Source organism: Pseudomonas sp. NY15435 (assembly GCF_048068295.1).
Lineage (GTDB): Bacteria > Pseudomonadota > Gammaproteobacteria > Pseudomonadales > Pseudomonadaceae > Pseudomonas.
On sequence record NZ_JBLUQA010000007.1, the window covers coordinates 1 to 226,303 of the forward strand.

Genomic DNA, 226,303 nt, shown 5'->3' on the forward strand with positions numbered 1-226,303 from the left:
TGGCCCAGCATCAGAAGACGATGCCGAAATCAGAGGCCGGATATACGTGTGCAGTCGGCACGGGCGCCAAAGTGACGGGAGCTTGCAATGAGGGGGAGTCCATATACGGACGCTCAACACTGCTGACAGTAAAGAGCTGCTAGCGTGAGCGACCCCGGCGAAGATCACTCAAAATCCATCTTGTTGACGCTCGTAATGTACGCGCCCTGCTTGAATAGTCCCGCATCGCCGAGCTCCATCACACGCGACGTCAAGGTGACGTACTCATGAAACAGCTCAGGTTTGCTCTGGGCAAGTTTGTCGCACTGCTCCGAGCGCAGATTTCTCAGCAGGCCGCCTTGAGTTCTTATCTTCACGACCAGGCTGGAAGCGACTCTACGTGCCTTGGCAGGAGGCATCCGCTCAAGCGAGCCCTCGTGATAACGGAGCAGGCTCGACTCCAAGCCGATAGGGCAACCCCCTATCTTGTCCAAGCGATCCGGAACGCTCGATAGCATGTTCAGAGCCGAATCCAGTTCGCCGCTATCGACCAATAGATTGGCAATCGATAGATCATTCAAAATACAGCGCGCCTCCAGGCTGCTGCAGTTCTGTGCCCGCACGTATTCCAGAAGCCCTTCCTTGCGAGATGCCCCTTTTTTGAGGCTCATGATGTTGAGCGCCTCGTCCTTGGCCACATTGCCTCTCGATCGGTTGAAGTAGTCCGCATCCCACATCTCGTCGATTATCCAACGAGACTCGTTTCGCGCGCTTTCCCCGAGTTTCAGGCTGATCAGCAACCCTGCAACGGCTAGGCAGAGAATGAAGAGTACGAATACAGCCAACCATTTCGCCGCATTGCTCACCTAGATCTCCTTTCCCTGGTGACCCTTTCGATCGTCATGGCTCAGCTCCAATGAAGCCAATGCCAAGCTTTCGGGTGCAGAACAGATAACCCATTAGTGACCAGTGACGCCAGAGATGCAAAAGTGGCTGAGTGACAGCTGTTCCATCCTGCGGGTAGGCGGGTGTAACAGATCAATTCCGCCGCTGCACTGATCAGCATCGAGCGGCCAGGAGCCTGAGCGTCCGCTATGGGTCGGTGGCAGACGGTGAGTCACCTGTCTGCGAAATCCTTAAAGAGATGGGGCGATGTGCGCCAAGCCACGTTCGACGCAGGCTAGCAAGCCCGACTGAACATCAGTCCGCCGGTTTGAGCACACCAGGCCGAGCCTGCTCAGCAGCAGGCTCGGCACTCTGTTACCTCAACCCTGATATCTGGCTGCCGGCACGCTGCGCGACAAGTTGGGCAGCAGTTTCTGGCGCGCCGTTTCATAGTCATTCAGGTCGGCGATTTCCGGTAGCGCCGGAATGGTGACGAATTCGCCCTGGTCCAGCCCGGCCAGAGCCGCATCCACCATATCGTCTGCCTTCATCACGATGGCATCCGGCAGATACTCCAGCGGTGTGCCGGCCAAGCCCCAGAAGTCAGTGGCGGTAGCGCCGGGCAGTACCACCTGCACCCGAACGTTCTTGTCCGCCAGTTCATGACGCAGCGATTGGCTGAAGGCGAGGACGAATGCCTTGGAGCCGCCGTACACGCCATTGAGCACCTCTGGCGCAATGGCAACTATGGAGGCGATGTTGATCAAGGTGCCGCCACCGCGAGCCACGAAGCCGGGCACAGCCGCGTAGGTCAGGCGCGTCAGGACGTTCACGTTGAGCGTGAGCAGATCCTCCAGTTTGTCGACGTTCGATTCCAGCAAGGGGCGAGTGGCACCGATACCGGCGTTGTTCACCAGTACGCGGATGCTGGCATCCGAACGGAGCAGTGCTTCGACGCGGGCCAGATCGGCCTTGTCGGCAAGGTCGGCGACCTCCACCTCGATGGAGCGCCCGGTTTCATCGCTCAGGCGCTTGGCCAGCGCATTCAGGCGACCACGATTACGGGCAACCAGGATCAGGCCATAGCCACGACGGGCCAGGCGTTCGGCATAGATGGCGCCAATACCGGAGGAAGCGCCGGTGATCAGGGCAGTACCAGGGTGAGAGTGACTCATGTCGATTCTCCAGCGGTGGTTGGGAGGAACTGGAGATCAGGATGCAGCGACTTGGCTGCATCTCAAATGACGTATAAGGTAGTGATTCAGGACACCAGAGAATCCATCATGCACCGCATCGGCTATCTGCTCACTGACGGGTTCCAGGTGCTCTCCCTGGCCACCCAATCGGTCTTCGAGTTCGCCAATCTGGTGGTCGGTGAGCCGGTCTACAGCGTCGAGCATTTCTCGCCGTCCGGAGGCCTGGTTCGCTCCTCGCTGGGGCTGACCATGGAGACCCGCCCCCTGCAAGCACCGCGATTGGCCGACACATGGATAGTGGTCGGGGTCAACGACCCGGTGGAGAGCGAGACCGATCCTGCGCTTCTTGACTTCGTGCGCAAGGCTGGCAGCCAGGCGCGCCGCACCGTCGGTATCTGCACTGGCGGCTTTATCCTCGCAGAAGCAGGACTGCTCGCAGGGCGACGCGCAACAACCCATTGGGCCTACGCCCAGGCCTTGCAGAAACGCCATCCGCAGATCACGGTCGAGGAAGATCGCATTTACATCGTCGACGGCCCCTTCTGGACATCGGCGGGCATGACAGCCGGCCTCGACCTGGCCGTCGGCATGGTGGAGAAAGACCTTGGCGCAGAGGTCGCTCGCTCAGTGGCGCACAAGCTGGTGATGCACCAGCACCGCTCAGGTGGCCAATCACAGCATTCTGAAATGCTCGACCTCGCCCCCAAGTCCGATCGCATCCAAAGCGCCTTGAACTACGCCCGTCAGCACCTGAAGCAACCGCTGGGCGTCGAGGAGCTGGCCGATGTTGCACACCTCAGCCCGCGCCAATTCACCCGCGTGTTCACCGCCGAGACGGGACAATCCCCAGCCAAGGCCATCGAGGGCCTTCGCCTGGAAGCTGCCAGGTTGATGATCGAGCAGAGCCGCCACTCACTCGATGTGGTGGCCAGGGAGACGGGCTTCCGGGATCGCCGTCATATGCGGGAAGTCTTCATGCGCGGCTTCGGCGTTCCTCCACAAGCAGTGCGCCGAGATGCTCGCAGGGTGGTTCCGGGTCACTCAGGCGTGACTGATGGGGACGCAGGCTGATGGCTGCTTTTGAGTCCGCCCTGGCGCCAAAGTGGAGTCAACACTTCACGCTCGCGCGGGCCTCCGCCCATGCTGCGGAAATGCCCGCCAGCGTGGTGAACATGGTCGACGATATGACGCTGTGACCACGCCCAATATCGATCGCATCGCCAGGAAAGGCGTGATGATTTCGGATGACGACGCCGAACCCGGCTGCACGCCCGGACGCGCGGCGTTAACCACTGGCCGGTCGCCGATCCGCACCGGGCCCTGCGACCGGAAGGTCCAGCGGGATCGGCACTCGGGCGCGCCAGCACTGAAGGTTTTCCAGTACAGCCGGTAGCGACCATACTCGGTCTTTGTGCAGCGAACCTCCTACCCGCCCATGTCCGACTCTGACCTTCAAGCTGAACCTGTCGCGCGAGACGCCTTGATCACCAGCAAACGCCAGCGGCGGCTCCTGCGCTCGCGCTGGCTGAAATGGCGACAGCATCTCGCATTCTGGGTCGGCGCATTGCTGGTGGGGCTCGTGGCCCTGGCCTTTGCCTGGCTGGCCGACAGGTCCTTCGGGTTGTTCCAGCGAATGCTGCAGGTTTCCCCCTGGCTCCCGCTGCTGGCGACGCCACTGGGTTTTGCCCTGCTGGCCTGGGTCACCCAGCGCTGGTTCGTCAATTCAAAAGGCAGCGGCATTCCGCAGGTGATTGCCGCACTGGAATCGCCATCGCGCCGTTTTCGCGCACAGGTGCTCGCGCTTCCGGTGGCACTGGTCAGGATGTTCTTCACCCTGGGCGCCCTGCTGGTCGGTGGTTCGGTCGGCCGGGAGGGGCCTACCGTGCACGTAGGAGCCGCGGTGATCTATGCCTTCGGCACACGCCTGGGCCTTCATGGCCGACGCACCGTGGCGGGGCTGATCCTCGCGGGAGGCGCCGCGGGCATTGCGGCAGCATTCAATACACCTCTTGCGGGGATCGTCTTCGCCATCGAGGAATTGAGCCGCACCTACGAGCAGCGTTTCAGCGGCCTGGTGCTGACCGCCGTGCTGATCGGCGGCGTGGTTACGCTGGGCCTGATGGGCCATTACTCCTACTTCGGCGACATCAGCGGCAGGCTGCCCACCGGCTGGGGCTGGAGTGAGGTGCCCGCCTGCGCTGTGCTGGGCGGTGTGCTCGGGGGGCTGTACGTGAAGCTGGTTCTGCCGACGCAACATGGCTGGATTGGCCGGATGTGTGCCCTGCGGGAGCGATTTCCCGTGCGCTTCGCCGCGGCCTGTGGACTTGCGCTGGCGCTACTCGGGGTGATTTCCGGCAATCACGTGTTCGGCACCGGCTACGAAGAAACCCGCGCGCTCCTGGATGGCAATCCGGTGACCGACGCCAGCTTCCTGCTATGGAAGTTCCTCGCCAATGTGGTGTCTTACCTGGCTGGGATTCCTGGCGGCCTGTTCTCGCCATCGCTGAGCGTCGGCGCGGGCTTCGCGCCATTACTTTCCCTGCTGCCGGGGATCAATCCGCAAACCTGCGCGCTGCTGGGCATGGGAGCCTACCTGGCCGGTGTCACCCGCTCGCCGCTGACCGCATCGGTAATCGTGCTGGAGCTTTCCCACAGTCCGGACCTGGCCATTCCCATGCTCGCGGCCACTCTGATGGCCTCTGCGATTTCCGGCTGGATCGCGCCCGTGTCGCTGTATCACGCCTTGGCCCGGCAGGTTCTCGACAAGGTGGCGCCGAACCGTCCGTGACCTCAGCGTACGACGTGGAGGTAATGCAGGTGCCTTTCGTACTGGTCGAGGATGTCGGAGATCACGTCATCGCGGGCCCAGCCCATGACGTCGTAATCCTGCCCGCCCTCGCGCAGATGCACTTCGGCACGGAAGTACTTGCGCGCCTCGCTGCCCTCCTCCTCTTCCAGCATCACGAAGCTGGGACTGGTGAAGGCCCGAGGACGGACTTCGTAGAGGAAATGGCCCTCCCCCGGCTGGGCCAGTTCCAGCGCCACGCGGCCATCTTCACGCTCCAGCACCTGGGCGTCATGGCCCTGCTTGCGCAGTTCTGCCGCCACTTCCTCGCAGGCAGGGCGCACCACTTCAGCGATGAAACGGGTGACATGGGCGCGCCGGGGACGCATGGCAATGCCGCGCAGGCGACGTTGCCAGCCTCCGTCATGGTGCGGTGCGTGGCGCGGCGCCGGCAGCGCCTGGTTGCGCAACCCGCGCCGTGTGGCGTCCAGATGCAGGGCGCGGAATAGCCCCCAGATCGACGCCAGCAGGATCGCCGAGAATGGCAGCGCGCTGGCGATGGTCGCTGTCTGCAATGCCTTGAGCCCATTGGCCAGCAGCAATGCGACAGCCACCACACCGATGCTCACTGACCAGAAGATGCGCTGCCATAACGGTGAGTGGGCATGCCCCGAGGACGCCAGCATGTCCACGACCAGTGCGCCGGAATCAGCCGAGGTGACGAAGAACACCACCACCATCAGCACGGCGACCATCGACACCACGCTGGACAGCGGGAAGTGCTCAAGGAAGGCAAACAGCGCCAGGGAGCTGTCCTGGTCCACGACGGCGGCCAGGTCACGCACGCCTTCATTGAGAATCATGTGAATCGCCGAATCCCCGAACACCGTCATCCATAGCAGGGTGAAACCGGCCGGCACGAAGAGCACGCCACAGACGAACTCGCGGATGGTCCGCCCGCGCGAGATGCGCGCGATGAACAGCCCCACGAACGGCGACCAGGACAGCCACCAGCCCCAGTAGAGCAGCGTCCAGCCGCCGATCCAGTCAGTGGGTTCATAGGCGTAGAGGTTGAAGGTCTTGTTGACGATGTCCGACAGATAGGCGCCGGTATTCTGCACGTACGTCTGCAGCAGGAATACGGTCGGTCCGAGCAGCAGCACGAACAGCATGAGGATCACCGCCAGCGCCAGGTTCAGCTCCGAGAGGATGCGGATGCCCTTGTCCAGACCGCTGGCGACCGACAAGGTCGCCAGGGCGCAGGTCACGGCAATCAGAATGATCTGTACCGTGGCATTCACCGGCAGACCGAACAGGTGATGGAATCCGCTGTTGATCTGCAGCACGCCATAGCCCAGGGAGGTGGCAACGCCGAACACGGTGCCGAGGATCGCGAAGATGTCCACCGCATGGCCTATCGGGCCGTGAATGCGCTCGCCGATCAGCGGGTAGAGCGCCGAGCGCAATGTCAGCGGCAAGCCCTTGCGGAAACTGAAGTAGGCCAGAATCAGGCCGACGATGGCGTAGATCGCCCACGCGTGCAGGCCCCAGTGGAAGAAGGTGATCTTCATCGCTTCGCGTGCCGCGGTGACGGTCCCCGCTTCGCCCACCGGCGGGCTGGTGAAGTGCATCACCGGTTCGGCCACGCCGAAGAACATCAGGCCAATGCCCATGCCGGCTGAGAACAGCATGGCGAACCAGCTGCTGCTGCGGTACTCCGGCTCGCTGTGATCGGGGCCGAGCTTGATGTCGCCATAGCGACTGACCGCCAGGAACACCACGCTGATCAGAATCAGCGCTACCGCGAGGATGTAAAACCAGCTGGCGTTGGTGAAGATCCACTGCTGGATGTGCTCGAACTGCGTCTGGGCCTGGCTCTTGAACAGCACCGCATAGAGCACCAGCAGCAGGATCAGGGCCGCGCTGGTGTAGAAAACCGGCGGATTCAGGGTGCTTCGTGGCTTGCCGGAAGCGCTCATCGGGAAATTTGCTCCTGTGCAACGACATTGCGCGCACCGACGTCCAGGCCACGGCATGATTGGCGGCACACCAGTCCAACGGTAACGCGCCCAGCACTCGTAATGGCTTGAGAGGCGCACGGCACAGTGCCCTGAACTTCAGGGCAACGCGTGGCACCCTGGGGTTCGCCCGCGCCAACCCATCCACGACGAGAGCCTGGTGCAAGGCCCTGGAGCGATCCGCATCGGGTCTGCACAAGACTAGTCGACGATTCCTCCCGGCGAGGGCAATGCAGCGAAAGCGGCGAGGATGGCCTGACACTGGCCGGGCACAAAGGCTGTGGGCCCGGCAGTGTGGCGGCGGTCCATAGAGGTGCGCGGAAGACGCCAGCGCGTGCTGCGCGGCTTTCACGGCGGGGCCGGGGGACGTCGCACCCTAGCGCTGGTCGTTGAGCAGACTCGCATGGCACTGGCGCTGAATCTTTCGATGACACGCCAAACCCGCCGGAATCCGCCTGCGTGCCGGGCTCAGCCGCCCAGCGCGATGATCGCGAACAGCAGGGCCGTTCCCACCACCGCCAGCGCCACGCCGCCTGCCCAGGGTGAGCCACCGGAATAGCGTGCGAGCATCCAGCCGGAGAGGAACAGCATGGCCAGCGCCACTGTGTTCGACGCGCGAATTGCCGGGCCGGTCTGGTCGATCAGCAGGAAGGGAATCACCAGCGGGAAGGTCGCCAGCACCACCAGCAGGAAGGTCGCCAGCGCGCCCTTTACGTCCTCCCAGCCGATCCGCGCCTGGACGGGCGTTCCTGCGGTACCCAGCAGGCGAAGGCGCAGCATCTCCAGCCCCTCCACACCCGCCGCCGAGGCGATGCGCGGCGGCAATTGGTCGGCGATGAGGCCCTGGCCGTTGCGCGGATCGGCGCTGCCCTGCAGGCGCTCCATCAGCGAGCGGCTGCGGGTACGTTCGGTCCAGGTGCGCATCAGGTAGATCACGGCATCGGCCAGGCCCCAGGCGAGGTTGCAGCCCAGGGCGGCGATCAGCATGGTGCGCACTTCTTCCCGGCCGGAGGTCGCCACGCTCAACGAGCCGATGAAGGTCATCGCCATCAGCAGGCCGAAGATCACTTCGGTGATGCGGTCTACGGGATCGAGCACCCGCTGCCAGGTGCCCTTTTCGACGTTATCCATCACATGCCTCCAGGGTGGTGGCGATCCGCAAAGCTCAGGTCGAACGCGTCTTCATGCGAGCCGGACGATATCGACCGAAACTTCCACGGCCGTGACATTGCCGCGGTTTTCCAGCCAGTGAAGGGTGTTGTGGTCCTCGGGCCAGCCGACGCCCGGCCCGTAGTCCCTGGCGATGCCGTTGCGATGGTCGGTGATGGTGCCCTGCAGGATGAATACCGTGCCAGGCCGGTCCACGTGGTCGTGCAGCGGGCCGAAGACACCGCCGGGCTCGATGGTCACCCGGCGCATCCGCAGTTGGCGGCCCGCCATGCCTTCGATCTCGGGGCCGAGGTCGACCGAGGCAAGCAGCTCCACCGTCACGCCTCGGGTTTCAGGTACTACCTCTTCGCTGTTCATGGTGCCGGCCTCGTTGAGCGACAGCTCCTCTGTGCCAGTAAAGACGCTGGCACGGGCAGTTCTGAGCGAGGCGACAAAGGGTCGTTCCGCAGGGCCGCGGAGCCGGCGCGATCACTGCCCCGCCGTCGGCTGCCAGTCCAGCAGGTGATGGGTAAAGCCGTAGCTCGCCGACTGGTAGTAGCTGATCGCGCGGTCCACCAGCGGGTCATCCGGCTTCGCCGGCACTTCGGTGCTCGCGCCGAGTGCCTGGTTGTGCCGACGCAGTTCGCCGCGCGGGCTGAGGATCGCCAGGTCCTGGCCGTCGAACAGCCCCAGGTGCTGGTAGTTGCCGATCACCACGCGCGGCGGCAGGGTGTTCGGCGCCATCAGGTTGCGCCCGTAGAAGGTCGAGGTGTAGCTCAGGTTGAGGATCGACAGCAGGCTCGGCGCGAGGTCCAACTGGCTCGCCAGCTCTGCGCGCTCACCGGCCGGCAGCAGCTTGGGCGCGTAGATGAACAGCGGGATCTGGTAGTTCGCCACCGGCAGGTCTTCCTTGCCGGCGCTACCTGCGGTGTGGTCGGCGACGAACACGAACAGGGTGTTGTCGAACCAGGGCTTGCTCTTCACCGCCGTGAGGAACTGGCCGATGGCATAGTCGGTGTACTTCACCGCGCCGTCCCGCCCCTCGCCGGAGGGGATGTCGATCCGGCCGTCCGGGTAGGTGTAGGGGCGGTGATTGGAGGTGGTCATCAGTTGCAGCAGGAAGGGCTGCTGGCGCGCATGGTCTTCGTCCGCCACCTTGATGGCCTGGGCGTAGAGGTCTTCGTCGCTCATGCCCCAGGCGTTCTTGAAGTGGATGTCCGACTCCTGGACGCTGGACTGGTCGACGATGCGGTAGCCGTTGCCGCCGAAGAAGGCATTCATGTTGTCGAAGTAGCCACGGCCGCCATACAGGAACACGGCGTCGTAGCCGACGTTCTTCAGTTGCTGGCCGAGGCTGGCGAAGCCGCTCTCGCGTCCCACGCGCTTGACGATGGAGCGACCGGGCGTCGGCGGGATCGACAGGGTGATGGCTTCCAGGCCTCGGTCGGTGCGGGTGCCGGTGGCATAGAAGTTGTTGAAGTAGAGGCTGTTGCGGCGCAGCTCGTCCAGATTGGGGGTGAGGTCGCGCTCGTCGCCGTTGCTGCCCAGGTATTTGGCGCTCAGGCTCTCGATGGTCACCAGGACGATGTTGTAGCGCTTGGGTGCGCCTTCGCTGTCGATGCGACGGCGAATGTCCATCGGATCATTGCCGGTGAAGTGGGCGGCAGGCTCTGCCAGTTCGGAGCGAATCTGCTGGGTCACCTGCTGCGCCGGCAGCGTGGCGTAGAACTGCGGGTAGTCCAACTCGTTGTTACGGAAGGCGGCGAAGAACTGGTAGGGGCCGTTGCTCGCCAGCTCGCGGGCGTAGGTGTTGCCGTCCTGGCCGCGTGGGGCGTCCTGGTCCACCAGGACGCCGGCCAGCAGCGCCATCGCCACCAGGCCAACTCCGCCCAACAGGCGCTGCGACAAGGATGGCACTTCGGCCTGGACCAGCCGCCCCAGAACCTTGAACAGCGCAAGGGTCACCACCAGCGAAACAGCCGCCAGGATGCTCAGCAGCAGGCCGATGGGATAGGACTCGAGGATGTTGTTGAGCACCTCGTCCGAATACACCAGGTAGTCGACCGCGATGAAGTTGAAGCGCACGCCGAACTCGTCCCAGAACAGCCACTCGGCCACCGCGGTGAAGAGCATCACGTAGACGCTGGCGAACAGCGTGGCCGTCAGCAGCCAGCGCCATGATTTCGCGCGCCAGACCCGTGCGGGCATCAGCAGCAGGATCACACCCATCGGCAACAGGGCGTACACCAGGAAGCTCAGGTCGTAGAGGACACCGATGGCGAAGACCGCCAGGTGGCCCGAGCCCACCTCGGGCAGGTGGGCCAGCAGGAGGACCGATCGGGTGAGGAAGAAGACGATCAGCCAGAGCAAGGCGACCAGCGCCAGGAAGCGCGTTGGAGCCGAGCGGAAAAGTTGCATGGGGTGTCCCTTGTAGTAGTCCGTCATGCGCGACACGGTGCAGCGCAAGTCAGCGCCGGTGCCGGCAGCCGGGGCGGGACACTACAAGGTGAAAGGAAAAGAAATCGTCAAATTAAGCTGCGGGTTTCGTGAAGTGCCGATGAACCGGAATCGATCAGGTTCACCGCAGGCTACTGGCAGACGAAAAGTTCCGCTCCACGTCTTTTTCACATGTCCTTGACGAGACCTTGATCGCGCGATTCGACAATGGCGGTAACTGACGAGTCCGCGCCCATGAACGAACCCCAACGCCTGTTCGCCTCCCCCCACGACCACGATGCCCACTCCGGCAGCTCGTTCAGCGGCGGGCTTCGCCTGCGGATTCGCCAATGGCGGCAGAAGCGCTTGCTGCGCCTGGCCCTGCGCATCGCCGAAGAGCCGATCCTGATGCTGGAGGTCTCGCAGTGCCCCGGCGCCAACTGGCCGGTGCTGCTGGAACACAGCAATCGCATCATCGTGACGACCTGCCCGTTCCCGGATTCGCTCGAGCAAGCCCACCAGAAGCTCCCCGAGGCGATGAAACGGCGCATCCGCGAACTGCCCGCGCCGCAGGAGAACGCCGAGCTGCGCAAGGGCTCGGTGGATTGCCTGCTGCTTCCGGAAATCCCCCCTACCGCCTGCAACCGGCAGAACATCCGGCTGCTGAACCAGTGGATATCCATCACCCGCGACAGCGTGATCCTGTTCGCCCGCATCGACCATTCCAGCCCCACCCTGGCGGCGGACCAGGCCTGCCCCTGCGGCTCCGAGCCCCATCCCGGCGGCCCGGACTTCGCCAGCGCTCGCGCCCTGGAGCGGGAGTTCCAGCGCCTGGGCTTCTCGCAGATCCGCCACTACAACATCATCCCCGGCGTGGACGGCGTGCGGGTCTACATCCTGCGCAAGTGACCGTTTGCACCATCCATCGGCAAGCCGGCGAATTCCAGGGTGCTCGCTATACTGCTCTTTTGCCATCATCGTGAATTCTGAGGGGTGCCTCCCCATGCAGAGCAGTCCGGTCGTGCGCTATATCCCATGGCTCGCCATGGCGTTGATCCTGGGCAGCCTCGCCGGCTGGCAGATCGGCAATGCCATAGGGCTGAACGGAAACCATTGGTTCCCCGAGCCTGAATTCAGCTTCGAGATCCTGGTGGCCACCAGCGGCACACTCTGTGGCGCCCTGCTGTCCTACGCCAGCGAACGCGGGCCGGTGTGGCGAGCGACCGGGGTCCTCGCTGGCACCTGCTTCATCGTTGCCGTGCTGGGTTATTGCCGGCATAGCCTGGGCGTGCCGTCCCCTGACATGGAGCTGCTGGCCTATGCCCGGCAATTCATCCTGCAGACGTTCGGCATCTGGATCTCGCCGCTGTTCGGCGCAGCGCTGGTCGCCCTGCTGCGGGTGATTCTTCGCTGATGGCATCGCCCACTCATGCCATGATCACGACTCCACGCCCACACCTGGAGTCCCCATGCCGCTCACCCTGCTACTGCGCTGCCACGATCTGGACCTCACCCGCGAGCATTACCGCGACACCCTCGGCTTCACCGTAAGCGACTCCGCACAAGGCACGCTTACCGTGCAACTGGAAGACTGCCGCCTGCTCTTCACTGCCCAGGACCTCTGGGAGCGCGAAGCGGGTTGCTCCGGCACGGTCTACCTGCAACTGGCCGACGTCGCGCGCTATTACGCCGCAGTGAAAGACCAGGCGCAGATCGCCTGGCCGCTGCAGGACATGCCCTATGGCTCGCGCGAATTCGGCGTACGCGACTGCAATGGCTACCACCTGGCATTTGCCCAACTGAGCGGCGCCTGATCCAGAGCGTACGATTGCTGCATGCCATGCAGCTATGTCCTGCACGATCCCTGTCTGGCGCAGCAGAATCCTGTCCCTAGACTGGCGGGCAACACCTACCAGCCAGGGACAACACCATGATCACCCGCGTACTCCTCGAAACTTTCGGCGGTCCCGACGTGCTCCAGCTCGTACCGGCCCAAGCGCAGCAGCCCGGCCCCGGCGAAGTGTGGCTGGAACAGGCCGCCATCGGCGTCAACCCGCTGGACCTCAGCCAGCGCTCCGGCGCAGTGAAGGTGCCGCTGCCCTCCTCGCTTGGCCTGGAAGGCGCAGGCACCGTGGCGGCCATCGGTGAAGGCGTGACCAATGTGCAGGTCGGCGATCGCGTCGCCTACGCCACCGGCCCGCTCGGCGCTTACGCCAGCGCTCGGCTGTACCCGGCGCAGCGCCTGGTGAAGCTGCCGGACTCCGTCAGCTTCGAAGACGCCGCCGCCGTACTGTTCAAGGGCATCACCGCACAATATCTGCTCAAGTCCACCTGGCCGGTCTGCCCCGGTTCACGTGTGTTGATCTATGGCGCCGCCGGCGCGCTGGGACAACTGATGGCGCCCTGGGCCAGGCACCTGGGCGCCTTCGTCATCGGCGTGGTATCGAAGCCACAGAGCATCGAGCGCGCCCGCGCCGCCGGTTGCGACGCGGTGCTGGTCTTCGATGCGCAAACGCTGGCGGAGCAGGTGCGGGAAATTACCGACGGGCAGAAGGTCGACGTAGTCTATGACCCCATCGGCCGCACCACTTTCGAAGCCTCGCTGGACTGCCTGCGCCCGCGCGGCCTGCTGGTGAGCTTCGGCATGGCTTCCGGTGCACCGCCAGCGGTGGAAGTCGCCACGCTGAACGCCAAGGGCTCGCTGTTCCTCACCCGCCCATCGCTCGCCGCGCACACCGCCACGGCCGAGGAATACCAGCAGCGCGCGGAGGACGTCCTGCAAGCCGTCGCGGACGGTATCATCCAGCCTCGCGTGTGGCGCCGTTACCCGCTGGCGGACGTCGCCCGGGCCCACGCCGACCTGCACGAAGGCCGCTCCGAAGGGGCCCTCGTACTCACGCCATGACCGACACCGCCAGCCGCCGCCCTGGCGGATTCGCCGAATTGGGAGCCTTATGGATCTGTTCGATAGTCGCCAGGCCGACGAACTCGCCACCCTCCTGGCGCTGGCCGAGCACGGCTCCTTCGCCGCCGCCGGCCGCGCCCTGCAGCGCCACCCGTCGGTACTGTCCAAGCGCCTCGGCGCACTGGAGCAACGCCTGGGTGTGCGGCTGGTGGAGCGCACCACCCGACAACTGCGCTTCACCGACGAAGGCCAGCGGCTGGTCGAGCGCCTGCGCCGCGCCGCCAGCCTGATCGCCGAGGCCCAGGACGAAGCCAGCCGCAGCGCGGCCCTGGTCCAGGGCCGCCTGAAGCTCGCCGTGCCGGCGGCCATGGGTCGGCTGTGGCTGAGCCCGATCCTCTCGCGCTTCGTCCTCGAACACCCGCAGGTGACGCTGGAGGTGGAATACTCGGAGCGCTTCGTCGACATCGTCGCCGAAGGCTTCGACGCCGCCATCCGCATCGGTGAACTGGCCGACAGCCGCCTGCTGGCGCGGCGGCTCTGCGATTTGCGGCGCATCCTCTGCGCGGCACCCGCCTACCTCGAACGCCACGGTACCCCACAAGCCCCGGCGGAGCTGGCCAGCCACAACTGCCTGGGTTTTACCGGCCTGCACTCCTGGCCGGACTGGAAGCTGGCCAACGGCAACCGGCAGCAGACAGTCCGTGTCAGCGGCAACCTGCACAGCAACGACAACGAAGCGCTGCTCTCCGCGGCGCGCCTGGGCGTGGGCATCCTCGCTGGCGGCGAATGGCTGATGCAGCATGACCTCGACGCCGGTCGGCTGGTGCGCGTGCTGCCGGGCTGGCAACTGGATACCGCGGCCGGCATCTATTTCGTGCGTCCATCAGCGCGCTACAACTCGGCCGCCAGCAAAGTATTCAAGACCTGGATCGAGGAACAGTTCGCCGACGGCGCGCCTTGGGAGCAGCGCAAAGGCTGATCCGCTGAATGCAGCAACAGGCGCCCGGCATCAACTGCCGGGCGCCCGCTTGTTGCCCGCTCGCGTCAGACCGTGACGACTATCTTGCCCACCTGCTGGTTGGCCTCGAGGAAGCGGTGCGCGTCCTGGATCTGCTCCAGCGGGAAGGTCCGCGCAATCACCGGGCTCAGCGCACCGGACTCCAGCCCCTTGACGATGAACGCCTTGGCGCGCTCCAGTGCCGCCGGGTCGGCAACGATCTCGGCGTAGAGGTAACCCTTCAGCGTCAGGCTCTTGCCCAGCACGGTGAACAGCGGGAACGGCGTCGGCTCGGGGCTCAGCGCGCCGTACTCGAGAAGAATGCCGCCACGCGCCATGGCCTGGGTCAACACCTCGAAACCGGGGCCGCCGATGGGGTCGAACACCACGCGGGCGCCCTGCCCATCGGTCAGTGCCATTACTCTCTCGACGATGTCTTCATCGTCGCTGACGATCACGTGATCGGCACCGGCCTCCAGCAATGCCTGTTTCTTCGCCTGGGTGCGGGTCACGGCGATGGACGTGGCACCGACCATGCGGGCGATCTGGAAGGCTGCGAGGCCCACGCTGCTGGACGCGGCGGTGACCAGCACGAACTCGCCCTTCGACAACTTTGCCTGCTCCACCAGCGCGCCCCAGGCGGTGACGTACTGCATCCAGGACGCGGCAGCCTGCTCGAAGCTGAGGTTGCGCGGGTGCTTCACCACCAAGTACGCCGGCACGTTGGCCACTTCGCCGTAGGTGCCCCAGCGGGCGATGTCCAGCGGCGGGATCAGGCTCACCGCATTGCCCACCGCGACGTCCTTCACCGCACTGCCCACCGCGCTCACCACGCCGGCGGCCTCGTAGCCCAGGCGGCTCGGGAACTCGGCTTCCTGCAGGTAGGCGTGGTTGCGGAACATCACTTCGGCGCGATTCAGGCCGATGGCCTTGACCGCGATCTGCACCTCGTCCGCTGCCGGGGCGGGTACATCCACCGCCTCCAGCTTAAGGACGCTGGCGTCACCGTATTGGTGGATTCTGACAATGCGAGCCATGGCAAACCTCTTCTCGATCGGAGGCCGGGACGGAAACGCCGGCCGGAATGGGAGTGTAGAAAGTCCCCGGAGCGGTGCTCGACCGTCCGCGACATGGGGGAAAATCTAGGCGTTGGCCCGCACCGGATAAAGACCTAGGATGGCCACACACTTGAAACACAGAGTTTGCAATGGACCGCTTCGAACAGATGGCCGTCTTCGTCAAGGCGGTTGAACTGGGCTCCTTCAGCGCCGCCGCCGAGGAGTTGCAGATGTCCTCCCAACTGGTGGGCAAGCAGGTGAAGATGCTTGAGCAGCACCTGGGCCTGTCGCTGCTCAACCGTACCACCCGGCGGCAGAGCCTCACCGACTTCGGCCGGGCCTTCTACCAGCGTGCCAAGCTGATCCTGGCGGACATGGAGGCCGCGGAGAATCTCGCCGCCGTCACCCGCGGCACACCCAGCGGACGTTTGCGGATCAATGCCCCTGTCACCTTTGGCATGCGCACCCTGTCACCGCGCCTGCTGGAGTACATGGTGCGCTACCCGCAGGTGTCGGTGGACCTGACGCTGTCCAACGAGCTGGTGGACCTGGTCAACGACGGTTATGACGTGGTGTTCCGCATCGGCGAGTTGGCCGACAGCCGCCTCAAGGCCGTGCCGCTGATGCCCTACCGGCTCGTGCTGTGCGCCGCGCCGGCGTACCTCGCACGGCGCCCGGCGATTCGCACACCGGAGGAGCTGAGCCAGCACGAGTGCCTGGGTTTCGCCTTTTCCGATGGCCGATCCAGCTGGACCTTCGACGGCCCGGACGGACGCATCGAGGTGCCGATTACAAGCCGTTTGACGATCAATCAGGGCGACCCGCTGCTGGCGGCCGCCATTGCCGGATTGGGCGTGGTGCTGCAGCCACAGGAGCTGGTCGGCGATGCATTGCGCAGTGGCACCCTGGTGCAGTTGCTGCCGCAGTACAGCGTGCCGACCTCGCCCATGCACATGCTCTATGCCCCGGACCGGCGTCTGACGCCCAAGCTGCGCAGTTTCCTCGACTTCGCCATCGCCGCTTTCGGGCGACCGGACTAGGGCTGTGCGCCAGTGCAGGCCGGCCTTGCGCAAGGCTGGCCAGCGACTGCCGGAAAACGGCAGACTGTCCCGGAAGAATCAGGAGCCGACATGGATAGCCACAGCCCACCCACCCTGCGCACCCAACGCCTGCTGCTCACGCCGGTGAAGCTGGCCGACGCCGAGATCATCCAGTGCCTGTTTCCGCACTGGGACGTGGTGCGTTACCTGGACAGCCGTGTGCCCTGGCCCTACCCGGCCGATGGCGCTCTGGTCTACGTGCGTGACATGGTGCTGCCGGCCATGGCATGTGGCGAGGAATGGCACTGGATGATTCGCCTCGCCAGCGAGCCATACAGCACCATCGGCAGCATTTCGCTCTATGATCAGCCCGGCAACCATCGCGGCTTCTGGCTGGCACCCGCCTGGCAGGGCCAGGGCTACATGAGCGAGGCCTGCGAGGCAGTGAGCCGCTTCTGGTTCGTGACGCTGGAGCGGCCGCTGATGCAGGTGCCCAAGGCCATCGTCAACCAAGGCTCGCGGCGCATCTCCGAACGCGAAGGCATGCGCCTGGTGGCCTGCGACCAAGGCCACTTCGTCAGTGGTGTCCTCCCTCGGGAAACCTGGGAAATGACCCGTGAAGAGTGGCTGGCACGCCATGCAGCCGACTGAACAGGCCTGGCAAGGCGAGCTCTGGCTGGGCGCGGACTTCTGCCTCGTCGCCGGCACCACCGGCCATGCGCGACCCCACGCACACTACGCGCATCAAGTACTGATGGCTCGCGAGGGCGAGGTGAAGGCGCTGATCAACGACCAGCCGCAGCAGGATTCGCTGCTGGTCATCGCCTCCAACCAGCGCCACGCGATACTCGACAGCGACCAGCACACGGTCACCCTGTTCGCCGAGCCGCTGGCCTTTGCGTTGGCCGATCTGGAGAGTGTTTGTCGACAGGCCGGGCCGAACCTGCAATCGCTGACGACACGCCTGAACGAACTGCCGCGCCGACAGCTCGACCCACGCCTGGAGAAGGCCCTGCAACGCATCCGCGCGCTGGACGACAGCGCCCTGCCCGCCCAGGCCCTGGCCGAGGAAGCCTCGCTCTCGCTGAGCCAACTGGAGCGGCTGTTCAGCGGTACGCTCGGCCTGTCGGTACGCCGCCTGGTGCTCTGGCAGCGGTTGCGCCAGGCACTGCGGCTGGCCATGGCCGGCGACAGCCTGACCAACGCCGCCATCGCCGCGGGCTTCGCCGATTCCGCGCATTTTTCCCGCTGCGTGCGCAGCCAGTTCGGCATCCGCGCCGACCTGACGCTGCGCCAGTTGAGGTTGCATCTACTCGACTAGCGCGCGGCGCAGCTCCGCCGGCAATGGCGCTGGCGAATGCGCAGCAGCGGCGCGGTGGAACGGCTCGGCGAGCTGCGCGATGTAGGCCACCGGGTAGTCGGGGCGGTCACCGATGCCCAGGTCGTCCTCGGCCAATTCGTAGTCCGGCAGATACAACGCAGTGCCCAGCAGGCGATCCCAGAAACTGAAGAACAGCGCGAAATTCACGTCCCCCGCCGTACCGTATTTCAGGTGGTGCAGACGATGCAGCGGTGCCCAGGCGAAGACATGGCGCAGCGCACCGATGCGCATGTCGACGTTGCTGTGCTGCAGCAGCAACTGGATGGCGATGGCGAATGCCAGCAACGCGGCAACTTCCACGGGAATACCCAGCAACAGCAATGGCAGCGTACCGCCGAGGGCTTCAAGCATCTGGTGCAGCGGGTGCTTCATCAACCCGTTGAACCCATACAGGCGCGTGACGCTGTGGTGCACCGCATGCAGGCGCCACAACAGCGGCGAACGGTGGCTGGCGTAGTGCACCAGGGTGATGCCCAGGTCAGCGATCAACAGCGCTGCGAACAGTTGCAGCGCCAGCGGCCAATCCATTGGCCACAGGTCGAAATGCGGCAGCCACAGGGCCATCAACGCAATAGCTGCAATGCCCAGAGCGTTCAGCGTCTCGTTGACCAGCGCATGGATGAAGTCGCGAACGCCATCACCGTGGCTCGTGTTCCAACCCGTTCGATAGGGCCAGAGCCGTTCGGCGAGGAAGGCCAGCAGGATCGCCAATGGCAACAGCGCCGGCAGGCAGAGCAGCGATACGCCTTCACCGACCAGATAGAGAGCCAGACCAATGAAGCCGAAGAAGAACGTGGGGGCGTAGAGGTATCGCATGGGGCAACTCCAGTGCAATGGGAGCCGCCAGTGTTCCCGCCGCGCCGTCAGCCGCGCTTGAACAATCTGCGCATCTACCGGCTCATCGGCGCCAGGCACAACCCAGGGCGCTGAGCGCCAGAATCAGTGCCGCGCCGGCGTACGCCCAGAGCGCCGGCACCTGCGGCAGCAGCACGCCGGCGAGGATCGGCCCCAGCCCGGCGCCGATATCGCGCCACACCGCATTGCCGGCCAGCGCCTGGATGCGCGCCTGCGGGTTGCGTTGCGCCACCAGCGTCACCACCAGCGGCAGTTGCAGCGCGCGCAGCACCAGCACGAAGAAGGCTCCGATGAACAGCCAGTAGCTGCCGAACATCAGCAACGCCAGCGAGGTAGCCAGGGACAGCACCACCAGCATGCGCAACGCGCCGAAGCGATCCGCCAGGCGCCCGCCAAACGGACTGAAAAGCATCTCGCTGAGGTAGCGCACCGCCATCAGGATGCCCGCCACCAGCACGCCGGTAGCACCCAGGTGGTTCTGCGCGTAGAGCGACAGGCCAAAGACGAACAGGCCGTCCAGGGTCACGCCTTCGATGAAGGACCAGGTGGCAATGCTGTCCGGCAGGCGCAGGCGGCGGCCGCTGCTGATGGGGATTTCATGTCCTTTGGCGGGCAGCGCGCGGGCGCGCCAGAGGCCGCACAGGGCTGCCACGCAGAGCACGAAAAACACGCTGCGCGGCCCGAAGGACTGCGCCATTACAGCCCCCAGCGGCAGCGCCAGCATCGGCCCGATGGACAGGGTCGCCCGCGAACGCCCGGCGCGCCGCGCGGCGCCTTGGGCTTCGGCGGTAGCGAGGGTCTGGGTGCTCAGGTTGAACGTGGCGAAGCACAGGCCCCAGACCAGGCGAAACACCAACAGCACGGCAAACCCGGAGAGGGTCGCCGAGGCCAGCGCGCAGGCCGCCGTCGCCAGCGCGGCAAGGCTGCAGGCAGCTCGATCGCCATGGCGGGCGTAGAAACGCACCACCCAGCCATAGCCGACGATGCGCACCAGTCGATTCGCCGCCAGCAGGATGCCCGCTTCCACCAGGGTCACGCCAAAATCCGCCGCGTACATCGGCAGCAGCAGGTAGAGCAGCACGTCGGCGGGCAGGCACAGGCCGAGCACCTGGGCGGAGTTGCGCGAATCTCGGTCGGCCCGCAGCAGGGCAGGCGCGGAAGCGGACGACATGACAGCCTCGTGACAACGACGGGGGCCGCAGGATAACCCGCGCCCCGCCCCGCAGGACAAGCCTTACGCCCGCGCCGGCAGCTGTGCTATCGCGCGAGTGTGCGCAGGAAGGACGCGATCACCTGGCTGCTGCGGCGCTCGGCAAGGAAGTACAGGTAGGTCTCGGTGCACACCGGGTCGCCGCTGATGCGGATGACCTTCAGGCGCGGGTCGGCGATGTACTCCGCCTCGGATACCACGCCGATGCCGATGCCGCGGATCGCCGCCTCGCGCAGGGCTTCGCGACTGCCGATCTCCATGGCGATACGCGGCGTGACGTCGGCCTTGTCCAGCTCCTGCTCCAGCGCCACGCGCGTGGTCGAGCCCTGCTCGCGACGCAGCAGAGGCTGGCCCTGCAAGGCTTGCAGGCGGACTTCGTCGTGGCGCGCGAACGGATGGTCGACATGGGCGAAGAGGATCACCGGGTGCCGCGCATACAGCTGCGCGACAAAGGCCGGATCGTCATGCAGCCCGGCCAGCACGCCGACATCGGTGACGTAGTTCTCCAGGTCGGCGAGCACCGAGGCGGAGTTGCCGATGCGGATCGATACATCGATCTGCGGGTAGTCGCGGCGATACAGGTCGACCATCTCGATCACATGAAACGGCCCTACTGCGCCGACCTTCAGTTGCCCCCGGTTGAGCTGGCCGGAGTCGCGCAGCAGGTTGGTCGCCTCGGATTCGAGCATCGACATCTGCTGGGCAATGGGCAGCAAGGCGCGGCCCACGGCGGTCAGCTCGATGCGACGGCCACGGCGGTGGAACAGCTCGACGTTGAACTCACGCTCCAGGCCCTGGATCTGCGTGGTCGCCGTCGGCTGGCTGAGACCGATGGCCCGAGCGCCGGCACTGAAGCTGGCGTGGCGAGCCACGGCGAGGAAGGTGCGCAGGCGGGCAGTGGACATCCATAGCTCCTATCAATGGATTTGCGTGCAAACCAATATTGATTTGATGGCGTGACTGTCACATGACAGCCCTAGCGTTGGCGCTACCGAACATAACCTCCGGGTAACGCCATGACTTCGCTGACCAGACTGTTCCGTTTCGCCGTGCTGCCGCTCGCCTTCGCCGCCGCCCTGCTGCCCGCCGCCCAGGCGCAGGACGCCCTCACCGTCGGCCTGATCCCCTCCGAGGATTCCCAGGCCATGATCAAGAGCAGCCAACGGGTGCTCGACCAGTTGCAGGAGCGCCTTGGCATGCCGGTGAAGCCTTTCGTGGCCACCGACTACAACGGCGTGATCGAAGCCCTGCGCGCCGGCAAGCTGGATGTCGCCTACCTCGGCCCGTTCTCCTATGTGCTGGCGAACAAGGTGGCCGGCGTCGACGCCTTCGCCGTGGCGGTGACCAAGAAGACCGGTACAAGTGCCTACCACAGCCTGATCATCGCCCGGAAGGACAGCGGCATCCGCAGCCTGGACGACCTCAAGGGCCACACCTTCGCCTTCGTCGACCCCAGCTCGGCCTCCGGCCATCTGTTCCCCAAGGCGGGCCTGGAGCAGTCCGGGCATGACCCGAAGGCGCTGTTCTCGCGGGTGATCTTCTCCGGCTCCCACGACGCCAGCATCCTCGCCGTGGAGAACCGCAAGGTGGATGCCGCCGCCGTGGCCGACCGCATCCTCGCCGGTGCCGTCAGTTCGGGCCAGGTGCAGCAGGACGACTTCCAGGTCGTGTGGAAATCCGACGACATCCCCGAATCGCCCATGGTCTGGCGCAAGAATCTCGACCCGCAGCTGCAGAAGAAACTGGTTGCCGCGTTCGCCTCGATCAAGGACGTGCCATGGGGCGACCAGGGCATGCTCAATGGCTTCCAGCCGACCAATGATGCCGCCTACAACGTCGTGCGCGACACCGCCCAGGTGCTCGACCTCGACCTGCGGAGCCTGAAATGATCCGCGTCGCCCAACTGACCAAGGGCTACGGCGACAACCCGGTACTGCGCGGGATCGACCTGCGCATTGAGGCCGGCGAGTTCGTGGTGATCCTCGGTCAGTCCGGCGCCGGCAAATCCACCCTGCTGCGCTGCATGAACCGCCTGGCGCAGGCCGACGGCGGCGAGTTGCAGGTGGCCGGCGTCGACGCCATGCAGGCTCGCGACACCCGCGAACTGCGTCGGCGGGTGGCGATGATCTTCCAGCACCACAACGTGGTGCCGCGCCTGTCGGTGCTGAAGAACGTCCTCACCGGGCGACTGGGGAGCGTCGGCGCTCTCGCCTCGGTGCTGCAATTGTTCAGCCGCGACGATGTCGCCCTGGCCCGCGAATGCCTGCGTCGGGTGGAGCTGGAGCACAAGGCCGAGGCACGCACTGATTCACTCTCCGGCGGGCAGATGCAGCGCGTGGGCATCGCCCGCGCGCTGGCCCAGCGGCCGCAGGTGATCCTCGCCGACGAGCCGGTCGCCAGCCTCGACCCGAAAACCGCGCAGCTGGTCATGCACTACCTGCGCGAAGCCAGCCGCACCCTGGGCATCACCGTGGTGTGCAACCTGCACCAGGTGGACCTGGCGCGGGAATTCGGCGACCGCATCGTCGGCCTGGCCAACGGCCGCCTGGTGTTCTACGGCACCCGCGAGCAGCTGGATGACTCGGCCCTGCGGCGCATCTACCAGCAACGCCCAAGCAGCGAGGCGACCGCTTACCAGGCGGCCGCCCGCGCGGTCTACGCCAGCGAAACAGGAGCCGGAGCATGAACCTGCGCAGCCACCACTGGATGGTCGACACGCCCCACACCAAACGCGGCTGGCTGACCACCGGCGCCGCCGTGCTGGCAGTGCTCTACCTGCTGCACTGGAGCGCCGAGGGCGCCCAGTTGAGCTGGAGCGAACTGGCCAGCGGCCTGCCGCAGATCGGCGACTTCCTCAGCCGCTCGCTGCCGCCGGACCTGAGCATCCTGCCGAGCCTCTGGGGGCCGGCGCTGGAAACCTTGCAGATTGCCCTCTGGGGCACGCTGCTGGGCATCGTGCTCGCCGTGCCGCTGGGCTTCCTCGCCGCCCGCAACCTGCACGGCAACCGCTGGCTCTACCTGGCTACGCGACAACTGCTCAACGTCATCCGCAGCATCAATGAGCTGATCCTCGCCCTGGTATTCGTCTCCGCCGTGGGCCTGGGTCCCTTCCCCGGTGTACTGGCCCTGGCGCTGCACGGCGTGGGCATGCTCGGCAAGTTCTTCGCCGAGAGCATCGAGGAGATCGACCAGGGCCCCATCGAGGCGCTGCAGGCCACCGGTGCGCGGCCCTTGCAGGTCATCGTGTTCGGTGTGCTGCCGCAAGTGATCACCGCCTGGATCGCCGTGGTGCTCTACCGCTTCGAGGTCAACCTGCGCTCGGCTACCGTGCTCGGCATGGTCGGCGCCGGCGGCCTGGGTTTCGAGCTGGTGAGCAGCCTGAAGCTGTTCAAGTACCAGGAGACCGCCACCTGCATCGTCGTCATCACGGTCATGGTGGTGCTCGCCGACCTACTCTCCAACCGCCTGCGCCACGCCATCCAGGGTAACGGGCGGCACTGAGCGCGCCCTTCCCCAGCCCCTTCTCACTTCCGCCACAACCTCCCGCCACGTGCGCCTTCCGGGCGCGCGCCGGGCAGGCTCACGCCCGGAGTTACTGCAAGATGCCCGCACCCGCCGTTATCGGTCTGGCCGATGCCCACCTGCGATCAATCGATTGGAACGAAACCGACGAGGCCCCGAGCATGGCCGCACGTTCAAACAACAACAAGGAACTGCCCATGCCTGCCCGATTCCATAATCCGGTCGCCACCGTTTTCGGCGGCGGCAGCCTGGACCGCATCGCCGAGCTGTGCGACGGCAAGGTCGCCCTGGTGACTTTCCCCGAAGCTGCACAACTGGGCTTGATCGAGCGCGTCCGCCACCTGCTGGGCGAACGCCTGGCCTACGTCATCGACGACGTGCAACCAAACCCCGACGTGGCCTGGCTGCGCGATGTGCATGAGCGTTTCTGGCGTGAAGCAGCCGATTGCAATACCGTCTTCGCCCTCGGCGGCGGCAGCGCCATCGACACCGCCAAGGCGCTGATCGTCGGCACCGCGTCCGGCCGTTTCGACGAACTGCTCGACCTGCTGGCCGCCGGCAAGCCCTTCGTCCCGGCCCGGCACAAGAGGCTGGTCGCCGCGCCGACTACCGCCGGCACCGGCAGCGAAGTGACGCCCTGGGCCACCATCTGGGACGCGCAGCAACAGAAGAAATACTCCCTGCACCTGGACTGCACCTGGCCGAAAATGGCACTGATCGACCCGGACCTGATGCTCAGCGTGCCCGCCGGGGTGACCGTATCCACCGGGCTGGACGCGCTGTCCCACGCGCTGGAATCGATCTGGAACCACAACGCCAACCCAATCTCCGACACCTTTGCCGTCTCCGCCATCGAAGACATCCTCGACTGCCTGCCGCGCCTGCAGCAGGACCTTTCCAGCCGCGAACTGCGCTCGCGCATGGCGCTGGCCGCGCTGAAGGCCGGCATGGCCTTCTCCAACACCAAGACCGCCCTGGCCCACTCCATCTCCTACGAGATGACCCTGCGCCACGGCCTACCCCATGGCATCGCCTGCTCCTTTACCCTGCCACTGGTGCTGGGCCTGGCCTGGGGCCGCGACGCCGACCGCGACCGCGTGCTGCAACGCGTCTTCGGCAGCGACCTCAACGGCGCCCAGCAGCGCCTGCGTGAATTCCTCCATCGCCTCGGGGTCAAGACCGAGTTCGGCGACTATGGCGTCACGACCGCCGAGGCCGAAGCGATGATCGATTTCGCCATGCAGGGCGCACGCGGCCGCAACTTCATCGGCTCGCAAGCCGCCTGAGGTCGTCCTTTACCGGGCGGCCCTGGCTGCCGCCTTTTCCTGTTGCACCGAAAACCTATTGCACCGAAGAAGAGTGCCGACACGCCGAGCCTTGCGCCGGCGCGAGCGAACAAGAAGGAAAACCGCCATGAACCGTGCACAAACCCTGCCTGGCCTTGAGTCATCCGTGTCGCCCTTCCGCGTGGCGCAGTGGCGCATGCTGCTCGCCGCGATGTTCTGCTACCTGTTCTTCTATACCGGCCGCCAGACCTTCGGCTTCGCCATCCCCGGTATCCAGGCCGAGTTCGGCCTGAGCAAGGAAACCCTCGGCTGGGCGTCCAGCGCGATGCTCTGGATGTACGCTATCGGCCAGGCCATCAACGGCAACCTCGCCGACAAGTTCGGCGGCCGGCGCATCATGAGCCTGGGCGCGGTGCTGTCCTGTGGCGCCAACTGGGTCACCAGTTTCGCCGGCGGCTTCGGCAGCCTGATCCTGCCGTGGGGCATCAACGGCTACTTCCAGGCCCTGGGCTGGGCGCCGGGCAGCCGCCTGCTGTCGAACTGGTGGAGCGCCGCCGAGCGCGGCAAGGTCTACGGCTTCTATGTGTTCGCTGCCGGCTGCGCTTCGGTGCTGTCGTACGTCACCTCGGTGGTGGTGATCGACGTCCTGCACCTGGAATGGCGCTGGATCTTCCGCCTGCCGGTATTGCTGATGCTCGCCGGCGGCATCGTGTTCTACCTCGTGGCCCGCGAACGCCCGCAGGACATGGGCTTCGAGCCACTGGCCGACACCGGCGTGGCGAACGCCGAGGACCGCTCCAGCGAAGCGGCCCAAGGTGAAGAGGAAACCTCGACCCAGCGCTACCTCGCCGTGCTGAAGAACCCGCGACTGCTGGTGGCGGCGCTTTCGCTGGGCTTCCAGAACGCCGCGCGCTACGGGCTGATCGTCTGGGTGCCGGTGCACTTCCTCGGCGCCGACTGGCAGAAGGGCCAGAGCTTCATCGACCCGAAGTGGATCACCATCGCCCTGCCGGTCGGCATGGCCGTGGGCGCGCTGAGCAACGGCTGGGTGTCCGACCGCCTGTTCGGCAGCAAGCGCTACCGCGCCATCGTGCTCTACATGGTGCTCGGCGCACTCACCAGCCTATGGATGTGGAGCCTGCCAGCGCACAGCGGCATCGGCCTGCTCGCGCTGTTCCTCTGCGGCTTCTTCGTCTACGGCCCGGCGTCGAGCTTCTGGGCGCTCTGCCCGGACCTGGTCGGCGCGCGCCGCGCTGGCACCGCAACGGGGATCATGAATTTCTCGTCCTATCTCTTCGCGGGTCTGGCCGAACCCCTGATCGGTCGCATGCTGGACACGACGGGCAATACTTCACTGATCTTCATCGTGGTCACCACGGCCTGCGTATGCAGCGCGGTGGTCGCCCTGTTCGTCCGGCGCTGAGGGCACGGCCATGCGGCAAGCCCTCCTGAAAGACTTCCTGCTGATAAAGAGAACTCATGTACCAGTACCACAAGTGGTTGCGCTCCTTTCATGCCGTGGCCCGCACCGGCAGCTTCACCCAGGCGGCGACGCTGCTGAGCGTCGGCCAGCCGACCATCAGCGAGCAGGTCAGCGGCCTGGAGAAGCGCTTCTCGGTGGAGCTGTTCCACCGGAGGGGGCGCTTCATCGAGCTGAGCCCGGCTGGGGAGCAGCTCTACGCGATCACCCAGGGCCTGTTCGGCCAGGAGGACGAAGCCTTGCAACTGCTGCAGAGCTTCCAGCAGCGCAAGCAGGGCATGTTGCGCCTCGGCGCAGTGTCGCCGCCGATCGCCATGAGCCTGACCTACTCGCTGATGCAGCGCTACCCCGACATCGAGCTGGAAACTTCCTTCACCAGCGAGGCTGGCACCCTGGAGCGGCTGTACAACTTCGACATCGACGTGGCGATCCTCGCCCTCTCGGAGTTCGACCAGCGCCTGAGCACGCAGCTGTACCGCACCTGCCCGATCCTCGCGGTGGTGCGCGACGACCATCCGTGGGCGCAGCAGGCATCGGTCAGCGTGCAGGAGATCGCGAAGGAGCGTGTGGTGCTGCGCGAGCCGGCCTCGCGCACCCGCCAGCAGGTGGAGGAAGGCTGCCGGCAGCACGGTGTGGAACTGGACTGCGCCATGCAGCTGAACAGCCGCGAGGCCATCGTCCATGCGGTGGTGCACGGCATCGGGGTCGGCTTCGTCTCCGCGGTGGAGTACGCCGACCGGCCCGGCACGCGCTCCATCGCCTTCGCCGAGGACCCGTTCCACATCGACTACTACCTGTGCTGCCTGGGCATCCGCCGCAAGCGGCCGATCATCGCCGAGCTGTTCGACTCCACAGTCTGATCGTCACGCCGAACAACCCCTGAAACCGCGAGCCCGCCACGAAAGCGGGCGGGCCGCGCTCACCCTGCATTTCACCCAGAATCCCCTCACAGGAGCACCACCATGCATTACCAGCAACCCCAGCAACTGCAGGCCGCCATCCTCGACTGGGCCGGCACCGTGGTCGATTTCGGCTCCTTCGCGCCGACCCAGATCTTCGTCGAAGCCTTCGCCGAATTCGGCGTGCAGGTCAGCCTGGAAGAAGCCCGCGGCCCGATGGGCATGGGCAAGTGGGACCACATCCGCACCCTGTGCGACATCCCCGCCATCGGCGAGCGCTACCGCGCGGCGTTCGGTCATCTGCCTACCGACGACGACGTCACCGCCATCTACGAACGCTTCATGCCGCTGCAGATCGAGAAGATCGCCGAGCACTCGGCGCTGATCCCCGGCGCGCTGGACGCGATTGCCACGCTGCGCAAACAGGGACTCAAGATCGGTTCCTGCTCCGGCTACCCGGCGGTGGTCATGGAAAAGGTCGTCGCCCTGGCGAAGACCAACGGCTACATCGCCGACCATGTCGTCGCCACCGATGAAGTGCCCAATGGTCGTCCGCACCCGGCACAGGCGCTGGCCAACGTCATCGCCCTGGGCATCAGCGACGTCGCGGCCTGCGTGAAGGTCGACGATACCTGGCCGGGCATCCTCGAGGGCCGCAGCGCCGGCATGTGGACCGTGGCGCTGACCTGCTCGGGCAACGCCCTGGGCCTGACCTATGAGCAGTACAAGGCGTTGCCGGCACAGAAGCTGGAACAGGAACGCCAACGCATCGGCCAGATGTTCGAAGGCTCGCGTCCGCACTACCTGATCGACACCATTGCCGAACTGCCGGCGGTGATCGCCGATATCAATGCACGACTGGCGCGGGGAGAAATGCCGCAGAGCTGCTGACAAGCGGACCCGCGCTTTTCGTAGGAGCCCGCTTGCTCGCGAAGCAACCACGTCGTGGAAGCCCGGTTCGCGAGCGAGCTCGCTCCTACAGGGAAGTGCCGTGCCCAATGAAACGAAGCCGTCTTCGGGCACATCGGCGCGGTGAGGTCCCACCCCTCTCTCCCTGAGGGAAAACAGTCTGCTCTGGCTTACTGCCGCGAATACGGCGGATAGCGGTCGCCCGGCACACGCCGCTGCTTCTGCGGGTCGGGGCCGTCCTGCGGTGCATGGGGTGGATGCGGCGGGTCGATCTGCGGATCGGCCAGGTCCGGCGAATCCGGGTCGAAGCCCAGCTCCGGGTCTACCTTGCGCGACCCGCCAGGCGGGCCTTCGCGCTTGGGATAGCCGGGCAGCCCGCGCCGGTCGCCGGGGCCTGACTGCGACGGCCAGCGCTCGGGCGCGACCGAGGGGCGTTGTCTGATTTCACCGTGACCTTTCATGCTCACCTCCAGTGGTTCGGGCAATGGCATCGCGGTTGACGCGGTGCCGCGCGGAAGGTTTCAGCCGATTGCCGGACGGTACCGCCTGCGGGTTCGTCGAGGCGCGCAACCCGCGATCTAGACCATGGTCGCAAAGACCCACCCGCTCATCTGTGACACCTTCGCGCGCTTTTTTAGCGCCCCGGAGTCACCGCATGCCCTCGCCCCTCTCCTCCAGCCCGCTCACTCGCCTGAGCGCCCTTGCCCTGCTAGGCGGCATCGCCGCCCCGGCCAGTGCCGACTTCCTGGAGGACAGCAGCGCGCGCCTGGAATCGCGCACCTTCTACTTCAACCGCGATTTCCGCGATGGCAGCTCATCCAACCCGCAGGGCGCCTCCAAGCGCGAGGAAACCGCGCAGGGCTTCATCCTGAATGTGCAGTCGGGCTATACCGAAGGCACTGTCGGCTTCGGCGTCGACGCCCTCGCCATGCTCGGCCTCAAGCTCGACTCCAGCCCCGCCGACAGCAACAGCGGCCTGCTGCCCTCCAGCGGCCATGACCCGCGCCACTCCGCAGATCAGTACGCCAAGGCTGGCGTCACCGGCAAACTGCGCGTCTCCCACACCCAGTTCAAGTACGGTGCGATGCTGCCGGACATGCCGCTGCTCAAGTACAACGACGGCCGCCTGCTGCCCAACATGTTCCACGGCGCGCAGCTGACCAGCGAAGAAATCGCCCACCTCAAGCTCACCGCCACGCGGCTGGAACGCTACACCGCGCGCGACTCCACCGACGCCCAGGACGTACGCCTGAACTGCAAGAACAAGCGCTACGCCTGCGACACCACCGGCAACCGCTTCGACTCCTACCAGGCCGACTACCAGATCAGTGACCAACTGCTGCTGCAATACGCCCAGGGCGGGCTGGAGAACGTCTACCGCCAGCGCTACGTCGGCGTGGTTGGCAAACAGGCGGTGGGTGCCGGCAAGGTCACCGCCGACCTGCGCTGGTTCGACAGCGACGACGACGGCTCGGCCCGCGCCGGCGAAATCGACAACCGCGCGCTGAGCCTGCTGCTGTCCTATGCCCAGGGCGGCCACACCCTCAGCGCCGGCTGGCAGCGCATGAACGGCGACAGCTCCATGCCCTACCTCGACGGCAGCAACCCCTACCTCGCCAACTATGTGCAGGTGAACGACTTCGCCAACGCCCAGGAGCGCTCCTGGCAACTGCGCTACGACTTCGACCTGAAAAGCGTCGGCGTGCCCGGCCTGAGTTTCATGACCCGCTACGTCAACGGCGACCACATCGCCCTGGCCAATGGCGACGAAGGCAAGGAATGGGAGCGCGACGTGGAGTTCAAGTACGTCATCCAAAGCGGAACCTTCAAGGACCTCAGCCTGCGCCTGCGCAACGCCACCTACCGCACCAACTACGAACAATCGGCGCGCGACGTAGACGAAGTACGCCTGATCGCCAGCTACAACTTCTCGATTCTCTGAGGCCCGAGCTTTCGCTAGCCCATGACATAAGGGTGAGGGTGAGGGCCGCCCCAGGCGCGGAGGTAGCTCGCAGGAGCGCACCTCGTCCGCGACATTCGTCGCGGCAGGATTCGATCCCACCAGGAGATGCCGTGGAACAGCGCATGAGGTGTAGGAGCGAGCTTGCTCGCGAACTGGCTCGGCACCAGCGCCACATGAACCACCGCCGACCATGATCCGCCGGGCCGCTTCATATTGCCGGCCCGGCGGGCTTCGTCTTACTTCTTGGCGGTCAGCGTGCTGTAGCTGGTGATGAGGTTGCGGTAGTCCGGAATGTGGTTGGAGAACAGCGCGGCGAGGCCTTCGATGTCGTTGCGCCAGTCGCGGTGCAGCTCACAGGCCACGCCGAACCAGGTCATCATCTGCGCGCCGGCAGCTTCCATGCGGCGCCAGGCGGCGTCACGGGTGACTTCGTTGAAGGTGCCCGAGGCATCGGCCACCACGAACACGTCGAAGCCCTCCTCCAGCGCCGACAGCGCCGGGAAGGCCACGCAGACCTCGGTGACCACACCAGCGATGATCAGCTGTTTCTTGCCGGTGGCCTTCACCGCCTTGACGAAATCCTCGTTGTCCCAGGCGTTGATATTGCCGGGCCGGGCGATGTAGGGCGCGTCGGGGAACAGGTCTTTCAGCTCCGGCACCAGCGGGCCGTTGGGGCCGCTCTCGAAGCTGGTGGTGAGAATCGTCGGCAATTTGAAGTACTTGGCCAGGTCGGCCAGTGCCAGGACGTTGTTCTTGAACTTGTCCGGTTCGATGTCGCGCACCAGCGAGAGCAGACCGGCCTGGTGATCGACCAGCAGAACGGCGGCCTGGGTCTTGTCGAGACGGACGTAGGGCTTGCTCATGGCATTTCCTCTTGGCAATGGAAGCCCGACCGGAGCCGGGCAAGGGTGGGATCAGCGTTGGGAGTCCAATACTTCGTGTTCGCTCACGACCTGCTGGGCCTTGGTGTAGCTTTCGATCAGCAGGCGGTAGTGCGGGAAGATCAGGCTGTAGGCCTCAGCCCACTGCGCGGCATCGGGGCGATTCCAGGTGCGCTGGATTTCCGAGGCAACGGCGGCGGTATCCATCGGCACCACACCGGCCTGGACCACACGCGCCAGGGTGATTTCCTGCGCGGCCTTGGAATAGGTGCCGGAGGCGTCGATAACGGCGAACACCTTGTAGCCGGCGTTGACTGCGGCAATCGCCGGGAAGGCCATGCACACGCTGGTGATCGTGCCGGCGATGACCAGGGTGTTCTTGCCGGTGGCTTTCACAGCGGCGACGAATTCGGGGTTGTCCCAGGCGTTGATTTCCCCCTTGCGCGCCACGTACTGCGCATGAGGCGCGGCTTCGTGGATCTCGGGAATCAGCGGCCCGTTGGGGCCCTGCGGCACCGAGGCGGTGGTGATTACCGGGATCTTCGCCAGCGTAGCGATCCTGGCGAGAGTGATGGCGTTGTTGCGCAGCTCGGTCATGGGCATGTCCTTGACCGTCTGGAACAGACCGCTCTGGTGGTCGATGAGCAGCATGGCGGTGTCGTCGGGATCGATCACCGGGCGCTGGCCGTTGAAGTTGGCAATCTGGTTGAAGTTGCTCATTTCGAGGGCTCCATGAAGGGCATCCGGCCCATAAAGCCCGCGCCTCCTGCGCGGGTGTTCATCCAGACTAGGCGACGCCTGAGTCCGGGGTGTGACATCAACGGGTCATCTGTCCGAAACGTCCGCTCTGGACGTCGGTAATGGCCTGCTGGATTTCGCTTTCGCTGTTCATCACGAAAGGGCCGTAGCCGACGATGGGCTCGTTCAGCGGCTCACCGCTGAGCAGCAGCACCAGGGCATCGCTGCTCTCGGCTTCCAGCTGCAGGCTGTCGCCGCGCCGGTCGAACAGCGCCAGTTGGCCTTCGCGCAGCGTTTCACCGCTGCCCAGTCGAATGTTTCCGCGCAGCACCACCAGGGCGGTGTTGCGCCCGGCCTTGACGACCAGTTCCAGCGGACGGCCGGGCTGCAGGCGCAGATCCCAGACATCCAGCGGGCTGAAGGTGTGGGCCGGGCCGGAGTGGCCGGCGTAGTCACCGGCGACAACCCGCAGGCTGCCGGCGCCGTCGGCCAGTTCGATGCGTGGGATATCGCCAGCCAGCAGGGTCTGGTAGGCCGGTGCAGTGCGCTTGTGGCGGGCCGGCAGGTTCACCCAGAGCTGAGCCATGTGCAGGTTGCCGCCGCTGCGGGTGAAGTCCGGCGAGTGGTATTCCTCGTGGAGGATGCCGTCGCCGGCAGTCATCCACTGCACGTCGCCGGGGCCGATGCGACCGCCACCGCCGCTGGAGTCGCGGTGTTCCAGTTCGCCTTCGTAGACCAGGGTCACGGTCTCGAACCCGCGGTGCGGATGCTGGCCGACGCCGCGACGCACCGTGCTGGGGCCGAAAGCATGGGGGCCGGCGTGGTCAAGTAGCAGGAAGGGACTGAGGTGCTCACCCAGGCTGTCGTAGGAAAACAGCGTACGAACCGGAAAGCCGTCGCCGACCCAGTGCGGCCGGGCGGTGCTGTAGATGCCAAGAATCTGTTTCATGAGGTGCCTCCTGTAGTGCATGGAGGCGACGATACGGATGGAACAATTGCCCCGGTAGTCGGCAAAAACTACTATCAGTGTTCCATGAGAGGAACACCGAAATGGATGATCTCAACGACCTCTATTACTTCGCCCAGGTGGTGGAACACGGCGGTTTCACCCCGGCCGGCCGCGCCCTGGACGAGCCCAAGTCGAAGCTGAGCCGGCGCATCGCCGCGCTGGAAGAGCGCCTGGGCGTGCGGCTGATCCAGCGCTCGACGCGGCATTTCTCGGTGACCGAGATCGGACAGGTTTTCTACCGGCACTGCGTGGCGATGCTGGTGGAAGCGGCGGCCGCCACCGAGGCCGTCGAGCAGCACCGCTCCGAACCTCGCGGGGTGGTGAACCTGAGCTGCCCCACGGCGCTGCTGAACTTCTGGGTCGGGCCGATGCTGGCGCGCTTCATGGTGCAGTACCCACTGGTGGAGTTGCATGTGCAGAGCACCAACCGCCAGGTGGACTTGATCCAGGAAGGCATCGACATCGCTCTGCGGGTGCGCTTTCCGCCGCTGGAAAGCAGTGATCTGGTGATGAAGGTGCTGGGCGAAAGCCGGCAGCGTGTGGTCGGTGCCCCGGCTTTGCACGAGCGCCTGCCGGCAAGGCCGACGCCCGCCGATGTCGCCGCCCTGCCGACGCTGCACTGGGGCGTAGTGCAGCGCGAATACCACTGGCAACTGGACGGCCCCGGCGGCGCCAGTGCGCAGGTGCGCTACCGGCCGCGAATGGTCACGGACGATCTGGTCGCCCTGCGCCAGGCCGCGCTGGCAGGCGCCGGCGCGGTGCATATACCCGCCGTGGTGGTGTGCGAGGACCTGAACGACGGCAAGCTGGTGAACCTGCTGCCCGACTGGGCGCCACGCACCGGTGTGGTCCATGCGGTGTTCCCTTCGCGGCGCGGACTGCTGCCGTCGGTACGAACCTTGCTGGATTTCCTCGGCGAGGAATTCGAGAGGAGCGACATGTCGTGAAAGTTCGCACTTCAACCTTCGACGCCGGTCCACTCAGGAGAAATACGAGTCGAGAATATGACGAGCTTTTCTTCGGAAAAGCCTGACATACCTTTTCAGCGACCAATCCTTACCATTTGTCGACATAAATGCCGTAACCACTTCATCTGGTTGGGAATCTCTGATTAATGTCTACTCTGAAAACTGTTGGAAGATTGTCGAGGAGCAGCCGGTATGGCTAAAAATCTGAAAGAGCGAGCAACGGTCATCTGCCGCCTCGACGACAAGATTCTCTTCGTGCGCAAATCCAAGTCGAAATGGAATCTTCCCGGCGGCCGCATCGAGGCCGACGAACGCCCCGGCCAGGCCGCCACGCGCGAGCTGATAGAGGAAACCGGGCTGACCATCGAGCAGATGAACTACGTGGCGCCGCTGGAGCTGTACCAGACGCTGCACTACGTGTTCGAGACGCCAGTCGACCCGGCGCAGCAGCCCACCCCGCTGAACGAAATCGCCGACTGCCGCTGGTTCACCCCCGAGGAAGCGAGCAAGCGCAATATCAACAAGTCGGTGCGGCGCCTGCTGCGCTCGTGCCTGAGCAAAGAGGCCGGCTGATGCCGGCCTTTTTCATTCGCCAGGATTACTGAATACGACGGCTAACCAGGACCAGGTCATCCGCCGGAGCCTTCAGCCTTCTCCGCCCTCGCCGATCCAGCGCTTGCGTGCATTCAGGTAGGCAGCCAGGTCGCCGTAGCCCAGGCGTTCGGCAATGCGCGTGCGGCTTTCACCTTGCAGTTCCAGGTGTTGTTCCAGCTCCTTGCGCACCTGGTCGAGCAATTCGCGAAAGCCCATGCCCTGCTCCGCCAACCGCCTGCGCAGGGTCCGCGGGCTCTGGTGCAACTGGTCTGCAACGCTTTCCAGCGCCGGCACCTCGCCATGTTCGAGCATGCGCCGGACGATCCCGGCGGCCCTGGCTGCCCAGCCGCTGAGTTGGCGCATACGGGCGAGCCGGCGATCAAGCTCCATCGTGAGCAACTCCACCAGGCCGGCGTGGCGCCCCTGTAGCGGCAAGGCGAGCGTCTGCGCGTCGAAATACAACCGGTTGCAGGCACTGCCGAACTCGACTCGCTCACCAAACCACTGCCGGTACTGCGCGTGGTACTCGGGCCGGGCATGGACGAAGCTGGCACGCACCGGTATGACGGAGCAGCCGGTGGCACGGCGCAATTGCGTCACGGCCATCACGCTGTAGTGCTCCAGCAGATAACGGCTCAGCGGCTCGGGGGCGTCGATGATCAGTTCGACGGCGACGGTGTCGCCCTCTTCCAGCAGGCGAAAGGTATCGGTGTCCGCAGCCAACGGGGCGTAGCGCACCCAGCAGAGCACCGCCTGGCGTACATCGGCGCAGAACTGCGCGAGGTGGGCGATCACGTGCCAGTCCTGCGGGGTGAACTGGCCGAACAGCTGCAGCCCGATGGCGGGTTCAAGGCTCGCCGCTTCCAGCCATAACTGTTCGAGCTCGACCAGGCTGTAGTCACTGTGACGACGCGCGCGGTGGCTGCTCAGGTAACGCTCCAGCACCTGGCCGAGCGGGCCGCGGTGGTAGCGCTGCGCCGCAGGGTTGGCCAGTTCTCCGGTGTTTCTGTCCTTTTCGCGCATGGGTCGCCGCTCGGTCCTGGGTTCTGATGGGCACGCCTTGTCCCATTGGACCCGAACCGAGAGTGTCATGACTACAACAACAATGCTGCTCGACAATCCGACCGTGATCGTGGCGGGGATCTTCCTCGCATTCATTGCCCTGGAGATGGCCCGCGCCACCTTTCGCCAACCCCGCGGCCAGCGCCGCGACGCGCTGATCGAGATATTCGGCTCCAGCCTGCTGCTGGCGGTGACCTTCCCGCTGGTGATGTGGGCCAGCGGCGCCCTGCTCGACCTCGCCTTCCCCGCCGCCGCCGGCTCCCTGGCGGGCATCCCCTGGCTGGCCGGTTTCGCGCTGTTCCTGCTGTTCGACGACATGACCCAGTACTGGTGGCATCGCCTGGCTCACCGCGTGCCATTCCTCTATGCCTTGCACCGCGCCCACCATTCCGCGCCGTACATGAGCATCCGCATCGTTTACCGCAACAACAGCTTCTATTACCTGCTGATGCCGGGCCTGTGGTTCTCCGGCGCGCTGATCCACATGGGGCTGGCGAACGTCTATTACGTCTACCTGATCGTGAAGATGTGCGTGATCTTCGGCGCCCACAGCAACCTCGCCTGGGACGACAAGCTGTACCGCATCCGCGCGCTGCGCCCGCTGATGTGGCTGCTGGAGCGGACCATCTCCACCCCCGCCACCCATTCCGCCCACCATGGCCTGAACGCCGATGACGGCGTGACCTACTACAAGGGCAACTTCGGCAACCTGCTGTTCTTCTGGGACGTGCTGTTCGGTACGGCGAAGATCACCCGGCGCCGCCCGCAGGCCTATGGCATCGAGGACCTGGCGCCAGTGAGCTGGCAGGAAGAGGTGTTCTGGCCGGTGGTGCGCACTCGTGCGCCGGCCAGTGGCAAGGACGTGGCGGCGGAGGTGGCACGATGAACCCGAATATCGTACTGATCGCCGGCTCCAGCCAGTTGGACAGCCAGTCGGCAAAGGTCGCCCGCTACCTTGCCGGGCGCCTGGAAAGCCTGGCGTTGTGCGGCTGGGCGCAGGTAATCGACCTTGGCGCCGATCCCCTGCCGTTATGGCCGGCGCCGGACACCCGGGACAGTTGGCCGCAGTACCGCGAGCTGCTGCGCGAGGCCGACGCGCTGGTGGTTATCGCCCCGGAATGGCACGGCATGGCCTGCCCGGCCCTGAAGAACTTCTTCCTTTATGCCGGACTGCGTGAACTGGGCCATAAGCCGGCTCTGCCGGTGGGGGTTTCCGCCGGCCTGGGCGGTGCCTATCCACTGGCCGAACTGCGCGCCTCCAGCTACAAGAACAGCCGCATCGCCTACCTGCCGGAGCAACTGGTGGTGCGCCGCGTCGAAGCCATGTTCAACGCCGGTCACCCTACTGATGAGGACGACCAGCGCCTGCGCGAACGCGCCGACTGGGCGCTGCACATGCTCTGCCATTATGCGGCCGCGCTGCGCGGGGTCCGCGAGCGGATCGACCTGCAGAACCCGGCCTACGCCAACGGTATGTGACGAGCCGGGAGGATGCGCGGGAAGGCGCTTCAAGGTATCTTCTGCGCCTTCCTACAAAAACTTCGACAGGATTCGTCTCCCGATGCTTCGCGCCGCCCTGCTCTGTGCCACCGCGCTGTGCTCCAGCCTGACTTTCGCCAAGGTCGAGGTGAAGCCGGTGCAGCATTCCAAGGTCGGCGAGGTGCTGGCGGTGCGGATCAGCGAAGACATCGCTCCGGGCGACTACGAGCGCCTGTTCAAGGGGCTGCTGGCCAACCCGGGCAAGTTCGCGCGCAAGGTGGCCCTGCTGGACAGCATCGGTGGCAGCGCCGCCGAGTCGATCAAGATGGGCCGCCTGCTGCGCGAATCCGGCTTCGAGACGCTGGTGCCGACCAACAGCGTCTGCCAGGGCTCCTGCGTCTACCTGCTGGCCGCCGGCAAGCACCGCACGGTGCGCGGCTATGTGGGCCTGCACCGCCCCTACTACCCCGCTGGCGATTCGTCCCAGGCGGCGGGCAGCTACAACGCCCGCAGCTACTTCCGCGACATGGACATTCCGCTGGAACTGGCTGACACCATGCAGAGCATCGACCCGCAGCGCATGCGCGTGCTGACTCCGCAGGAATTGCAGCGTTACCGCCTGGGCGCGACACCCAGCCAGATCAGCGCCCGCTGACGTTCAGCGGCCACTGGTCGGCATCGAGGTAACCCAGCAGGCGCGGAGTCTTGTCTGCCTCGCTGAGCACGAACAGCGTGGAGGCATAGTCCGGCGTCGCCGGATCATCCACGCTCACCGAATGCTCCAGGTCCTCGATGCACTCACTGTGGGTCACCAGGATCAGGTTGCGGTGCGCGACCTTGTGCTGCAGCGCCTGGCTGAGCATCGAGCCTTCGCACTTGTACAGCCAGGGCTGCTCCACCGGCGCGCGGTCGAACATCGAGGAAGCGGTCTGCACAGCGCGGACCTGGTCGCTGCTGAGGATGTCCGCGTTGGCCAGGCCGAGCGCGGCGAAGTCCTGACCGATCTCGTGGGCGCTCTGGCCACCGCGCACGGTGATGCCGTCGACGCTCCCCATGCAGGGCGCGCTGGAGCGATCGCAACGCTCGGCGTGACGCACCAGGATGATCAGGTCGCCCTGCTGCCAGTGTTCGCGCAGTTCCGCCTGGCGCTTGGCGTCCCCCACCAGCGGCGTCGGCCGGGAGAAATCCAGGGGCAGGAAGCCGCTGAGCAGCGCAATTACTGGGAGAATTGCCAGCAGAGATAGCCAACCGCGGGACAATGAGCTGAGGAATTTCGGGATGGGCATGGGTTCGGCCGTGCTACTGGGAAGAAATCCGCATCCGTTTCCCGCCATGAAGGAGGGAGGCCCGACCCATCCCTGGGATGTCCATCGCACTGCGGGGTTGTCAGATGGCGGGCAAGCAAACCCTATCGCCGGAATCGTGAAGAACCCGTTATGAATTGCTGAAGAATCCGTCTCTGTCGGAAATGACCGTCCGTCGTCCGGCCGCTTTCGACCATGCGGCTGACGCATTCGGTCGGATCAACGTCATCGCTTTCGTGATAGAAAGACGGCACAGTGCCATCAGAGAGCCGCCGCCATGCCGTACGACGCCTCCCCGGAAAATCCCGTCTACCAGACCCTCCTCGAGTCCACCCGCGCCATTCCGTGGAAGATCGACTGGAAATCCATGACGTTCGCCTATATCGGCCCGCAGATCGAAGAGCTGCTGGGCTGGAGCCAGGCCAGCTGGGTCAGCGCCAACGACTGGGCTGAACGCATGCACCCCGAGGATCGCGAGCGCGTTGTGGACTTCTGCGTGTCGCAGTCCCGCGAGGGCACCGATCACGAAGCGGACTACCGAGCCCTCACCTCCACCGGCGACTATGTGTGGATTCGCGATGTGGTGCACGTGGTGCGCGACGACAACGGTGAGGTGGATTCGCTGGTGGGCTTCATGTTCGACATCAGCGAGCGCAAACGCGCCGAAGAGCAGTTGATCATGCTCCAGCGCCAGCTGGAGGAATATTCGTACAAGGACGGCCTGACCGGCGTGGCCAACCGGCGCATGTTCGACTCGGTGCTGGACACCGAATGGGGCAGCGCCCAGCGCAGCGGCCAGCCGATCTCCCTGGTGCTGCTGGATATCGACTACTTCAAGCAGTTCAACGACCACTACGGGCACATCCAGGGCGACGACTGCCTGCGCACCGTGGGCAAGGCCCTGGCCGGCGCACTGCACCGCCCGCGTGACTTCATTGCGCGCTTCGGCGGTGAGGAGTTCGTGCTGGTGCTGCCGGAAACCGACAGCGAGGCCGCCCGGCAGGTCGCCGAGCGCTGCCGCACCGTGCTGCACGAGCAACAGATCAGCCACGAGAAGTCCAATGTTTCGTCGTTGCTGACCATCAGCCTGGGCGTCGGCACCGCCGTTCCCTCTTCCAGCGACCGCCCGCTGGACTTCGTCGCCGCGGTGGATCGATTGCTCTACCAGGCCAAGCAGGCCGGGCGCGACCGCCTGGTGACGGCGCAGTGGAGCCGAGGCGACGACTTGCGGCGCGATTCGGTGCGCGCCAGCTCCTGATAGAGCCGACTGCGACGTCCTGACTCGACCAATCGGGCAGGCGTAGGCGCGAGAGCTGACTAAGCTCTATAGCCACACGCGCGTGCCGGCGGCAGCGCGACAGCCTCACGAGGGTTGTCGCCCACTGCGCCAAACCCATGGAACACCTGGCCCGGAGCCGGCATTGCGTAGAGCCGACCCCGTAACCAGGACCCCTGACCATGCACGACATCGACCCCGTCGAAACCCAGGAATGGCTGGACGCGCTGGAATCCGTACTGGAGAAAGAAGGCGAAGAACGCGCCCATTACCTGATGACTCGCCTTGGCGAGCTGGCCAGTCGAACCGGCACGCAACTGCCCTACGCCACCACGACTCCCTATCGCAATACCATTCCGGTGGGCCATGAAGCCCGCATGCCGGGCGACTTGTTCATGGAGCGACGCATCCGCTCGCTGGTGCGCTGGAACGCACTGGCGATGGTCATGCGCGCCAACCACAAGGACCCGTCGCTGGGCGGGCACATCTCCACCTTCGCCTCCTCGGCGACCCTCTATGACATCGGCTTCAACTACTTCTTCAACGGCCCCACCGAGGAACACGCCGGCGACCTGATCTACTTCCAGGGCCATGCCTCGCCGGGTTTCTACGCCCGCGCCTACATCGAGGGCCTGCTCAGCGACGAGCAACTGGAGAACTTCCGCCAGGAAGTGGACGGCAAGGGGCTATCGTCCTATCCGCATCCCCGGCTGATGCCGAAGTTCTGGCAGTTCCCCACCGTGTCCATGGGCCTGGGGCCGATCCAGGCGATCTACCAGGCGCGCTTCATGAAGTACCTGGAAAGCCGCGGCTTCATCCCCGCCGGCAAACAGAAGGTCTGGTGCTTCCTGGGTGACGGCGAGACGGACGAACCGGAATCCCTCGGCGCGATTTCCCTGGCCGGACGGGAGAAGCTCGACAACCTGATCTTCGTGGTCAACTGCAACCTGCAGCGCCTGGATGGCCCGGTGCGCGGCAATGGCAAGATCATCCAGGAACTCGAAGGTGTGTTCCGTGGCGCCAACTGGAACGTGATCAAGGTGATCTGGGGCCGTTTCTGGGACCCGCTGTTCGCCAAGGATCACGCTGGCCTGCTGCAGGCGCGGATGGACGAAGCGGTGGACGGCGACTACCAGAACTACAAGGCCAAGGACGGTGCCTTCGTCCGCGAACACTTCTTCGGCGCGCGGCCGGAGCTGCTGGAGATGGTCAAGGACCTCTCCGACGAGGAAATCTGGAAGCTCAACCGTGGCGGGCATGACCCCTACAAGGTCTACGCCGCCTACCACGCCGCAGTGAACCACAAGGGCCAGCCCAGCGTCGTACTGGCCAAGACCATCAAGGGCTACGGCACTGGCACCGGCGAGGCGAAGAACATTGCCCACAACATCCATGAGATCGACGTCGAAAGCCTGCGCGCCTTCCGCGACCGCTTCGACATTCCGATCAAGGACGACGACCTCGCCAAGCTGCCCTTCTACCGCCCCGACGAAGGCAGCGCCGAGGCGCGCTACCTGAAGGAGCGCCGCGCCTCCCTGGGCGGTTTCATGCCCCACCGACACGGCAACAGCCAGCACATCCCGGCGCCGCCGCTGGAGACACTCAAGGCGCTGCTCGACGGCTCCGGTGACCGCGAAATCTCCACCACCATGGCCTTCGTGCGGATCATCTCGCAGCTGGTGAAGGACAAGGAACTGGGCCAGCGCATCGTGCCGATCATCCCGGACGAGGCCCGCACCTTCGGCATGGAAGGCATGTTCCGCCAGCTCGGCATCTACTCCTCGGTGGGCCAGCTCTATGAGCCGGTCGACAAGGAACAGCTGATGTTCTACCGCGAGGACAAGAAGGGCCAGATCCTCGAGGAAGGCATCACCGAGGCCGGCGCCATGTCGTCCTTCATCGCCGCCGGCACGGCCTATAGCAACTATCGCCAGCCGATGCTGCCGTTCTACATCTTCTACTCGATGTTCGGCTTCCAGCGCATCGGCGACCTGGCCTGGGCGGCCGGCGACAGCCTGACGCGCGGCTTCCTGCTCGGCGGCACCGCCGGGCGCACCACGCTAAACGGCGAAGGCCTGCAGCACGAGGACGGCCACAGCCACGTGCTGGCCTCGGTCATCCCCAACTGCCGCACCTACGACCCGACCTACTCCTACGAGCTGGCGGTGATCATCCAGGAAGGCGTGCGGCAGATGATGGAAGAGCAGCAGGACGTCTTCTACTACATCACCGTGATGAACGAGAACTACCCTCACCCACCGCTGCCCAAGGGCGCCGAGGAAGGCATCATCAAGGGCATGTACCTGCTCTTCGAGGACCGCCGCGCCGCTTCGCACCATGTGCAGCTGCTGGGGTCGGGGACCATTCTGCGAGAGGTGGAAGCGGCAGCGAGAATCCTCCGTGAAGACTTCGGTATCGGCGCGGACGTCTGGTCGGTGCCCAGCTTCAATGAACTGCGCCGCGACGGGCTGGCGGTAGAACGCTGGAACCGCCTGCATCCGGGCCAGAAGCCCAGGCAGAGCTATGTGGAGCAATGCCTCGCCGGACGCAAGGGGCCGGTGATCGCTTCGACCGACTACATGAAGGTCTATGCCGAGCAGATTCGCCAATGGGTGCCCACCAAGGAGTACAAGGTCCTGGGCACCGACGGTTTCGGCCGCAGCGACACCCGCGCCAAGCTGCGCCACTTCTTCGAGGTGGACCGCCACTGGGTGGTGCTCGCCGCGCTGGAAGCCCTGGCCGATCGCGGCGACATCGAGCCGAAGGTGGTGGCCGAGGCCATCGCGAAGTTCGGCCTCGACCCGGAAAAACCCAACCCGCTGGACTGCTGAGGAGAGGCACCGTGAGCGAGACCATTCGCGTACCCGACATCGGCAACGGCCAGGGCGAAGTGATCGAACTGCTGGTCAAGGTCGGTGATCGCATCGAGGCCGACCAGAGCCTGCTGACCCTGGAATCGGACAAGGCCAGCATGGAAATCCCCGCGCCCAGGGCCGGCGTGGTGAAGGCCATCAAGGTGAAGGTCGGCGATACCCTCAAGGAAGGCGATGAGATCCTCGAACTGGAGGCCGAAGGCAGCGCCGAAGCCAAACCCGCGGAGCCGGCCAAACCTGCCGCCGAGGAACCCCAGCCCGATGCCGCGCCGTCGCCTGAACCTGCGCCTTCTGGTGGCGGTGTGGAAACTATCAAGGTGCCGGATATCGGCAACGGCCAGGGCGAGATCATCGAACTGATGGTCAAGGTCGGCGACCGCATCGAGGCCGACCAGAGCCTGCTGACCCTGGAATCGGACAAGGCCAGCATGGAAATCCCCGCGCCGAAGGCCGGCGTGGTGAAAGCCATCAAGGTGAAGATCGGCGACACCCTCAAGGAAGGCGACGACATTCTCGAACTGGAAACCGAGGGTGGCGCAGCGCCGGCGGCAGCGGCTCCTGCCCCTGTTCCGGAGCCGGCCAGGCAAGCCGAGGAACCCGCTTCGGCCTCCGCCACGAAAGCCGAGCAGCCGAAGGTGGCGGAAGCCGCCCCGGTGGGTGCGCCGAGCCGAGACGGCACCAAGGTGCACGCGGGCCCCGCCGTGCGCATGGTCGCCCGCGAATTCGGTGTCGACCTGGCGCAAGTCACCGGCACCGGGCCCAAAGGCCGCATCCTCAAGGAGGACGTGCAGCTGTTCGTGAAGGAGCAACTGCAGCGCAGCAGATCCGGCGCTCCAACGGGCGCAACTGGCGGCGCAGGCATTCCAGCGATTCCGGAAATCGACTTCAGCAAGTTTGGCGAAACGGAAGAAGTGGCGATGACCCGCCTGATGCAGGTCGGCGCCAGCAACCTGCACCGCAGCTGGCTGAACGTGCCCCACGTGACCCAGTTCGAATCCGCTGACATCACCGAAGCGGAAGCCTTCCGTATTGCGCAGAAGGCGACGGCGGAAAAGGCCGGGACCAAGCTGACCATCCTGCCGATCCTGCTCAAGGCCTGTGCCCACCTGCTGCGCGAGCTGCCGGACTTCAACAGCTCGCTGGCCCCCAGCGGCAAGGCGCTGATCCGCAAGAAGTACGTGCACATCGGCTTCGCCGTGGACACGCCGGATGGGCTGCTGGTGCCGGTGATCCGCGACGTCGACAAGAAGGGTTTGCTGCAGCTTGCGCTGGAGGCTGCCGAGCTGGCAGAGAAGGCGCGGACCAAGAAGCTCTCCGCCGACGCCATGCAGGGCGCCTGCTTCACCATCTCCAGTCTCGGGCACATCGGCGGCACCGGCTTCACGCCGATCGTCAACGCGCCAGAGGTGGCGATCCTCGGCGTCAGCAAGGCGACCATTCAACCGGTGTGGGACGGCAAGGCCTTCCTCCCCCGGCTGATGCTGCCGCTGTCGCTGTCCTATGACCATCGCGTGATCAACGGCGCGGCGGCGGCGCGGTTCACCCGGCGGCTCGGGGAGGTGCTGGGGGATATTCGCAGTTTGTTGCTATAGCGCCCTTCCCGGCGCTGATCGCGAGCAAGCTCGCTCCTACGAAGAGCTGGTCGTATGCGCTTCCTGTAGGAGCGAGCTTGCTCGCGAAGCCGTTACATCCGATCCAGCGGAATCCGCAGATAGCGCACACCGTTGGCTTCCGCCTCGGGCAACGCCCCGCCTCGCATGTTCACCTGGATCGACGGCCAGATCAGTGCCGGGGCATTGAGCGTCGCATCGCGCTCGTTGCGCATGGCGACGAAGACCTCCTCGGTTATCCCCTCATGCACGTGGACGTTAGCCTCGCGCTCGCGCGCCACCGTGGTCTCGTGCTGGTGCTCGTCGCGCCCCGGAGCCAGGTAATCGTGACACATGAACAGGCGCGTCTCGCCCGGCAGCGCAAACAGCCGCTGGATCGAGCGATACAGCTGGCGCGCATCGCCGCCGGGGAAATCGCAGCGGGCGGTGCCGTAGTCGGGCATGAACAGGGTGTCGCCGACGAAGGCTGCGTCAGCGATGAGATAGGTCATGCAGGCCGGTGTATGGCCCGGCGTGTGCAGCGCCTGGGCCTGCAATTCGCCAATGCTGAAGCACTCGCCGTCCGCGAACAGGTGGTCGAACTGACTGCCGTCGCAGGGAAAGTCCTCGCCGAGGTTGAGCAGCCCGGCGAAGGTGCGCTGTACCCGGGCGATACTTGCGCCAATGGCCAGCCGCCCGCCGAGCTCGGCCTTGAGCCAGGCGGCCGCAGACAGGTGATCGGCGTGCAGATGGGTCTCCAGCAGCCACTGCACCGTCAGCGCCTGCTCGCGTACATGGTCGAGGATGCGCCGGGCGCTGACATTGCTCACGCGGCCGGAGGCGGCGCCGTAATCCAGCACCGGATCGATGATGGCGCAGCACCCGGTGCTGTGGTCCGCCACCACGTAGCTGTAGGTGGAGGTGGCCGGGTCGAAGAAGTGCTGGATGGTGGCGCTCATGCGGGCCTCCTCTGGGTCTCGCGTTGCCATTCGTAGGCGGCGTGGAGCGCCATCCCCACCAGCATGGCGAAGCAGAACAACGCACCCTGCCAGTAGCCTGCGGCGAAGCTCACCAGTGCCGGGCCCGGGCAGATACCGGCAACGCCCCAGCCAACGCCGAACAGCAGACTGCCGCCGATCAGCCGGCTATCCAGGTCACGGCGCTGCGGTAACTCCATCAGGCCACCCAGCAGCGAACGGTCATGCCGTCGCGCCCAGGTGAAGAACGGTAGCCCAACAGCGATGGCAGCCAGCATCACCAGTGCCAGCGAAGGGTCCCAGCGCCCGGCGAGATCGAGGAAGCCCAGCACCTTGGCCGGGTTGACCATGCCCGCCAGCAAAAGGCCGACGCCGAACAGCAGGCCGGCCAGCAACGCGACGATCCTGCTCATGCTCCAATCCCCAGCCAGTGACGCAGAGCGAACACGGTGGCGAAGCCGGTACCCATGAAGCACAGTGTCGCCACCAGCGAGCGGCCAGACAGCCGCGCCAGCCCGCATACGCCATGCCCACTGGTGCAGCCGGAACCGAAGCGGCTGCCGACACCGACCAGCAGTCCCGCCACCGCCAGCGTCATCCAGCCGGCCTCGAAGCGGATCTCCGGCAGTGGACGCAGCGCTGCCCACAACAGCGGCGCAGCCAGTATTCCAAGCAGGAAGAACAGCCCTTCACCCTTCCAGCCGGCGCTCTTGAACAGCCCGCCGAGCAGGCCGCTGATGCCCGCGACACGGCCGTCGAGCACGGCATAGAGCCCGGCCGACAGACCGATCAGCGCACCACCGGCCAAGGCGCTCCAGGGCGTGAAATGAGTCCAGTCGATCATGTCGGTTGCTCCGCGCAGAACAGCCGGTACAGCGTTTCGATCACCGCCAGCGCCTGCTGGCTGGCAATGCGGTAGTAGACCTGCTTGCCCTCGCGGCGGGTCTCCACCAGCTCTTCGCGGCGCAGTACCGCCAGTTGCTGGGACAGGGTCGGCTGGGCGATGCCCGTACGGGCTTCCAGCTCACCGACGTTCAGCTCACCCTCGGCCAGCTGGCAGAGCAGCATCAGGCGGTCGGTATTGGCCAGCGCCTTGAGCAACTGGCAGGCGGATTCGGCGGACTGGTGCAGACGCAGCGCGTCGGCGGGGTCGAGCGTGGTGGCGGTCATGGCAACGATCTACAAATAAACAATCTATATTTTTATAGATTGTTTTCCGCACCCTGACCAGCCCCTCGTCCGTTCCTCAGATCAGCGGCTTCTCGTACCGCCAGGCGTCGGCGCCGTCTTCGTAGAAACCGGCGATCCGACCGAACCGTCGATAGTCACGCCGCTCGTAAAGGCCGATGGCGACGCTGTTATCGACACGCACCTCAAGCCGCAGCGCCTTGCAGCCGCGGCCCTTGGCACTGCGCTCCGCCTGCTCCAGCAGACGACCGCCCAGCCCCCTGCCGCGGGCCTGCGCCGAGATCGCCAGCGAATACAACCGCGCCACCGTGGCACCCCGGCGGAACAGCAGCAAGGCGTAGCCAAGCAGCTCGCCGCCCTCCTTCGCCACGATGAGTTCAGCGCTCGGCGCTGCGATCAGATGACGGAAGCTGCGCGCACTCAGGCGATCCTCGTCGAAAGTGCCCTCCTCCAACGCGAGAAGGGCCGGCAAATCGTCCCGCGCGGCAAGGCGATATAACAGTGACATGGGCTCTCCGTAAAACTTTCGTAATGAACCGGGACATTTCCAGAAGTTACTGCTTAATAGACACACGGCAACTTTCAGACAGGTCCGTGAACAATGTCTTCGCTACACACTAACTTCCATGAAAAGTTGAACGCAAGTTCTCTCCAGACAATCTTAGATGCCGCCGCAGAGCCTCCCTCAGCGCGGTCCAGCCAGGTCCTCATCATCGTCGAGCGCAAGGAAGACTGGGCCTCGTACATCCCCAGCGAGGATATGCTGACGGCGCGGGAGTATCTGGAAAACTCCCGTCATTTAGAAGCGGGAAAACGTTTCCAGGTAATCAATCTATGTCGTCACTATAAATATCTCGGCCATGGTTATTACTGTTCTCTGCTCGCCGAAGCACGTGGGCACAAGGTCATTCCGTCCGTGCGCACGATCAGCGAACTGGCGAAGAAATCCCTCTATGGGCTGGCCCTGGACGGCCTGGAAAAATCCCTCGAGAAAGCCCTCGCCCAGCATCCCTGCGCCAGCACCGACGGCTTCACCCTACGCCTGTATTTCGGCCGCACCGACCTCGAACCGCTGCAACCCATCGCCCGCCAACTGTTCGAGGCCTTTCCCTGCCCCATCCTGCTGGTGGACTTCCGCCGTACCGACGCCTGGCACATCGCCGGCGTGCGCCCCGGCGCCCTGCACAAGCTGCGGGAGAACCAGGAAGACCAGTTCGCCGATGCCCTCGACCGCTTCAGCCGGCGCATCTGGCGTCAGCCCAACTCGCGGCGGCTGGCGCGCTACGACCTGGCCATCCTGCACAACCCGGCCGAGAGCCTGCCGCCCTCCAACGCCGGTGCGCTGGAAAGTTTTGTCCGCGTCGGCCGGCAACTGGGCATCGATGTCGAGCTGATCGAGAAGAAGGACTACTCGCGTCTCGCCGAGTACGACGCATTGCTGATCCGCGAGACCACCCGCGTCGACGACCACACCTACCGCTTTGCCAAGAAAGCCGAGCGAGAGGGGTTGATCGTAATGGACGACCCGGCCTCGATCCTGCGCTGCACCAACAAGGTCTACCTGACCGATCTGCTGCGCAGCCACGGCCTGGGCATGCCGGATACGGAAATCCTCTACAAGGACGCGCCACAGGAGCTCGAGCGCATCGGCGCGCGGCTGGGCTTCCCGCTGGTGCTGAAAATTCCCGACGGCTGCTTCTCCCGTGGCGTCTACAGAGTCGAGGACGCCCAGCATCTGCGCAGCGTCAGCGCCGAGCTGTTCGAGCACTCGGTGCTGCTGCTCGCCCAGGAATACCTCTACACCGAATTCGATTGGCGCATCGGCATTCTCAACCGCCAGCCGGTGTTCGCCTGCCAGTACTTCATGTCCCGCGGGCATTGGCAGATCGTCGAACACAAGGCCGGCGGCGAGGTGATCGGCGAGTGCCGCACGCTGCCGGTGGAAAGCGCGCCGCCCGCCGTGGTGGAACTGGCGCTGAAGACCGCCAGCCTGATCGGCGACGGTCTTTATGGCGTGGACCTCAAGCAGGTCGATGGCGAGGTAGTGGTGATCGAGGTGAACGACAACCCCAACCTCGATGCCGGCATCGAAGACGCCTGCCTCAAGGACGACCTCTACCGCCAGGTGCTGGAGGAATTCATCCGCCGCCTGGAGCTCAAGCGGCGCGGCCAGGCGTTGTGATCAACCCCCAAAGGAGAACTCCATGGAAGCCACGCATATCGGCCTGAGCATCCTGATCGCCATTGTCGTGTTCGGCACCGCGATCAATTATTTCGACCGCCGCATGAAGCCTCGCGAAGTGCGCGAACAGGCCAGGAGCAAGGCTCAGCCGAAGCGCACGCAGTAGATCGGTGGCAGGTTCATCGACAGGCACTGCCAGTGATCGCCGCCGTTTTCCGAAAGCCACAGCCCGCCGGTGGTGGAGCCCATCGCCAGGCACACGCCGTCGTCATCCACCGCCAGGCCGTGGCGATACACCAGGTCGAAGGCCGCGCCCTGCGGCAAGCCGCTGTCGAGCACCTCGAAACTGGCGCCGCCATCACGGGTACGGGTGACAACGAAGCGGGCGTCCACCGGAATCCGGCAGACGTCCTTCACGGCGGGAACGAACCAGGCGGTGTCCGGCTGGGTCGGGTGGGCAGCGACGGCGAAACCGAAGCTCGACGGCTTGACCTGCACGTCGCTCCACCGCGCGCCACCGTCGGTGGAGGTGAAGATGCCGTTGTGGTGCTGCACCCACAGACGCTGCGGCTGCGCGGGGCAGTGGACCAGCCGATGCGGGTCCTGGATGGCACCGTCTTCACGCAATTCCGCGGGCATGTAGTCGGCGTACATGCCGCGGGTGGTGACACGCCAGTTGGCTCCGCCATCGTCGCTCTGCCAGACGCCGCCACAAGACACCGCGACCGTCAGGTGCTGGCTGTCGCGCGGGTCGACACTGACCGAGTGGATGCCCGGCCAGTCGTAGCCACCGCCCATCCAGCGCGCGCGCTCGGGCAGGTCCCAGAGCGGGCGGTTCAGCTCCCAACTGTCACCTCCATCGCCGCTGCGGAACAGGCCGCCGGGAATGGTGCCGGCCCAGAGTACACCGGGCTCGGCGGCGCCACCGGTTTCCAGGCACCAGATCTGCTGCAGGACCCAGGGCGCGGACGCATCACCGTCGTTGGGCTCAGGCAGCGGGTCGGGTTGCGGCGGGTAGGTCGGCACGGCGACCTCCTGCCAGTCCTCCCCCGCACGCTGACGCCAGAGCTTGCAGCCGAAGTGGCCGAGGTTGAGGGCGGCGTAGAGGGTTTCATCGCGCAGGTCGGCGAGCACCGTGCTCAGCGGCTCGCCGAGAAAGTCACGGCGAGTTTCCCGCCAACCGTCCGCGCCACGCTGGAAGGTGAACAGCCCCTTGCGGGTCGCCACCAGCAATCGATCATCCATCTTGCTCTCCTGACATGCCGCCTTGTTCTCAACCGCCGCTCAATGCCTGGACCACGTAGACCTCGCTATCCGCCGCCAGCACATCGCTGAGGCGGGCGCGATCACGCAAGCGCAGGCCATCGATGAAGATGGTCAGGTGGCGACGAAGCCCGCCCTGATCGTCGAGCAGGTAGCCGCGCAGTTTCGGCGCTTCGACAAATACCGCTTCCAGCGCGCCGGCGAGGGTCGCGGCAGGCAACTCGCGCTCCTCGATAGGAACGTGGCGCTGGATCGAAGGGGCGAAGACGATACGGCACATGCTCGGGCCATTGACTAACACTGACTGCCCCAGTCTAGGGCAGTGCCGACGAAGCATCCGGCTGGTTCGACGGGATGCGCTGTGGTGACAGGAGCGGCTCTGGATCGGCCCTCCCGGTGCACAGGCAAGCGCATTCAGTTTCGATTTTACAAAACCAAACGTCGTGAAAATCACATTTAACAAACCCATACGCCGTGCGAGTCTGCGGAAATCGTCAGCCAAATCCTTCGACATGCACCTGCTCGTTTCGCCCGCACCGCTGGAACCCGTCGCCGCCCGCAAGGCCGGCAGCGCTGTCCGCCTGCCGCGCAAACATGCCCGCTGGCTCGAACTGCAACCGCTGACCCTGCCTCTGGAACTGGCCTTCTGGGCGCTCTGGCATTGCCGCCACGCGCGCCCGCCGGACTCCACCTCTCGCTGATCGGGCACCCGCCCGAATTCGCCCGACGGAGCTACATTCATCGAAGAGCTGGGCTCATCACAGCCATCGCCTTCATCGAACAAGACGTAGCCCGTTGCATCGCTTGCCTGCCTTTGATCCTGCGCCCGTTGGCGCGGCCCTGGCCTGCAGGTCGTCAGAGCATCCGCGTGGATGCTAACGAGAGCCCCATGAATTTCGCCTCCGTGCAAGAAGCCCAGTATTTCCTGGCCCAGAACCCCGATATCGAGATGGTCGAGCTGTTCATCCTCGACGCCAACGGCGTGCCGCGCGGCAAGCTGCTGCACCGCGAGGAGCTGCTCGCCGTGTACCAGTCCGGCCGGCCGCTGCCCAGCACCATCCTCGGCCTCACCGTGCACGGCGAAGACGTGGAGGATTCCGGGCTGGTCTGGGATGTCGGCGATATCGACTGCCGCGCCTATCCGCTGGCTGGCAGCCTGGTGCGCCTGCCCTGGCGGCAGATTCCCACGGCGGCGGTGCAGGTCAGCATGCACCCCGAGCAAGGCAAGCCCGCGGACATCGCCGACCCGCGCCATGTGCTGATCCACGTGATCGACGGTCTGAAGGCCGCCGGCTACCACCCGGTGATGGCCTGCGAGCTGGAGTTCTATCTGCTGGACGCCAAGCGCGATGCCAATGGCCGCCCGCAGCCGGCGCTGGATGCCGACGGTGGCCGCCCACGCGCCACTCAGGTCTACGGCCTGCGCGAGCTGGAACAGATCGAGCCGTTCCTCGCCGACCTCTATGCCGCCTGCAAGGCCCAGGGCATCCCGGCGCGCACGGCCATCTCCGAATACGCGCCGGGCCAGGTGGAAATCACCCTGGAGCACGGCGACGCGCTGCTCGCCATGGACCAGGCCGTGCGCTACAAGCGCCTGGTGAAGGGCGTGGCGCACAAGCACGGCATGCAGGCGTGCTTCATGGCCAAGCCGTTCGACGACCTGGCCGGCACCGGCATGCACATGCATGTGTCCCTGGCCGACGCCGAGGGCAACAACCTCTTCGCCAGCGAAGACCCGGCCGGCACCCCGCTGCTGCGCCAGTCCGTGGGCGGCATGCTGAAAAGCCTGCTCGACTCGCTGCTGCTGTTCTGCCCCAACGCCAACTCCTACCGCCGCTTCCAGGCCAACAGCTACGCGCCGCTGGCGCCGACCTGGGGCTGCGACAACCGCACCGTGAGCCTGCGCGTGCCGGGCGGCCCGGCCAACACCCGTCACGTGGAGCACCGCATCTGCGGCGCCGACGCCAACCCCTACCTGGCCGCTGCCGCGATCCTCGCCGGCATCCATCGCGGTATCCGCGAGGAGATCGATCCGGGTGCGCCGGTGGAAGGCAACGGCTACGCCCAGGCCAAGGAACTGCTGCCCACCGACTGGCTCACCTCGCTGCGCGCACTGGAGCGCTCCAGCTGGGCGCGCGATGCGCTGGGCCACGAGTTCCTCGGCGTCTACCTGAAGGTCAAGCAGGCCGAGTACCGCCAGTTCATGGGCGAGGTCGGCGAGCAGGACTGGCGCTGGTATCTGACGCAGGCGTGAAGATGGTGCGATGAGCTGAAGAGCCCCTCTCCCCAACCCTCTCCCGCAAGCGGGAGAGGGGGCCGATTGTGCCGAGACGAGTTCTTCGCTCACTGAAATCCCAGGTTAAAAGCGAATTTTCAGCCCGCTCCGATCAGGTCCCTCTCCCTTCAGGGAGAGGGCTGGGGAGAGGGAAACCGAACAACAACAGGAACACCGAAATGAACGCCGCACTGAACCCCACCACTCCCGCCCCGGAGCGCGCGAAGTCCTACTACTCCGCCAGCCTCAACGAAGAGACCAGCTACCCCACGCTGCAGGGCGAGGTGAACGTCGACATCGCCATCATCGGCGGCGGCTTCACCGGCGTCGCCACTGCCGTGGAGTTGGCCGAGCGCGGCTACAAGGTCGCCATCGTCGAGACCAACAAGGTCGGCTGGGGCGCCAGTGGGCGCAACGGCGGACAGGTCACCGGCTCTCTCTCGGGCGACTCGGCCATGGAGAAGCAGATGCGCCAGTGGCTGGGCGACGACGTCGACGATTTCATCTGGCACCTGCGCTGGCGCGGCCACGAGATCATCAAGAGCCGCGTGGAGAAATACGGCATCCAGTGCGACCTGAAGTTCGGCCACCTGCACGCCGCGATGAAGCCGTCGCACATGGACGAGCTGAAGGCCACCTTCGATGACGCCAAGCGCCGTGGCATGGGCGATGAGATCACCCTGCTGGACGCTGCCGGCGTGCGCGCGCACCTGGAAAGCGACCTCTACTGCGGCGCCATCAAGAACACCCGCAACATGCACCTGCACCCGCTCAACCTGTGCATCGGCGAGGCCAAGGCCGCCGCCAGCCTGGGCGCGCTGATCTTCGAACACTCCGAAGTACTGGACATCATCCACGGCCCGCGCCCGGCGGTGGTCACCTCCGGCGGGCGGATCAACGCATCCCAGGTGATGCTGGCCGGCGACGTCTACCACAAGCTCGAACGCAAGCAGCTCAAGGGCATGATCTTCCCGGCCATGGGCGGCATCGTCACCACCAAGCCGCTGGGCGAGCTGGCCAAGCGCATCAACCCGCAGGACCTGGCGGTCTACGACTGCCGCTTCGTGCTCGACTACTACCGCATGACCGGTGACGGCCGCCTGCTGTTCGGCGGCGGCGCCAACTACTCGGGCCGCGACTCGCGCGACATCGCCGGCGAACTGCGCCCGTGCATCGAGCGTACCTTCCCGGCGCTCAAGGGCGTGGACATCGAGTTCCAGTGGAGCTGCGCCATGGGCATCGTGATGAATCGCATCCCGCAACTGGGCAAGCTGTCGGAGAACGTCTGGTACTGCCAGGGCTATTCCGGCCACGGCGTGGCGACCACCCACATCATGGGCGAGATCATGGCCACGGCGATGACCGGCGACCTGGAGAAGTTCGACACCTTCGCCCAGTGCAAGCACATCCGCGTGCCCATGGGCGATGTGTTCGGCAACCCTATGCTGGCGGCAGGCATGTGGTACTACCAGATGATGGAGAAGCTGCGCTAACAGCCAGTTTCACACTCGACCTGTGCAGGAGCGGGCGCCGTCTGCGATGGGCAACCGGTCACTTCGGAGTGGCCGGAAATCGATCGCGGACAAGGTCCGCTCCTACAGGAAACACATCGGACTCAACCTGTAGGAGCGGACCTTGTCCGCGAAATCCCGCGCGGCGGAAAAGTTCATCTGCAGGTGAACGCCGCGATCTTGCGCCATATCCTGTAGGAGCGAGCTTGCTCGCGAACACCCGCCCCGCTGCGGCCCCGTTCGCGGGCAAGCTCGCTCCTACAGGTGTTCACCCTTCGGCATGGGAGCGGTGGCGAGCCTTCGCGGACAAGGTCCGCTCCTACGGGGCGGGCCCTGTCGCCCGCCATTGAGCCCCTCGGACGCCGGCTGCCCGGAGCGCGGTCCGGGAAACCACGCGTTGCAACATCCCCTCCGCCCGTACCCGCAGCCACTCGACACCACCGCCGCGCTCAGGGATAAAGGCTCCACTTCGCGCACCAGGAGTGAGCAGCCATGCGTTTCCCCTCGATGACCGCCCTGCGCGTGCTGGACGCCGTCGCCCGCCTGGGCAGCCTGTCCGGCGCGGCCAGCGAACTGAGCCTGACCCGCAGCGCCGTCAGCCACCAGCTGCACAGCCTGGAAGATTGCCTGGGCATCCCGCTCACCGAGCGGGTCGGCCGCGGCATTGCCCTGACCTACCACGGCGAATGCTTCGCCCGCGAGACCCAGCGCGCGCTGGCGATCCTCAACGAGGCGCGGCGCTTCGCCAATGCCGAGGAAGTCTCCGGCCGCCTCTGTGTGAGCTGTACGCCAGGCTTCGCCACCTACTGGCTGTGCCACCAGATCGGCAAATTCCAGCGCGCCCACCCGCAGGTGGAACTGAACCTGGTCTCGCCACGGGTGCCCGACGACGTCAGCGACCGCGACGTCGACCTGTTCATCGCATACGGCGTGGGCGACTGGACCGACCTGCACGTGGACCTGATCGCCACCCTGGACACCTTCCCGGTGTGCAGCCCGTCGCTGATCAACTCGGTGGGCGGCCTCGACTCGCCGGAAGACCTCGCCAGCCTGCCTTTCCTGCATATGGTCGATCACTCCGACTGGTTGCTGTGGACCGCCGCCGCCGGGGTAAAGAACCTCAACGTGCGCAACGGCATCGTCTTCTCCGACGCGCACCTGGTGCAGTCGGCGGCCATTGCCGGGCAAGGCGTGGCCATGGGCGATGCGCTGGTCAGCGGCGACGCCATGGCCAAGGGGCAGTTGGTGCGGCTGTTCAACGTCGCCATCGAGCCGCCCAACCGCTATTACTTCGTCACCGACCCGGCCAAGTCCGAACGCCCGGACGTGCGTGCCTTCAAGGCCTGGATGAAGGCCGAGCTGCGGATGTCCGAGCAGTTCCGCCAGGGCGGCCGCAACGCGCTGATTGGTGAGTGAATTCGAACAATGAGGGCAAAAAAACGCGATTGAAGCGGAGAGAGATTTGACAATACTGCATTAAAAAAAGGCCGCCGATCTTTACCCGATCCTCACCCGGCGGCCGCTCGAACAAGAACAAGAAATCGAGGTAAGTGCAGTGGAGCGACAGCCCCAACTCCGTGCCATCGGCATCGGCAAGAGCTACGGAAGTTTCAACGCGCTGGACAACGTGTCCATCGACATCCAGCAGGGCGAGTTCCTCACCCTCCTCGGGCCTTCGGGCTCCGGCAAGACTACCTTCCTGATGATCCTCGCCGGCTTCCAGGACCCGTCCCGCGGCAAGCTCGAAGAAGGCGGCGCCGATATCACCCGACGCCCCGCCGAGAAGCGCAACTTCGGCATGGTGTTCCAGGGCTATGCCCTGTTCCCGCACATGAGCATCGAGGACAACGTTGCCTTTCCGCTGAAGATCCGCGGCGTGAAGGCCGACGAGCGCAACCGTCGCGTGCGCCACATGCTCGAAGTGGTCGGCCTGGGCGAGCACCTGGGCAAGCGCCCTGGCGAACTCTCCGGCGGCCAGCAGCAACGCGTGGCCATTGCCCGCGCCCTGGTGTTCGAACCGGACATGCTGCTACTCGACGAACCTCTCTCCGCCCTCGACAAGAACCTGCGCGAGCAACTGCAGGCGGAACTGCAACGCATCCACCGCCAGGTCGGCACCACCTTCGTCTTCGTCACCCACGACCAGAACGAAGCCCTCGCCCTGTCTACCCGCATCGCTATCTTCAACCGGGGCCAACTGGCCCAGGTCGACGCGCCGGAAACCATCTACAACCGGCCGAACAACCGCTTCGTCGCCGAATTCCTCGGCAAGATGAACCTCTTCCCGCTCAGCCAGCTGGGCCGCGCCGGCGAACTGGCCTGCGGACGTTTCGGCGAGGCCGAGTTGCGCGCCAGCTACTCCTCCGCCATGCAGGCCGAAGCACCGCTGCTGGCGGTGCGCCCGGAGCACATGCAATTGCACAGCGCGCCGCCGCAGGTGAACGGCCACAACGTGGTGCAGGCCGTGCTCACCGCCAAGACCTACCAGGGCGCCAGCACTGAGCTGTGCCTGGGCGCCGGCAGTGAAGGCAAGTTGCCCATGAGCCTCGCCGTACACGCTGACCACCAGGCCTCGCGCCTGGAGCACGGTTCCAAGGTCTGGCTGAGCTGGCCCATCGAGAAAAGCCTGCTGCTGGCCTGAGTCATCGCGTTCGCATGTCCTCCTTTCGCCATCCCCACTGATCGGGAGCTGCCCCCCATGTTCAATCCGAAAGAGTTCAATCCGCACCAGCAGGACTGCATCGAAGTCCTCATCGAAAAGACCCGTCGCGGCCAGATCGACCGCCGTACCTTCCTCAAGGGCATGGGCCTGATGGCCGCCCTGCCGCTGGCCCTGCGCAACGGCGTGAGCTTTGCCGCCGGCGACAAGCCGCTGGTGGTGGTGAACTGGGGCGGCGACGCGATCAAGGCCTTCGGCAAGGCCTGGACCGAGGGCTTCTCCAAGGCCACCGGCATTCCCACCAAGATCGACGGCAGCGGCCCCACCGAAGGCGCCATCCGCACTCAGTTGTCCAGCGGCCGGGTAAGCTGGGACGTGGTCGACGCGGAAAGCTCGGTCCTGCAGATCCTCGGCAAGGAAGGCCTGGTCCAGCCCATCGACTACAACGTCGTGTCCAAGGACAAGGTGCTGCCCGGCTTCGCCTACGAATACGGCATCGCCGACTACATGCTCAGCTACGTGATCGCCTACGACAGCGAGCGTTTCGGCGACAAGGTGCCCAAGACCTGGGCGGACTTCTGGGACGTGAAGACCTTCCCCGGCAAGCGCACCCTCTACAAGTGGATGAACGGCATGCTGGAGGCCGCGCTGCTGGCCGACGGCGTGACCCCGGACAAGCTCTACCCGCTGGACGTGCCGCGCGCGCTGAAGAAGATCGAAGAGCTCAAGCCCCATGTGCTGTCCTTCTGGGGCTCGGGGGCGGAAACCCAGCAGTTGCTGATCGAAGGCGAAGTTTCCATGGGCGCCATCTGGAACACCCGCGCCCAGGTCATCACCGACGACAGCGAAGGCCGCATCAAATGGACCTTCGACAACGCCCTGCTGGGCTGCAGCAACTGGGGAGTGCTCAAGGGCAACCCGGCCGGCACCGAGGCCGCCATGAAGTTCATCGCCTACGCCCAGGACCCGCAATCCCAGGTCGAGCTGTTCAAGATGTTCGGCAACGGCCCGGCCAACCCTGCCGCCGCCGCGTTGATCCCTGACGACCGCAAGCACCTCAACTGCACGGACCCGGCGAACCTGCCCAAGCAGATCATGCTCAGCCACGAGTGGTACACCGACCACTACGGGGCAACCCTGGAGCAGTACCTGACCCACATTTCCAAGTGACGCGGAGCGCAGGTCATGGCCGATAACGCCCCCTCGCGGCTCAAGCTGGGCGCCCTGCTGCTGCCGCTGCCGATCGTCCTCTTCGTGTTCTACGTACTGCCCTTCCTCGGCGTGCTCGGCTGGAGCGTGACCCTGCCGGAGCCGGGGATCGAGCAGTACCAGCGGATCATGACGGACCCGGCGATCCACGACGTGCTCTGGCGGACCTTCCGCCTGTGCACCACGGTCAGCGTGATCTCCCTGCTGATCGCCTACCTGATGGCCTACTGCTGGGTCTACAGCCCGCCGTTCTGGCAGCGCGTAGTGGAAATCTGCGTGTTCATCCCGTTCTGGCTGTCGGTGCTGGTGCGCGCCTTCGGCTGGCTGATCGCCTTGCGCAGCAACGGGCTGCTCAACGACTGGCTGCAGTACCTGGGCATCACCAACGAGCCGTTGCAGCTCACCCGCAACGAACTGGGCGTGGTGATCGGCATGGTCCATTTCATGGTGCCCTTCGCGCTGTTCCCGCTGGTCTCCACCATGCGCCGCCTCGACCCGCGCGTGCTGCTCGCCGCGCGCGGCCTGGGCGCCGGGCAGATGCGCACCTTCTGGAGCATCTTCGTGCCGCAGACCATTCCCGGCATCCTCGGCGCCTTCATCATCGTCTTCGTGTTCTGCCTGGGCTTCTTCATCACCCCGGCGATCCTCGGTGGCGGGCAAACGGTGATGGTGGCCGAGTACGTCTATCTACAGATGTTCCAGACCAGCAACTGGGGCCTCGGCGCTGCGCTTTCGGTGGTTTTGCTGGCACTGGTCAGCGGGATGATCTGGGCGCTGCTGCGCATGACCCGCGTCGACAAGCTGGTCGGCTGAGGAACGAGGTACTCATTGATGAACGCACACGAAACCAAAGCCCCCAGCCGCCTGCTGGCGACCATGGCGATGATCTTCATGGTCTTCCCGCTGCTGGCGGTGATTCCGGTGTCCTTCACCAGCAAGCGTTTCCTGTCGATGCCCAACGGCAACTGGTCGCTGCGGCATTACCAGGCGCTGCTGGACAGCCCCGAATGGCTCGCGGCGATCGGCCAGAGTCTGATCGTCGCCACCGCCACCTGCATCATCGCCACCGCCCTGGCGGTGAGCTTCAGCCTCGGCATCTGGTACCTGCGCTCGCGCCTGGCGACCCTGCTGATCGGCCTGGTGCTGCTGCCCATGGCGATCCCGCCGATGATCTCGGCGATGGTCCTGTACTTCATGGAAACCAAGGTCAGCCAGTTCGCGCCCGGCCTGGGCTACGACACCCTGTTCGGCCTGACCATCGCGCACATCGTAATGGTGGTGCCCTATGGTGTGGTGACCATGCTGGTAGCGCTCAGCCAACTGGACCGGCGCATCGAACTGGCGGCGCGCAACCTGGGCGCGAGCCTGGGCCAGACCACCTTCATGGTGGTGCTGCCGAACCTCAAGCTGGGCGTGGCGAGCACGGCGTTGCTGTGCTTTGCGCTGAGCTGGGAAGAGATCGCGGTGACTCTATTCGTCACCAGCACCGAGGTGAATACATTGCCGCGGCAGATCTGGTCCGGCCTGCGCGACAACATCGACCCGGCCGTGGCGGCGATTTCAGTGGTGCTGATCGCCCTGACCTTCGTCGCGCTGGTCGGGCGGATGATTGCCCAGAAGCTTGCAGCACGCCCGGTAGGAAGCTGAAGCCTTTCCCTGTAGGAGCGAGCTTGCTCGCGAACAACGCCCCCGGCAGCTCCGGCGCTGGGCGGTTCGCGAGCAAGCTCGCTCCTACGAAAAAGCGCTATCGCCAGTGACTCCGAGGCTGAGAGTCCGCTCCTACGCACATTGGGATCTCAACGCAAAGATCACTCCGCCTTCTTGCGAATCCAGTACAGGTAGGTCCCCGCCTCTTCCTGCTGTTCCACCAGTTCGTGGCCGAGGAAGACGCAGAACTTGGGGATGTCGCGGCGGGTGGAGGGGTCGGTGGCGATGACCTTGAGCAGGCCGCCGGCGGGCAGGTCGCGCACCTTGTTGTGCAGCATCATGACCGGCTCGGGGCAATTCAGGCCGGTGGCGTCGAGAATGGCATCGACAGGCTGGGACATCACGTCACTCCAGAAAAACCAATGGCGCATTGTCGCGCAAAGGGCACCGTGCGGTCACCCCGCGTCCGTCCGGGTCACCCAACCTTGGTTGGGGGTAGGCGCTACGGGCGCCGGGCATGCTGGCGCATCCGCCTCCTCCAGGGACTGACGATGCGCGCCCTCCTCTGCCTGTGCCTTGCCCTGCTCGCCGGCTGTGCCGCCCGCGACCAGCTTCCCGACTTCAGCGCCAGCCAGGGCAAGGACCTGCCCGCCACCTGGTTCGAAGCGGTTATCACCGCCCGCGACGGCACCCGGCTCTCCGCCACCGTATTCCAGCCCGCGCTGAAGGCCGGCGTCACCGCGCCGGTGATCGTCCACACCCACGGCTGGGGCGGATGGCGGGTAACCGGGCCGGACGGCTACTACGGCAAGAACATGATGTCCGGGCGCGCCGCACTGCGCGCCTGGAAGGCCGGCTTCTGGGTGGTCAGCTACGACCAGCGCGGCTGGGGTGGCAGCGACGGGCGCATCGAGATGATGAACCCGCAGTTCGAAGTGCAGGATGCCAGCGCCGTGATCGACTGGGCCGCCGCCCACCTGCCGCGCGTGACGATGGATGGCGCGAACGATCCGCGCGTCGGCATGCTCGGCGAAAGCTACGGCGGCGCCGTGCAGCTGCTGGCCTCGGCCCAAGACCCGCGCATCGACGCCATCGTTCCCATCGCCACCTGGTACGACCTGGCCGATGCCCTGGCACCGGACGGCCAGCTGAAGATCGGCTGGGGCGGCGTGCTGGTGAGCCTGGGGCTGGCCACCGGCTATGACCTGGGCAAGTTCGTCCAGGCCGACTACCTGCACACCAGCGGCGGGCGCATGGCTGCGCCGGTGCAGGCCGAGCTGCACGCCAACAGCCTTGCCAGCTATTGCGCGGAGGGCCGTCTGCCCCACGCCGACGCCCTGCTGATCCAGGGTCTGCGCGACACCCTGTTCCCGCTGGACCAGGGCTTGCAGATTCGCCAGTGCCTGAAGCAGGCTCCGGCCGACGTGCGCCTGCTGGGCATGCAGGGGGGGCACATCCTGCCGCCGCCCATGCAAGCCTGGAGCGGGCTGCCGCCGTTCAACAACGAGCCGCTGATCCATTGCGGTTCTCGGGCGATCAATCTCTATACCGGCATCGTCGCCTGGTACGAGGAAAAGCTACGCAAGCGCCCCGGCGCCGCCGACAGCGTGCCGGACCTGTGCATCAGCCTTGATCTCGAGCAGGGCCTGGCGCTGGACGACCTGCCACCGCCCGGCCCCAGCGTGGCACTGCCGGCTACGACCATCCGGCCGGCAGTGAGTGGCCTTGTGCAGCCGTCACGGTTCATTCCTCTGCAGCGCGTCAGCGAACACAGCGCTCTGCTCGGCAGCGCCGTAGTCCGTCTCACCGAACCACTGACGGAGCGCCCCGAGGCGCAGGTGTTCGCCGCCCTGGCGATCCGCAGCGCCAATGGCCGCACGCGTCGTCTGGACGAACAGGTAAAACCCTTGGCGAACCAGGGCAGCACACGCCTGAACGCCGTCAGCGCCAGCCTCGCGCCGGGAGATGAGATTGGATTGCTGCTCAGCGGCTTCAGCGACCAGTACCTGTTCAACAGTTCCTGGCGGATAGCGCCGGTAGAGCTGCAGGGCGAGGTGCAACTGCCCAGCCTGCTCCCGCTGCAGCCCCGCGTTGCCGTGCACCCGTAACCGCTCTGCCGTGCGGTTCGCGAGCAAGCTCGCTCCTACAGGTTTGCATCAGAGCGCTTTTCGTAGGAGCGAGCTTGCTCGCGAACAGGACCGCCCCATGCTTCCCAGCGAAACGACTAACGCAACGGCCCGTCCGGCGCCTCATCGAGTTGCGCCAGCAGCATCGGCTGACCATCGCCCTCAGCAGGCAGCAGCGCCCACTGCTCCTTCTTGCCCAGCCGCCGGTAGCTCTGCTTCACCTGGCTGCCCAGCGGCAGCGGCGCCTTGAAGTGCGCATCCAGGCGCACATTCTCGGCCAAGCGACGGCCGGTCAGGCTGCGCGCCAGCCCCCACATGCCGTGGGCAAATGGCTTGCCGAAGCCATAGTGCGAGGCCATCAGGCGCGACAGGTGCAGCGGATTGAAGTCGCCGCTCAGCCCGGCGTAGCGCCAGCCGACAATCTTCGGCACGCGCCACTGCACGCCGGAATGCACCGGCGCTTCCAGGGTGTGCCATTGGGCACGTTCGGGCAGAGGATCGGGCTCGCTCCCGCTCTCGAGGAAGTCGCCCCGGCGCAGGTAAGTGGTGATCGACTGCCAGTAGAGCATGTCGTGATGCCAGGCCTCGGTGACGACATCCACCTCCAGGCCCAGCTCATTGCGGCGGCTGGTGAGAATGCGGCAGTCGAACTGCAGCGGCTCGTTCTCGTCGAGCATGCGATAGCGCTGGATATGGCTGCGCAGGTGAATCAGCCCCACGACCGACAGCGGCATGCGCGAGCGGCTGAGCAGGCGCAGGTGCAGCGGCAGGCTGATCACCTGCGGATAGAGCAGCGGAACGCCCAGCGCCGGGTCGAGCCCGAAGTGCTCGCGGTAGGCGCGCAAGTGGCGAAGGTCGAATTTCAGGGTGCGGCTATCCATCGCCAGGTAAGGCACGCGCTCATCGCGGCCGAGGCCGCGGCGTGGCAGCAACATGCGGCTGTAACTGCCCAGCAGGGAGGGCAACTTTCGCTTCACGAAGGTCTCCGGAAGATCTCGCGCCGCACAGCATGGGCAATGCCGGGCGGCGCGGCAAGTCACCGAAGGTCGGGTGGCGCTGCGGGACCTTTCCGAGTCGTCAGCGCTCGCCCTTCTCGATCCGGCGCAGGTGGCAGGTCACTTCCTCGCGGTCGTGGTACAGCTGCTTGCAGCCGATCTGCACCTTCAGCCCGCGCTCGCGGAAGGACTCTTCCAGGCGGTCGAGGATGCGCCGCACCTCGGTGTAACGCTGCTTCATCGGCAGCTTGAGGTTGACGATGGCCTCGCGGCACAGCCCCTCGCCGATCCAGGTTTCGATCATCGCGCCGGTGCGAGCGGGCTTTTCGACGATATCGCAAACCATCCAGTCCATGCGTTGGCGCGGGCGGAAGGCGTAGCCGTCAACGCGCTGGTGCTCGACCAGCCCGGAGTACATCAGGTTCTCCGCCATCGGCCCGTTGTCCACAGCGACCACGCGCATCTCGCGGTTCACCAGTTGCCAGGTCCAACCACCGGGGGATGCGCCCAGGTCCACGGCGAGCATATCCGGCGCCAGGCGGCGGTCCCAGTCAGCGCGGGGAATGAAGTGGTGCCAGGCCTCTTCCAGCTTCAGCGTCGAGCGGCTCGGCGCCTCGCGGGGGAACTTCAGGCGCGGGATGCCCATGGGCCACATGGCGCAGTTGCGCGCCTCGGCCAGGCCGATGAAAGCCTCGCGGCCGGAACGGAAGGTCAGCAGCAGGCGCGGCAGGCTCGGGTCTTCCACCAGCTTGCCGGCCTTCACCAGGGCGGCGCGCAGGGGCTTCTCGAACTTGCGGCAGAAGGTCGAGAGTTCCTTGCCATCGTTGGTATCGAACACCTCCAGCCAGAGGCTGCCGCACTGCGGAAAGCCGGCCAGGGCCTCGAGGATCGCACCGATGCGGTCCTGCTCCGGCAGCGCGGTAAAACCGGCCCCGCGTGCCCACTGGCGCGGGAAGATCAGCTCGGAGAAACGCAGATGGCGCATCAGCCGGTCGGCGCCGTCGGCGTCCATGCTGATGAATTCGGCGTAGGCAGTGGCTGGCTTGGCCCGCGCGTAACCGGGAATGTCCAGGCGCGCGGCGTGCTCGGACAGCTCGGCACAGACCTCATTCTCGAAGCCCGGGCGGCAGTGCAGTAAGAGGGTATTCATCGGGGTGTCTCCTTGGCCGCGCACTATAGAGGCTGCCCGCGAAGGTTTCATGCAGATTCGCAGGAATCATCCCATGGCCGGAGTCATTTGATCTGAACCCACTCGCAGGACAAACGGTCCAGAACAGATGGCAATACCCCTTCAGGCGGTCTAGCTTGAGTGGTCTGGCCCAGCCCGCCAGAAGACTGCCCGATGATTGCCCTGCCTGGCGAAGATGATCACCGATCGCGGCCCGTCCAAATGGATCAGACCTGCGATGGATCAGGACGTTAGCGCCCTCCTTCGCCAAGTATCGCCAGTGCACCGCCGAATCGGCCGCGCTGCCGATCACGAGCAGAATCCAAGCCTGAGGAGAATGTCATGCCCGCAGTGGATAGCCTGAACAGCCTGCGCACCCTGGAGGTCGCCGGCAAGACCTATCACTACTACAGCCTGCCTGAAGCGGCGAAGAGTCTCGGAGACCTGGGCAAGCTGCCCATGTCCCTGAAAGTCCTGCTGGAAAACCTGTTGCGCTGGGAGGACGACAACACCGTCACCGGCGACGATCTCAAAGCCCTGGCCAACTGGCTGAAGACCCGCAGCTCCGAGCGCGAGATCCAGTACCGCCCCGCCCGCGTGCTGATGCAGGACTTCACCGGCGTACCGGCGGTGGTCGACCTGGCCGCCATGCGCGACGCCATGGCCAAGGCCGGCGGCGACCCGCAGAAGATCAACCCGCTGTCCCCGGTCGACCTGGTCATCGACCACTCGGTGATGGTCGACAAGTTCGCCAGCCAGTCAGCCTTCGCGCAGAACGTCGAGATCGAGATGGAGCGCAACGGCGAGCGCTACGCGTTCCTGCGCTGGGGTCAGAACGCCTTCGACAACTTCCGCGTGGTGCCGCCGGGCACCGGCATCTGCCACCAGGTCAACCTGGAATACCTGGGGCGCACCGTCTGGACCAAGGACGAGGACGGCCGCACCTACGCCTTCCCCGACACCCTGGTCGGCACCGACTCACACACCACCATGATCAACGGCCTTGGCGTGCTCGGCTGGGGCGTGGGCGGCATCGAGGCGGAAGCGGCCATGCTCGGCCAGCCGGTATCGATGCTGATTCCCGAGGTGATCGGCTTCAAGCTCACCGGCAAGCTGAAGGAAGGCATCACCGCCACCGACCTGGTGTTGACCGTCACCCAGATGCTGCGCAAGAAAGGCGTCGTCGGAAAATTCGTCGAGTTCTATGGCGATGGGCTCGCCGATCTGCCTCTGGCCGACCGCGCCACCATCGCCAACATGGCCCCGGAATACGGCGCCACCTGCGGCTTCTTCCCGGTAGACGACATCACCCTGGGCTACCTGCGCCTGTCTGGCCGCCCAGAGGACGCCGTCAAGCTGGTGGAGGCCTACAGCAAGGCCCAGGGCCTGTGGCGCGAAAAAGGCCACGAGCCGGTGTTTACCGACTCCCTGCAACTGGACATGGGCGACGTCGAGGCCAGCCTCGCCGGGCCCAAGCGCCCGCAGGACCGTGTCGCCCTCGGCCAAGTCAGCCAGGCCTTCGATGACTTCCTCGGCCTGCAGATCAAGCCCGCCTCCACCGAGGAGGGCCGCCTGCTCAGCGAGGGGGGCGGTGGCGCTGCCGTGGGCGCAGCAGCCCAGACCGGCGAGGCCGACTACCAGCACGACGGCCACACCTATCGGCTGAAGAACGGCGCCGTGGTGATCGCCGCCATCACCTCCTGCACCAACACCTCCAACCCCAGCGTGATGATGGCCGCCGGCCTCCTGGCGAAGAAGGCGCTGGAGAAGGGCCTGCAGCGCAAGCCCTGGGTGAAGAGCTCATTGGCTCCCGGCTCCAAGGTCGTGACGGATTACTTCCGCGCCGCCGGCCTGACCCGCTATCTGGATGAGCTGGGCTTCGACCTGGTGGGCTACGGCTGCACCACCTGCATCGGTAACTCCGGCCCGCTACTCGACCCCATTGAGAAGGCCGTGCAGCAGGCAGATCTGACCGTCGCCTCGGTGCTCTCGGGCAACCGCAACTTCGAGGGCCGTGTGCACCCGCTGGTGAAAACCAACTGGTTGGCCTCGCCTCCGCTGGTGGTGGCCTACGCCTTGGCCGGCACCGTGCGTACCGATCTGACCAAGGACCCGCTGGGTACCGGCAAGGACGGGCAACCGGTCTATCTGAAGGATATCTGGCCGACCCAGCAGGAAATCGCTGACGCCGTGCAGAAAGTCGACACGGCGATGTTCCACAAGGAGTACGCCGAAGTCTTCCAGGGCGACGAGAAATGGCGCGCGATCCAGGTGCCGGATGCCAAGACCTACACTTGGCAGGGCGACTCCACCTACATCCAGCATCCGCCGTTCTTCGAACACATCGCCGAGGCGCCGCCGAAGGTCGAGGATATCCAGGGTGCCAGTATTCTCGCGGTGCTGGGCGATTCGGTGACCACCGACCACATCTCCCCTGCCGGCAATATCAAGAAGGACAGCCCGGCCGGGCGCTACCTCAGTGAACACGGCGTGGCCTACGCCGATTTCAACTCCTACGGCTCGCGCCGTGGGAACCATGAGGTGATGATGCGCGGCACCTTCGCCAATATCCGTATCAAGAACGAAATGCTCGGTGGCGAGGAAGGCGGCAACACGCTCTACGTCCCCACTGGCGACAAGCTGGCTATCTACGACGCCGCCATGCGCTACCAGAAGGACGGCACCCCGCTGGTTATCGTCGCCGGCAAGGAGTATGGCACCGGTTCATCCCGCGACTGGGCGGCCAAGGGCACCAACCTGCTGGGCGTAAAAGCGGTGATCGCCGAAAGCTTCGAGCGTATCCACCGCTCCAACCTGGTAGGCATGGGCGTACTGCCGTTGCAGTTCAAGGACGGCCAGGACCGCAAGGCGCTGAAACTGACCGGCAAGGAGGTGCTGAGCATCAGCGGTCTGTCAGGCCAACTGAAGCCGCACATGAACCTCAAGGTCACGGTGAAGCGCGAGGACGGCAGCCAGGACAGCTTCGAGGTGCTCTGCCGTATCGACACCCAGAACGAAGTCGAATACTTCAAGGCCGGCGGCATCCTGCACTACGTGCTGCGCAGCCTGATCTAGCTCGGCTGGAATGAACGCGGCGGCCTGCAACGGGCCGCCGCCTTCCACTTTCGAAGCACTTCGAGTGACCCATGGCTATGGGCCATCGTCAGCCTACCGGCGTCACCCTTTTGTCATTATTTCTGTGATTGCCATCAAATTTTCGATCCGGCGGCCGATAAGCTGGACAGACGTACCATTTCGCCTTTTCCGAGATCCCAGCCTGATGCGCAACAACCAGCCGATCACCCAGCGTGAACGCACCTTCCCCGCCGAACAGCGGCTGATTTCCACCACCGACGCCCGCGGCGTGATCAGTTACGCCAACGAGGCCTTCACCACCATCAGCGGTTTTTCCCGCGAGGAACTGGTCGGCGCGGCGCACAACCTGGTGCGCCATCCGGACGTGCCACCCGCCGTATTCGCACACATGTGGGCGACTCTGAAGAAAGGTCGGCCATGGATGGGCATCGTCAAGAACCGGTGCAAGAACGGCGACCACTACTGGGTCAGCGCCTACGTCACGCCTATCTACGAGCGCAACGAGATCGTCGGCTACGAATCGGTGCGGGTGAAACCCAGCGCCGAACAGGTACGCCGCGCCGAAGCGCTGTACGCGCGGATCAATGCCGGCAAGTCGGCAATCCCTGCTCGCGACCGCTGGCTGCCGTTACTGCTGGACTGGCTACCGTTCATCCTGATCGGTCAGATCGGCTTCCTCATCGGCGTCTGGCTGAACTCCCACTGGGGCTTCCTGCTGGCCGCCCTGCTCTCGATCCCGCTGGGGCTCGCCGGCCTCGGCTGGCAGCAGCGCGGCCTCAAGCGCCTGCTGCGCCTGGCCGAGCAGACCACCTCGGACCCGCTGATCGCGCAGATGTATACCGACAGCCGTGGTGCCCAGGCGCGTCTGGAAATGTCCATCCTGAGCCAGGAAGCCCGGCTGAAGACCTGTCTGACCCGTCTGCAGGACACCGCCGAAACCCTCACCGAGCAGGCCCGCGAAGCCGACTCCCTGGCCCACCACAGCTCCGCCGGGCTGGACCGACAGCGCCAGGAAACCGAGCAGGTGGCGACCGCCGTCAACCAGATGGCCGCCACCACCCAGGAAGTGGCCGATAACGTGCAGCGCACCGCCGATGCCACTCGCCAGGCAAACGACCTGACCACCGAAGGCCGGCAGATCGCTGCCGAAACCCGCGAGGCCATGCAGCGCCTTTCCAACTCCGTGGGCGAAACCGGTGAAGCGGTCAGCCAACTGGCACGCGACAGCGAGCAGATCGGCGGCGTGGTGGATGTGATCAAGGGCATCGCCGACCAGACCAACCTGCTGGCCCTCAATGCCGCTATCGAAGCCGCGCGTGCTGGCGAAATGGGTCGCGGCTTCGCCGTGGTCGCCGACGAGGTTCGTTCGCTGGCTCAGCGCACTGCCGAGTCGACCGGACAGATCCACCAACTCATCGCCAATCTGCAGAACACCGCCACCGAAGCGGTGCGCGCCATGGACTCCGGCCGCCGCCAGGCCGACGAAGGCGTGGAGCGTGTGCTGCAGGCGGACAGCGCGCTGGTCGGTATCAGTGACGCGGTGGCCAATATCACCGAGATGACCACGCAGATCGCCGCCGCCGCGGAGGAACAAAGCGCCGTGGCCGAAGAGATCAACCGCAACATCAGCACCATCGCCAACCTCGCCGACCAGACCTCCGGCGAAGCGCAGCGCACTGCCCTGCTCAGCGAGGAGCTGACGCAGACTGCGCACCGCCAGTATTCGCTGGTGGAGCGGTTCAACCGCTGAGGCCATTGCCGCCCGCGGCGGCAACTGTAGGAGCGAACTTGCTCGCGAACCCGGTCCCGTCGCGGAGCTGTTCGCGAGCAAGCTCGCTCCTACAGCGCATACCCACCCGCAGCACTCAGCCGGCTACTTGAAATCCCACTGCATTTGCGCCGGGATGCTCACATCCCGCGAGGACTGCACACACACGTCCACGTAATCGGTGAAGCGCGGCGGTGCGGCAATGCCTTCGTCCAGCAGGCGCTGGTTGTCGAACAGGTAGTTGAGGTCAGCAAAGCCGCTGTACAGGCGCAGTGCACGCAGCACCAGGCGCGGGTTGGCCTTGCCGATGCGGCTTTCGAAACTGCCGGCCAGCTCGCGCAAATCCTCCGAACTGACCTTTCTATAACGCTGGCCCACCGGCGCTTCGCCACGGGCGTCGGCATAAGCCTGGTCGATTTCGCCGAAGGTGCATGCCGAACCGTGGCCAGCGGAGATGTGATAGAGGCTGTGGTTCAGCGTCGGCTTGAGCGCCAGAGCGACCAGCGCTTCAGCGCAGTAGTCGACCGGAATCACGTCGATCTGCTCGTCCAGGCCACAGGTGAAACTCTCCAGGGCAAAGCCCATGCGAAACACCCAGAAGATGCTCCTCGAGGCTCGGCAACCCAGCTCGCGATGCCCGACCACGATGGAGGGGCGCGCCACCACCAGTGGCAGGCCAGGCAACTCTTCGCGCATCCGCCGTTCGATTTCGGCCTTGGAGGCGGTGTAGTCCACCAGTTGCTCGTCGCTGTCCGGGAAGTCCCAGGACTCGCGCACCGGTGACTCGCGCTGCGGACCGCAGCACATCGCGGTGCCCACGTGCAGGAAGCGCTTGAGGTTGCGCGACTGGCTGAGCAGCTTGGCGAAGGCGAAGGTGCCTTCGACGTTTACCGGCCAGATGCTCGGGTTCTTCGAGAAGGAAGCGACGGCAGCGCAGTTGATCACCTGCTCCACGCGCATCAGGCGGGCACGCTCGCCCTGCATCCAGGCGGTGTCGAGCAGGTCACCACAGAGGATCTGGCTTTCCTGCAGGCTCTCCAGCGCCGTCTCCGATACGCAATGCAGGCGCAGGTTGTCGAGCAACCGCTCCAGGCCCTGGGCGGGGGATTCGGCACGGACCAGGAATAGCAGCGCCGGCGTGTGACCATCAGCGATCAGGTGCGCAGCGACGGAGCCGCCGAGGAAGCCGGTGGCGCCAGTCAAGAGCAGGCTGTGCGCGGCGCCGGGGGAGAATCGGTAGGGTTGGGTGGCAATGCGTTCAGCGTATTGGGGGTTCATGGCAGCTTTCGGCCTGTCCTCTGGAAGCGGGGTGTCGACTGCTGGGAGTCGACGCCGGCGAGGATAGGAGGGCCTGCCTTAAGGACCGATTAGGGCAATAGAAACGCTTCGATTTTCGCGGCCGCGTTCTCCAGATGCTGCTCGTGGGTCAGTCCGGAGGCCTTAAGCGGCTTGAGGTCATGGTCGCCGGCTGCCAGCCAGTGGAGTTGGATCGCCGGCGACAGCGAGTAGCCCTGGACCGTCGATCGGTCGCCCAGCGCATCGCGCTCGCCCTGGACGATCAGGGTCGCCGTCTTCAACTCGGCGAGGTGGGCGACACGCGGCTTCTCCGGCTTGCCGGCTGCATAGAACGGGTAGCCGAGACAGACCAGCGCGTCCGCACCCAACTCGTCCGCCAGCAGGCTGGCCATGCGTCCCCCCATGGATTTGCCGCCAATCGCCAGCTTGCCGGGCACCTCGGCGCGAACCTGCGCATAAACCTGCCGCCAGCACTCAAGCAACTGCTTCTGGGGATTCGGCGGACGCCGCTTTCCATCCTCGCGGCGCATAGCCATATAGGGGAACTCGAAGCGCACCACCGAGATACCTCTTTCAGCCAGGCGTGCGGCGATGTCATCCATGAACGGACTGTCCATTGGCGCCCCCGCTCCGTGCGCCAGAACCAGCGTTGCCGACAGTTCGCGATGTGCCGGGTTCCGCAGCAGCGACAAAGGACCGCAGGCGCCCGCGACAGGGGTCTCAGGCGCCAATTGATCCGAATCAATATTCCGAGAGGTGCCTTTATCCATCCTTCACTCCGCTAATTCCGAATTAGTACCTATCCCAAGGGGGAGGGGCGGCATACGCCGTAAGCCGTAAAAAACCTGCCGGGATGGGCATAGCCCATAACCGTGGATGGAAGCCCATAAATGAGCACAACCAATCAGACCGCTTATAACTATAAGGTGGTCCGCCAGTTCGCCATTATGACAGTGGTGTGGGGGATCGTCGGCATGGCCGTCGGTGTCCTGATCGCCGCTCAACTGGTGTGGCCGGACCTTAACCTCGGCTTACCGTGGACGAGCTTCGGCCGCCTGCGTCCGCTGCATACCAACGCGGTGATCTTCGCCTTCGGCGGCTGCGCACTGTTCGCCACCAGCTACTACTCGGTGCAGCGTACCTGCCAGACCCGCCTGTTCGCTGGCCCGCTCGCTTCCTTCACCTTCTGGGGTTGGCAGCTGGTGATCCTGTGTGCCGCCATCACCCTGCCGCTGGGCTACACCTCCTCCAAGGAGTACGCCGAGCTGGAGTGGCCGATCGACATCCTGATCACCATCGTCTGGGTTTCCTACGCCATCGTCTTCTTCGGCACGCTGATGAAGCGCAAGACCAAGCACATCTATGTGGGCAACTGGTTCTTCGGCGGCTTCATCCTGACCGTGGCGATCCTGCACGTGGTCAACAACCTGGAAATCCCGGTCAGCCTGACCAAGTCCTACTCCCTGTACTCGGGCGCCACTGACGCCATGATCCAGTGGTGGTACGGCCACAACGCCGTGGGCTTCTTCCTGACTGCCGGCTTCCTGGGGATGATGTACTACTTCGTTCCGAAGCAGGCCGAGCGTCCGGTCTACTCCTATCGCCTGTCCATCGTGCACTTCTGGGCGCTGATCGCCGTCTACATCTGGGCCGGCCCGCACCACCTGCACTACACCGCTCTGCCGGACTGGGCGCAGTCGCTGGGCATGGTGATGTCCCTGATCCTGCTGGCTCCGAGCTGGGGTGGCATGATCAACGGCATGATGACCCTCTCCGGCGCCTGGCATAAGCTGCGCACCGACCCGATCCTGCGCTTCCTGGTGGTGTCCCTGGCCTTCTACGGCATGTCCACCTTCGAAGGCCCGATGATGGCCATCAAGACCGTCAACGCCCTCTCCCACTACACCGACTGGACCATCGGCCACGTACACGCTGGCGCCCTGGGCTGGGTTGCCATGGTTTCCATCGGCTCCCTGTACCACATGATCCCGAAGGTCTTCGGCCGCGAGCAGATGCACAGCGTGGGCCTGATCAACACCCACTTCTGGCTGGCCACCATCGGCACCGTGCTCTACATCGCCTCCATGTGGGTCAACGGCATCACCCAGGGCCTGATGTGGCGCGCAGTGAACTCCGACGGCACCCTCACCTACTCCTTCGTCGAAGCCCTGGCCGCCGGCCACCCCGGCTTCATCGTGCGGATGATCGGTGGTGCCATCTTCCTGCTGGGCATGCTGGTCATGGCCTACAACGTCTGGCGCACCGTAGCGGCCGCCAAGCCGGCCGAAATGCAAGCCGCGGCGCAGATGGCCTGAGGAGTCCGACATGAAACACGAAGTACTTGAGAAAAACGTCGGCCTGCTGGCCCTGTGCATGGCCGTCGCCGTGAGCATCGGCGGTCTGACCCAGATCGTCCCGCTGTTCTTCCAGGACGTGACCAATACCCCGGTGGAAGGCATGAAGCCCTACACCGCCCTGCAACTGGAAGGCCGCGACGTCTATATCCGCGAAGGCTGCGTGGGCTGCCACTCGCAGATGATCCGTCCGTTCCGCGCCGAGACCGAGCGCTACGGCCACTACTCCGTCGCCGGCGAAAGCGTCTGGGACCACCCGTTCCTGTGGGGTTCCAAGCGTACCGGCCCGGACCTAGCCCGCGTCGGCGGCCGCTACTCGGACGACTGGCACCGCGCGCACCTGTACAACCCGCGCAACGTGGTACCGGAGTCGAAGATGCCCGCCTACCCCTGGCTGGTCGAGAACAAGCTCGACGGCAAGGACACAGCGAAGAAACTGGAAGTGATGCGTGTCATGGGCGTGCCCTACACGGACGACGACATTGCTGGCGCCAGCGATGCAGTCAAAGGGAAGACCGAAATGGACGCCGTCGTCGCGTACCTGCAGGTCCTCGGCACCTCCATCAAGAACAAGCGGTGACAGCATGGATATCGGGACCATTCGCGGCCTCGGCACCGTCATCGTGATGGTGGCCTTCGTCGGCGTACTGCTCTGGGCTTACGGCGGCAAACGCAAGGAGCGCTTCGACGAAGACGCGCTACTGCCCTTCGCGGATGACCCGGTGGCCAAGCGGCACGCTGAGCAAGAGCAAGCTTCTAGGAGCAACAACGCATGACTACCTTCTGGAGTCTGTACATCACCGTTTTAACAGTCGGCTCGCTGATCGCCCTGCTGTGGCTGGTATTCGCCACCCGCAGCGGGCAGTCCTCGAACACCACCGACCAAACCATGGGCCACGCCTTCGACGGCATCGAGGAGTACGACAACCCACTGCCGAAATGGTGGTTCCTGCTGTTCGTCGGCACCATCGTGTTCGCCGCCGGCTACCTGGTGCTCTACCCGGGCCTGGGCAACTGGAAAGGCGTCCTCCCCGGCTACGACGGCGGCTGGACCCAGGACAAGCAATGGGAGCGTGAAGAAGCCCTGGCCAAGGAAAAATACGGCCCGATCTTCGCCAAATATGCTGCCATGTCGGTGGAAGAAGTCGCCAAGGACCCGCAAGCCATGAAAATGGGCGAGCGCCTGTTCGCCACCTACTGCTCCATCTGCCATGGCTCCGATGCCAAGGGCGCAGCAGGCTTCCCGAACCTGACCGACAGCGACTGGCGCTGGGGCGGCACCGCCCAGGACATCCAGACCACCATCCTCGGTGGCCGTCATGCCGCCATGCCGGCCTGGGGTGAAGTGCTGGGCGACAAGGGCGTGCAGGACGTGGCTGCCTTCGTCACCGCCAAACTGGACGGCCGCAAGCTGCCCGAGGGTGTGACTGCCGAGAACGTCGACAACGGTGGCAAGCTGTTCGCCACCACCTGCGTCGCCTGCCACGGCCCGGAAGGCAAGGGCAACCCGATCATGGGTGCGCCTGACCTGACCCACCCGGGCGCCTTCATCTACGGCTCCAGCTACGCACAACTGCAGCAGACCATCCGTCACGGCCGCCAGGGCCAGATGCCGGCGCAGGAGCAGTACCTGGGCAAAGACAAGGTGCACATTCTCGCCGGTTACATCTACAACATTTCCGGCCAGGCGAAGTAAACTCCCCGCCCCCAACTCGCGCCCGCCAAAACGGGCGCGAGTTTCTTACCTCCGCAATATCGCGACGAAGTGTCGCACCCTCTCTATCTGCTTTCTTCACACCCTTCCGGTTCACGTCTAAGCTGAATTCCATTCGCAAACCTGCAATACGACTAACCTGACCCACTTCCCAGGTTGGTGCGAGCGAGCCGAAACGAGCGGCAAACAGCGGCGCAAAGCGCTCCGGAGCAGGCGTCAAACCGGCTTCGCGCCAAGGCCCGGCGCGTTGCAATGGCCTCCTGCTTTCTCCATACTTGCCGCCGTTTTTTTGTCCATAAAATCCAAAAACCGTGGAACCTTAGAATGAGCACAGCAATCAGTCCGACTGCTTATAACTATAAGGTCGTCCGCCAGTTCGCCATCATGACGGTGGTCTGGGGGATACTTGGAATGGGGGTTGGTGTTTACATCGCCTCACAGTTGGTTTGGCCCCAGTTGAACCTGGACCTTCCCTGGACCAGTTTCGGGCGCCTGCGTCCGCTGCACACCAACCTGGTGATCTTCGCCTTCGGCGGCTGTGCTCTCTTCGCAACTTCCTACTATGTCGTACAGCGCACCTGTCAGACCCGCCTGGTCTCTGACAGCCTCGCGGCCTTCACCTTCTGGGGTTGGCAAGCGGTAATCGTGCTGGCCGGCATCACCCTGCCGCTGGGCTACACCTCCTCCAAGGAGTACGCCGAGCTGGAATGGCCGATCGACATCCTGCTGGCCATCGTCTGGGTCACCTACGCACTGGTGTTCTTCGGCACCGTGATGAAGCGCAAGACCAAGCACATCTACGTGGGCAACTGGTTCTACGGCGCGTTCATCCTGGTCACCGCCATGCTGCACATCGTCAACAGCATGGAAATCCCGGTAACCGCCTTCAAGTCCTACTCGATCTACGCCGGCGCAACCGACGCGATGATCCAGTGGTGGTACGGCCACAACGCAGTGGGCTTCTTCCTGACCACCGGCTTCCTGGGGATGATGTATTACTTCGTTCCGAAGCAGGCCGAGCGTCCGATCTACTCCTATCGCCTGTCCATCGTGCACTTCTGGGCGCTGATCACCCTGTACATCTGGGCCGGTCCGCACCACCTGCACTACACCGCTCTGCCGGACTGGGCGCAGTCGCTGGGCATGGTGATGTCCCTGATCCTGCTGGCTCCGAGCTGGGGTGGCATGATCAACGGCATGATGACCCTCTCGGGCGCCTGGCATAAGCTGCGCACCGACCCGATCCTGCGCTTCCTGGTGGTCTCCCTGGCCTTCTACGGCATGTCCACCTTCGAAGGCCCGATGATGGCGATCAAGACCGTCAACTCCCTGTCGCACTACACCGACTGGACCATCGGCCACGTACACGCCGGCGCTCTGGGCTGGGTTGCGATGATCTCCATCGGCTCCCTGTACCACCTGATTCCGAAGGTCTTCGGTCGCGAGCAGATGCACAGCGTTGGCCTGATCAACGCCCACTTCTGGCTGGCTACCATCGGTACCGTGCTGTACATCGCCTCGATGTGGGTCAACGGCATCACCCAGGGTCTGATGTGGCGTGCGATCAACGCCGACGGCACCCTCACCTACTCCTTCGTGGAAGCCCTGCAGGCCAGCCACCCGGGCTTCATCGTCCGTGCACTGGGCGGCGCCTTCTTCGCCTCCGGCATGCTGCTGATGGCCTACAACACCTTCCGTACTGTGCGCGGTTTCAAACAGGCTGACGCCGATGCCGCTGCCCAGATCCCCGCTGTAGGAGCTCACTGATGAAGCACGAAGTAGTCGAGAAGAACATCGGCCTTCTGGCCTTCTTCATGGTCATTGCGGTGAGCATCGGCGGTCTGACCCAGATCGTTCCGCTGTTCTTCCAGGACGTCACCAACAAGCCGGTCGAGGGCATGAAGCCGCGCACCGCGCTGGAACTGGAAGGCCGTGACATCTACATCCGCGAAGGCTGCGTAGGCTGCCACTCGCAGATGGTCCGTCCGTTCCGCGCCGAGACCGAGCGCTACGGCCACTACTCCGTCGCCGGCGAAAGCGTCTGGGACCACCCGTTCCTGTGGGGCTCCAAGCGTACCGGTCCGGACCTGGCTCGCGTCGGCGGCCGCTACTCCGACGACTGGCACCGCGCGCACCTGTACAACCCGCGCAACGTAGTGCCGGAATCGAAGATGCCCTCCTACCCCTGGCTGGTGGAGAACAAGCTCGACGGCAAGGACACGGCGAAGAAAATGGAAGCCCTGCGTACGCTGGGCGTGCCTTACACCGACGAAGACATCGCCGGTGCCCGTGACGCCGTCAAAGGCAAGACCGAGATGGACGCTGTCGTCGCCTACCTGCAAGGCCTCGGCACCATCATCAAGAGCAAACGGTGACAGTGATGGATATCGGGACCATTCGCGGTATCGGCACGGTAGTAGTCATGGTCGCCTTCGTCGGCGTCCTGCTCTGGGCCTATGGTGGCAAACGCAAGGAGCGCTTCGACGAAGACGCCCTGCTGCCCTTCGCGGATGACCCGGTCGCCAAAAAGCACGTCGAGCAAGAGCAAGCTTCTAGGAGCAACAAAGAATGACAACCTTCTGGAGTCTGTACGTCACCGTACTTACCCTGGGCACCATCTTCGCCCTGGCGTGGCTGCTGTTCGCCACCCGTCGCGGTCAGCGCAACGAAGCCACCGATGAAACCGTAGGCCACGCCTTCGATGGCATCGAGGAGTATGACAATCCGCTGCCGAAGTGGTGGTTCATGCTGTTCGTCGCCACCTTCATCTTCGCCCTCGCCTACCTGGCCCTGTACCCGGGCCTGGGCAACTGGAAAGGCCTGCTGCCGGGCTACCAGGACAAGGCCGAATTCGCCAACGGCGAAAAAGGCTGGACCGGTGTGCACCAGTGGGAAAAGGAAATGGCCAAGGCCGATGAGAAGTACGGCCCGCTCTACGCCAAGTTCGGCGCCATGCCGATCGAAGACGTGGCCAAGGACGAGCAGGCCCTGAAAATGGGTAACCGCCTGTTCGCTTCCAACTGCTCCGTCTGCCATGGTTCCGACGCCAAGGGCGCCCACGGCTTCCCGAACCTGACCGACGCCGACTGGCGCTGGGGCGGCGAGCCGAAGGACATCATCGCCACCATCGAAGGCGGTCGCCATGCGGCCATGCCGGCCTGGGGCGAAGTCATCGGCGATGCCGGCGTTCACGACGTAGCTGCCTTCGTCACCACCAAGCTGGACGGCCGCAAGCTGCCCGAAGGCGTGACTGACGAGCAGGTCGCCAATGGCCAGAAGATCTTCGCCACCAACTGCGTGGCTTGCCACGGCGCTGAAGGCAAAGGCACTGCAGCCATGGGCGCACCGAACCTGACTCACCCGGCCGCGTTCATCTATGGCTCGAGCTTCGCCCAGCTGCAGCAGACCATCCGCTACGGCCGCCAGGGCCAGATGCCGGCTCAGCTGGAGCGTCTGGGCAAAGACCAGGTTCACCTGCTCGCTGCCTACGTGTACAGCCTGTCCCATGGCGAAGGTGAGAAGAGCGCCGAATAAGCCTCCCTCTCCTACACCCATAGCGACACCCAGCGGCGCCGGTTTCTACACCGGCGCCGCTCTATTTCTGGGTCCATAATTCCTTGCGCGACCAACTGTCGCACGGTTGCAACACCCTCCACGCCGTATCATTGTTAGGCGTGCAAGCATATTTCTGACCCTCTCGGCATGTATCGACAGGGCGCCCTCCCGCTGCCGTGGAATGCACTGATGAGCAAACAAATTCCGGTCCAGGACGTCACTCCGCCCACCAAGGGCAAGGGTGAAAGCGTCGACCTCTATGCCTCCCGGGAAAAGATCTACACCCGAGCCTTCACCGGATTCTTCCGAAATCTCCGAATGGCCGGAGGCGCCCTCCTCTTCCTCCTCTACTTCGGCACCGTGTGGCTGACCTGGAACGGTCGCCAAGCGGTTCTCTGGGACCTGCCCGAGCGCAAGTTCTACATCTTCGGCGCGACCTTCTGGCCGCAGGACTTCATCCTTCTCTCCGGCCTGCTGATCATCAGCGCGTTCGGCCTGTTCTTCATCACCGTGTTCGCCGGCCGCGTCTGGTGCGGCTACACCTGCCCGCAGAGCGTATGGACGTGGATCTTCATGTGGTGCGAGAAAGTCACCGAGGGTGACCGCAACCAGCGCATGAAGCTCGACAAGGCGCCCATGAGCGGCAACAAGCTGCTGCGCCGGTTCGCCAAGCACAGCCTGTGGCTGCTGATCGGCCTGGTCACCGGCCTGACCTTCGTCGGCTACTTCGCCCCGATCCGCGACCTGCTCAGCGACCTGGTCACCGGCCAGGCCGACGGCTGGGCCTACTTCTGGGTCGGCTTCTTCACCCTGGCCACCTACGGCAACGCCGGCTGGCTGCGTGAGCAGGTGTGCATCTACATGTGCCCCTACGCGCGCTTCCAGAGCGTAATGTTCGACAAGGACACCCTGATCGTCTCCTACGACCCGCGTCGTGGCGAGGGCCGTGGCCCGCGCAAGAAAGGCGCCGACTACAAGGCCCAGGGCCTGGGCGACTGCATCGACTGCACCATGTGCGTCCAGGTCTGTCCGACCGGCATCGACATCCGTGATGGCCTGCAGATCGAGTGCATCGGCTGCGCCGCCTGCATCGACGCCTGCGACAGCATCATGGACAAGATGAACTACCCGCGCGGCCTGATCAGCTACACCACCGAACACAACCTGTCCGGGCAGAAGACCCACCTGGTTCGTCCGCGCCTGATCGGCTACGCCATCGCCCTGTGCATCATGATCGGCCTGCTGATCACCGCCATCGTCCTGCGTCCGCTGGTGGGCTTCGACGTCAGCAAGGACCGCGTGCTCTACCGCGAGAACGCCGAAGGTCGCATCGAAAACGTATACAGCCTGAAGGTCATGAACAAGGACCAGAAGGACCATACCTACGTGCTCAGTGCCAAGGGCATGGACGGACTGATCCTGGAAGGCAAGAAGGAAATATCGGTCGCCGCCGGGGACATCTTCACCATGCCGGTGGAACTGTCCATCGAACCGGAGAAGCTGCCCTCCACCACCAACGAGATCAGCTTCACCATCCAGTCGGTGGACGACCCGTCCATCAGCAAGGAATCCACCAGTCGCTTCATCGGCCCGCGCGTTCGTTGAACCTGCGCTGAACGAATTGGCACCCCATGTTGCGCATGGGGTGCCAGTACCGACCGAAGCACGTAGAATTTGCCCGCCCCTTCACCGGGCAGCGCCCCGCGTGGCGTTGCCAGCGAGAGAAAAGAGACCATGCAATCGGCCATGAAAACGCCCGTGGAACCCTGGTACAAGCACCTCTGGCCGTGGATCATCATCGCCATGCTGGCCACCTCGATCTTCCTCAGCCTGACGATGGTCAACATCGCCGTGAACAACCAGGACTCCCTGGTCAGCGACAACTATTACGAAGCCGGCAAAGGCATCAACCGCTCCCTCGACCGTGAGCACCTCGCTCAGCAGCTCAAGCTGCGCGCAAAAATCAGCTTCGACGAATTGACCGGCGAAGTGGACCTGCGCCTGACCGGCGATAGCCGCCCGGCCACGCTCACCCTGAACCTGCTCTCCCCTACCCTGGAATCCCAGGACAAGCACCTGGAAATGCGCGCCAGCCCCGCCGAGCCGGGTCGCTATACCGCCAGCCTGGATGCCGCCGTAAAAGGTCGCCGCTTCGTCGAACTGCTCGGCGAGGAAAATGGCCGGACCTGGCGTCTGTTCGAGGAAGAAAAAGTCGCCCCGGGCGGCTCCTTCGACCTCGGCGACGAGCCCCTCAGCGGAGATGAAGCCGAGCGCCCATGAGCGCCCCGCTGCTCTGTTACCACTGCGCGCTGCCGGTCCCGCCCGGCAGCCGCTTCGTTGCGCCAGTCCTGGGTGAAACCCGCGAATTCTGCTGCCCCGGCTGCCAGGCTGTGGCTGAGGCCATCGTCGCCGGTGGCCTGGAAGGCTATTACCGTCACCGCACCGAAGCTGCGCCCAACCCTGACGCCCTGCCCGAACAGCTCGCCGATGAGCTGAAGCTGTTCGACCGCCCTGACGTTCAGCAGCCTTTCGTCCAGCACCAGGGCGATCTCGCCGAGACCACCCTGATCATGGAAGGCATCAGCTGCGCCGCCTGCGGCTGGCTGATCGAGAAACATCTCAAGGGCCTGCCCGCCGTCGCCGAGGCTGGGCTGAACCTGTCCAACCACCGCCTGCACGTGCGCTGGTCCGACAGCGAGCTACCGCTGAGCGAGCTGCTTGCCGAGCTGCGCCGTATTGGTTACGCCGCGCACCCCTTCCAGCCGGACCGCGCCGCCGAACAGTTGCACCAGGAGAACCGCAAGTCCTTGCGCCAGTTGGGCGTCGCCGGCCTGCTGTGGTTCCAGGCAATGATGGCAACCATGGCCACCTGGCCCGAATTCAACATCGACCTGAGTCCCGAGCTGCACGAAATCCTGCGCTGGGTGGCGATGTTCCTCACCACGCCCATCGTCTTCTACTCCTGCCAGCCATTCTTCCGCGGCGCCGTGCGCGACCTGCGCACCCGCCACCTGACCATGGACGTTTCCGTCTCCCTGGCAATCGGCGGCGCCTACCTGGCCGGCATCTGGACCGCCGTCACCGGCCATGGCGACCTGTACTTCGACGCGGTCGGCATGTTCGCCCTGTTCCTGCTCGCCGGCCGCTACCTCGAGCGCCGTGCCCGTGAGCGCACCGCTGCGGCCACCGCGCAACTGGTCAACCTGCTGCCCGCGTCCTGCCTGCGGCTGGATGACAGCGGCCAGAGCAGCCGTGTGCTGCTCAGCGAACTGAGCGTCGGCGACCGCGTGCTGGTGCAGCCCGGCGCGGTGATACCCGCCGACGGCCTGATCCTCGACGGCCAGTCCAGCGTCGACGAATCCCTGCTCACCGGCGAATACCTGCCGCAGCCGCGCCAGAGCGGCGACAGCGTCACCGGCGGCACCCTCAACGTCGAAGGCCCGCTGACCGTGCAGGTCAAGGCACTGGGCGGCGACAGCCGCCTCTCGGCCATCGTCCGCCTGCTGGAACGCGCGCAATCGGACAAGCCGCGCCTCGCCGAGCTTGCCGACAAGGCCGCGCAGTGGTTCCTCATCGCGCTGCTGGTGCTCGCTGCGGTGGTCGGCCTGTTCTGGTGGCAGCATGACGCCTCCCGCGCCTTCTGGGTGGTCCTGGCGATGCTGGTGGCAACCTGCCCCTGTGCCCTGTCGCTAGCCACGCCGACCGCACTCACCGCCGCCACCGGCAGCCTGCACAAGCTCGGCCTGCTGGTGACCCGTGGCCACGTGCTCGAAGGCCTGAACCATATCGACACGGTGATCTTCGACAAGACCGGCACCCTCACCGAAGGCCGGCTGACGCTGCGTGCCGTCCGGCCGCTGGGCGCGCTGGACAGCGATGCCTGCCTGGCGCTCGCCGCCGCGCTGGAGAACCGCTCTGAACACCCCATCGCCCGTGCCTTCGGCCGCGCGCCGCAGCCCGCCGAGAATGTGGAGAGCCATCCCGGCCTGGGCCTGGAAGGCCGCGTCGGCGAGCGCCGCCTGCGCATTGGCGAACCGACATTCGTCTGTGGCTTGAGCGGTAGCGAAGCGCCCCAGCACCCGCAGGAGCCCGGCCAGTGGTTGCTGCTGGGAGACGAAAGCGGTGCCCTCGCCTGGCTGGTGCTGGACGACCGCATTCGCGAAGACGCCGCCGACCTGCTCGACGCCTGCCGCGCACGCGGCTGGCGCACGTTGCTGCTGTCCGGCGACAGCTCGCCGATGGTCGGCCGCGTCGCCGCCGAACTGGGCATCGACGACTGCCGCGGCGGCCTGCGCCCGGACGACAAACTGGAAGTCCTGCGCCAGCTGCACCAGCAAGGCCACCGCGTGCTGATGCTCGGCGACGGTGTGAACGACGTACCCGTGTTGGCCGCCGCCGACATCAGCGTTGCCATGGGCACGGCCACCGACCTGGCGAAAACCAGCGCCGATGCCGTGCTGCTGTCCAACCGCCTGGACAGCGTGGTGCAAGCCTTCAGCCTGGCCCGCCGCACCCGTCGAGTCATCATCGAGAACCTGCTCTGGGCAGGGCTGTACAATGGGCTCATGTTGCCCTTCGCCGCCCTCGGCTGGATCACGCCCGTGTGGGCTGCGGTAGGCATGTCGATCAGCTCGCTGACCGTGGTGCTCAACGCCCTGCGCCTGACCCGGCTGCCGAAAGGCGCCGACGCCGCTTCAGCGACATCCGCCCACTCCGCCGCACTTCAGGCGGCCCAGGCGCTGCCACGGAGTTGAAATGCCCGCTCTCTACATCATGATCCCAGTCGCCGTGGTCATCGTCGGCATCTGCATCGCAATCTTCTTCTGGGCCGTGAACAGCGGCCAGTACGACGATATGGACGGGCCGGCCCACAGCATCCTGTTCGACGACGAAGACCCCAAGCACCAGGCAGGCATCGACGAAGCCGAAGGTGAGGGGTCGCACGCCAGCCCCAAGCAGGACAAGCGCGATGCCTGAGCTGGCGCCACTGCTGGCGTCCGCGCTGATCCTCGGCCTGCTCGGCGGCGGTCATTGCCTGGGCATGTGCGGTGGCCTGATGGGCGCGCTGACCATGGCCATTCCGCCAGAGCAGCGCGGTCGGCGCCTGCGCCTGCTGCTGGCCTATAACCTCGGTCGCATCTTCAGCTACGCCTGCGCCGGCTTGCTGCTCGGCCTCGCTGGCTGGGCCGTGGCACGCACGCCGTTCGCCTCAGCGCTACGGGTGATCGCCGGTCTGCTGCTGATCGCCATGGGCCTGTACCTGGCTGGCTGGTGGAGCGGCCTGACCCGCATCGAAGCCCTCGGCCGCGGCCTGTGGAAGCACATCCAGCCCTTCGCCAGCCGCCTGCTGCCGGTTGCCACGATGCCGCGCGCGCTGCTGCTCGGCGCACTCTGGGGTTGGCTGCCCTGCGGTCTGGTCTACAGCACCCTGCTCTGGGCCACCAGCCAGGGCTCGGCGGTGGATAGCGCGCTGCTGATGCTCGCCTTCGGCCTGGGCACCTGGCCGGTGCTGCTTGCCACGGGCCTCGCCGCGGAGCGCGTCACCGCCCTGCTGCGCAAGCGCAGCGTGCGCATGGCCGGTGGCATCCTGGTGATCCTCTTCGGCCTGTGGACCCTCCCCGGCCCACACCAGGCCTGGATCATGGGCCACGAAATGCACGCCAGCGCCAGCAATCCTCACCATAAAGCCGCTTGATACAGGTCAACAGGCCTCTGTCGGACTCTCCCTAGACTGCGCAGGAAAAGCTCGCCACCGGGGAACATCGGCATGCTCGACAATATTCGCTGGGATGCAGATCTGATACGCCGATACGATCTGTCCGGCCCGCGCTACACCTCCTATCCCACAGCCGTGCAGTTCCACGAAGGAGTCGGACCCTTCGACCTGCTGCACGCGCTGCGCGATAGCCAGAAGGCTCAGAGATCGCTCTCGCTCTACGTGCACGTCCCGTTCTGCGCGAACATCTGCTACTACTGCGCCTGCAACAAGGTCATCACCAAGGATCGTGGCCGCAGCGCTCCCTACCTTGCCCGTCTCATCCATGAAATCGAGATCGTCAGCCGTCACCTGGGTCGCCAGCAACAAGTCGAGCAGTTGCATTTCGGCGGAGGTACCCCGACCTTCCTGAGCCCCGGCCAGCTGCGCGAACTGATGGCGCAACTGCGCACCCACTTCCACTTCGTCGACGGCGACTTCGGCGACTATGGCATCGAGATCGACCCGCGCGAGGCCGACTGGTCGACCATGGGCCTGCTCCGCGAGCTGGGCTTCAACCGCGCCAGCATTGGCGTGCAGGACTTCAACCTGGACGTGCAGCAGGCCATCAACCGCCTGCAGAGCCTCGACGAGACCCGCGCCATCATCGACGCGGCGCGCACGCTGCAATTCCGCTCGATCAACATCGACCTGATCTACGGCCTGCCCAAGCAGACCCCGGACACCTTTGCACGTACCGTCGAACAGGTCATCACCCTGCAGCCCAATCGCTTGTCCGTGTTCAACTACGCGCATCTTCCGGAGCGCTTCCCGCCGCAGCGTCGGATCAGGGCCGAAGACCTGCCCTCCCCCGCGCAGAAGCTGGAAATGCTGCAGCGCACCACCGAGCAACTGGAAGCCGCTGGCTACCGCTACATCGGCATGGACCACTTCGCCCTGCCGGACGACGAACTGTCCATGGCCCAGGAAGACGGCAGCCTGCAGCGCAACTTCCAGGGCTACACCACTCACGGCCACTGCGACCTGGTGGGCCTGGGGGTTTCCTCGATCAGCCAGATCGGCGACCTCTACTGCCAGAACAGCAGTGACATCGCCGACTACCAGAACACCCTCGACCAGGGCCAGCTGGCCACCCGGCGCGGCCTGCACTGCAACAAGGACGATCTCATCCGCCGCGCGGTGATCCAGCAACTGATCTGCCACTTCCAGCTGGACTTCGAAGACATCGAAGACCTCTACAACATCGACTTCCGCGGCTACTTCGCGGAGATCTGGGAAGACCTCGAACGCTTCGCCCGGGATGGCCTGATCACTCTCGGCCCTCGCGGCATCGACGTCAGCGCCTCCGGTCGGTTATTGGTGCGCTCGCTGTGCATGCTGTTCGACCGCTACCTGCCGATGCAGAACCTGCAACGCTTCTCGCGGGTCATCTGATCCGCGAGTTCCCTTTGGCGCGACCGGCGGTACGGGGCCAACTGTCGCACCCTTTGCTACAGGATATGTCTATCACCCCAAGGAGTAGGAACAGCCCTGAACCGGCACTTTTAGAAAGGATTCGAGCCTGGCCACAACCCTCGTGAACCCTCATCCCCGTCGCTGAAACCAGCGATTCAGACAGGTCGCCAACTGGCGCGCGACTTGCCGTCTGCGGTACCCTTGGTTTTTGTGTGCCATCCCATTCAAGGAACACTCATGGCCGAAACCATCAAAGTGCGCGCCCTGCCCCAGGCGCACTGCAAGGATTGCAGCCTGGCTCCCCTCTGCCTGCCCCTGTCGCTGAATACCAACGACATGGACGCCCTCGATGAGATCGTCAAGCGCGGCCGACCGCTGAAGAAAGGCGAATTCCTGTTCCGTCAGGGCGATGCCTTCGGCTCCGTCTTCGCCGTGCGCTCCGGTGCGCTGAAGACCTTCAGCATCACCGACGGCGGCGAAGAGCAGATCACCGGCTTCCACCTGCCCAGCGAACTGGTCGGCCTGTCCGGCATGGACACCGAGAGCTACCCGGTATCGGCCCAGGCGCTGGAAACCACTTCGGTCTGCGAGATTCCCTTCGAACGCCTGGACGAGCTGTCCGAGCAACTGCCGCAACTACGTCGCCAGTTGTTGCGCGTGATGAGCCGCGAAATCCGCGACGACCAACAGATGATGATGCTGCTGTCGAAGAAAACCGCCGACGAACGCATTGCCACCTTCCTGGTGAACCTCTCCGCGCGCTTCCGCGCCCGTGGCTTCTCCGCCCAGCAGTTCCGCCTCGCCATGTCGCGCAACGAGATCGGTAATTACCTGGGCCTGGCAGTGGAAACCGTCTCCCGCGTGTTCACCCGCTTCCAGCAGAACGGCCTGATCGCCGCCGAAGGCAAGGAAGTGCACATCCTCGACTCCATCGAGCTGTGCGCACTGGCCGGCGGCCAGCTGGACAGCTGACAGACACGAAAGCTGACCAATTGGTTGACTTTCCAGTCATCGAAAACGGGCTCGCCAACTGGCGGGCCCGTTATACTTTGGCCTCAGCAAAAACCGCATCAGGTGCACATCCAGCATGATCCTCAACCAACTCGACCTGAAGTCCGTGATCCGTGCCGTTCCCGACTTTCCCAAGCCCGGCGTCATGTTCCGCGACATCACCCCGCTGTTTCAGTCGCCACGAGCCCTACGCTTCGTCGCCGACAGCTTCATCCAGCGCTATGTCGAGGCCGACTTCACCCACATCGGCGCCATGGATGCGCGCGGCTTCCTGATCGGTTCGATCATTGCCTACGAGCTGAACAAGCCCCTGGTGCTGTTCCGCAAGCGCGGCAAGCTGCCGGCTGATGTACTGGCCCAGGCCTACGAGACCGAATACGGCGAAGCCCTGCTGGAAGTCCACGCGGACAGCCTGTGCGAAGGCGACAGCGTGCTGATCTTCGATGACCTGATCGCCACCGGCGGCACCCTGCTGGCCGCCGCACAACTGGTGCGCCGCATGGGCGCCAGCGTGTTCGAGGCTGCTGCGATCATCGACCTGCCGGAACTCGGCGGCTCGACCAAGCTCAACGACGCACAGATCCCCACCTACAGCCTGACCGCCTTCGCCCTCGACGAAGCCTGATCCGTGCTGTCCACGACAACGGGCGCTTCGGCGCCCGTTGTCGTTTCCGGCGTTCGCGACAGAGCCCCATCCAATGGCTGGTCGCCCCCCTTTTGGCCTGATCCGACCCCGGCACGGCCAGATATGACCTGGCGATTGTCCGACAAGACTTCGAACATGACATCAGCTGATGACACATTCGAAAGTGGCATCACGAACTAACGACAGGGCTTGCCCGGGTCGCCGCCCCTGCCGCGTCGCGCTCCGGAACCCACGCCCGCACAACAAGAAGGAGTTAGTCATGAACGCCAGTACCACGCCAATCCGCGCCAACTTCCCGGTCCGCCGCATGGATTTCACCTTCAGTGAAACGCCTAAGTACTGGTGGGACGGGCAGCCCTTCATGACCCACTTCATGAACAACCTGTCCTCGCTGTTCCCCTATGGCGAGAAGTTCTTCGTCGACAGCGTGCGTGCCGTGCGCGAACGCATCCAGGACCCGCAGCTGCAGAAGGACGTCAGCGCCTTCATCGGCCAGGAAGCCATGCATTCCAAGGAGCACGCGGCCTACAACGAGTACGCCGACGAGCACGGCATCGACCTGGAAACCCTGGAGCTGCGCATCAAGGTGCTGCTCGAATCCATCAGCAAGGTCACCACCAAGAAGCATCAGCTGGCGATCACCTGCGCCCTGGAGCACTTCACCGCGACCATGGCCGAGCAGTTGCTCAAGCGTGAAGACCTGAGCAGCCAGATGAAGTCGGACAAGATGTACAAGCTGTGGATGTGGCACGCCGTCGAAGAGAACGAGCACAAGGCGGTGGCCTACGACGTCTACCAGCAGGTTTACGGCGGCTACTTCACCCGCACTGCGGTGATGCTGCTGACCACCGTGATCTTCCTCGGCGTCATCGCCGGCTTCCAGATCAACCTGCTGCGACGCGACGGCCAGCTGTTCAACTGGCGCAGCTGGAAACACGGCCTGGGCGTTTTGCTGCACCCGCGCCGCGGTTACTTCGTCAACCTGATCCGCCCGTGGCTGGACTATTTCCGCCCCGGCTTCCACCCCTTCGACCACGACACCAAGGCGCTGGAAACCCGCTGGAAGGAGACGCTGGATTTCGCCGGCTGACCTTCGCGCCCAGGCAAAAACGCCAGGCATTGCCTGGCGTTTTTCCTTGTCGCTCGCTCGATGGCGGCATTTGCGTAGGAGCGGCCTGCAAGCCCCTCACAGGTCCGCGATCCGCTGGACGGACCGAAAATGCCCGTTACGCAGGGACTTTCTGCAGGCGCCGACGCACTACTTCCACCAACTGGTCCGGCTGGAACTTGGAAAGGAAGTCATCACAACCGACCTTCTTCACCATTGCGTCGTTGAAGCTGCCGGAAAGTGAGGTGTGCAGCACTACGTAGAGGTCGCGCAGGCGCGGGTCGTTGCGGATCTCGGTGGTCAGGCGGTAGCCGTCCATCTCCGGCATCTCAGCGTCGGTGAAGACCATCAGCAGCTTTTCTTCCATGTCGTGCCCTTCGTCCGCCCAGCGCTTGAGCTGTTGCAGCGCGCGCAGGCCGTCGGTGGCCACGTGCAGGCGCAGGCCGAGCTGGCCGAGGGTGTCGCGCAGCTGGGAGATGGCGACGCTGGAGTCATCCACCACCAGCACTTCGCGGCCACGGGTCTTGCTGAGCAACGTGTCGTCCAGGCGGTCGCTGGAGACGCGGGTGTTCATCGGGACGATCTCGGCCAGCACCTTTTCCACGTCGATGATTTCCACCAGGCGGTCTTCAACCTTGGTGATCGCAGTCAGGTAATGCTGGCGGCCGGCGCCACCGGGTGGCGGCTGGATCGACTCCCAGTTGAGGTTGAGGATGCGCTCGACTCCGCCCACCAGGAACGCCTGAACCGAGCGGTTGTACTCGGTGACGATGATGGTGCTGTTGGCATCCGGGGTCAGCGCGCGCATGCCGATGGCGCGCGACAGGTCGATTACCGGCAAGGTCTGGCCGCGCAGGTTGATCACCCCGCAAATCATCGGATGGCGCTGCGGGATCAGGGTCAGGCGCGGCAGTTGCAGCACTTCCTGCACCTTGAACACGTTGATCGCGAACTGCTGCCGCCCGGCCAGGCGGAAGACCAGGATTTCCAGGCGGTTCTCGCCTACCAGTTGGGTGCGTTGATCGACAGTGTCGAGAATACCGGCCATGCCTGCTCCAGATTCGGAATGAGTCGTGCGGGATAGCTATCGGCCGCATCTTCTCCGACAAGATACTGGCCGAGCGCCATCATGCACGACTTATCCGGTCCGGGCCACACCGATCATCCCTTCGCTGCGCTTAGTCGCTCGGTGGACGAGAGCAGCGGCGAATCCGCTGGAAGGTGCATCGAGAGCGCCGCTGGGCGCACCCCGAAGCGCAGCTTGCGTCCTTCCAGCGGCTCGCCGTCGAGATTGACGTCCAGCCCTTCGCGCGCCTCCACCTCGATCCACGGCAGGCGCGCGCGGACGAAAACATCCTGGGTGCCGAAGCCACTGCCCAGCAGCGCGCCGAGGGTGCCGACCATATCCTGCGGGGTCGGCAGGATGCTCAGATCCAGCAGGCCGTCATCCGCCACTGCCTGCGGGCAGAGCACATGCCCACCACCCGCCTGCCGGCCATTGCCGATGCCCAGGGCGAGGAATTCGCCCTCCCACTCGAAATCCGGCCCGGTGAAACGCCCCTGGGCAGCATGGACCTCGGAAAACCGCGTCAACCCGGTGAGCAGATAGGCAGCGCCACCCAGCAGTTTCTTCAGGTCTTCAGGGGTGTTGGCCGTGACCTTCGAACCGAAGCCGCCGGTGGCCATGTTGAGGAAGCACTGCCCATCGACTTCACCCAGGTCGATGGGCCGGGCCGGCACATCCAGCAGTGCCAGCGCCGCGGCCGGCTCCAGCGGCACGCCAGCGGCGCGGGCAAAATCGTTGGCGGTCCCCAGCGGCAGGATCGCCAGGCTGGCCTTGCCGCCGGCCTGGGCCAACGCTTCGGCGACATCGCGCACCGTGCCGTCGCCACCGCCGGCGATCAGCGTCGTGTAGCCCGCTGCCAGCCCCTCCTCCACCAGCCGCCGGGCGTCGCCACCCTCCCAGGTCACTCTCACATCCAGCGTGCGCCCCGCTTCACGCGTCGCCAATACGGCGGCGCGCACCTCATCGTTGGCGGCTTGCTTGCCGTGCAGGATCAGCAGGGCCTTGGGTTGCGTCATGGTGGGTTTCCTCCCGGTGAGTCCACTGGATATCGACTCAGACTAGCGGGAGGAAATTTCCTCAAACTTAATTTGCCGATCAGGCGGGATACCCGGTGATCTCGCGGATGCTCTGGTACAACGGCTTGAGCTGCTTGTACATGCGCTGGTAGACCTCGCTGTACAGGCGTTCGTAGGTGCGCTGCGCCTCGGGGCGCGGGTGGAAGACGTCACCGACATGGGTCATGGCGGCGATGGCACTGGTGAAGTCGGGATAGAGCCCCAGCCCCACTGCGCAATCGATGGCCGCGCCCAGGCCGGAAGCCTCGTAGACGTGCGGGCGCTCCGCCGGCAGGCCGAAGATGTCGGCGGTAAGTTGCATCGCCGCGTCGCTCTGCGAACCGCCTCCGGCCACGCGCAGGCGCAGGATGCGGGTGCCGGAGCGCTTCTCGATGCGCTCCTTGCCCTGGCGCAGCGCGTAGGCCAGGCCTTCGAGGATGGCGCGGTAGATGTGCGCGCGGGTGTGCACGTCGCCGAAGCCGATGATCGAGCCCTTGGCCTCCAACCCCGGCTCGCGGATGCCGGGCGTCCAATAGGGTTGCAGCATCAGGCCCATGGAGCCGGCGGGTACGCTGTTGACCAGTTCGTCGAACAGTTTTTCCGGCTCGATGCCCAACTCCTGCGCACGCTGCATCTCGCGCAGGCCGAACTCGCGCTTGAACCAGCTGACCATCCAGAAACCACGGTAGATCATCACCTCGGTGTTGAAATGATCGGGAATCGCCGCCGGGTACGGCGGGATCAGCGGGATGGTCTCCAGGTAGCGCGAGCGGGTGGTGTTGATGGTCGCGGTGGTGCCATAGGACAGACAGGCCACGGTCGGGTCGATGGCGCCCGCACCGAGCACTTCACAGGCCTTGTCGGCACCGGCGGCGATCAGCGGCAGGCCCTCGGGAATCCCGGTCAGGCGGCTGGCTTCAGCGGTGATTTCACCCAGTTTTTCACCGGGCTTGAACAGCTCCGGCAGTTGCTCGCGGCGCACATCCAGCGCCTGCCACTTCCAGTCGCGCGGCGCGGCCCATTGCAGCTTCTTGTAGTCGAACGGCAGGTAGGCAACGCTGCAAGCCACCGAATCCACGTAACGCCCGCACAGGCGCTGGGTGAGGAAGCCGGAAAGCAGCAGTACCTTGTGCGTGCGCTGGTGGATGTCCGGTTGCTGCTGGGCAACCCAGTTCACCTCGGCCTGGGTGCGGAAGTAGTCCACCGCGCCCTGCGCACCCACCAGCTTGAACAACCAGCCCCAGGGGCCCTTGATCGAACCTTCCAGTTCCGCGCGGCGCTGGTCCAGCCAGATGATCGCCGGGCGCAACGCCTGGCCCGCTTCGTCAACATGGATCACGGTGCCGCGCTGGGTCGTCAGCGACACGCCACGGATGCAGCTGCGATCGATGTCCACGCTGGCCCACAGGCGCTTGCACGCTTCACCCAGCTGTTCCCAGTAATAGTCCGGGTGCTGCTCGGCCCAGCCGGGCTGCGAGGAGAAATAGGCTTCCAGCTCAACCTTGCCCTTGCCCACCAGGTTGCCCTGAAGATCGAAGAGCAGCGCGCGCACGCTCTGGGTGCCGTTGTCGATGGCCAGCAGGTAATTGTTATTGTCCATGGGCTCTTGGTCAGTGGGGCTTCAGTCAATTCGGAAGGCTGTAGCAGCGACGCCACAACGCCAGGTAGTCCTGTTCTTCGCGTTTCCAGCGCACGTCGTCCCAGCCCAGGCGTGGCTGGCAGAGCGCGCGGATTCTTGGCAGCTCGTGGGCGCCACCGTCGGCCAGCAGCAGGCCGATGCGGGTACGGCGCAGCAGCAGGTCGTCCAGGTGCAGCACCAGTTCGCCTTCCGCCGCCCAGGCCAGCTCGGCCCAGAGCGAATCGGTATGGCCGATGCACTCGCTACCCACAGTTTTCAGCACCCGCGCCAGCTCAGGCAGCGCACGGCCATAACGGCCGCGCAGGCGAGTCCGCTGCGGCGGAGTCAGCCCAGGCAGGTCGATATCCTCGACAGGCTCGAAGACCTGCTCGCCAGCCGCTTCCAGCGGCCGCTCCAGCATCGGCGCGCAGGCCGCGAGCACCTCCAGCGCCAGCAGGCGGAAGGTGGTGAGCTTGCCTCCGGCCAGGGTCACGCAGCCGGGCTCGACCCACAGCGCGTGCTCGCGTTTCTCGTCCGACGGCTTGAGTGACGGTGCTCCCTCGCTGACCACCGGGCGCACGCCGGCCCAGGTGGAGCGCACATCCGCGGCGCTGATCTGCGCGGCGGGGAACTGCTGACCGCAGGCCGCCAGCAGGTAATCCACTTCATCGCGACTGATGGCGGCGTCATCGTCCAGCGTATCGCGATGGTCAAGGTCGGTAGTGCCGACCACGGTCGCGCCCTCCCAGGGGAAAACGAACACCGGGCGTTTGTCCTGGCCATGCATGAAGCTGAAGGCGTGGGCCACCGGCAGGCGCCAGGCCGGTAACAGCAAGTGGCTGCCGCGCAGCGGACGGATGTGCTCGCTGCCGTGCTTCTGCCGCAAGGCATCGGCCCAGGCGCCAGTAGCCAGGGCCACGGCGCGGGCGCGGAAGGTGTAGCGCTGGCCGCTTTCGCTGTCCTCGGCGACCAGCCCCTGAACACGACCATCGCGGCGCTCCAGTTCGATCACCTTCAGGCCGTTCAGAGCTTCACCGCCTTCTGCGCGCGCCTCGCCGAGCACGCGCATCACCAGACGCGCATCGTCCGTCACTGCATCCTGAAAGCGAGTGCCACCCAGCAGGCGATCTTCCTTCAACCCCGGCGCCAGGTAGCGCAGTTCTTCCAGGCGATAGAACAGATGGTTGCGCCGCCCCGCCAGTGCGTCGTAAAGCGACAGCAGCGTGCCGAACACACGCGGACCGGGGAAGCCGCCCTGGTAGTGCGGCATGATGAAGCTCAGTGGATCGACCAGTCCCGGCGCCTCGCCCAGCAGGCGCTGGCGCTCGCGCACCGAGTCGCGGGTCAGGCCGAACTGGCCTTTGGCGATATAGCGCAGACCGCCATGGACCATCTTCGAGGACCGGCTGGAGGTGCCCCAGGCGAAGTCACGCTGCTCCACCAGCAGGCAACGCCAACCGCGCCGCGCCGCTTCGCGCAGGATGCCGGCGCCGGTGATGCCGCCACCGACGACGATCAGGTCCCAGTCGCGCGCCGCCAGTTCTGGCAGCGCCTGCGCACGCCAGGCCGCATTCCAGGCAGGCATGGGCTCAGTCCTGCAGCAGGGTGCCGGGGTTGAGCCGGCCGGACGGGTCGAAATGCCCGGCCAGCGCCTTGATCGCCGCCATGCCCAGCGGTCCCTTCTCCACCGGCAGGTAGGGCGCGTGGTCCTTGCCCACGCCGTGCTGGTGGCTGATGGTGCCGCGGTTGTTGGCGATGGTCTGGCTGGCAGCGTGCTTGAGCTTGCGCCAGCGCTCGTGCGTCTGCGCATAACTGGCGGCCGGACGGAACACGTAGGTGGTGTAGATGCTCGAGCCTTCGCCATAGACGTGGGACAGGTGGGTGAACACGTGCACGCGCTCGCCCTCGGCGGCCAGGCCCTCGCGCAGGCTCGCCTCGATGCGGTTGAGCAGGTTGTCGACGTTGGACCAGTCGGTGGCGGTTTCCAGGGTGTCGACCACGTAGCCGTTCTCCCAAAGCGCCTCGCGCAGGTAAGGGAAGCGGAAGCGGTTCTGCGCCCACTTCTTGCCCAGCAGGGTGCCGGTGAACACCCCGCCAAAGCCCTTGAGAAGACGCCGCGCGGCACGCAGAGAAGTGGCATTCTGGGCGCGATCGCCGGTGACGCCGAAGGTCAGCATGCACTTGCCATCGCCTGCGCCGCGCATCTTCAGGTAGCGCTCCAGCCAGGCGATCTGCCCCGGATGGCCGGCCAGGGCCAGTTGGGTCGTGGTCTCGATGGCGTTGGACAGGCGCAGCATGGACAGCGGCACGCGCGTCTGCACCAGGGTGCGAATGCCTTCCAGCGCCTGCTCCCAGGACGGCAGGAACACCGCATAGAAGCGTTCATCCTCGGCAATGCGCGTCACCCGCACCTTCACCGAGGAAAGGATGCCGAAGCGCCCCTCGGACCCCATCACCATTTCGCGCAGGTCAGGGCCGGCGGAGGATGCCGGGAAGGTCGGGATGTCCAGGCTGCCGGCGAAGGTTTCCAGGGTGCCGCCGGCGAACAGCTGCTCGATGCGCCCGTAGCGCAGCGATTGCTGACCACTGGAGCGGCTGGCCACCCAGCCGCCGAGGGTGGAAAGCTCCCAGGACTGCGGGAAGTGACCGAGCGTATAGCCGCGGGCACGCAGCTGGCTCTCTACCTGCGGGCCGTTGGCGCCGGGGCCGAAGGTGGCGATCAGGCTTTGCTCGTCCAGTTCCAGCAGGCGATTCATGTGCTCCAGGGAAACAGTCAGCACCGCCTGGTCGGATGCTGGCGGGTTGATGTGGCCGGCCACCGACGTGCCGCCACCGTAGGGGATGACCAGGCAATCCCAGAGCTCGGCGAACTTCAGCAACTCGCGGATCTGCTCGGCGGTCTGCGGGTAGGCCACGCCATCAGGGAACACGCCGAATTCGCCTTCGCGCATGGCCAGCCAATCCGGCAGACTCTGGCCGCGGGCGTGCAGCAGGCGGTCGCGGGCTTCGCGCACCACCAGCGGGTGCTCGGGCAGACGCGAAGCCGGCACCTTGGCCAGCACCTGCTCCAGCGTCGCATCGGGCAGCGTCAGGCCGGGGCCCACCAGCTCGGCAAGAAAACCGCGCCCATTGTCGGGCAGTTCCACTACCGTTGTTTCCTCGCCCCAGCCATTCCAGCGTCGCATGCCCGCTCCTTTTATTCAGGGTCTGTGTTTGCCCGTTAGATTGCTATTTCGGTGCCGCTTGATGGCTGCCTATACTAGCCAGCCGCCCTGCCCTGTCACTGTCGGATCAAGACAGGCGCAGTTGCCGATCGAGACACCAGAACAAGAACGAACGCCATGCATTCCCTCGGCTATACCTCCATTCCCGCACTGCTCAAATACCTGCGCCACGCCGAGTCCCTCGGCATGGACCTGGACGTTGCCCTCAAGGCCGCGGGCCTGGAGCGCTCGCAACTGAGCGACAACAGCCAGCGCCTGCCCAGCGAGGCCCACGAGCGCCTGCTGCAGCACCTGTGTGCGCACTCGGGCGACCCGCTGTTCGGGCTGCATTCGGCACGCTTCGTCCAGCCTGGCTCCTGGAGCGTGCTGGGGTATATCACCATGAACTGCGCCAACCTGGGCGAAGCCATGGGCCGCATCATTCCCTACGAAAAGCTGGTCGGCGACATGGGAGTCAGCCGCCTGGAACCGGGCGAGGATCACATCAAGCTGATCTGGAACTGTCGCCACGAGGCCGCGCAGATTCGCCGGCATATGGTGGAGAACGTGCTGGCGTCCTGGCTGCTCTACGCGCGCTGGATTGCCGACACCAATGGTTCGCCGCAGGAAGTCTGGTTCGAGCACGCACAGCCCGAAGGCACCGACGTTGCCGAATACGAGCAACTGTTCGGCTGCCCGGTACGTTTCGACCAGTCCTTCAGCGCCTTGCTGGTGCCCCTGCAACTGCTGACCTACCCATTGCGCCAGGCCGACGCCAACCTGCTGCGCACCTTGGAAGAACACGCTCTGGCGCTGATGGCCGAACTGGACGACGACGAGCCGCTACCGCTACGGGTGAAGAACGCCCTGCGCCTGTTGCTCAAGGACGGCCTGCCACGCAAGGAGCGGGTCGCTGAACGCTTCGAGATGACCGTGCGCACCCTGCAGCGCCACCTGCAGCAGGCCGGCACCAGCTACCAGCAGATCCTCGACGAACTGCGCCAGGAACTGGCCGAGCACTACCTGGTGCACAGCGACCTGCCCATCCAGGACATCGCCCAGTACCTGGGCTTCACCGAGTCGCGCTCATTCCATCGCAGCTTCAAGGGCTGGACCGACCAGACGCCAGGCGAGTATCGCCAGCAGCACAAGAAAACGCCGGTCTGAGACTGGCGTTTTAATACCTGAAGGTCTTGCAGTGCTGGGCGCCAGATAATCACTGACTTGCCACCCACACCCTAGCGGCAGTCTGCGCAAAGTGGGTATTGCTCCGCGCTTGACCATCCATCCGTATTCGCCGGGGCGACTCTCCGCCCCGCAATTGAACGAGCGCGGGTGATCATTTTCTGTGGCTAAGGCCTGTCAGCACAACTCGCCCACCGCCTTCCCCGCGTGACGCGTTCGGTAGCTGCCTCTAGCTAGGGGCAGTAATCGGCCAGAAGGGGACGGCCGCCTCCGATCACCTCAAGCTGAGCTTTACTCCATTCGCCCACTTGGAAATCGCGCACCTAGATATCAGATGGACTTCCTCGAAGACTTCATACTCAGCTATCTGGCACACCGCATCGGTGTCCGCGTATTACGCTTTCTGAGCGGTGACCGGTTCAGAGGGGAAAGCGGCTTCGCCTGGGGCTGGGCAGTCGTGGTCGGCGGCTTGGTTCTATTCGCTCCATTCGTAGCGTTCATTACCTGGCTGTTTTATCGCAGCGCCCATTGAGCGAGCGTCCGCTTGGGTCGGTAGCTGCCTCTCACCTGAGACAGCAATCGGCCAATAGCGGACGCCACCAAGGCTCGATTTTTAGACTTGAAGGCGTCGATGAAAGCAAGGGCGATGTATCCCTCTGTCAGTAGTTACTACCCAGTGTTGACCGATACGACCCGATTACGCCCACCTTTCTTGGCCTGATACAGGCATTGATCTGCCCGCTTGAGTGTTGCCTCCGCCGACTCGTCGTCACTGTCGCAACTCGCCACACCGATGGAGACTGTGACGTGACCGATCTGTGGGATTTCACGAGCAGCGATTGTTTCTCGAATACGCTCGGCAATAGCCTGCGCCGTCGCCAAGGACGTGCCCGGCAGGATGAGCGTGAACTCCTCTCCTCCAGCCCGACATGCCAAATCGCCCGCACGGGTGTATTCCTGGAGCACAGCCGCTACCTGCTGCAGCGCTACATCTCCCGCATCATGGCCATAGGTGTCATTGACGCGCTTGAAGTGATCGATATCCAGCGCAAGAACCGAGTACTCCTGGCCCGTTTGCTCCAACAACTGCAGAAGCGCGCCCATGGCTCGACGATTGGCGAGGCCTGTAAGGGAGTCAGTTTGCGCCTCATGGCTCAGCCGTCCCAGTTTCTGCTGCAGCAACTGCACGCCAGCCAGCATGGCCTGCCGGATCGCCGAGGCATCGGGATACCAGGCATTTACCGCTTTCAACTGCTCCGCAGTCTGCGGCGCTGACAATTGCTCGGCGATTGATGCGAGTTCATGAAGAGGACGGGCTATCAGCGCTGCGCCGTACCAGACCAGGATCAGCCCAATCAGCCCGGCCGGAACCATCTCCAGGATCATGTCGCGCATCAGCCTTCCAAGCGGCGCCAACGCTATCTCGCGGGGCTGCTGAGCGACTACCGCCCAGTTGGCGCTTTCCACAAAGGCGTACCCGGCGAGCATTGGGACTCCCAGGTAGTTCGGCACCTCCATCGATCCGCTTTCGCCCCGCAGCGCAGCGTCGACCGTCTTGCTCCAGTCGAGCTTTTCGCCGATGCGACTCTGCTCTGGATGGAACAGCAGACGACGGTTTCCGTCGGCAACGAAAGCAAAAGTTCCTTCGTGATGGAAATGACTACTGATCACGGTATGCAGTGCGCTCTGCTTGCGCAGATAGACAGATCCGCCGACGGTGCCGAGAAAGTTTCCGGCGGCATCGAAGATCGGCTGCGAGATGAACACCACTAGGTTGCCAGCCACGGAAACATAGGCGGGGCTGATTTGTGGGCGACGAGTCTGCAGCGCTTGCTGGATGCTCTCTGAACGCAGCGTTGTGCCGATGATCTGCAATGCATCCGGATAGGCCTGCAATACCTTGCCATTGGCATCGACGATGGCGATGGAGTTGAAGTCGATGTCCTGCGTCTGCATTCGCACCGCCTCTTCTCGCAAGCGTGACGCGTCACCCCAATGCTTGCTCAGTTCGCCAGCGCTGTAGCGCAGGTGACTTTGTGTCGAACGCAGGAACTCACTGATGCTGGAAGCGACCTTGGATGCGTAGGCGGCGCTGTTGGAGGCTAATGCGTGCTCGATCAGAGCGTCACGCTGGACTCTGTAAGCCATGGTCAGACTATTGGCCAGTGTCGCCAACACCGACAGTAGGACTAGTCCGAGAATCAACGAGCGTAGATCCATTGGCCAGGCAGCTTTCGGCTTCATGCGGTTCACCCTGTTCCAGCGCATCGTAATGCCCTACGCCGCTGGCCGGAGCCTCCTAGTTTCAGGGTATGCCGGCCATTCTGGGCTCAGTGGAATCGCACTCAGTGAGTGCAATCACTGTGGTGCGGCAAGCAATGCTATCGATGAAGGCACCTTCTTCGCCTGCCCTACAGCAAGAAATGTGAAAGCAGCATGACTTTCAAGAGGTGCTGGCATCTCATCAGCGGAGCGTCACAATCAGTACTTGGCCCGATCAGCCTGCGCAAAAGGCGAATGATGCCGAGCGCCTGGCCTCTGGAGTGTCCGCTATGGTCGGATGCTGCCGCCACTCCTTGGCAGCTTGAACCCCGGATCGAGGTTGTTTTCGATTACCCGATGCAGCTCAGACCTTCAAGACGCCTCATCGCATGGCGCGCATCATCGAGCACCGAGTCAAAAATGGCTTCCACGCTTTGCACGGCGTCGGCAAATACGATCGATGGGCCGTAATCGAGCATGCCTTGGCGGCTATCTCCTGTCTTGTAGGCTTGGGTGGTCAGCGTGCCCATGACGTGAGGGCGATAGCTTTCGAAATCGCTCGCTCCCGCTGCATCCAATGCTGCAACAGCCTTGGCGCTGTCATTGTTCAGGACTCGGTGATGTTGCCGCAGGCCGGTCTTCACGATAATGCTTTCTGTCCCATCGCTCTTAACCAGTCGTTCCTGGTACTGGCGGTGAATCCACAGCTCCTCGGCTACCAGCATCCGCGACCCCATCAGGACGGCATCGGCTCCCATCAACAGCGTCGCCGCCAGTTGGCTTCCGGTACCAATCCCGCCACCGATAACCACCGGGACGGGAACCTCTTTTGGTGCATGGGCGGCTTGAACCATGCTGCTGATGCCGTAGGTTCCTGGATGGCCGCCGCAGTCATTGCCAACGACGATCACCGCATCCACGCCAAGACGTGCGGCTGAGCGCGCGTAGCGAACCGCCGGCACCTTGTGCAGAACCTTGATGCCCGCTTCCTGCAGCGCCGGCAGGACAGCTTCCGGGCTTCCACCCGATGTCTCGACACAGAGGACTTCTTCCTCGGCAAGGATCCTCATCTGCTGGCGCAAGCGCTCGGTCGCGCCGGCCTGGCCAGAAAGGTAGAGATTCACCCCGAACCCTTTCCCCGAGGTGAGGCTGCGACACCGACGAAGCTGTTCACGGAGTTCGTCCAGATCGGGGAAGCCGGCAGCAACCACAAATCCCATCCCGCCTGCGTTGACCACCGACGCGACATAGTTGGCGTCTGACACCCCAGGCCCCATACCGCCACAAAGAATGGGATGAGGGATCCCGAGCATCTCGGTAATGCGAGTTCTGAAGAGCTGGTTACGCATGGGCACTCCGGTTCAGCGAAGAGCTGGGAAGAGGCGGAGTAAACCGCCCTCGGGGAAGAAAGCTGTGGTGTTCCGCCGACGCTCGGCGCGCCATGAGCTCAGGAGTACCCTTATAGCTGAACATTTGTTCAGCAGTAAAGAGCACTCCCCTTCTGCCGAAGTCCCTCGCTATTCCTCGCTCAAGCCTGCTGCGGAAGGCCCATGGCTTCGCGCCTGTCCAGTGCGCCAGATATCAGCGCCAGTGCCAGAGCGCCGAGTGACAACACTCCGCCGGCCCAATTCGGGGCAACCAGGCCGAAACCCGTGCTGATCACCCAGCCCCCTACCCAGGCGCCGATGGCATTGCCTAGGTTGAAGAGACCGATGTTCACAGCGGCGGCGAGGGTAGGAGCGCCCGCAGCCGCTGCTTTATCCAGAACCAGTTTCTGAATGGGCGACACGGTGGCAAAGCCAAAGCCCGCCATCAGCGCAATGCACAAGACGGACATCCACTGGCTGTGCGCGGTATACGCGAAAACGAACAGGACGATGGCCTGAGCGAGCAGTGTGATGTAGAGCAGCGGCATCAGCGAGCGATCTGCAAAGCGTCCGCCGAGAGTGTTCCCGGCAAACAGACCGATGCCGAAGGCCATCATCAGCCAGACAACTGCGGACTCAGAGAAGCCGGCGACTTCCGTCATCATGGGCGCGATGTAGGTGATCGAGGTGAAGAACGAAGCTGGGCCAAGAACGGTGATACCCATCGCCAGCAGCACCCTGGAGTTCTTGAACGCTGCCAGCTCCTGACGAACGTTGGCACCTTTATTCGCGCCGACATCGGGAATCATGTAGACGACTGCTAGCAAGCCGATGATGCCGATAGCAGTGATGGCGTAGAACGTCGCCCGCCAGGAAATGAGCTGGCTCAACCAGGTGCCGGCAGGCACACCGAGCAGGGTGGCCAGCGCCATACCCGAAAACATGAAGGCAATCGCGCTGACCCGTTTGTTGGGCGCTACCAGTTCAGCGGCGAGGATCGATCCTATGCCAATGAAGGCTCCGTGGGTCAGCGAGGTAATCACTCGGCCGAGCAGTGCCACTGGGAAACTCGCTGCGGCGGCCGTCATGAGATTTCCCAGGACGAAGAGAATCATCAATACCGCGAGCATTCGTTTACGCGGCAACCGGCCCCCAAGAATGATCAACAGCGGTGCACCGATAAAAACGCCCAGTGCATAGGAGGTTGCCAGGTACCCGGCTTGTGGGATGGTGATGCCATATTCGGCAGCCATTTGCGGCAACAGCCCGGCGATGACGAACTCGGTGGTGCCGATCCCGAACGTTCCGATTGCAAGGGCCCAGATAGCGAGGGGCATTGATAGGGTCTCCATAAACGAGTGAGGAGCTGACTAGGTGAAGGAGAGCCGGCCAGCGTTTGCTCGAAATTCTATGGATGACTTTCAGCTCGATAAATGCGCTACTTATTGCCACTATGTAGACTTACTTTCTACAAAGGCTTCCCATGCTCCCCATCGAATCCTTGAGCGGAATCACCACCTTCGTGGTGGCAGCGCGCGCTCACAGCTTCACGGACGCAGCTGCGTTGTTGGGCGTTTCCAAGTCGGCGGTAGGCAAATCGATCGCCCGTCTAGAGGAGCGGCTGGGGGTAAAGCTATTTCTCCGTACGACGCGGCGGGTGACATTATCTGCGGACGGTCAGGCGTACTTCGCGGCCTGCTCCGCTGCCCTGGAGGAAATTGGCGCCGCCGAGAACAGCCTGGGGGCTCGTGCCATCAGTCCATCCGGTCGCCTGCGCATCGACATGCCGGTGGTCTTCGGGCGCAAAGTCATGATGCCGATTCTGCTGGATATCGGGTGTCGGTATCCCGATCTGCATTTCACGATGACATTCGCCGACCACCTAATCGACCCCATTGAGGAGGGGGTAGACCTGGCGATCCGTTTCGGGGAGCCGAAGGACTCGACTGAATTGATCGCACGTCGCCTGACCAGTCAGCGATGGGTGATCTGCGGTGCGCCGAAGTACCTCGAAAAGCGCGGCACCCCGGTCACTCTCGATGACCTCGCGTTCCATCAGGGTATCCTGGGGTATCGGCGCGACCAGCCCTTATCCTGGCGGGTTTCTATCGAGGGGGCGGCACAACGATTCAGCCCTCCGGCGACGCACCAGCTCAGTGATGGAGATGCGATTGTCGACGCAACGCTTGCCGGTCTGGGGCTGTGCCAGATTCCAGAGTCACTGGTGCGAGAGCACATCGCCGAAGGGCGCCTGGTGACTGTGCTGGATGAGTACACCCAGGATCTGGTGGACGTGTACGCGGTCTGGCCAAGGGCGGCACATTTGCGGCCCAAGGTTAAGTGCGTGGTCGAGACGCTGGTCGAACTGGGGCGACTAGGGCGATTGGGCTGAGCAGGTCTGGCTACAGAAGGTCACATTGCGGACGCCCGTTCCCCGCCAGTAGCGGGCATATACCGATACCGACGTGGGCGAACCGCCTGCGAGCGTCCGCTATGGGTCGGTAGCTGCCGTCCCTCCCCCCCCTAAATCTCAAAGTCGCACTGAGGCAAGCTCAGAGACGCCCCCTCACCTGGCAGCGCTGACGAAGGCATTCTGTCCGGCCACCACGGAGGTACCGCCCGAGGTGTTCACGCTCATATCCTCCCGGACCATCTTGCTGCCGCCGGACGTCGTGACGTGATGCTGGACCTATTCGCTGGGCTGCAGCTGCGGGATGATCACGGTGTTGTCGTAGGAGCGAACGAAGCGGAACACGTTAATGCTGTTCGCGATCGGGAAGGTGTAGGAGTTGTCGCCCGCGTCGGTAGGCGTGCCCGCCGATTCCGGTACCACATACACCGAATGAGTCGAGGTGCTGAAGTCCACGCCAGGGATGATCTTGAGCGTCTTCTGAGTCGGTGAGCCCTTCACCAACAACAGGAGTTCATGGACGTTATCCTCGGCCCCCATGCTGCGCATGGTCACTGTGAACGTGGTATTAGCACCGCCCGCGCTGATCTGGAGTGCCGTCTGCCCTGCTGGCCAGGCGATTGCCGACGTGTTGCCAGGAGCGAACTCGTCGGTGGTCAGGGCGTACTCGACGCCGTTACCACCTCCGCCGGCGGGCGGATCACCCGTGAATACAGGCGCACCCCAGTCAGCCGCCGATGCGGTACCGGTGGCCAGATAAACAGCTTTGCCGGTGGTGTCCACAAACATGGCGCCGACCGATGGCGGTGCGGTGCTCGGCGCCGCTGTGCCGGTGACCACCACCGAGGCGGCGCCAGTCACCAGCGGCAGCCAGTCGGTCGAGGAGGCAGTGCCGACGGCGATATAGGTGCGCTTGGCCGTGGTGTTGATGTAGTGCGCACCAACGGCAGGAGGGGCCGCACTGGGCGCCGTCGTGCCAGTGACGATCGGCAACGTACCTGTCTGCAACGGCTGCCCCCAGTCGGAGGCAGATGCGGTGCCGGTGGAGACGTAGCTCTTCTTGTTCGTGGTGTCGATGTAATGAGCGCCCACTGCGGGCGGCGCGCTGGTCGGGACGCCTGCCCCGGTAACGATGTGTTGGACGTTCGCCATGTCATGCTCCACTCAGATAGTTGCCCTGGCCGTCGACCAGGTAATTGCCTGTCCCATCAATCAACACGCCGTCCGGCGCACCTCCGCCCTCAAGCGCGGTAACCCGAACTTGCAGGTCCTGGATGACGCCCTGCTGCTGCCCGATCAGGACTGACTGGTCAGTGATGCTGTCCTGCAGTTGGCCGATCATGGTCGACTGCTCAGAGATGTCGCCCTGCATCTGACTGATCAACGCCGACTGGCCGGAGATGCTTTCCTGCAGCAGGCCAATCAGTTCGGCTTGGTCAGCGATGGCGTCCGATTGGGCGGCCAGCGTGCTGAACAGTCCGCCGAGGGTGCCGGCCGTCATGCCGCAGAAAACCCAGGTATCGGCGGGCCAGCTGCCGGCGCCGGTCGATTCCTGGGCGCGCTCGATCGCGATGGCCCCACCAGCGCCCGGCGTGGCCTTCACGATCTCCACGACAGTTTGCTGGCTGGGATCGAGGGTGCCGACCAGAGTCAGGAGGTAGTGGTCGCCTGCGCCCATCGTGAGTTTCGCGGCCGCCTCGGCCGAGATCGGCAGCACGGCACCGGAAGCCGCCAGCCCGTCCGTAAGCTGGGCAAAGAAGTTGTTTACGAAGCGCTGCATGGGTCACATCCAAGTCGAGATGCTGTTTCCGTCACTGGGGGCTGTGTGCTCCCCGGTAATGGGATTGAGTGAGCCGTAGCGCAACGGCCCAAAGATCGAGTCGGGTTCTTCCAGGTCAGCGCGCCGGACCTGGTAGGCCTCCCCGCCAGCGACTGGCGCCGCTGGCCCGCGGTAGTGCTGGATATACAGCTCATCCGGCTGCACGCGGACATAGAGGCCGATCAGGTTGTTGGAGTAGCGCACCCAGTCGAAGGGCCGCAGGCGCGACCGGATGAGGCACTGTTGCTGCTGCGTCCAGTTCGTGAAGTCGAACGGCACCGGTGCCCAGGTGCCCGCGATGGGGTTGAACTGCCCCGTCACGTCCTCGCCGTTGAGCGTCTCCGTCTGCTCGACGGTGCCAGCCTGGTTCTCCCAGTGCTCCGTGTGCACCACCACTTCCTCCATCGTCGTTGCCAGCTCGCCGCCGACCTTCAGGGTTAGGGTGTAGGTGGTGGTGTTCGAGGTGGTGCGGGTGATCGAGGTGGGCGACGGCCCGACGTTGAACGCGGCGGCCGGGTAGTTCCAGGCGTAGAGGATCTGGAAATCCAGCGTGCAGTCCACCAGTTCACCGGCGGCGTTGAACCACACGGCCAGGATCTTGTTCTGCACCGCGTCTGTCCGCGTCCCCTCCCGAACCGCATACCGGGCAAGTTGGCCGTTCACGTCGATGCCTGCATACACCGTACCGGGAGGATCAGACGCCGCCGGCCGGTCCACCACCACCGGGTTCTCCGGGTCGTGCGGGTACGGCGGGCCCACCGTCCAGCGGGACTCGCGCAGCTCGCCGGAATAGGCGTCCTGCCCGATGTACGTGCCCAGCGTCTGGAGCCTGGTGCGCAACACCGAGGCCTCGGCGGCGAAGCCTGTCTGGCGATCGCCGGTGACGGTCACCAGCAGGAACCCCAGGGGAATTGGCCTCACACCCGGCGCGATGGTGCTATCCGGGTCTTCCATGTAGAGCATCAGCACCGCGCGGGAGCCGTCCGGCGAGATATCCACAGGGGCGTTGTCCCGCTTCACCACAGCACCGGAGATGACCGGCGTGGATTGCCCGAGGTCTTCCGGCCAGGTGACCGGCATCGAGCGAACAACCTGCTTGCCGCCGAGCACACCGAACAGGGTGGCCGACTGCCCCTCCAGGTTGATAGTCCAGTTGCTGCCGTCCGGCGCGCTGTAGACCCAGCCTCCCAGGTCGCGGTTGTAGAGGTTGAAGTACCGACCGCAGAGGATCGACTGATTCCGCCACTCCCGGCCGGCAGCCTGGTCGGCGGCCAATTCATCCTCACTGCGCTCCACCTCGGCAATGCCGGGCACCTGGTGGCGATACGTCAGCCAGGGCATGTCGCCGGGCATGTAGATCGTGTTGATCAGCATGCCGTTGGGCAGGTGCAGGCCGTCGCTATCAAGCCGGCCGTGCCACGGCCAGCCCCAGGGCGGTACGGTCATAAGGTCCCCTTCGGATCGGCCAATTGGAACTCAACGTCGGCGCCGTTGGCGTCCGTCATCCGCAGCGTCTTAATCGCCGGCAGGATCAGCAGGCCGTCGCTACTGGTCAGGCCGTCGGCGTAGTAGTCACGGTCTGGCACCTGCGAGGCGCCCTCGGCCTTGGTCTTCTCGACCAGGGGGCTCGCGATGCCGCCGGAGCTGGTGGAGGACGGCGCCTTGTACACCGCGCGCCCCGGTGTTGCCGGCCGGGAACCGCGGCGCTCCAGCTCGTTCAACTCCCCGATCTTCCGCCGCTGGCTCTCGAGCGACTGCAGGTCGCTCACCAGCTGCTGAGACTTGCGGGCAGCCGTTATCCCGCCAGCGATCGCGCGGCGCTCATCGGCAAGGGTCATGACTACAGCTCCAGCAGGTCGTTGGGGATGGCGACCCTGTAGGTTCGCGATGTCGAAGCGGTGAACTCGTCACGGTGCTCGGCCGGCACTTCCGGCGCGGTCATCTGGTGCCGGCGCGGGAAGGCGTCCGGCGGCGAGCCAATATCCAACTCGTCGTAGTTGCCGGCGAACCCATCCAACTCATCGTCGTAGGTCATCAGGCCGCGACCGCGCAGTTGGGTCGGCAGCTGGATCAGCTCGGGCACCTCACCTGTTACCTCGCTGTTCGGCGGAGGCGGCAGGGTAAGCGGATCGTCAATCGTGCCACCGCCTCGACTGATGGCCAGGGTGATGGTGCTGATGGCTGTCTGCCCCTCGATGTCGTACTCGTCGATCAGGGAGAAGACCTTGCCCTGGGCGCGAATGCGGTCCTCCATGAGCAACGTGTGCACGAGGTCAATGCCAAGCGCCATGGAGGTCGGCACCTGCCACGAGACCTTGTTTCCGCGGTGCGAACCGAGAGCGGTAACGCGGGCTCCAGACAGAATGCATGACGCGACAAGCTCCAGCCTCTCCGTCTCACGTAGGTCGACCAGATAATCTCCAATGGCGTCTTGGGCTGCATCTGACTCCGGCCCGGTGAACTCGGCCGACTCCCAGTCATCTGCTCGTGCCAGCTCACTTTCCAGTGAAGCACCATCTCTCCGTAGCACCGGCCCGGCCTGGGCGATGCTTTCCGAGGCCACAACGGTGAGCGCATAGCTCTCCGTGACCGGTTGCACCCAGCGCATCCCCCCCACCACGTCGGCGGCCAGCAGTAGGTTGTCGAAGTCGTTGCGCCAGGCCTGCGGCGGGTCGCAGTACACCCCGGAAAGCGGCACCGTTAGCAATTCCGCACCGGCGAGCAGGTTGTACCCAGCCGAGCTAAGCGCCTCCTCGAGCATGTCGATGGTTGGCAGCTCTGTGGAGTTGGCGCGCCAGATACAGAAGCCATTGTCCACCGACCAGCCCTGAATATCCGGATGCTCCCAATTGAAAGCCTGGTGCCTCTCGCGGAGGCGGCTGAACCGATATTTGAGGTCAAGTTCGACTTGGTTGACGCGGTCAGACAGCTTGGCGATATCCACAGACAGGGAGCCGTCGATGGTTGTGCCGGAGGCGAACCGCTTCAGGGGTGCCTGCGCAGCCCAAGGCGTCAACCGAAGCGCGCCAGCGACGGAGCGATCCAGGCTGCCAGCAACGGACGCCAGGCGCTCGCCGGCATAGTCCCAGCGACTTCGCCCGTCAGTGGCCTCGAACACATCGACAGTCCAGATGCCGCCCACGAGTGCGTCGATATCGGCGATCTCCATCGCTTCGACCAGGTCCTGTAGGCGGTCGGTCGCCTCGCAAGAGACGATACGGTTTCGCGGGTCGTAGCTCGGCTGCTCCAGCCATCCCGAGAATCTCTTCTCCTCGAGCCATCCAGCGTCCAGGGTCTCACGGTAGTAGATCTCGACAGCACGGCCAGTCCAGCCGACCACGTCGACGACGGCCTCAGGCAGGTACAGGGAGAACTCCGCGATGGCGGCCGCCCCCTCCTCTCGCTCAATGCGGATGCTGCCGGTAACCTGCGCGGTGACATCTTCGTCGCCCAGCATGATCCGGCAGGACCACAGCGTCGACTGAGGGGCCGGCACTGGCTCAACCTCGCCGCCCTGGATCGCGCCAGCAGAGTTCAGCGCGAACGAGTTCAGCGGGGCGCCGTTGATCTGCATTTACAGCTCCTCGCAGGTGATCTGCCAGCCGTGAGGCGTGGCACCGTTGCCCGGGTCCATGTCTCCCTGAGGCCGCTTCGCCGAAACGGTGAACATGGGCATCCACAGGACTTGGTAGAGCGATGCGCCAGGAACCTCGGCGACCTCTGCCGCACTACCGGTCAAGGTCAGTTCCGCGCTTACCCACTCCTTGCCGACCAGCGCCAGTGCGTAGACAGGGAAGTCCGGCCTAGGCGTGCCGATCACTTGGAAGCTGCGGCCGGTGCTGACGATGCTCAATTGCTTGGTGCACCGCAGCTCCAGCGGCTGTGTGTAGTCGAGCCCGTCCAGCCCTGGCGGCATATAGCCGGAGCCGCTGAGAGCGATCGCCGAGCGCTGCCAGTGGGTCTGCTGCACCCCGGCACCGCTGGTGAGCCGGAGAACTTCCGGGCCGCCCAGTGGCGTGATGGACTGGGCTACCGTGCCGGCATGCAGCACGATGGGAAGGCCGCCCAGCATGACCATGGGTAGAGACATTCAGGTGCTCCAGAAAAGAGAAGCCCCGCAGGGCGGGGCTTAGTTCTTGCGGCGATTGCCTTTCTTCATTGCTTCACGATGTAGCGCGGCGAGCTGATCACCTCCGGCCTGCATGGTGTAGGACTGTCCATTCAAGTTCAGGATGACTGTTCCCAGGCTTTCGCCTACCGGACCTGATACAAGCGACGACGAGGCGGCAGGAATGCTCGGGATTGTCACAGCACCTACGAGACCTCCGTCAGCGTAACCAGGCATCCCGCTCGCGAAGCGGGACCGAAGATCAGCCATCGTTTTGGTGAAGCCATTCCGGCGGACCCGCTCCAGGAACGTGAGCGCTCCAGGCTCGTTGACCACGCGCTTCGGCTGGACGTGCTCATCAGCGTGAACAACACCGGCCGGCTGTAGACGCGCCCCTGGTCCCGTCCAGCCCCCATCGGCATAGGCAGGCTGCGACGACGTGTCGGCAGTAACCCTCGCTACGTTCGAGTCGACATCCGGCGCCGTCACCTGCACCTTGAACTTGAGCTGTTCCGCGATCTGCTGAGACAGCGCCAGCATACGAGCCTTGATCTGCTCCTCGTTGGCCTGATCCCAGGAGACGGTAACGCTCAGGTTTTTCAGTGCATCCGCCTGGCGAACAAGCTCGGAAATACTGTCTTGAACGCTGGTCTGGATATCAGCCGCACGGACCTTCCGTACTTCCTGAGCGGCGGTGGCAATGTCCTCGAGTTCCACCGCCACACCTTGAAGGCCGTAGGTGTTCTCACCGGCCGACAGCAACTGCTCGAGGGCCTCTCGCGCCTTGTTGGCGTACTCGATGGCTTTCTGCGGGTCGCTGTCGATCCTCGACCGTGCTTTCAACTTCAGATCCTGCACCTGGCCGTAGCTGGCCGATGCCGCTGGCCCAACGGTGCCATCCTTGAAGGACTGCGTCAGGTCCTTAAAGGGCTTCAGGATCGTTTCGGTTTCGCCGACCACCTGCTCGTAGTTGGCCTGGGCCTTCTTCAGCTCCTGATACTGCTGGTTCAGGTAGCCCTTCAGCTTGGCCAGACCTCCCTGCCGGGCGCGGTCGATCCGATCCTGGAACCCACGTTCGCCGGCCTCACGTGCAGCCTGTAGCGCGCGCTCGCTGCCAGCAAACCCATCCAGAGCCCGAAGCTGTTCCTGATAGTTCCGCTCGCGGTCCTTCGCCTCCTCCACCTCCGCCTTCACCGTCCGCTTCTGCTTGGCGTCATTCTCAGCCTTCTGGCGCGCGGCCTTGAGGCTGTCGAGATACTCCTCGTACTGGGCCTGCTGACGGTCTAGTTCGGCCATGTCGGCAGCGCCGAAGCGAAGGAAATTCAGGATGCTCAGGTTTCCGTTGTCCTGCAGTTCCTTCTTCGCGGCCATGACGCGGGCGATCGACTTCTCCACCTCAGCAATGGCGTTGTCTTGCGTGGACTGCCGGTCAAACTCGAAGAGCGCCCCGAATCCGCCTTTGTTGAAGGCCTTGAAGGCGTCGCCAATTACCTTTAGGCCACGACTGACAAGGCCCAATCCAGTAGCAAGGGCTTTGGTTTGCCCGGTCAGGTCATCGACGGCGCCGACAGCCTGAGTGGCTTCGTTCGCCAGCACCTGGAATTGTCCGCCAGTGGTCTTCTCCAGCGCAGCGGCCTCAGCGCGCAGCTTCGGCAATTGCTTCAGCAAGGCGTTGATAACGACGTTGGCAGTTAGCTGGCCATCGTTGGCCATCTGCTTCAGGGCGCCTCGGGCCACGCCCAGACCATCGGCCAGGGCGCGCATCAGGCGGGGCGTCTGCTCGGCTACTGAGTTGAACTCATCCCCCCTCAGCGCACCGGCGCCCAGCGCCTGGGCGAACTGAACGATCGAGGCGTCAGCCTCCTCAGCGCTCGCGCCGCTGATACGGGTCGACGCAGACACTGCCTCAATCACGCCCAGCAGGTCCTTCTGCCCCCGCTTCAATTCAGTCAGGCTCGGCGCCAGCCGAGTATATAGGGAGTACAGGCTGGCGATCGGCGCCTGGTTCTCGTTCGCCAGGCGGCCCAATTCGCGCTGAGCAGTGTTGAACTCCTCTTGATCGTTGGTCGCCAGCCGAAGGCGCGACTGCAGGTTCTTCACCTGGTCGGCGGCCTTGATGTAGGCGGTGACGGCCTCCGTCACTCCGAAGCCGACACCCAGCCCGGCAGCCCCGTTGATGAGCCCTTGCACGCGTCCAGCGCCCTGACTGGCTACGGTAAGCTCCTGAATCTCCCGCCTGGTCTCTTCCAGACGGCGCTGCAACTGGAGTTGCGCCGCTGACTGTTCTGCGGCCGACTTGAATCCAGCTTGGCTGAGACGTGCGTAGTCGGCAGGCAGCGTGCGCAGCTGAGCCTGCAATGTGCGCAAACGGTCGACGCCTAAGGTCCCGCTTGCAGCAGAAAGGTCTACGTCAGCACGCCCTGCTGCCTGCCGTTGGCCGAGCTCGGCGCGCAGGCGGCTTTGCTCAGCCGCCAGGTTCTTGGTATCAACGCCAGCGGCCTGCAACTCGGCTCGCATGCTGGACAACCGCACAATCTGCTGAGCCTCAGCACGCTCCAGACGCTGCAGGTCTGCAACCGAAGACTTGTAGCTAGCCTGGAGCGCTTTGGTTGGATTGTCCGCACGGGCGATCTCGTCGCCGAGCTCGCGCACTCGGTCGCGCGCCCGGCGAATCGTCCGCGAGCCGCTGTCCAACTGGCTCTCGAGATCACGAAACGCACTGACCTGACGTAGAGGGCGCTCGACGTCCTTGACCAGCTTCTGATACTCGGCGCGAAAGCCGGAGACAGCCCGGCGTGCTTCGGCGTCATCGGCCGTCAGCCGCAGCTCAACATCAGTCATGGCTTACACCTTCAGGGCCCGCAGAAACAGGCTCCAGGGATAGGAAAGGACGTTCTGGTGGCCGACGCGCACCAATAGAGCGATGGTATGGTCGAGGCGCCCTAGGGCTTCACCAGGGCCTTCTCCAGTCGCTCCAGCATTCCGAAAAAATGGCGATTCACCTCGCGGCAGGCCAGGGCCAAGTCTTCGAGCTGCGAAGGGGTCATGTCGTCAATCTGTTGGGCCGTCAGCGATGACATCACCGCGAGGTCGTGCAGGCGCAACGCACCGCCAAGCAGTGAATCGCCGATCACATCAGCTGTGATGGTGTCCATCAGTTGTCGGACCTGGGCAACGGTCATTTCACGAATATTCACTTGCCGCCCATCAATCAGGACATGGCGGCAGCCAGAGGCGTCAGACATAAAGGCTCCAGAAACAAGAAGCCCCGCGCAATGGCGGGGCTTCGAAATGTGCTCAGTCGAGCGTGTATTTGCGTATCGGCGAGTCTCGGCAAGCCCTCTTCGCTACGTAGAAGGCAATAGAGCCCTCCACGATGGGCACCATACCCGGGTCAGGCCTTTCGCGCTCCATCTCCTGGAGCGTCTCACCAGTACCCAGATACATGATCTTTGCCTGACCGCAGTCCACCAGGCGCCGCGAGTAGCTGGTACCGCTCGATCCTTCTCGCAAAGTGTCAATCTGAACGTGGGAGTAGTCGACCTTACTGACGCCGAGCACCGTGTACTGTCCACGGGGGTCGCTCGGAACTTCGAGATAGCTTGCCGGCCTCTGAGGCTCGGCCGCCGGCTCGAACTTCGCCGCCACCGGTGCCGGTGATTTCGGAAGCAGTAGGTATGTCAACCACCCCAGAACCACCAGAAAGCCTGCAAGGATGATCCAGCCCTTCGCCTTGGACTTCGCCTTTGGCATAACCGCGGCGGTGCGCTTCTGCAGGTGGTAGTAAGCCCCACATTCCGGGCATCGACCAATATCCCTTCCAGGTCCAAATTCCCCAGGCCGGCGGACGTAATCACATTCTGTGCAGCGCAAGAGGGTCCCTCCCGTTCAATGACGGGAGGGACTTTACCGAAGCGCGGCCAGAGCGTCACGCCGCAGCTTTTTCCTTCTTGATGCGGAAGTATTTCGACTTACCGGCGCCGAGCTTCGTCGGATCAGAAAGGATTTTCGCAGTGGCCTGCGACTGCAGAAAGTCCTCGGTATTGATCCAGTCCTGCTGGTTGGCGGGGTTCAGGCGTCCACGCCAGTAGCGACATTCAATACGCTTCTGGGTGCCGGCGGCGTTTTCACCCTCGAAGAGGAACTCGAAGGTCTCGCCGCTGTTGGTCAATGCTTCGACCACGTCAACCGCCGCGGTTTTGTAGGTCACCTTCACCACGGTGCTCGCGCTGATGGCGCCACCCTCGACGAACTCGATGCCGGAACCGGTCATCACGTAGTCGTCGATTTCGTCGTAGGTCGTGGTGCCCGCCTCGTTGGTCACTTCGGTGATTTCCAGCGGCATTTCGTCGAGAACCGCCGTGGTGCCGGGCACCGCCGTGACCTCTTCATCGGTGATTGTGGTGGAGGCAACCGAACTGGCAGAACCCCAGACCAGAGCCGCCAGAATCCAGGTGTACAGTTCGCGGAAGTTGATCGCCAGGCTTACACCAGTGATGCGAGCAACGGCATCATATTCGCCACCCTGCGGCGTTGTGGTGTCAGCCAGCGTGATGTCGTTGGACTCGATGGTCTGCTGGATGGTGCTGACCAGTCCGACCTTCTGGAACGGGGCATTGGTACCTGCCTTACGCAGTTTCAGCCAGCCGCCGATGATGAACGTTTCTTTCTCTTGGCCCATGGGGGGTTCCTCTCGCGGCCAGCGGCCGGTGGTTGGGTTTCGTGTTCAGCCGAGAACCACCCAAAGCTGCAGCGGAATCGCGGCGACGCCTTTGGGCAACTCGGTATCGGGAAGCAGTTGGTTGGAGGACTTGAAGGTGACCTTGTGCGGCCCTTTCTTTCCCCAGGGCTTGATGGTGCCCTCCGGCACGGCAAGGGCTCGAAGAAGATCGGCATGAACGTCGTTCAGCGCGGCCAGGCATTCATCCGGATCGCCGGGGTCGACTAGGGCAATAACCTTTCGGCCTAGCTGAACCGCCCATTGCGCACCACCAAGCAACGGAGGTGGTGTCTCGTCTGGCTGAATGACGATGGTCGGATAAACCGCTTCCTCGTCGTCGATGACCTGCTGAGCGAAGCCGAAGCGAATGCGAGTGCCAATGTCGGTGAAATAGCCATTGGAAGGGGTAATTTGCGCAAGTCGATCACGCAGGGCCTGGTCGGCCTGATTGAGAGGGTTCGCGTTCACAGGTCAGCACGCTCCAGTTGACGCAGGACTTCCCGTAGCAAAACCCTTTCCCCCTCGGCTCGATAATCCGGAAGCCTGGTATTGAGAATTTGCGAAGGAGACGGGCCGTAAAGGACCTCGATCGGCAAGCGGTCTTTGCCCAAACGCCGTGCAATGAGGCCGTCGGTCTTCGACGACCCCATTGAAGGCACGATGAATGCGCCGGGCAGGATCTTCTCGGAGCCACCGACGTTCACGCGGATGCCGGCACGAACCCGTTTACCCTTTTTGCGAGTGCCATAGAGCTGCTTGTGCGGGAAGTGGCTCAACACCAGCCCTCGCTTCAGCGCCCAAATCCGCACGGCATCTGCGAGGCGGCGCGCCTTGGTGAGGCGGACGCGATCGCGCAAGACCTGCCGTTTGATATTCACCGTTTCACCCATCTCCTTCAGGATCTGGGCGCGCAAGTTCTCGCCGGTGTCGTTCAGTGCCATCAACGCCGCCCGGTTGATCTTCTTGGGCAGTTCGTCCAATCGGACGAGCTGCTCCTTGATTCCCCCAAGGCTGACCTTCACTCCACTCATGCTGGCCTCACTGCCGCGGTGACGATGGTTCCGTCGTTGCGAACTTGCTCGAGCACGATCCAGCGCTTGCCGTATACGGTGAAGGTGCCTTCCCGGCGAACCTTCGCCAGTTCCTCTGCAAGGACACTGATCTGCGTCTGGTCAATGGAAAGCACGCCCTCCGGCCCCACGCGCTCGACGTCATGCAGCACGATCAGCTGCAGGCCGTCGACCGGTGCCTGGGTGGAGTCGTGGTAGCGGCCGCGTTCGATCTCGCCGAGGCGACGCAGGATGTCCCGCGCCGCCCTGGCCTTCAGCTGCCGCCGATCCATCACTTGGTCAGCTTGATGATCGCCGCCGGCTGGGTGCAGAGGTTCAGCGGGTTCTTCTGCGCTTCCAGCTCGACACCACGATTCATCGGCAGCGGCTCCTGGCGGGAGTACAGCGGGAGGCCCAGGGTGTTGACGGTCTCCATGTAGTCCGCCGGGGCGTTGCGGGTGATGAACAGGTCGGCGACGCCTTCCGGGACCAGGTAGGCCTCGTCCGGACCGATGAAGGCCTCGGTACCAACCTTGCCGCGGTACTCCTCCCAGAGCACGTCGGCGAAGAGGAAGCCGCCGCGCACATCGTTGCGCAGCATCTCGCCTTCGTTATATCGCTCCCAGGCTTTCACGACCTTGGCGTGGTCAGTGAAGTCGTCGAAGAAGCTGGAGCCGCAGAATGCGCGATACCCGGTCACCATCGCGGCACCCAGCGCATCTTCCGATTTGCGCTTCGCGTCCATGACCTTGCCACGGACGTTGGTGTTAGCGGTTGCCAAGCCGAGGGACACGACAGTCTGATCAATGCCGAACTCGTCGTAGAGGTCGTAGATCACGCTCACGCCGTCGGCATCCAAGATCAGGCCCTTGATTGCGCCGATACGGTGGAATTCGAGGGTGGTTTCGAGATCGCGGCCAAACTTCGCCAGGCGCTGGTTCACCACGTTCTGCACCGCTTCCAGCTCGCTTTCGCTGCCGAAGGCGCGCAGGTTCTGGATGGTGTCGGCGAGCAGCGAATCGCCCACCTTCAGGTGCGGCACAGTGAAAGAGCGCAGCGAGCGAGCATCACGCTCTGCCGGCTTCACCGGCTGGCCGCGTTGAGCGACCGGGACAAGGGAAATCTTGCCCTTGTTGTACTCGATGGTGACGGTGGTGGTGGTGACGCCTTCTTCCTGGAACAGGCCCAGCGCGCCGATGCGACCGGGCTGATAGTCCTGCTGGTTGATGGCGGCGGTGAGGGACGCAACGCTGAAAGCGTCGTTGTTGAAGATGTCCATATGGGCCATGTAAACGGTCTCCTGAAAGGGGGCAGGTCGCGGCGGAATCAGCGCGCGAGGATGAACGCGCCGGCTAGTGCCTGGAGCGCTTCGGTTTTGTCTTCGTCGCTGATGCCGGCGGGCCAAACGAGCATGTCGGCGCGAACTTCGGCCAGGCGGGTGTAGCCCACAGCGTTGACGTCGCCTTCGGTGGCGTCCGCATGGGCACGCAGGACCGCTGCAGCGTTCTGGCTGCCATCGGTGGCGGCCGGCGCGAGCGCGACGTGCTTGCCGGTGGCGGTGACCTTGCCGAGCACGGTGCCGGGCAAGTGCACGCCGGTGTCGATGACGATCGAGTCGCGCGACAGGTTGCCGTTGGCTTCGGAAAGCACGAAGTCGCCGGCGCGGCGGGATTCATTCAGTACGGGCATCTCTTCTTACCTCGCGTTGCGCCGCTTGTAGGTCGCGGCATAGATGGAGCCGGAGGCAGACGCCCCGGTATTGGCATCCGCTTTTTGGCGGCTGCTGATCGTGGAACCGCCTTCCAGGCGGCTCGCCAGTTCTTGGCGCACCACCTCGACACCTGCCCGGGCATTGATGTAACCGGTGGCCAACTGAGGCAGGCCGGCGGCGGTGCACAGGTTGCGGATCTCCTTGGCGCCGTCGGCAGCTGCAGTCATCTGAGACGCAGTCCACTTCTCGCGGATCGCCAACGAGGTCATGTCGCCGAGGCCTGCTGAGGCGCACTGCTCAGCCAGGAGTGCAGGGTCGAGAGGCTGATTGGCTGCGGCTTCCGCGGCGGCCTGCTCTTGAGCCGCCGCAGCAGAGGCAGCAGCTCCAGCGGCATCATCGTCGGTCGCTGCGCCCTCGATCTCAGCCGTGCTGGAGGACACTTCGTCGTCCTCTTTCTCGGGCTCTTGCGCGGTGACACCGGCCGCAGCTCCCGACTGGATGGAGGCTCGACGGCGGGTGTAGGTACCGCCCTGCAGCTCGGTCATCAGTTCACGAAAGGTGCCCAAGTGATCCGCCAAGCCGGCATCGATGGCAGCCTGCCCGAAGAACAAGCCAGCCTCGGTGCCCCGTACCGCAGCGACATCCATGCCGCGGTACGCCGCCACGCTGCTGGTGAACAGCTCGTGGATGCGATCGGACTCCGCCTGCATGAAGGTGCGCGCGGAGTCGGAGAGCGGCTCGTTCGGGTTTCCGGCGACCTTCATGGCACCGGAGTGGACGTAGGTCCACTTCACCCCTTCCTTGGCATTCTTCTCGGAAACGTCCTTGTGCCCGATCACCACGCCGACGCTGCCGACGCCCCCGGTGCGGGTCAGCCAGATTTCGGAGCAGGCAGCGGCCAAGCCGTAGCCGCCCGAGTAGGCGTAGTCGTCGACCATCGCGATGAGGGTCTTGGTCTTGCGCAGCTCCACCATGCGGTCGGTGGTGTCGAACAGTTGCGCGGCCTCGCCGCCGGGCGTTTCCATCCGGAGGACGATGTGAGTGATGTTCGCGTCGGCTTCCAGGTCGTCGAAGGCGAGCATCAAGCCCTCGTAGCTGACCGGGGCGGCGCCGCAGGCCGGCGCGTCGGCCAGGCGCGACACCAGCGGACCGGAGACGTCGAGCACTGCGATGTGCCCCACTTTCTCCATCACCTCACGAGGCTCTCCTGCGGGGCCAGCATCGACGCGGCCATGCAGCCAACCGTCGATCAGGGTTTCCGCCATGCCCGGCTCGACCAACAAAGGCCGGTTGATGGCGCGGGAGTAAATCTGCGACACCAACGGGCCGCCCTGGCCACGACTGAAGAGCCGGGCCAGCAAGGAGGTCGATTTCGACATGTAGTGCTCCAGAAAGAAGAAGGCCCGCAATTGCGGGCCTGGGTGGTTATTGCTCGTCCTTCACCGGTATGGGGTCGTGGCTGTAGCTGAGCCCAAGCTGATCCGCTCGGTCTGCGTCGCGGCGGTTCTGCATGTCGATCTCTTCGACGTCATAGCCACGATCAGCAGCAGCCGCCTCACGGGAGCCGAGGCCGCCAGCGATCAGCATCAGTTCGCCCTGGGCGTCTTGCACCGGGTGCAAGTAGCGCCAGGCTTGCGGACGCCAGGAGCAGGCGACGTAATCGGCGCGCCGCGTCGCATAGTCAGGAGCGCGCAGCAGACCGGCGAGCACTGCTGCGTCGATGAAGCTCTCCCACATCCACTGGCAGAGCTGCGGTATGGTGTAGAGCCACTGGTACTGTTCAACCCGGCGGTGATACTCGTTGAGGATCGCCCGCAGGATTCGGTCGTTGACGTTGCGCATGTCACCGGACAACAGCTCGTAGGGAATGCCGCCCATGGATGCGGCGACACCGAGCAGCTGTTGCCGCATGAAATCGCCGTAGTTGCCCCCTTGGTCGCCGTCGAAGAGCTGAATCTCCTCGCCAGGCATCAGCGCCGGGAAGGAGCCCGGCTGCATGCTGACCACCGGCACTCCGCCGTCGTCGCCCAGCGGGTCACCGGTGAACGGGTCGAACTTGAAGTCGTCCTCGTCGTACTGCTGCCGCCTAATCACGCCGGTGTAGTCGGCGCGAGTCTTCTTGCGCGTCAACTCGGCGTCGTCGTACTCGTCGAAGTCCCGCGCCTTGATCAGCGCCTGGACAGTCTCGGCGATTCCGCGCACCTGGCCGGGCCGCAGGGGAGCAAAGTGGTGCGCCACCTGGTTGGCTGGAACCGGTACTGGCTGAGTCATCCCTGTCGAGGTGTCGCTGGGATGGCGCGGGTACATCCAGTACGCATGGCGCTTGCCGCCGCGGAACTCCACGCCGGCCACAATTTCACTATCGCCGCGCATCTCGTTGAGGTTGTGCGGGACTTGGTCGCCCTCAATGAGCTGGAACTGGATGGGCACAGTCCGGCCGTTGAGCGGCAGGTGGTGCCGCTTGACGAAGATCTCCCCGGCTTCCTTGCGGGACCGCACGGCCAGAGCCATCAGCCCATAGACGTCGAGCTGTTCGTCGAAGTCGGCCGCCTGCCGGAAGGTGTTCTCCCACAGCTCGTTGGCTATCGCCGCGAACTCTCGGTCCTTGCAGGCCGAGCGCGGTTTGATGCCGGTGCCGATCTCGTTCGCGGTCCAGTTGCCGACCCCGTTGGCAATCCAGCCGTTGTTCCGGACCGCATCGCGAGAGCGAGAGCGCACCGTGCTCAGGTGGCTGATTACCGACCGCGTTGGGCCCGCACTTCCGGGCGTCCAGCTCTTCAGCCGGCGCCCCGAGCTCGCTGCGTCATAGTTTGCCTGCGGCTTCAGCGGCTGGCCGTCGATTTGGAATCCACGATTTGCCAGGGTTTCGAATTCATCCATCACAGCCCCCTGGAGTGATTCAGTCGGTAGCCACGAATTCGCCGCCCCTTACCGGCCGCCAGAAGCTCGGCTCTGATCGTGTCGCGCAGCGCCTCAAGCTGTGGCAGTTCGGCGCTGGCGTACCGGGTGGAGTCGTTCGGGCCGAAGCGGACCTCGACCACTCGCTCGCCGCGCGCCAGGTCAACGATCGCCTGCTCGACCTGGGCGAGGTGCTCTTTCGTGTATGCCATCAGCGGGATACCTGCATTCGCACCCTGCGGGTGGCGGTTTTCTTAATTGGTTTGATGGGCGGCTCGAGAGGTCGAGGCTTGACCACCTCGACGTCGTCCACCTGGTGGATATGGGGGTTTTCGTCCCAGGGTCTGGCGAATGGCTTGGGGCGCTCCCAGTCCATCTGTTCAAGGCCGAGCTTGATCGCCCCTGCTCGGGAGTAGCAGAACAAGTCAAAAGCCTCGTTGGCACCCTTCGAGGGCTTCTCCCAGCGCTGGGGCTTGCGGACCTCGAACGTCAGTTCCTCGAACCACCACTCGCCGAGCCACTCCGGCAAATGGACGTAGCCGGGACCAGGCTTCGCGCGCTGCAGGTCGTTGTTCACCGCGTCCTTCAGTAGCGTGGTGTTGAGCAACCACACCGGGATCTCCCCGCGTGCCTTGGCCTTGCGGTCCTTCCGCTCGCTGTCCGGGTAGCTCTCGCGCAAGCGCGGGGCGTTGGCCTGGCTCCCTCCCTTCACGAGCATGAACTGCCGGTGGAGGCTGCGCCGCTTGAGCTTGCGGTAGAAGTCGTAGGCCTTCTCGGTGACACCAGCCTTACCGCCGGAGTCGCACACCACCAACGCCGGCAGCATGGCGCGACCGCTGCCGTCCGATAGCGGGTAGGCCTTCTGCATGACGTCGCTGATGAGCAGCTCCCAGTCCTCCAGGTAGGCAGACGGGTCGATCGGCAGCGGCTCACCATCCTCTCCTTTGCGGCGGCTGGTACGGATGTTGTAACGGTCGATCAGCCACTCTTCACCATGTACCCCGTAGCCGTGGACCTGGACGACGAAGCGCGGCTTGCCCCCGGCCTGTACGTCCACCGAGGGAACGATGAAGCGGACGCCTTCGGGAATCTGATGCTTCACGACCTCCTCGCGGCGATCGATCAGCACATCGGCCGAGCGGACGGCCTCCGAGCGCTGCGGCATGTACGGCGCGCCCTGGTCGAGGTTCGTTGTGCCCTTCAGCTTGGTCTCGTCACCGGTGGTGACATAGGCGTGCACGCCCTCTAGGTAGCGCAGGCAGATGGACTCCCAGCTCTGAAACGCTGCCGGCATACCGCCCAGCCAGAAGCTGGCGATCTTGCTCTGCCGCGCCTCGCCGGAGATCTCCCCACCACGACTGATTCGCTGGCCCTCGATCAGCCAGCGGCCACCGCGGTTCATCTCGCGCTTGTGCTTCTCACTGATCAGGTCACCGCAGTGCGGGCAGCTGTAGTAAGCGCTGCGCGCCGCGAGCTTCATCAAGTCGGCGCTGCGGATGGTTTCCTTCAGCTCCTCGAAGCTGGGCAGCGCGAAGCTGCCGATACCCGGTTCTGGTTCGCTGTACTCTCCGCAGGACGGGCACGCCCAGTACCAGCGGCGGCGGTCTCCCGTGTTGTAGAGACCGATGATTCCGGTGCAGGGAGGCGCTTCGTGCGGCGTCACCTTCCGCCATGTCGGATCAGTGATCTCGCGCCCCGGGGAGGACTCCGCGCAGCACATGCCGCGCGACTTGAAGGTTTGAGTCCGCTTGAGGGCAAGAGCCCATAGGCTGCCCTCGCCCTCTATGTCATCGAGGATGCGATCGTAGTCGGTGACATCCACCCAGCGGATGGACTTCGACGATACCTGCGACACTGCAGGCCAGCCGATTTTCAGCACCTGGCCGGTCTTGAAGAACTTGTCGAAGACGTTATCGTCGGCGCGCCCGGCTGAGAGGCGAGCCTTCAGCGCCGGGCTGTGACGAATGGCGCGATCCACTCGGGTTCGTGAAAAGTCACGAGCCGATTCCTGGCTCATCTGCACAATGAGCGCGTCACCAGGGTCCGACGTGATGGTGTAGGCCATCCCCCCATCGACCAGCGCTTGCGTCTTCAGCGAACGCGCCGGACCGACGAAGACCACACCCTCGAATCGGCGGCTGGCCTTCAGGTCCATCGGCTCGCGCATGTATGGCGCCACGTCCAGGGTGAACTTTCCCTGGTAGCCGCCTGGTTCGTTCAGCACAAGGTGCTCTTCGGCAGCTTGGCTGACCGAGACACGGCGCGGCGGCCGAATCAACTCGGCGATGTTGCGGACGATGTTAGCCGGGCTCGCATGCATCGTCGTTCACTTCCATCATGTCGCAGAGCTCGATGAGCTGCTGGTAGAGGCCCTCACGGATTCCGTCGATGACCTCGATTGTGCGCTCGACTTCTGCGGCGCCGAGAGCGCAATCGTTCTCCAGTACGTCGGGGATCGTATCGAGCCCTTGGGAGAGCGCCTTGAACGCACTCGCTACCACGCGCTCGACCTCCGGTGCCGGGATGCTGATGCGCTGCTCCGCCTCCCACTTGATCTTCTCGCGCTCTGCTCGGTAGTGGCTGAGGCGATCATTGGGGTGAAGCTTGTCGGGGTCATACCCCTCGGGATCGTCGGCGACTTGTGCGCCCATTACCGCGACGGCGACGTCCCGAAGACGCCAGGCGGGGTGGCCGTTGGTCTCGCCAGCAGGCGGGATGCCTTCCACGCGGCGCTTAACCGTTCGGCGATCGACGCCAAACTCCTCCGCCAGTGCGCTGATGGACCACAAGCGCGCCCCTGAATGTACAAGGGTCACACTCATGAAAACTCCTATTCAGCCCAGCAGCGACGGGGCTTACAGCGATTCGTGCGTGGCGTTCACCCTGTACATCGAAGCGAGGCGAAATGCTCACCCTGCGCACTCGTCGAGAATCGCTACAGCCCACAAACGACGGGGCCTGTAGCGAATCACGAGAGGGCCTGTGGTGGAGCATCCTGAAAGTCGAAAAATTCTGCCTTACCGCGCGGCTCGACGCCTTCCCCGTGGGGGCGGGGGGTAGGCCAGGGTCCCCGGCGCACCAGAACGGTGCATCACAGCCCGGTCCCCTCGCGGAACTCCTTCGCCAGCTCGGGCAGGCCGACGCCCTTGCGGGCCTCGCTCCAGGCGAACCACGCGCGGACGATCACCCAGGCCGGGAGTCCGCAGACGAAGATGATGCCGCAGATAGCGACCATGCCCACGTCGTCCTGCACCCAACTGCCGAGGTCGAACCAGCGAACCACGAACGCTCCGCCGCACACGCTCGAAACCACCGTGCAGGTCATGGACACAACGAACTCCCGCACCGTCTTGGGCAGGGTCATCGCCATTACCAGGATGGCGGCGAGGATGGCGAAGAAGCCAAAGGCGCCGAGCTTGTAGAGCGCGATCCCGCCAACTGCAGTGGAGGCCGGCTCGGTCATGGTGTTAGTCCTCATAAGGGTGTCTCCAGGCTTGGCCCGCCCTGGCACTACGTGAATAAAAGGCCCGCACGTGCGGCAGGAAAAGGCGCAAGGAGCGCGCACCTAAAATCGTGGGCAATAAAAAACCCGGCTCAGTGGCCGGGTTTTTCAAAGCGTCTCGCTGCGTTCACAGCAGTTCACGCTGGCATAAAACCACAGTACATTCCGGCAGGAAAGCTGTTTGTAGTGGGGCAGCTAACGGCCAATAGCAGCCGTCGACGAATCAGAACTTCCGGTCAGCAGGCATTCGCAGATCTCATTCTCGACTGACGGAGCTGTCTACACTCAGCGATGTCACGGAATGAAGAGTCGAGAATCCATGAAATCGATACTGCTAAAGGCAAAACACGAGTTCATCAAGGCACTGCCGCCCACCATCTTCTTCTTCGTTATCCTGCACATCGTCGCTGCCATTCGCGCGCTCATGATCAAGGGCTCAGGCGTTCCGCTTCCTGTGACGGCGTCGGTGCTGATCGCCTCCCTAGTGCTAGGCAAGTCGGTACTGGTGGCCGATATGCTTCCTTTCATCAATCGTTTTCCCGAAAAGCCACTGATCTGGAACGTCACCTGGAAAACTGTGATGTACGCTTTGGTTGCATTGTTCGTGCATTACCTAGAACGGCTCTACGAATACTGGAAAGAAGCACCTAGCTTGGTGGATGCAAACTCAATGCTATGGACGTCCATGAACTGGCCACGATTCTGGGCGGTGCAAATACTGCTCGTCACCTTGATTTTCATGTATTGCGTCATCTCGGAATTGGCACGCGTGATAGGCCATGAGCGGCTCAGGAAAATGTTCCTTGGGCCACTTCCAACCAGATCATCAGACGAAAACTCCACCCAGTAGAGGAGCCCATATGTTTGCAAGCCAGCGTCAGACACGGGCCAGTCGGAAGACGAAATGCATAAGGTTTGCTGGTAGTGATGTGCTGCGATGCGCATGCCTACAAAGGCGCGCGCTCTCGAAACCCTTCAAGGCCTGACTTATGTATGCATATTTAGAAAAGCACCAGCGCTTCCAGACCGAGGTTCAAGACTGTGATCAGACAGATTTCCACCTGTCTCAATTTAGGGAGCTAGGTTATCTATTAGCCTCAGCAGCGACGGTGGGCGGCAGTCTCGAATCACTCGCTCGCTACCTGAGCCGCTGTGAAGCAGAGATTCATTGTCGCCTCGACTATCAGGCTTCGCATATCCGACTGCACTTTGACGTTGCCAGCACCTCGTCGGATGCCGGATCGATCGTCGAGAAGTGGATGCTTCGTGTGGCTGGGCTGATCGGGGCGTTGCTCGGACACCCGTTCCATCCACTACAGGTCGTATTCCGCCATGGGCCCAATGGCGACCATAGTGACTATTACAAGCGATTCGGCTGCCCTGCGCTGTTTAGGCAGAAGAACGACTCATTGATTCTTTCGCCCACAACGCTCAGTACGCCGTGTCTAGATAGTGATCCAATACTGCACTCCATAATGCTCTTCTACCTTGACTCGCATCTCAAGAGTCCTGGACTGATTGATACCCAAGTGGCTGAGCAGATTTACAGGCTTCTTCCCGTTTTTCGAGCAACACTCGTTGATGTAGCCGCAGCTCTGAGAGTCAACCCTCGAACTCTACAGCGCCGGCTTGCCGAAGTTCAGACTGACTTCGAGGGGATATTAGATCGCATCCGCCGCGAGCAAGCTGTTCAATTGCTGCGACAAACCAACATGGAGATTGAGGGAATCGCCAATGCGCTTGGCTACAGGCGGACAGCCTCCTTCTGTAGGGCGCATCAGAGATGGTTTGGCATCTCGCCAGTGGATGCACGTAAACAATATTTGGTCTAGTTGGCCAGTGCCGACGATGAATGATACGGAGTGTTGGGCCTCAGAGATGTCCGCTATGGGTCGGCAGCAGCCCCTCGTCAGTGGCAGCAACCTGTCAGAAGCGGACGTCACAATCCTCCTTTCCCAAGGCCCGTCACTGCGCCGCCTGCTGGGGCCGACTCTTGTCTTCGGCCAGTTTGTACGCAACGTAGTATTTGTAGATATTGCCCACGTAATCGACTGTTTCCCGCCCCACCACTCGCGCGGCGGCGTGTTCGACGTTGCCGAACCAGATATTCGGATCCAGCCCTGACTCCTGGGCCAGGCGGCGAAACTTCATCAGGTTCCCAGGTCCGGCGTTGTAGGCAGCGAACGTCATCAGTGTCTTGTTCAATGGCGTCAGTTGCGGATCGCTCAAGTATTTGTCGGCCAGCAGGCGCATGTACTTCGTGCCGGCCTCAATGTTCTTGTCCGCGCTCTTGTCGATACCGCGAATGGCCACCGAGCGATCCGCCGCGGTGCTGGGCTTCATCTGCATGACGCCCACGGCGCCCGCCGAGCTGCGTGCTTTCTGGTTCAGCTGCGACTCCTGAAAGCCCTGGGCAACCAGCATCAGGTAATCGAAGTCGTAGGTGCCGGCATGCTTCTGGAACAACCCGACCATGTCGCGGAAGTGCTTCATCTCCGCCTCGGAAGTCGCGTCGAACAAGCGCTTGCTGTTCTTCACGTACTTATTGCGCAGAGTGTTGCCGAAAGTCGTACCGACCTTGTGGACCTGCACGAAGGCGTCGAGCCTCTCCTTCAGCTGTGGACTGTCCTTGCGGATGGCCCAGGCAAACTCGGAACCCTGGGCGTTAATGGCGATATCTTCATGCACCTGCATCTGCCGGTAGAGCGCGCTCCAGGCCTTGGCAATGTACAGGTCGACCACCGTGGCCGGGATCAGCCCAGCATTGACCATTTCCAGCAGGTCCTCGGATTCGAGGTTCTCGTCGGCAGACTTGATCTGCACCGGTGCGATTCCCTTCTGCGCGAAGGATTTGTTCAATACCTGCAGGTGCTCGTTGTAACTGCTTGAAGGCCGCACCGTTACCTCCTGGCCGGCCAGCGCCTCCAGGCTCGCAATCGGATTGCTGCCAGGCGCCGTCACCAGCACTTCTTTGATGCCAGTGGCGAAAGGTGCGGCGAAATCCACTACCTGCTGGCGGCTGTCGGTAATCGTCAGGCCGCCGGCAGCGATGTCACCCACACCGGCCTGCAGCTGAGGCATCAACTGGTCCCTGGGCGTAGGTATGAACAGCACGCGCCAGTGCAGGGATTTCTCCGTATAGGGATATTGCTTGTTCAGCCAAGCTTCCAGCGCCTTGCCCAGCTCGTAGCTGATGCCTGCTTGCCGTCCTCGATCGACAGCGAAGAACGTCCGGCTATAGGGCACGAGGATGCGCACCAACCGGCGTTCGCGCATGCCGTCCAGGTCCCCCTTCCAGGCCGGCGGAATCGGCAGCACCATGGCCCGGACCTCCGCCTCTTCCTGCTGGGTCAAGCGGGCATCAGGCAACGAGGGTTGCGCGGCATAAGCGCAAAGACATGAAAACAGCGTGAACGACAGGCACACGGAAGCGAGGCAGCGGCGTCCCATGGTTCGAACCTTCCCGTTTAGCTGGATGACCGGTCGCAAGACATGCCCAGGTCACGTGGCCGGCGCCGCGCCCTGAGCCAATGCCGCTGGCGGAGCTGGGGAAGCTCCGCCGTCAGTTCAAGACTAGTTCAAGACCCGCCAAACGCATCGCCACTCCCCTGCCAGCAGTGGAGAACTCGTCGCATTCTTGCGCACCGCGAACGTGCAAATTCCTCCTGACGCTCAGACTGGCGATGCGCATCTACCAGCGTGCTGGACTGCCAGGTCCTACGACGTGCGCAAACTCCAGAAAGAGGCTGGGAGGCGTCAGCTCAATGGCTTATGCGACGCCTGGATTCCGATCGGATCATTGCGTCGCCCTGATCCACTCAGCCGCTCTCTCCGCGATCATGATGGCCGGTGCATTGGTGTTGCCTCCGATCAGGGTCGGCATGATTGAGGCATCGACAACCCTGAGCGCTTCGATGCCATGCACTCGGAGCTGGTGGTCCACCACGGCCATCTCGTCGCTCCCCATCTTGCAGGTACCCACGGGGTGATAGACGGTGTCTGTTCGTCTGCGCAACAGCTCGATCAATTGCTCATCGCTGACCAGGTTGCTGCTGTAGAGGTCTTTCAGACCATATCGCGCCAGCGGTGGCTGTCCGACGATGTCCCGCACCATGCGATAGCCCTTGAGTAACGTGCCGACATCGTCGTCGTGGCCGAGGAAGTTCGGGTCAATGCGTGGCGCCGCGAAGGGATTGGCTGAGTGCAATCCGACACTGCCGACACTCTTGGGCCGCAGCACGCAAACGTGACAGCTGAAGCCGTGGCCCCAATGCAGCTTCCTGCCATGGTCGTCGATTGGCCCGATGACCGCATGCAACTGGATATCCGGGCGTGTCAGCTCGCGCGAAGTCTTGAGAAATCCCCCGCTCTCCGCGCAGTTGCTGGCGAAGGGGCCGGTCCTGTGGCGGGTGTATTCGACGAAGGCCTTGCCCATCTTGACCGTACCACTGGCAGAGATTCCCAGCAGGGAGGTGTCGTGGCTTTTGTAGCAGGCGACGATATCGGGATGATCCTGAAGATTCTGCCCGACCCCAGGCAGCTCATGGTGCAAGGCAATACCCTGGGGCTTGAGTTCGCTCTCCGCGCCGATACCCGAAAGCATCAGCAACTGCGGACTGCCAAACGCCCCCGCACTGAGCAGGACTTCGCGGCGCGCCCGGATTTCCATGCGTTCGCCTTTCAGCGATACCTGCATACCCACCGCACGTTTGCCTTGCAGCAGGATGCGCTGAGCGTGCGCACCGGTAATCACGGTCAAGTTGCCGCGAAGCTCGCGAATGGGTTTGAGGAAGGCTGCGGCGGCGCTCCAGCGGCGTCCGTCGCGAATGGTTACATCGTAGTGCCCTATACCCTCCTGCTCGGCACCATTGAAGTCCGCGTTACGTTCATGCCCTGCTTGCCTGGCCGCATCAAGAAACGCATTGGTGACCGAGTGAGGCTGCACACGGCCGACATACAGCTCGCCTTCGCCGCCGTGGAACTGGCTGTCGCCCAGATGGTGCCCTTCGCTTTTTCGGAAGTACGGCAGGACGTCGTCATAGGACCAGCCGGAATTTCCAAGGGCTTGCCAGTCGTCATAGTCACTGCGGTGACCACGGATATAGATCATTCCGTTGATCGAGCTGCTGCCCCCCAAAGTTTTTCCGCGTGGCTGGTACCCACAACGCCCCATCAGGCCCGGCTGCGGCACAGTTTGTAACGCCCAGTTCACATGGCGTGTCGGGAGGATTGCGGCCACTCCGATCGGCGCATGGATCAGCGGGGAGGTGTCTTCGGAACCAGCCTCCAGCAGACACACCCGCACGGAAGGATCAGCACTGAGGCGGTTAGCGAGAACGCAGCCAGCCGAGCCGGCGCCAACGATGACGTAGTCGAATTCCATAATTGTTCTTCTCGGTTCGCGAGTATGGGCACCTGGCAGATCAGGAGGTGCGGGGTCTGGAATTCTTCGTCGATGAGGCGCAAATTAATTGATCCTTGACGACTAAAAATTGATTTTTGACGACTGTGACAGCCCTCATCCGCACCACTTCGTTCATTGGATTTCCGCAGTTGGTCGAGCAACTGGGCGGCGATCCTGCCCAGTTCCTGCATCGTTTCCAGATCGACCCTCGTGCACTGGATGATGACGAAGCGCGGGTCCCGCTGAGATCGTTGGTGGCGGTGCTCGAATGTGCGGCCGATGAGCTGGGCTGCCCCGATCTGGGTCTCCGCATGGCGGAGTATCAGGATCTGCATGTCCTGGGGCCGGTCGCGCTGATTGCGCGAAATTCGGCGACGGTCGGCCAGGCACTGGAGGAGATATCGCGCTTCATCGGCTATCACAGCCCCGGCATCGATGTGCAACTCGACCGCGCCGAACCTGACAGCCCTCGGCTGGTGATCGAGATTCGCCTGCCAGGCCCTACGCGGCATCGACAGATGCAGGAGCTCGCGCTGGGTGTGGGCTACAACACGATGAAACTGCTGTGCGGCAGCCAGTTCAGCGCCCGCTCCCTTCAGCTCAGCGGCGCGGGGGCACTGCCATCCAGCCGTTACCGGCGCTACTTCGGGACGACCATCTATTTCGGCCAGGACTGCAACGCTCTCGTCCTGAGCCGAGAACAGCTCTGTCAGCGAGTCGAGCGACAGGACGCCCAACTGCACCGGGTACTGCTGGACTACCTCAGCCCTTTTGACGCGCAGGGCTCGGCTGGCCTGGTGCGGCAAGTGGAAAATCTGATTCTGCGCACGCTGCCGACCCAGCGCTGCCGCATCAGCCTGATCGCCGAGCAACTAGGTTTGCATGAACGTGTTCTGCAACGGCGCCTTGCCGACGAGGGAACGGGATTCGACGCGCTGCTGGAACAGGCTCGGCGCTCCTGCGCGCAGCGCTATCTGGCCGAGCGCCATATGCCACTCTCCCAGGTGGCAGGCTTGCTGGGTTACAGCGAACAAAGCGTCTTCAATCGTGCCTGCCGTCGTTGGTTCGATGACACTCCGCGCGGGGTCCGCCGGCAGTTGCTCGACGCTGCGGACGCCTCTCAATCCCCCGCCCCATCTGGCTGAAACGGATCAGCGCGCGGTTATCTCACCAGCCCCAGCTCCTTGGCCCGGACAATGGCCTGGGTGCGCCGCGCCACTCCCAGCTTTACGTTTATCTTCTGCGCGTGGCTCTTGACCGTGTGCAGGGAGATAAATAGCTGCTCAGCAATGTCCTGGTTGGACAACCCCTGGGCGATCATTTTCAGCACCGACAACTCGCGGGGGCTGAGCAGCACCGCGGCGGGTTGTTGATCGTCAGCCCTCAGCGATTCCTTTCCCCAGCGCACGAGACCCGGGTTGCGAAGACTACAAGCGTATTCCGCGCTGACCATACCTACCTGCCGGGCCAGCGCCATTGCATCGAGCAACGCCCGCTGTGCGACTACCTGTTGGCCCTTGGAGTAATGTGCCTCGGCCAGGACGAACCATAACTCCACGGCCAGCGCACGCCGCTCCTGCTGAAGGGCATCCTTGAGCATCTCCTCGAGAACTGCAGCGACATCTTCACCGGCTGCCAGGCGCGCCTGGACAAGGGCCAGTTGAAGGTGCTGGACCAATTCGGGGTTGCCATAGGGTGGCCTTTTGCGGGCTGGCCCGGAGTATTGCAGCAGGCACTCTTCCAGCGCGGCGCGAGCGCGGCCGGCGTAGCCCTCCTGAATCCATAACCTGGCGTAGCCCAGCAAAAGCAGATTCTGGTACAGCGGCTCGGTGATGTTGCGGAACTGCAGCAAGCGCTCGGCATCGGCGAGCCGTAGATGAGCTTGAGCGAGGGACTGTTGCATCGCATCCAGTTCGGCCAGCCCGATGTACCCCCACGAGGCTGCTGGGTCCTCGCAGTCCAGGCACTCCTGCAGGCCAGCTTCAAAGTGCCCGCGAGCCGCAGCGTATTGCCCCATTCGGGCCAGCAAGGCGCCCAGACGCAACCTTGTACGACCACTCAGCGGGTTGGCTTCTCCTTTACCCCCGGCGTTCAGTTCCTGGTGGAGTTGTTCTGCCAAGTGCAACGCCTGCCTGAGCTCCCCCTGCATCTCCAGGAGCTGCACCTTCTGGAGCAGTAACAAAGCCTCCAGTACTCGACTGCCGTGGCGGCGAGCCACTTTGATGGCATCACGGTGGAAGACTTGCGCGGTCTCGATGCGACCGTCGACTATCTCTACTTCGATGAGCGCTGTAAGCACTATCACGTATTGCGCCCAGGCGGACTCCGGCAGGTTTTCCAACGCCTCACGCATGTGTGGGGCATCGACCTTGCCGCGGTGATACTCCAGCTTGCCGCTCAGTGCCTGGCACTGAGCAAGCAGCTCTCGCTGACGCTGCGCTGTCGGCTGCGGAAGAAAGCGCTGTAACTGCGCGGCGCAGACCTCAGCCTCGTCCAGTCGACCGCTGATGAGCAGTGCCCAGGAATTGAGTATCAGCAGCCGGGGCGTACTGGAAATCAGCTCTCCGGGCAGCAGGTTGCGCCAGCGAAGTACTCGCGCCATCTGGCTACCATGCAGCAACCTGTCTCGATTGAAGTGCTGCAGCAGGCTGGCGGCAATTTCAGCCTGATCAGCCAGCAGTGCATAGTCGATGGCTTGGCGAATCTGCTCGCGCCCCGCGGCCCATTGGCAGGCGTGGCGGTATAGGGCCCGCTTCAGGTTCTGCGCCACTTCCGCAGCAAGAATGCTTCCCACGGCTGGGCGTACGCGATGCAGTCCCTGATCACTGTCCAGTGTTTCTATGAACACGCCCGCGTTCAGCAATTGCTGCAGCAACAGCTTGCCTTCGCCGACACCGAGCACATGCTCACAGAGCGACTCGTCAAAATCCTGCAAGCAAGAAAGCTTGCATAGCGCCTGGCGCAACTCGTCAGGGAGCTCAGCCAGCACTTCCTGCTCCAAGTACCGGCGAACCAGTGCATTGCCCTGCGCGGCTTCTGGCGGCTGGCCGGGGTCGCGGCCGTGCAGGCGCAAGCGGATGCCGGCGAACCAGCCATCGGTCTGAGCCATCAATGCCTGCACTGTGGCGGATGGGACTTCGCCATAGAGACTGCCCAGCAGATCAGTCAATTCAGCAGCCGTCATGGCTAGATCATCGGCCCCGAGTTCGAACAACTCTCCTTCGAGCAGTAACCGTTCCAGTTTGCAGGCAGGCCGACGGCGGCTTGCGAGCCACCAGTACACATTCGCCGACGAGGTGTGGAGCAACAGATCGAGAAGCCGGTCAAGGCGCTCATCACCTATCTGCGGCAGATCATCGAGCATGATCCAGAGTGGCCCATCCTGTTGAGCCAGGTAGGTGAGCACACTGGTGACATCATGGCCGGCAAGGCCAAGCGCGGAGGCCAGGATTTCAAGTAGTGATGCTTCGTCTAGCTGAAGACCCTTCAGATCCAGCCAATGCAGGCGCGTGTCTTCTGGGCGCGCCAGTGCGCATTCGCGCAGCAGCACACTCTTCCCGCTGCCGGCAGGGGCACAGATCAACCGCAATCGGCATGACGAGTGAAGCAGTGCCTGGCTCAGACGTGGGCGAGGTAGAAAGCCGGTGGGCAACGCAGGAGCGCGGCACGGGTCCGTGTAGATAGTCGCCGTGGGCATGGCGTTACTCGTTGGTTTCCAGTGGGAAAAGGAAGACATCGTACGGTTTGAACCGCTGGCTGTATCGGACTTGCCGACGATCTGGCACAAAAAAGGGCGGCCCATGGGCCGCCCAACACGGAGTTGCTCAGTGGAACACGGTCGCCATCAGCGCACGCCAGTCTGGCGCAGCGCAGCGGGAGTGTAGTCAGCGGCGATCGCCTTGGCACCGAAGACGATGCTCTGTTTCTCCTCGTTCTTCAGGCCCATGACCGAGTAACGACCGGAGATGACGTCGTAAAGCGTCTCGGCGGTGTAACCCGGCACCTTGTGGTTGTAGTACTGCTGGGCGTGACCTTCGCCAACGCGCCAGAGCTGGCCGCGGCCATCGTAATGATCGACCTCCGCGAGCTGCCAAGTGTCCTCGTCGAAGTACATGTGGCGCTTGGCGTAGATGTGTCGCTCACCGCTCTTGAGCGTACCGACCACTTCCCACACGCGGTGCAATTCGTAGCGCGTCAGGTCCTGGTTGATGTGGCCGGGCTTGATGATGTCGTCGTACTTGAGCGTGGGCGAATCAAGCTTGTAGCTGTTGTAGGGAATGTACAGCTCCTTCTTGCCCACCAACTTCCAGTCGTAGCGGTCGGGCGAGCCGTTGTACATGTCGTAGTTGTCGGAGGTCGCCAGGCCGTCGGCAGCGGTGGCTGGGCCGTCATAAGCCACCTGAGGTGCACGGCGCACGCGGCGCTGGCCGGCGTTGTAGAGCCATGCCTGGCGAGGTTCCTTCACCTGATCGATGGTTTCGTGCACCAGCAGGACGTTGCCCGCCAGACGTGCCGGCGCCGTCACGCGCTGGATGAAATAGAAGAGGATGTTGTCACCCTTGGCCTTGTCGAAGTCCGGCAGATTCGACGGGTAGGACACTTCATCCTCGAAGTGCACCATGGAGAAAGAACCGTCGGTCTGCGGCTGTACGCGGGTGATGTAGCGATGGATGTTACCGCCGCGGTAACGCGTTTCGTGGTTCCAAACCAGCTCGACGCCAGTCTTGGGAATCGGGAAGGCGTAATAGTGGCTGTCGAAGTTCTGCAGGCCATTACCGCCGCCCACCAGTTCCGTACGAGTCGCACTGGTCTTGATCGCCGCATAGATATCGTCCGGTAATGCAGCGGTGCGATGCGTCGGATAGACCGGGATTCTGTAGCTATCCGGATAGCGTTTGAACATCGCCATCTGGCCGTCAGTCAGCTTGTCCTTGTACTGCTCCGCATTGGCAGCGGTGATGACAAATAGCGGTTTCTCATTGGCGAACGGGTCGGCAAGAAAGCCCCTGGAATCGACAGCACCTGCGTTGGCGGCCAGGCCGCCGATCCATGCCGGGATACTGCCGTCCGCGTTGCCGGCCTTTTCGGCGCCCATCGGCGTGAGGGTTCCACCCAGTTGGGCGACTTCAGCTGCAGGGACCGCAGCCATCACGCTGGATGCCAACAGCGAAAAAGCCAGTACGCCGGATTTCAAGGTTCGTTGAATGTGCATTGCAATGTCCTCTGCGTTAGAAGTTCACGCCAAAACTGAGAGCGACGAAGTCCCTGTCGACTGATGTGTTGAAGTCGCCGCCAAAGAAGTCCGTGTAGGAAAGGCTGGTGGTGTAGGTGTTCGCGTAGTCGGCATCCAGACCGATGCTCACAGCCTTGCTGCCTTCGTTGAACAGGCCGTTGGGGCCATAGCCATGAACGTCATGGGACCAACTGATGTTCGGTCGCAGGTTCACGCCGGCGAACACGCTGTTGTAATCCCAGATTGCGCGGGCCCGATAACCCCAGGCCGTAGAGGTCACATAGCCGTCGTTATCGCAGTTGGTGGTCAGGTTGGTGAAATCGCTATTGCCCACCGCACCGGATATGGTCGTCTGGTTCAGGGCCCGGCAGGTATTGACCGCGCCAGTGGCCGGCAGCTCGCCAGGCCCATATACGGGGTCACGGCCATAGCGCGCGTCCTGCCGCGAATCCAGACCACCCACGTGGACCACACCGAGTTCGCCAACCAGGGTCAGGCGCTCGGCGCCCATCACCTGATCGAGGAAGTGAGTCAGGGTCGTCTGGAACTGGGTGATTTCCTTGCGGCGATAGCCGTGCAGATCCTGCCCCGGCGTTGCATCGAGCACCGAAGCGTTGCCGTAGGCCGCAAAGCCGACCGGGTTGATGGCAGCCAGGGGGCCAACACCAGCAAACAACAGGTCGGTGGTGTTGAGCTGTACCGGCGCGTTGGGCCTGTAGCTCACCTCACCGCTCCAGGCGGTGCCGGTGGGCAGTGTCGTTGAGAAGCTCAGGCCATAAAGGTGGATGTCCTCGGGGTACTCCATGAAATAACTGGAGTTGCCCGCCACAACCAGCGGCGCAGCGGCGCCGGTGCGTGCCGCGGTGTTGTACACGCCTTGCGAAGGGGAAGTTACGCTCAGGAAGGGTGCACGGCTGTGGTAGTTCATGAAGTACGCGCCAAACTCGGTGTTCAGCGGATCGAACATGTAGCGCAGCGCCAGGCCCCACTGCCCGCTGTCGCGCGCGTCACGGTCGCCGGCGCGGCGCACCAGGGTGCCCTCGCCGTTCTGATCGATATCCATCGTCGTGCCGGGCAAAGCGGCATTCACCGCACGACCTGCCGACAGGTTGTTGGTCAGCAGGCGCAGGTTATTGCTGCAGCCGTCCGCTACCACATCAGCCTGGGAGAAGAAGGTGCCGCAGTTGTCGACGACAGTCTGATCCCATTCCAACTGGTAGAAGGCTTCGGCCGAGAGGCTGTCGGTCAGACTCTGCGAGACGAAGAACATGTTTACCGGGATCAGGCCTTCCTTGATTTCTGCGCCAGGGCGGCGGAAGGCGGCCACGTCGATGGGGTTGATCGAGTTGATGCTGTTGAGGATGAAGGTGCTCTCGCCCCAGCTCACCACCTGCTTGCCCAGGCGCACGGAGCCGGGCTGATCGGCAATGGTGTAGTTGTGGTAGACGAAGGCATCAAGCATCTGCGCACCGGCAGATTTGGCACCTTCCTTCCGGCCACTGTCGTCGATGTCCTTGAACGGCCGGCTCTCATCCTTGAGTTCGAAGTCGTACCAGTACTTGCCGCGCAGGAACACGCCGGTGTCCTCGTACTTCAACTCCAGATCATGGATGCCCTTGAAAATCTTGGAGAAGGTCTTGCCCTTCTTGAAGTTCAGATGGCCGTCATCGGAGGTCTGCGATAGGCCTTTGCCGCCGTTGTTGACGCCAATAAGGTCCGGATCGCCACCGCGCAGTGCCCAACTGGCCCCCACGGAGAGGGATGAATCGAATGTCCCCTCGATCTCACCGATAGTGAATGTCGCGGCCTGAGCCTGTGCGGCGCAGCCGATGGCTACGGCAAGTGCGAGTGCGTTTGGGACGAATCCGGCGCGCGCTTTTTTTGTTGTCATGCGGCTTTCCCGTGGTTGATGTTGGCCCGGGAAAACTAATCAGTACGTCTGCGCCACGTAAGCGACGAAGTAGCGATTCAAAAAATCATACTTAGGTATGAGCGCAACCATTTTGCTGGCGTTGGCCGGCAGAAATACGACGCTCGACGGGCCAGGAACCGATGAACGAGCTCCCGATAGATGGCTGCCGGCAACTGGTCTGCCGTGAAATGCTCATTACTTGGTCTGATGCAAGCCCGGTCTAGACAGGGCCCTCTCCCGGCTGCTGCGAAAGCTTATGACCGGAATCAGGCCGACGATGGCGCAGACCGCCCACGCGCGCAGGCCACGGTGGAAGAAGGTGATCTTCATCGCTTCGCGTGCTGCGATACGTGTCATGTCGCGCCGGGCGGTACGCCGTGCCGAGGACAATCCCCCGGCGCTGGCGATTTATCGAGGGCACCTGGCAGTTGGCGATCAAGGACAGCGGGTGCTTGCGCCGGCGCTGGCCTGTGCCACCTGTTCGGCGAGCTTGCGCAGGTTGGCCTGCTGCGCGACCACCAGCGCCTCGACGCTGGGGCCGGCCGGCGTCTGCAGGCTGCTGCGGCAGACCAGGGGTGTTTCCGAACCGCGACGCTGCAGGCGCCAGCGCGCATCGAGCAACGCATACTGCCCCGGCACCGAATCGAAGCGCTGCACATCCACGCGCAGCAACGCGGCGCCGGCACCCGGCGCTCCAAGTTGGTCTTCAAGGGCGTTGCGGAATTCGTCCACCAGGTTGGCGCCCCACCACTCGGTTTCCAGGATTGCCAAACCGCTGCCACCCTGCCGAATGACAATCTGCGAGCGATCGACTTGCGGCGGCATGGACACTCGTTCCACCTTCACCTGGCCGCTGGCCGGAGCGCCCGGCTGGGCGGGGACCAGCGTGTGGTAATGGATGGGCGCACTACTGCAACCCCACATCACGGGGAACAGGCCGGCCAGGAGCAGCATGGGCAGCTTCGGCATCAGAAATCTCTCCTTGATCAGGGCTGAAGGTTATCGGCGTTGGCGTTCTTCGGTCGCCCGCGGATCAGCGATTCCGGATGACGCCCCAGGTAGTCGGAGAGGTCGCGCAACGAGCGTGACATGCGGTCCAGTTCATCGAGCGTGTCGCTGAGTTTCTCGCGCTGCGGCGAGTTCTCGCCCAGCGCCGAGTTGGCCGTGGCCAGCGTCGTGCGCACTTCATCCAGCGTCTTGGTGACGCCCGGCAGGGTCTGGGTATTGAACTGCTTGAGGCTGCCCTGCAATTCACGCAGGTTGCCGTCGAGGTTGCTGGCGATGCGTTCCAACGGCAGCTTGCCGATGCGGTCCACCACTGCCTGCAACTGTTCCTGTAGCTTCGCCAGGCTGCTGGGCACCGTCGGGATACGCAGCGGCCGGGCGGTGGCGTCGAACGCCACGGGCTTGGCGTCGGGATAGAAGTCCAGGGAGATGTACAGCTGTCCGGTCAGCAGGTTGCCACTGCGAGCCTGGGCCCGCATGCCGTGCTCGACGAAGCTGCCAATCACACGTGTGACGCCGCCCTGATCACCCACGCTGCTGTCGAAGGCCTTCAGCATCTTCTGGTGCACCGGCCCCAGGCGCTGCGGGTAGATCACTGCATCCACCACCACCGGGAATATCTGCAGCTTCTCGTCGTAATCCAACTGTATGTTGGTCACCTTGCCGAATTCGACGCCCATGAACTCAACCGGCGCGCCCACGCTCAGCCCCCGCATCGACTGGTCAAAGCGCAGACGCATGTACTGCGGCAGCCCGGTGGGCGGCGCCAGGGCGTTGTCACGATTGGCATAGAGGTCGAAAGCCTGATTGTCCTGTGCGGCGGACACTTCTTCGTTGCCCTCCGGCGCACCGAAGGCCAGCCCGCCAACCAGCAGAGCCGACAGCGATTCGGTGTTCACCCTCAGGCCATTGGCGCTGACGTCGACATCGACTCCACTGGCATTCCAGAAGCGTGTGTTCTGGGTCACGAAGGCGTCGTTGGGCGCCTCGATGAAGATGCCCAGATCCACACCCTTGCCGTCGCTGCGCAGGGCGTAGGAGGTCACCTGGCCCACCGGGATCTTGCGGTAATAGATCGGGGAGCCGATATCCAGTGAGCCCAGGTCATCGGCGCGCAGGACGAAACTCTTGCCCTTCTCGCCATAGGTAATCGGTGGCGGCGCCTCCAGGCCGGTGAAGCGCTTCTGCGGCTTGCTGGATTCGCCGGCGTCGGCGCCGATGAAGTTGCCCGAGAGCAACGTGTCGACACCGGTCACGCCACCGGCGCCAATGCGCGGGCGAACGACCCAGAATTTCGCGCCGTCAGTGGCGAAGGATTCGGCTTCCTTGTTCAGCTTGACGCTGGCGGTGACGCTGTTTTTGTCCTTGGCCAGCTCCACGCCCTCGACTTCGCCGATTACCACGCTGCGGTACTTCACCTGCGTCTTGTGGGCGACCAGGCCCTCGCCGGTCTTGAAGGAAATCTCGATGGTCGGCCCCTGCTCCATCCAGCTGCGCACGATCAGCGAGGCGCCGATCAGCAGCGCCACGATCGGCACGATCCAGACCAGCGAGACGCTCCAGCGCCGGGTGCGGACCTGCGGTTGCCCCGGAGTGTGCTGCTCAGTGTGCGCCATCGATAGGGTCTCCCTCATCCCAGATATGCCGTGGATCGAAACTCATGGCCGAGAGCATGGTGAGCACCACGACCATTCCAAAGAAGAGAATGCCGGCGCGCGGCTCGATGGTGCCCAGTTCGCGCATCTGCACGAGGGCCGCCACCAGCGCCACGACCATCACGTCGAGCATCGACCAGTAGCCGATGAGCTCGACGAAGCGATACAGCTGCGAGCGCTGCCGGCGCGCCCAGGCGCTGCGGTGCTGGGCGGTCCAGAGCAGCAGCCCGAGGGAGAGGAACTTGATCGCCGGCACGCCGATGCTGGCGATGAAGATGATCAGGGCGATATCCCACGCGCCGCTTTCCCAGAACTCCAGGACGCCGCCGCCGATGGTGCTGTCGATGCCCTGGCCGAGCATTTCGGTGTGCATCACTGGCAGCAGGTTGGCCGGCACATAGAAGATCAGCGCCGCCACCAGATACGCCCAGCCGCGGGTGATAGCGTCGTGCTTGCGGCTGTGCAGGGGCGCGCCACAGCGCTCGCAATGGTGGGCATTACCGCGGGTATCACAGGCCATGCCGCAGCCATGGCACAGACACAGGTGCAGGTCACTGGCCAGTGGCGGTGTGCTCATACGCGCTCCCAAAGATCGCGGATGTCCTTGCCGGCGATGGCGATGATCAACACGCTCAGTGCCGCCATGGCCACCAGGCCGATACCAGGGATCACGTCCAGCAGCCCGGCCAGCTTGATCACCGCAACCATGGTGCCCAGCAGGCAGACTTCCAGCATGCTCCAGGGACGCAGTGCTTCCAGCCAGCGCATGCAGAAGGCAAAGCCCGGAGCGCGACTCCCGGCGAGGGCGAAGCTCAGCACCCAGAGCAGCAGCGTCACCTGCAGCGCAGGCGCGAGGATGATGGCAAGGCCGGTGACCAGGGCGATGAAGGTGATGGGACCGCTGCTGAGGATCAGCACTGCGTCCCACAGCGTCGCCGAGTTGCTCAGGCCCTGCATGCTGATGGTCATCACCGGGTACGCATTGGCAAAGGCCAGCAGCACGGCGCCAGTCAGCGCCAAGGCCAAGCGTTGCTGCACCGACAACGCATTGTGCCGATGCAGTACGCCGCCACAACGCACGCACAGGGCTCGTTGATGACGCTGCAGCGGCTGGCGCTCGTACACCGCGTCGCAGTACTCGCAGATGATCAAATCACTGGCTACAGCCATAGGCGCTCTCGTGGCGGGCCAGCATACGCCGACCAGGAAAATCGCTATCCACGACAAGAGCCTTGTTAATGGCTCTGGAGCGATCCGGAAGAAGTCAGCAAGAGACTAGTCGAGGATTTTCGACATGGCCGGCGAGAATGCGAAATCGCACTAAGAAAAAGCCTGGTCCACACTCCACCGCATAACAGCAGCACGGCCCACACCAGCCATACTTCACCGATGTCTGTTCGACAGGGAGCTATGTCGATGCTCGATTTTGTCCTGCATGCCTTGCGCGCCAACCCTGAAATCGCTGTGTTCCTTGCGATATCCCTGGGTGTTCTGCTGGGCCGGATTCAAATCGGCGGCTTCCATTTAGGGTCGGTCGCCGGCGCACTGCTGATGGGGCTGTTGATCGGGCAGATCGGGCTGGAGGTGCCCCACGAGCTGAAGTCAGTTTTCTTCGCGCTGTTCATCTATGCGGTGGGTTTCAAGAGTGGTCCGGAGTTCTTCGGCAGCCTCAACCGCGGCACGTTCAAGCTGGTGCTGCTGTCGGTGGTGCTCTGCGCAACCGCACTCGCGACCATCCTGGCGATGTACCGACTGTTCGGTTTCGATGCCGGCTTCACCGCCGGGCTGGGCGCTGGCGCGCTGACCGACACTGCAATCATGGGCACCGCCAGCAGCGCCATCGCACAACTATCCATTGACGAAGCCGCGCGCAACCAGCTCAACAGCCATATGGCGGTGGCCTACGCCATTACCTATCTGTTCGGCACCATCGGCCTGATTGTTTTCGTCGGCAGCATCGCACCCCGGCTGCTGGGCGTAGATTTGCGCGAGAGCGCGCACGAACTGGAGCGGCAACTGGGCATCGAGCGCGACGAGCAGAGCATCACCATCCCCTACACCCGCATCGTCGTCCGCGCCTACCGCGTCGAGGCATCGGCTGTCGCTGGCCAGCGCATCGCAGACCTGGAGGCTTTGCATGCCGAGCTCAGCGTCGAACGGGTGATTCGCCAAGGCCGAGTGATCGAGCGCGACCCACAACTGCGCCTGGAGCACGGCGATATGCTCGGGGTGTATGCCCTGCGTGAAGCCCTGGCTGGGTTGAGCCAGTGGATAGGCACAGAGGTGGACGATCCGCTGAGTATGTCCTTTGCCACCCGCGATGCCGACATCGTGCTGACTTCAAAGCACCTGGCGGGCAAGACCATCGCGCAGATCAAGGCAAAACTGGGCGCGGCACAACGCATGGGCTGCTACATCCGGACCATCACCCGGCAGGGCCTGGAGCTGCCACAACTGCCCGATACCGTCCTACGCCGTGGCGATGTGATCAACCTGGTGGGGCGTGCTGCCAGCGTCGAGGCCCTGGCAAAACAGATCGGACGCGTTCGTGAAAGTAACTACAAGAGCGACATCGCCATCCATACCTTGGGCCTGGTACTTGGCTCGCTAGCCGGAATGCTCTCTACCCACGTCGGCATGATTCCGGTGGAGCTCGGCATTGGCGGCGGCATACTCCTCGCCGGTCTGGTGATCGGCTGGTACAACTCGCGGCATCCCGAGCACGGCGCTCTTCCACCAGCTGCGCAGTGGGCCTTTTCCGAGTTCGGACTGACCGCCTTCGGTGCAGTGGTGGGTCTGCTGGCCGGCCCAGCGGCCATCACTGCGATCCAGAACCAGGGAGCGGCGCTGGTGTTCGCCGGCGCACTGGTAACCATCATCCCACCTGTGGTGACTCTGTATTTCGGCCGCTACGTCCTCGGGCTGCACCCGATGATTCTGTTCGGCGCACTTGCCGGCGCGCAGACAGAGGCGGCGTCGATGAACAAGATCATCGAGCAGTCCGGCAGCAATACGCCGGTCATTGGCTTCACGGTGTGCTACGCAATTTCCAATGTGCTGCTGGCGGTGTGCGGTCCAATCATCGTCGCGGTGACGGCAGGCTGACGATTCGGAGCGTCGCACAAGCGCGCCACTCACGAATGTTGTTGGGGATGGCGGCGCTCAACGGCAGGGGTTTGCTCTCGCATCGCGAGCTCAACTTCTGGCAACTCATTTCGCGACACCTGATGAGTGGAGGGGAGTGTTCGCTCGCCACTGAACCCTGCGAAAAGCCTCATTGCCTGAAAGCCCTCATCCAGTTTGACCACTCCTTATACCTCTGCCCCTGTCGCCCAATACGTCTTAATCGCCCCTTGAACCAAAAGTCAGCTTGCACATCGCGATTAGCTATCTAGGCTGATTCACACAATCGCCGGATCCCACGTTGGATGAGCGGCACTTGTCTCCAGATCGCATTCGGAGCCTTAGCCTGCCACACGTTTCGGTGTGTGGCAGTTGGTCCCTCTGCGGGCATGGAGCGCTGAATGATCTCGAATCTTGAACGAGCCAACCAGACTAAAGCGGCGCTGGTTTCAGGAGTACTCCTGGCATGTTTGAGCGGTCCGGCATTTGCGGGAGGCATTCTGATCTACGAGGCGGGACAGGAGGGTAACGGTCTCGCCAACGCAGGTTCCGCAGCCCTGCCTAGCGACCCCAGCATCCTGATGAGTAATCCCGCCGGCATCACACAACTGGCGGGAACTCAGCTCAGCGCCAATGCGCAAGTGATCCTTGGCGACCTGCGTTTCTCACGTGACAGCAATAACGAATTCGACGGCAACGAAGGTGGCAATGCCCTTGAGTGGCTACCGGGCGCAAGCCTGTTCATCAGCCACCAGATCGATGATCGCTCCGCTATCGGCTTCGGCATGTACGGCAACTTCGGCTTGGCAGTGAACTATGACGATGACTGGGCCGGCCGCTACTTCAGCCAGGAGTCGGCGGTGATCGGTGTGTCGTTCCAGCCGACCATTGCGCACAAGTTCACCGACCAGCTTTCGGTCGGTATTGGCCCCCGTATTGTGTATGGCTACTACCGCACCGAAATGGCCATCAACAACAACTTGCTCGGCCTGCGCGACAACCCCGACGGCCAGTTGGAATACAAGGACACCGACGTCGGAACGGGTGTGAACATCGGCTTGCTCTACGACCTCAGCGAACGGACAAAGATCGGCCTCGCTTACACCAGCAAGGTGAAACTGGAGTTCGAAGACAGCCCTGACGTACGCAAGGTGAGCAACCCGATCATCAACGCTGCGCTCAATCGGCTGGATGTCGACTCGCTTGAGTTGGACATGAACATTCCACAGACCGCGACCCTCAGCATCGCCCACCAAGTCGATGCTCAGTGGAAGCTGCTGGGCAGCCTGGGCTGGCAGGACTGGAGCGACTTCGGCCAGATCGGCGTGGAGGTGGATGCGAACGCAGGTGGGGTGGATCGCACGGTAGACCGCCACTACAAGGACACCTGGCACGCCTCCATCGGCACTCAATATCAGGCCAACCCTCGCCTGCGTTGGAGCTTTGGTGTGGGCTACGACAGCTCGGCTGTCGATGACAAAGATCGCACCGTCGACAACCCCATGGCCGAGACTTGGCGCCTCGCCACTGGAGTCAATTACCAGCTCGATGACGGGCTGGACGTTCACCTGGCTTACACCCTGGTATGGCTGGGCGATATGGACGACGAACAGACCAAATCACGCTCCGGCGAAACGCTTTCGGGCACCTACAACAACGCCGCCCTCCACATCATCGGCGGGGGAGCGACCTGGCGTTTCTGATAGCACGCGGCAGAAGACCGTACCCCAACACTGAATGAAGAATCATCCACAAGGAGTAGCTCGATGAATTGGAAACTGATGGCGTTGCCGCTGTGCCTTGCCACATTGACGCTCGCCGGATGCGCGAGCAAGTACGTGGAGCCGGAGAACTACTCCGGTTTCCTGAAGGACTACAAGGCGCTGAAGGAAGAGAAGTCGCCCTCGGGTGCACCGGTGATGCGCTGGATCAAACCCGGTGTGGACGTGAGCAGCTTTACCAGTGTGTATGTCGAGCGCAGCCAGCTGTATCCGCAACCGCAACCGACCGAGAAGATTCCCGAGAAGACCCTGCAAGGCATCACTACCTATTACGACCAGGTCCTCCAGACTCAATTCTCCAAGGCCCTGCCGCTCGCCAGCGGCCCTGGTCCGCACGTGCTGGTGGTGCGTCCGGCCATCACCGCCGTGAGCGCCTCAACCAAGGGCCTGCAGCCCTACGAGGTAATCCCCATCGCCCTGATCGCCGCCGGCGTCAGCACCGCGACCGGCATCCGCGACCAGGACACCAGCATCGCCACCGAAGCGGCCTTCCTCGACGGCGGCAATGGTGAAGTGGTCGCCCAGGTCGTGCGCAAGGGAGCCGGCGCAGAACTGGAGAACTCCTCCCAAGTCATGACCGCCAACGATGCGAAAGCCGTACTCGATGGCTGGGCACGGGACATGGTCAAGTCTTACGAGCAACTGAAGAAGTAAGCCGTCGCAGCGAGGGTGTCGGCCAGGGCTGGCGCCCTCCAAGCTAAAACAGGAAGCATCACAACCAATACCGCTGGCAGTTGCCTCGAAGGGTACAGCGCATCAAGCAAGAAGGAGCTTGAAATGAAACTGATCGCGCAATCTTCGAAACCACTGGACGGCCAAGGCGCCGCCAGGCTCTGGAAATTCAGCTCGTCGTTCCTGCTGGCCGCGGCCATTTCCATGACCACCCAGGCCTGGGCCGCCGAAGCGCCCAAGCCGGCCACCGATGCCACCAAGTCCGCCAACGACGCCTTGCTCAAGGAGCTGCCGTTCAACGACAAGACCTCGTTCGAACTGGCCCACAAGGGCTTCATCGCGCCGCTGCCCAGCGAGCCGATCAAGGGCGAGAAAGGCAACCTGATCTGGGACCCGGCCAAGTACAACTTCATCAAGGAAGGCGAAGCCGCGCCCGCCACGACCAACCCGAGCCTGTGGCGGCAGTCGCAGCTGATCAACATTTCCGGTCTGTTCGAGGTCACCAAGGGCCTCTACCAGGTACGCAACTACGACCTGTCGAACATGACCATCGTCGAAGGCAAGACCGGCATCACCATCTTCGACCCGCTGATCTCCGCCGAGACTGCCAAGGCGGCGCTCGACCTGTACTACGCGCACCGACCGAAGAAGCCGGTGGTAGCGGTGATCTACACCCACAGCCACGTTGACCACTACGGTGGTGTGCGCGGCGTGGTGGATGAGAAGGACGTGAAGTCCGGCAAGGTGAAGATCTACGCACCGCTGGGCTTCCTCGAGCACGCCGTGGCGGAGAACGTCATGGCCGGCACCGCCATGAGCCGCCGCGCCAGCTACATGTACGGCAACCTGCTGCCCCCGAGCGAAACCGGCCAGCTTGGCGCGGGCCTGGGCACCACCACGTCCGCCGGCACCGTTACCCTGATCCCGCCCACCGACATCATCTCCAAGACCGGTGAGAAGCGCGTCATCGACGGCCTCACCTACGAGTTCCTCTACGCGCCGGGCAGCGAGGCGCCGGCCGAGATGATGTACTACATCAAGGAGCTGAAGGCGCTGAACACCGCCGAGGACTCCACCCACACCCTGCACAACACCTACTCGCTGCGCGGCGCGAAGATCCGCGAGCCGCTGCCCTGGTCCAAGTACCTCAACGAGGCACTGAAGATGTGGGGCGACGACGTGCAGGTGATGTACGCCATGCACCACTGGCCGATCTGGGGCAACAAGGAAGTCCGCGACCAGCTCTCCTCGCAGCGCGACATGTACCGCTACATCAACGACGAGACCCTGCGCCTGGCCAACAAGGGCCTGACCATGACCGAGATCGCCGAGCAGGTGAAACTGCCCAAGGGGATCGCCGATCGCTTCTCCAACCGCGGCTACTACGGCTCGCTGAACCACAACGTCAAGGCCACCTACGTGCTCTACCTGGGCTGGTTCATCGGCAACCCCGCAACCCTGTGGGAACTGCCGCCCGAGGAAGAAGCCAAGCGCTACGTCGACATGATGGGCGGAGCCGACGCCGTGCTGAAGAAGGCCAAGGAGTACTACGACAAGGGTGACTTCCGCTGGGTGGCCGAGGTGGTCAACCACGTGGTCTTCGCCGACCCGAACAACCAGGCGGCGAAGAACCTGCAGGCCGACGCTCTCGAACAGCTCGGCTACCAGGCCGAGAGCGGCCCGTGGCGCAACTTCTACCTGACCGGCGCGCAGGAGTTGCGCAACGGCGTGCAGAAACTGCCAACCCCGGACACCGCCAGCCCCGACACCGTCAAGGCAATGGACCTGGACCTGTTCTTCGACTACCTGGCCATGCGCCTGAAAGGGCCTGAGGTCGCCGATAAGCACATCACCCTCAACTTCGACTTCACCGACCTGAAGCAGAAGTACACCCTGGAGATGGTCAACGGCGTGCTCAACCACACCGAAGGCGCGCAGGCCAAGGACGCCGACGCCAGCATCACCCTGACCCGCGACACCCTGAACAAACTCATGCTCAAGCAGACCACGCTCAAGGACGCGGAAGGCTCGGGCGAGATCAAGGTGCAGGGCGATGCCGGCAAGCTCGACGAACTGATGAGCTACATGGACAACTTCGACTTCTGGTTCAACATCGTGACCCCCTAACGCTCCTTCCGATACCTGAAGGTATCTACGGCAAGCCATCAGCGACGGCAGATGGCTTGCCGCTTTTCCAAGGGAGCCCAACAGCATGGACACAATTCGCGGGACGGCATTCCTGCAATTTGGCGAGCTGCTCGCCGAACGCGGCGCTTCGATACGCGCGCATCTTTCCCCTCACCGCATCGATATGGATGTAGTGGGCAGCTACGAGAAGAAGTTCTCCTACAAGAGCCTGGTGCAGATATTCGAGGGCAGCGCCCAGGCGCTCGGAATGCCCGAATTAGGTCTTGAACTGGCGACTCGCCAGAAGTCGACGTTACTTGGCCCTCTGCAACACCTGGCGCAGACGGCTCCGACGGCAGGAGAAGGTTTGATTGCTGTTGTGCGCTACATGCGGGTCTACAGCCCCTCGATCCTTTTTCACCTGGAGCGCCGACCTGGCTGCACACTGCTCTGCTTCGACAATGCATTGCCCTGCATTCAAGACATTCCGCAGATCGTGGAAAAGTCGCTGCTGCACGGTCGGCTGCTCATGTCCGAACTGCTAGGCAAACCACTGAAACCAGCAATGGTTTTACTGCGCCATCAACCCCAGGCCAGCCTCGACGTGTATCACCGCTACTTCGGCTGCCAGGTGCTGTTCGGCCAAGAACACAACGCTATCGCAATCAGCCAGCGCGACATGCAGCAGCCATGCTCCCGCCACGACGCGATGCTGCATTCCATCGTGCGGTTTTATCTCGAGGCGCATACAAATCCGGATGAGAAGCTGGGTTTCGAAGTTGAGCGGCACATTCAAGCCCTGCTCCCGAAACAGACCTGCAGCCTTGAGCAGATCGCCAAGATTCTGGACTTGCACCCGCGAACGCTACAACGACGTCTCGCTAACGATGGGATTGACTTCGAGGAGCACGTGGACGAGATACGTCGCCGCCGTGCCGAAGAGCTTCTTGGTGAGTCAGATCTGACTATCGGGCAAATCGCCATGGAGCTGGGATATCGGCGCACCACCTCTTTCTGTCGAGCGCACCATCGCTGGTTTGGAGTAGCGCCCATAGAGCGCAGGCGACAGCTCAAGGAAAACCAAAAGAACCCGTGATTTCTTCCACTGATCAGCAGCTGCGCTGCAGATAGGAGGAGCCATGCTCAAATTCATCAAGACAACAATCGCTGGCGGCTTGCTGTTCATCCTGCCGCTGGTTCTTGTTGTCGTCCTCATCGAAAAAGCCATCCATCTGCTCAGCGGCCCTCTGCAAAAGGTGCTGCCATTGTTCGATGGGTTCGGCGTTGCGGCGGCGACGTCCGTAACGTTGGTGGCAATCATTGCGCTCGCGGCGATCTGTTTCCTGGCCGGGCTGATTGCCAGAACTCGGCTGGCCACTAGAGGCCTGCAAACGCTCGAGGACCGCATCCTCGGCAATCTACCGGGGTATCAGTTGCTTAAAGACGCGACGGCCCGCTTTGCTGGCCTGGAGCAGATCGAAGGTGCTCGGGTAGGAATGGTTAACGAAGGTGGGGGCTTTCGCCTGGGGCTGGTTCTCGAATCCCAGGGTGACTGGGTATTGCTCTATCTGCCCGATGGTGGCCCTGCCGGAGGCACCGCTGGTGAAGTACGAGCGCTGCCTGCTGCAGACGTGACACTGACCGACATTCCCTGGCTTTCCCTGGTCGCCTGCCTTCGGCGCGGCGGTAGAGGCACGTTGGAACTCGCCGCTCGTCATCTCGACGTCAACTCGTTGCGAGCTCCATCTTCGGATTAGTCAATCATTGAACATCCGCTATGGGTCGGTAACTGCCCACCGCCAGGCGCAGCAATCGGCCCTTAACCGGTCGGCCCGTTCGGCCGGATCGCGGATGAATCCGCTCCTGCGCCCCATCGAATCTGTAGGAGCGAGCTTGCTCGCGAACAATCCTCCACCCGTGCGCCGATGAGAAGCGGTTCGCGAGCAAGCTCGCTCCTACAAACAGCAAAGTCAGTCGAGGAGTTCGCTGAACGGGATGAATGCCAGCGAATCACCTTCGGCCACGGTCGTGCCCTCGCGCACCTCCGCCAAGCCTTCCGCCCAGGCCGCGCTGCGCAGCACACCTGAGCTCTGGTTGGCATAGGGCACCGCACGGCCATTCTCCAGGCGCGCACGCAGGTATTCGCGGCGATTGCCCGGCTTGGTCCAGTTGAAACCGGCGGGCACCTGCAGGCGCAGCGGCTCGACCCTCTGCATGCCGAGACGACGCATCAGGTAGGGCCGCGCCAGTAGCGCGAAAGTCACCAGGGTGGACGCGGGATTGCCCGGCAGACCGATCACCGGCACCTGCTGGTAATGGCCGACGGTCAGCGGTTTGCCCGGCTTGATCGCCAATTTCCACAGCGCCAGCTCGCCCGCTTCGCGCAGGGCCGCACCAAGGAAGTCCGCCTCGCCGACGGATACGCCGCCGGTGGAGAGGATCAGGTCCACATTCGACAAACCGCCCAGGGCGGCGCGAGTGCGATCGAGGTCATCCGGCAGGATGCCGGCATCCACTACCTCGCAACCGAAACGCTGCAACCAGGTACGCAGCAGGTGACGGTTGCTGTTGTAGATCTGCCCGAGCGCCAGCGGCTTGCCAGGTTCGACCAGTTCATCACCGGTGGACAGTAGCGCCACACGCGGACGGCGGCGCACGTGCAGTTCGGCGTGGCCGAGCGAGGCGGCCAACCCGATCTCGATCGGCCCCAAGCGTGTGCCGGCCGGCAACACGCAGTCGCCCTTGCGGGTTTCCTGGCCCTGTGGACGCACGTGCTGACCCGCCTTGAGCGCTTCGAGGAAGCGCACACGGCCGTCTTCCAGCACCTCGACGTTTTCCTGCATCTCGACGCAATCGGCGCCTTCGGGCACCGGCGCGCCGGTGAAGATTCGTACGCAGGTGCCCGGCAGCAACGGCTCGCCCGCCTGCCCGGCAAAAATCTTCTGGCTGACCGGCAGCGCTTCGCCCTGCCAGTCAGCCTGGCGCAGCGCATAGCCGTCCATGGCGCTGTTCGGCCACGGCGGCAGGTCCAGCCCGGCCAGCAGCGGCTCGGCCAGCACGCGCCCATCCACCTCGCTCAGCGGCAGGGTTTCGGTGTCGAGGATCGGCGATTGCTCCGCCAGGCTCAGCAGCCGCGTCAGGGCATCTTCGACCGGCAACAGTCCCGGCTTGTCGCAGCAACTCATCCGCGGCTCTCGCAGGGCGCCGCCTTCTTCAGGTGCGGCACAAAATTGCATGGGCGGTGGCTGGCGTTCAGTTGCTCGCCGAGAATGCCATCCCAGGCGGTGCGGCAGGCGTTGGTGGAGCCCGGCAGGCAGCAGACCAGGGTGCCGTTTGACAGGCCGGCCAGCGCACGGGACTGCACGGTGGAGGTGCCGATGTCGGCCACGGAAATCTGCCGGAACAGTTCACCAAAACCGTCCACCACCTTGTCCAGCAGGCAAGTCACGGCTTCCGGAGTGCTATCGCGGCCGGTGAAGCCGGTGCCGCCGGTGATCAACACGACCTGCACTTCGTCTTCGGCGATCCAGGTCGCGACCTGGGCGCGGATGCGGTAGAGGTCATCCTTGAGCAGGACGCGGGCAGCCAGGTTGTGGCCGGCGGCCTTCAGGCGGTCGACGAACAGCTGGCCGGAGGTGTCGGTTTCCAGGGTGCGGGTGTCGCTGACGGTGAGGACGGCGATGTTCAGCGGGACGAATGGCTGCTCGGCCTTGTGGCTCATGATGAGGGCCCTTGCTTGTGAGGTTGGAATGCGCGGTGTTATATCACAGGCCCGCCCCGGAGACCCTGACATGCCACAAGCCCCGCTGCTCCCCTGTTCCGTCCTGATTCTCGCCGGAGGACGCGGCCAGCGCATGGGCGGCCAGGACAAGGGCCTGCTGGAGTGGCAGGGCCGCCCGCTGGTGAGCTACGCCGCCGCCCTCGCCCGCCCGTTCAGCGACGACCTGATCATTTCCTGCAACCGCAACGCGGACGTCTACGCTGGCTTCGCTGACCGCCTGGTGCAGGACGACAGCACGGACTTCCCCGGCCCGCTGGCCGGCATCCGCGCGGGCCTCGCCGCCGCGCGCCACAGTCACCTGCTGGTACTGCCCTGCGATGCCCCGCGCCTGGATGCCGACCTGCTGGAGCGCCTGCTGCGCGCATCGGCTGCAACGCCGGGCGTCGTGCACATGCTGCGCTGCGGCACGCAGTGGGAGCCGCTGTTCAGTGTCATCCCGGTGGCGATGCGCGCGCAGATAGAAGAAGCCTGGCAGCAGGGCGACCGCAGCCCGCGCCATGTGTTCTCGAACCTGGGCCTGCAGGCGGTGGACTGCCCGGCCGATGACCCGCGCCTGGCCAATCTGAATACCCCGGAGCTGCTCTATCGCGCGCGATAGCGACGCATTCGAAAATTTTCCGGGAACTATGCTGCAAAGCTCCCGGTCAGACTTTTCGTACTTTTATGTTCGCTCATCAGGAGATTCACCCATGAACAAACGGATGCTTCCCGCCTTCCTGCTCGCCCTGGGCTTTAGCGTGCTCGCTGGTTGCTCCACCCCGTCCGTCATCACCCTGAACGATGGACGCGAGATTCAGTCGGTCGACAAACCCAAGTACGACGAAGAATCCGGCTTCTATGAGTTCGAACAGCTGGATGGCAAAACCGCCCGTGTGAACAAGGATCAGGTACGGACCGTGAAGGACCTCTGATTCTCCCGGTGGTGAAAACGCCCCGCAGGCCTTGATCGGTCTGCGGGGCGTTTGTGTTTTCATGGGGGGGCCGAAAAATTTTTCAAAAATTTTTCGCTAACCCCTTGTGCATCAAAAGTTTTTCGGTAGAATGCGCGCCATCAAACGGAGCGTAGCGCAGCTTGGTAGCGCGTCTCGTTCGGGACGAGAAGGTCGCTGGTTCGAATCCAGTCGCTCCGACCAAATCCCGAAAAACCCGCCTAACGGCGGGTTTTTTATTGCCTGCGATTTTCCTCAGAGGAAGAATTCGCGGACACAAAAAAGCCCGTCCATGAGGACGGGCTTTTTCATGGGCGAATCAGAGCTGCCCGGACTTGCGTAGCGCCACCTGAGAGAGGGCGCTCCAGTCCAGTTCGCCATCACCGTGGGCAATGGACTCCAGCAGGTTGTCCCGCAGGAGACTGGCCAGCGGCAGCGGCACCCGCTGCTCATGTCCAGCCGACAGCGCCAGGCCGACATCCTTGAGCCCCAGTACCAGGCGGAAGCCAGCCGGATCGAAGCGCTGCTCAGCGATCTGCGCGCCGTAGTTGCGGTACACCGGCGCGTTGAACAGGGTGCTGCCCATGATCTCCATGAATTCACCCGGCGCCACGCCGTAGGTCTTCACCAGGGCGGCGCTCTCCCCCATCGCCTCGATGGCGCTGGCGATCATGAAGTTGCCCGCGATCTTCACGGCGACGGCGCGCAGTGGGTCGTCGCCCAGCGGCCGGGTCTTCTGCCCCAGCACATCAAGAATCGGCTGCGCCTTGGCGATGGCCGCTTCGGGGCCAGCCACCAGGATGTTCAGCTTGCCGGCGGCGGCAACGTCGGTACGGCCGAATACCGGCGCGGCGACGAATTCGACGCCCTGCTCGCGGTGCAGCTCGATCAGCTCGCCGACGAAGGCGGTGGACAGCGTGGCCATGCTCAGGTGCACCAACCCCGCCTTGGCCGAAGCCAGAGCGCCGCTATCCAGCAGCACCGTGCGGGTAGACGCGTCGTCGGCCAGCATGGAGATCACCAGTTCGACGTCGAAAGCCTGCACGGGCGTGGCGGCGGCGATGGCGCCCAGTTCCACCAGCGGCTCCGCGGCGCCGGGTGAGCGATTCCACACGACGACCTGGTGGCCGGCCTTGATGAGGTTGGCAGCCATGGCGGCACCCATGCCGCCCAATCCGAGAAATCCGATCTTCATTGCAATGCGCCTCGCATCGGTTGATTGAGGAGGGGGAAGCCGCCGAAGACATCAGCGGCTGAGGAAGGCGGCGACCTGCTGCGCGTCGAAGGGCCAGTTGAGCTCGGCGCCAGAATCGCAGCGGCGCAGCACGGGGATGGTCAGGCCGTACTGCTCGACCCAATCCTCGCGGTCAGCAATGTCCACCAGCTCGACCAGCAGGCCGTGCTCGACGAAGGGCATCAGCACCGCTTCGGCCACTTCGCAGAGGTGGCAGCCGAGGGTGCCGAAGAGTTGGCATTCCGGGGGCATGGAGGACTCCAGGGTTGGCGACATGGATTCAGACTCCGGCATGCTTGAGCAGCGTGTCGGCCACGGCGCGGGCTTCTCGCCCCTGCTGGGCCGGCCCCTGCATGTGCGCCATCACCAGTACGCCCTCGAGCAGGTATTGCAGCTGGCGGGCCAGGGCTTCGGGCTCCGTTGCCCCCAATCGTGACAGTTGGGCAGCGAAGAAGCGGCCGAGAAAGGCCTTGTGCTCGGCGGCCTGTTGGTGGATGGGATGTTCGCGGTCGTGGAACTCGCCGGCGGCGTGGATAAAGGCGCAACCGCAGAAGTCCGGGCCGTTGAGTACTTCCTGCAAGCCATCGAAGACCGCCAGGATCGCCTCGCGCGGTGCGAGGATGCGCTCGGCTTCTTCCATGCGCTCGACCATGCGGGCATGGCGCTCTTCCAGCGCCGCCATGATCAGCTCGTCCTTGGACTTGAAGTGCTTGTACAGCGTCATCTTCGCGACGCCCGACTCGGCAAGGATTCGGTCGATACCGGTGGCGTGATAGCCCTCGCGGTAGAACAGGTCCTGGGCGGTGGTGAGCAACAGCTCGCGTTTGCTGGATGCCATGGCATTACCTCCTGACCGAACATTATGCGCGAGCCTCGGCGCCCATGGGGAGCCTGAACGTTGCTGGAGGCGCTCGCGCGGATACCGATTGGCGGGTGCTTTTTCCCCTTGAACTATACAGACCTGTCTGTCTAATATCTATTCCGCCGCTTCCACAACAATGCACAGGGCTTTCGCCATGAAACTCCACGACGTCGCGCTTTCCGGTAACTGCTACAAGGTTCGCCTGTTCCTCGGGCTCATCGGTCAAAAGGCCGAGCTGGTGCCAGTAGACCTGCAGGGCGGCGCGCACAAACGCCCTGCCTTCCTGGCGATCAACCCGCGCGGGCAGGTGCCGGCGCTGGAGGATGGCGAGCTGCGCCTGGGTGATTCCCACGCCATCCTCGTCTACCTCGCCCAGCAGTACGCCGAGCCGCACTGGTACCCGCAGGATGCCGCTACCCAGGGGCGCATCGCCAACTGGCTGAGCTTCTCGGCCAACGAGGTGCAGCACGGACTGGCGATGGCGCGGGTGATCCAGCTGTTCAAGCGGCCCGGAGATCTGACCGCCGCCCAGGCCAAGGGCCGCCATGCCCTGGAGCTGCTGGATACGACCCTGGCCGATCACCGTTGGCTGGCGCAGACGACCGAGCCGAGCATCGCCGACATTGCCATCTACCCCTATGTCACCCTGGCGCCGGAAGGAGGCCTGGAGCCGTCCGGCTACCCCTACGTACAGGACTGGCTGGCCCGCGTGCGCGCCCTGCCCGGCTACGTCGCGCAGCCCGCCTTCTGATTTTCTTCTGATAGTCCGCGCCGCCAGTCATGCGGCGGCGCCCCCCCTTCCGCTCCACGAAAAGGAAATTCCGATGCGTCTGCCATCTCTGCTATTGGTCGGGCTGTTCGCCCTTGCCTGCCTGAACGCCCAGGCTGCCGACCTGCGCTTCTCGCTGATCCGCACCTCCGGCGTCACCACCCTGGATGCGTTCACCGTGGCCGGCGGCGAGTGGACGCGAAAGGTCCCGCTCAATCACACCGCCGTGCTTATTCAGCACCACGCCGCGACGCTGCTGTTCGATACCGGGCTCGGCAGCCAGGCGGATGCGCAGTTCAAGCAGGACATGCCCTGGTGGGACAAACCGCTGTTCCAGTACGAAGGCCTGAAACCGGCGCGCGATCAGTTGCAGGGCAGCGGCATTGGTATCGATCGGATCATCCTGTCCCACGCCCACTGGGACCATGCCTCGGCGTTGTCGGACTTCCCTGAAGTCCCGGTCTGGGCAACTTATGACGAGATCAACTACGCCCACATCGCCCAGCCGCCGGCGGTATTCCCCAGCCAGTTCCGCCATCCGGTGAAATGGGTGCCCTTCCAGTTCGATTCCGGCCCCTTCCTGAGCTACGACCGCAGCCTCGATCTGTTCGGTGACGGCAGCCTGGTACTGGTCCCCATGCGCGGCCATACCCCCGGCTCGGTCGGGCTGTTCATCACCCTCGATGACGGTCGGCGCTTCTTCTTCAGCGGCGACACCACCTGGCGCCTGTCCGGCTTCACCGGCCCCCGCGAAAAGTTCTGGGTCAGCAGCAAGCTGGTGGACACCGACCGCGACCAGACCCTGGCCGAAGTGGCCCGCGTGCACGAACTGATGCTTGCCTATCCAAAACTGACTGTGGTGCCCGCCCATGACGCCCAGGTGCAGGACAAACTCGGCTACTTCCCCCACTGGGTACAGTGAAAGCCACGCCAGCCGCCGCTCGGCGCTTCAATAGCCAGCTTACTAATCAGCGACTAAGGTCTAAGAGTCGTCAACATTCGGTAATGATTTAGTAGATAGGCTGTAACAGATTGACATGCCGACCCTGATCCAGTCGGCATCATCAAACTGCCCCAAGCGCTCGAGGAGACAATAACAATGAGCAAGACCCCGATCGCCCGTGCCGTGGCTTTGTCCACGCTGGGTACCAGCTTTATCCTTCCGACACTCGCCCACGCTGACTTCATCAAGGACAGCAAGGCCACCGTCGAACTGCGCAACTTCTACTTCAACCGCGACTTCCGCCAGGACAGCCCGGCCCCTGCCCAGAACAAGGCCGAGGAATGGGCCCAAGGCTTCATCCTCAAATACGAATCGGGCTACACCGATGGCACCATCGGCGTCGGCGTCGATGCCCTGGGCACCCTGGGCCTGAAACTCGATTCCTCGCCTGACCGCAGCGGCACCGGCCTGCTGCAGCGCTCCTCCAGCGACAAGCGCGCCGAGGACAGCTACGGCGACCTGGGCGTTACTGCCAAGCTGCGTGCGTCCAAGACCACCCTCAAGGGCGGCACCCTGATGCCGAAGATGCCGGTGGTGCAATTCAACGACACCCGCCTGCTGCCGCAGACCTTCAGCGGCTTCGCCCTGAACTCCGCGGAACTCGACGGCCTGACCGTCGACGGCGGCCGCCTCTACCAGGTCAACCAGCGCGATTCCTCGGACTACGAGGACATGACCATCACCGGCGGCGGCAAGCGCAACATCAAGCTGGGCGATGCCACCACGAGCAACAAATTCCTGTTCGGCGGCCTCACCTACAAGTGGACCGACAGCCTGAGCACCAGCTACCACTACGGCGGCCTGGAAGACATCTACAAGCAGCACTACCTGGGCCTGATTCACGTACTGCCGATCGCCGACAAGCAATCGCTGAAGTCCGACATCCGCTGGGCCAAGTCCGATGACGACGGCGGCAGCAACGTCGACAACAAGGCGCTCAACGCCATGTTCACCTATGCCCTGGGCTACCACGCCTTCGGCGTCGGCTACCAGAAGATGAGCGGCGACACCGGTTTCGCCTACATCAACGGTACCGACCCCTACCTGGTGAACTACATCCAGATCGGCGACTTCGCCAACAAGGACGAGAAATCCTGGCAGGCGCGCTACGACTACAACTTCGCCGGCCTCGGCATTCCCGGCCTGACCTTCATGACCCGCTACGTGAAAGGCGACAACATCGACCTGATCACCACCGACGGCGAAGGCAAGGAATGGGAGCGCGACACCGACATTGCCTACGTCTTCCAGGACGGCCCGCTGAAGAACCTGGGCGTGAAGTGGCGTAACGCGACCATGCGCACCAACTACACCAACGACTACGACGAGAACCGTCTGATCGTCAGCTACACCATGCCGCTCTGGTAACCCACACGGCATGACGAAAAAGCCCGGCATCCGCCGGGCTTTTTCTTGCTCTTTTGTAGGAGCGCGCTTGCTCGCGAACCTCTCTACCGCCACTCCGGCGCGAAGCGTTCGCGAGCAAGCTCGCTCCTACAATATCCTTCAGTCTTGGCTGAGCGCCCCGATCTTGTGGATCGACAGGTCGGCGCCGTAGTACTCCTCTTCCTTCGTCAGGCGGATGCCTACAACCGACTTCACCAGGCCGTACACCAGCAGGCCGCCAGCAAAGGCCACCACTACGCCCAGCAGCGTGCCGAGCGCCTGGCTGGCCAGGCTGACACCACCCAGACCGCCAAGCGCCTGCTGGCCGAAGATGCCACAGGCGATGCCGCCCCAGGCGCCGCACAGGCCATGCAACGGCCAGACGCCGAGCACATCGTCGATCTTCCAGCGGACCTGGGTCGCGGTGAAGGCCCAGACGAACAAGGCACCTGCCACCATCCCGGTAGCCAGGGCGCCGATCGGGTGCATCAGGTCGGAGCCGGCGCAGACTGCCACCAACCCGGCCAGCGGGCCGTTGTGCAGGAAACCAGGGTCATTGCGGCCGACCAGCAGCGACGCCACGGTACCGCCGACCATCGCCAGCAGCGAGTTCACCGCTACCAACCCGCTGGCGCCGGCGAGCGACTGCGCGCTCATCACGTTGAAGCCGAACCAGCCGACGATAAGAATCCAGGAACCCGCTGCCAGGAACGGAATGTTCGACGGCGCAAAAGCGACCAGTCGACCCTCGCGGTAACGGCCATTGCGCTGCCCCAGCAGTACGACAGCCGCCAACGCCAGCCAGCCGCCAAACGCGTGCACCACCACCGAGCCGGCGAAATCATGGAAGGCCGCGCCGAATTCGGCCTTCAGCCAATCCTGGAAACCGAAGTTGCCATTCCAGATCAGGCCCTCGAAGAACGGATAGACAAAAGCCACGATCAGTGCGGTCGCCATCAACTGCGGCCCGAACTTCGCCCGCTCAGCGATGCCGCCCGAGATGATCGCGGGAATCGCTGCGGCGAAGGTCAGCAGGAAGAAGAACTTCACCAGCGCGTAGCCGTTTTCATTCGCCAGGGTCGCCGCCGGCTGCAGGAAGGTGACGCCGTAAGCGATCCAGTAGCCGATAAAGAAATAGGCCAGGGTGGAGATGGCGAAGTCCGAGAGTATCTTCGACAGGGCGTTCACCTGGTTCTTCAGGCGCACCGTACCCACTTCCAGGAAAGCGAAGCCAGCGTGCATGGCGAGCACCATGACCGCGCCCATCAGGAGGAACAGCGTGTTGGAGCCGTGGACCAGTGTCTCTACGGCACTATTGAGGTTTTCCATCGCTACAGGCAGCCCCGGAGGTCAAGGGGAAAGCACCAAAACGGCTCGCGGCGACCCCGAGTCGCACCACGCTGAAGCAGCGGCGCACCACAGAGGAGCCGAGCGCTGAACCAGAGTGGCCCACGGGCCATCCGACCAGCGTTGCAATTTCCTGTACTTCCTTATGTTTTTCAGTGGTTTGAGCTCATATTCCCAGCCATTTCCGATACCGGGAACGCCCCGCCGTGGGGCGCTCGGCTCTCCATGCGCACCAGAGAAATGCAAGTGGCATACCACCGCGGGAACAAACAGCGGCTAGGCTTCAACTCGCACGCGAGAGCGGCCCCGTGGTGAATTTATGAGAAACTTTCCTCCGCCCCTGGGGCTCGAAAACTAGGAACCTCAACCCGCACAAGGAGCATCACATGCCTCGCAAGACTGCAGTGAACGCCGCCAAGGATGAACTCCTGGCCGAATTCCAGGCCCTCGTCAGCGACACCGAGAAACTCTTGCAGAGCTCTGCCGACTTGGCTGGCGCCGAAGCCGACCAGATGCGCGCGCAGATCCACGAGAGCCTCAAGCGCGCCCGCGACGCCATCTACTCCACCAAGGACTCCGTGCGCGACCAGGGCAAGGCCGCCGTGGACGCCACCGAGGACTATGTCGGTGACCACCCGTGGCAGGCCGTCGGCATAGCCGCCGGCGTGGGCTTCCTCCTTGGCCTGCTGGTCAGCCGGCGCTGATCCATGAGCGACGGAATGGACGCCGGGCCGAAGTCCTCGGCCAACTCTCCTTCCCTGCGGCGCTTCGGCGCCGCAGCCCTCGGGCTGCTGCACGGCCACGTCGAACTGTTGGGCATCGAGCTGCAGGAGCAGAAGACTCGGACCGTACAGATGCTCCTGATGGCTGGACTCGCATTGGTCTTCGCCTTGCTCCTGCTGGTTGCGCTGTCGGTGCTGGTGTTGATTGTCTTCTGGGACAGCTACCGTCTGCAGGCCGCCATCGGCCTGTGCCTCTTCTATGTCGGCGGCAGCCTGTTGTGCGCCTGGCGGCTGCACTTGTTGGTCACCGACGAAGGCTCGCCCTTCAGTGCCACCCTCGATGAACTGGCCCGCGACCGGGAGCGCCTGTTGCCATGAGCGAAATGCCGGATGCCCGCAACCTGAGCCGGGCCGAACTGCGCAAGGCCATCGTCCGCCTGCGCCTGGAGATGCAGCGCCAGCAGATTCGCCAGGAAGGTGAATTGCTGCTGCAACCCCTGAAACAGGCTCGCCATGTCGGCCAGAGCCTACGCGGCGGACTGGGCGGCAATCTCCCGCTGTGGGGCGCTGGCGGCGCCGCAGCCCTGGCACTGCTGTTCGGTCGCAAGCGCCGCTGGGCACGCCTGCTGCGCCTGGGCATTGCCCTGGTCCCGATCGTCCTGCAGATGCGCAACAAGCCCGAGCATCAGGACCCACCCGCCCCCTCTACGCACCTCTGACGTCTAGACTGGCCACATTCTTGCAATGTGACAGGAATCCGCGCCACTGCGCTTCCTGTCACGCCACTAAGGATGTGTCCCTTGATCGACGGGCAACCCATCGCCTGCTTCCAGCCCTTCATAGACACCGCGACCGGCCTGATCGCCGGTGTCGAAGCACTGGGACGGCTGCGCCAGGATAACGGCGACCTGCAATCGGTCGGCCCGCTGTTCTTCAACCCGCGAGTCGGCCTGGCCGAACTGCGCCGCCTTGACCGGCAGATCCGCGATGCCGCCCTCGCCCGCATTCACGAAGCGCCCAAAGACTGGTTCCTCAGCCTGAACATCTCGCCACGCTGGATCAGCCGCCTGCGCCCGAACCAGCCACTGCCCAGCCTCAAGCAACTGCAACAGCAAGGCGTACCGCCGGAGCGCGTAGTCTTCGAAATCACCGAACTGGGCGGCGCCCACCAGCGCCTGCCGGAGGTAGTGGCGCGTTATCGGGATGCCGGTGCGCGCATCGCCATCGATGACTTCGGTGCCGGCTACTCGCAGTTGGACCGCGTTCTGGCGCTGCAACCGGACATCCTCAAGCTGGACATGCGCCTGTTCCAGGAGGCTGCCCGCGGCGGCCCCAGCGGCGAAGTGGTGAAGGCCCTGGCGCAGATGGCCGAGAAGACCGGTTGCTGGATTATCGCCGAGGGCGTGGAAACCGAAGAGGAAATGGACTTCGCCCTGGAGTGCGGTGCGCGCTATGTGCAGGGTTTCCTGTTCGCCAAACCGGCGCTGGAATTCCCGCCCAGCGACGCCTTCCGTGATGCCTTTGCCCAGCGCCGCGACCACTACGTGAATCGCAAGCTGCAGGAGCGCGCCAACCTCATCCAGTTGCGGCAACAACTCTCCGAGCTGATGAACATGCTGCGCCCCTGGGCCGAAGGCGGCGCCATGCTCAGCAGCCTGCCGCCGGCGCCGGAATCCTTCAGCCGCCTGCTGCGCATCTACCAGTGCGACCGTCACGGCACCCAGACTTCGCCGAACCTGGAATGGAACGGCCTGTTCTGGAAGGAGAACCGTCGCTACCTTGGCCATAACTGGTCCTGGCGCCCGTACTTCTACCAGTTGCTCGCCGAAGGCTGGGAGGAACGCCGCCTCACCCTGTCCAACACCTACCGCGACGCTACTACCAACCAGTACTGCATGACGGCCGGCCAGTTCATCGACCAGGGGCGACGCCTTCTGCTCATCGACATCGATGCCGAAGGCCTCTAGCGCCGCGATTGAGATTACCGGTGCGAACAGCTAGCGTTGCCGGTAACTCTCTTGATCGCGGAAAGAAGAATGGATTGGCACACCCTGCTCCCCCGGGAGCGCCTCGGCAAACCGGTGCACAGCAGCGCCGAACTCGGCCGCAGCGCCTTCCACAAGGACCACGACCGCATCATCTTCTCCGGTGCCTTCCGCCGCCTGGGGCGCAAGACCCAGGTGCACCCGGTATCGAGCAACGACCACATCCACACCCGTCTGACCCACTCCCTGGAAGTGGCCTGCGTCGGCCGCTCGCTGGGCATGCGCGTCGGCGAAATCCTCCGCGACCGCCTTCCGGAATGGTGCGACCCGGGAGACATGGGCGTCATAGTGCAGTCCGCATGCCTCGCCCACGATATCGGCAACCCGCCCTTCGGCCATTCCGGCGAGGATGCCATCCGCCACTGGTTCCAGCAGGCCGCCGGGCGCGGCTGGCTGGATGGCATGAGCGATGAGGAAAGCTCCGACTTCCTGAACTTCGAAGGCAACGCCCAGGGCTTCCGCGTCCTTACCCAGCTCGAATACCACCAGTTTGACGGTGGAACTCGCCTGACTTATGCCACCCTCGGCACCTACCTGAAGTACCCCTGGACGGCGCGCCACGCCGACTCCCTCGGCTACAAGAAGCACAAGTTCGGTTGCTATCGCAGCGAACTTCCGCTGCTGGAGCAAATCACCCACAAGCTCGGTATGCCGCAATTGGAGGACGAACGCTGGGCGCGTCACCCGCTGGTCTACCTGATGGAAGCAGCCGACGATATCTGCTATGGCCTGATCGACCTTGAAGACGGTCTGGAAATGGAGTTGCTCGATTACGCGGAAGTCGAGTCACTGCTGCTCGACCTCGTGGGAGATGACCTACCGGAAACCTACCGCCAGCTTGGCCCGAAGGACTCACGCCGGCGCAAGCTCGCCATCCTGCGCGGCAAGGCCATCGAGCACCTGACCAACGCCGCCGCACGAGCTTTCGTCGAACAGGAACCGGCTCTGCTCGCCGGCACCCTGCAAGGCGATCTGGTGGAGCACATGCATGGCCCCGCCAAGCGCTGCGTGCAGCGGGCCAAGGGCATGGCGCGGGAGAAGATATTCCAGGACAAGCGCAAGACCCTGCACGAGATCGGCGCCTATACGACCCTGGAGATTCTGCTGAACTCTTTCTGCGGCGCCGCCTTGGAGCAATACGGGCAGAACACGCTGTCGTTCAAGAACCAGCGCATTCTGGACCTGCTGGGTAATAACGCACCGGACCCGGACTGGACGCTCTATCGCGCCTTTCTGCGGGTCATCGACTTCATCGCCGGGATGACCGACAGCTACGCCACCGAGATGGCCCGCGAAATGACCGGCCGCTCCAGCCCCAGCTGAAGCAGCCGCGCAGGCTAGGCGGCCAGTTCCTGCAGCTGTTGCAACAGGCTGTCCTGCAGGACAGCCATGGCCTGCTCCACAGCCAGCGCTCGGGCGCGCAACTCCTTGCTGCCGAGCCCGTCCTTGCAACCGCCTTCCAGTTTGCAGCAAAGATCCTGAAGAACGTCAGCGTTGACCAGACGCGCCGCCCCTTTCATGCGGTGGGCAAGGTCCGCCAGTTGCTTCCAGTCGCCAGCCTCCCACAGGGGGCGGACCTGATCGATATCGATCCGATTGCTGCTGTACAGTTCCTCCAGCAAACGCCTGATCAAGCCCGGATTTCCACCAGTCATCTCGCGCAGAGCCTTGAGGTCGAAACCGGCGCTCTGACCCTCGCCTTCTGCTTCAGACTCAACGGGTGTGGTGATCTTTGGCACGGTTTCCAGTCTCATGCGCAGGTTATCCAGGCCGATGGGTTTGAACAGGCAATCATCCATGCCCGCCCGCCGGCAGTTATCCACTTCATCGGGCTGAGCATTGGCCGTGAATCCGTAGATAACGCAAGACTGAGCCGCCATCTCTTGCTCGAGTTCGCGAATCCGCCGAGCCAAGTCATAGCCGTTAAGCACCGGCATATTGCAGTCGGTGATGACCAGGTCGAAATCACCCGGATGCCACTGCTGCAATGCCTGGGAACCATCTGCAGCAACCTCGACCTGGTGTCCCAGGTGTTCCAGCTGCTGCGACAGCAGCAGGCGGTTTGCCGCATGGTCATCGACCACTAGCACTCGCAATGCATGGGCAGAAGCCGGGATATCCGGTGCCGAAGCTGACTCATCCTCGGGGACGCTTTCGAGCGTCTGGAGCAGCAGCCGGACAATGACCGTTGTCCCCTCGCCAGCGCGGCTCTCCATGCGAACCGTGCCTCCCATCATTTCCGCCAGTTTTCTGCAGATCGTCAGCCCCAATCCGGTGCCGCCGCGGCTTGCGAGGCTGCTTCGGGCCACTTGGCTGAAGGGTTCGAACAACTGGCGCTGATCCTCTTCGGAAACCCCGATGCCACTGTCCTTCACGCTGACTTCAAGAGCCAGTCGGTCGCCAGCGACACGCTCACCAAACACGTGGATACGTACCAGCCCAACATCGGTGAACTTGATGGCATTGCTCACCAGGTTCGACAGGATCTGCTTGAACCGCAACGGATCGATCAGTACATCGCAGGCAGCGTCCGCCTCGATTTCCAGTCTGAGCTCCAGCGCCTTCTGCCTAGCCAGCCCATCGAACACTCGAGCCACGGACTCCACCAACTCACGCAGGTGCGCGCGCTCAGGCATCAATGTCAGGCGTCCGGATTCAATCTTGGCCACATCCAGGATGTCGCCGATCAGGGTCAGCAGAGACCGCGCGGAGTCATAAGCCACTTCCACCGGTTCGCGATCCCAATGCCCCTGCCCTGCCCGGGTCAGGGCCAGCTCAAGCATTCCAATCACCGCATTCATGGGGGTGCGGATCTCATGGCTCATGGTCGCAAGGAATGTACTCTTGGCGCGGTTCGCCTCCTCGGCCTGCTCCTTGGCAGCTTCCAACTGATGGTGCAGCCGTTCGCGCTCGGTCACGTCGATCCAGCCGGTGACCACACCGGAAACTTCACCGCCAGGCCCATGATAGGGCGTCGCCCAGTAATGAATTTCGCGGACATCGCCATGGATCTGAAGAATCAGATCCGACTCCGCCTTGCCATCCTGGTCCATGGCCTGCTGATGAATTCGCTGCAGAGCTTGCGTGTCCTGGGGCAACAGCCATAAGTAATCGCTCACGCGCGTCCCGGATGCTGTGTCACGAGCCATCCCGGTATCCCTGAGGAAGCCAACGTTGCAGGTGATCAGGCGCCCCTCTCGATCACGCACGGCCACCGGTTGCGGAATACCGTCGATCAGCGCTCGCTTGAATTCGAGGCGGTAATTGAGCTCCTTTTCGGAGTCCTGACGGCGCCGCACCTTGAGCCACAACCGCCAGATCCACAGCAGAGCGATGAGCAACAAGGCTGCGGCGACGCCAGCGAGTCGGACGAACTGTGTACGGTAACCCTGCCAGACGCTATCCGGCCTCTCCACGCTGGCAGACCAGCGCATGACGATGTTGCTCATGTCCTCGGGAGAAATGGCCAGGATGGCCTTGTTCAGAATGCTCAGCAGTTCGGGATCCGTTTGCGACACGGCGAGCGAGACCTGCCCAGGCTCCTGATCGAGTGCCAGCGCAACCTTGAGGTCGGGGTAATAACGGGAGATCAGATAGTTGGCGGACGACAATAGATGAATCCCCGCATCCACCCTGCCTTCGCTGATCATCGGCAGATCATCGACGTTACTTTCCACCTCGACGATATGCACCTGCGGGTAGTGCGTGCGCATGAACTCCGCCACGACCGAACCGCGCGGCACCGCCACCGAACGCCCATTGAGATCAGCAAGCGAATGCAGCCAGTCGGTATGGCTGGATACCACCACGACGAAGGACGTGCTCATGTACGGACGCGTGAAGCCGAGGAACTCCTCTCGCTCCACAGTGGGCGCCAATGCCCCGATGACGTCGGCCTTGCCGGCGCGCACCCGGTCCATCATCGAGGAAACACTGGGCGCGGGCCGTACATCGAAATCGAGTCCGGTGCGGGCCTGGATAAGATCGAGCAAGTCGGCCGTAATGCCACGGAATTGCCCCTGTGCGTCGAAGAACGACACCGGCGCCAAGGCCTGATCAATCAGCACGACAGGCCGCGGATGACGATCGAGCCATCGCTGCTCCTGAGGCGTCAGGATCAATCGCTGGCTGCCAATGGAGAAGGCACCGCCAGGGTTCCAGCGACGCTGGATCGCGTTTTCGGTCTGCTGGGGAATGGCGTCCAGGGTGCGATCGATGATGCTCAGCAACGCATGATCGGATGCGTTGAGGGCAAAACTGAAACCTTCGCCATCGAAGCTCGCGAAGTTGAGCAGTTTGAGGTTGGCCAGGTACCCCTGGCTGATGAGGTACTGCGCACTGAAGGCATCGCCGACGTACAGGTCCGCCTGACCGAAGGCGACGGCTTCGAGTGCCCTGCGTATCGACTGATAAGGCTGCAGTGAAGCACCACTGAAGTACTTCTCACGCTCCTGCGCAGAAAAGTAGTCACTGACCACCGCGATGCGCTTGCCTGCCAGTTGCTCCGGACTTTCCAGTCGGACGCTTTCCGGCCCGATCACCACCGGCTGGTTGACGAAGTAAGGGCGCGAAAGCACGACCCCAGGCTCAGCCAACTCGTAACTCGTTGCGCGGCTCAGCAGGTCGATATCACCATGAGCCAGTGCCCTCACAGCGGTATCGCGATCGGCGAAGCGCCTTACTTCCACTCTGACGTTGAGGGTATCGCCGATGATTCCAATGAAGTCGGCAGTGATGCCCTCCAGATCCGTTCTGCTCGCAGTGATGTCGAAGGGCGCGTAATCCGGCGCTGTGACCCCCAGCCGCAGCGTGCGATGTTCCCTCAGCCACTGCCAATCGGCATCGTTGAGTTGCACCTTGACCGGCTCGTCCGCCGAACGAGCCAGTAGGTTCATCGAGGTCCAGTCAAGCGGCTCCGCCATCCCCCATCGGCAACAGATAAGTAGTAACACACCAATGAGACAGCGAAAGCGGCCCATCACACACCTCAAACCAAGGCGTTTCGCTTGGCGAACTCGATAAGATCGACCAGCGAATGAGCATTGAGCTTCAGCAGAAGACGGGTCTTGTAAGTACTGACCGTCTTGTTGCTGATGAACATCTGCTCGGAGATTTCCTTGTTCGAATACCCGTTGGCGAGATACTGGAGAACGGCCATCTCACGGTCCGACAGGCGCTGGATGAGTTCCTGGTCATCCATCTGGCCGTTGTTGCGGCGGGTCTGCCGAACGGCGGTACTGGGGAAATAGTTGTAACCGGCAACCACGGCGTTGACCGCGCTGATCAGCTCCGCAAGGCCACCCTGCTTGCAGACGAACCCCGAAGCACCGGCCTGCATGCAGCGCATGGCGAACAGCGAAGCGCTCTGACCGGTCAGCACCAGTACCTTGAGCGGCAGTTCGAAGGCAGAGATGCGGCTGATCACCTCCAGGCCATCGAGCCTGGGGATGCCGATATCCAGAACGACCAAGTCAGGAATCAGGTCCTTGACAAGCGAAAGTGCATCCACGCCGTTGTCGGTCTCACCAACGATGACGTGGCCTTCCTTTTCCAACAGCACCCGCATCGCCATGCGTATGACTGGGTGATCATCGACAATTAGAACCTTGCTCATCAGCTTCCTTCCTCAGACCCGTCGAAATGGATTTCCTTCGTCATCGGTAAGATATATGTCGAGCCTATTCTGTCGAGATTGCCCACCCTCAATATTCATCATTAGAGGATTTTCCTACGCAACAACTAAATAATTCCTACAAACAAACCTAAGCACCTGGACTTTCACAGACACTGAGCACGAAGATTCCGACGTCAAACGGTAGGCAAGCTTACTTAGATTCCTGAAAAAACCAGGGGGCATCTCTGTACGCCCTGCCTTTTCATTACAGAAAACACTTTCCGGACCCGCCACTCAATCAAATTCTCATCACTCAAATTGCAGATAAACGACTCCTTCAGAGCATCCCGATTTTTTAAAAGAAAGGCTCTAGGACAATCATTACGCCTGCACGGCCGCGTGCCGCATCCTGCCCGGAGCGGCAAAAAATCAGCGTCAAGCACTCGAAAAGCTGGCTTCATCACATTCGCCAATAGCCAGCCCTCAAAAAGCACGCCAGCTATTCCAGCTGACCGAAAAGTCAACTAGAGAGTACCAAGGAGTTTTAATGCGCCCATCAACCAGCCGATAAAAACATCCAAAAAGACAAATCAACGCAAACCAGAAAGCGCAAGTTAAAAAACACCCACTTTCAAATTAAACAGGCAGACTCAATTAACAATATGACCCCAACTCATTAGCAATGAACATCCGAACCCATGCACAACTATCCAATTCACCTGAACATAATTGAACTCAGCGAAAGCAGAAGCCCAATTTCGGAAATGTGCGCAACACACGACTTAGTCAATTGGTAACACCGAACGCAGCCCGCTACTTCCTGGAGCCACTTCCGTGCAGAACAACAAACTCAGCATTCTGGTTGTCGAGGATCATCCCTTCCAACTCTTTGCCGTACAGATGCACTTGAACCGACTGGGCTTTTTCAGACTGACTCCCGCAATGGATGCCACCGAAGCACGAGACGCGTGTGCCCGGCGCAATGAGCCTTTCGACCTGCTGCTTTGCGACATCAATCTTCCGGACACTAATGGTATTGAACTGGCCGGCGAACTGGCCGGCGCAGGCAGTGTTCGCCAGACAATCCTGCTCAGTAGCCGCGACGAAGAAGAACTACGAGCCCTGCAGCAGACGCTCAGAGCGCGTGGCACGCCCAATCTGGCTTGCCTGTCGAAGCCACTCGATCAAAGGGCGCTGATGCGCGCCCTGGAGTCGGACGAGAATATCCTGCTCAGCGGACGGGCGGATTGACCGGTTGGTCCGGGTACCACGCGTCGACTAGCGGGCTGACGGTAAACCCCGCCAATTCAGGCTGCTGCTTCAGCCACCCCTCGATCAGCTCGCGCTGCTGCGAAGTGACTGAGCCGCGCCGGGCCAGGCAGATGAACCCGTATTCGTCGCACCCGCTGTAGACCAGATCATTGGGTTCTACGGCGTCAGCAGCGAAACGCCCCATGAAGGCACCGACAGAATCCTCGCCCTGCCCTTCGTTGTACTTGAAGCTCAGCTCGAATCCGAGCTCCTGGAACTCATCGACACACAACTTCTTGCGTAAACGGCGGGAACGATGGGGAGCCATCTGAATCTCTCCTTCACTGGGGGCTTTCGCCACTGGATGAACTTGTGTGTACTAACCAATCCGAACTTGCGCCAGCCAGGTCCCGCAGCGCTTCGCCGAGACGACTGGCACTCGAACGCCTGCGCATACTGGAACGGCTTGCGGCATAATGTGCCGCAGCTCCCGACACAACAGGGAGTATTTCATCTGTAGTGTTGCGCTTCATCTTTTCATTTTTTCAAGTCAATGCCCGACCACTGGGATGTCATCTTTTCTATGTTCAAGTCTCTGCGCGTCCTCGCTCTCGCTACTTTGTTGCCTTTTGCCTTGCCGGCCGTTGCCCAGATCAACACCACCCTGCCCGAGCGCGTCCAGAAAGCGCTGAGGGCCAGCAAGCTCACCGATGACGCCCTATCGCTGGTGATGATTCCCCTGGAAGGCCCCGGCAACGCCACTTACTTCAACTCCGATGTCTCGGTGAACCCGGCGTCGACCATGAAGCTGTTCACCACCTACGCCGCTCTGGAAATGCTCGGCCCGACCTATCAGTGGCAGACCGAGTTCTACACTGACGGCCAGCTCAAGGACGGCACCCTCAACGGCAACCTCTACCTCAAGGGTGGCGGCGATCCGAAGCTGAATCTGGAGAAGCTCTGGCTGATGATGCGCGACCTGCGCGCCAACGGCGTGCGCACGGTCACCGGCGACCTGGTGCTGGACCGCAGCTACTTCAACATTCCGCAGTTGCCAGTGTTCAACGACGACGGAGGCGACGACAACAAGCCCTTCCTGGTCGGCCCCGACTCACTGATGGTCAACTTGAAGAGCGTGCGCCTGGTGATTCGCACCGAAGGCAGCAAGGCCACCGTACTGATGGACCCGCCGCTGGCGAACGTACGCATCGACAACCAGATCCAGGTGAGCAAGCCCGCCGCCTGCCCGGCCTGGCCGAAGCTGCGCTTCAATCCGGTGACTCAGTTCGACGGCACCTCGCTGGTCGCCACCGGGCAGATTCCCCAGGGCTGCAGCGCACAGACGTACATGTCGCTGCTTGAGCATCCGGCCTACACCGCCGGCGCCGTGCGCGGCATCTGGCAGGAACTGGGTGGCAGCATCCTCGGCAAGGACCGCGAAGGCACCGTGCCGAAAAGCGCAACCCTGGTAGCCCGCGCCATGTCCCCGGATGTCGTGGAGATCATCCGCGACATCAACAAGTACAGTAACAACACCATGGCCCGCCAACTGTTCCTCTCGGTTGGTCGCCAGTACCGCAACGGCGCCGATGCGGACGACGCCAAGGCCGCCCAGCGGGTGATCCGCCAGTGGCTGGCGCGCAAGGGCATCACCGCGAGCCACCTGGTAATGGAAAATGGTTCGGGCCTGTCCCGCGACGAGCGCGTCAGTGCCCGCGAGATGGCGGCCATGCTGCAGGCCGCGTGGCACAGCCCGTACGCCGCGGAGTACATCTCCTCGCTGCCGATCGTGGCAAAGGATGGCACCATGCGCAAACGCCTGCGCGGCACACCCATGGCCGGCGAAGCGCACGTGAAGACCGGCACCCTGAACACCGTGCGCGCCCTTGCCGGCTTCAGCCGCGATGCCAATGGCCGCACCTGGGTGGTGGTGGCGATCCTCAACAGCAACCGGCCGTGGGGCGCCTCCTCGATCCTCGACCAGGTGTTGCTGGACCTCTACAGCAGCACCAAGGGCTGATCCCCACACGAACCCCGGCCAAGTGGCCGGGGTTTTCATTTCAGGCCTCCACTCGCTCCAGACGATCCAGGCCCAAGCGCTTGGCGCGATACACCGCGCGGTCTACCTTGCGCATCAGGTCGTCCGCACTCTCGCCAGGACACCAGGACGCCACCCCGAAGCTCGCCGTGACCACGCCGACGCCTTCCATCGGCTGGCCGCGCAGGGCCTGCCACAACGCCTCAGCCAATTGCCAGGCCTGCTCCGTGGTACTCCCCGGGCAAAGCACCACCAATTCCTCCCCGCCAATGCGGCAGAACACGTCCACCTTGCGCAGGCGCTGCGCAATGCGCTGGCACAAGGTGACCAGCACGATATCGCCCGCCTCGTGGCCGAAGCGGTCGTTGATGTCCTTGAAGTGATCAATGTCGAACATCACCAGCGACAGCGCTTCACCGCTACGCGAGCAGCGCGCCATGGCCTGGTCCAGCTGCTCCTTGAAATAGCGGCGGTTGTGGATGCCGGTGAGTGCATCGGTGACCGACAGGCGCCGCAGCTCCAGCTCCGCCTCCTTGCGTCGGGTGATATCGGTGGCGATCCCCAGATAGCCCGTGGTGTTGCCGGCCGAATCGCGGACGCCGGTAATGATCAGGTTGATCTTCAACTGCCGCCCATCGCGCCGAATGCAAGTCCATTCATGCTCCTCGTGGCCCTCGCCAACCAGCGCGCCGACCACTTCGAAGCCGCGTATTTCCCGGCCCAGGATGCTGGACAGGTCCTGTCCGCGCCGGCGGATTTCATCCTTGAGGAAGACGTTCTCCGGCACCGGGCGCCCGATCACCTCCTGGGCGCTGTAACCGAACATGCGCTCGGCACCCACATTGAAGCTGCGCACGAACCCGCGCAGATCGGTGGACACGATGGCAACCTGGGTCGCCGCATCGAGCAGGCCATGCAGCCGGCTGTTCACCTCGCCCAGTTCCAGTTCGGCAGCCTTGCGCGAGCTGATGTCGGTCTGGGTGCCGATCATGCGTCTTGGCGAGCCATCGCTGTCGCGTTCGACTACCTGCCCGCGATCGAGCACCCAGAGCCAGCGTCCACTCTTGCAACGCAGCCGGTGCTCGCTCTGGTACAGCGACGATTCGCCGCGAAGATGCCGGCGCAGCGCGTCGCAGCGTGCGTCTTTGTCCTCCGGATGGACCCGGCTCAGGCTCTCTTCGGTCGTCGCCCCGACCTCGCTATCGCGGTAGCCGAGCATGGCCTTCCAGGCATGGGAGTAGAAGACATTTCCGGTATCCAGGCTCCAGTCCCAGACGCCATGGCCGGCACTGTCCATGGCGAAGTGCAGGCGCGCCTGGTTCTCCTGCAGCTCCAGCTGGTTGGCGCGCAACTCGGCAGTGCGCTCGCCCACCAGTTGCAGGGCGCGCTGGCGCTGACCGAGGAGCGCCAGCACATAGCCGGCCAGCAACACGGAGGTCAGCCCACCGGCGAACACCACCCATAGCTGCGGGTGTCCCTGATTGCGCCGCAGGAAGTCACTGGAAGGCTCGACACGTACCAGGTAGTCGCGACCGGCGAATGGCAGATGGAGCTCCGAGACCAAGCCCGCCGTCTGGTCCGCCGTCACCGGGCTGCGGTAGAGAGGCACGTCCGGACGGGGGTCGCTGGCATCGCGCAGGGTCAAGGCCAATTGCTCGCCATGCCCTTCCGATCCCTGCTCGATGAGCAGTCGATAACTGATCGCCGCCAGCAGGATGCCCTGGATGCCGACGCGCGTTTCCGCCGTCGGGCTGGGAGTCGCGCTATTCCGGTAGAGCGGAGCGGCCAGCAACAAGCCGGTGGAGTCCGCAGGCGGTGCGCCGGGCAGGACGACAGGCATCGAGGCGGCAACGGAACGAGACTTCATCACGCGCTGGGTCAGCTCCCGGCCCGGCAAAGTGGAGTTGAGGTCCAGGCCAAGGGGCATCTCCTCCAGGTACTCGGAGGCGCCATAGAGGACGGGGAAATAGCGCTCGCGGACCTGCGCCGGGATCGGCCTCCCCTGCAGGTCGAGCTCGAACAGCATGTAATCGAGCATGCCGGCATCATGGGCGCTGGCTTCGAATGACTCGCGCTGGCGCTGCTCCACGCGCGGCAGCCAGGCATAGCCCAGGGTATCGCCCAGCAGGGGGCTGACGAAGTGTTCGAACTCCTCGCGGGACACCTTCTCGGAGTTCTCGAAGAAGCGCTGAATCGACTCCAGCTCGCTCAGTTGCGTCGATAGCCGCTCGCGGACTCGATCTATCCGCTCATTTGCGGTGAGGACGAACTGCTGTTCCAGCGCCATGCGGGCATTGCGCCACACATTCCAGCCCAGCAGCGCCGTCAGCAGCAGGCCGGCCACCAGCACCACGCCGGCGGCGCGCAGAGCCTTCTTCTGGCTGGCGACTCCCTGAGCGGCGGGCAACTGCTCGTAGGCCGGCAACTGAGTCATGTGGATTCTCGTTCCCAGGGGTACTCAGTTTTTATAGCAGCCGATGGCCATTTGCCCAGCCTTGGCGCGACGCACGGCCCAGGCCGTGCGCCGCTCGGGCATCAACGTACGGTGATGCGCCAGGCGCGGTGGATCTTGCTGTTACGGGCGAAATCCTGATCCAGCGTCTGGGCGCTGATTTCCTCGACCTGGTAGCGCGCAGCCAACCCCTCATCCAGCTCGAACTTGCGGAAGTTGTTGGAGAAGTACAGCACCCCTCCCTTGGCCAGGCGCGCCATGGCCAGATCGATCAGCTCGACATGGTCACGCTGCACATCGAATACGCCTTCCATGCGCTTGGAGTTGGAGAAGGTCGGCGGATCGATGAACACCAGATCGTACTCGCCGCGGTCCTCGCGCAGCCACTCCATCACGTCGCTTTGGACCAGGCGCTGCTTGTCGGAGAAGCCGTTGAGCGACAGGTTGCGCCGCGCCCAGTCCAGGTAGGTCTTGGAAAGATCGACGCTGGTGGTGCTGCGCGCATCGCCCTTGGCTGCATGCACGGTGGCCGTGGCGGTGTAGCAGAACAGGTTGAGGAAGCGTTTGCCGGCAGCCTCGCGCTGGATTCGCATGCGGATCGGGCGGTGGTCAAGGAACAGGCCGGTGTCGAGGTAGTCAGTCAGGTTGACCAGCAGCTTCACGCCGCCCTCTTCCACTTCCATGAAGCGCCCTTCGGCGTTCTGCCGTTCGTACTGCTTTTTACCGGTCTGGCGCTCGCGGCGCTTGATCACGATGCGCTCGGTGGGAATGCCCAGCGCCTGCGGCAACGCGGCCAGCGCATCGAGCAGGCGGATCTGGGCCTTTTCCGGATCGATGGACTTGGGCGCCGCGTATTCCTGCACGTGCGCCCAGTCACGGTAGAGATCAACGGCCAGGGCGTACTCGGGCATGTCGGCGTCATACACCCGGTAGCACTCGATCTTTTCCTTGCGCGCCCATTTGCCCAGCGCCTTGACGTTCTTCTGCAGGCGGTTGGCGAACATCTGCCCACCTTCACTCAGGCGCGCCTGTTCGATCACAGCGGCGCCCTGGGTCGGGGACGATTCGCTGCGATCGCCGCGGTCACCGGTCACGAACTGGCGCGGCTCGACATCGAGCATGATCAGCTTGCAAGGCAGCGCTCCGTTGAAGAAGGCGTATTGCTTGTGGCTGCGGATACCCATGCGTTTGCCCAACTCCGGCGCACCGGTGAACACGCCGGCGCTCCAGCCCAGGCAGCTCTGGCGAAGACGCTCGCCCAGGTGCTGGTAGAGGTACAGCAGGCTGGCTTCATCGCCCAGGCGCTCGCCGTAGGGCGGATTGCAGATGATCAGGCCCTTCTGGCCCTTGTCCGGTCGTGGCTCGAAAGTAGCCAACTCGCCCTGGTAGATCTTCACCCACTCGGCCAGACCGGAGCGCTCGATGTTGTTGCGCGCCGGCTGGATCAGGCGCGGGTCGGCTTCGTAGCCGCGAATCCACAGCGGAGTCTTGGCCAGACCGACTTCGGCACGCTGCTGGGCTTCTTCGATCAGCTTCTTCCAGATCGCCGGCACGTGGCCCAGCCAGTTGCTGAAGCCCCAGCGCTCGCGCTTGAGGTTCGGCGCGATATCGGCGGCCATCAGGCCGGCCTCGATCAGGAAGGTGCCCACACCACACATCGGGTCGGACAGTGCGCCGCCTTCAGCAGCGATCTTCGGCCAACCGGCGCGAATCAGTACGGCGGCCGCAAGGTTTTCCTTCAGCGGGGCAGCGCCCTGCTGCAGACGGTAGCCGCGCTGGTGCAGGCTGTGGCCGGAAAGGTCCAGCGACAGCACCGCCTGGCCGCGATCCAGGTGCAGGTGCACGCGGATGTCCGGGTTGACCTTGTCAACGGTCGGCCGCTTGCCGAACTCGGCGCGCAGGTTGTCGACGATGGCGTCCTTGACCTTCAGCGCGCCGAAATGCGTGTTGTCGATGCCCGAGCCCTTACCGCTGAACTCCACGGCCAGGCTGCCGTCGGCTTCCAGATGGTCGCTCCAGGGCACGGCATTGACGCCCAAGTAAAGGTCTTCAGCGTTGTTAACCGAGAAGCGAGACAGCACCAGCAGCACGCGGTTGGCCAGACGCGACCAGAGGCACAGGCGGTAGGCCGTCTCCAGGTCGCCCTTGCCGCGAATGGCCGAAACCTGGGCGCGCGCCTCGGTCAGCCCGAGCGCCTGGGCTTCCTCCAGCAACAGCCCATCGAGCCCTTTCGGGCAAGTGAGGAAGAGATCGTGCAAATCCGCCATGCAAATAATTCCTGGGCCGCAGCCCTTTCAGCAAAGCCGCTTACGGCCTTGTCGGCCACCTTTTGTTCACTCGCGCGAACTCAAGGGCGACCCATGTATTCATTTTCAGGGATGGACCGGCAGCCGGCCTGCGGCCTCGCGTCGCAGAAAGTCATCCCACTCGTCGGAACGAGAGGCGGTCTCAATTAGACACATATTCCTCTTGATCCTTGGCAAGCTCCCGCCCCTGGCGGGTTATGCCGTACTGGCATTTTGCAAACCGGGCGAACCTTATGGCCCAAACCCATAAGAGTTACGTCCTTATGACAAATTGGTCATTCACAGCCCCGGAACCTTTCGATAGAACTCGGGGTAATCCTTCACCGCAATGGTGTCGGGCGGGGCGCGTCACGCCGGCAATGCGCCCCATTTGGCGGAACATTCCGCCCGGCCTCCCTGGGGGGCCAACGGGACATAACAGTCAACAAGTGAGGGCAACACCCTATGAGAAGACTTAAGCGTGATCCGTTGGAAAGAGCCTTTTTGCGCGGTTATCAGCACGGCATTACTGGAAAATCTCGCGACCTCTGTCCGTTTACCCATCCCACTACCCGGCAATCCTGGCTCAACGGCTGGCGTGAGGGCCGCGGCGACAACTGGGATGGTTTGACCGGCGCCGCCGGTATTCAACGAGTGAACCAATTGCAGCACGCAACAGGCTGAATCCAGGGTCACCCACGACTTCCCCAAGCCGCCCCATCCGGGCGGAAAAGGGCGCAAGCCCAAGGGCTCCGAAAGGAGCCCTACTTATTTCTGCTATCGGTACTTATGCCCGCTTGGCCGCCGCAATGGCGTCCACCGCTTCGCGGATCAGCGCCGGGCCCTTGTAGATGAACCCCGAATAGATCTGAACCAGGCTCGCACCCGCGGCGATCTTCTCCGCCGCATGCGCGCCTTCGGTGATGCCGCCAGCGGCGATGATCGGCAGGCGGCCACCCAGCTCGCCAGCCAGCACCTTGACGATATGGGTACTCTTCTCCCGCACCGGAGCGCCCGACAGGCCGCCCGCTTCGTTGCCGAACGGCAGGTGCTCGACGCCTTCGCGACCCAAAGTGGTGTTGGTCGCGATTACCGCATCCATGCCCGACTCGATCAGCGCGGCGGCGACCATCGCGGTTTCTTCGTCGCTCATGTCCGGGGCGATCTTGATCGCCAGCGGCACACGGCGGCCGTGCCGCACGGCCAGGTCTTCCTGCCGCAGGCGCAGCGCTTCGAGCAGTTGCTTGAGCGAATCACCAAACTGCAGGCTACGCAGGCCGGGGGTGTTCGGCGAGCTGACGTTGACCGTGACGTAGCTGGCATGGGCGTAGACCTTGTCCAGGCAGATCAGGTAGTCATCCACTGCGCGCTCGACCGGTGTGTCGAAGTTCTTGCCGATGTTGATGCCCAGTACGCCCTTGTACTTCGCCGCTTTGACCCGCTCGATCAGGTGATCGACGCCGTGGTTGTTGAAGCCCATGCGGTTGATGATCGCGGTGGCTTGCGGCAGGCGGAAGAGACGCGGCTTGGGGTTGCCCGGTTGCGGACGCGGGGTGACGGTGCCGATCTCGACAAAACCGAAACCCAGTTGGGCGAAGCCGTCGATGGCATCACCGTTCTTGTCCAGGCCGGCGGCCAGGCCCACGGGATTGGCGAACTCCAGGCCCATCACCTTCACCGGCAGGCTTTTCGGCGCTTGGGTCAGCAGGCCGTTAAGGCCCAGGCGGCCACCAGCGCCGATCAGGTCGATGGACAATTCATGGGAGGTTTCCGGGGAGAGCTTGAACAGGAGCTCGCGGGCCAGGCTGTACATGGTCGGGCATCGGTCGGCAAAATGGGGCGCTATTATAGCCAGCCTGCCCTCGCTCAGGCGAGGCGACGCAGCGCCAGCAGCCGCCCGGAATCGTCGAATTCCAGCTCGAAGCTGCCGTGAACTCCAGAGTGAGTGACGAATGGACGCAGATGATGTGCCGGCAAGTTGACCTGCCGACCATCGCGGCTACGCACCTGGACCCGGTTCGCCTGCCCGCTGTAGAGCGCCTGCAGCCGGTCGGCGGACAGGGAAATATCCAGCACCACGCAAGCCATGGAGGCCTCCTTGCAAGTGAAGGAAAGAATTTTGCCACAACGCATGCGCCCAACGGCGCCAGGGTTTTCTATGCTTAGGGCAATTCGCCGCGCATCGGGCCCGGCGCTTCCTGCACTGACCTGCTGGCCATCGGGAGTCTTGCGTCGTCCATGAGTCAACCACCTCGCCCCCGCAGCGTGACCAGTCGGCTGGCCGCCCTTGCCCAGCGCCTGGGCATCGGCAGTGCCGATGGGCGCAATGTCGCCGAACGCAGTCGGAGCCTGTCCCTGCCCTTCTCGCCACTGCCCGACTGGCCCGCCGGCCTCGGCTGGCATTCAGGCCCACCGTTGTACCGGCTGATCGACCTGCCTCGCGGAGCGCTCTCCGGCCCCGTACAGGAAGACAAGGCGCGTATCCACGCCGTGCTCAAGCGGCTGGTGGCCAGCCACCGCGAAGACCATCCAGCCGTAGACCTGCGAAGCATCGACGGTCTCTGCTGCCGCAGCCTGCTCGACAGCCCATTGGCAGGGCTCGAAGAGCTCTCCAACTGCGAGCAGTGCCGCAAGGTGCGAATCATCAGCTACAACGACTTCACCAAGGTGCTAGGCGTGGCCTTGCCCGGCTTCGAGCGCAAGGCACAGCTGCAGTTGCGCAGCGCTGGCTGGCATGGCCCGCGCCTGTTCTGGGACGACGACAACCATCCCTGCGAACTGGCCAATGCGGTGGTCTATGCCCGTCGCCGCGGGCTGGAGATCACCCTGCCGGCGAGCATCCAGCGCTTCGAGCTGCAAGCCTCAGTGCTGGATGAGCTGGAGCGAGGCTTCCACATGCTGGCGATGCCGGCCAGGGCGTGGAGTGATGCGGCCTTCATGGAGCTGCTGCTGGAAACCGGCATGCCCTACGCGCGCTTCGGCCTGTTCAACTCGGAAACCCCGGAAAGCCTGCTGCTGCCAAGGGATCATTCGCAGTCGGATGCCTTCGGCCAAGGGCTGCGCATAGCCGGCGCGCCGGACGTGATTGCCTACCTGCGCCGTACCGGCAAGACAGCCTGAGCCCAGGCGTCAGTTCTCTGAGGCATCTTCGCGCAGCCGGCGCTCTTCATCATCGAGACTTGCCAGCACCTCATGGTATCGGGCCTGCCATTCCTCCAGGCTCAGGCCGAGCGTCGCCAGCAACTGCGGATTGTGCTTCACCAGGTAAACCGCCGCACGCTGGGCGGAGTCCTCCACTTTCCAGCCGACCTCCGCCGGGTCGATCGGCCCTTCGTAGGTAATCCAGCGGCTGAAATCCGGGTAAACGCTGCAGACCTTCTGAAAATCGAGGTCACGCATGCGCTGATTGCCGTACTCGATGTTCTCCACATCCTTGGGCTTCATCCCCACCGTTTCAGCGAAGGCGCGACGTGACAGGCCGGTCAGCGAGCGCAACGCTCGTAGTCTTTCTCCTGCGGTGAACAGGAAACGTTTCTTCATCATGCGTCATCCATCTCCGAGACGTCCAAAGCCCGGAAAAACACCCTGACAATTAGGATAGATTCATCCCCCACGGCCAAGGCATAGACCGAGGGGCTGGATGGTGCGGGACGAGGCATGAAAGAAGGAAGAGGATTCACCCCGGACTTGCTCGGAGGTGGCTATTACGTGACGCCCGAACGTTTTGCGCAGTTGATCGGCCTGAGCGATCGCCCAGGCATTGTGCAACGCTGGATCGACCAGGGCGACCTACCCTCCCGCTGCATTGGCGGCCAGCTCCTGGTGGACCTGGGCGCCCTGCTCCGAAGGAGTCAGCTGGGTCAGTCCTGACCCGCTTCCTGTGCGGCCTGCAGCGCCGGCACAGCGGGAATGCCGATTTCCACGCAGAGCGCCATGACGCGCTCCAAGTCATTACGGTACACCAGCACGCACTGTAGCTCGGAATCCAGCGGCTCACTGAAGTCCACCAGCACGTAGCCACCCTTTTCCGGGTACAGCGCGCCGAGCTGGGTCTGGATACGGTTCAGCGCAGCCAACGGCTCGGCCTTGCGTAGCTGCTTGGCCTGAAGCACGAAGCTCACGCTCGGGTCGAAGGATGCGCGGATCTCGCCGAACAGTTCTTCATAGCTGTCGCCCATGAACAGCACGATTTCCGGCAGGCTGCCCACCACGACCCATTCACCCAGCGGGATGGGAAATTCATCGTCATAGTTGATGTCCGCATTGGCGGCGAGGAAGGCTGCCGGATCGGCATAGGCCTGGGACGCCTCGTCGGCGATCTGCTGGATCTCTTCCTCACCCAGGCAGCCGGAGCTGATCAGCGTTAGAAGTTCGACGAGTTGCGCTTTCATAGGGTAATCCTGGGGGAGAGATGAACAGCCGGGAAGCATATCCGCATTCGCGTTAAAACACTGCAGGCGCGGAACTTTCTGTCAGATAAAGGCGTCCGAAGTCGCCAGAAACGATACCCACTATTGAACGGGATGATTTCTGCTCGCTTCGAGCGGTTGATAGCCTGACAACCATCCCGAACCAGCCTGCGTGTGAAAACCATGAACCGTGCCCTCGCCCTTCTCTCCCTGACCCTGCCCCTGTGGCTGGTGGGCTGCGCCAGCCAGCCGGCGCCGCAGCAAGAGCCCTACAGCGATGAGCAAGTGAAAACCTTCGCGCTGAAGATGCTGGGGGCCAGCAACATGTCCGATGAGCTGTACGCCAAGTACCGCCGGGCGCTGACCGAGCCGCGTGAGGATGGGCGCAGCGGGAGCTGAGCCTCGCCGGACCTGTTCGGGGTTGCGATTCCAGCACTCCGGGGTGCTCCTGTAGAGCAACGCGAAGACCTTGAGAGATAAAGCGGTTCGCGAGCAAGCGCGCTCCTACAGGCCCGCCCAATTTTCGTAGCGCCATTTTTTGCAGGAGCGCGCTTGCTCGCGAACGCGCCGCCATCGGAGCTGCCCAGGCCGCCTGTTCCAGATCAGGAATCAGAGCGAAAAAAAGCCCCGCACTAGGCGGGGCTGGAGCATCAAAAGGTCAAACGGATCAGAACATCAGGCCGGGCAGACGCCCTGCTGGTTGCTCTGCGCCAGATCAAGCAGCTCGCGATTGGCCACGGCGTACATGGCATAGTCGGTACTGGTAGAAGCACGCAGCTCGGTAAGCATGGCGCGCCAGCGGGCAACCATGGGGGCGTGCTGCTCCAGCCAGAGCGCCACGCGCGCATCGATTTCCGCCGGGCCGTCCTGCATCTGCAGCACGGAGACGGTGATCGCCCGCTGCTGCCAGTCCAGGTCGTCGCGGAAGGCTTCGCGAGCCAGCGCCTGCCAGTTGTTCTCCACCGGCAGGGAGCTGAGCTGCTGCAGGTACCAGGTCAATTCCAGCTCACTGCCCAGGGCGAAGTAGGCGCGCGCCACATCGGCCGGGTCGCGGCCGGTGACGTCCGCCGCTTCGACGATCGGCAGCAGGGTGTAGAGGTGACTGGTGCCGGCGACCATGCGCGCCAGCAGTTCTGGTACGCCAGCGTCGACATAGGCCTGGTAGCGCGCCTGCCACAGCTCGCGGGTCGGGCCTTCGAGCAGCTCGTTGAGCTTGAGGCCGAGGGCGGCGATACGCGGACCGAAGTGGGCGACGTCACGGGCGGCATCCTGCTCGTTGCGACGGCTGCGCAGGAACCAGCGGGTAGCCCGACGACCCAGGCGCATCAGTTCGTCCATCAGGGTCAGTTGCACTTCCGCCGGCACCTGGTAGTCCAGGGCCTCGATCTGGCGGAACCAATGCGGCAAGTGGAAGACATCCCGCACGATCACGTAGGCACCCGCCACGTTCGCCGGCGTCATGCCGGTGGACTCCTTCAGGCGCTGCACGAAGGTGATGCCCATGTGGTTGATCAGGTCATTGGCGATCTGCGTGCTGACGATTTCACGCTTGAGGCGGTGCTTGCGCATGGCCGGGCCAAAGGTATCGACCAGGGTCTGCGGGAACGCCGTTTCCATGTCGCGGGTCAGGTAGTCATCATCCGGTACCAGCGAGCCCAGCAACTGCTCCTTCAGGTCGATCTTGCTATAGGAAATCAGCACGGCCAGCTCGGCGCGGGTCAGGCCCTGGCCGGCGGCGATCCGCTCGGCAATCCCCTCGTCGGTAGGCAGGAATTCCAGCGCGCGGTCCAGCTTGCCACGGCCCTCCAGGTCGCTCATCAGGCGCTTGTACTCGGCAATGCGCTCGCGGGCGCGGCGCTCGGCCAGGGACAGCGCCTGGGTCTGCTTGTAGTTGTTGCCCAGCACCAGGTCGGACACCTGGTCGGTCATTTCCGCCAGCAGCTTGTTGCGCTGCTTGCTGGTCATGTCGCCGGCGGTCACCACCTCGTTGAGCAGGATCTTGATGTTCACCTCGTGGTCGGAGCAATCCACGCCACCGGCGTTATCGATGAAGTCGGTGTTGCACGCGCCGCCGCTCAAGCCGAACTCGACCCGCGCCAGTTGCGTCATGCCAAGGTTGCCGCCCTCGCCCACCACTTTCACCCGCAGCTCGCGGCCATCCACACGCAGGCCGTCGTTGGCCTTGTCGCCAACGTCGGCGTGGGTCTCATCGCTGGACTTCACATAGGTGCCGATGCCACCGTTCCACAGCAGGTCCACCGGTGCCTTGAGCAGCGCATGGATCAGCTCGGTCGGGGTCAGGCGCTCGGCGTCGATATCGAAGCGCGCGCGCACTTCCGGCGTCAGGGTGATGCTCTTGGCGCTGCGCAGGAAGATGCCGCCGCCGGCGGAGATCAGCGAGGCATCGTAGTCGGCCCAGCTGGAGCGCGGCAGGTTGAACAGGCGCTGGCGCTCGGCGAAGCTCGCCGCCGCGTCCGGGTTGGGGTCAAGGAAGATGTGCATATGGTTGAAGGCCGCGACCATCTGCAGCTTGTCCGACATCAGCAGGCCGTTGCCGAACACGTCGCCGGCCATGTCGCCGATGCCGATGACGGTCACGCTGTCCTTCTGCACGTCGATGCCGCGCTCGCGGAAGTGGCGCTGCACCGAGACCCAGCCGCCGCGGGCGGTAATGCCCATGCCCTTGTGGTCGTAGCCGGCGGAGCCGCCGGAGGCGAAGGCGTCACCCAGCCAGAAGTTGTAGTCGGCAGAGATGCCGTTGGCGATGTCGGAGAAGGTCGCAGTGCCCTTGTCCGCCGCCACCACCAGGTAGGGATCGTCCGCGTCGTGGCGTACCACGTTGGCTGGCGGCAGGACCTGGCCTTCCTTGAGGTTGTCAGTGATGTCCAGCAGGCCGGAGATGAAGATGCGGTAGCAGGCGATGGCTTCGGCCTGGATCTCATCGCGACTGCCGCCAACCGGCAGGCGCCGAGGGATGAAGCCGCCCTTGGCGCCAGTAGGAACGATCACCGCGTTCTTCACCTGCTGCGCCTTCACCAGGCCCAGCACTTCGGTGCGGTAGTCCTCCTCGCGGTCGGACCAGCGCAGGCCGCCACGGGCCACGTCGCCGAAGCGCAGGTGGACACCTTCCACGCGCGGGCAGTAGACGAAGATTTCGAACTTCGGCGTCGGTCGCGGGATTTCCGGAATGGCTTTCGGGTTGAACTTGAAGCTGAAGTAGCTCTTGTTCTGTCCAGCGGCGTCGGGCTGGTAGAAGTTGGTGCGCAGGGTCGCCTTGATCAGGTCGAGGTAGCGACGCAGGATGCGGTCTTCGTTGAGCACCTGGACGTTGTCCAGCGCCGCGAGAATGGCCTGTTCCAGTTTCTGCTGCTTGTCCTCCAGGTCCTCGGAGGTGAGCTTGCGCGCCAGGTAGAACCGGGTCTTGAACAGGCGTACCAGCTCGCGAGCGATATCCACATGGGCGTTCAGCGCACTGGCGATATAGCCCAGGTCGAAGCCCAGGCGAATCTGCTTCAGGTAGCGGGCGTAGGCGCGCAGCAGCGCCACATCGCGCCACGGCAGGCCGGCAGTCAGCACCAGGCGGTTGAAGGCGTCGTTCTCGGCATCGCCGTTGACGATGTGGACGAAGGCATCCTGCAGGGTCTCGTTGAGCTCCTGGATGTTGACGTCCAGGCCTTCGGCATAGGTGAAGGCGAAGTCATGAATCCAGTATTCGCGGCCATTGATGTGGCGCAGGCGATAGGGGAATTCGCCAAGCACGCGCAGGCCGAGGTTCTCCAGGATCGGCAGGACGTCGGACAGCGCCAGCGGCGTGTCGGCGTGGTACAGCTTGCAGTGCAGCTGCTGTTCACCTTGAGCCAGCGGCTGGTAGAAGCTCATCACCAGCGGGCGGCTGTCGGACAGGCTGGACAGGTGCTGCAGGTCCACCACTGCGAAGTGCGGGGCGAAACGCTCGCGGTAGCCGGCCGGAAAGCCTTTGGGGAAGTCTTCCAGCAGGTTGTTGCCCTGCCCTTCGCCGAAGTTCTCCAGCACCAGTGCGGCGTAATCGTCCTGCCAGGAACGGCAGGCCTGGATGGCTTCCTGCTCCAACTGGGCGGCGTCGACATCGATGCGGTTCTTCGGGTCGACGCGCAGGATGAACTGCACGCGGGCCAGGGTGGATTCGGAGAAGAAGGTCCAGAACTCGCAGTCGCTGGCCTTCAGGCGCTCCATCAGCACCTGCTGGATCTTCATCCGCGTTTCGGTGGAATAGATGTCGCGCGGCACGTAGGCCAGGCAGTAGGCGAAGCGGCCGTAGGGGTCCTTGCGCAGGAACAGGCGGATCTTGTTGCGTTCCTGGATCTGCACGATGGACATGGCGGTGGCATACAACTCGTCCACCGGGGTCTGGAACAGGTCGTCGCGCGGCAGCACTTCGAGAATCTGCGCCAGCTCCTTGCCCAGGTGCGCCTTGCTGTCGAAGCCGGAGTTCTTCAGGACGGCGGCGACCTTGCCGCGAATGAACGGGATGTCGAACACGCTCTCGGCGTAGACAGCCGAGGTGTACAGGCCGAGGAAGCGGAACTCGCGGACGACCTTGCCCTTGGCGTCGATCTCGCGGATCGACACGTAGTCCGGGTAGGCCGGGCGGTGTACGCGGCTAGGCTGCGAGGCCTTGGCAAAGGACAGCAGCACCGGCTCGCGCAGGTAGGCGACCGCGTAGTCCTCGATGTGCAGATCATCCTTGTTCAGGCCGGCGCGCAGGGTGCGGGTCAGGCCGAGGAAAGCCTTCTCGTCATACACCAGATGGCCGCCATCGGCCTCCTCCTGCACGGTGAATTCTTCATAGCCGAGGAAGGTGAAATGGTTGTCCAGCAGCCACTCGAGGAAGGCGCGCACCTCGGCGGTTTCTTCCGCACGGGCCTTGACCTTGGATTTGCCCAGCCAGGCCAGCAGTTCTTCGGCCTTGCTGCGCATGGCCGGGAAGTCGGCGACCGCCAGGCGGACCTCGCCGAGCACTTCCAGCAGGGCCTTTTCCAGGGTGCGCAGTTCACCGGCCTGGGAGACGCGGTCGATCTCCAGGTACATCAGCGATTCCTGGCGCACATCCTTGCCAGTGCTGTTCTTGGGCAGGATTTCCAGCAGTTCGCCCTTGGCGTTGCGGCGCACGCTGAGCACGTTGGTCTGCAGGGTGTGGATGCTGTAACCGCGGCGGTTCAGTTCCATACGCACCGAGTCGACCAGGAATGGCTGGTCCGGGTGCAGCACCTGCACGGCAGTGTGGGTGGACTGCCAGCCGTGCTTTTCGTAATCGGGGTTGTACACCGCCACGTCAGGCTGAGCGGGGTCGAAGCGTTCCAACAGGCGCCAGGAAGACAAGGTGCAGCCGACCAGGTCGGACAACCTGCGCTGGGTCAATTCGTCGAGGGAAATGAAGCCGAAGAACTGTTCGGCGAACAGGGCCACTTGTGGCAGACCCTTGTCGTCGACGTGCTGCGCCAGGGCCGCTTTCAGTTGTTGCTGGAAGTCGGCTTTGCTGGCTGCGGTGAAGAACGCCATGTTGGTACTCCGCTGGGCTCGTTTTATTTGGATTGAGCGTAGAACGCATATCGTCTTGTGTCGGGCCACAGGTATAGCCGGGCAGTGTGACCCTCGATTGACAGCCCCGACCGGGCGGTCACCGATCCCACGGAGCTTATCGGGAGTCGGCAGGCGCTGGCTTACGGGGCTGCGACATATTCGTTCAACGGCATGCAGGCTCCGCGCTTACTGGAAAACGACAAATTGCGCTGCACGATCGTTCCGCATCTGCCGCAGGAAATATCAAAGCGCTATCATGGCCTTTCCTGCCCTGGAACGGACGCCATGCAACGCCACCCACCCCTGCACCGCCCGCTGCTGCGCCATCTCGACAACTTGCTGGTCACTCTGCTGGGCGTGGCGCTACTGGTGCTGGCCTGGCTGTTCCTCGACGAAGCCGTGCGACCGCTGCTGGTCGGCGCGGTCCCGGTTTATCTGGGCGTGTTGCTACCGCGCATCGTCGGCCGCGGCGAGCGCCTGCGCCGTGTCGAAGCCGCGCGGGAGCGCTCGGTGCGCGAATGGGGCTTCTGCAGCCGCGACCGCAACGGCCCATGGATCAACTACATCGACTTCCCGCTGGTCTGCGAAGACCCGGTGTTCGAGGGCCGCTACTTCTATAGCGAATGGCTGGTGGTGCACGACGGGCGCATCATCATCAACCCCGGCCCGGCCAGCGTGGACCTCGCCGCCGGCACCGTAGGCTACGACTTCGGCTGTACCCGCACCTACGCCTGGGACGGCTGCTCACCGAAAGTGCCGTTCTTCTGGATCGCCACCCTTGGCACGCCGGATTGGTGGGAGCACCTGGAAAGCGTGCAGTGCCTGCGCCACGGCAAGCAGAAAGAGCGCGTGATGTTCTGGCCGGTGGCGCACCACGCGAGCCTGGTGCACGACGCCCTGTACCAGTTCCTCAACGTGGCTCCGGTCACCAAGGCCGAGGCGGACGACCTGTTCCACCGCATGCTGTTGGCTGCCGGCATGCCACGAATCGTCGCCTGGGTCTATCGCTTCGCCGTAGTTCACGGCGGCGCCCGTGACATGCGCCACCAGAGAAATCCCAATACCTCGCTGCGCTGCCTGACGCCCTTGCCGGGTGTCGAGACGCTTCCGGAACCGGTAGCGCAGCACAAGGCTCGAAGCACAGCGCTGCAAGAGTGATGGCCGATGCAGTAAAGTAGGCGGCCCGACAGCCCCACCCTTCGTCCAGGAAATCCACGCGATGGAACATCGTGAGTCGCTCCTTGCACTGCGCCAGTATCTCTCCAGCCAGATCCTCGGCCAGGAAAAGCTCATCGAGCGGCTGCTCATCGCCCTGATCGCCGACGGCCACCTGCTGGTGGAAGGTGCACCCGGCCTGGCCAAGACCAAGGCGATCAAGGACCTGGCCGAAGGCCTGGAAGCCGAGTTCCACCGCATCCAGTTCACCCCCGACCTGCTCCCGGCGGACATCACCGGCACCGAGATCTATCGCCCGGAAAACGGCAGCTTCGTGTTCCAGCAGGGGCCGATCTTCCACCACCTGGTGCTGGCCGACGAAATCAACCGCGCGCCGGCCAAGGTGCAGTCCGCCCTGCTTGAAGCCATGGCCGAGCGCCAGGTCAGCGTGGGGCGCAGCACCTACGACCTGCCGCCGCTGTTCCTGGTGATGGCAACGCAGAACCCCATCGAGCAGGAAGGCACCTATCCGCTGCCCGAGGCCCAGCTCGACCGCTTCCTCATGCACGTGAAGATCGGCTACCCGGAGGCCTCCGTCGAGCGCCGCATCCTCCAGCAGGCCCGTGGTGAAGCGCTGCACGGAGAGACCAAGCCGGAGCGCCGGGTCACCCAGGAGGCCATCTTCGCCGCCCGCCAGGAAATCCTCGGCCTGTACATGGCCGACGCCGTGGAGGAGTACCTGGTGCAACTGATCATGGCCACGCGCACGCCGGCCAAGTACGACGCCGAGCTGGCCGAATGGCTGTCGTACGGCGCCAGCCCGCGCGGCTCCATCGCCCTGGATCGTTGCGCGCGCGCCCACGCCTGGCTGGCCGGGCGTGATTTCGTCAGCCCCGAGGACATCCAGGCGATGCTCTTCGACGTGCTGCGCCATCGCCTGATCCTCACCTTCGAGGCGGAAGCCGCCGGGATCGACCAGGACCGCGTGGTCCAGCGCATCCTCGACGTGGTCGCCGTCGCCTGACATGCACAATGTCCTGGCGCCCGGCGTGGCCGTCTCGCTCGGCGAGCTGATCGAGATTCGTCACCGCCTGCGCGAAGTCCAGCTGTTCTCCACGCCCTCGCGGCGCAGCCCGTTGATCGGCCTGCACCACTCGCGCCTGCGCGGCCGTGGCGTGGACTTCGACCAGGTGCGCGTGTACCAGGCCGGCGACGACGTCCGCACTATCGACTGGCGCGTCACCGCCCGTAGCCAGGAGCCACACACCAAGCTGTTCCATGAAGAACGCGAGCGCCCGGTCTACGTGCTGGTGGAGCAAAGCGCACGAATGTTCTTCGGCTCCGGCCAATCGTTCAAATCCGTACTCGCTGCCCGCGCCGCCGCCTTCGTTGGCTGGGCTGCGCTGGCACACAACGATCGCATCGGCGGGCTGGTGTTCACCGACAGCGAATGCCACGAGATCAAGCCCCGGCGCAGCAAACAGAGCCTGCTGCAACTGTTCAACCTGATCGTGCGCGCCAACAACGCCCTGCTCGCCGGCTCCAACCTCAGCCACAACGGCGACGGCTTCGGCATGGCCCTGCGCCGCGCCCGCGAGGTGTTGCGCCCCGGCAGCCTGATCATGGTGATGTGCGACGAGCGCGCGCTCACGGATGTGGCCGAACAACAGCTTTCGCTGCTGGCCCGGCACACCGACCTGGTGATGCTGCCGGTCTCCGACCCGCTCGACCACGCGCTGCCCGCCGCCGGGCTGTTGAGATTCGCCGAAGGCCAGGCGCAGCTGGAGCTGGACACCCACATCGACGAACAGCGCCTGGCCTACCGCGCCCTCGGCGAGGCTCGCCGCGAACGCTGGCAACGCCTCGCCCTGCGCCTGGGCGTGCCGCTGCTGCCGCTGACCACCCAGGAAGAACTGGTGGAACAGCTGCGCAACCTGCTGGAACAGCACCAGCCGGGGTACGCCAAATGAATCCCCTCGACCAGCTGCAACCGCTGATCGAACCCACCGCGGTGCCCTGGTGGCCGCCGGCGCCGGGCTGGTGGCTGCTTGCCGCGCTGGTGCCGCCGCTGCTCTGGCTGCTGTGGCGCAACCGCCAACGCTGGCTGCCCAGGCGCAAGGCCAAGGTCATCACCGAGGTGCCGTTGGACCCGCTGCGCGAAGCTGCACTGGAAGAACTCAAGCGCCTGCCGCGCCCCTACGACCGCGCGCCGGCCGGGCCCTGGCTGCAATCGCTCAACGGCCTGCTCAAGCGGCTGTCGCGCGCCCGTTGGCCGGAAAGCCACAGCCATACCCTGAGCGGCCGCGCCTGGCTGGCCTTCCTCGACACCCGCTGCCCGGCCGCCGGCCTGACGCGCTGGATGATCCTGGTGGAAGGTGGCTACCGCGCCGAGTGCAAGCTGGACGACAAGGCCATCGACGGCCTCGCCGCCTCCGTGGAAACCTGGGTGCGCAAGCATGTTTGAGTTTGCCTGGCCCTGGATATTCCTGCTCGCCCCGCTGCCCTGGGTGATGCGCTTCATCCTGCCGCCGGCCGACAACGGCGAAGCAGCGATCAAAGTCAGCTTCCTCAAGGAACTCGAGGGCCTCGCCGGCCGCCGCGCCCGCGCACGCTTGCCGGCCTGGCGCCAGCAAGCGCCCTTCGCCCTGCTCTGGCTGTGCCTGCTGCTGGCCGCCGCGCGCCCGCAGTGGGTGGGCGAGCCGCTGCCGATCCCGGCGACAGGCCGCGACCTGCTGGTGGCCGTCGATGTCTCCGGCTCCATGGACTACGCCGACATGGCCTGGGACGGCGCGGAAGTCAGCCGCCTGCACGCCGTGCAGAAGCTCTTTGGCGATTTCATCGAAGGCCGCCGGGGTGATCGCGTCGGGTTGATCCTGTTCGGTACCCGCGCCTACCTGCAGGCGCCGCTGACCTTCGACCGCCACACCGTGCGCGTCTGGCTGGACGAGGCGCTGATCGGCATCGCCGGCAAGGACACCGCCCTGGGCGACGCCATTGGCCTGGCGGTCAAGCGCCTGCGCCAGCGCCCAGCCGAGAGCCGCGTGCTGGTGCTGATCACCGATGGCGCCAACACCGCTGGCGAGATTTCTCCGCAGACCGCCGCCAAGCTGGCCGCCGAAGAGCACGTTAAGGTCTACACCATCGGCATCGGCGCCGATCCCAAGCAGGGCGGCGTGGCCGGCCTGTTCGGCCTCAATCCGGGGCTGGACCTGGATGAACCGGCGCTCAGAGCGATTGCCGAAACCACCGGCGGCGAGTACTTCCGTGCACGCAACGGCGAAGAATTGCAGCGCATCTCCGACAGCCTCGATCAGCTCGAGCCAGTGGAACAGAAACCGACCCAGGCACGCCCGGCCCTCGCCCTGTACCGCTGGCCGCTGCTGCTGGCCCTGCTGATCAGCGCGGCGCTGGTGGTCGGCACCCTGTGGCCGCCCGAGGACTGGCGCTGGCCAGCCTGGGTGGCGCGCCTGCAGAAGGAGCGCCGGCCATGAACGGCATCTGGCCGCACCTGCTGCATCCGCTCTGGCTGCTCCTGCTGCCGCCGCTCGGCTGGCTGCTGTGGAGGCTCTGGCACCGCGAGCGCCGCGCCGGCCGCTGGCAATTGCTGCTGCCCCAGGCCTTCCATCCCTGGCTGCTGTCCGGCGGCAGTGGCCGGCACGAGCGTCGTCCGTGGATCTACCTCGGCATCGCCTGGTTGCTGGCCGTGCTCGCCCTCCTCGGCCCGAGCTGGGAACAGGTCGAGCAACCGACCATGGAGCGCAGCGACCCGCTGGTGGTGGTGCTGGAACTCACTCCGCAGATGCTCGCCACCGACCTCAAGCCGACCCGCCTGGAACAGGCCCGGCACAAGCTGCTCGACCTGCTGCAGAGCCGCAGCGACGCGCAGACCGCCATCGTCGTCTACGCCGGCAGTGCCCATACGCTGGTGCCGCTGTCCAATGACCTGGGCACCGCGCGCAACCTGCTCGACGCCCTCAAGCCGTCGATCATGCCCGAACCCGGCCAGCGCGCCGACCTCGCCGTGGCCCAGGCACGCCGCCTGCTGGATAACGGCGCCGAGGGCAACGGCCGCATCCTGCTGATCACCAGCACGCTGGACGCCCGCGAACGCCAGGGCATCCGCCAGGCGCTCAAAGGCAAGGGCAAAGACCTGCTGCTGCTCGCTGTGGGTACGCCCGGTGGCGCGCCCATCGCCCAGGAAGACGGCACCTTCCTCAAGGACGACCAGGGCAACATTCTCGTGCCGCGCCTGGACGAGAGCTCGCTGCGCGCCTTCGCCATCGACATGGGTGGACGCTTCCAGCGCCTGCGCGCCAGCAGCAGCGACCTGCGTTCCCTCGGCCTGCTGGACAGCACCCAGGGCCTGCAGGTCAGCGAGGAGGACGCCCTGCTGCGCCTGCAACGCTGGGCCGACCAGGGCTACTGGTTGCTGTTGCCGCTGCTCCTGCTCGCCGCCTGTGCCGGCCGTCGCGGGTGGTTGTTCAGCCTGCCGCTGTTGCTGCCGCTGCTGTGGGCGCCGCCGCAGGATGCCAACGCCTTCGAGTTCAAGGATCTCTGGCTGCGCCTCGACCAGCAGGGCCAGCGCCTGCTTGACGCCGGGCGCCCCGCCGAGGCCGCCGAACGCTTCGACGACTTCCGCTGGAAAGGCCTGGCGTTGTACCGCGCCGGCGATTACGTGGATGCCGCGCAGGCCTTTTCCCAGGGCGACGAGGCGGCGGACCACTACAACCGCGGCAATGCCCTGGCGAAACAGAACGAGCTGGAAGCTGCCATCGACGCCTACGACCAGGCGCTGGAGCGCGACCCCGAACTGGAAGTCGCCAAGCGCAACAAGGCTCTGCTCGAAGACCTGCTGCGCCAGCGCAAGGAAAACCCTGCCGGCGATGGCACGGACCAGCCGCCCCAGCAGAACCAGGACCCGGCCCAGAGCAGCGATCCCCAGGCCGCCACGCCGCAGGACCAGCAGCAAGAGGATGAACACTCCAGCGAACGCGACTCGCAGCCGGCTCCGGCGGCGAAGAACCCTTCGCAGGACGCCGACCGGCCCTCCACCAGCCAGAGCGACAAGCCTGGCGAGGACGTCCGCGAAGAACAGGAAACCAACCCGGAAGATGCCGGTCCACTGGGGGACGAGCGCCGTCAGGCCCTGGAACAGTGGCTGCGGCAGATTCCCGACGATCCGTCCGAGCTGTTGCGCCGCAAGTTCTGGTACCAGCAACAGCAGCAGCGCCAGGAACCCAACCCATGAAAAGGCTGATCTGCCTGACCCTGCTCTGTCTCGCCGCTTTCCGCGCCGAGGCCAGCTTCACCGCCAGCGTTGACCGCGCACGCCTGACCGCGGGCGAGAGCGTCGAACTGACGCTGGAGTCCGACGACCCGACGCTGTTCGGCAAACCCGACCTCAAGCCGCTGGACGAGCAGTTCGTGGTACTCGGCACCCGTCAGGTCAACCGCCTGACCGCCCTCAACGGCAAAGCCCAGGCCACCACGCGCTGGATCATCACCCTGCAGCCGCGCAATGAAGGCAAGGTGGAAATCCCGCCGATCCATCTGGGCGGCAACGCCAGCGAGCCGATCAGCCTCGACGTGCTCAAGGCCGAGGACAGTGCCGAGGGGCAGAAGCTTGCGCCAGTGTTCATCGACGCCAGCGTCGACCGCGAGGAAAGCTGGGTGCAAGCCCAGGTGATCCTCACCCTGCGCATTTACCACTCGGTGTCGCTGTACGACGACAGCAGCCTCAGCCCGCTGCGCATGAACGATGCCCGCGTCGAGCAACTGGGCGAACCGCGCACCTACGAGAAGGACATCAACGGCGTCCGTCACGGCGTGATCGAAGTGCGCTACGCCATCTTCCCGCAGAAGAGCGGCACCCTGGAAATCCCTGGCCAGACCTTCAAGGCCACTCAGGTCGCCCAGCGCCGCAACAGCGATGATCTCAATCCGTTCGGCCCGCAGCCGGGCAAGCAGGTGCTGGTCACCTCGCCGAGCATCCCGCTGCAGATCGACCCCAAGCCCGCCGACTACCCGAAGGACGCGCCCTGGCTGCCGGCCCGCTCACTCAGCCTGACCGAGACCTGGAGCCCGCAGCCGGAGCAAGCCAAGGCCGGTGAGGCGCTCACCCGCAACATCATGCTGCGCGTGGAGGGCCTTTCCGGCGCCCAGTTGCCGCCGCTGCCGATCACCCTGCCCGAGGGCCTGCGCCACTACCCGGACCAGCCGCAACTGGCCAACGAAAGCAGCGACCAGGGCATGATCGGCAGCCGCGAGGAGCGCGAGGCGCTGATCGCCGACAAGGCCGGCCCGGTGGAGCTGCCAGCGGTGGAGCTGGTCTGGTGGAACACCCAGGGGCGCCGCGTCGAGCGCACCAGCCTGCCGGCACGCACCCTGCAGGTCGCCGCCAACTCACAACTGGAAGAGCACACCGAGACACCCGCCGCGCCCAGCGAAACGGTCTTCAGCGACGCATTGCTGTGGCCCTGGCAACTCGCCTGCGCCCTGCTCAGCCTGACCACCCTGCTCGGCTTCGCCCTCTGGTGGCGTGCCCGCAGCCAACCGGCAGTCATCCGCGTGGCGCAGGCAGGCCCGAGCACTCGCACCCTGCTCGACGAACTGCGCCGCGCCTGCCAGGCCAACGATTCGCACGCCACCCGCCAGGCCCTGGACGCCTGGGCTCGCCAGCAGCCGGAAACCCTGGCCGACATGGCGGCGCGTTTCGTGCCGCTGTCCGATGCGCTGGACGGCCTCAACGGCGCGCTCTACAGCGACAGCGAAGGCGGCCGCAACTGGCAGGGCGACGATCTCTGGCGCGCCATTCGCACACTCCCTGGCGCCGATCCGGATGCACCGTCGGCGCCGGAAGCCAGCAGCCTGCCGCCGCTCTACCCACGCTGACGGCTATGCTGTAGGCGTCTCCGCCAAAGGTGCCTCCATGCGTCGCAACCGGTTGATTCCGGCGTTCCTCGCTGGCCTGCTGCTGAGCTCCCTGCTGAGCAGCGGCATCGTTAATGCCGGTGACATCCTGCCGCCAACCCAACCGCTGCAGGGCCCAGGCGGATCGCACTACGCCCATGCCGACGTCCGCCAATGGCACTTCACCGCCGAGGGCAACGAGTACTGGGTCTTCACCCCGGACCGCCCCGTCCCTTCCAGCGCGCCCGTCGTGGTCTTCACCCACGGTTGGAGCGTGATGCAACCCGACCTCTACCGCGCCTGGATCGAGCACATCGTCCGGCGCGGCGCCATCCTTATCTACCCGCGCTACCAGGCAACGCTGAAGACACCCGCGGCGGAGTTCCTGCCCAACGCCGCCAACGCCGTACGCCGCGCCATCGCCGACCTGCAGGCTGGCAAACTGGAGGTGCAGCCGGAGCTCGAACACGCCGCCTATATCGGCCACTCGGCAGGCGGATTGATCGCCAGCGGGTTGGCGGCATCCTGGCAACGTCTGGGCCTACCGAAACCGCGCGCGCTGATGGCGGTGGAACCCGGCAAGAGCAGAGGCCAACGCTGGCGGCAGGTGCCGCTGGAGCCACTGGCCGGCATTCCCGCCGGCACCCTGCTGCTGGCGCTGTGCGGCGATGAGGACGAGCGCGTCGCCTGCGATGACGCCCGGCGCATCTACTCGGAAAGCTCCCAGGTCGCACCGCGTGACAAGGACCTGCTCCTGCTGCGCAGCGACCGCCATGGCAGCCCGCCGCTGCTGGCCAACCACGCAGCCCCGACCGCACCACGCTTCGACCCACGCTACCCGCCCAGCGACTCATCCAGTTGGCTGCTCAACCGTGTGCAGGAACGCGTGAAGCAGCGTCTGAAGCAAGGCCTGCCATCGGCGCATAACGCGCTTGCCACCGATGCAATGGACTGGTTCGGGTACTGGAAGCTGTTCGATGCCCTGTGCGATGCAGCCTTCCATAGCCAGGATCGCGACTACGCCCTGGGCGGCGGACCGGCGCAACTGTCCATGGGGCGCTGGAGTGATGGGACGCCCGTAAAGACTATCCAGCGCCTGTCGGCGCCCTGAACACCGATTGGTGGCGAGGCGTTTCCCTGTAAGCGCAACGGTCTTCGTCTGGAAGTCCGCACCGATGCATCTCCCTCAAGCGCTGTGGTACCCCGTAGGAGCAACGGTCTTTTCCCGAATCCTCGGTGCCGTTCGTCCCTCTCCCCCGCCCTGAAGGGAGAGGGTGCTATCCGTGCCGGCTGACGCCAGAGCTTCCTCCTGTACCGAATGGCCCCCTTTCCCTTCGGAGCGGGGCGCGTAGCCAGGGTTAGGGAGAGGGCAGGCGCCCGTGCAGCGCTCCTACAAAAGCCGGCTAACCCTCGGTCCGCCGCGGCAGGTCATCCACGGTATCGAACCAAGACAGCTGCGAAGAACACCACACATGGCACTGCGGCTTGATCAGCTCTGGCTCGTCCAGCGTGACGATGTTGAGTCCTACCGTCTCGCCGTCGCGCACGCGGAACTCCATTGGCGTGCCGCACTTCAGGCAAAAGCGCCGCTCGCCGTCCTCACTGGAGCGCCACATGCCCAGCTCACCGGCTGTATAGGCAAAGCCCGTCAGTGGAATCACCGCCCACGGCACCGCTGGCGCGGCGTTGGATTTCTGGCAGATGCGGCAATGACAGTAGCCGGCTTCTTCCGGCTCGGCATCCACCCGGTAGCGCACCGCGCCGCAGGCGCAGCCGCCGAACAGGGGCAAGGGCAACATGGCAGTCTCCTGAACGAATCCGGAAAACCTCAGAGCCTAGCCAGCATGCCGAAGGTCTGCAGCACCGCCACGCCGGTGAAGAGCAACAGGATTTGTCGCTCGGCCAACGCGCAGACTTCCTCGCGCTGCTCCGACGGGCGCTCAAGAAAATCCAGTGACTGCTGGAACAACTGCCGGCTGATCAGCCGCGAGAGCGAATCCAGTTCGCTCGCATCGACATCCGGCAGCAGGTGGAACTGGCGGATGTCCTCGGCCATGTCCTCACCGAACTCGTCCATCACCCGTGCCAGCGCCGCACGCAGCAACGGCGACGGTCCGTGCAACTCGCGCACGCCGATGATGAAGGCCTGTGGGTTGCGCTCGACGAAATCGAAGAACAGTCGCACGGTCTCGCGGGTCACGCGCTGGCCGCGCGCAAGGTCCAGACCAAAAGGCACATTGGCGGCACCCTCCCCCGGCCGCGCACGCTCGGCGGCCTCACGGCGCAGGTCGCGCAGCGGCTGACGCAGCTGGGTGGCAATATCCCGAATGATCGCCAGGCCCAGGTCATCCACATCACCGAAGTGTCGATAGAAGGTGTTCGGGTTCAGCCCTGCCTCCCGCGCCAGCTCCCGCAGCCCGAGGCTGCTCAGGCTGCGCCGGGTGGCTGCCAGGCGCAGCGCGGCGTCGATCAGCGCGCGTTTTCCGGCGGCTTCCGTTGGCCGTTCTTCCTGTCCGATTTGCATGAGTCTGGTACCCGGCCCCACCTAAGGTTGGTTGTCGCCGAAGTATACAGATGTCTACATTCCATCTCGTAGACAGTTGTATACGCCAGCAATAATCATAACAGGAGCGTGGCCATGAGTACGGTTGTAAGTACCCAACCAAAGACTGCCCCCAGACACTGCAAGGTCGCCATCATCGGTACCGGGTTCTCCGGCCTCGGCATGGCGATCCGCCTGAAGCAGGAAGGCGAGAACGACTTCCTGCTGTTCGAGAAGGACGCCGGCGTCGGCGGCACCTGGCGGGTCAACAACTACCCCGGCTGCGCCTGCGACGTGCAGTCCCACGTCTATTCGTTCTCCTTCGAGCCGAACCCGGACTGGACGCGCATGTTCGCCCGCCAGCCGGAAATCCGCGCCTACCTGGAGAACTGCTGGAAGAAGTACCGCCTGGAAGACAAGACGCTGCTCAACACCGAGATGGCGCGTTTCGAGTGGAACGAGGAACAGCAGCTCTGGCACCTGTTCGATGCCGCCGGTAACCACTACACCGCCAAGGCCGTGGTTTCTGGCATGGGGGCCCTGTCGATCCCTTCCATCCCGGCGCTCAAGGGCCTGGAGAACTTCCAGGGCAAGGCTTTCCACTCCCAGCAGTGGGACCATGACTACGACCTCAAGGGCAAGCGCGTCGCAGTGATCGGCACCGGTGCCTCGGCCATCCAGTTCGTCCCGGAAATCCAACCGCTGGTGGCCAAGCTCGACCTCTACCAGCGCACCGCGCCGTGGATCCTGCCCAAGCCAGACCGCGCCATCAGCGAGAAGGAACGCGCGCGCTTCCGCCACTTCCCGGCGGTGCAGAAACTCTGGCGCGGCGCCCTCTACAGCATGCTCGAAGGCCGCGTGCTGGGCTTCACCTTCGCGCCCTGGGCGATGAAACTGGTGGGCAAGCTGGCCGAGCGCTTCATCCGCCAGCAGATCAAGGACCCGGACCTGCGCCGCAAGCTGACCCCGGACTACACCATCGGCTGCAAGCGCGTGCTCATGTCGCACAACTACTACCCGGCGCTGGCAGCTTCCAATTCCTCGGTGATCGTCGACGGCATCCGCGAGATCAAGGCGAGCAGCATCATCACCGCCGATGGCCGCGAGCGGCAGGTGGACGCCATCATCTTCGGCACCGGCTTCACCGCCAACGACCCGATCCCGCGCGGCGTGGTATTCGGCAAGGGCGGCGTGGACCTGCTCGACACCTGGAAGAACGGCCCCGAAGCCTACAAGGGCACCATGACCCGCGGCTTCCCCAACCTGTTCTTCCTCATGGGCCCGAACACCGGCCTGGGCCACAATTCGATGGTCTACATGATCGAGTCGCAGATCGCCTACGTGCTGGGCGCCATCAAGCTGATGGATCGCCGCGAACTGCAGAGCGTCGAAGTGAAGCAGGAGGTGCAGGAGCGCTGGAACGAGAAGCTGCAGCGCGGCCTCAACCACAGCGTGTGGAACACCGGCGGCTGCAAGAGCTGGTACCTGCACCCCGTGAGCGGGCGCAACTGCACCCTGTGGCCGGGCTTCACCTGGCGCTTTCGTGCGCTGACCAGCCAATTCGACCCCAGCGCCTATCATCTGAAAGCCAAGCCGCTGTCCAGCCCTGTCGTCCAACCCCAACGCCACGCAGAAGAGGTGCCGGCATGAAGAACTTCGAGAACAAGGTCGCCGCCATCACCGGCGCAGGCTCCGGCATCGGCCGCGCCCTCGCCGTCGAACTGGCCTCCCGTGGCTGCCACCTGGCCCTGGCGGACGTCAACGCCGCCGGCCTCGAGGAAACCCGCCAGTTGCTCTCCTCTTCCGGCGTACGCGTGTCCATCGACACGGTGAACGTGGCCGACCGCGAGCAGGTGCACGCCTGGGCCGACAAGGCCGCCCGCGAACACGGCAAGGTCAACCTGGTGTTCAACAACGCCGGCGTCGCCCACGCCGGCACCGTGGAAGCCAGTGACTACGAAGAGTACGAGTGGATCACCAACATCAACTTCTGGGGCGTGGTGTACGGTACCAAGGCCTTCCTGCCGCACCTCAAGGCCTCCGGTGACGGCCACATTGTCAACGTCTCCAGCGTGTTCGGCCTGTTCTCCCAGCCGGGCATGAGCGCCTACAACGCCACCAAGTTCGCCGTGCGCGGTTTCACTGAGTCGCTGCGCCAGGAGCTGGACATGGAGCGCGGCGGAGTCTCCGCCAGCTGCGTGCACCCCGGCGGGATCAAGACCAACATCGCCAAGACTGCACGGATGAACGACAGCATGGTCAAGGTCACCGGGCAGAACGCTGAGCAGGCCCGCACGCAGTTCAACGACCAGCTGCTGCGCACCACCCCGCAGAAGGCCGCCCAGGTGATCATCCGCGGCGTGGAGCGCGATTCGCGGCGCATCCTCATCGGCCCGGACGCCCACGCCATCGACGTGATGCTGCGGCTATTGCCGGTCTGGTACCAGAAAGTGGTCACCGGCACCATGAAGCTGGCCAAGCGCTTCGCGCCCAAGCCCAAGCGCAAATCGGCCGCCGAAGGGTACGAGGCCAAGTAACGCGTCCGCGCACAGAGTCCCTTTTTCCCTCTCGGGCCGGCGCCCATCCCCCTTACCCCCGGATGGGCGCCGTTTTTTGCTGGTCGTTACTGGATCAGCGACGGGTCGCCACCACCTCCAGGTATTCACTGGGAATCACCAACGATTCCGGAGCGGCGCGGTTGCAGCGCTCCAGCAACTGGGTGAGGTCACGCTCCAGCAACGCCGCATCGGCTTCGGGCAGCGCGGCAAATGCCTTGTGCACGGGCCCGTACCAGGTCCGGAACACTTCCAGGAAGTGCGCCGCCGAGCGATAGCGGAAGTTGAAGGTCTGCCGCGTGGCACTCAGTTCGCTGATCGAATCACCGAACAGTTCGTGCAGGTACTCCTCACGCCCCCAGCCCGATGGCGGACGCACGCCCGGCGCAGGCGGGATGTAACCCGACAACACCTTGAACACCTGGCCGATGAAACCTTCGGGCGTCCAGTTGGCGAGGCCAATGCGCCCGCCGGAACGGCAGACACGCACGAGCTCGGCGGCAGCCTGGGGTTGGTCCGGGGTGAACATCACGCCGAAGGTGGAAACCACGGCATCGAAGCTGCCTGCCTCGAAAGGCAATGCTTCGGCATCGGCCTCACGGAACTCCACAGCCAGGTGCTCGGCGCGGGCGCGCTCGGCACCCAACTCCAGTAGCCGCGGAACATAATCGGTGGACATCACCCGACACCCACGCCGCGCGGCGGCCAGGGTGACGTTGCCGTTGCCGGCGGCGACGTCCAGTACGTGCTCATCGCAGAGCAGGTCGCAGGCTTCGGCCAGGCGTTCGCCGACGATCTGCAGGGTGGTGCCGATCACGGCGTAGTCGCCGCTGGCCCAGGTGGCCATCTGGCGTTGCTTCAGGGCATTGAGGTCTACAGCGGTATTCATTTGTCGGTCTCCTGACGAGCAAGGCGCGTTCATTCGGCGGTAGTCGGATCGAGGGTGGTGACGACCTGCGATATCCGATTGGCCGGGAAGCCGCCCAGTCGCGCGTGCTCTCGCACGGCAGCTTCGTCGGGGGCGATGTACAGGCAGTAGATACGATCCGCGACCACGTAGCTGTGCAACCACTGCACCTGGGGCCCCAGCTGGCTCAGGACGTTGCAGGACCTCTGCGCGATGGCCTGGAAATCGCGGGCAGTCAGGGCTCCGGCGCCAGGGACCTCGCGCTCGATAACGAACTTCGGCATGACACTCTCCATAAGGTGGGATAGAGCGGGTACCGCGACATCCCGCACCTTCATGCTGCGCCGCCGTCGCAGTGGCGTCCTGCTCCAGCGTCGGCCTTCCCTGTCCGATCGTCCGGCGGCCCGTCACGGCTGCGCTTTCGCGCCCAGACTTCGAGAAGAACCTCGCCCGGAGGGACCTTCCCATGAGTTCGGAGAACATCCTCGCCGCCCAGCAGCGTCTGGAACGCCTGGTACGCCAGCGGCCTGGCGTGGCGCTGGTGCAGGAGACGCCCGCCATCGCGCAGTGGGAAGGCGCGGGCAAGACCAATACCCGGCACCCGGACGGCAATGTCATCCACACCGGCCTGCCCCGAGAGCTCGGAGGCGATGGCGAGCGGGTCAGCCCCGGCTGGCTGCTGCGCGCCGCCATGGCCTCTTGCGCGGTCACGCGCATCGCCATGCTGGCCAACGAGAGAGGCATCGCGCTGCAGAATCTGGAGGCCGAGGTGGACTCCGTCACCGACGTGCATGGGCTGCTGGGGCTCAGCCGGGAAGACGGCCAGGCCGCCTCGCCCGGTCCGGCGCAGGCCCATCTGCAAGTACGCATTGCGGCGGCAGGTGTGCCGCCAGAACACCTGCGCGAACTGGTCGCCGAGGCCACCCAGCTGTCGCCAATGGTCGCAGCCTTCCGCGACGCCGTACCGGTCCGGCTGGACATCGATACCGGGTCGGCCTGATGGACGCGCTTTCCGAAACCCTGCGGGTCGTGCGGCTGGTCGGCGCGATCTTCATCAACGCGCGCTTCACCGCGCCTTGGTGCTATCAGTCGCCGCGTGCGGATTCGGTGGTCAACCTGCTGGAGCCCGGCGCCGAACAGGTGGTGATCTTCCATCTGATCACCGAGGGCGAGTGCTTCGTCGAGATGGGCAAGGCGGAGCCTGTGCGGCTGGTGGCAGGTGACGCGGTGATATTCCCCCAGGGCCACGCCCATCGCATGGCCTCGCAACCGGGCGTCCCGCCGGCCACAGGGGCGCGACTGGACGCGGTGCTGGCCCGGCGGCCCCGCCAATTGGCCTATGGCGGCGGGGGTGCGACGACAAGGCTGGTGTGTGGCTACCTCGCCTGCGACGCACGACTGGCAAGGCTGCTGCTCGCGGGGCTGCCAGCGCTGGTGAAGGTCAACGTACGCGGATCAGCGGCGGGCGCCTGGCTGGAATCCTCGGTGCGCTATGCACTGGCCGAGGCACGCTCCCCTCGCCCGGGCGGCGCCGGTGTGCTGGCCAAGCTGGCGGAAGTGCTGTTCATCGAAGTGCTGCGCCTGTACATGGAGGAACAGGGTGAAGGTCACAGCGGCTGGCTGGCCGGGCTGCATGACCGCATCGTCGGCAGCGCGCTGGGCGCCCTGCACAAGGCGCCGGCGCACCCCTGGAGCCTGGAGGAGCTGGCCCGTAGCGCGGGGACTTCGCGCTCGGTACTGGCCGAGCGCTTCCAGGGCCTGGTGGGCTGCCCGCCCATGCAGTACCTCACCCAATGGCGCATGCTGCTGGCGGCCAACCTGCTGCGCGGCAGCAATGCCCCACTGGCGCGGATTGCCGAAGACGTCGGCTACCAGACAGACACCGCCTTCAGCCGCGCCTTTCGTCGTGAATACGGCTGCCCACCGGCGGCGTGGCGTCGCAGCCAATCCACCGTCGCACGCCCTTCCTTGTAGGCGCGAGCGTGCTCGCGAACGGTTTTCCGGCAAACCAACGCCAGACGGGTTCGCGAGCAAGCTCGCTCCTACAGAAAAGCCCTCCGGACAGCGCTCCTACAACCCCATCTGCTTGGCGATGATCTCGTTCATGATCTCCCGCGTACCGCCGCCGATGGAGAGGATGCGGTTGTCGCGGTACAGCCGCTCCACCAGGCTCTCGCGCATGTAGCCCATGCCGCCCAGCACCTGCACCGCGTCGTAGGTCACCCGGTCGGCCACGTCCGTGGCGAAGTTCTTGGCCATGGAGATTTCCTTGATCACGCTTTTGCCGGCAGCCATGTTCGCCGCCTGACGGTAGGTGAACTCGCGGGACACTTCGACTTGCGTGGCCATCTCCGCCAGCCGGTGCTTGAGCACCTGGAACTTGCCGACCGGCTTGCCGAACGCCTCGCGCTCGCGGCTCCAGGCCAGCGCCTCGTCCAGCGCCAGCTGCGCGGTCATGTTGGCCATGATCGCCAGCGCCAGGCGCTCGCTCTGGAAGTTCGCCATGATGCAGGCGAACCCCATGTTCTCTGCGCCAATGAGATTCTCCACCGGCACCTTGCAGTCGTCGAAGAACAGTTCGGCGGTATCCGATGCCCACCAGCCCATCTTCTTCAGCTTGCGGCTGACCGTGAAGCCGGGCGTACCCTTCTCCACCAGCAACAGGCTGACGCCGCCAAAGCCATCGCCGCCAGTGCGCACGGCCACGGTGTAGTAGTCGGCACGCACGCCGCTGGTGATGAAGGTCTTGCTGCCGCTTACACGGTAGTGGTCACCGTCGCGCACGGCGCGGGTCTTCAGGCTGGCGACATCGGAGCCGCCGGACGGCTCGGTGACCGCCAGCGCCATGATCTTCTCGCCGGCCAGCACCTGCGGCGCGATACGCTCGCGCAGTTCCGGGCGGCCCCACTTGATCAGCGGCGGCAGGCCGATATCCAGCGAGCCCAGGCCCGCCACAAGACCGCCGGAACCGCAGCGCATCAGTTCTTCGCTGGCCGCCACCTTGGCGAACAGGTCGCCCTCGTGGCTGCCACCGAGCGCTTCCGGATAGCCGATACCGAGGATGCCGGCCTCGCCCGCCTTGCGGTAAAGCTCGCGGGGAAACTCCTCGGCCTCCTCCCAGTCGGCGACGTGGGGCAGGATTTCCCGTTCGACGAAGCGCCGCACGCTGTCGCGGACCAGGCGGTGGCTGTCATCGAAGTATTCGCTGAACACGGACATGGCAAGGCTCCAGACGGTTTGCCTGAAACTTACCGAGCGCTTGCTTGGTTTTCAAGGCGAGACACCCGCCATCGACTAGGACAGATGCGCCGCCCCGAACCGCTCGCGGTAGGCCGACGGCGCCACACCCGCCGCCCCTCGGAAGGCATTACGAAAGCTTTCAACGGTACCAAAGCCGCATTGCTCAGCTATCCGCTCGACGCTATCGGCGCTGCTTTCCAGTAATTCGCGGGCGCGCAGCATGCGCTCGTGCTGCAACCAGGCCTTGGGCGTCATCCCCGTCGCCTCGCTGAAACGGCGCAGGAAGGTGCGCTCGCTCATGGCCACGCGGCTCGCCAGTTCACCGACGGCAATCGACCGGTGCAGCCGTTGCCGGGCCCAGTCCAGCAGCCCCGCGAGATCATGCCTGGGCGCCTGCGCCACCGGCGCGGGGATGAACTGCGCCTGGCCACCGCCGCGCTGCGGCGACATCACCAGGCGCCGCGCCACGGTATTGGCCACCTGCGCGCCGAAGTCACGCGTCACCAGGTGCAGGCAGGCGTCGATACCCGCGGCGCTGCCGGCCGAAGTGATCACCTGCCCGGCATCCACGTACAGCACCTGGGCATCGACTTCGATGGCCGGGAAGCGCGTTGCCAGCTCCTCGGCGTAGCGCCAGTGCGTGGTCGCGCGCTGGCCATCCAGCAATCCCGTGGCAGCGAGGACGAACACGCCGGAGCAGATCGACAGCAGCCGCGCTCCTTCGTCGTGGGCCTTGCGCAGCGCCTGCACCAGCTCGGCGGAGGGCGCCTCGGCACGATCACGCCAGCCCGGCACGATGAGAGTACCCGCCGTGTCGAGTGACTCCAGCCCACCGTCGGCCAGCACACGGATGCCACCCAGTGCCCGCATCGGTCCGTCGTCCACGGCAACGACCCGGTGGCTGTACCAGGGGAATTCGAACTCCGGACGCGGCAGGCCGAAGATCTCCACGGCGATGCCGAATTCGAAGGTGCACAGGCCGTCGTAGGCGAGAACGGCAACTTCCAGGGGATTGCGCGGCATTTGGCGGAAAACTTCCGATCACTGTCCAGGCCGCCACTGTAGCCGGCTTTCGCCTCGCCTTACAGTGGCCCTGTCTTCCACAGGAGCCCCACCATGCCCAGCCTCGTCAGCCAGTTCCCCGCCGCCCTGCCCGCCGACGCCCTCGCGCACTTCAGCCATCGCCTGGCTTTCGAGACCGACTGTTCGGACGTGAACGACGCCCTGCAGAACGGCGAACAGGATTTCGTCCTGCTTGATGTGCGAAACTCCGCCGCCTTCGCCCGCAGCCACGTGCCCGGCGCGCTGAACCTGCCGACACGGGAGATCGACGCGCGGCGCATGGCGCAGTTCGCACCGGGCACCCTGTTCGTCGTCTACTGCGCCGGCCCGCACTGCAACGGCGTGCACCGCGCAGCCGCGAAGCTCGCGGCGCTGGGTTTGCCGGTGAAGGAGATGATCGGCGGGGTGACCGGCTGGCTGGATGAGGGCCTGGCGCTGGTCAGTGCCGAGGGCCACGAGCAACGTAGCCAGACAGAAGGCGTCTCGTGCGCCTGCTGAGCATTCGCGAGGCACGGCCGGACGATGTTCCAGCCGTGCTCGAGTTGATGCGCGCGCTGGCGGAATTCGAAGGTTATCTCGACGACTTCGTGGTGGACGCCGACGCCCTGCTCACACGCGCCTTCGGGCCGGCGGCGCAGTGCCAGGTGTTCGTCGCCGAGACCGACGCGATCTGCGGTTACGCCGTCGTCCAGAGCCTTGCCTTCACCTTCGATCTACGCCCGAGCGTTCGACTCAAGGAGCTATATGTCGTCCAGGGACAGCGCGGCGGGGGCGTAGGCGGGCAATTGATGCGGCGCATTGCCCAATGGGCGCTGGAACAAGGCGCGGGCCGCGTGCTTTGGGATGTGTTGGCCGGCAATGACGCGGCAGAACGCTTTTATTCGCACCTGGGCGGCCGGCGAGAAAGCCAGTGGATTGCCTACCGGATGGATGATCGCGAGCTGCTGCGCCTTGCCGGCGGTTAGCTGCTGATCGGTCGACGCCCCGCCAGGGCGTGAGCCAGCGTACCGCCGTCGACCAGTTCCAGCTCGCCACCCAGCGGTACGCCGTGGGCGATGCGCGACAGCACCAGATCGCCGCCGCCGAGCAGCTGGGCGATGTAGTGGGCAGTCGCCTCACCCTCCACCGTGGGGTTGGTGGCGAGGATGATCTCGCTGAAGTTGCCGGCCTTGATCCGTGCTTCCAGCTCGGGAATACCAATAGCTTCCGGGCCGAGGCCATCCAACGGCGACAGGTGCCCCTTGAGCACGAAGTAGCGGCCGCGGTAGCCGGTCTGCTCGACGGCGAACACGTCCAGCGGGCCCTCCACCACGCACAACACGCTGTCGTCACGGCGCGGGTCGGTGCACTGCGGGCAGTACTCGTCCTCGGACAGGGTGCGGCACTGCTTGCAATGACCGACGCCCTCCATCGCCTGGGTCAGCGCCTGGGCCAGGCGCAAGCCGCCGCTGCGGTCCCGCTCCAACAGCTGCAGCGCCATACGCTGGGCACTCTTCTGCCCTACTCCGGGCAGGGTGCGCAGGGCATCGATCAATTGGCGGATCAGCGGCGTGAAGCTCATGGGGCGGTCTCAAGTTTTGGGAGGGTCAGAACGACTGTAGGAGCGAGCTTGCTCGCGAACCCTGCCCAGCCGCGAGGGCCGGTAGAGCGTTCGCGAGCAAGCTCGCTCCTACAGGGGAAGAGCCTGGATCAGAACGGCATCTTGAAGCCGGGCGGAAGCTGCATGCCGGCGGTCATGCCGGACATCTTCTCCTGGTTGTTCTGCTCGATCTTGCGCACGGCGTCGTTCACCGCGGCAGCGATCAGGTCTTCGAGGATTTCCTTGTCTTCCTGCATCAGGCTGTCATCCAGGGAGACGCGCTTGACGTCGTGGCGACCGGTCATCACCACGCTCACCAGGCCGGCGCCGGATTGACCGGTCACTTCGGCGTTGGCCAGCTCTTCCTGCATCTTCTGCATCTTTTCCTGCATCTGCTGGGCCTGCTTCATCAGGCCGGCCATGCCACCTTTCATCATGTCGAGTTCCTCGATTCGTTCAGTCGTGGAGAAAGTCAGAGCCTGTTCGCGGCCTCGCGAGCTAGAGCAGAACTAGGCGAAAGCGAGCGAGGGAGCGGAGTTTACACCCAGTAAATGAGCATCCCTCGCTTGCTTTCAACGACGTTCTGCCGACGCGCAGCAGGTCGCGGGCTGGCCTCAGGCCTTCGCCTCCAGGGGTTCAATGGTACCGTCGCGGACAACCGCGGCGAACTGTTGCTTCATCTGTAGCACATAGGGGTCGGCGGCAATCGATGCCTCGGCCTGACGCTGACGCTCGGCGCGCTTGCGTGCGGCGGCCTGGGCCGGGGTTTCCTGCTCGGGCTTCTGCTGGGTGACCTGCAGGGTCAGGGTGCGCCCATGGAACTGGTTCAGCGCATCGTTCAGGCGACGCTGCTGGGTCGCGTTGAATAGCGCGCTCTGGCCCGGGTCCAGGTGCAGGTGCCAGTTGTCGCCATCCACCGCCACCAGCGTGCAGTTGGCACCGATGCTGGCAGTCAGGCCGGCCAGGCCCAGGCGCGGGAACAGGTCGAGCCACTCGGCGGCAAGGCCGGTCGCGGGCATGGCAGCGGGCTCGGGTTCCGGTTCGGCCTGCTCCTGCGGCGCCTCGTTCTCGAGATAGCCGTAGGACTCCATGTCGACTTCGTAGTAGTCCTCGGCCGGCGGCGGCTCGTCGTCGCGATCGTCGTCCTCGGCCAGGGTTGCGGCCACGACCGGGGCCGGTACTTCCACCGGTGCCGGGGCAGCAGCTTGCGCAGGAACGGCCTCTACCGCTGCAGGTGCAGCAGGCGCGACCGGTGCGGGAGTGGCGGCAGCCGGTGCAGAGGGTTCGTCCCATGGCAGATCCACAGGCGCTTCGGCAACCGGCGGCTGCGGCTCGACGGCCGGCGCCGCAGGCTCTGCGGCGACGACCACTTCCGGCTGCACCTCAACCGGCGCGGGAGCGGCCTCGACCACCGGCGCAGGAGCCACGGCAGGCACAGCCTCCACGACCGGAGCGGGAGCTGGGGCTGGGGCTGGGGCTGGGGCTGGGGCTGGGGCTGGGGCCACCTGAGGCTGCGGCGCAACAGCGGCCGGCGCAACCTCGGCGGCCGGAGCTACAGGAGCGACCGGCGCAGGCGCACTGGGCGATGGAGCAATGGATGCAACCGGCGCTGCAACGGCAGCGCCGGCCACTGGGTTCGGGTTGGAATCAGCCGTGGCCTTGCTGATCCCCAGGTCCTTTAGTGGTGACCTGGGCGCGCCGTCGGCATCGGCAGGACGAAATGCCAGCATGCGCAGCAGCACCATCTCGAAGCCGCCACGGGGATCGGGCGCCAGCGGCAGGTCGCGACGGCCGATCAGGCCCATCTGGTAGTAGAACTGCACGTCTTCGGCCGGCAGCGCCTGGGCCAATGCCAGCACGCGGTCGCGGTCACCCTGGCCGTTGTCCACCGCCTCGGGCAGCGCCTGGGCAATGGCCACGCGGTGTAGAACATTGAGCATTTCGGCCAGCACGCCACCCCAGTCCGGGCCTTGCTCGGCCAGGTGGCGGACGGCTTCCAGCAGTGCCCGGGCATCGCCTTCGAGCAGTGCATGGAGCACGCCGTAGACCTGACCGTGATCCAGGGTACCGAGCATGGCACGCACGTCGGCGGCCAGCACCTTGCCTTCGCCGAAGGCAATGGCCTGGTCGGTGAGACTCATGGCGTCACGCATGGAGCCATCGGCCGCTCGGCCGAGCAGCCACAGCGCATCATCCTCGAATGGCACGTTCTCGGCGCCCAGGACGTGGGTCAGGTGCTCCACCACGCGCTCCGGCGGCATGTTCTTCAGGGAGAACTGCAGGCAGCGCGAGAGAATGGTCACCGGCAGCTTCTGCGGATCGGTAGTCGCCAGCAGGAACTTCACGTGGGGCGGTGGCTCCTCCAGGGTCTTCAACAGGGCGTTGAAGCTGTGGCTGGAGAGCATGTGCACTTCGTCGATCAGGTAGACCTTGTAGCGCCCGCGGGTCGGCGAGTACTGCACGTTGTCGAGCAGCTCTCGGGTGTCCTCGACCTTGGTGCGGCTGGCGGCGTCCACTTCGATGAGGTCGACGAAGCGGCCTTCATCGATCTCGCGGCACACCGAGCACTGACCGCAGGGAGTCGAGCTGACGCCGGTCTCGCAGTTCAGGCACTTGGCCAGGATGCGCGCAATGGTGGTCTTGCCTACGCCACGGGTACCGGTGAACAGGTAGGCGTGGTGCAGGCGCTGGTTGTCCAGCGCGTTGATCAGGGCCTTGAGCACATGGGTCTGGCCGACCATTTCGCGGAACGAGCGCGGACGCCATTTGCGGGCAAGAACCTGATAACTCATTGAAATCCATCGCGACAGGTGAGCAGAAGTGCGCTAATCCTAGCGAAGCGGACCGTAAATTGCACCCGATGTCCGCACCGGTCGTTGTCGCATCTTGGCAAGGGCCGGGCTACACGGCATTGTGTTGTCGTTCTGCCATCAACGGAGCCTTGATGCGCTTCCTTGCCACCGCCCTGCTGCTGACCGCCACCTTCGCCCAGGCCGACGACCGTCCCCTGCGCTTCTCAGTGGTCGACAGCTGGGCGATGCCCCTGGCGCAGATCGAGAATGGCGAACTGACCGGCGGCATCATGTTCGAGCTGTTCAACGAGGCGGCGCGCGAGTTGCGCCGCCCTGCTGCCTTCCACATCGTGCCACGTGCGCGCATCGAACAGGCCCTGCTCAGCCACAGCGTGGACGTGCGCTGCTACGTGTCGCGCACCTGGATCGAGCACGAATTCAACGACTACCGCTGGACCGCGCCACTGATGGTGCAGCGCGACCTGCTGGTAGTCCGCGACGCTCCGGCCGACAGGCTGGAAACCCTGCCCAGCCAGTCCGTCGGTACCGTGCTGGGTTATCACTACCCACGTCTGCAGCCGCTACTGGACAGCCACTGGCTGACCCGCGACGACGCACGCAATCAGGAACTGGTGCTGAAGAAACTGCGCATCGGCCGCTATCAGTACGCGATCAGCAGCGAGTTCGCGCTGAACTGGTTCAACCGTGATTTGCCGGAGGCGGAGCGTCTGAGAATCGCCAGCGTGATCGAGGAGACACCGCTGTCGTGCATGGTGCTGGATGCGCCAGACGTCCGCGCCGACGAGGTGCTCTCGGTGCTGGCGAAAATCAAGGCGTCGGGAAAGATCGAGCAGATCCTGGATCACTATCGCTGAGGCGATACGCGTATCGACAGGAGGGACGGCAGATTTTCCTGCCCCCGAAATGGAGGCGGCCCCGCCAGCCACACCCCGGCACACAATGTCCCCGCCTTGGCTGCTTCCTTCCGGACCTGACCAGGTAAGCGAGTAATCGTTGCGGGGGGACCGACAGGGCCACCATCGCGAGACTCGCCAGATCGGCGAGCCGCGCCATTGTAGCGGCTTGCGCGCAAGTTACAAGTACTTCAAGCACTTAGCGCAGCCCTTCAGGCAATTCCTGACCTCCATCACGAATTGGAGAAACCATTAAAGGAATCGCCCTACAAATGATTAAGAAAATTCGAGTTACGCCGACGCTTAGGGAAGAGCCCGCCGATCAATGGCGGACCACGACCGAGCGAGGAATGCCGACATGCCAATTGCCCTGCGATCCACCACCCTCATTGCCCTGTTCTTCTCCGCCCCCCTAATGGCCTATGACGGCATCATTCGCTTCAGCGGCGCCGTAGTCGAGCCGACGTGCCAGGTAGGCCTGAGCGACATCACCGCCCGTAGCGCGCGGGTGAATCTGAGTGACTGCAACCAGGCGATGACGATGATGCTGAACGAGCCGCGCGGCTCACTGCCGAGCGTGAGCTACCGCCTGACCGATGTGCAGGGTAAATCGCTGGGGCAGGCAATCACCGCCAATGGTGGCGTCGACAGCATCATCCACGACATCGCCAAGGGTGGCGTCGCCGCGGACAAGCGCAATGTGGTGCTGGTGGCCGAATACCTGTAAGGGGCGTTACTGCCCCTGCAGCAGCCCCTCGGGCCGAGGCTGGGTGGAGACTTCCAGGTTCGGCCCGATGAACAGGTCCATCTTGCTGTAGCCCGGGCGGGTGCTGAAGGTGGAATAGCGCTCCGCGCCCTGATGGAACTGGAAGGCCACGCGGTACTCATCCGAACGCAGCAGGCGCAGCGGGAAGGCACGCGCCTCGCCCGGCTTGATCTCGCCCGCGAGGGTTTCCTCGCCGTTTTCCTTGAAGCTATAACTCACCGCCGGCCCGCCCACTCCTTCGTAGTGAAGGACGATCTGCGGACGCTCGCTCCACGCCACGTAGGCCCCGAACAGCAGCACCAGCGCCCCAACGCCGAGCAGGCGCTGCTTTCTTGCCTTGTCCATCTCGCTCTCCGTCAGCGGATGGCTCGCCCCGTCCTGCGCCATGCATGGGCCGGGACGAGCCTGCCGGTCAGTTCAGGCTGTCGACCAGAGCCTTGGCGGGCACCAGGCGTACCGCCTTCTTCGCGGCGATCTCGATGGTCTTGCCGGTCTGCGGGTTGCGGCCGGTGCGCGCAGCGCGCTCGCTGACCTTGAGCTTGCCGATACCCGGCAGGGTCAGTTCGCCATCGTTCTCCAGGGCGTCCTGGGCGATCTGCGCCAACTGGTCGAATACACCGCGTACGGCGGCCTGGGTCAGGTCGAGGGATTCGGCGATATCGCGAACCAGTTGGTCCTTGGTCATGGGCATGGAGTGACTCCTTGATGCGTTGATCTTGATTCTTTGATCGGAAGAAAGGCGTGTCAGGCGCCGATGCCATGGTCGGCCAGCAGCTTGACCAGCTGCTCTTCGTCCATCACAGCGACGCCAAGTTCCTGGGCCTTGGCCAATTTTGACCCCGCTCCCGGTCCGGCAACGACGCAATGTGTCTTTGCCGACACCGAACCGGCCACCTTCGCGCCCAGGCTTTCGAGTTTTTCCTTGGCAATGTCGCGGCTCATGGCCTCCAGCGTGCCGGTCAGCACCCAGGTCTGGCCCGCCAACGGCAAGCCTTCGACTACCTTGCGCTCGCTGCGCCAGTGCATGCCGAACTCCGCCAGTTGTGCCTCGACGGCCTTGGCACGCTCGACGCGGGCTGCATTCGCGAAATACTCGCGCACCGACTGCTTGGCCTTCTCGTTCACCCCCTTGAGGGTGCTGAGGTCCAGCCAGTCCTGGCTGAGGGTGATGAGCGCATCGAGACTACCCGTGCGGTCTGCCAGTTTTTCCGCGCCGGTGGCGGCGATAAAGGGAATGTTCAGCTTGTCGATGAAGCCCGCCAGCGTGGCGACGGCGGCGAACTCGGCAGATACATCGCCCTCGTCCTGCAGTTCGATGCCGCGCTCCAGCAATTGCTCGATGACGCTGCGGTTGTGCTCATCATCGAAGAAATTGTGAATTTCGTAGGCCACTTCGCCGCCAACATCCGGCAGGTAGGTCAGCACTTCCGGCAACGCCTTCTGGATACGCGCCAGCGAACCCAGGGAGCGTGCGAGCAGCTTGGCGGTTTCCTCGCCCACGTCCGGGATACCCAGGGCGAAGACGAAACGCGCCAGCGCGGGCTTACGGCTTTCGGCAATGGCAGCGAGCAGGTTGCGCGTTGAGACTTCGGCAAAGCCTTCCAGCTCAATGACCTGCTCGAAGGTCAGGGTGTAGAGATCGGCAGGCGATTTCACCAACCCCTTGTCCACCAACTGCTCGACGATCTTGTCGCCGAGGCCGTCGATGTCCATGGCGCGGCGCGAGACGAAGTGGATGATCGCCTGCTTGAGTTGCGCCTGGCAGAACAGCCGGCCAACACAACGGTAGATGGCGCCCTCGCTGACCGACTCCTTGCCCTTGCTGCGCTTGACCAACTGGGTGCGCTCGACCTGCGAGCCGCATACCGGGCACTGGGTGGGGATTTCTACCGGGCGCGCGTCTGCCGGGCGGCGCTCGGAGACGACCTGCATCACCTGCGGGATCACATCGCCGGCGCGGCGAATGATCACGGTGTCGCCGATCATCAGGCCCAGGCGGGCGACTTCATCCATGTTGTGCAGGGTGGCGTTGGACACGGTCACGCCAGCCACCTGTACCGGCTTCAGGCGCGCCACCGGCGTCACGGCGCCAGTGCGGCCGACCTGGAATTCCACGTCGAGCAGCTCGGTGAGTTCTTCCCGTGCCGGGAACTTGTGGGCAATCGCCCAGCGCGGCTCGCGGGCGCGAAAGCCCAGCTCACGCTGGAAGTCGATGCGGTTGACCTTGAACACCACGCCGTCGATCTCGTAGGCGAGACTGTCGCGGCGTGCACCGATGTCTTCGTAATAGGCGCGACAACCTTCGACGCCCCTGGCCAGTTTCAGCTCGCGGCTGATCGGAATACCCCAGCCCTTCAGGGCTTCGAGGATATCGACCTGGGTCCCCGGCAGTACGCCGCCTTCGACACGGCCGAAGCCGTAGCTGCAGAACTCCAGCGGGCGGCTGGCGGTGATTTTCGAATCCAGCTGGCGCAGGCTGCCGGCCGCGGCGTTGCGCGGGTTGGCGAAGGTCTTGCCGCCGGCCTCCATCTGCCGCTCGTTGAGCGCATCGAAACCGGCCTTGGACATGAACACTTCGCCACGTACTTCCAGCACCGCCGGCCAACCCTCGCCCTTCAGGCGCAGCGGCACGTTGCGGATGGTGCGCACGTTGACGCTGATATCTTCCCCAGTAGTGCCGTCGCCACGGGTGGCGCCGCGGGTCAGCACGCCGTTCTCATACAACAGGCTGACTGCAAGGCCATCGAGTTTGGGCTCGCAGCTGTACTCCACCTCGGCGCCGCCACCGAACAGATCGGAAGACGGCAACTGATCGGCAAGGCCTTCGCGCACGCGGCGGTCGAAGTCATTCAGGTCCTGCTCCTCGAAGGCGTTGCCCAGGCTGAGCATTGGCACTTCGTGGCGCACTTCGCCGAAAGCCGAGGCGGCCGCACCGCCCACGCGCTGGGTCGGCGACTCGGGAGTGATCAGTTCGGGATGCTCGGCCTCCAGCGCTTTCAGTTCGCGGAACAGGCGATCGTACTCGGCGTCCGGTACGCTCGGCTCGTCGAGCACGTAGTAGCGGTAGTTGTGGTCGTCGAGTTCGCTGCGCAGCTGGGCAATGCGTTCTGCTGCGGTCTGGGAGTCGGTCATGCGGGAATCTCGGGCGGCTGTTTCTGCTTGGGGTAAAAATGCGAAGCCCCAAGGGTCGCTTGGGGCTTCTGTGCAGCGTGCGGAAAGCTTAGCGCTTCTGGGTCAGGGCGCGTCGCTCGAAGTCGATGATGCGCTGACGGTAGTGCTCGATGGTCTGCGCAGTCATCACGCTGCGCTGCTCGTCCTTCAGCTCGCCATTGAGCTCCTGGGCCAGCTTGCGAGCGGCGGCGATCATTACGTCGAACGCCTGTTTGGGATGACGCGGGCCCGGCAGGCCAAGGAAGAAGCTCACGGCGCGGGTGCTGAACTGGTCGATGTTGTCCAGATCGAAGGTGCCCGGCTTGACCGCGTTGGCCATGGAGAACAGCACTTCGCCGTTGCCGGCCATGCTCTCGTGGCGGTGGAAGATATCCATCTCGCCGTAGCGCAGGCCGCTTTCCAGGATGTTCTGCAGCAGCGCTGGGCCCTTGAAGCCATTCTCGTCGCGGCTAATGACATTGATGATCAGCACTTCCTCGACCGGGGCCTGGGATGCCGAAGGAGCAGCCGCAGGGGCCGCGGGAGCAGTACGCTCCTTGTCCTTCTTGCGCTCTTTCTTCGGCTTTTCCTGGGAGGCTTCGTCCAGCGGATTGGGGAAGTCTTCCTCGTCCAGCGGGCCGAGCAGGTTCGGCGCCGGGTCGTCGAGGTTCAGGTCGCCCTGGCGCGGCTCGCCGCGGCGCTTGCCGCGCGACTCCTTGGCGCTGACCTTGGGCAGGTCTTCCTCGTCCAGTTCCGGCTCGCGGTGTTCGACCACTCGGGACGGCCCGAGCAGTTCCGGGTTGCCTTCATCTCCGTCATCAGGCTGGTTGGCAAATTGGCGATCCAGCTTGAAACGCAGCTTGCCCTTGCCACCCCGCATACGACGCCAGCCGTCGAACAGAATGCCGGCGATGACGATAAGCCCAATGACGATCAGCCATTCGCGCAGACCGATATCCATCTAATCCCGTAGCCCCTGAACAAAAAATGATAATGAAAAAAAGGACATCCTATCCCTTGAAAACGTGGAGCCAACTTCATGTTCTGACTGATGTTTTCCACGCGATACAAAAGTGGGCGTTAAGCTAACACGCTCTCACATAACTTTACACTGTCTGAGGCGACACTCCGCCGCACTCTTTGCAACTTTTCACAGCGGTTGCCGCTGGCGCACCTGAAGCAAATCCTACCCCAATCAAATCAATGCCTTAGGCTTGAAACAAAGCATCTTGCCAGCATAGCCCAAGTTCGCCTGGACGATCACGCTTCGGCGAGCGCAACTGCCTCTTCCACATCCACCGCCACCAGACGCGAACAACCCGGTTCGTGCATGGTCACGCCCATCAATTGATCTGCCATCTCCATGGCGATCTTGTTGTGGGTGATATAGATGAACTGCACTTTCTCCGACATCTCCTTCACCAGCCGCGCATAACGGCCGACGTTGGCATCGTCCAGCGGCGCGTCGACTTCGTCGAGCATACAGAACGGTGCCGGGTTCAGCTGGAAGATCGCAAATACCAGCGCCAGAGCGGTCAGGGCCTTCTCGCCACCGGACAGAAGATGGATGGTGCTGTTCTTCTTGCCCGGCGGCCTCGCCATGATCGCCACCCCGGTATCGAGTAGATCCTCGCCGGTAAGTTCCAGATAGGCGTGACCGCCGCCGAAAACCTTGGGGAACAATGCCTGAAGGCCAGCATTGATCTGGTCGAAGGTTTCCTTGAAGCGGTTGCGGGTTTCCTTGTCGATCTTGCGGATGACGTTTTCCAGGGTATCCAGCGCTTCCACGAGGTCGTCGTTCTGGTCATCCAGGTAGCGTTTACGCTCGGATTGTTGCTGGTACTCCTCGATGGCCGCGAGGTTGATCGGGCCGAGGCGACCGATGCGCGCGGCCAGTTCTTCCAGGCGGGTTTCCCAGACTTTTTCCGCAGCATCGTGTGGCAGCGTACTCAGCACGCCATGCAGGTCGTAGCCGTCCTCGTGGAGCTGTTCCTGCAGCGACTTGCGTCGCACGCTGAGGGCTTGCCACTCCATACGCTGGTGTTCCAACTGGCCACGCAGCAGTTGTGACTGCTGCTCGGCCTGGGTGCGGCGCTTCTCGGCGTCGCGCAACTGGCGGTCGGCATCTTCGAGGGCCAGGCGTGCGTGCTTGAGCTCGTCCTCCACCGCCATGCGCCGGTCGAGCAGCTCTTCCAGGCGCATGCGCAGCTCTTCCAGCGGTGCGGCGCCCTCCTCCAGGTTGAGATTGAGCTGCTCGCAGCGTTCGACCAGGCGCACGGCCTGGCTGTCCAGGCGCTCCAGCGCCTGGCGGGTGGATTCGTGCTGGGCGCGCAGGGAGCCCACGCGCACGGCCAACTGATGAGCGTGATCCTTGTGCTGGCGGGATTCCTGGCGGATGCGGTCGAGCTTCTCGCGCATGCCGTCGCGCTCGGCGAGCAGCGACTCACGGCGCTCGGTGTCCACGGCCATGGCGTCCAGCGCTTCCTGCAGGCTCAGGCGCGCCTCGCCCAGTTGCTCCTGCTCGATGGCGTGCTGCTCGGCGAGCTCGGCCAGTTCTTCGTCCAGACGCCGGCGGCGCAGGGTCAGCTGTTCGACCTTGGCCTGCTGCGCGGACAGCTGCGCCTTCAGTTCACCCTGACGGCGACCTTCATCCTGCAGGCGACGGCGCACCTGATCGCGCCCCTCTTCGGCCTGCCGCTGCTCGTCACGCAGGCGCGCCAGCTGTTCGTCGATCTCGGCGAGGCGCTGTTCCAGCGTCTCGCGCTCGACGTACAGGCGCTCCAGTTCCTGGCCACGCGCCAGTACACCGCCATCAGCCGACTCGCCCCGACGCACGCGCAGGAAGTGGCGGCCCACCCAGTAGCCGTCGCGGCTGATCAGGCTTTCGCCCTCCCCCAGCGAAGCGCGCTGGTTCAGCGCCTGCTCCAGGGTTTCGACCGGGCGCACGCGGCCCAGCCAGTAGCTCAGGTCGACATTGGTTTCGACCTTGTCCAGCAGGCTGCCGGGACGGGAGACCGCACCGGCGGCCAGATCGAGCAGGCGCAGCTCGCCCTTTTCCAGGGCCTCGAACGGCAACCCCTTCACGTCATCCAGCAACACGCCGTGCAGGTCGGCGCCGAGCACGGTTTCCACCGCCAGCTCCCAGCCCGACTGCACACGCAGGCCTTCGGCAAGCCGCGGGCGCTGCTCCAGCCCTTGCTGACGCAGCCATTGTGCGGTGCCGTCGCCCGGATCGAGCGCTGCCTGTTGCAATGCCTCCAGCGACGCAATGCGGCCATTCAGGCGCTGCAGCTCGCCTTGCGCCTGGTGCTGCGCGGCGGTGCTTTCCTGCAGGGACTGGCGCACGCGCTCTAGGCGCTCGGCCAGTTCCTGCTCCTGAATCTGCGACTCTTCCAGCAGCAACTCGATAGCGGCGACCTGCTCGCCCAGTTCGAGGATCGCGGCGTCTTCCGGATCAGCGGCCAGTTGCGTGCGCTCGTCGCTCAGGCGGCGCTGACGCTCGCCCTGGCGCTCCAGACTCTGCTCCAAGTGCTGGATGCGCGACTGCTGCACTTCGGCTTCGCGGCGCGGTTCAGCGCTCTGCTGGTTGAACGCATCCCAGCGCTGCTGCCAGTCGTGCATGCGCTGCTCGGCGTCCTCCAGCCCGACGGTAGCCTCTTCGGCGGCGGCGGCACTGATTTCCTGTTCCGGGGCCAGGCGCTCAAGTTCCTCGCCCAGGGTGGCGAGCAAGGTACGGTCGTGCCCCAGGTGGGATTCGGTTTCCTGGCGGGTCTTCTCAGCCTCGCGCAGGTCGTCCTGCAACTGACGCAGGCGCTGCTGGCCATGCTGGATGCTCTGCTCGACGCGGGCGATGTCGCCACCCACGGAATAGAAGCGACCCTGCACCTGGTTGAAGGTTTCCGACAGCTCATGGTGGCCGTCACGCAGGCGCTCGATGCTGGCGTCGGCGCTGCGCTGCTCGGCGACAAGGGCCTCGAAGGCCACTTCCTGATCGCCGATCACCTTCTCCTTCTGCCCGACCTGCTCGTTCAGGTCGCGCCAGCGCAGGGCGCCGAGCTGGGCCTTGAGGGTGCGCTCCTCGGCCTTGAATTCCTGGTACTTCTCCGCCGACTGGGCCTGGCGGTGCAGGCGTTCCAGCTGGCGCTCCAGCTCTTCGCGCAGGTCGGTCAGGCGCGCGAGGTTTTCCTGGGTACGGCGAATGCGGTTCTCGGTCTCGCGGCGGCGCTCCTTGTACTTGGAGATGCCGGCGGCCTCCTCGATGAAGTTGCGCAGGTCTTCGGGCTTGGCCTCGATCAGCTTGGAGATCATGCCCTGCTCGATGATCGAGTAGCTGCGCGGACCCAGGCCGGTTCCGAGGAAGATATCGGTGATATCACGACGCCGGCACTTGGTGCCATTGAGGAAATAAGTGTTCTGGCCGTCACGGGTGACGCGGCGGCGAATGGAAATCTCGGCGTAGCTGGCGTATTCGCCCAGCAGGGTCTGGTCGGAGTTGTCGAAGATCAGCTCGATGGACGCCTGGGTCACCGGCTTGCGCGTGTTGGAGCCGTTGAAGATGACGTCGGTCATCGACTCGCCACGGAGGTTCTTCGCCGAACTCTCGCCCATCACCCAGCGAACGGCGTCGATGATGTTGGACTTTCCGCAACCGTTGGGGCCGACCACTGCCGCCATGTTGCTTGGGAAATTCACCGTCGTCGGGTCGACGAAGGACTTGAAGCCCGCCAGCTTGATGCACTTGAGCCGCATGAGCCCATCCCCCTCCGTCTCTTAATAGAGAGCTTATCGTTCAGCCAGCGCGGCCAGGACCAATTGGCTGTTGTGTCGACCGTAGTCGAGCAGCACCTCGCGGATGCCCGCCTCGTCGCGGCCCACCACCGCGCGCAGCAGGTCTTCGAAGCTGCCGATGAACTGACTCATCTCGCCTTTGCGGCGTTCCAGGGCCAGATGATAGGTGCGACTGATGGCCGGCAGGAGATTTTCCACGGTTTCCTGCAGGTAGGGGTTGGCAGCGAATGGAAAGGCGGCGCGCATGATGTCGAAGCTGGATTCGACGAATGCATTGATGTCGCCGCGCTCGAGGTTATCCAACAGGCGTTGCTGGATCGCCATGAAGGGCGCCAGGTCGGCTTCTTCGCGCCAGGTCCGGGCCACGGCGCTGGCGAGCATGATGTAGAGCTCCATCACCAGCGAATAGAGGCTTTCCACGTGCGCGGCAGAAAGCTCGGACACCTGCGCACCCCGACGCGGCAGGATCACGACCAGATGGCGACGTTCGAGGATCAGCAACGCTTCGCGGACCGAACCGCGACTGACGTTGAGGGTCTGGGTGACCTTCTGCTCCTGGATGCGCTCGCGCTCCTTGAGTTCGCCCCGGATGATGCGTTCGGCAAGGTGATGCGCGATCTGCTCAGCCAGGCTGTCCGGGGCCTTGAACGTCATGGTTGTCCTTAAGAATCGGGGCGCTTTCGAAGGGGTGTTGCGGACGCGAAGTGTAACACAGGGTGTTACCGCGCCATCCCCCGCCCAGGGTGGACGACAGAACAAAGGTTGGTGCGTCCATCAGAAGGATCAGGCGCAGGATTGTCTGACAATCCTACACAAGAGACGTATCGGGAGTCGTCCATGTTCGCCTTTTTCCTTTCCCCTGCCTGGATGTTGCGTCTCAAGAAAGCCGGTTACTGGATCTGGCTGGTCCCTGTCTTCGGGATTCCCGTCAGCTACTGGTGGTCTTACGGTAGCCAATACCCCAATGCCTGGGCCTGGCTGGTGATCACCGTGGTGTTCGGGGTGATTCCATTGCTGGACTTCGTGGTCGGCCGCGACCCGGCCAACCCCGATGAGATCGATGAAGTGCCGCCCATGGAGCGCGAAGGCTATTACCGCTTCCTCAGCCTGATGACCGTGCCGCTGCTGCTGGGCATGCTGGTCTACGGCGGCTGGGTGCTGGCTACTTATGACGCCTGGAACTGGGTCGGCCAGCTCGGCTGGATCCTTTCCGTGGGCACCGTCATGGGCGCCATCGGTATCACCGTCTCCCACGAGCTGATCCACAAGGATCCGGAACTGGAGCAGAACGCCGGCGGCCTGCTGCTGGCCGCGGTGTGCTACGCAGGCTTCAAGGTGGAACACGTGCGCGGCCACCATGTGCATGTCTCCACGCCCGAGGACGCTTCGTCTTCGCGCTACGGCCAGAGCCTCTACGCCTTCCTGCCCCACGCCTACAAACACAACTTCCTCAATGCCTGGAAGCTGGAGACCGAGCGCCTCAAGCGCAAGGGCCTGCCGGCGCTGCACTGGCGCAACGAGCTGATCTGGTGGTACGTGATCAGTGCGCTGTTCCTGGTCGGCTTCAGCGTCGCTTTCGGCTGGATCGGCGCGGTGTATTTCATCGGCCAGTCGGTGATGGCCTTCACCCTGCTGGAGATCGTCAACTACGTGGAACACTACGGCCTGCATCGCCGCCGCCTGGACAGCGGGCGCTACGAGCGGACTACCCACGAGCACTCCTGGAACAGCAACTTCCTGTTGACCAACCTGTTCCTCTTCCATCTGCAGCGTCATTCCGACCACCACGCCAACGCCAAGCGCCGTTACCAGGTGCTCCGCCACTTCGACGAGAGCCCGCAACTGCCCAATGGTTACGCCGGAATGATCGTCCTGGCGCTGTTCCCGCCGCTCTGGCGCGCAGTGATGGACCGTCGGGTACGCGCCTACTACGCAGGCGAGGAATACCAGCTGAGCGCCACCCAGCAAGCCTGATCAACCAGATCCACGCCTTGGCGGCAAGCCCCACCCCGGCTTGCCGCCTTTTTTGCTTTTTGGGCTTTTTGCTTTTGGGCTTTTTGCTTTTGGGCTTTGGGCTTTGGGCTTTGGGCTTTGGGCTTTGGGCTTTGGGGCTTTGGGGCTTTGGGGCTTTAGGCTTTAGGTAGGAGCGAGCTTGCTCGCGAAGCTCTTCTCCCTGGGACTGCCCTCCCCCCCAACTCTCCCCCAAAGAGAGAGGGAGCACATCGCCATGCCCGACCAGTACCGCGCTCACCGGCAATCACGGCTGTTCGCGAGCAAGCTCGCTCCTACAAAAGCGCGCAGTTGCTGGACGTCGGCCAGATAACGCTGATCCGGTATGCACCCACCGCGCTCACCCGCAATCACGGCTGCTCGCTCCTGCAAAAGCGTCACTCATCACCCGCGGAAAAACTTTCTGACCATTCGGACAGAAATTTTATTGACTCAAAAGTCAGCTTTCCATAAATTCGCCTCCAGTGCCCTACCAAAAACAAGAATCAGCCTGGAGGCAAGCCTTGATCAGGTTCCTGCTCAATCGCGAGCTGCGCGTCGAAGACCGCCTCGATCCCAACCTCACCGTGCTCAACTACCTGCGCCAGACCCTGGGCAAGACCGGCACCAAGGAGGGTTGCGCCTCCGGTGACTGCGGCGCCTGCACGGTGGTCGTCGGCGAACTGGTCGGCGAAGAAGGTGCCGAGCGCGTCCGCTACCGCACCCTCAACTCCTGTCTCACCTTCGTTTCCTCGCTGCACGGCAAGCAGTTGATCAGCGTCGACGACCTCAAGCACCGCGGCGAACTGCACGGTGTGCAGCAAGCCATGGTCGATTGCCACGGTTCGCAGTGCGGTTTCTGCACCCCTGGCTTTGTCATGTCGCTGTTCGCCCTGCAGAAGAACACCGCGGGCGAAACCGCCGACGAGCGCAAGGCCGAAGCCCATGAAGCGCTGGCCGGCAACCTGTGCCGCTGCACCGGCTACCGCCCGATTCTCGATGCCGCCGAGCAATCCTGCTGCCAGAAGCAGCCGGACCAGTTCGACGTCGCCCAGCCCGAGATCATCGCCCAGCTCAAGGCCATCGCCCCGCGCGAAACCGCCGAGCTGAACAGCGGCGACAAGCGCTGCCTGCTGCCGCTGACCATCGCCGACCTGGCCGATATCTACACCGCCAATCCGCAGGCACGCCTGCTCGCCGGCGGCACCGACCTGGCCCTGGAAGTCACCCAGTTCCACCGTGAACTGCCGGTGATGATCTACGTCGGCCACGTCGAGGAAATGAAGCGCGTCGAGGTCTTCGACGACCGCATCGAGATCGGCGCGGCGACTCCGCTGACCGACTGCTACGAAGCCCTTTCCCGCGACTACCCGGACTTCGGCGAACTGCTGCACCGCTTCGCTTCGCTGCAGATCCGCAACCAGGGCACCCTGGGCGGCAACATCGGCAACGCATCCCCCATTGGCGACTCGCCGCCACTGCTGATTGCCCTGGGCGCGCGCCTGGTGCTGCGCAAGGGCAACGAACGTCGCGAGCTGCCGATCGACGAATATTTCATCGACTACAAGGTCACCGCGCGCCAGGAAGGCGAGTTCATCGAACAGGTGATCATCCCGCGCCCGCAGGCCAGCCAGGCGTTCCGCGCCTACAAGGTCTCCAAGCGCCTGGACGACGACATCTCCGCTGTCTGCGCCGCCTTCAACCTGACGGTCGAGAACTGCAAGATCACCGCCGTACGCACCGGCTTTGGTGGCATGGCCGCCATCCCGAAACGTGCCAAGGCCTGTGAAGCCGCCCTGCTCGGCCAGACCTTCAACAGCGCCGCCTTCGAACGCGCCGCGCTGGCACTGAGCGAGGACTTCGCGCCGCTCACCGACTTCCGTGCGAGCAAGGAATACCGCCTGCTCACCGCGCAGAACCTGCTGCGCAAGTGCTTCCTGGAGCTGGAAGCCCCTCAGGCCGTAACCCGGGTGACCCACTATGCATAAGCCGCAGAAAAGCCAGGAAGAACTCGCCGCACTGTTCCGCGCCGACCTGACCACCGGCGTTGGCCGCAGCGTCAAGCACGAGAGCGCGCCCAAGCACGTCAGCGGCGAAGCGCAGTACATCGACGACCGCCTGGAATTCCCCAACCAGCTGCACGTCTATGCCCGCATGAGCGACCGCGCCCACGCGCGCATCACCAAGCTGGACGTCAGCCCCTGCTACCAGTTCCCCGGCGTCGCCATCGCCATCACCAAGGATGACGTGCCCGGCCAGTTGGACATCGGCCCGGTGGTCGCCGGTGACCCGCTGCTGGCGGACGGCAAGGTCGAATACGTCGGCCAGATGGTCATCGCCGTCGCCGCCGACAGCCTGGAAACCGCGCGCAAGGCGGCCATGGCCGCGATCATCGAGTACGAAGACCTGGAGCCAGTGCTCGACGTAGTCGAGGCGCTGCGCAAGAAGCATTTCGTGCTCGACAGCCACCAGCACAAGATCGGCGACTCGGAAGCCAAGCTCGCCACCGCGCCGAACCGCATCCAGGGCACCCTGCACATCGGCGGCCAGGAGCACTTCTACCTGGAGACGCAGATTTCCTCGGTGATGCCCACCGAGGACGGCGGCGTGATCGTCTACACCTCCACGCAGAACCCCACCGAAGTGCAGAAGCTGGTGGCCGAAGTGCTGGGCATCTCCTTCAACAAGGTGGTCATCGACATGCGCCGCATGGGTGGCGGCTTCGGCGGCAAGGAAACCCAGGCCGCTGCGCCTGCCTGCCTGTGCGCGGTCGTCGCGCGTCTCACCGGCCGCCCGGCGAAGATGCGCCTGCCGCGTGTCGAAGACATGCAGATGACCGGCAAGCGCCACCCCTTCTACGTCGAGTACGACGTGGGCTTCGAGGATGACGGCCTGCTGCACGGCATCAATATCGAGCTGGCCGGCAACTGCGGCTACTCGCCGGACCTCTCCGGCTCCATCGTCGACCGCGCGATGTTCCACTCCGACAACGCCTACTTCCTCGGCAACGCCACGGTGAACGGTCACCGCTGCAAGACCAACACCGCGTCGAACACCGCCTACCGCGGCTTCGGCGGCCCGCAGGGCATGGTCGCCATCGAGGAGATCATGGACGCCGTCGCGCGCCATCTGGGCAAGGACCCGCTGGAAGTGCGCAAGCGCAACTACTACGGCAAGGACGAGCGCAACGTCACCCACTACTACCAGCAGGTGGAACACAACCTGCTGGAGGAGATGACCGAGGAACTGGAAGCCAGCGCCGAATACGCCAAGCGCCGCGCCGAGATCCGCGCCTTCAACGCCAGCAGCCCGGTACTGAAGAAGGGCCTGTCGCTGACCCCGGTAAAATTCGGCATCAGCTTCACCGCCACCTTCCTCAACCAGGCCGGCGCGCTGATCCACATCTACACCGACGGCAGCATCCACCTGAACCACGGCGGCACCGAGATGGGCCAGGGCCTGAACACCAAGGTTGCCCAGGTGGTGGCCGAGGTGTTCCAGGTCGACATCGACCGCGTGCAGATCACCGCCACCAACACCGACAAGGTGCCCAACACCTCGCCGACCGCCGCGTCCTCGGGCGCCGACCTGAACGGCAAGGCCGCGCAGAACGCCGCCGAAATCCTCAAGCAGCGCCTGGTGGAATTCGCCGCCAAGCACTGGAAGGTGACCGAGGAAGACGTCGAGTTCCGCAACAATCAGGTGCGCGTGCGCGACCTTATCCTGCCTTTCGAGGAGCTCGTGCAGCAGGCGTACTTCGGCCAGGTGTCACTCTCCTCCACCGGCTTCTACCGCACACCGAAGATCTTCTACGACCGCAGCCAGGCGCGCGGCCGGCCGTTCTACTACTTCGCTTATGGCGTGTCGTGCTCGGAGGTGATCGTCGACACCCTCACCGGCGAGTACAAGATGCTGCGCAGCGACATTCTCCACGACGTCGGCGCCTCGCTGAACCCGGCCATCGACATTGGCCAGGTGGAAGGCGGTTTCGTCCAGGGCATGGGCTGGCTGACCATGGAAGAACTGGTGTGGAACGCCAAGGGCAAGCTGATGACCAACGGCCCGGCGAGCTACAAGATTCCGGCCATCGCCGACATGCCGATCGACCTGCGGGTGAAGCTGGTGGAAAACCGCAAGAACCCGGAGCAGACCGTGTTCCACTCCAAGGCCGTCGGCGAGCCGCCGTTCATGCTGGGCATCTCGGTGTTCTGCGCGATCAAGGACGCCGTGGCCAGCCTGGCCGACTACCGCGCCCAGCCGCAGATCGACGCCCCCGCCACTCCCGAGCGCGTGCTCTGGGGCGTGGAGCAGATGCGCAAGCTGAAGCTGGCCCAGGCCGAGAAAGCACCGGCTCAGGTCGAGCCGGCGTGATGTGACCATGGGGCACCGCTGGCAGGGAGAGACGTCCCCACTTCCGTCCTCCACCCCGCCAGCGGCGCCCCACCCTAACTCCCGACCGTAGGAGCGAGCTTGCTCGCGAACCGCCCCAGCGACGTAGCCACCGGGGAGCCCATTCGCGAGCAAGCTCGCTCCTACGAAGAGCCCAGCCTCAGAGGTTGAAGCCATGAACTGGATCAGTGCCCTCGCCGACCTGCAACAGCGCGCCGAAGCCAGCGTGCTGGTGACCATCATCGAAGAACGCGGCTCGACCCCGCGCAATGCCGGCTCGAAGATGGTCGTCAGCGCCGACAAGCTCTACGACACCATCGGCGGCGGTCACCTCGAGTTCAAGGCCATGGCCATCGCCCGTGAGATGCTGCAGAACCGCGAGCGCGAACCGAAGCTGGAGCGTTTCAGCCTCGGCGCCAGCCTCGGGCAGTGCTGCGGCGGCGCCACGGTGCTGCTGTTCGAACCCATGGGCCAGCCCCAGGCGCACATCGCCGTGTTCGGCGCTGGCCACGTCGGCCGTGCGCTGGTGCCGTTGCTCGCCAGCCTGCCATGCAAGGTGCGCTGGATCGACTCGCGGGAAGCCGAGTTTCCCGATTACATCCCTGAGGGCGTGAGCCGCGCAATCAACGAGGATGTGATCGACGAGATCGACGAAATGCCCGCCGGCAGCTACTTCATCGTCATGACCCACAACCACGCGCTGGACCTGGAGCTGACGGCGAAAATCCTCGAGCGCAATGACTTCGCCTATTTCGGCCTGATCGGTTCCGACACCAAGCGCGCCAAGTTCGAACACCGCCTGCGCGACCGCGGCTTCGCCGCCGACACCGTGCAGCGCATGCGCTGCCCCATGGGCATCAGCGAGGTAAAGGGCAAGCTGCCGGTGGAGATCGCCGTGTCCATCGCCGGCGAAGTGATCGCCACCTACAACGCCACCTTCGGTCAGCAGACCAGCAAAGGCGAGAACACTGTGGCCAAACTGTTACCCACGAGCCGCCGCGCGCGCACCGCAGAGAGCGGCGCCTGAGATTTCCATAGCATGGGCACATGTCTATTCCGCCCATCCCGCCCCGGCGCCAGCGCGCGCCCCGGCCCCGAAACACGACTGAAGAGAGATCGATGAGCACTCAAGCCAAAGCCTACCGCGCGAGCATCCTGCACAGCGTCGCCGACCCCGCCGAAGTCGGTGTGGAGAAGTCCTACCAGTACTTCGAGGACGGCATCCTGCTGGTGGAAGACGGCAAGGTCGCCCGCCTCGGCCACGCCACCGAGCTGCTGCCACAACTGGGCGGCGTGGAAGTGGTCGAGTACCGCGACGCGCTGATCACCCCCGGCTTCATCGACACCCACATCCACTACCCGCAGACCGGCATGATCGCCTCCTACGGCGAGCAACTGCTGGACTGGCTGAACACCTACACCTTCCCCACCGAGAAGCAGTTTGCCGACCCGGCCCACGCCGCCGATGTCGCCGGCATCTTCCTCAAGGAACTGCTGCGCGCCGGCACCACCACCGCGCTGGTATTCGGCACCGTGCACCCACAGTCGGTGGATGCGCTGTTCGGCGCTGCTGAAAAGCTCGACCTGCGCCTGATCGCCGGCAAGGTGATGATGGACCGCAACGCGCCGGACTACCTGACAGACACCGCCGAGAGCAGCTACACCGACAGCAAGGCGCTGATCGAACGCTGGCACGGCAAGGGTCGCCTGCTCTACGCAGTGACTCCGCGCTTCGCCCCGACCAGCACGCCGGAGCAGCTCGACGCCGCCGGCCGCCTGCTCAAGGAGCATCCGGGCGTGTATATGCACACGCACCTGTCGGAAAACCTCAAGGAAATCGAGTGGGTCAAGGAGCTGTTCCCGGAGCGCAAGGGCTACCTGGACGTCTACGACCACCACGGCCTGCTCGGCCCGCGCTCGGTGTTCGCCCACGGCGTGCACCTGTGCGACGGCGAGTGCCAGCGCCTGGCGGAAACCGGTTCGGCCGTGGCCTTCTGCCCGACCTCCAATCTGTTCCTGGGTAGCGGCCTGTTCGACCTGGCGAAACTCGAGAAACACAAGGTGAAAGTCGGCCTGGGCACCGACGTCGGCGCCGGCACCAGCTTCTCCCAGCTGCAATCGCTGAACGAGGCCTACAAGGTGATGCAGCTGCAGGGCATCAAGCTGGACCCGTTCAAGTCGCTGTACCTGGCCACCCTCGGCGGCGCCCGCGCGCTGGAACTGGAAGACAAGGTTGGCAGCTTCGCCCAGGGCAACGAGGCCGACTTCGTGGTCCTCGACTACAAGGCCACCCCGCTGCTGGATTATCGCCTGCAGCAGGCCAAGACCCTGGAGGAGAAACTCTTCGCACTGGTCATCCTCGGCGACGACCGTACCGTGAAGGAAACCTTCGCGCACGGCCGCAACGTGCATCGCCGCGGTTGACCCCTTACGGCTTCGGCGCCGGGTCCTCGCTCAGGACCAACCCGGCGCCGGGGCCGCTTTTCTTTCCAGATGCGTGTCGCCTCTATTTCGGCGCCAGGCTTCCCGACGTACATAGGAGCGGACTCCGTCCGCGATCGATTCCCGGCAACGCGACGGTGCCAACCTGGGTTCGCGAGCAGCTCGCTCCTACGAATAGCGTGCCGGTCTGTGCCTGTAGGAGCGAGCTTGCTCGCGAACCGCACGGCACCGGACCAACAGGCGCCCTACTCCCGCACCTCGACCAACACCGGACACGGCGCCCGCTCGATCACCCGCTGCCCTACCGACGGGTCCAGCAACCGCTCGATACGCCCCAGGTGCCGGTGGCCGATCACGATCAGGTCGCACTCCAGGCGCTGCGCCTCGCGCAAAATCGCGCGGGCTGGATCGCCCGCTACCACAGCCCCGGATGCCACGCATGGCTGGAGCTGCGCCAGCGCATCATCCACCAGCGCCTGGGCTTCGTGCTGCTCCTGTTCAGCCGGCGGGTACTCCAGGGCATCCTGGCGCGGCATGGCGAAGGCACGATCCACTGCGCAGACAACATGCACTGCCGCTTCGCTGCAACGCGCCAGCTCTGCGGCGCTGGCGATGATCCGTGGCGACTGCGCCGCACCATCGATGGCCAGCAGAATCCGTTTGAACATGCCTTTCTCCCTCGAAGAACGAAATCAGCGTCATTCTTCGGGCAGCGCCATGCCCCGTAAAGGCACGCCGAACGTAAAGAACCATTGCGTCAAACGCACGCTTGCTCATCGGGCCCGTCGCAATGGAACATGAATAGCATCGCGCCAACCCTCCGGAGTCGCCATGGCCCTGCCCGATCTCAACCTGCTGGTCGCCCTCAACATCCTGCTCGAAGAAGGCAGCGTGGTCGGTGCGGCGCGACGCATGCACCTCAGTGCACCCGCCATGAGCCGCACCCTGTCGCGCATTCGCGAAGCAGTGGGCGACCCGATCATGGTCCGCGCCGGGCGCAACCTGGTGCCCACACCTCGTGCATTGCAACTGCGCGAGGAAGTCAGCGACCTGGTGGAGCACGCCACGCGCCTGTTCAATGCCAAGGAAAACCTGCGCATGGACCAGCTCGAGCGCTGCTTCGTGCTGCGTTCCAACAACGTGCTGGTGGGCGGCTTCGCCTCGCGCATGCTGGCGGTGATGAAGGAAGAAGCGCCGCGCTGCAGCCTGCGTATTGCCCCGGAAGCCGACTTCGACGACGAAGCCCTGCGGCAGAACCGCATCGACCTGTACATCGGCGGCGCTTCGACGCTGGAGCCGGAAATCCGCACGCAGACGCTGTTCACCACCAATTTCGTCGGCCTGGCGCGACGCGATCATCCCATCTTCGATGACGAGATCACCGCCGAGCGGTTCGCCTGCTTCCCCCAGATCAGCGTGTCGCGGCGCGGTAAGTCGCGCGGACCGATCGACGAAGAACTGGCGAACCTGGGGCTGCACAGGGAAATCCGCCTTACCGCGCCGACCTTCCACTCCTCGATCTTCGCCCTGCTGGAGTCCGACCTTGTGCTGCCCATTCCCGAGCATTCGCTGTGGCGTCTCGATCGCCTGGGTTTCGCCCTGCGCCAGTTCGATATTCCCCTGCCGCTCAAGTCGGTGGTGATCATCCAGGCCTGGCACCCGCGCTTCGACAACGACCCGGCGCACAGCTGGCTGCGACAGACGGTGAAGCGTGTGTGCACTGAACTGCGCGAGAGCTCCGGCCTGCTGAGCTGACTGCATAATCAGTGCACCAGACACACTGATTAGCTGCAATCATTTCAATTTCCACAATTAACGCCCTTCCCTAGACTCGGTCGCAAATACCCGAGTTGATTCCTATGCCTTGCACAATACCGCCCTCCGGCGGCGGCATCGGCCATCCCCATGGAGGCCGGCCATGACCGCGCTCGCCCCGATTTCCGCCGCCAGCCCGCAATCGGCCGCACAGCCCGCCAAGCCCGTGGCGCAGCCGTTCGGACTGCGCATCGTGGTCGGCATGATTGGCGTACTGATCGCGTCACTCAGCGCCGGCCTCAACGAGAAGGTCACTGACCTGGCCATGACCGATGTGCGCGGCGCACTGTCCATCGGTCACGACGAAGGCACCTGGCTGATCGCCCTGTACTCGGCGGCGCAGGTCGCCGCCATGGCCTTCGCGCCCTGGTTCTCGGTCACCGTGTCACTGCGCCGCTTTACCCTCGGCGCCATCGCCATGTTCGCCTTGCTGGCAGTTCTCTGCCCGTTCGCGCCGAATGTCGAAACGCTTTACCTGCTGCGCCTGCTGCAGGGTTTCGCCGGTGGCTGCATGCCGCCGATGCTGATGACCGTGGCGCTGCGCTTCCTGCCGCCGGGCATCAAGCTCTACGGCCTGGGCGCCTATGCGCTGACGGCTACCTTCGCGCCGAACCTGGGCATGCCGCTGGCGGCGCTGTGGACCGAATTCGTCGGCTGGCAATGGGTGTTCTGGCAGGTCATTCCGCTGTGCGCGGTGGCGCTGGCCGCCGTGGCCTGGGGCATCCCGCAGGACCCGCTGCGCCTGGAGCGTCTGCGCCAGTTCGATTACCTGGGCATCACACTCGGCCTCCCAGGCGTCCTGATGCTGGTGATGGGCCTGCTGCAGGGCGAGCGCCTGGACTGGTTCGAATCCGACCTGGTCACCCTGCTGGTGGTCGGTGGTGCCGGGCTGCTGGTGGCGTTCTTTATCAACGAGTGGACGCACCCGCTGCCCTTCTTCCGCCTGGACATCCTCAAGCGGCGCAACTTCACCCACTCGCTGATCACCCTGGCAGGCGTGCTGGTAGTGCTCGGCGCCTGCTCCGGCGTGCCAGCGTCCTACCTCGCCTCGGCCCACGGCTATCGCCCGCTGCAATCGGCCCCCATGGCGCTGCTGGTGGCGCTGCCCCAATTGATCTCCCTGCCGCTGATTGCCGCGCTGTGCAACATCCCCCGCGTGGATTGCCGCTGGGTGCTGGCCATCGGCATCAGCCTGTGCGGCCTGTCGGCCTTCGGCATGAGCCAGCTGACCAGCGAATGGACGCGGGAGAACTTCTACTGGCTGCTGGCGTTGCAGATCATCGGCCAGCCAATGGCCATCGTGCCGCTGCTGATGTCCGCCACCAGCGTGGTCGCCCCCATCGAAGGGCCGTTCGCCTCGGCCTGGTTCAACAGCGTGCGTGCGTTCTCGGCGGTGATGGGCAGCGCCATCGTCTCGTTCTTGATGACCTGGCGCGAGCACTACCACTCCAACCGCCTGGTCGATCACCTGGGCAACGCCTCGCAAGCCCTCGGCTTGCGCCTGGAACAACTGGGCGGCGCCGAGAGCATTGGGCGCCTCGCCGGACAGGTGCGCGGCCAGGCCAGCGTGCTCGCCGCCTCCGACACGCTGCTGGCGATGGCCTGGCTGGCCGCCGCCCTGCTCGTCCTGATTCCCCTGATGCCGCTGCGGGTCTATCCGCCGCGCCCCGTGGTTCCTGCTAGCTGAACTTCTACTGATTGAAAGGTCTGCCCATGTCGAAACTAAGCTCCCGTCGCGGCAGTCTGGCCCTGGTTGCCGTGCTGCTGCTCGCCCTTGTCATCTACCTGCTGCTGCGCCTGTTGGGCCCCGCCCGCGAGCAGAGCACCGACGACGCCTATATCCATGCCGACTTCACCCTGGTGGCGCCGAAGATCGCCGGCTTCATCGAGGAGGTGCTGGTGGAAGACAACCAGTCGGTGAAGGCCGGGCAGGTTCTCGCGCGCATCGATGCCCGCGACTACCGCGCAGCGCTGGAAGCCGCCGAAGCCGACGTGCTGGCCGCCGAGGCGCGTCACCACCATGTCGCCGCCGACCTCGAACGCCAGCAGGCGGTGATTGCCCAGAGCGCCGCCCAGGTGCAGGCCGACCAAGC

The 226,303-nt window shown here is 64.2% G+C and carries 206 protein-coding genes, 1 tRNA gene, 1 other RNA gene and 4 pseudogenes (1 of these 212 cut by a window edge); 111 read left to right on the forward strand and 101 right to left on the reverse strand.

Annotated elements, in window-relative coordinates; genetic code table 11:
* Positions 1-164 precede the first annotated feature (164 nt).
* Complete coding sequence (locus ACNFH5_RS17615; protein WP_416748096.1) at positions 165-845, reverse strand: hypothetical protein; 681 nt, start codon at positions 843-845, stop codon at positions 165-167.
* Between the two features lie 399 nt (positions 846-1,244).
* A complete protein-coding gene (locus ACNFH5_RS17620; RefSeq protein WP_416748098.1) occupies positions 1,245-2,039 on the reverse strand; it encodes an SDR family NAD(P)-dependent oxidoreductase in 795 nt (264 codons plus the stop codon).
* A 108-nt stretch (positions 2,040-2,147) separates the two neighbouring features.
* Here ACNFH5_RS17620 and ACNFH5_RS17625 point away from each other — a divergent pair, with 108 nt between their 5' ends.
* The 4 genes from ACNFH5_RS17625 (at position 2,148) to ACNFH5_RS17640 (ending at position 4,848) form a co-directional block, all read left to right on the forward strand.
* Positions 2,148-3,131: a GlxA family transcriptional regulator gene (locus ACNFH5_RS17625; RefSeq protein ID WP_416748100.1), complete on the forward strand. Its 984-nt coding sequence runs from the start codon at positions 2,148-2,150 to the stop codon at positions 3,129-3,131.
* The gene (locus tag ACNFH5_RS17630; protein WP_416748102.1) at positions 3,131-3,256 is read left to right on the forward strand and encodes a hypothetical protein; all 126 of its coding nucleotides are present in this window, start codon (positions 3,131-3,133) and stop codon (positions 3,254-3,256) included. The genes ACNFH5_RS17625 and ACNFH5_RS17630 overlap by 1 nt, the downstream gene beginning before the upstream one ends.
* Positions 3,257-3,294: 38 nt before the next feature.
* The gene (locus ACNFH5_RS17635; RefSeq protein WP_416748668.1) at positions 3,295-3,453 is read left to right on the forward strand and encodes a hypothetical protein; all 159 of its coding nucleotides are present in this window, start codon (positions 3,295-3,297) and stop codon (positions 3,451-3,453) included.
* Positions 3,454-3,624: 171 nt separating this feature from the next.
* Positions 3,625-4,848: a chloride channel protein gene (locus ACNFH5_RS17640; protein WP_416748670.1), complete on the forward strand. Its 1,224-nt coding sequence runs from the start codon at positions 3,625-3,627 to the stop codon at positions 4,846-4,848.
* 2 nt (positions 4,849-4,850) lie between these two features.
* On the opposite strand, the gene ACNFH5_RS17645 is transcribed toward ACNFH5_RS17640, so the two are convergent.
* The 4 genes from ACNFH5_RS17645 to ACNFH5_RS17660 form a co-directional block, all read right to left on the reverse strand.
* Complete coding sequence (locus ACNFH5_RS17645; RefSeq protein ID WP_416748104.1) at positions 4,851-6,824, reverse strand: BCCT family transporter; 1,974 nt, start codon at positions 6,822-6,824, stop codon at positions 4,851-4,853.
* A gap of 507 nt (positions 6,825-7,331) precedes the next feature.
* A complete protein-coding gene (locus tag ACNFH5_RS17650) occupies positions 7,332-7,994 on the reverse strand; it encodes a hypothetical protein (protein WP_416748106.1) in 663 nt (220 codons plus the stop codon).
* Between the two features lie 51 nt (positions 7,995-8,045).
* Positions 8,046-8,390 (reverse strand): cupin, encoded by a 345-nt coding sequence (locus ACNFH5_RS17655; RefSeq protein WP_416748108.1) that lies wholly within the window; start codon positions 8,388-8,390, stop codon positions 8,046-8,048.
* 111 nt (positions 8,391-8,501) lie between these two features.
* Positions 8,502-10,430 carry an LTA synthase family protein gene (locus tag ACNFH5_RS17660; protein WP_416748110.1) on the reverse strand — a complete coding sequence of 643 codons (1,929 nt, stop codon included), beginning with the start codon at positions 10,428-10,430 and terminating at the stop codon, positions 8,502-8,504.
* A 273-nt stretch (positions 10,431-10,703) separates the two neighbouring features.
* Between ACNFH5_RS17660 and ACNFH5_RS17665 the strand changes: the two genes are divergently transcribed.
* The 5 genes from ACNFH5_RS17665 (at position 10,704) to ACNFH5_RS17685 (ending at position 14,332) form a co-directional block, all read left to right on the forward strand.
* Entirely contained in the window at positions 10,704-11,357 is a 654-nt protein-coding gene (locus ACNFH5_RS17665) for a hypothetical protein (protein ID WP_416748111.1), read from the forward strand.
* A gap of 94 nt (positions 11,358-11,451) precedes the next feature.
* Entirely contained in the window at positions 11,452-11,862 is a 411-nt protein-coding gene (locus ACNFH5_RS17670) for a hypothetical protein (protein ID WP_416748113.1), read from the forward strand.
* A 55-nt stretch (positions 11,863-11,917) separates the two neighbouring features.
* The gene (locus ACNFH5_RS17675) at positions 11,918-12,262 is read left to right on the forward strand and encodes a VOC family protein (RefSeq protein ID WP_416748115.1); all 345 of its coding nucleotides are present in this window, start codon (positions 11,918-11,920) and stop codon (positions 12,260-12,262) included.
* Between the two features lie 116 nt (positions 12,263-12,378).
* Entirely contained in the window at positions 12,379-13,353 is a 975-nt protein-coding gene (locus ACNFH5_RS17680; protein ID WP_416748117.1) for a quinone oxidoreductase family protein, read from the forward strand.
* Positions 13,354-13,402: 49 nt separating this feature from the next.
* Positions 13,403-14,332 (forward strand): LysR family transcriptional regulator, encoded by a 930-nt coding sequence (locus tag ACNFH5_RS17685; protein WP_416748119.1) that lies wholly within the window; start codon positions 13,403-13,405, stop codon positions 14,330-14,332.
* Positions 14,333-14,397: 65 nt separating this feature from the next.
* On the opposite strand, the gene ACNFH5_RS17690 is transcribed toward ACNFH5_RS17685, so the two are convergent.
* Positions 14,398-15,387: a zinc-dependent alcohol dehydrogenase family protein gene (locus ACNFH5_RS17690; RefSeq protein ID WP_416748121.1), complete on the reverse strand. Its 990-nt coding sequence runs from the start codon at positions 15,385-15,387 to the stop codon at positions 14,398-14,400.
* 170 nt (positions 15,388-15,557) lie between these two features.
* On the opposite strand from ACNFH5_RS17690, the gene ACNFH5_RS17695 reads away from it, so the two are divergent.
* The 3 genes from ACNFH5_RS17695 to ACNFH5_RS17705 all read left to right on the forward strand — a co-directional run bounded on the left by ACNFH5_RS17695 (position 15,558) and on the right by ACNFH5_RS17705 (position 17,769).
* Positions 15,558-16,448, forward strand: a complete 891-nt coding sequence (locus ACNFH5_RS17695) for a LysR family transcriptional regulator (RefSeq protein WP_416748123.1) — start codon at positions 15,558-15,560, stop codon at positions 16,446-16,448.
* A 90-nt stretch (positions 16,449-16,538) separates the two neighbouring features.
* On the forward strand, positions 16,539-17,099 hold the full coding sequence (locus tag ACNFH5_RS17700; RefSeq protein ID WP_416748125.1) for a GNAT family N-acetyltransferase: 561 nt from the start codon (positions 16,539-16,541) through the stop codon (positions 17,097-17,099).
* Positions 17,086-17,769 (forward strand): helix-turn-helix domain-containing protein, encoded by a 684-nt coding sequence (locus ACNFH5_RS17705; protein ID WP_416748127.1) that lies wholly within the window; start codon positions 17,086-17,088, stop codon positions 17,767-17,769. Before ACNFH5_RS17700 ends, ACNFH5_RS17705 begins: the two co-directional genes overlap by 14 nt.
* Here the strand turns inward: ACNFH5_RS17705 and ACNFH5_RS17710 are convergent.
* The 3 genes from ACNFH5_RS17710 to ACNFH5_RS17720 form a co-directional block, all read right to left on the reverse strand.
* The gene (locus tag ACNFH5_RS17710) at positions 17,758-18,645 is read right to left on the reverse strand and encodes a sterol desaturase family protein (protein ID WP_416748129.1); all 888 of its coding nucleotides are present in this window, start codon (positions 18,643-18,645) and stop codon (positions 17,758-17,760) included. The genes ACNFH5_RS17705 and ACNFH5_RS17710 overlap by 12 nt on opposite strands.
* 82 nt (positions 18,646-18,727) lie before the next feature.
* Positions 18,728-19,855, reverse strand: a complete 1,128-nt coding sequence (locus tag ACNFH5_RS17715; protein ID WP_416748131.1) for an MFS transporter — start codon at positions 19,853-19,855, stop codon at positions 18,728-18,730.
* A gap of 86 nt (positions 19,856-19,941) precedes the next feature.
* Positions 19,942-20,799 carry a LysR substrate-binding domain-containing protein gene (locus ACNFH5_RS17720; protein WP_416748133.1) on the reverse strand — a complete coding sequence of 286 codons (858 nt, stop codon included), beginning with the start codon at positions 20,797-20,799 and terminating at the stop codon, positions 19,942-19,944.
* A gap of 111 nt (positions 20,800-20,910) precedes the next feature.
* On the opposite strand from ACNFH5_RS17720, the gene phnD reads away from it, so the two are divergent.
* The 7 genes from phnD (at position 20,911) to phnX (ending at position 27,972) form a co-directional block, all read left to right on the forward strand.
* Positions 20,911-21,783: a phosphonate ABC transporter substrate-binding protein gene (gene phnD / locus ACNFH5_RS17725; protein ID WP_416748135.1), complete on the forward strand. Its 873-nt coding sequence runs from the start codon at positions 20,911-20,913 to the stop codon at positions 21,781-21,783.
* The gene (gene phnC / locus ACNFH5_RS17730) at positions 21,780-22,580 is read left to right on the forward strand and encodes a phosphonate ABC transporter ATP-binding protein (RefSeq protein WP_416748137.1); all 801 of its coding nucleotides are present in this window, start codon (positions 21,780-21,782) and stop codon (positions 22,578-22,580) included. The genes phnD and phnC overlap by 4 nt, the downstream gene beginning before the upstream one ends.
* On the forward strand, positions 22,577-23,395 hold the full coding sequence (gene phnE, locus ACNFH5_RS17735; RefSeq protein WP_416748139.1) for a phosphonate ABC transporter, permease protein PhnE: 819 nt from the start codon (positions 22,577-22,579) through the stop codon (positions 23,393-23,395). Before phnC ends, phnE begins: the two co-directional genes overlap by 4 nt.
* A gap of 218 nt (positions 23,396-23,613) precedes the next feature.
* Positions 23,614-24,702 (forward strand): iron-containing alcohol dehydrogenase PsrA, encoded by a 1,089-nt coding sequence (psrA, locus tag ACNFH5_RS17740; RefSeq protein WP_416748141.1) that lies wholly within the window; start codon positions 23,614-23,616, stop codon positions 24,700-24,702.
* Positions 24,703-24,829: 127 nt separating this feature from the next.
* Complete coding sequence (locus ACNFH5_RS17745; RefSeq protein WP_416748143.1) at positions 24,830-26,125, forward strand: MFS transporter; 1,296 nt, start codon at positions 24,830-24,832, stop codon at positions 26,123-26,125.
* A gap of 56 nt (positions 26,126-26,181) precedes the next feature.
* Positions 26,182-27,042, forward strand: a complete 861-nt coding sequence (locus ACNFH5_RS17750) for a LysR substrate-binding domain-containing protein (RefSeq protein WP_416748145.1) — start codon at positions 26,182-26,184, stop codon at positions 27,040-27,042.
* Positions 27,043-27,144: 102 nt separating this feature from the next.
* Positions 27,145-27,972 carry a phosphonoacetaldehyde hydrolase gene (phnX, locus tag ACNFH5_RS17755; protein ID WP_416748147.1) on the forward strand — a complete coding sequence of 276 codons (828 nt, stop codon included), beginning with the start codon at positions 27,145-27,147 and terminating at the stop codon, positions 27,970-27,972.
* 188 nt (positions 27,973-28,160) lie between these two features.
* Here the strand turns inward: phnX and ACNFH5_RS17760 are convergent, their stop codons facing one another.
* Entirely contained in the window at positions 28,161-28,451 is a 291-nt protein-coding gene (locus tag ACNFH5_RS17760; protein ID WP_416748149.1) for a DUF6021 family protein, read from the reverse strand.
* 194 nt (positions 28,452-28,645) lie between these two features.
* On the opposite strand from ACNFH5_RS17760, the gene ACNFH5_RS17765 reads away from it, so the two are divergent.
* Positions 28,646-29,932, forward strand: coding sequence for an OprD family porin (locus tag ACNFH5_RS17765; protein ID WP_416748151.1), 1,287 nt, complete (start codon positions 28,646-28,648; stop codon positions 29,930-29,932).
* A gap of 257 nt (positions 29,933-30,189) precedes the next feature.
* Here the strand turns inward: ACNFH5_RS17765 and ycaC are convergent, their stop codons facing one another.
* From ycaC to ACNFH5_RS17780, 3 genes are all read right to left on the reverse strand, one after another.
* On the reverse strand, positions 30,190-30,816 hold the full coding sequence (ycaC, locus tag ACNFH5_RS17770; protein ID WP_413352915.1) for an isochorismate family cysteine hydrolase YcaC: 627 nt from the start codon (positions 30,814-30,816) through the stop codon (positions 30,190-30,192).
* Between the two features lie 51 nt (positions 30,817-30,867).
* Positions 30,868-31,554, reverse strand: a complete 687-nt coding sequence (locus ACNFH5_RS17775; RefSeq protein WP_416748154.1) for a hydrolase — start codon at positions 31,552-31,554, stop codon at positions 30,868-30,870.
* 97 nt (positions 31,555-31,651) lie between these two features.
* Positions 31,652-32,521 (reverse strand): pirin family protein, encoded by an 870-nt coding sequence (locus tag ACNFH5_RS17780; protein WP_416748155.1) that lies wholly within the window; start codon positions 32,519-32,521, stop codon positions 31,652-31,654.
* A gap of 101 nt (positions 32,522-32,622) precedes the next feature.
* Between ACNFH5_RS17780 and ACNFH5_RS17785 the strand changes: the two genes are divergently transcribed.
* Positions 32,623-33,528, forward strand: a complete 906-nt coding sequence (locus ACNFH5_RS17785; RefSeq protein ID WP_416748157.1) for a LysR family transcriptional regulator — start codon at positions 32,623-32,625, stop codon at positions 33,526-33,528.
* Positions 33,529-33,741: 213 nt separating this feature from the next.
* A complete protein-coding gene (locus tag ACNFH5_RS17790) occupies positions 33,742-34,122 on the forward strand; it encodes an NUDIX hydrolase (RefSeq protein WP_416748159.1) in 381 nt (126 codons plus the stop codon).
* Positions 34,123-34,194: 72 nt separating this feature from the next.
* On the opposite strand, the gene ACNFH5_RS17795 is transcribed toward ACNFH5_RS17790, so the two are convergent.
* Complete coding sequence (locus tag ACNFH5_RS17795) at positions 34,195-35,166, reverse strand: AraC family transcriptional regulator ligand-binding domain-containing protein (RefSeq protein ID WP_416748161.1); 972 nt, start codon at positions 35,164-35,166, stop codon at positions 34,195-34,197.
* A gap of 67 nt (positions 35,167-35,233) precedes the next feature.
* On the opposite strand from ACNFH5_RS17795, the gene ACNFH5_RS17800 reads away from it, so the two are divergent.
* The 3 genes from ACNFH5_RS17800 (at position 35,234) to ACNFH5_RS17810 (ending at position 37,339) form a co-directional block, all read left to right on the forward strand.
* Positions 35,234-36,091 (forward strand): sterol desaturase family protein, encoded by an 858-nt coding sequence (locus ACNFH5_RS17800; protein WP_416748163.1) that lies wholly within the window; start codon positions 35,234-35,236, stop codon positions 36,089-36,091.
* On the forward strand, positions 36,088-36,684 hold the full coding sequence (locus ACNFH5_RS17805) for an NADPH-dependent FMN reductase (RefSeq protein ID WP_416748165.1): 597 nt from the start codon (positions 36,088-36,090) through the stop codon (positions 36,682-36,684). The genes ACNFH5_RS17800 and ACNFH5_RS17805 overlap by 4 nt, the downstream gene beginning before the upstream one ends.
* Before the next feature lie 82 nt (positions 36,685-36,766).
* Positions 36,767-37,339, forward strand: coding sequence for a hypothetical protein (locus ACNFH5_RS17810; protein ID WP_017518597.1), 573 nt, complete (start codon positions 36,767-36,769; stop codon positions 37,337-37,339).
* Here the strand turns inward: ACNFH5_RS17810 and ACNFH5_RS17815 are convergent.
* Positions 37,326-37,970: a histidine phosphatase family protein gene (locus ACNFH5_RS17815; RefSeq protein ID WP_416748167.1), complete on the reverse strand. Its 645-nt coding sequence runs from the start codon at positions 37,968-37,970 to the stop codon at positions 37,326-37,328. The genes ACNFH5_RS17810 and ACNFH5_RS17815 overlap by 14 nt on opposite strands.
* A gap of 295 nt (positions 37,971-38,265) precedes the next feature.
* Here ACNFH5_RS17815 and ACNFH5_RS17820 point away from each other — a divergent pair, with 295 nt between their 5' ends.
* The 3 genes from ACNFH5_RS17820 (at position 38,266) to aceF (ending at position 43,729) form a co-directional block, all read left to right on the forward strand.
* A complete protein-coding gene (locus tag ACNFH5_RS17820; protein WP_416748169.1) occupies positions 38,266-39,246 on the forward strand; it encodes a diguanylate cyclase domain-containing protein in 981 nt (326 codons plus the stop codon).
* A 200-nt stretch (positions 39,247-39,446) separates the two neighbouring features.
* Complete coding sequence (gene aceE, locus ACNFH5_RS17825; protein ID WP_416748171.1) at positions 39,447-42,095, forward strand: pyruvate dehydrogenase (acetyl-transferring), homodimeric type; 2,649 nt, start codon at positions 39,447-39,449, stop codon at positions 42,093-42,095.
* 11 nt (positions 42,096-42,106) lie between these two features.
* Positions 42,107-43,729, forward strand: a complete 1,623-nt coding sequence (gene aceF / locus ACNFH5_RS17830; RefSeq protein WP_416748173.1) for a dihydrolipoyllysine-residue acetyltransferase — start codon at positions 42,107-42,109, stop codon at positions 43,727-43,729.
* 92 nt (positions 43,730-43,821) lie between these two features.
* On the opposite strand, the gene ACNFH5_RS17835 is transcribed toward aceF, so the two are convergent.
* The 5 genes from ACNFH5_RS17835 to ACNFH5_RS17855 all read right to left on the reverse strand — a co-directional run bounded on the left by ACNFH5_RS17835 (position 43,822) and on the right by ACNFH5_RS17855 (position 46,399).
* Positions 43,822-44,685 (reverse strand): MBL fold metallo-hydrolase, encoded by an 864-nt coding sequence (locus ACNFH5_RS17835; RefSeq protein WP_416748175.1) that lies wholly within the window; start codon positions 44,683-44,685, stop codon positions 43,822-43,824.
* Positions 44,682-45,116: a DUF6691 family protein gene (locus ACNFH5_RS17840; RefSeq protein ID WP_416748177.1), complete on the reverse strand. Its 435-nt coding sequence runs from the start codon at positions 45,114-45,116 to the stop codon at positions 44,682-44,684. Before ACNFH5_RS17840 ends, ACNFH5_RS17835 begins: the two co-directional genes overlap by 4 nt.
* Positions 45,113-45,547, reverse strand: a complete 435-nt coding sequence (locus ACNFH5_RS17845) for a YeeE/YedE family protein (RefSeq protein ID WP_416748179.1) — start codon at positions 45,545-45,547, stop codon at positions 45,113-45,115. Before ACNFH5_RS17845 ends, ACNFH5_RS17840 begins: the two co-directional genes overlap by 4 nt.
* Entirely contained in the window at positions 45,544-45,873 is a 330-nt protein-coding gene (locus tag ACNFH5_RS17850; protein WP_416748181.1) for an ArsR/SmtB family transcription factor, read from the reverse strand. The genes ACNFH5_RS17845 and ACNFH5_RS17850 overlap by 4 nt, the downstream gene beginning before the upstream one ends.
* Before the next feature lie 76 nt (positions 45,874-45,949).
* Positions 45,950-46,399 (reverse strand): GNAT family N-acetyltransferase, encoded by a 450-nt coding sequence (locus ACNFH5_RS17855; RefSeq protein WP_416748183.1) that lies wholly within the window; start codon positions 46,397-46,399, stop codon positions 45,950-45,952.
* Between the two features lie 93 nt (positions 46,400-46,492).
* Between ACNFH5_RS17855 and ACNFH5_RS17860 the strand changes: the two genes are divergently transcribed.
* Both ACNFH5_RS17860 and ACNFH5_RS17865 read left to right on the forward strand, forming a co-directional pair.
* Complete coding sequence (locus ACNFH5_RS17860) at positions 46,493-48,073, forward strand: RimK family protein (RefSeq protein WP_416748185.1); 1,581 nt, start codon at positions 46,493-46,495, stop codon at positions 48,071-48,073.
* Between the two features lie 22 nt (positions 48,074-48,095).
* Positions 48,096-48,239: a hypothetical protein gene (locus ACNFH5_RS17865; protein ID WP_416748187.1), complete on the forward strand. Its 144-nt coding sequence runs from the start codon at positions 48,096-48,098 to the stop codon at positions 48,237-48,239.
* On the opposite strand, the gene ACNFH5_RS17870 is transcribed toward ACNFH5_RS17865, so the two are convergent.
* Complete coding sequence (locus ACNFH5_RS17870) at positions 48,218-49,318, reverse strand: WD40/YVTN/BNR-like repeat-containing protein (protein WP_416748189.1); 1,101 nt, start codon at positions 49,316-49,318, stop codon at positions 48,218-48,220. The genes ACNFH5_RS17865 and ACNFH5_RS17870 overlap by 22 nt on opposite strands.
* 28 nt (positions 49,319-49,346) lie before the next feature.
* Positions 49,347-49,616 carry a MoaD/ThiS family protein gene (locus ACNFH5_RS17875; RefSeq protein WP_416748191.1) on the reverse strand — a complete coding sequence of 90 codons (270 nt, stop codon included), beginning with the start codon at positions 49,614-49,616 and terminating at the stop codon, positions 49,347-49,349.
* A 232-nt stretch (positions 49,617-49,848) separates the two neighbouring features.
* Between ACNFH5_RS17875 and ACNFH5_RS17880 the strand changes: the two genes are divergently transcribed.
* The 8 genes from ACNFH5_RS17880 to ACNFH5_RS17915 all read left to right on the forward strand — a co-directional run bounded on the left by ACNFH5_RS17880 (position 49,849) and on the right by ACNFH5_RS17915 (position 58,637).
* A complete protein-coding gene (locus tag ACNFH5_RS17880; protein WP_138521641.1) occupies positions 49,849-50,037 on the forward strand; it encodes a hypothetical protein in 189 nt (62 codons plus the stop codon).
* A 188-nt stretch (positions 50,038-50,225) separates the two neighbouring features.
* Positions 50,226-51,590, forward strand: a complete 1,365-nt coding sequence (locus tag ACNFH5_RS17885; protein WP_138214724.1) for a glutamine synthetase family protein — start codon at positions 50,226-50,228, stop codon at positions 51,588-51,590.
* Positions 51,591-51,790: 200 nt separating this feature from the next.
* A complete protein-coding gene (locus ACNFH5_RS17890; protein ID WP_416748193.1) occupies positions 51,791-53,104 on the forward strand; it encodes an NAD(P)/FAD-dependent oxidoreductase in 1,314 nt (437 codons plus the stop codon).
* A 510-nt stretch (positions 53,105-53,614) separates the two neighbouring features.
* Positions 53,615-54,538, forward strand: a complete 924-nt coding sequence (locus tag ACNFH5_RS17895; protein WP_416748195.1) for a LysR substrate-binding domain-containing protein — start codon at positions 53,615-53,617, stop codon at positions 54,536-54,538.
* Between the two features lie 139 nt (positions 54,539-54,677).
* Positions 54,678-55,763: an ABC transporter ATP-binding protein gene (locus ACNFH5_RS17900; protein WP_416748197.1), complete on the forward strand. Its 1,086-nt coding sequence runs from the start codon at positions 54,678-54,680 to the stop codon at positions 55,761-55,763.
* Between the two features lie 57 nt (positions 55,764-55,820).
* Positions 55,821-56,951, forward strand: coding sequence for an ABC transporter substrate-binding protein (locus ACNFH5_RS17905; RefSeq protein WP_416748199.1), 1,131 nt, complete (start codon positions 55,821-55,823; stop codon positions 56,949-56,951).
* Between the two features lie 15 nt (positions 56,952-56,966).
* Entirely contained in the window at positions 56,967-57,803 is an 837-nt protein-coding gene (locus ACNFH5_RS17910) for an ABC transporter permease (protein WP_416748202.1), read from the forward strand.
* Positions 57,804-57,821: 18 nt separating this feature from the next.
* Positions 57,822-58,637: an ABC transporter permease gene (locus ACNFH5_RS17915; protein ID WP_416748204.1), complete on the forward strand. Its 816-nt coding sequence runs from the start codon at positions 57,822-57,824 to the stop codon at positions 58,635-58,637.
* 161 nt (positions 58,638-58,798) lie between these two features.
* On the opposite strand, the gene tusA is transcribed toward ACNFH5_RS17915, so the two are convergent.
* Positions 58,799-59,038 (reverse strand): sulfurtransferase TusA, encoded by a 240-nt coding sequence (tusA, locus tag ACNFH5_RS17920; protein WP_015477744.1) that lies wholly within the window; start codon positions 59,036-59,038, stop codon positions 58,799-58,801.
* A 150-nt stretch (positions 59,039-59,188) separates the two neighbouring features.
* Here tusA and ACNFH5_RS17925 point away from each other — a divergent pair, with 150 nt between their 5' ends.
* Positions 59,189-60,745 (forward strand): alpha/beta hydrolase, encoded by a 1,557-nt coding sequence (locus ACNFH5_RS17925; protein ID WP_416748206.1) that lies wholly within the window; start codon positions 59,189-59,191, stop codon positions 60,743-60,745.
* 116 nt (positions 60,746-60,861) lie between these two features.
* On the opposite strand, the gene ACNFH5_RS17930 is transcribed toward ACNFH5_RS17925, so the two are convergent.
* Together ACNFH5_RS17930 and rlmM are read right to left on the reverse strand one after the other, a co-directional pair.
* On the reverse strand, positions 60,862-61,740 hold the full coding sequence (locus tag ACNFH5_RS17930) for a MaoC family dehydratase (RefSeq protein WP_416748208.1): 879 nt from the start codon (positions 61,738-61,740) through the stop codon (positions 60,862-60,864).
* 100 nt (positions 61,741-61,840) lie between these two features.
* Positions 61,841-62,908 (reverse strand): 23S rRNA (cytidine(2498)-2'-O)-methyltransferase RlmM, encoded by a 1,068-nt coding sequence (rlmM, locus tag ACNFH5_RS17935; protein WP_416748210.1) that lies wholly within the window; start codon positions 62,906-62,908, stop codon positions 61,841-61,843.
* A gap of 360 nt (positions 62,909-63,268) precedes the next feature.
* Between rlmM and acnA the strand changes: the two genes are divergently transcribed.
* A complete protein-coding gene (gene acnA / locus ACNFH5_RS17940; RefSeq protein ID WP_416748212.1) occupies positions 63,269-66,001 on the forward strand; it encodes an aconitate hydratase AcnA in 2,733 nt (910 codons plus the stop codon).
* Between the two features lie 205 nt (positions 66,002-66,206).
* Entirely contained in the window at positions 66,207-67,772 is a 1,566-nt protein-coding gene (locus ACNFH5_RS17945) for a methyl-accepting chemotaxis protein (RefSeq protein ID WP_416748214.1), read from the forward strand.
* A gap of 123 nt (positions 67,773-67,895) precedes the next feature.
* On the opposite strand, the gene cprA is transcribed toward ACNFH5_RS17945, so the two are convergent.
* Both cprA and ACNFH5_RS17955 read right to left on the reverse strand, forming a co-directional pair.
* Positions 67,896-69,068, reverse strand: a complete 1,173-nt coding sequence (gene cprA / locus ACNFH5_RS17950) for a cationic peptide resistance protein CprA (RefSeq protein WP_416748216.1) — start codon at positions 69,066-69,068, stop codon at positions 67,896-67,898.
* Positions 69,069-69,157: 89 nt separating this feature from the next.
* Complete coding sequence (locus ACNFH5_RS17955) at positions 69,158-69,856, reverse strand: alpha/beta family hydrolase (protein ID WP_416748218.1); 699 nt, start codon at positions 69,854-69,856, stop codon at positions 69,158-69,160.
* A 120-nt stretch (positions 69,857-69,976) separates the two neighbouring features.
* Between ACNFH5_RS17955 and ccoN (ACNFH5_RS17960) the strand changes: the two genes are divergently transcribed.
* The 17 genes from ccoN (ACNFH5_RS17960) to ACNFH5_RS18040 all read left to right on the forward strand — a co-directional run bounded on the left by ccoN (ACNFH5_RS17960) (position 69,977) and on the right by ACNFH5_RS18040 (position 86,627).
* Entirely contained in the window at positions 69,977-71,401 is a 1,425-nt protein-coding gene (gene ccoN, locus ACNFH5_RS17960) for a cytochrome-c oxidase, cbb3-type subunit I (protein ID WP_416748220.1), read from the forward strand.
* A 10-nt stretch (positions 71,402-71,411) separates the two neighbouring features.
* A complete protein-coding gene (gene ccoO / locus ACNFH5_RS17965; RefSeq protein ID WP_015477751.1) occupies positions 71,412-72,020 on the forward strand; it encodes a cytochrome-c oxidase, cbb3-type subunit II in 609 nt (202 codons plus the stop codon).
* Positions 72,021-72,024: 4 nt separating this feature from the next.
* Complete coding sequence (locus ACNFH5_RS17970; RefSeq protein ID WP_205336386.1) at positions 72,025-72,216, forward strand: cbb3-type cytochrome oxidase subunit 3; 192 nt, start codon at positions 72,025-72,027, stop codon at positions 72,214-72,216.
* Positions 72,213-73,136 (forward strand): cytochrome-c oxidase, cbb3-type subunit III, encoded by a 924-nt coding sequence (gene ccoP, locus ACNFH5_RS17975; RefSeq protein WP_416748223.1) that lies wholly within the window; start codon positions 72,213-72,215, stop codon positions 73,134-73,136. The genes ACNFH5_RS17970 and ccoP (ACNFH5_RS17975) overlap by 4 nt, the downstream gene beginning before the upstream one ends.
* 342 nt (positions 73,137-73,478) lie before the next feature.
* Positions 73,479-74,921, forward strand: coding sequence for a cytochrome-c oxidase, cbb3-type subunit I (gene ccoN, locus ACNFH5_RS17980; RefSeq protein WP_401032189.1), 1,443 nt, complete (start codon positions 73,479-73,481; stop codon positions 74,919-74,921).
* The gene (gene ccoO / locus ACNFH5_RS17985; protein WP_017516817.1) at positions 74,921-75,529 is read left to right on the forward strand and encodes a cytochrome-c oxidase, cbb3-type subunit II; all 609 of its coding nucleotides are present in this window, start codon (positions 74,921-74,923) and stop codon (positions 75,527-75,529) included. The genes ccoN (ACNFH5_RS17980) and ccoO (ACNFH5_RS17985) overlap by 1 nt, the downstream gene beginning before the upstream one ends.
* Before the next feature lie 5 nt (positions 75,530-75,534).
* Positions 75,535-75,726 carry a cbb3-type cytochrome oxidase subunit 3 gene (locus ACNFH5_RS17990; protein WP_024763940.1) on the forward strand — a complete coding sequence of 64 codons (192 nt, stop codon included), beginning with the start codon at positions 75,535-75,537 and terminating at the stop codon, positions 75,724-75,726.
* On the forward strand, positions 75,723-76,688 hold the full coding sequence (ccoP, locus tag ACNFH5_RS17995) for a cytochrome-c oxidase, cbb3-type subunit III (protein ID WP_054910515.1): 966 nt from the start codon (positions 75,723-75,725) through the stop codon (positions 76,686-76,688). The genes ACNFH5_RS17990 and ccoP (ACNFH5_RS17995) overlap by 4 nt, the downstream gene beginning before the upstream one ends.
* A gap of 210 nt (positions 76,689-76,898) precedes the next feature.
* Positions 76,899-78,314 (forward strand): cytochrome c oxidase accessory protein CcoG, encoded by a 1,416-nt coding sequence (gene ccoG, locus ACNFH5_RS18000; RefSeq protein ID WP_416748226.1) that lies wholly within the window; start codon positions 76,899-76,901, stop codon positions 78,312-78,314.
* 129 nt (positions 78,315-78,443) lie between these two features.
* Entirely contained in the window at positions 78,444-78,989 is a 546-nt protein-coding gene (locus ACNFH5_RS18005) for a FixH family protein (protein ID WP_416748228.1), read from the forward strand.
* On the forward strand, positions 78,986-81,463 hold the full coding sequence (locus ACNFH5_RS18010) for a heavy metal translocating P-type ATPase (RefSeq protein WP_416748230.1): 2,478 nt from the start codon (positions 78,986-78,988) through the stop codon (positions 81,461-81,463). The genes ACNFH5_RS18005 and ACNFH5_RS18010 overlap by 4 nt, the downstream gene beginning before the upstream one ends.
* A gap of 1 nt (position 81,464) precedes the next feature.
* Positions 81,465-81,686, forward strand: coding sequence for a cbb3-type cytochrome oxidase assembly protein CcoS (gene ccoS, locus ACNFH5_RS18015; RefSeq protein WP_416748232.1), 222 nt, complete (start codon positions 81,465-81,467; stop codon positions 81,684-81,686).
* Entirely contained in the window at positions 81,679-82,404 is a 726-nt protein-coding gene (locus tag ACNFH5_RS18020) for a sulfite exporter TauE/SafE family protein (protein WP_416748234.1), read from the forward strand. Before ccoS ends, ACNFH5_RS18020 begins: the two co-directional genes overlap by 8 nt.
* A 72-nt stretch (positions 82,405-82,476) precedes the next feature.
* Positions 82,477-83,859, forward strand: a complete 1,383-nt coding sequence (gene hemN, locus ACNFH5_RS18025; protein ID WP_416748236.1) for an oxygen-independent coproporphyrinogen III oxidase — start codon at positions 82,477-82,479, stop codon at positions 83,857-83,859.
* A gap of 258 nt (positions 83,860-84,117) precedes the next feature.
* Entirely contained in the window at positions 84,118-84,852 is a 735-nt protein-coding gene (gene anr / locus ACNFH5_RS18030) for a transcriptional regulator Anr (RefSeq protein WP_416748238.1), read from the forward strand.
* 115 nt (positions 84,853-84,967) lie between these two features.
* A complete protein-coding gene (locus ACNFH5_RS18035) occupies positions 84,968-85,516 on the forward strand; it encodes an adenine phosphoribosyltransferase (protein WP_138521687.1) in 549 nt (182 codons plus the stop codon).
* A 280-nt stretch (positions 85,517-85,796) separates the two neighbouring features.
* On the forward strand, positions 85,797-86,627 hold the full coding sequence (locus tag ACNFH5_RS18040) for a metal-dependent hydrolase (RefSeq protein WP_416748240.1): 831 nt from the start codon (positions 85,797-85,799) through the stop codon (positions 86,625-86,627).
* Between the two features lie 136 nt (positions 86,628-86,763).
* On the opposite strand, the gene ACNFH5_RS18045 is transcribed toward ACNFH5_RS18040, so the two are convergent.
* The 5 genes from ACNFH5_RS18045 to ACNFH5_RS18065 form a co-directional block, all read right to left on the reverse strand.
* On the reverse strand, positions 86,764-87,693 hold the full coding sequence (locus ACNFH5_RS18045) for a chemotaxis protein CheV (protein WP_416748242.1): 930 nt from the start codon (positions 87,691-87,693) through the stop codon (positions 86,764-86,766).
* A 113-nt stretch (positions 87,694-87,806) separates the two neighbouring features.
* Positions 87,807-88,727 carry a lipid kinase YegS gene (gene yegS / locus ACNFH5_RS18050; RefSeq protein WP_416748244.1) on the reverse strand — a complete coding sequence of 307 codons (921 nt, stop codon included), beginning with the start codon at positions 88,725-88,727 and terminating at the stop codon, positions 87,807-87,809.
* Between the two features lie 79 nt (positions 88,728-88,806).
* The gene (locus ACNFH5_RS18055) at positions 88,807-90,366 is read right to left on the reverse strand and encodes an FGGY-family carbohydrate kinase (RefSeq protein ID WP_416748246.1); all 1,560 of its coding nucleotides are present in this window, start codon (positions 90,364-90,366) and stop codon (positions 88,807-88,809) included.
* Between the two features lie 25 nt (positions 90,367-90,391).
* The gene (locus ACNFH5_RS18060) at positions 90,392-91,969 is read right to left on the reverse strand and encodes a glycerol-3-phosphate dehydrogenase/oxidase (protein WP_416748248.1); all 1,578 of its coding nucleotides are present in this window, start codon (positions 91,967-91,969) and stop codon (positions 90,392-90,394) included.
* A 4-nt stretch (positions 91,970-91,973) separates the two neighbouring features.
* A complete protein-coding gene (locus ACNFH5_RS18065; RefSeq protein ID WP_416748250.1) occupies positions 91,974-93,569 on the reverse strand; it encodes an FAD-binding oxidoreductase in 1,596 nt (531 codons plus the stop codon).
* A gap of 156 nt (positions 93,570-93,725) precedes the next feature.
* Here ACNFH5_RS18065 and ACNFH5_RS18070 point away from each other — a divergent pair, with 156 nt between their 5' ends.
* Together ACNFH5_RS18070 and ACNFH5_RS18075 are read left to right on the forward strand one after the other, a co-directional pair.
* Positions 93,726-94,754: an AraC family transcriptional regulator gene (locus ACNFH5_RS18070; protein WP_416748252.1), complete on the forward strand. Its 1,029-nt coding sequence runs from the start codon at positions 93,726-93,728 to the stop codon at positions 94,752-94,754.
* 352 nt (positions 94,755-95,106) lie between these two features.
* A complete protein-coding gene (locus ACNFH5_RS18075) occupies positions 95,107-95,304 on the forward strand; it encodes a hypothetical protein (protein ID WP_416748254.1) in 198 nt (65 codons plus the stop codon).
* Between the two features lie 137 nt (positions 95,305-95,441).
* On the opposite strand, the gene ACNFH5_RS18080 is transcribed toward ACNFH5_RS18075, so the two are convergent.
* From ACNFH5_RS18080 to ACNFH5_RS18090, 3 genes are all read right to left on the reverse strand, one after another.
* Complete coding sequence (locus tag ACNFH5_RS18080; RefSeq protein WP_416748256.1) at positions 95,442-97,016, reverse strand: diguanylate cyclase; 1,575 nt, start codon at positions 97,014-97,016, stop codon at positions 95,442-95,444.
* A 368-nt stretch (positions 97,017-97,384) separates the two neighbouring features.
* Entirely contained in the window at positions 97,385-98,383 is a 999-nt protein-coding gene (locus tag ACNFH5_RS18085) for an NAD(P)H-dependent flavin oxidoreductase (RefSeq protein WP_416748257.1), read from the reverse strand.
* 179 nt (positions 98,384-98,562) lie between these two features.
* A complete protein-coding gene (locus ACNFH5_RS18090) occupies positions 98,563-99,738 on the reverse strand; it encodes an MFS transporter (RefSeq protein ID WP_416748259.1) in 1,176 nt (391 codons plus the stop codon).
* Between the two features lie 146 nt (positions 99,739-99,884).
* Between ACNFH5_RS18090 and ACNFH5_RS18095 the strand changes: the two genes are divergently transcribed.
* Positions 99,885-100,793, forward strand: a complete 909-nt coding sequence (locus ACNFH5_RS18095) for a LysR family transcriptional regulator (protein WP_416748261.1) — start codon at positions 99,885-99,887, stop codon at positions 100,791-100,793.
* A gap of 297 nt (positions 100,794-101,090) precedes the next feature.
* On the opposite strand, the gene ACNFH5_RS18100 is transcribed toward ACNFH5_RS18095, so the two are convergent.
* The 21 genes from ACNFH5_RS18100 to ACNFH5_RS18200 all read right to left on the reverse strand — a co-directional run bounded on the left by ACNFH5_RS18100 (position 101,091) and on the right by ACNFH5_RS18200 (position 120,594).
* Positions 101,091-101,963, reverse strand: a complete 873-nt coding sequence (locus ACNFH5_RS18100; protein ID WP_416748263.1) for a hypothetical protein — start codon at positions 101,961-101,963, stop codon at positions 101,091-101,093.
* Position 101,964: 1 nt separating this feature from the next.
* Positions 101,965-102,591 carry a hypothetical protein gene (locus ACNFH5_RS18105; RefSeq protein WP_416748265.1) on the reverse strand — a complete coding sequence of 209 codons (627 nt, stop codon included), beginning with the start codon at positions 102,589-102,591 and terminating at the stop codon, positions 101,965-101,967.
* 3 nt (positions 102,592-102,594) lie between these two features.
* Positions 102,595-104,076 carry a hypothetical protein gene (locus tag ACNFH5_RS18110; protein ID WP_416748267.1) on the reverse strand — a complete coding sequence of 494 codons (1,482 nt, stop codon included), beginning with the start codon at positions 104,074-104,076 and terminating at the stop codon, positions 102,595-102,597.
* The gene (locus tag ACNFH5_RS18115; RefSeq protein WP_416748269.1) at positions 104,073-104,468 is read right to left on the reverse strand and encodes a hypothetical protein; all 396 of its coding nucleotides are present in this window, start codon (positions 104,466-104,468) and stop codon (positions 104,073-104,075) included. Before ACNFH5_RS18115 ends, ACNFH5_RS18110 begins: the two co-directional genes overlap by 4 nt.
* A gap of 2 nt (positions 104,469-104,470) precedes the next feature.
* Positions 104,471-106,204: a hypothetical protein gene (locus ACNFH5_RS18120; protein WP_416748271.1), complete on the reverse strand. Its 1,734-nt coding sequence runs from the start codon at positions 106,202-106,204 to the stop codon at positions 104,471-104,473.
* Positions 106,205-106,720: a hypothetical protein gene (locus tag ACNFH5_RS18125; RefSeq protein WP_416748273.1), complete on the reverse strand. Its 516-nt coding sequence runs from the start codon at positions 106,718-106,720 to the stop codon at positions 106,205-106,207.
* A 39-nt stretch (positions 106,721-106,759) separates the two neighbouring features.
* Positions 106,760-109,579, reverse strand: coding sequence for a tape measure protein (locus tag ACNFH5_RS18130; protein WP_416748275.1), 2,820 nt, complete (start codon positions 109,577-109,579; stop codon positions 106,760-106,762).
* Between the two features lie 101 nt (positions 109,580-109,680).
* Positions 109,681-109,983 (reverse strand): hypothetical protein, encoded by a 303-nt coding sequence (locus tag ACNFH5_RS18135; protein ID WP_416748277.1) that lies wholly within the window; start codon positions 109,981-109,983, stop codon positions 109,681-109,683.
* A gap of 52 nt (positions 109,984-110,035) precedes the next feature.
* The gene (locus ACNFH5_RS18140) at positions 110,036-110,491 is read right to left on the reverse strand and encodes a hypothetical protein (RefSeq protein ID WP_416748279.1); all 456 of its coding nucleotides are present in this window, start codon (positions 110,489-110,491) and stop codon (positions 110,036-110,038) included.
* A gap of 175 nt (positions 110,492-110,666) precedes the next feature.
* Positions 110,667-111,419 (reverse strand): hypothetical protein, encoded by a 753-nt coding sequence (locus ACNFH5_RS18145; RefSeq protein WP_416748281.1) that lies wholly within the window; start codon positions 111,417-111,419, stop codon positions 110,667-110,669.
* A 45-nt stretch (positions 111,420-111,464) separates the two neighbouring features.
* Positions 111,465-111,926: a hypothetical protein gene (locus ACNFH5_RS18150; protein WP_416748282.1), complete on the reverse strand. Its 462-nt coding sequence runs from the start codon at positions 111,924-111,926 to the stop codon at positions 111,465-111,467.
* Positions 111,923-112,489, reverse strand: a complete 567-nt coding sequence (locus ACNFH5_RS18155) for a phage tail protein (RefSeq protein ID WP_416748284.1) — start codon at positions 112,487-112,489, stop codon at positions 111,923-111,925. Before ACNFH5_RS18155 ends, ACNFH5_RS18150 begins: the two co-directional genes overlap by 4 nt.
* Positions 112,486-112,800 (reverse strand): hypothetical protein, encoded by a 315-nt coding sequence (locus ACNFH5_RS18160; RefSeq protein ID WP_416748286.1) that lies wholly within the window; start codon positions 112,798-112,800, stop codon positions 112,486-112,488. The genes ACNFH5_RS18155 and ACNFH5_RS18160 overlap by 4 nt, the downstream gene beginning before the upstream one ends.
* A complete protein-coding gene (locus ACNFH5_RS18165) occupies positions 112,800-113,795 on the reverse strand; it encodes a major capsid protein (protein ID WP_416748288.1) in 996 nt (331 codons plus the stop codon). Before ACNFH5_RS18165 ends, ACNFH5_RS18160 begins: the two co-directional genes overlap by 1 nt.
* A 38-nt stretch (positions 113,796-113,833) precedes the next feature.
* Positions 113,834-114,196: a head decoration protein gene (locus ACNFH5_RS18170; RefSeq protein WP_416748290.1), complete on the reverse strand. Its 363-nt coding sequence runs from the start codon at positions 114,194-114,196 to the stop codon at positions 113,834-113,836.
* Between the two features lie 6 nt (positions 114,197-114,202).
* Complete coding sequence (locus ACNFH5_RS18175; protein ID WP_416748291.1) at positions 114,203-115,597, reverse strand: S49 family peptidase; 1,395 nt, start codon at positions 115,595-115,597, stop codon at positions 114,203-114,205.
* A gap of 46 nt (positions 115,598-115,643) precedes the next feature.
* Positions 115,644-117,098: a phage portal protein gene (locus ACNFH5_RS18180; RefSeq protein WP_416748293.1), complete on the reverse strand. Its 1,455-nt coding sequence runs from the start codon at positions 117,096-117,098 to the stop codon at positions 115,644-115,646.
* A complete protein-coding gene (locus ACNFH5_RS18185; RefSeq protein WP_416748295.1) occupies positions 117,098-117,328 on the reverse strand; it encodes a hypothetical protein in 231 nt (76 codons plus the stop codon). Before ACNFH5_RS18185 ends, ACNFH5_RS18180 begins: the two co-directional genes overlap by 1 nt.
* Entirely contained in the window at positions 117,328-119,436 is a 2,109-nt protein-coding gene (locus ACNFH5_RS18190; protein WP_416748297.1) for a phage terminase large subunit family protein, read from the reverse strand. The genes ACNFH5_RS18185 and ACNFH5_RS18190 overlap by 1 nt, the downstream gene beginning before the upstream one ends.
* Positions 119,417-119,938: a DUF1441 family protein gene (locus tag ACNFH5_RS18195; RefSeq protein WP_416748299.1), complete on the reverse strand. Its 522-nt coding sequence runs from the start codon at positions 119,936-119,938 to the stop codon at positions 119,417-119,419. The genes ACNFH5_RS18190 and ACNFH5_RS18195 overlap by 20 nt, the downstream gene beginning before the upstream one ends.
* A 269-nt stretch (positions 119,939-120,207) precedes the next feature.
* Complete coding sequence (locus ACNFH5_RS18200) at positions 120,208-120,594, reverse strand: hypothetical protein (protein ID WP_416748301.1); 387 nt, start codon at positions 120,592-120,594, stop codon at positions 120,208-120,210.
* A gap of 343 nt (positions 120,595-120,937) precedes the next feature.
* Between ACNFH5_RS18200 and ACNFH5_RS18205 the strand changes: the two genes are divergently transcribed.
* Entirely contained in the window at positions 120,938-121,468 is a 531-nt protein-coding gene (locus tag ACNFH5_RS18205; RefSeq protein ID WP_416748303.1) for a hypothetical protein, read from the forward strand.
* Positions 121,469-121,607: 139 nt separating this feature from the next.
* Positions 121,608-122,450, forward strand: a complete 843-nt coding sequence (locus ACNFH5_RS18210) for an AraC family transcriptional regulator ligand-binding domain-containing protein (protein ID WP_416748305.1) — start codon at positions 121,608-121,610, stop codon at positions 122,448-122,450.
* 133 nt (positions 122,451-122,583) lie between these two features.
* On the opposite strand, the gene ACNFH5_RS18215 is transcribed toward ACNFH5_RS18210, so the two are convergent.
* Both ACNFH5_RS18215 and ACNFH5_RS18220 read right to left on the reverse strand, forming a co-directional pair.
* The gene (locus ACNFH5_RS18215) at positions 122,584-124,068 is read right to left on the reverse strand and encodes a transglycosylase SLT domain-containing protein (RefSeq protein ID WP_416748672.1); all 1,485 of its coding nucleotides are present in this window, start codon (positions 124,066-124,068) and stop codon (positions 122,584-122,586) included.
* A 346-nt stretch (positions 124,069-124,414) separates the two neighbouring features.
* Positions 124,415-126,001, reverse strand: coding sequence for a GMC family oxidoreductase (locus ACNFH5_RS18220; RefSeq protein ID WP_416748307.1), 1,587 nt, complete (start codon positions 125,999-126,001; stop codon positions 124,415-124,417).
* A 170-nt stretch (positions 126,002-126,171) separates the two neighbouring features.
* Between ACNFH5_RS18220 and ACNFH5_RS18225 the strand changes: the two genes are divergently transcribed.
* Entirely contained in the window at positions 126,172-127,167 is a 996-nt protein-coding gene (locus ACNFH5_RS18225) for an AraC family transcriptional regulator (RefSeq protein WP_416748308.1), read from the forward strand.
* Between the two features lie 17 nt (positions 127,168-127,184).
* On the opposite strand, the pseudogene ACNFH5_RS18230 reads toward ACNFH5_RS18225, so the two are convergent.
* From ACNFH5_RS18230 to ACNFH5_RS18270, 9 genes and pseudogenes are all read right to left on the reverse strand, one after another.
* A pseudogene (locus ACNFH5_RS18230) lies at positions 127,185-127,373 on the reverse strand (response regulator transcription factor); the annotation flags it as partial.
* A 108-nt stretch (positions 127,374-127,481) separates the two neighbouring features.
* Positions 127,482-129,824: pseudogene (locus ACNFH5_RS18235) on the reverse strand (helix-turn-helix transcriptional regulator); the annotation flags it as partial.
* A 42-nt stretch (positions 129,825-129,866) separates the two neighbouring features.
* Positions 129,867-131,234: a DUF1329 domain-containing protein gene (locus ACNFH5_RS18240; protein ID WP_416748310.1), complete on the reverse strand. Its 1,368-nt coding sequence runs from the start codon at positions 131,232-131,234 to the stop codon at positions 129,867-129,869.
* 16 nt (positions 131,235-131,250) lie between these two features.
* Positions 131,251-133,146 (reverse strand): DUF1302 domain-containing protein, encoded by a 1,896-nt coding sequence (locus tag ACNFH5_RS18245; protein WP_416748312.1) that lies wholly within the window; start codon positions 133,144-133,146, stop codon positions 131,251-131,253.
* A gap of 216 nt (positions 133,147-133,362) precedes the next feature.
* Positions 133,363-133,521, reverse strand: a pseudogene (locus tag ACNFH5_RS18250) (BCCT family transporter); the annotation flags it as partial.
* 81 nt (positions 133,522-133,602) lie between these two features.
* Positions 133,603-134,136, reverse strand: a complete 534-nt coding sequence (locus ACNFH5_RS18255; RefSeq protein ID WP_416748314.1) for a PqiC family protein — start codon at positions 134,134-134,136, stop codon at positions 133,603-133,605.
* Positions 134,137-134,153: 17 nt separating this feature from the next.
* Entirely contained in the window at positions 134,154-135,788 is a 1,635-nt protein-coding gene (locus ACNFH5_RS18260) for an intermembrane transport protein PqiB (RefSeq protein ID WP_416748316.1), read from the reverse strand.
* Entirely contained in the window at positions 135,775-136,404 is a 630-nt protein-coding gene (locus ACNFH5_RS18265) for a paraquat-inducible protein A (RefSeq protein ID WP_416748318.1), read from the reverse strand. The genes ACNFH5_RS18260 and ACNFH5_RS18265 overlap by 14 nt, the downstream gene beginning before the upstream one ends.
* Positions 136,401-136,997, reverse strand: a complete 597-nt coding sequence (locus tag ACNFH5_RS18270; protein WP_088416859.1) for a paraquat-inducible protein A — start codon at positions 136,995-136,997, stop codon at positions 136,401-136,403. The genes ACNFH5_RS18265 and ACNFH5_RS18270 overlap by 4 nt, the downstream gene beginning before the upstream one ends.
* Positions 136,998-137,243: 246 nt before the next feature.
* Here ACNFH5_RS18270 and aspT point away from each other — a divergent pair, with 246 nt between their 5' ends.
* The 6 genes from aspT to ACNFH5_RS18300 all read left to right on the forward strand — a co-directional run bounded on the left by aspT (position 137,244) and on the right by ACNFH5_RS18300 (position 145,287).
* Complete coding sequence (aspT, locus tag ACNFH5_RS18275) at positions 137,244-138,932, forward strand: aspartate-alanine antiporter (RefSeq protein WP_416748320.1); 1,689 nt, start codon at positions 137,244-137,246, stop codon at positions 138,930-138,932.
* A gap of 419 nt (positions 138,933-139,351) precedes the next feature.
* Entirely contained in the window at positions 139,352-140,653 is a 1,302-nt protein-coding gene (locus tag ACNFH5_RS18280) for an OmpP1/FadL family transporter (RefSeq protein ID WP_416748322.1), read from the forward strand.
* A 63-nt stretch (positions 140,654-140,716) separates the two neighbouring features.
* Positions 140,717-141,385 (forward strand): DUF3313 domain-containing protein, encoded by a 669-nt coding sequence (locus ACNFH5_RS18285; protein WP_416748323.1) that lies wholly within the window; start codon positions 140,717-140,719, stop codon positions 141,383-141,385.
* A 123-nt stretch (positions 141,386-141,508) separates the two neighbouring features.
* A complete protein-coding gene (locus tag ACNFH5_RS18290; RefSeq protein WP_416748324.1) occupies positions 141,509-143,530 on the forward strand; it encodes an alkyl/aryl-sulfatase in 2,022 nt (673 codons plus the stop codon).
* Positions 143,531-143,615: 85 nt separating this feature from the next.
* Positions 143,616-144,626 carry an AraC family transcriptional regulator ligand-binding domain-containing protein gene (locus ACNFH5_RS18295; protein ID WP_416748325.1) on the forward strand — a complete coding sequence of 337 codons (1,011 nt, stop codon included), beginning with the start codon at positions 143,616-143,618 and terminating at the stop codon, positions 144,624-144,626.
* A 43-nt stretch (positions 144,627-144,669) separates the two neighbouring features.
* Positions 144,670-145,287 carry a hypothetical protein gene (locus ACNFH5_RS18300; RefSeq protein ID WP_416748328.1) on the forward strand — a complete coding sequence of 206 codons (618 nt, stop codon included), beginning with the start codon at positions 144,670-144,672 and terminating at the stop codon, positions 145,285-145,287.
* A gap of 213 nt (positions 145,288-145,500) precedes the next feature.
* Here ACNFH5_RS18300 and glp read toward each other — a convergent pair whose 3' ends face one another.
* Positions 145,501-146,715, reverse strand: coding sequence for a gephyrin-like molybdotransferase Glp (glp, locus tag ACNFH5_RS18305; RefSeq protein WP_416748330.1), 1,215 nt, complete (start codon positions 146,713-146,715; stop codon positions 145,501-145,503).
* Complete coding sequence (gene moaB / locus ACNFH5_RS18310; RefSeq protein ID WP_416748332.1) at positions 146,712-147,251, reverse strand: molybdenum cofactor biosynthesis protein B; 540 nt, start codon at positions 147,249-147,251, stop codon at positions 146,712-146,714. The genes glp and moaB overlap by 4 nt, the downstream gene beginning before the upstream one ends.
* 70 nt (positions 147,252-147,321) lie before the next feature.
* On the opposite strand from moaB, the gene mobA reads away from it, so the two are divergent.
* The 3 genes from mobA (at position 147,322) to ACNFH5_RS18325 (ending at position 148,444) form a co-directional block, all read left to right on the forward strand.
* Positions 147,322-147,909 carry a molybdenum cofactor guanylyltransferase MobA gene (gene mobA, locus ACNFH5_RS18315; protein WP_416748334.1) on the forward strand — a complete coding sequence of 196 codons (588 nt, stop codon included), beginning with the start codon at positions 147,322-147,324 and terminating at the stop codon, positions 147,907-147,909.
* Between the two features lie 91 nt (positions 147,910-148,000).
* Complete coding sequence (locus ACNFH5_RS18320; protein ID WP_081519426.1) at positions 148,001-148,222, forward strand: YgdI/YgdR family lipoprotein; 222 nt, start codon at positions 148,001-148,003, stop codon at positions 148,220-148,222.
* Between the two features lie 145 nt (positions 148,223-148,367).
* Positions 148,368-148,444: transfer RNA gene (locus tag ACNFH5_RS18325), tRNA-Pro, on the forward strand.
* A gap of 115 nt (positions 148,445-148,559) precedes the next feature.
* On the opposite strand, the gene ACNFH5_RS18330 is transcribed toward ACNFH5_RS18325, so the two are convergent.
* The 3 genes from ACNFH5_RS18330 to ACNFH5_RS18340 are packed head-to-tail and all read right to left on the reverse strand — an operon-like array spanning position 148,560 to position 150,312.
* On the reverse strand, positions 148,560-149,435 hold the full coding sequence (locus ACNFH5_RS18330; RefSeq protein WP_416748336.1) for an NAD(P)-dependent oxidoreductase: 876 nt from the start codon (positions 149,433-149,435) through the stop codon (positions 148,560-148,562).
* Between the two features lie 51 nt (positions 149,436-149,486).
* Positions 149,487-149,726, reverse strand: a complete 240-nt coding sequence (locus ACNFH5_RS18335; RefSeq protein WP_416748674.1) for a glutaredoxin family protein — start codon at positions 149,724-149,726, stop codon at positions 149,487-149,489.
* A 28-nt stretch (positions 149,727-149,754) separates the two neighbouring features.
* Positions 149,755-150,312 (reverse strand): TetR/AcrR family transcriptional regulator, encoded by a 558-nt coding sequence (locus ACNFH5_RS18340; protein WP_416748338.1) that lies wholly within the window; start codon positions 150,310-150,312, stop codon positions 149,755-149,757.
* A 178-nt stretch (positions 150,313-150,490) separates the two neighbouring features.
* On the opposite strand from ACNFH5_RS18340, the gene ACNFH5_RS18345 reads away from it, so the two are divergent.
* The 3 genes from ACNFH5_RS18345 (at position 150,491) to ACNFH5_RS18355 (ending at position 153,476) form a co-directional block, all read left to right on the forward strand.
* On the forward strand, positions 150,491-151,087 hold the full coding sequence (locus tag ACNFH5_RS18345; protein WP_416748340.1) for a glutathione S-transferase family protein: 597 nt from the start codon (positions 150,491-150,493) through the stop codon (positions 151,085-151,087).
* A 73-nt stretch (positions 151,088-151,160) separates the two neighbouring features.
* Positions 151,161-152,027 carry an MBL fold metallo-hydrolase gene (locus tag ACNFH5_RS18350; RefSeq protein WP_416748342.1) on the forward strand — a complete coding sequence of 289 codons (867 nt, stop codon included), beginning with the start codon at positions 151,161-151,163 and terminating at the stop codon, positions 152,025-152,027.
* A 177-nt stretch (positions 152,028-152,204) separates the two neighbouring features.
* The gene (locus ACNFH5_RS18355; protein WP_416748344.1) at positions 152,205-153,476 is read left to right on the forward strand and encodes an OprD family porin; all 1,272 of its coding nucleotides are present in this window, start codon (positions 152,205-152,207) and stop codon (positions 153,474-153,476) included.
* A gap of 138 nt (positions 153,477-153,614) precedes the next feature.
* Here the strand turns inward: ACNFH5_RS18355 and ACNFH5_RS18360 are convergent, their stop codons facing one another.
* Positions 153,615-154,823: an ammonium transporter gene (locus tag ACNFH5_RS18360; protein ID WP_416748346.1), complete on the reverse strand. Its 1,209-nt coding sequence runs from the start codon at positions 154,821-154,823 to the stop codon at positions 153,615-153,617.
* A gap of 404 nt (positions 154,824-155,227) precedes the next feature.
* Between ACNFH5_RS18360 and ACNFH5_RS18365 the strand changes: the two genes are divergently transcribed.
* From ACNFH5_RS18365 to ACNFH5_RS18385, 5 genes are all read left to right on the forward strand, one after another.
* Positions 155,228-155,545: a DUF883 family protein gene (locus tag ACNFH5_RS18365; RefSeq protein WP_045211754.1), complete on the forward strand. Its 318-nt coding sequence runs from the start codon at positions 155,228-155,230 to the stop codon at positions 155,543-155,545.
* A 15-nt stretch (positions 155,546-155,560) separates the two neighbouring features.
* Positions 155,561-155,941, forward strand: a complete 381-nt coding sequence (locus tag ACNFH5_RS18370) for a phage holin family protein (RefSeq protein WP_089285716.1) — start codon at positions 155,561-155,563, stop codon at positions 155,939-155,941.
* Complete coding sequence (locus ACNFH5_RS18375; RefSeq protein ID WP_416748348.1) at positions 155,938-156,282, forward strand: hypothetical protein; 345 nt, start codon at positions 155,938-155,940, stop codon at positions 156,280-156,282. The genes ACNFH5_RS18370 and ACNFH5_RS18375 overlap by 4 nt, the downstream gene beginning before the upstream one ends.
* A gap of 81 nt (positions 156,283-156,363) precedes the next feature.
* A complete protein-coding gene (locus ACNFH5_RS18380) occupies positions 156,364-157,530 on the forward strand; it encodes an EAL domain-containing protein (protein ID WP_416748350.1) in 1,167 nt (388 codons plus the stop codon).
* 69 nt (positions 157,531-157,599) lie between these two features.
* Positions 157,600-158,931, forward strand: coding sequence for a deoxyguanosinetriphosphate triphosphohydrolase (locus tag ACNFH5_RS18385; RefSeq protein ID WP_416748352.1), 1,332 nt, complete (start codon positions 157,600-157,602; stop codon positions 158,929-158,931).
* 14 nt (positions 158,932-158,945) lie between these two features.
* Here the strand turns inward: ACNFH5_RS18385 and ACNFH5_RS18390 are convergent, their stop codons facing one another.
* A complete protein-coding gene (locus ACNFH5_RS18390) occupies positions 158,946-162,503 on the reverse strand; it encodes a transporter substrate-binding domain-containing protein (protein WP_416748354.1) in 3,558 nt (1,185 codons plus the stop codon).
* A 92-nt stretch (positions 162,504-162,595) separates the two neighbouring features.
* Positions 162,596-163,222 carry a response regulator transcription factor gene (locus ACNFH5_RS18395; RefSeq protein WP_236170933.1) on the reverse strand — a complete coding sequence of 209 codons (627 nt, stop codon included), beginning with the start codon at positions 163,220-163,222 and terminating at the stop codon, positions 162,596-162,598.
* Positions 163,223-164,056: 834 nt separating this feature from the next.
* Here ACNFH5_RS18395 and ACNFH5_RS18400 point away from each other — a divergent pair.
* Positions 164,057-164,473: a response regulator gene (locus ACNFH5_RS18400; RefSeq protein ID WP_416748356.1), complete on the forward strand. Its 417-nt coding sequence runs from the start codon at positions 164,057-164,059 to the stop codon at positions 164,471-164,473.
* On the opposite strand, the gene ACNFH5_RS18405 is transcribed toward ACNFH5_RS18400, so the two are convergent.
* Positions 164,454-164,801: a YggL family protein gene (locus ACNFH5_RS18405; protein WP_416748358.1), complete on the reverse strand. Its 348-nt coding sequence runs from the start codon at positions 164,799-164,801 to the stop codon at positions 164,454-164,456. The two genes, ACNFH5_RS18400 and ACNFH5_RS18405, sit on opposite strands and share 20 nt — an antisense overlap.
* A 255-nt stretch (positions 164,802-165,056) precedes the next feature.
* Between ACNFH5_RS18405 and dacB the strand changes: the two genes are divergently transcribed.
* Complete coding sequence (gene dacB, locus ACNFH5_RS18410) at positions 165,057-166,493, forward strand: D-alanyl-D-alanine carboxypeptidase/D-alanyl-D-alanine-endopeptidase (protein WP_416748360.1); 1,437 nt, start codon at positions 165,057-165,059, stop codon at positions 166,491-166,493.
* Positions 166,494-166,533: 40 nt separating this feature from the next.
* Here dacB and ACNFH5_RS18415 read toward each other — a convergent pair whose 3' ends face one another.
* Complete coding sequence (locus tag ACNFH5_RS18415) at positions 166,534-168,945, reverse strand: diguanylate cyclase (RefSeq protein ID WP_416748362.1); 2,412 nt, start codon at positions 168,943-168,945, stop codon at positions 166,534-166,536.
* A 101-nt stretch (positions 168,946-169,046) separates the two neighbouring features.
* Positions 169,047-171,230 carry a bifunctional 23S rRNA (guanine(2069)-N(7))-methyltransferase RlmK/23S rRNA (guanine(2445)-N(2))-methyltransferase RlmL gene (gene rlmKL, locus ACNFH5_RS18420; protein WP_416748364.1) on the reverse strand — a complete coding sequence of 728 codons (2,184 nt, stop codon included), beginning with the start codon at positions 171,228-171,230 and terminating at the stop codon, positions 169,047-169,049.
* Positions 171,231-171,713: 483 nt separating this feature from the next.
* On the opposite strand from rlmKL, the gene rmf reads away from it, so the two are divergent.
* On the forward strand, positions 171,714-171,932 hold the full coding sequence (gene rmf / locus ACNFH5_RS18425; protein WP_081519407.1) for a ribosome modulation factor: 219 nt from the start codon (positions 171,714-171,716) through the stop codon (positions 171,930-171,932).
* Positions 171,933-172,035: 103 nt separating this feature from the next.
* Here rmf and ACNFH5_RS18430 read toward each other — a convergent pair whose 3' ends face one another.
* Complete coding sequence (locus tag ACNFH5_RS18430) at positions 172,036-173,061, reverse strand: quinone-dependent dihydroorotate dehydrogenase (protein WP_416748366.1); 1,026 nt, start codon at positions 173,059-173,061, stop codon at positions 172,036-172,038.
* A 53-nt stretch (positions 173,062-173,114) separates the two neighbouring features.
* Positions 173,115-173,336, reverse strand: a complete 222-nt coding sequence (locus ACNFH5_RS18435) for a DUF2835 domain-containing protein (RefSeq protein ID WP_416748368.1) — start codon at positions 173,334-173,336, stop codon at positions 173,115-173,117.
* 150 nt (positions 173,337-173,486) lie between these two features.
* On the opposite strand from ACNFH5_RS18435, the gene ACNFH5_RS18440 reads away from it, so the two are divergent.
* Positions 173,487-174,368 carry a DUF6685 family protein gene (locus ACNFH5_RS18440; RefSeq protein WP_416748370.1) on the forward strand — a complete coding sequence of 294 codons (882 nt, stop codon included), beginning with the start codon at positions 173,487-173,489 and terminating at the stop codon, positions 174,366-174,368.
* Positions 174,369-174,377: 9 nt separating this feature from the next.
* On the opposite strand, the gene ACNFH5_RS18445 is transcribed toward ACNFH5_RS18440, so the two are convergent.
* Positions 174,378-174,791 carry a helix-turn-helix domain-containing protein gene (locus tag ACNFH5_RS18445; RefSeq protein WP_416748372.1) on the reverse strand — a complete coding sequence of 138 codons (414 nt, stop codon included), beginning with the start codon at positions 174,789-174,791 and terminating at the stop codon, positions 174,378-174,380.
* Between the two features lie 114 nt (positions 174,792-174,905).
* Here ACNFH5_RS18445 and ACNFH5_RS18450 point away from each other — a divergent pair, with 114 nt between their 5' ends.
* Positions 174,906-175,118, forward strand: coding sequence for a DNA-binding protein (locus ACNFH5_RS18450; protein WP_416748374.1), 213 nt, complete (start codon positions 174,906-174,908; stop codon positions 175,116-175,118).
* Here ACNFH5_RS18450 and ACNFH5_RS18455 read toward each other — a convergent pair.
* A complete protein-coding gene (locus ACNFH5_RS18455) occupies positions 175,109-175,639 on the reverse strand; it encodes a hypothetical protein (protein WP_416748376.1) in 531 nt (176 codons plus the stop codon). The two genes, ACNFH5_RS18450 and ACNFH5_RS18455, sit on opposite strands and share 10 nt — an antisense overlap.
* 201 nt (positions 175,640-175,840) lie before the next feature.
* On the opposite strand from ACNFH5_RS18455, the gene ACNFH5_RS18460 reads away from it, so the two are divergent.
* Positions 175,841-176,056, forward strand: coding sequence for a hypothetical protein (locus ACNFH5_RS18460; RefSeq protein ID WP_416748377.1), 216 nt, complete (start codon positions 175,841-175,843; stop codon positions 176,054-176,056).
* Between the two features lie 276 nt (positions 176,057-176,332).
* Here ACNFH5_RS18460 and ACNFH5_RS18465 read toward each other — a convergent pair whose 3' ends face one another.
* Positions 176,333-181,195 carry an NAD-glutamate dehydrogenase gene (locus ACNFH5_RS18465; RefSeq protein ID WP_416748379.1) on the reverse strand — a complete coding sequence of 1,621 codons (4,863 nt, stop codon included), beginning with the start codon at positions 181,193-181,195 and terminating at the stop codon, positions 176,333-176,335.
* Positions 181,196-181,501: 306 nt separating this feature from the next.
* On the opposite strand from ACNFH5_RS18465, the gene ACNFH5_RS18470 reads away from it, so the two are divergent.
* The 8 genes from ACNFH5_RS18470 to ACNFH5_RS18505 all read left to right on the forward strand — a co-directional run bounded on the left by ACNFH5_RS18470 (position 181,502) and on the right by ACNFH5_RS18505 (position 190,391).
* Positions 181,502-182,374, forward strand: a complete 873-nt coding sequence (locus tag ACNFH5_RS18470) for a DUF1353 domain-containing protein (protein WP_416748381.1) — start codon at positions 181,502-181,504, stop codon at positions 182,372-182,374.
* Between the two features lie 61 nt (positions 182,375-182,435).
* Entirely contained in the window at positions 182,436-183,395 is a 960-nt protein-coding gene (locus tag ACNFH5_RS18475) for an AAA family ATPase (protein ID WP_184589183.1), read from the forward strand.
* Position 183,396: 1 nt separating this feature from the next.
* The gene (locus ACNFH5_RS18480; RefSeq protein ID WP_416748383.1) at positions 183,397-184,341 is read left to right on the forward strand and encodes a DUF58 domain-containing protein; all 945 of its coding nucleotides are present in this window, start codon (positions 183,397-183,399) and stop codon (positions 184,339-184,341) included.
* On the forward strand, positions 184,338-184,835 hold the full coding sequence (locus ACNFH5_RS18485; protein WP_416748385.1) for a DUF4381 domain-containing protein: 498 nt from the start codon (positions 184,338-184,340) through the stop codon (positions 184,833-184,835). Before ACNFH5_RS18480 ends, ACNFH5_RS18485 begins: the two co-directional genes overlap by 4 nt.
* A complete protein-coding gene (locus ACNFH5_RS18490) occupies positions 184,828-185,862 on the forward strand; it encodes a vWA domain-containing protein (RefSeq protein WP_416748387.1) in 1,035 nt (344 codons plus the stop codon). Before ACNFH5_RS18485 ends, ACNFH5_RS18490 begins: the two co-directional genes overlap by 8 nt.
* Positions 185,859-187,619, forward strand: coding sequence for a VWA domain-containing protein (locus tag ACNFH5_RS18495; RefSeq protein ID WP_416748389.1), 1,761 nt, complete (start codon positions 185,859-185,861; stop codon positions 187,617-187,619). Before ACNFH5_RS18490 ends, ACNFH5_RS18495 begins: the two co-directional genes overlap by 4 nt.
* Entirely contained in the window at positions 187,616-189,262 is a 1,647-nt protein-coding gene (locus ACNFH5_RS18500) for a BatD family protein (protein WP_416748391.1), read from the forward strand. The genes ACNFH5_RS18495 and ACNFH5_RS18500 overlap by 4 nt, the downstream gene beginning before the upstream one ends.
* Positions 189,263-189,299: 37 nt before the next feature.
* Complete coding sequence (locus tag ACNFH5_RS18505) at positions 189,300-190,391, forward strand: chlorophyllase/cutinase-like alpha/beta fold protein (protein ID WP_416748393.1); 1,092 nt, start codon at positions 189,300-189,302, stop codon at positions 190,389-190,391.
* A 292-nt stretch (positions 190,392-190,683) separates the two neighbouring features.
* On the opposite strand, the gene ACNFH5_RS18510 is transcribed toward ACNFH5_RS18505, so the two are convergent.
* A complete protein-coding gene (locus ACNFH5_RS18510) occupies positions 190,684-191,079 on the reverse strand; it encodes a GFA family protein (RefSeq protein WP_416748395.1) in 396 nt (131 codons plus the stop codon).
* Between the two features lie 29 nt (positions 191,080-191,108).
* A complete protein-coding gene (locus ACNFH5_RS18515) occupies positions 191,109-191,804 on the reverse strand; it encodes a TetR family transcriptional regulator (protein WP_416748397.1) in 696 nt (231 codons plus the stop codon).
* Positions 191,805-191,880: 76 nt separating this feature from the next.
* On the opposite strand from ACNFH5_RS18515, the pseudogene ACNFH5_RS18520 reads away from it, so the two are divergent.
* Together ACNFH5_RS18520 and ACNFH5_RS18525 are read left to right on the forward strand one after the other, a co-directional pair.
* A pseudogene (locus tag ACNFH5_RS18520) lies at positions 191,881-193,472 on the forward strand (flavin-containing monooxygenase).
* Positions 193,469-194,359 (forward strand): SDR family NAD(P)-dependent oxidoreductase, encoded by an 891-nt coding sequence (locus tag ACNFH5_RS18525; RefSeq protein WP_416748399.1) that lies wholly within the window; start codon positions 193,469-193,471, stop codon positions 194,357-194,359. Before ACNFH5_RS18520 ends, ACNFH5_RS18525 begins: the two are co-directional and overlap by 4 nt.
* A gap of 94 nt (positions 194,360-194,453) precedes the next feature.
* Here ACNFH5_RS18525 and ACNFH5_RS18530 read toward each other — a convergent pair whose 3' ends face one another.
* The gene (locus ACNFH5_RS18530; RefSeq protein ID WP_416748401.1) at positions 194,454-195,266 is read right to left on the reverse strand and encodes a class I SAM-dependent methyltransferase; all 813 of its coding nucleotides are present in this window, start codon (positions 195,264-195,266) and stop codon (positions 194,454-194,456) included.
* Positions 195,267-195,295: 29 nt separating this feature from the next.
* Positions 195,296-195,568 (reverse strand): DUF4242 domain-containing protein, encoded by a 273-nt coding sequence (locus ACNFH5_RS18535; RefSeq protein ID WP_416748403.1) that lies wholly within the window; start codon positions 195,566-195,568, stop codon positions 195,296-195,298.
* A 182-nt stretch (positions 195,569-195,750) separates the two neighbouring features.
* Here ACNFH5_RS18535 and ACNFH5_RS18540 point away from each other — a divergent pair, with 182 nt between their 5' ends.
* Positions 195,751-196,284 (forward strand): OsmC family protein, encoded by a 534-nt coding sequence (locus ACNFH5_RS18540; protein ID WP_416748405.1) that lies wholly within the window; start codon positions 195,751-195,753, stop codon positions 196,282-196,284.
* Positions 196,284-197,258: an AraC family transcriptional regulator gene (locus ACNFH5_RS18545; protein WP_416748408.1), complete on the forward strand. Its 975-nt coding sequence runs from the start codon at positions 196,284-196,286 to the stop codon at positions 197,256-197,258. Before ACNFH5_RS18540 ends, ACNFH5_RS18545 begins: the two co-directional genes overlap by 1 nt.
* Before the next feature lie 96 nt (positions 197,259-197,354).
* Here the strand turns inward: ACNFH5_RS18545 and ACNFH5_RS18550 are convergent, their stop codons facing one another.
* Together ACNFH5_RS18550 and ftrA are read right to left on the reverse strand one after the other, a co-directional pair.
* Positions 197,355-198,503: an acyl-CoA dehydrogenase family protein gene (locus ACNFH5_RS18550; protein WP_416748410.1), complete on the reverse strand. Its 1,149-nt coding sequence runs from the start codon at positions 198,501-198,503 to the stop codon at positions 197,355-197,357.
* A gap of 75 nt (positions 198,504-198,578) precedes the next feature.
* The gene (gene ftrA, locus ACNFH5_RS18555; RefSeq protein WP_416748412.1) at positions 198,579-199,547 is read right to left on the reverse strand and encodes a transcriptional regulator FtrA; all 969 of its coding nucleotides are present in this window, start codon (positions 199,545-199,547) and stop codon (positions 198,579-198,581) included.
* Between the two features lie 93 nt (positions 199,548-199,640).
* On the opposite strand from ftrA, the gene ACNFH5_RS18560 reads away from it, so the two are divergent.
* A complete protein-coding gene (locus tag ACNFH5_RS18560; protein WP_416748414.1) occupies positions 199,641-200,084 on the forward strand; it encodes a rhodanese-like domain-containing protein in 444 nt (147 codons plus the stop codon).
* On the forward strand, positions 200,072-200,551 hold the full coding sequence (locus ACNFH5_RS18565; protein WP_416748416.1) for a GNAT family N-acetyltransferase: 480 nt from the start codon (positions 200,072-200,074) through the stop codon (positions 200,549-200,551). The genes ACNFH5_RS18560 and ACNFH5_RS18565 overlap by 13 nt, the downstream gene beginning before the upstream one ends.
* On the opposite strand, the gene recR is transcribed toward ACNFH5_RS18565, so the two are convergent.
* From recR to dnaX, 3 genes are all read right to left on the reverse strand, one after another.
* Entirely contained in the window at positions 200,548-201,147 is a 600-nt protein-coding gene (recR, locus tag ACNFH5_RS18570) for a recombination mediator RecR (RefSeq protein ID WP_416748419.1), read from the reverse strand. The genes ACNFH5_RS18565 and recR overlap by 4 nt on opposite strands.
* 128 nt (positions 201,148-201,275) lie before the next feature.
* Positions 201,276-201,602: a YbaB/EbfC family nucleoid-associated protein gene (locus ACNFH5_RS18575; protein WP_017516839.1), complete on the reverse strand. Its 327-nt coding sequence runs from the start codon at positions 201,600-201,602 to the stop codon at positions 201,276-201,278.
* Positions 201,603-201,779: 177 nt separating this feature from the next.
* Positions 201,780-203,957 (reverse strand): DNA polymerase III subunit gamma/tau, encoded by a 2,178-nt coding sequence (gene dnaX, locus ACNFH5_RS18580; protein ID WP_416748422.1) that lies wholly within the window; start codon positions 203,955-203,957, stop codon positions 201,780-201,782.
* Between the two features lie 152 nt (positions 203,958-204,109).
* Here dnaX and ACNFH5_RS18585 point away from each other — a divergent pair, with 152 nt between their 5' ends.
* The gene (locus tag ACNFH5_RS18585; RefSeq protein WP_416748424.1) at positions 204,110-204,832 is read left to right on the forward strand and encodes a substrate-binding periplasmic protein; all 723 of its coding nucleotides are present in this window, start codon (positions 204,110-204,112) and stop codon (positions 204,830-204,832) included.
* Positions 204,833-204,891: 59 nt separating this feature from the next.
* Here the strand turns inward: ACNFH5_RS18585 and ffs are convergent.
* An RNA gene (gene ffs / locus ACNFH5_RS18590) (signal recognition particle sRNA small type) lies at positions 204,892-204,988 on the reverse strand.
* Positions 204,989-205,229: 241 nt separating this feature from the next.
* Between ffs and ACNFH5_RS18595 the strand changes: the two genes are divergently transcribed.
* A complete protein-coding gene (locus ACNFH5_RS18595; protein ID WP_416748426.1) occupies positions 205,230-205,598 on the forward strand; it encodes a hypothetical protein in 369 nt (122 codons plus the stop codon).
* A gap of 6 nt (positions 205,599-205,604) precedes the next feature.
* On the opposite strand, the gene ACNFH5_RS18600 is transcribed toward ACNFH5_RS18595, so the two are convergent.
* The 6 genes from ACNFH5_RS18600 to ACNFH5_RS18625 form a co-directional block, all read right to left on the reverse strand.
* The gene (locus tag ACNFH5_RS18600; RefSeq protein WP_416748428.1) at positions 205,605-205,982 is read right to left on the reverse strand and encodes a hypothetical protein; all 378 of its coding nucleotides are present in this window, start codon (positions 205,980-205,982) and stop codon (positions 205,605-205,607) included.
* A gap of 67 nt (positions 205,983-206,049) precedes the next feature.
* Positions 206,050-206,352: an HU family DNA-binding protein gene (locus tag ACNFH5_RS18605; RefSeq protein ID WP_416748676.1), complete on the reverse strand. Its 303-nt coding sequence runs from the start codon at positions 206,350-206,352 to the stop codon at positions 206,050-206,052.
* Positions 206,353-206,381: 29 nt separating this feature from the next.
* On the reverse strand, positions 206,382-208,769 hold the full coding sequence (ligA, locus tag ACNFH5_RS18610; RefSeq protein ID WP_416748430.1) for an NAD-dependent DNA ligase LigA: 2,388 nt from the start codon (positions 208,767-208,769) through the stop codon (positions 206,382-206,384).
* An 88-nt stretch (positions 208,770-208,857) separates the two neighbouring features.
* Positions 208,858-209,748, reverse strand: coding sequence for a cell division protein ZipA (gene zipA, locus ACNFH5_RS18615; RefSeq protein ID WP_416748432.1), 891 nt, complete (start codon positions 209,746-209,748; stop codon positions 208,858-208,860).
* 299 nt (positions 209,749-210,047) lie between these two features.
* Positions 210,048-213,536 carry a chromosome segregation protein SMC gene (smc, locus tag ACNFH5_RS18620; RefSeq protein WP_416748434.1) on the reverse strand — a complete coding sequence of 1,163 codons (3,489 nt, stop codon included), beginning with the start codon at positions 213,534-213,536 and terminating at the stop codon, positions 210,048-210,050.
* Between the two features lie 33 nt (positions 213,537-213,569).
* Positions 213,570-214,229, reverse strand: a complete 660-nt coding sequence (locus tag ACNFH5_RS18625; protein WP_416748436.1) for a GntR family transcriptional regulator — start codon at positions 214,227-214,229, stop codon at positions 213,570-213,572.
* Positions 214,230-214,412: 183 nt separating this feature from the next.
* On the opposite strand from ACNFH5_RS18625, the gene ACNFH5_RS18630 reads away from it, so the two are divergent.
* The 5 genes from ACNFH5_RS18630 (at position 214,413) to guaD (ending at position 222,377) form a co-directional block, all read left to right on the forward strand.
* On the forward strand, positions 214,413-215,549 hold the full coding sequence (locus ACNFH5_RS18630) for an alkane 1-monooxygenase (protein ID WP_416748438.1): 1,137 nt from the start codon (positions 214,413-214,415) through the stop codon (positions 215,547-215,549).
* Positions 215,550-216,088: 539 nt separating this feature from the next.
* Positions 216,089-217,552 (forward strand): xanthine dehydrogenase small subunit, encoded by a 1,464-nt coding sequence (gene xdhA, locus ACNFH5_RS18635; protein ID WP_416748440.1) that lies wholly within the window; start codon positions 216,089-216,091, stop codon positions 217,550-217,552.
* Positions 217,545-219,935, forward strand: a complete 2,391-nt coding sequence (gene xdhB, locus ACNFH5_RS18640; protein WP_416748442.1) for a xanthine dehydrogenase molybdopterin binding subunit — start codon at positions 217,545-217,547, stop codon at positions 219,933-219,935. Before xdhA ends, xdhB begins: the two co-directional genes overlap by 8 nt.
* A 193-nt stretch (positions 219,936-220,128) precedes the next feature.
* Positions 220,129-220,980, forward strand: a complete 852-nt coding sequence (xdhC, locus tag ACNFH5_RS18645; protein WP_416748444.1) for a xanthine dehydrogenase accessory protein XdhC — start codon at positions 220,129-220,131, stop codon at positions 220,978-220,980.
* Between the two features lie 92 nt (positions 220,981-221,072).
* Complete coding sequence (gene guaD / locus ACNFH5_RS18650; protein ID WP_416748446.1) at positions 221,073-222,377, forward strand: guanine deaminase; 1,305 nt, start codon at positions 221,073-221,075, stop codon at positions 222,375-222,377.
* Between the two features lie 263 nt (positions 222,378-222,640).
* On the opposite strand, the gene ACNFH5_RS18655 is transcribed toward guaD, so the two are convergent.
* A complete protein-coding gene (locus tag ACNFH5_RS18655; RefSeq protein ID WP_416748448.1) occupies positions 222,641-223,063 on the reverse strand; it encodes a universal stress protein in 423 nt (140 codons plus the stop codon).
* 163 nt (positions 223,064-223,226) lie between these two features.
* Here ACNFH5_RS18655 and ACNFH5_RS18660 point away from each other — a divergent pair, with 163 nt between their 5' ends.
* The 3 genes from ACNFH5_RS18660 to ACNFH5_RS18670 form a co-directional block, all read left to right on the forward strand.
* Entirely contained in the window at positions 223,227-224,150 is a 924-nt protein-coding gene (locus tag ACNFH5_RS18660) for a LysR family transcriptional regulator (RefSeq protein ID WP_416748450.1), read from the forward strand.
* Between the two features lie 163 nt (positions 224,151-224,313).
* Positions 224,314-225,897, forward strand: coding sequence for an MFS transporter (locus tag ACNFH5_RS18665; protein WP_416748452.1), 1,584 nt, complete (start codon positions 224,314-224,316; stop codon positions 225,895-225,897).
* A 26-nt stretch (positions 225,898-225,923) separates the two neighbouring features.
* Positions 225,924-226,303: the 5' end (the start) of an HlyD family secretion protein gene (locus tag ACNFH5_RS18670; protein WP_416748454.1), read on the forward strand. The gene runs 688 nt beyond the window's last position; 380 of the gene's 1,068 nt are visible here — the first part of the coding sequence; its start codon is at positions 225,924-225,926; its stop codon lies beyond the right edge, outside the window.

Coding starts and splice junctions, on each gene's coding strand:
- glp (WP_416748330.1), bottom strand. CDS start 146,715: ATGAGTTGCTGCGACAAGCCGGGACTGTTGCCGGTCGAAGATGCCCTG.
- ACNFH5_RS18100 (WP_416748263.1), bottom strand. CDS start 101,963: ATGGCGAACGTCCAACACATCGTTACCGGGGCAGGCGTCCCGACCAGC.
- ACNFH5_RS18455 (WP_416748376.1), bottom strand. CDS start 175,639: ATGAAAGCGCAACTCGTCGAACTTCTAACGCTGATCAGCTCCGGCTGC.
- ACNFH5_RS18385 (WP_416748352.1), top strand. CDS start 157,600: ATGGATTGGCACACCCTGCTCCCCCGGGAGCGCCTCGGCAAACCGGTG.
- ACNFH5_RS18365 (WP_045211754.1), top strand. CDS start 155,228: ATGCCTCGCAAGACTGCAGTGAACGCCGCCAAGGATGAACTCCTGGCC.
- ACNFH5_RS18170 (WP_416748290.1), bottom strand. CDS start 114,196: ATGCCCGTACTGAATGAATCCCGCCGCGCCGGCGACTTCGTGCTTTCC.
- ACNFH5_RS18090 (WP_416748259.1), bottom strand. CDS start 99,738: ATGCCCCTCGCTATCTGGGCCCTTGCAATCGGAACGTTCGGGATCGGC.
- ACNFH5_RS17990 (WP_024763940.1), top strand. CDS start 75,535: ATGGATATCGGGACCATTCGCGGTATCGGCACGGTAGTAGTCATGGTC.
- ycaC (WP_413352915.1), bottom strand. CDS start 30,816: ATGAGCAAGCCCTACGTCCGTCTCGACAAGACCCAGGCCGCCGTTCTG.
- ACNFH5_RS17865 (WP_416748187.1), top strand. CDS start 48,096: ATGGAAGCCACGCATATCGGCCTGAGCATCCTGATCGCCATTGTCGTG.
- ACNFH5_RS17765 (WP_416748151.1), top strand. CDS start 28,646: ATGCCCTCGCCCCTCTCCTCCAGCCCGCTCACTCGCCTGAGCGCCCTT.
- ACNFH5_RS17675 (WP_416748115.1), top strand. CDS start 11,918: ATGCCGCTCACCCTGCTACTGCGCTGCCACGATCTGGACCTCACCCGC.
- ACNFH5_RS18070 (WP_416748252.1), top strand. CDS start 93,726: ATGCATTCCCTCGGCTATACCTCCATTCCCGCACTGCTCAAATACCTG.
- ACNFH5_RS18550 (WP_416748410.1), bottom strand. CDS start 198,503: ATGTCCGTGTTCAGCGAATACTTCGATGACAGCCACCGCCTGGTCCGC.
- ACNFH5_RS17775 (WP_416748154.1), bottom strand. CDS start 31,554: ATGAGCAACTTCAACCAGATTGCCAACTTCAACGGCCAGCGCCCGGTG.
- ACNFH5_RS18390 (WP_416748354.1), bottom strand. CDS start 162,503: ATGAACCTACTGGCTCGTTCGGCGGACGAGCCGGTCAAGGTGCAACTC.
- ACNFH5_RS18140 (WP_416748279.1), bottom strand. CDS start 110,491: ATGCCAAAGGCGAAGTCCAAGGCGAAGGGCTGGATCATCCTTGCAGGC.
- ACNFH5_RS18440 (WP_416748370.1), top strand. CDS start 173,487: ATGAGTCAACCACCTCGCCCCCGCAGCGTGACCAGTCGGCTGGCCGCC.
- ACNFH5_RS17700 (WP_416748125.1), top strand. CDS start 16,539: ATGGATAGCCACAGCCCACCCACCCTGCGCACCCAACGCCTGCTGCTC.
- ACNFH5_RS18265 (WP_416748318.1), bottom strand. CDS start 136,404: ATGAGCACACCGCCACTGGCCAGTGACCTGCACCTGTGTCTGTGCCAT.
- ACNFH5_RS18445 (WP_416748372.1), bottom strand. CDS start 174,791: ATGATGAAGAAACGTTTCCTGTTCACCGCAGGAGAAAGACTACGAGCG.
- ccoN (WP_401032189.1), top strand. CDS start 73,479: ATGAGCACAGCAATCAGTCCGACTGCTTATAACTATAAGGTCGTCCGC.
- ACNFH5_RS18155 (WP_416748284.1), bottom strand. CDS start 112,489: ATGAGTGGAGTGAAGGTCAGCCTTGGGGGAATCAAGGAGCAGCTCGTC.
- ACNFH5_RS18460 (WP_416748377.1), top strand. CDS start 175,841: ATGAACCGTGCCCTCGCCCTTCTCTCCCTGACCCTGCCCCTGTGGCTG.
- ACNFH5_RS17655 (WP_416748108.1), bottom strand. CDS start 8,390: ATGAACAGCGAAGAGGTAGTACCTGAAACCCGAGGCGTGACGGTGGAG.
- ACNFH5_RS17850 (WP_416748181.1), bottom strand. CDS start 45,873: ATGACCGCCACCACGCTCGACCCCGCCGACGCGCTGCGTCTGCACCAG.
- ACNFH5_RS17625 (WP_416748100.1), top strand. CDS start 2,148: ATGCACCGCATCGGCTATCTGCTCACTGACGGGTTCCAGGTGCTCTCC.
- phnC (WP_416748137.1), top strand. CDS start 21,780: ATGATCCGCGTCGCCCAACTGACCAAGGGCTACGGCGACAACCCGGTA.
- ACNFH5_RS18665 (WP_416748452.1), top strand. CDS start 224,314: ATGACCGCGCTCGCCCCGATTTCCGCCGCCAGCCCGCAATCGGCCGCA.
- ACNFH5_RS17925 (WP_416748206.1), top strand. CDS start 59,189: ATGCGCGCCCTCCTCTGCCTGTGCCTTGCCCTGCTCGCCGGCTGTGCC.
- ACNFH5_RS18660 (WP_416748450.1), top strand. CDS start 223,227: ATGGCCCTGCCCGATCTCAACCTGCTGGTCGCCCTCAACATCCTGCTC.
- ACNFH5_RS17800 (WP_416748163.1), top strand. CDS start 35,234: ATGACTACAACAACAATGCTGCTCGACAATCCGACCGTGATCGTGGCG.
- ligA (WP_416748430.1), bottom strand. CDS start 208,769: ATGACCGACTCCCAGACCGCAGCAGAACGCATTGCCCAGCTGCGCAGC.
- rmf (WP_081519407.1), top strand. CDS start 171,714: ATGAGAAGACTTAAGCGTGATCCGTTGGAAAGAGCCTTTTTGCGCGGT.
- smc (WP_416748434.1), bottom strand. CDS start 213,536: ATGCGGCTCAAGTGCATCAAGCTGGCGGGCTTCAAGTCCTTCGTCGAC.
- ACNFH5_RS17905 (WP_416748199.1), top strand. CDS start 55,821: ATGTTCAATCCGAAAGAGTTCAATCCGCACCAGCAGGACTGCATCGAA.
- ACNFH5_RS18120 (WP_416748271.1), bottom strand. CDS start 106,204: ATGCAGATCAACGGCGCCCCGCTGAACTCGTTCGCGCTGAACTCTGCT.
- dnaX (WP_416748422.1), bottom strand. CDS start 203,957: ATGAGTTATCAGGTTCTTGCCCGCAAATGGCGTCCGCGCTCGTTCCGC.
- ACNFH5_RS18395 (WP_236170933.1), bottom strand. CDS start 163,222: ATGAGCAAGGTTCTAATTGTCGATGATCACCCAGTCATACGCATGGCG.
- ACNFH5_RS18500 (WP_416748391.1), top strand. CDS start 187,616: ATGAAAAGGCTGATCTGCCTGACCCTGCTCTGTCTCGCCGCTTTCCGC.
- ACNFH5_RS17820 (WP_416748169.1), top strand. CDS start 38,266: ATGCCGTACGACGCCTCCCCGGAAAATCCCGTCTACCAGACCCTCCTC.
- ACNFH5_RS18345 (WP_416748340.1), top strand. CDS start 150,491: ATGAAACTCCACGACGTCGCGCTTTCCGGTAACTGCTACAAGGTTCGC.
- anr (WP_416748238.1), top strand. CDS start 84,118: ATGGCCGAAACCATCAAAGTGCGCGCCCTGCCCCAGGCGCACTGCAAG.
- guaD (WP_416748446.1), top strand. CDS start 221,073: ATGAGCACTCAAGCCAAAGCCTACCGCGCGAGCATCCTGCACAGCGTC.
- ACNFH5_RS18330 (WP_416748336.1), bottom strand. CDS start 149,435: ATGAAGATCGGATTTCTCGGATTGGGCGGCATGGGTGCCGCCATGGCT.
- ACNFH5_RS18065 (WP_416748250.1), bottom strand. CDS start 93,569: ATGCGACGCTGGAATGGCTGGGGCGAGGAAACAACGGTAGTGGAACTG.
- ACNFH5_RS18530 (WP_416748401.1), bottom strand. CDS start 195,266: ATGAATACCGCTGTAGACCTCAATGCCCTGAAGCAACGCCAGATGGCC.
- ACNFH5_RS18465 (WP_416748379.1), bottom strand. CDS start 181,195: ATGGCGTTCTTCACCGCAGCCAGCAAAGCCGACTTCCAGCAACAACTG.
- ACNFH5_RS18360 (WP_416748346.1), bottom strand. CDS start 154,823: ATGGAAAACCTCAATAGTGCCGTAGAGACACTGGTCCACGGCTCCAAC.
- moaB (WP_416748332.1), bottom strand. CDS start 147,251: ATGAGCCACAAGGCCGAGCAGCCATTCGTCCCGCTGAACATCGCCGTC.
- ACNFH5_RS18205 (WP_416748303.1), top strand. CDS start 120,938: ATGAAATCGATACTGCTAAAGGCAAAACACGAGTTCATCAAGGCACTG.
- ACNFH5_RS18045 (WP_416748242.1), bottom strand. CDS start 87,693: ATGGCCGGTATTCTCGACACTGTCGATCAACGCACCCAACTGGTAGGC.
- ccoO (WP_015477751.1), top strand. CDS start 71,412: ATGAAACACGAAGTACTTGAGAAAAACGTCGGCCTGCTGGCCCTGTGC.
- ACNFH5_RS18075 (WP_416748254.1), top strand. CDS start 95,107: ATGGACTTCCTCGAAGACTTCATACTCAGCTATCTGGCACACCGCATC.
- ACNFH5_RS18290 (WP_416748324.1), top strand. CDS start 141,509: ATGAAACTGATCGCGCAATCTTCGAAACCACTGGACGGCCAAGGCGCC.
- ACNFH5_RS18480 (WP_416748383.1), top strand. CDS start 183,397: ATGCACAATGTCCTGGCGCCCGGCGTGGCCGTCTCGCTCGGCGAGCTG.
- ACNFH5_RS17945 (WP_416748214.1), top strand. CDS start 66,207: ATGCGCAACAACCAGCCGATCACCCAGCGTGAACGCACCTTCCCCGCC.
- ACNFH5_RS18135 (WP_416748277.1), bottom strand. CDS start 109,983: ATGTCTGACGCCTCTGGCTGCCGCCATGTCCTGATTGATGGGCGGCAA.
- ACNFH5_RS18340 (WP_416748338.1), bottom strand. CDS start 150,312: ATGGCATCCAGCAAACGCGAGCTGTTGCTCACCACCGCCCAGGACCTG.
- ACNFH5_RS17680 (WP_416748117.1), top strand. CDS start 12,379: ATGATCACCCGCGTACTCCTCGAAACTTTCGGCGGTCCCGACGTGCTC.
- zipA (WP_416748432.1), bottom strand. CDS start 209,748: ATGGATATCGGTCTGCGCGAATGGCTGATCGTCATTGGGCTTATCGTC.
- ACNFH5_RS18575 (WP_017516839.1), bottom strand. CDS start 201,602: ATGATGAAAGGTGGCATGGCCGGCCTGATGAAGCAGGCCCAGCAGATG.
- ACNFH5_RS17880 (WP_138521641.1), top strand. CDS start 49,849: ATGCACCTGCTCGTTTCGCCCGCACCGCTGGAACCCGTCGCCGCCCGC.
- ACNFH5_RS18240 (WP_416748310.1), bottom strand. CDS start 131,234: ATGCACATTCAACGAACCTTGAAATCCGGCGTACTGGCTTTTTCGCTG.
- mobA (WP_416748334.1), top strand. CDS start 147,322: ATGCCACAAGCCCCGCTGCTCCCCTGTTCCGTCCTGATTCTCGCCGGA.
- ACNFH5_RS17810 (WP_017518597.1), top strand. CDS start 36,767: ATGCTTCGCGCCGCCCTGCTCTGTGCCACCGCGCTGTGCTCCAGCCTG.
- ACNFH5_RS18145 (WP_416748281.1), bottom strand. CDS start 111,419: ATGGGCCAAGAGAAAGAAACGTTCATCATCGGCGGCTGGCTGAAACTG.
- ACNFH5_RS18220 (WP_416748307.1), bottom strand. CDS start 126,001: ATGGAATTCGACTACGTCATCGTTGGCGCCGGCTCGGCTGGCTGCGTT.
- ACNFH5_RS18515 (WP_416748397.1), bottom strand. CDS start 191,804: ATGCAAATCGGACAGGAAGAACGGCCAACGGAAGCCGCCGGAAAACGC.
- ccoG (WP_416748226.1), top strand. CDS start 76,899: ATGAGCAAACAAATTCCGGTCCAGGACGTCACTCCGCCCACCAAGGGC.
- ACNFH5_RS18415 (WP_416748362.1), bottom strand. CDS start 168,945: ATGACTCAGTTGCCGGCCTACGAGCAGTTGCCCGCCGCTCAGGGAGTC.
- ACNFH5_RS17750 (WP_416748145.1), top strand. CDS start 26,182: ATGTACCAGTACCACAAGTGGTTGCGCTCCTTTCATGCCGTGGCCCGC.
- ACNFH5_RS17670 (WP_416748113.1), top strand. CDS start 11,452: ATGCAGAGCAGTCCGGTCGTGCGCTATATCCCATGGCTCGCCATGGCG.
- ACNFH5_RS18020 (WP_416748234.1), top strand. CDS start 81,679: ATGCCTGAGCTGGCGCCACTGCTGGCGTCCGCGCTGATCCTCGGCCTG.
- tusA (WP_015477744.1), bottom strand. CDS start 59,038: ATGTCCCAGCCTGTCGATGCCATTCTCGACGCCACCGGCCTGAATTGC.
- ACNFH5_RS17885 (WP_138214724.1), top strand. CDS start 50,226: ATGAATTTCGCCTCCGTGCAAGAAGCCCAGTATTTCCTGGCCCAGAAC.
- ACNFH5_RS17705 (WP_416748127.1), top strand. CDS start 17,086: ATGCAGCCGACTGAACAGGCCTGGCAAGGCGAGCTCTGGCTGGGCGCG.
- ACNFH5_RS18210 (WP_416748305.1), top strand. CDS start 121,608: ATGTATGCATATTTAGAAAAGCACCAGCGCTTCCAGACCGAGGTTCAA.
- ccoN (WP_416748220.1), top strand. CDS start 69,977: ATGAGCACAACCAATCAGACCGCTTATAACTATAAGGTGGTCCGCCAG.
- ACNFH5_RS17785 (WP_416748157.1), top strand. CDS start 32,623: ATGGATGATCTCAACGACCTCTATTACTTCGCCCAGGTGGTGGAACAC.
- ACNFH5_RS18505 (WP_416748393.1), top strand. CDS start 189,300: ATGCGTCGCAACCGGTTGATTCCGGCGTTCCTCGCTGGCCTGCTGCTG.
- ACNFH5_RS17910 (WP_416748202.1), top strand. CDS start 56,967: ATGGCCGATAACGCCCCCTCGCGGCTCAAGCTGGGCGCCCTGCTGCTG.
- ACNFH5_RS17665 (WP_416748111.1), top strand. CDS start 10,704: ATGAACGAACCCCAACGCCTGTTCGCCTCCCCCCACGACCACGATGCC.
- ACNFH5_RS17620 (WP_416748098.1), bottom strand. CDS start 2,039: ATGAGTCACTCTCACCCTGGTACTGCCCTGATCACCGGCGCTTCCTCC.
- ACNFH5_RS18115 (WP_416748269.1), bottom strand. CDS start 104,468: ATGACCCTTGCCGATGAGCGCCGCGCGATCGCTGGCGGGATAACGGCT.
- ACNFH5_RS17710 (WP_416748129.1), bottom strand. CDS start 18,645: ATGCGATACCTCTACGCCCCCACGTTCTTCTTCGGCTTCATTGGTCTG.
- ACNFH5_RS17630 (WP_416748102.1), top strand. CDS start 3,131: ATGGCTGCTTTTGAGTCCGCCCTGGCGCCAAAGTGGAGTCAACACTTC.
- phnE (WP_416748139.1), top strand. CDS start 22,577: ATGAACCTGCGCAGCCACCACTGGATGGTCGACACGCCCCACACCAAA.
- ccoS (WP_416748232.1), top strand. CDS start 81,465: ATGCCCGCTCTCTACATCATGATCCCAGTCGCCGTGGTCATCGTCGGC.
- ACNFH5_RS18510 (WP_416748395.1), bottom strand. CDS start 191,079: ATGTTGCCCTTGCCCCTGTTCGGCGGCTGCGCCTGCGGCGCGGTGCGC.
- ACNFH5_RS17870 (WP_416748189.1), bottom strand. CDS start 49,318: ATGGATGATCGATTGCTGGTGGCGACCCGCAAGGGGCTGTTCACCTTC.
- ACNFH5_RS18490 (WP_416748387.1), top strand. CDS start 184,828: ATGTTTGAGTTTGCCTGGCCCTGGATATTCCTGCTCGCCCCGCTGCCC.
- ACNFH5_RS18195 (WP_416748299.1), bottom strand. CDS start 119,938: ATGAGTGTGACCCTTGTACATTCAGGGGCGCGCTTGTGGTCCATCAGC.
- ACNFH5_RS18300 (WP_416748328.1), top strand. CDS start 144,670: ATGCTCAAATTCATCAAGACAACAATCGCTGGCGGCTTGCTGTTCATC.
- ACNFH5_RS17745 (WP_416748143.1), top strand. CDS start 24,830: ATGAACCGTGCACAAACCCTGCCTGGCCTTGAGTCATCCGTGTCGCCC.
- ACNFH5_RS18540 (WP_416748405.1), top strand. CDS start 195,751: ATGAGTTCGGAGAACATCCTCGCCGCCCAGCAGCGTCTGGAACGCCTG.
- ACNFH5_RS18485 (WP_416748385.1), top strand. CDS start 184,338: ATGAATCCCCTCGACCAGCTGCAACCGCTGATCGAACCCACCGCGGTG.
- ACNFH5_RS17860 (WP_416748185.1), top strand. CDS start 46,493: ATGTCTTCGCTACACACTAACTTCCATGAAAAGTTGAACGCAAGTTCT.
- xdhB (WP_416748442.1), top strand. CDS start 217,545: ATGCATAAGCCGCAGAAAAGCCAGGAAGAACTCGCCGCACTGTTCCGC.
- hemN (WP_416748236.1), top strand. CDS start 82,477: ATGCTCGACAATATTCGCTGGGATGCAGATCTGATACGCCGATACGAT.
- ACNFH5_RS17815 (WP_416748167.1), bottom strand. CDS start 37,970: ATGCCCATCCCGAAATTCCTCAGCTCATTGTCCCGCGGTTGGCTATCT.
- ACNFH5_RS18435 (WP_416748368.1), bottom strand. CDS start 173,336: ATGGCTTGCGTGGTGCTGGATATTTCCCTGTCCGCCGACCGGCTGCAG.
- ACNFH5_RS17915 (WP_416748204.1), top strand. CDS start 57,822: ATGAACGCACACGAAACCAAAGCCCCCAGCCGCCTGCTGGCGACCATG.
- ACNFH5_RS18335 (WP_416748674.1), bottom strand. CDS start 149,726: ATGCCCCCGGAATGCCAACTCTTCGGCACCCTCGGCTGCCACCTCTGC.
- ACNFH5_RS17720 (WP_416748133.1), bottom strand. CDS start 20,799: ATGTCCACTGCCCGCCTGCGCACCTTCCTCGCCGTGGCTCGCCACGCC.
- ACNFH5_RS18035 (WP_138521687.1), top strand. CDS start 84,968: ATGATCCTCAACCAACTCGACCTGAAGTCCGTGATCCGTGCCGTTCCC.
- ACNFH5_RS18160 (WP_416748286.1), bottom strand. CDS start 112,800: ATGGATCGGCGGCAGCTGAAGGCCAGGGCGGCGCGGGACATCCTGCGT.
- ACNFH5_RS17650 (WP_416748106.1), bottom strand. CDS start 7,994: ATGGATAACGTCGAAAAGGGCACCTGGCAGCGGGTGCTCGATCCCGTA.
- ACNFH5_RS17790 (WP_416748159.1), top strand. CDS start 33,742: ATGGCTAAAAATCTGAAAGAGCGAGCAACGGTCATCTGCCGCCTCGAC.
- ACNFH5_RS18040 (WP_416748240.1), top strand. CDS start 85,797: ATGAACGCCAGTACCACGCCAATCCGCGCCAACTTCCCGGTCCGCCGC.
- dacB (WP_416748360.1), top strand. CDS start 165,057: ATGTTCAAGTCTCTGCGCGTCCTCGCTCTCGCTACTTTGTTGCCTTTT.
- ACNFH5_RS17855 (WP_416748183.1), bottom strand. CDS start 46,399: ATGTCACTGTTATATCGCCTTGCCGCGCGGGACGATTTGCCGGCCCTT.
- ACNFH5_RS18060 (WP_416748248.1), bottom strand. CDS start 91,969: ATGCCTGCCTGGAATGCGGCCTGGCGTGCGCAGGCGCTGCCAGAACTG.
- ACNFH5_RS18630 (WP_416748438.1), top strand. CDS start 214,413: ATGTTCGCCTTTTTCCTTTCCCCTGCCTGGATGTTGCGTCTCAAGAAA.
- ACNFH5_RS18525 (WP_416748399.1), top strand. CDS start 193,469: ATGAAGAACTTCGAGAACAAGGTCGCCGCCATCACCGGCGCAGGCTCC.
- ACNFH5_RS18595 (WP_416748426.1), top strand. CDS start 205,230: ATGCCAATTGCCCTGCGATCCACCACCCTCATTGCCCTGTTCTTCTCC.
- ACNFH5_RS18180 (WP_416748293.1), bottom strand. CDS start 117,098: ATGGATGAATTCGAAACCCTGGCAAATCGTGGATTCCAAATCGACGGC.
- ACNFH5_RS17805 (WP_416748165.1), top strand. CDS start 36,088: ATGAACCCGAATATCGTACTGATCGCCGGCTCCAGCCAGTTGGACAGC.
- ACNFH5_RS18295 (WP_416748325.1), top strand. CDS start 143,616: ATGGACACAATTCGCGGGACGGCATTCCTGCAATTTGGCGAGCTGCTC.
- phnX (WP_416748147.1), top strand. CDS start 27,145: ATGCATTACCAGCAACCCCAGCAACTGCAGGCCGCCATCCTCGACTGG.
- ccoO (WP_017516817.1), top strand. CDS start 74,921: ATGAAGCACGAAGTAGTCGAGAAGAACATCGGCCTTCTGGCCTTCTTC.
- ACNFH5_RS18535 (WP_416748403.1), bottom strand. CDS start 195,568: ATGCCGAAGTTCGTTATCGAGCGCGAGGTCCCTGGCGCCGGAGCCCTG.
- ftrA (WP_416748412.1), bottom strand. CDS start 199,547: ATGCCGCGCAATCCCCTGGAAGTTGCCGTTCTCGCCTACGACGGCCTG.
- ACNFH5_RS17760 (WP_416748149.1), bottom strand. CDS start 28,451: ATGAAAGGTCACGGTGAAATCAGACAACGCCCCTCGGTCGCGCCCGAG.
- ACNFH5_RS17645 (WP_416748104.1), bottom strand. CDS start 6,824: ATGAGCGCTTCCGGCAAGCCACGAAGCACCCTGAATCCGCCGGTTTTC.
- ACNFH5_RS18655 (WP_416748448.1), bottom strand. CDS start 223,063: ATGTTCAAACGGATTCTGCTGGCCATCGATGGTGCGGCGCAGTCGCCA.
- ACNFH5_RS18585 (WP_416748424.1), top strand. CDS start 204,110: ATGCGCTTCCTTGCCACCGCCCTGCTGCTGACCGCCACCTTCGCCCAG.
- ACNFH5_RS18375 (WP_416748348.1), top strand. CDS start 155,938: ATGAGCGAAATGCCGGATGCCCGCAACCTGAGCCGGGCCGAACTGCGC.
- ACNFH5_RS18085 (WP_416748257.1), bottom strand. CDS start 98,383: ATGCGTAACCAGCTCTTCAGAACTCGCATTACCGAGATGCTCGGGATC.
- ACNFH5_RS18450 (WP_416748374.1), top strand. CDS start 174,906: ATGAAAGAAGGAAGAGGATTCACCCCGGACTTGCTCGGAGGTGGCTAT.
- recR (WP_416748419.1), bottom strand. CDS start 201,147: ATGAGCTTCACGCCGCTGATCCGCCAATTGATCGATGCCCTGCGCACC.
- ACNFH5_RS17690 (WP_416748121.1), bottom strand. CDS start 15,387: ATGGCTCGCATTGTCAGAATCCACCAATACGGTGACGCCAGCGTCCTT.
- cprA (WP_416748216.1), bottom strand. CDS start 69,068: ATGAACCCCCAATACGCTGAACGCATTGCCACCCAACCCTACCGATTC.
- ACNFH5_RS18320 (WP_081519426.1), top strand. CDS start 148,001: ATGAACAAACGGATGCTTCCCGCCTTCCTGCTCGCCCTGGGCTTTAGC.
- ACNFH5_RS17970 (WP_205336386.1), top strand. CDS start 72,025: ATGGATATCGGGACCATTCGCGGCCTCGGCACCGTCATCGTGATGGTG.
- phnD (WP_416748135.1), top strand. CDS start 20,911: ATGACTTCGCTGACCAGACTGTTCCGTTTCGCCGTGCTGCCGCTCGCC.
- ACNFH5_RS18055 (WP_416748246.1), bottom strand. CDS start 90,366: ATGGACAATAACAATTACCTGCTGGCCATCGACAACGGCACCCAGAGC.
- ACNFH5_RS18165 (WP_416748288.1), bottom strand. CDS start 113,795: ATGGCCCATATGGACATCTTCAACAACGACGCTTTCAGCGTTGCGTCC.
- ACNFH5_RS17715 (WP_416748131.1), bottom strand. CDS start 19,855: ATGTCGTCCGCTTCCGCGCCTGCCCTGCTGCGGGCCGACCGAGATTCG.
- ACNFH5_RS18105 (WP_416748265.1), bottom strand. CDS start 102,591: ATGCAGCGCTTCGTAAACAACTTCTTTGCCCAGCTTACGGACGGGCTG.
- ACNFH5_RS17840 (WP_416748177.1), bottom strand. CDS start 45,116: ATGAGCAGGATCGTCGCGTTGCTGGCCGGCCTGCTGTTCGGCGTCGGC.
- psrA (WP_416748141.1), top strand. CDS start 23,614: ATGCCTGCCCGATTCCATAATCCGGTCGCCACCGTTTTCGGCGGCGGC.
- ACNFH5_RS18260 (WP_416748316.1), bottom strand. CDS start 135,788: ATGGCGCACACTGAGCAGCACACTCCGGGGCAACCGCAGGTCCGCACC.
- ACNFH5_RS18200 (WP_416748301.1), bottom strand. CDS start 120,594: ATGAGGACTAACACCATGACCGAGCCGGCCTCCACTGCAGTTGGCGGG.
- acnA (WP_416748212.1), top strand. CDS start 63,269: ATGCCCGCAGTGGATAGCCTGAACAGCCTGCGCACCCTGGAGGTCGCC.
- ACNFH5_RS17890 (WP_416748193.1), top strand. CDS start 51,791: ATGAACGCCGCACTGAACCCCACCACTCCCGCCCCGGAGCGCGCGAAG.
- ACNFH5_RS18110 (WP_416748267.1), bottom strand. CDS start 104,076: ATGACCGTACCGCCCTGGGGCTGGCCGTGGCACGGCCGGCTTGATAGC.
- ACNFH5_RS18600 (WP_416748428.1), bottom strand. CDS start 205,982: ATGGACAAGGCAAGAAAGCAGCGCCTGCTCGGCGTTGGGGCGCTGGTG.
- ACNFH5_RS18245 (WP_416748312.1), bottom strand. CDS start 133,146: ATGACAACAAAAAAAGCGCGCGCCGGATTCGTCCCAAACGCACTCGCA.
- ACNFH5_RS18270 (WP_088416859.1), bottom strand. CDS start 136,997: ATGGCTGTAGCCAGTGATTTGATCATCTGCGAGTACTGCGACGCGGTG.
- rlmM (WP_416748210.1), bottom strand. CDS start 62,908: ATGAATACCCTCTTACTGCACTGCCGCCCGGGCTTCGAGAATGAGGTC.
- ACNFH5_RS17635 (WP_416748668.1), top strand. CDS start 3,295: ATGATTTCGGATGACGACGCCGAACCCGGCTGCACGCCCGGACGCGCG.
- ACNFH5_RS18010 (WP_416748230.1), top strand. CDS start 78,986: ATGAGCGCCCCGCTGCTCTGTTACCACTGCGCGCTGCCGGTCCCGCCC.
- ACNFH5_RS18190 (WP_416748297.1), bottom strand. CDS start 119,436: ATGCATGCGAGCCCGGCTAACATCGTCCGCAACATCGCCGAGTTGATT.
- ACNFH5_RS18255 (WP_416748314.1), bottom strand. CDS start 134,136: ATGCCGAAGCTGCCCATGCTGCTCCTGGCCGGCCTGTTCCCCGTGATG.
- ACNFH5_RS18215 (WP_416748672.1), bottom strand. CDS start 124,068: ATGGGACGCCGCTGCCTCGCTTCCGTGTGCCTGTCGTTCACGCTGTTT.
- ccoP (WP_416748223.1), top strand. CDS start 72,213: ATGACTACCTTCTGGAGTCTGTACATCACCGTTTTAACAGTCGGCTCG.
- ACNFH5_RS18280 (WP_416748322.1), top strand. CDS start 139,352: ATGATCTCGAATCTTGAACGAGCCAACCAGACTAAAGCGGCGCTGGTT.
- ACNFH5_RS17835 (WP_416748175.1), bottom strand. CDS start 44,685: ATGAGCGCCACCATCCAGCACTTCTTCGACCCGGCCACCTCCACCTAC.
- ACNFH5_RS18080 (WP_416748256.1), bottom strand. CDS start 97,016: ATGAAGCCGAAAGCTGCCTGGCCAATGGATCTACGCTCGTTGATTCTC.
- ACNFH5_RS17895 (WP_416748195.1), top strand. CDS start 53,615: ATGCGTTTCCCCTCGATGACCGCCCTGCGCGTGCTGGACGCCGTCGCC.
- ACNFH5_RS17875 (WP_416748191.1), bottom strand. CDS start 49,616: ATGTGCCGTATCGTCTTCGCCCCTTCGATCCAGCGCCACGTTCCTATC.
- ACNFH5_RS17845 (WP_416748179.1), bottom strand. CDS start 45,547: ATGATCGACTGGACTCATTTCACGCCCTGGAGCGCCTTGGCCGGTGGT.
- ACNFH5_RS18405 (WP_416748358.1), bottom strand. CDS start 164,801: ATGGCTCCCCATCGTTCCCGCCGTTTACGCAAGAAGTTGTGTGTCGAT.
- ACNFH5_RS18125 (WP_416748273.1), bottom strand. CDS start 106,720: ATGTCTCTACCCATGGTCATGCTGGGCGGCCTTCCCATCGTGCTGCAT.
- ACNFH5_RS18625 (WP_416748436.1), bottom strand. CDS start 214,229: ATGACGTTCAAGGCCCCGGACAGCCTGGCTGAGCAGATCGCGCATCAC.
- rlmKL (WP_416748364.1), bottom strand. CDS start 171,230: ATGGCGGATTTGCACGATCTCTTCCTCACTTGCCCGAAAGGGCTCGAT.
- ACNFH5_RS17695 (WP_416748123.1), top strand. CDS start 15,558: ATGGACCGCTTCGAACAGATGGCCGTCTTCGTCAAGGCGGTTGAACTG.
- ACNFH5_RS18350 (WP_416748342.1), top strand. CDS start 151,161: ATGCGTCTGCCATCTCTGCTATTGGTCGGGCTGTTCGCCCTTGCCTGC.
- ACNFH5_RS18005 (WP_416748228.1), top strand. CDS start 78,444: ATGCAATCGGCCATGAAAACGCCCGTGGAACCCTGGTACAAGCACCTC.
- aceE (WP_416748171.1), top strand. CDS start 39,447: ATGCACGACATCGACCCCGTCGAAACCCAGGAATGGCTGGACGCGCTG.
- ACNFH5_RS17795 (WP_416748161.1), bottom strand. CDS start 35,166: ATGCGCGAAAAGGACAGAAACACCGGAGAACTGGCCAACCCTGCGGCG.
- ACNFH5_RS17685 (WP_416748119.1), top strand. CDS start 13,403: ATGGATCTGTTCGATAGTCGCCAGGCCGACGAACTCGCCACCCTCCTG.
- ACNFH5_RS18185 (WP_416748295.1), bottom strand. CDS start 117,328: ATGGCATACACGAAAGAGCACCTCGCCCAGGTCGAGCAGGCGATCGTT.
- ACNFH5_RS18470 (WP_416748381.1), top strand. CDS start 181,502: ATGCAACGCCACCCACCCCTGCACCGCCCGCTGCTGCGCCATCTCGAC.
- ACNFH5_RS18175 (WP_416748291.1), bottom strand. CDS start 115,597: ATGTCGAAATCGACCTCCTTGCTGGCCCGGCTCTTCAGTCGTGGCCAG.
- ACNFH5_RS18545 (WP_416748408.1), top strand. CDS start 196,284: ATGGACGCGCTTTCCGAAACCCTGCGGGTCGTGCGGCTGGTCGGCGCG.
- yegS (WP_416748244.1), bottom strand. CDS start 88,727: ATGACGCAACCCAAGGCCCTGCTGATCCTGCACGGCAAGCAAGCCGCC.
- ccoP (WP_054910515.1), top strand. CDS start 75,723: ATGACAACCTTCTGGAGTCTGTACGTCACCGTACTTACCCTGGGCACC.
- xdhC (WP_416748444.1), top strand. CDS start 220,129: ATGAACTGGATCAGTGCCCTCGCCGACCTGCAACAGCGCGCCGAAGCC.
- aspT (WP_416748320.1), top strand. CDS start 137,244: ATGCTCGATTTTGTCCTGCATGCCTTGCGCGCCAACCCTGAAATCGCT.
- ACNFH5_RS18560 (WP_416748414.1), top strand. CDS start 199,641: ATGCCCAGCCTCGTCAGCCAGTTCCCCGCCGCCCTGCCCGCCGACGCC.
- ACNFH5_RS18095 (WP_416748261.1), top strand. CDS start 99,885: ATGCTCCCCATCGAATCCTTGAGCGGAATCACCACCTTCGTGGTGGCA.
- ACNFH5_RS18355 (WP_416748344.1), top strand. CDS start 152,205: ATGAGCAAGACCCCGATCGCCCGTGCCGTGGCTTTGTCCACGCTGGGT.
- ACNFH5_RS17780 (WP_416748155.1), bottom strand. CDS start 32,521: ATGAAACAGATTCTTGGCATCTACAGCACCGCCCGGCCGCACTGGGTC.
- ACNFH5_RS18370 (WP_089285716.1), top strand. CDS start 155,561: ATGGACGCCGGGCCGAAGTCCTCGGCCAACTCTCCTTCCCTGCGGCGC.
- ACNFH5_RS18285 (WP_416748323.1), top strand. CDS start 140,717: ATGAATTGGAAACTGATGGCGTTGCCGCTGTGCCTTGCCACATTGACG.
- ACNFH5_RS18430 (WP_416748366.1), bottom strand. CDS start 173,061: ATGTACAGCCTGGCCCGCGAGCTCCTGTTCAAGCTCTCCCCGGAAACC.
- ACNFH5_RS18495 (WP_416748389.1), top strand. CDS start 185,859: ATGAACGGCATCTGGCCGCACCTGCTGCATCCGCTCTGGCTGCTCCTG.
- ACNFH5_RS18130 (WP_416748275.1), bottom strand. CDS start 109,579: ATGACTGATGTTGAGCTGCGGCTGACGGCCGATGACGCCGAAGCACGC.
- ACNFH5_RS17660 (WP_416748110.1), bottom strand. CDS start 10,430: ATGCAACTTTTCCGCTCGGCTCCAACGCGCTTCCTGGCGCTGGTCGCC.
- ACNFH5_RS18475 (WP_184589183.1), top strand. CDS start 182,436: ATGGAACATCGTGAGTCGCTCCTTGCACTGCGCCAGTATCTCTCCAGC.
- ACNFH5_RS17955 (WP_416748218.1), bottom strand. CDS start 69,856: ATGGATAAAGGCACCTCTCGGAATATTGATTCGGATCAATTGGCGCCT.